213 protein-coding genes, 2 tRNA genes and 10 pseudogenes (2 of these 225 running past the window's edge) are annotated in these 228,440 nt (G+C 60.9%); 99 read left to right on the top strand and 126 right to left on the bottom strand.

Going from position 1 to position 228,440, the window contains the following annotated elements; all coding sequences use genetic code 11:
* The 7 genes from GKR99_18895 to GKR99_18865 all read right to left on the bottom strand — a co-directional run.
* Positions 1-1,052, bottom strand: the 5' portion of a protein-coding gene (locus GKR99_18895) for an NAD(P)-binding protein (GenBank protein NKB29510.1). 568 nt of this gene lie to the left of the window's left edge; only the first 1,052 of its 1,620 coding nucleotides appear in the window; it begins with the start codon at positions 1,050-1,052; its stop codon lies off the left edge, out of view.
* Complete coding sequence (locus GKR99_18890; protein ID NKB29509.1) at positions 1,049-1,513, bottom strand: hypothetical protein; 465 nt, start codon at positions 1,511-1,513, stop codon at positions 1,049-1,051. Before GKR99_18890 ends, GKR99_18895 begins: the two co-directional genes overlap by 4 nt.
* A gap of 5 nt (positions 1,514-1,518) precedes the next feature.
* Entirely contained in the window at positions 1,519-2,739 is a 1,221-nt protein-coding gene (locus tag GKR99_18885; protein ID NKB29508.1) for an ABC transporter permease, read from the bottom strand.
* The gene (locus GKR99_18880) at positions 2,729-3,544 is read right to left on the bottom strand and encodes an ATP-binding cassette domain-containing protein (GenBank protein ID NKB29507.1); all 816 of its coding nucleotides are present in this window, start codon (positions 3,542-3,544) and stop codon (positions 2,729-2,731) included. The genes GKR99_18885 and GKR99_18880 overlap by 11 nt, the downstream gene beginning before the upstream one ends.
* A gap of 6 nt (positions 3,545-3,550) precedes the next feature.
* Complete coding sequence (locus GKR99_18875) at positions 3,551-4,612, bottom strand: substrate-binding domain-containing protein (protein ID NKB29506.1); 1,062 nt, start codon at positions 4,610-4,612, stop codon at positions 3,551-3,553.
* A 178-nt stretch (positions 4,613-4,790) separates the two neighbouring features.
* Positions 4,791-5,579 carry an FCD domain-containing protein gene (locus GKR99_18870; protein NKB29505.1) on the bottom strand — a complete coding sequence of 263 codons (789 nt, stop codon included), beginning with the start codon at positions 5,577-5,579 and terminating at the stop codon, positions 4,791-4,793.
* A gap of 429 nt (positions 5,580-6,008) precedes the next feature.
* Positions 6,009-6,248, bottom strand: a complete 240-nt coding sequence (locus tag GKR99_18865; protein ID NKB29504.1) for a hypothetical protein — start codon at positions 6,246-6,248, stop codon at positions 6,009-6,011.
* Between the two features lie 228 nt (positions 6,249-6,476).
* Here GKR99_18865 and GKR99_18860 point away from each other — a divergent pair, with 228 nt between their 5' ends.
* The gene (locus GKR99_18860; protein ID NKB29503.1) at positions 6,477-6,776 is read left to right on the top strand and encodes a transposase; all 300 of its coding nucleotides are present in this window, start codon (positions 6,477-6,479) and stop codon (positions 6,774-6,776) included.
* Positions 6,777-6,971: 195 nt separating this feature from the next.
* Positions 6,972-7,202 (top strand): hypothetical protein, encoded by a 231-nt coding sequence (locus tag GKR99_18855; protein NKB29502.1) that lies wholly within the window; start codon positions 6,972-6,974, stop codon positions 7,200-7,202.
* A gap of 104 nt (positions 7,203-7,306) precedes the next feature.
* Here GKR99_18855 and polA read toward each other — a convergent pair whose 3' ends face one another.
* The 5 genes from polA to GKR99_18830 all read right to left on the bottom strand — a co-directional run bounded on the left by polA (position 7,307) and on the right by GKR99_18830 (position 13,824).
* A complete protein-coding gene (gene polA / locus GKR99_18850; GenBank protein NKB29501.1) occupies positions 7,307-10,096 on the bottom strand; it encodes a DNA polymerase I in 2,790 nt (929 codons plus the stop codon).
* Between the two features lie 68 nt (positions 10,097-10,164).
* The gene (locus GKR99_18845; protein ID NKB29500.1) at positions 10,165-11,382 is read right to left on the bottom strand and encodes an MFS transporter; all 1,218 of its coding nucleotides are present in this window, start codon (positions 11,380-11,382) and stop codon (positions 10,165-10,167) included.
* A complete protein-coding gene (locus GKR99_18840) occupies positions 11,369-11,554 on the bottom strand; it encodes a zinc-finger domain-containing protein (protein ID NKB29499.1) in 186 nt (61 codons plus the stop codon). The genes GKR99_18845 and GKR99_18840 overlap by 14 nt, the downstream gene beginning before the upstream one ends.
* A 308-nt stretch (positions 11,555-11,862) precedes the next feature.
* Positions 11,863-12,234 carry an HIT domain-containing protein gene (locus GKR99_18835; protein NKB29498.1) on the bottom strand — a complete coding sequence of 124 codons (372 nt, stop codon included), beginning with the start codon at positions 12,232-12,234 and terminating at the stop codon, positions 11,863-11,865.
* Positions 12,235-12,246: 12 nt separating this feature from the next.
* Positions 12,247-13,824, bottom strand: a complete 1,578-nt coding sequence (locus GKR99_18830) for a glycosyl transferase (protein NKB29497.1) — start codon at positions 13,822-13,824, stop codon at positions 12,247-12,249.
* Positions 13,825-13,952: 128 nt separating this feature from the next.
* Here GKR99_18830 and GKR99_18825 point away from each other — a divergent pair.
* A pseudogene (locus GKR99_18825) lies at positions 13,953-14,231 on the top strand (hypothetical protein).
* 67 nt (positions 14,232-14,298) lie between these two features.
* Here GKR99_18825 and GKR99_18820 read toward each other — a convergent pair.
* Both GKR99_18820 and GKR99_18815 read right to left on the bottom strand, forming a co-directional pair.
* Positions 14,299-15,669 (bottom strand): transposase, encoded by a 1,371-nt coding sequence (locus tag GKR99_18820; GenBank protein ID NKB29496.1) that lies wholly within the window; start codon positions 15,667-15,669, stop codon positions 14,299-14,301.
* A gap of 754 nt (positions 15,670-16,423) precedes the next feature.
* Positions 16,424-16,513: transfer RNA gene (locus tag GKR99_18815), tRNA-Ser, on the bottom strand.
* A 162-nt stretch (positions 16,514-16,675) separates the two neighbouring features.
* Between GKR99_18815 and GKR99_18810 the strand changes: the two genes are divergently transcribed.
* Entirely contained in the window at positions 16,676-17,260 is a 585-nt protein-coding gene (locus GKR99_18810; GenBank protein ID NKB29495.1) for a DUF2585 family protein, read from the top strand.
* Between the two features lie 18 nt (positions 17,261-17,278).
* Here GKR99_18810 and GKR99_18805 read toward each other — a convergent pair whose 3' ends face one another.
* Positions 17,279-17,998, bottom strand: a complete 720-nt coding sequence (locus tag GKR99_18805; protein NKB29494.1) for an alanyl-tRNA editing protein — start codon at positions 17,996-17,998, stop codon at positions 17,279-17,281.
* Positions 17,995-19,035, bottom strand: a complete 1,041-nt coding sequence (locus tag GKR99_18800; protein NKB29493.1) for a cysteine synthase A — start codon at positions 19,033-19,035, stop codon at positions 17,995-17,997. Before GKR99_18800 ends, GKR99_18805 begins: the two co-directional genes overlap by 4 nt.
* Before the next feature lie 273 nt (positions 19,036-19,308).
* Here GKR99_18800 and GKR99_18795 point away from each other — a divergent pair, with 273 nt between their 5' ends.
* Positions 19,309-19,473 carry a hypothetical protein gene (locus tag GKR99_18795; protein ID NKB29492.1) on the top strand — a complete coding sequence of 55 codons (165 nt, stop codon included), beginning with the start codon at positions 19,309-19,311 and terminating at the stop codon, positions 19,471-19,473.
* A gap of 65 nt (positions 19,474-19,538) precedes the next feature.
* Here GKR99_18795 and GKR99_18790 read toward each other — a convergent pair whose 3' ends face one another.
* Positions 19,539-19,760 (bottom strand): hypothetical protein, encoded by a 222-nt coding sequence (locus GKR99_18790; protein NKB29491.1) that lies wholly within the window; start codon positions 19,758-19,760, stop codon positions 19,539-19,541.
* Between the two features lie 180 nt (positions 19,761-19,940).
* On the opposite strand from GKR99_18790, the gene GKR99_18785 reads away from it, so the two are divergent.
* Complete coding sequence (locus GKR99_18785; GenBank protein NKB29490.1) at positions 19,941-20,144, top strand: hypothetical protein; 204 nt, start codon at positions 19,941-19,943, stop codon at positions 20,142-20,144.
* Between the two features lie 158 nt (positions 20,145-20,302).
* Here GKR99_18785 and GKR99_18780 read toward each other — a convergent pair whose 3' ends face one another.
* Positions 20,303-20,725, bottom strand: a complete 423-nt coding sequence (locus GKR99_18780; GenBank protein ID NKB29489.1) for a nucleoside-diphosphate kinase — start codon at positions 20,723-20,725, stop codon at positions 20,303-20,305.
* Positions 20,726-20,884: 159 nt separating this feature from the next.
* Here GKR99_18780 and GKR99_18775 point away from each other — a divergent pair, with 159 nt between their 5' ends.
* The 5 genes from GKR99_18775 to GKR99_18755 all read left to right on the top strand — a co-directional run bounded on the left by GKR99_18775 (position 20,885) and on the right by GKR99_18755 (position 25,818).
* Positions 20,885-22,105: an MFS transporter gene (locus GKR99_18775; GenBank protein NKB29488.1), complete on the top strand. Its 1,221-nt coding sequence runs from the start codon at positions 20,885-20,887 to the stop codon at positions 22,103-22,105.
* Positions 22,106-22,586: 481 nt separating this feature from the next.
* Positions 22,587-24,305 carry a methionine--tRNA ligase gene (locus GKR99_18770; protein ID NKB29487.1) on the top strand — a complete coding sequence of 573 codons (1,719 nt, stop codon included), beginning with the start codon at positions 22,587-22,589 and terminating at the stop codon, positions 24,303-24,305.
* Positions 24,306-24,434: 129 nt separating this feature from the next.
* Complete coding sequence (locus tag GKR99_18765) at positions 24,435-24,692, top strand: hypothetical protein (GenBank protein NKB29486.1); 258 nt, start codon at positions 24,435-24,437, stop codon at positions 24,690-24,692.
* Between the two features lie 36 nt (positions 24,693-24,728).
* A complete protein-coding gene (locus GKR99_18760) occupies positions 24,729-25,310 on the top strand; it encodes a hypothetical protein (protein NKB29485.1) in 582 nt (193 codons plus the stop codon).
* 103 nt (positions 25,311-25,413) lie between these two features.
* A complete protein-coding gene (locus GKR99_18755; GenBank protein ID NKB29484.1) occupies positions 25,414-25,818 on the top strand; it encodes a PAS domain S-box protein in 405 nt (134 codons plus the stop codon).
* On the opposite strand, the gene GKR99_18750 is transcribed toward GKR99_18755, so the two are convergent.
* A protein-coding gene (locus GKR99_18750; GenBank protein NKB29483.1) for an IS630 family transposase occupies positions 25,790-26,748 on the bottom strand; the annotation gives its coding sequence in 2 pieces (ribosomal slippage) (positions 25,790-26,404 and positions 26,407-26,748; 957 coding nt in all). The genes GKR99_18755 and GKR99_18750 overlap by 29 nt on opposite strands.
* Before the next feature lie 20 nt (positions 26,749-26,768).
* Between GKR99_18750 and GKR99_18745 the strand changes: the two genes are divergently transcribed.
* On the top strand, positions 26,769-28,040 hold the full coding sequence (locus GKR99_18745; GenBank protein NKB29482.1) for a response regulator: 1,272 nt from the start codon (positions 26,769-26,771) through the stop codon (positions 28,038-28,040).
* A 244-nt stretch (positions 28,041-28,284) separates the two neighbouring features.
* Here the strand turns inward: GKR99_18745 and GKR99_18740 are convergent, their stop codons facing one another.
* Genes GKR99_18740 through ugpC form a run of 3 tightly spaced genes read right to left on the bottom strand, consistent with a single transcriptional unit; the run spans position 28,285 to position 30,741 of the window.
* The gene (locus GKR99_18740) at positions 28,285-29,208 is read right to left on the bottom strand and encodes a ribokinase (protein ID NKB29481.1); all 924 of its coding nucleotides are present in this window, start codon (positions 29,206-29,208) and stop codon (positions 28,285-28,287) included.
* Entirely contained in the window at positions 29,201-29,653 is a 453-nt protein-coding gene (locus GKR99_18735) for a ribose ABC transporter (GenBank protein NKB29480.1), read from the bottom strand. The genes GKR99_18740 and GKR99_18735 overlap by 8 nt, the downstream gene beginning before the upstream one ends.
* Positions 29,654-29,664: 11 nt before the next feature.
* The gene (ugpC, locus tag GKR99_18730) at positions 29,665-30,741 is read right to left on the bottom strand and encodes a sn-glycerol-3-phosphate ABC transporter ATP-binding protein UgpC (GenBank protein NKB29479.1); all 1,077 of its coding nucleotides are present in this window, start codon (positions 30,739-30,741) and stop codon (positions 29,665-29,667) included.
* Positions 30,742-30,904: 163 nt separating this feature from the next.
* Between ugpC and GKR99_18725 the strand changes: the two genes are divergently transcribed.
* From GKR99_18725 to GKR99_18705, 5 genes are all read left to right on the top strand, one after another.
* On the top strand, positions 30,905-32,056 hold the full coding sequence (locus GKR99_18725; protein NKB29478.1) for a hypothetical protein: 1,152 nt from the start codon (positions 30,905-30,907) through the stop codon (positions 32,054-32,056).
* Complete coding sequence (locus tag GKR99_18720; GenBank protein NKB29477.1) at positions 32,053-33,000, top strand: hypothetical protein; 948 nt, start codon at positions 32,053-32,055, stop codon at positions 32,998-33,000. Before GKR99_18725 ends, GKR99_18720 begins: the two co-directional genes overlap by 4 nt.
* Before the next feature lie 169 nt (positions 33,001-33,169).
* Positions 33,170-34,837 (top strand): extracellular solute-binding protein, encoded by a 1,668-nt coding sequence (locus GKR99_18715; GenBank protein ID NKB29476.1) that lies wholly within the window; start codon positions 33,170-33,172, stop codon positions 34,835-34,837.
* 453 nt (positions 34,838-35,290) lie between these two features.
* Positions 35,291-36,397, top strand: a complete 1,107-nt coding sequence (locus tag GKR99_18710; protein NKB29475.1) for an ABC transporter permease subunit — start codon at positions 35,291-35,293, stop codon at positions 36,395-36,397.
* Between the two features lie 16 nt (positions 36,398-36,413).
* Positions 36,414-37,319 (top strand): ABC transporter permease subunit, encoded by a 906-nt coding sequence (locus GKR99_18705; GenBank protein NKB29474.1) that lies wholly within the window; start codon positions 36,414-36,416, stop codon positions 37,317-37,319.
* A gap of 266 nt (positions 37,320-37,585) precedes the next feature.
* Here the strand turns inward: GKR99_18705 and GKR99_18700 are convergent, their stop codons facing one another.
* The 20 genes from GKR99_18700 to GKR99_18605 form a co-directional block, all read right to left on the bottom strand.
* Complete coding sequence (locus GKR99_18700) at positions 37,586-39,253, bottom strand: MBL fold metallo-hydrolase (GenBank protein NKB29473.1); 1,668 nt, start codon at positions 39,251-39,253, stop codon at positions 37,586-37,588.
* The gene (locus GKR99_18695; GenBank protein ID NKB29472.1) at positions 39,250-40,023 is read right to left on the bottom strand and encodes a type III pantothenate kinase; all 774 of its coding nucleotides are present in this window, start codon (positions 40,021-40,023) and stop codon (positions 39,250-39,252) included. Before GKR99_18695 ends, GKR99_18700 begins: the two co-directional genes overlap by 4 nt.
* A 15-nt stretch (positions 40,024-40,038) precedes the next feature.
* Complete coding sequence (locus tag GKR99_18690) at positions 40,039-40,788, bottom strand: biotin--[acetyl-CoA-carboxylase] ligase (GenBank protein NKB29471.1); 750 nt, start codon at positions 40,786-40,788, stop codon at positions 40,039-40,041.
* Positions 40,778-42,217: an NADH-quinone oxidoreductase subunit NuoN gene (gene nuoN / locus GKR99_18685; GenBank protein ID NKB29470.1), complete on the bottom strand. Its 1,440-nt coding sequence runs from the start codon at positions 42,215-42,217 to the stop codon at positions 40,778-40,780. The genes GKR99_18690 and nuoN overlap by 11 nt, the downstream gene beginning before the upstream one ends.
* 12 nt (positions 42,218-42,229) lie before the next feature.
* Positions 42,230-43,768, bottom strand: coding sequence for an NADH-quinone oxidoreductase subunit M (locus GKR99_18680; GenBank protein ID NKB29469.1), 1,539 nt, complete (start codon positions 43,766-43,768; stop codon positions 42,230-42,232).
* Between the two features lies 1 nt (position 43,769).
* Entirely contained in the window at positions 43,770-45,998 is a 2,229-nt protein-coding gene (nuoL, locus tag GKR99_18675; protein ID NKB29468.1) for an NADH-quinone oxidoreductase subunit L, read from the bottom strand.
* 3 nt (positions 45,999-46,001) lie between these two features.
* Positions 46,002-46,307, bottom strand: coding sequence for an NADH-quinone oxidoreductase subunit NuoK (nuoK, locus tag GKR99_18670; GenBank protein ID NKB29467.1), 306 nt, complete (start codon positions 46,305-46,307; stop codon positions 46,002-46,004).
* Positions 46,304-46,969, bottom strand: a complete 666-nt coding sequence (locus GKR99_18665; GenBank protein NKB29466.1) for an NADH-quinone oxidoreductase subunit J — start codon at positions 46,967-46,969, stop codon at positions 46,304-46,306. The genes nuoK and GKR99_18665 overlap by 4 nt, the downstream gene beginning before the upstream one ends.
* A complete protein-coding gene (locus GKR99_18660) occupies positions 46,966-47,361 on the bottom strand; it encodes a carboxymuconolactone decarboxylase family protein (GenBank protein ID NKB29465.1) in 396 nt (131 codons plus the stop codon). Before GKR99_18660 ends, GKR99_18665 begins: the two co-directional genes overlap by 4 nt.
* The gene (gene nuoI, locus GKR99_18655) at positions 47,358-47,852 is read right to left on the bottom strand and encodes an NADH-quinone oxidoreductase subunit NuoI (protein NKB29464.1); all 495 of its coding nucleotides are present in this window, start codon (positions 47,850-47,852) and stop codon (positions 47,358-47,360) included. Before nuoI ends, GKR99_18660 begins: the two co-directional genes overlap by 4 nt.
* The gene (locus tag GKR99_18650; GenBank protein NKB29463.1) at positions 47,852-48,622 is read right to left on the bottom strand and encodes a methyltransferase domain-containing protein; all 771 of its coding nucleotides are present in this window, start codon (positions 48,620-48,622) and stop codon (positions 47,852-47,854) included. Before GKR99_18650 ends, nuoI begins: the two co-directional genes overlap by 1 nt.
* 5 nt (positions 48,623-48,627) lie before the next feature.
* A complete protein-coding gene (gene nuoH, locus GKR99_18645) occupies positions 48,628-49,665 on the bottom strand; it encodes an NADH-quinone oxidoreductase subunit NuoH (GenBank protein ID NKB29462.1) in 1,038 nt (345 codons plus the stop codon).
* A gap of 6 nt (positions 49,666-49,671) precedes the next feature.
* On the bottom strand, positions 49,672-50,037 hold the full coding sequence (locus GKR99_18640) for a hypothetical protein (protein NKB29461.1): 366 nt from the start codon (positions 50,035-50,037) through the stop codon (positions 49,672-49,674).
* A 31-nt stretch (positions 50,038-50,068) separates the two neighbouring features.
* On the bottom strand, positions 50,069-52,084 hold the full coding sequence (locus GKR99_18635) for an NADH-quinone oxidoreductase subunit G (protein NKB29460.1): 2,016 nt from the start codon (positions 52,082-52,084) through the stop codon (positions 50,069-50,071).
* Between the two features lie 243 nt (positions 52,085-52,327).
* The gene (locus tag GKR99_18630) at positions 52,328-53,623 is read right to left on the bottom strand and encodes a TRAP transporter large permease subunit (GenBank protein NKB29459.1); all 1,296 of its coding nucleotides are present in this window, start codon (positions 53,621-53,623) and stop codon (positions 52,328-52,330) included.
* Entirely contained in the window at positions 53,620-54,204 is a 585-nt protein-coding gene (locus GKR99_18625; protein NKB29458.1) for a TRAP transporter small permease subunit, read from the bottom strand. The genes GKR99_18630 and GKR99_18625 overlap by 4 nt, the downstream gene beginning before the upstream one ends.
* Before the next feature lie 27 nt (positions 54,205-54,231).
* Positions 54,232-55,245 (bottom strand): C4-dicarboxylate ABC transporter, encoded by a 1,014-nt coding sequence (locus GKR99_18620; GenBank protein NKB29457.1) that lies wholly within the window; start codon positions 55,243-55,245, stop codon positions 54,232-54,234.
* 286 nt (positions 55,246-55,531) lie between these two features.
* Entirely contained in the window at positions 55,532-56,335 is an 804-nt protein-coding gene (locus GKR99_18615) for a hypothetical protein (GenBank protein ID NKB29456.1), read from the bottom strand.
* 45 nt (positions 56,336-56,380) lie between these two features.
* The gene (locus tag GKR99_18610; GenBank protein NKB29455.1) at positions 56,381-56,728 is read right to left on the bottom strand and encodes a hypothetical protein; all 348 of its coding nucleotides are present in this window, start codon (positions 56,726-56,728) and stop codon (positions 56,381-56,383) included.
* Positions 56,729-56,856: 128 nt separating this feature from the next.
* On the bottom strand, positions 56,857-57,843 hold the full coding sequence (locus GKR99_18605; GenBank protein ID NKB29454.1) for a hypothetical protein: 987 nt from the start codon (positions 57,841-57,843) through the stop codon (positions 56,857-56,859).
* 98 nt (positions 57,844-57,941) lie between these two features.
* Here GKR99_18605 and GKR99_18600 point away from each other — a divergent pair, with 98 nt between their 5' ends.
* Together GKR99_18600 and GKR99_18595 are read left to right on the top strand one after the other, a co-directional pair.
* Entirely contained in the window at positions 57,942-58,556 is a 615-nt protein-coding gene (locus GKR99_18600) for a translation initiation factor IF-3 (protein NKB29453.1), read from the top strand.
* A gap of 139 nt (positions 58,557-58,695) precedes the next feature.
* Entirely contained in the window at positions 58,696-59,001 is a 306-nt protein-coding gene (locus tag GKR99_18595) for a twitching motility protein PilT (GenBank protein ID NKB29452.1), read from the top strand.
* Between the two features lie 82 nt (positions 59,002-59,083).
* Here GKR99_18595 and GKR99_18590 read toward each other — a convergent pair whose 3' ends face one another.
* From GKR99_18590 to GKR99_18580, 3 genes are all read right to left on the bottom strand, one after another.
* A complete protein-coding gene (locus GKR99_18590; protein ID NKB29451.1) occupies positions 59,084-59,545 on the bottom strand; it encodes a hypothetical protein in 462 nt (153 codons plus the stop codon).
* Positions 59,546-59,602: 57 nt separating this feature from the next.
* Positions 59,603-60,079, bottom strand: coding sequence for a hypothetical protein (locus tag GKR99_18585; GenBank protein ID NKB29450.1), 477 nt, complete (start codon positions 60,077-60,079; stop codon positions 59,603-59,605).
* A 206-nt stretch (positions 60,080-60,285) separates the two neighbouring features.
* Complete coding sequence (locus GKR99_18580; GenBank protein NKB29449.1) at positions 60,286-62,427, bottom strand: malate synthase G; 2,142 nt, start codon at positions 62,425-62,427, stop codon at positions 60,286-60,288.
* Positions 62,428-62,575: 148 nt separating this feature from the next.
* Here GKR99_18580 and pepN point away from each other — a divergent pair, with 148 nt between their 5' ends.
* Entirely contained in the window at positions 62,576-65,131 is a 2,556-nt protein-coding gene (pepN, locus tag GKR99_18575; GenBank protein ID NKB29448.1) for an aminopeptidase N, read from the top strand.
* Positions 65,132-65,245: 114 nt separating this feature from the next.
* On the opposite strand, the gene GKR99_18570 is transcribed toward pepN, so the two are convergent.
* Complete coding sequence (locus GKR99_18570) at positions 65,246-65,821, bottom strand: transglycosylase SLT domain-containing protein (protein NKB29447.1); 576 nt, start codon at positions 65,819-65,821, stop codon at positions 65,246-65,248.
* A gap of 214 nt (positions 65,822-66,035) precedes the next feature.
* Between GKR99_18570 and gatB the strand changes: the two genes are divergently transcribed.
* Complete coding sequence (gene gatB, locus GKR99_18565) at positions 66,036-67,547, top strand: Asp-tRNA(Asn)/Glu-tRNA(Gln) amidotransferase subunit GatB (protein ID NKB29446.1); 1,512 nt, start codon at positions 66,036-66,038, stop codon at positions 67,545-67,547.
* Positions 67,548-67,690: 143 nt separating this feature from the next.
* Positions 67,691-68,056, top strand: a pseudogene (locus GKR99_18560) (DUF4177 domain-containing protein).
* Between the two features lie 312 nt (positions 68,057-68,368).
* On the opposite strand, the gene GKR99_18555 reads toward GKR99_18560, so the two are convergent.
* Positions 68,369-68,626 (bottom strand): BolA/IbaG family iron-sulfur metabolism protein, encoded by a 258-nt coding sequence (locus tag GKR99_18555; GenBank protein NKB29445.1) that lies wholly within the window; start codon positions 68,624-68,626, stop codon positions 68,369-68,371.
* Between the two features lie 90 nt (positions 68,627-68,716).
* On the opposite strand from GKR99_18555, the gene GKR99_18550 reads away from it, so the two are divergent.
* Together GKR99_18550 and GKR99_18545 are read left to right on the top strand one after the other, a co-directional pair.
* The gene (locus GKR99_18550; GenBank protein NKB29444.1) at positions 68,717-69,349 is read left to right on the top strand and encodes a DnaJ domain-containing protein; all 633 of its coding nucleotides are present in this window, start codon (positions 68,717-68,719) and stop codon (positions 69,347-69,349) included.
* A gap of 43 nt (positions 69,350-69,392) precedes the next feature.
* The gene (locus tag GKR99_18545; protein ID NKB29443.1) at positions 69,393-69,719 is read left to right on the top strand and encodes an MmcQ/YjbR family DNA-binding protein; all 327 of its coding nucleotides are present in this window, start codon (positions 69,393-69,395) and stop codon (positions 69,717-69,719) included.
* A 37-nt stretch (positions 69,720-69,756) separates the two neighbouring features.
* Here GKR99_18545 and msrB read toward each other — a convergent pair whose 3' ends face one another.
* Complete coding sequence (gene msrB, locus GKR99_18540) at positions 69,757-70,218, bottom strand: peptide-methionine (R)-S-oxide reductase MsrB (GenBank protein NKB29442.1); 462 nt, start codon at positions 70,216-70,218, stop codon at positions 69,757-69,759.
* 304 nt (positions 70,219-70,522) lie between these two features.
* Between msrB and cobS the strand changes: the two genes are divergently transcribed.
* The 5 genes and pseudogenes from cobS (at position 70,523) to GKR99_18515 (ending at position 76,570) form a co-directional block, all read left to right on the top strand.
* Positions 70,523-71,509, top strand: a complete 987-nt coding sequence (gene cobS, locus GKR99_18535; protein ID NKB29441.1) for a cobaltochelatase subunit CobS — start codon at positions 70,523-70,525, stop codon at positions 71,507-71,509.
* Positions 71,510-71,681: 172 nt separating this feature from the next.
* Complete coding sequence (gene cobT / locus GKR99_18530; protein NKB29440.1) at positions 71,682-73,559, top strand: cobaltochelatase subunit CobT; 1,878 nt, start codon at positions 71,682-71,684, stop codon at positions 73,557-73,559.
* A 3-nt stretch (positions 73,560-73,562) separates the two neighbouring features.
* The gene (locus tag GKR99_18525) at positions 73,563-74,573 is read left to right on the top strand and encodes a hypothetical protein (GenBank protein NKB29439.1); all 1,011 of its coding nucleotides are present in this window, start codon (positions 73,563-73,565) and stop codon (positions 74,571-74,573) included.
* A pseudogene (locus GKR99_18520) lies at positions 74,464-75,434 on the top strand (NAD-dependent epimerase/dehydratase family protein). The gene GKR99_18525 and the pseudogene GKR99_18520 overlap by 110 nt, the downstream one beginning before the upstream one ends.
* A 181-nt stretch (positions 75,435-75,615) precedes the next feature.
* Positions 75,616-76,570, top strand: a protein-coding gene (locus GKR99_18515; GenBank protein NKB29438.1) for an IS630 family transposase whose coding sequence is annotated in 2 segments (ribosomal slippage) — positions 75,616-75,966 and positions 75,968-76,570 — 954 coding nt in all. Because the reading frame shifts where the segments join, the coding sequence is not laid out codon by codon here.
* A gap of 28 nt (positions 76,571-76,598) precedes the next feature.
* On the opposite strand, the gene GKR99_18510 is transcribed toward GKR99_18515, so the two are convergent.
* Positions 76,599-77,557, bottom strand: a protein-coding gene (locus GKR99_18510) for an IS630 family transposase (protein ID NKB29437.1) whose coding sequence is annotated in 2 segments (ribosomal slippage) — positions 76,599-77,213 and positions 77,216-77,557 — 957 coding nt in all. Because the reading frame shifts where the segments join, the coding sequence is not laid out codon by codon here.
* A gap of 114 nt (positions 77,558-77,671) precedes the next feature.
* Here GKR99_18510 and GKR99_18505 point away from each other — a divergent pair.
* Positions 77,672-78,805: an epoxyalkane--coenzyme M transferase gene (locus GKR99_18505; GenBank protein ID NKB29436.1), complete on the top strand. Its 1,134-nt coding sequence runs from the start codon at positions 77,672-77,674 to the stop codon at positions 78,803-78,805.
* Positions 78,806-78,873: 68 nt separating this feature from the next.
* On the opposite strand, the gene phaZ is transcribed toward GKR99_18505, so the two are convergent.
* Positions 78,874-80,202, bottom strand: a complete 1,329-nt coding sequence (phaZ, locus tag GKR99_18500) for a polyhydroxyalkanoate depolymerase (GenBank protein ID NKB29435.1) — start codon at positions 80,200-80,202, stop codon at positions 78,874-78,876.
* A 104-nt stretch (positions 80,203-80,306) separates the two neighbouring features.
* On the opposite strand from phaZ, the gene phaC reads away from it, so the two are divergent.
* The 3 genes from phaC (at position 80,307) to phaR (ending at position 83,380) form a co-directional block, all read left to right on the top strand.
* Positions 80,307-82,112: a class I poly(R)-hydroxyalkanoic acid synthase gene (phaC, locus tag GKR99_18495; GenBank protein NKB29434.1), complete on the top strand. Its 1,806-nt coding sequence runs from the start codon at positions 80,307-80,309 to the stop codon at positions 82,110-82,112.
* 154 nt (positions 82,113-82,266) lie between these two features.
* The gene (locus tag GKR99_18490; protein NKB29433.1) at positions 82,267-82,710 is read left to right on the top strand and encodes a phasin, PhaP; all 444 of its coding nucleotides are present in this window, start codon (positions 82,267-82,269) and stop codon (positions 82,708-82,710) included.
* Positions 82,711-82,822: 112 nt separating this feature from the next.
* Entirely contained in the window at positions 82,823-83,380 is a 558-nt protein-coding gene (gene phaR / locus GKR99_18485; protein NKB29432.1) for a polyhydroxyalkanoate synthesis repressor PhaR, read from the top strand.
* Positions 83,381-83,506: 126 nt separating this feature from the next.
* Here phaR and GKR99_18480 read toward each other — a convergent pair whose 3' ends face one another.
* The 11 genes and pseudogenes from GKR99_18480 to GKR99_18430 all read right to left on the bottom strand — a co-directional run bounded on the left by GKR99_18480 (position 83,507) and on the right by GKR99_18430 (position 94,913).
* Complete coding sequence (locus tag GKR99_18480) at positions 83,507-85,069, bottom strand: hypothetical protein (GenBank protein ID NKB29431.1); 1,563 nt, start codon at positions 85,067-85,069, stop codon at positions 83,507-83,509.
* 153 nt (positions 85,070-85,222) lie between these two features.
* Positions 85,223-85,762 carry a hypothetical protein gene (locus GKR99_18475; protein NKB29430.1) on the bottom strand — a complete coding sequence of 180 codons (540 nt, stop codon included), beginning with the start codon at positions 85,760-85,762 and terminating at the stop codon, positions 85,223-85,225.
* Positions 85,763-85,990: 228 nt separating this feature from the next.
* Entirely contained in the window at positions 85,991-86,815 is an 825-nt protein-coding gene (locus GKR99_18470; GenBank protein NKB29429.1) for a hypothetical protein, read from the bottom strand.
* Between the two features lie 79 nt (positions 86,816-86,894).
* A complete protein-coding gene (locus GKR99_18465; GenBank protein NKB29428.1) occupies positions 86,895-88,277 on the bottom strand; it encodes an aminotransferase class III-fold pyridoxal phosphate-dependent enzyme in 1,383 nt (460 codons plus the stop codon).
* A gap of 34 nt (positions 88,278-88,311) precedes the next feature.
* Positions 88,312-89,607, bottom strand: a complete 1,296-nt coding sequence (locus GKR99_18460; GenBank protein ID NKB29427.1) for an FAD-dependent oxidoreductase — start codon at positions 89,605-89,607, stop codon at positions 88,312-88,314.
* A complete protein-coding gene (locus GKR99_18455; GenBank protein NKB29426.1) occupies positions 89,607-89,846 on the bottom strand; it encodes a hypothetical protein in 240 nt (79 codons plus the stop codon). The genes GKR99_18460 and GKR99_18455 overlap by 1 nt, the downstream gene beginning before the upstream one ends.
* A 3-nt stretch (positions 89,847-89,849) precedes the next feature.
* Positions 89,850-91,205, bottom strand: coding sequence for a glutamine synthetase (locus GKR99_18450; GenBank protein NKB29425.1), 1,356 nt, complete (start codon positions 91,203-91,205; stop codon positions 89,850-89,852).
* A complete protein-coding gene (locus tag GKR99_18445; GenBank protein NKB29424.1) occupies positions 91,198-91,884 on the bottom strand; it encodes a type 1 glutamine amidotransferase in 687 nt (228 codons plus the stop codon). The genes GKR99_18450 and GKR99_18445 overlap by 8 nt, the downstream gene beginning before the upstream one ends.
* A gap of 55 nt (positions 91,885-91,939) precedes the next feature.
* Positions 91,940-93,259, bottom strand: coding sequence for a glutamine synthetase (locus GKR99_18440; GenBank protein ID NKB29423.1), 1,320 nt, complete (start codon positions 93,257-93,259; stop codon positions 91,940-91,942).
* Positions 93,256-93,774, bottom strand: a pseudogene (locus GKR99_18435) (ABC transporter permease subunit). The gene GKR99_18440 and the pseudogene GKR99_18435 overlap by 4 nt, the downstream one beginning before the upstream one ends.
* 431 nt (positions 93,775-94,205) lie before the next feature.
* Positions 94,206-94,913, bottom strand: coding sequence for an FAA hydrolase family protein (locus GKR99_18430; protein ID NKB29422.1), 708 nt, complete (start codon positions 94,911-94,913; stop codon positions 94,206-94,208).
* Positions 94,914-95,044: 131 nt separating this feature from the next.
* Here GKR99_18430 and GKR99_18425 point away from each other — a divergent pair, with 131 nt between their 5' ends.
* Positions 95,045-97,258 (top strand): NADP-dependent isocitrate dehydrogenase, encoded by a 2,214-nt coding sequence (locus GKR99_18425; protein ID NKB29421.1) that lies wholly within the window; start codon positions 95,045-95,047, stop codon positions 97,256-97,258.
* Between the two features lie 119 nt (positions 97,259-97,377).
* Here GKR99_18425 and GKR99_18420 read toward each other — a convergent pair whose 3' ends face one another.
* The 4 genes from GKR99_18420 to dnaK form a co-directional block, all read right to left on the bottom strand.
* The gene (locus tag GKR99_18420) at positions 97,378-98,412 is read right to left on the bottom strand and encodes an MBL fold metallo-hydrolase (GenBank protein ID NKB29420.1); all 1,035 of its coding nucleotides are present in this window, start codon (positions 98,410-98,412) and stop codon (positions 97,378-97,380) included.
* Between the two features lie 197 nt (positions 98,413-98,609).
* Positions 98,610-99,383 (bottom strand): DNA repair protein RadC, encoded by a 774-nt coding sequence (radC, locus tag GKR99_18415; GenBank protein ID NKB29419.1) that lies wholly within the window; start codon positions 99,381-99,383, stop codon positions 98,610-98,612.
* 136 nt (positions 99,384-99,519) lie between these two features.
* Positions 99,520-100,674 (bottom strand): molecular chaperone DnaJ, encoded by a 1,155-nt coding sequence (gene dnaJ / locus GKR99_18410; protein NKB29418.1) that lies wholly within the window; start codon positions 100,672-100,674, stop codon positions 99,520-99,522.
* 71 nt (positions 100,675-100,745) lie between these two features.
* On the bottom strand, positions 100,746-102,668 hold the full coding sequence (gene dnaK / locus GKR99_18405) for a molecular chaperone DnaK (GenBank protein ID NKB29417.1): 1,923 nt from the start codon (positions 102,666-102,668) through the stop codon (positions 100,746-100,748).
* A 156-nt stretch (positions 102,669-102,824) separates the two neighbouring features.
* Here dnaK and GKR99_18400 point away from each other — a divergent pair, with 156 nt between their 5' ends.
* A complete protein-coding gene (locus GKR99_18400; protein NKB29416.1) occupies positions 102,825-103,481 on the top strand; it encodes an alpha-ketoglutarate-dependent dioxygenase AlkB in 657 nt (218 codons plus the stop codon).
* 21 nt (positions 103,482-103,502) lie between these two features.
* On the opposite strand, the gene GKR99_18395 is transcribed toward GKR99_18400, so the two are convergent.
* Positions 103,503-104,105 (bottom strand): SH3 domain-containing protein, encoded by a 603-nt coding sequence (locus GKR99_18395; protein ID NKB29415.1) that lies wholly within the window; start codon positions 104,103-104,105, stop codon positions 103,503-103,505.
* Positions 104,102-104,884 (bottom strand): annotated as a pseudogene (locus tag GKR99_18390) (ABC transporter permease). The gene GKR99_18395 and the pseudogene GKR99_18390 overlap by 4 nt, the downstream one beginning before the upstream one ends.
* A 143-nt stretch (positions 104,885-105,027) precedes the next feature.
* Between GKR99_18390 and cysQ the strand changes: the two are divergent.
* The 5 genes from cysQ to GKR99_18365 all read left to right on the top strand — a co-directional run bounded on the left by cysQ (position 105,028) and on the right by GKR99_18365 (position 109,728).
* Positions 105,028-105,825, top strand: a complete 798-nt coding sequence (gene cysQ, locus GKR99_18385; protein ID NKB29414.1) for a 3'(2'),5'-bisphosphate nucleotidase CysQ — start codon at positions 105,028-105,030, stop codon at positions 105,823-105,825.
* Complete coding sequence (locus tag GKR99_18380; protein NKB29413.1) at positions 105,822-107,060, top strand: glycosyltransferase; 1,239 nt, start codon at positions 105,822-105,824, stop codon at positions 107,058-107,060. Before cysQ ends, GKR99_18380 begins: the two co-directional genes overlap by 4 nt.
* 91 nt (positions 107,061-107,151) lie before the next feature.
* Positions 107,152-108,036, top strand: coding sequence for a UTP--glucose-1-phosphate uridylyltransferase (locus GKR99_18375; protein ID NKB29412.1), 885 nt, complete (start codon positions 107,152-107,154; stop codon positions 108,034-108,036).
* 5 nt (positions 108,037-108,041) lie between these two features.
* Positions 108,042-109,262, top strand: coding sequence for a glycosyltransferase (locus tag GKR99_18370; protein NKB29411.1), 1,221 nt, complete (start codon positions 108,042-108,044; stop codon positions 109,260-109,262).
* Between the two features lie 28 nt (positions 109,263-109,290).
* Complete coding sequence (locus tag GKR99_18365; GenBank protein ID NKB29410.1) at positions 109,291-109,728, top strand: hypothetical protein; 438 nt, start codon at positions 109,291-109,293, stop codon at positions 109,726-109,728.
* A 65-nt stretch (positions 109,729-109,793) separates the two neighbouring features.
* On the opposite strand, the gene GKR99_18360 is transcribed toward GKR99_18365, so the two are convergent.
* Positions 109,794-109,973: a hypothetical protein gene (locus GKR99_18360; protein ID NKB29409.1), complete on the bottom strand. Its 180-nt coding sequence runs from the start codon at positions 109,971-109,973 to the stop codon at positions 109,794-109,796.
* On the opposite strand from GKR99_18360, the pseudogene GKR99_18355 reads away from it, so the two are divergent.
* From GKR99_18355 to GKR99_18345, 3 genes and pseudogenes are all read left to right on the top strand, one after another.
* Positions 109,915-110,523: pseudogene (locus tag GKR99_18355) on the top strand (glycosyltransferase family 2 protein). The gene GKR99_18360 and the pseudogene GKR99_18355 sit on opposite strands and share 59 nt — an antisense overlap.
* Positions 110,520-112,154: a glycosyl transferase gene (locus GKR99_18350; protein ID NKB29408.1), complete on the top strand. Its 1,635-nt coding sequence runs from the start codon at positions 110,520-110,522 to the stop codon at positions 112,152-112,154. Before GKR99_18355 ends, GKR99_18350 begins: the two are co-directional and overlap by 4 nt.
* Positions 112,155-112,157: 3 nt before the next feature.
* The gene (locus tag GKR99_18345) at positions 112,158-113,594 is read left to right on the top strand and encodes a nodulation protein NodH (protein ID NKB29407.1); all 1,437 of its coding nucleotides are present in this window, start codon (positions 112,158-112,160) and stop codon (positions 113,592-113,594) included.
* Positions 113,595-113,668: 74 nt separating this feature from the next.
* Here the strand turns inward: GKR99_18345 and GKR99_18340 are convergent, their stop codons facing one another.
* The 9 genes from GKR99_18340 to GKR99_18300 form a co-directional block, all read right to left on the bottom strand.
* Complete coding sequence (locus tag GKR99_18340) at positions 113,669-114,139, bottom strand: PTS lactose transporter subunit IIC (protein ID NKB29406.1); 471 nt, start codon at positions 114,137-114,139, stop codon at positions 113,669-113,671.
* 51 nt (positions 114,140-114,190) lie between these two features.
* Complete coding sequence (gene raiA / locus GKR99_18335) at positions 114,191-114,760, bottom strand: ribosome-associated translation inhibitor RaiA (GenBank protein ID NKB29405.1); 570 nt, start codon at positions 114,758-114,760, stop codon at positions 114,191-114,193.
* Positions 114,761-115,009: 249 nt separating this feature from the next.
* On the bottom strand, positions 115,010-115,768 hold the full coding sequence (gene lptB / locus GKR99_18330; protein NKB29404.1) for an LPS export ABC transporter ATP-binding protein: 759 nt from the start codon (positions 115,766-115,768) through the stop codon (positions 115,010-115,012).
* The gene (locus GKR99_18325) at positions 115,765-116,238 is read right to left on the bottom strand and encodes a lipopolysaccharide transport periplasmic protein LptA (GenBank protein ID NKB29403.1); all 474 of its coding nucleotides are present in this window, start codon (positions 116,236-116,238) and stop codon (positions 115,765-115,767) included. The genes lptB and GKR99_18325 overlap by 4 nt, the downstream gene beginning before the upstream one ends.
* 26 nt (positions 116,239-116,264) lie before the next feature.
* Entirely contained in the window at positions 116,265-116,882 is a 618-nt protein-coding gene (locus GKR99_18320; GenBank protein ID NKB29402.1) for a hypothetical protein, read from the bottom strand.
* Positions 116,883-116,928: 46 nt separating this feature from the next.
* On the bottom strand, positions 116,929-117,540 hold the full coding sequence (locus GKR99_18315; GenBank protein ID NKB29401.1) for a ribonuclease D: 612 nt from the start codon (positions 117,538-117,540) through the stop codon (positions 116,929-116,931).
* Between the two features lie 73 nt (positions 117,541-117,613).
* Positions 117,614-118,438, bottom strand: coding sequence for a sugar kinase (locus tag GKR99_18310; protein NKB29400.1), 825 nt, complete (start codon positions 118,436-118,438; stop codon positions 117,614-117,616).
* Positions 118,439-118,443: 5 nt separating this feature from the next.
* The gene (locus GKR99_18305; GenBank protein NKB29399.1) at positions 118,444-118,581 is read right to left on the bottom strand and encodes a hypothetical protein; all 138 of its coding nucleotides are present in this window, start codon (positions 118,579-118,581) and stop codon (positions 118,444-118,446) included.
* Positions 118,553-118,762, bottom strand: coding sequence for a hypothetical protein (locus tag GKR99_18300; protein ID NKB29398.1), 210 nt, complete (start codon positions 118,760-118,762; stop codon positions 118,553-118,555). Before GKR99_18300 ends, GKR99_18305 begins: the two co-directional genes overlap by 29 nt.
* On the opposite strand from GKR99_18300, the gene GKR99_18295 reads away from it, so the two are divergent.
* A complete protein-coding gene (locus GKR99_18295; GenBank protein NKB29397.1) occupies positions 118,761-119,891 on the top strand; it encodes a LacI family DNA-binding transcriptional regulator in 1,131 nt (376 codons plus the stop codon). The genes GKR99_18300 and GKR99_18295 overlap by 2 nt on opposite strands.
* Positions 119,892-119,905: 14 nt before the next feature.
* Here GKR99_18295 and GKR99_18290 read toward each other — a convergent pair whose 3' ends face one another.
* The 5 genes from GKR99_18290 to iolD all read right to left on the bottom strand — a co-directional run bounded on the left by GKR99_18290 (position 119,906) and on the right by iolD (position 125,489).
* Positions 119,906-120,736: a class II fructose-bisphosphate aldolase gene (locus GKR99_18290; protein ID NKB29396.1), complete on the bottom strand. Its 831-nt coding sequence runs from the start codon at positions 120,734-120,736 to the stop codon at positions 119,906-119,908.
* On the bottom strand, positions 120,733-121,575 hold the full coding sequence (locus GKR99_18285) for a 5-deoxyglucuronate isomerase (GenBank protein ID NKB29395.1): 843 nt from the start codon (positions 121,573-121,575) through the stop codon (positions 120,733-120,735). Before GKR99_18285 ends, GKR99_18290 begins: the two co-directional genes overlap by 4 nt.
* Before the next feature lie 225 nt (positions 121,576-121,800).
* Positions 121,801-122,784, bottom strand: coding sequence for a 5-dehydro-2-deoxygluconokinase (gene iolC, locus GKR99_18280; protein ID NKB29394.1), 984 nt, complete (start codon positions 122,782-122,784; stop codon positions 121,801-121,803).
* Positions 122,781-123,626, bottom strand: a complete 846-nt coding sequence (locus GKR99_18275) for a phytanoyl-CoA dioxygenase (GenBank protein ID NKB29393.1) — start codon at positions 123,624-123,626, stop codon at positions 122,781-122,783. The genes iolC and GKR99_18275 overlap by 4 nt, the downstream gene beginning before the upstream one ends.
* A 3-nt stretch (positions 123,627-123,629) precedes the next feature.
* Entirely contained in the window at positions 123,630-125,489 is a 1,860-nt protein-coding gene (gene iolD, locus GKR99_18270) for a 3D-(3,5/4)-trihydroxycyclohexane-1,2-dione acylhydrolase (decyclizing) (GenBank protein NKB29392.1), read from the bottom strand.
* A gap of 96 nt (positions 125,490-125,585) precedes the next feature.
* On the opposite strand from iolD, the gene GKR99_18265 reads away from it, so the two are divergent.
* From GKR99_18265 to GKR99_18255, 3 genes are read left to right on the top strand one after another with little or no spacing between them, the layout of a single operon-like run.
* Complete coding sequence (locus GKR99_18265) at positions 125,586-126,686, top strand: gfo/Idh/MocA family oxidoreductase (protein NKB29391.1); 1,101 nt, start codon at positions 125,586-125,588, stop codon at positions 126,684-126,686.
* A gap of 20 nt (positions 126,687-126,706) precedes the next feature.
* Positions 126,707-127,597 carry a TIM barrel protein gene (locus tag GKR99_18260; protein NKB29390.1) on the top strand — a complete coding sequence of 297 codons (891 nt, stop codon included), beginning with the start codon at positions 126,707-126,709 and terminating at the stop codon, positions 127,595-127,597.
* 3 nt (positions 127,598-127,600) lie between these two features.
* Positions 127,601-128,761 (top strand): gfo/Idh/MocA family oxidoreductase, encoded by a 1,161-nt coding sequence (locus tag GKR99_18255; GenBank protein ID NKB29389.1) that lies wholly within the window; start codon positions 127,601-127,603, stop codon positions 128,759-128,761.
* A 7-nt stretch (positions 128,762-128,768) separates the two neighbouring features.
* Here GKR99_18255 and rlmN read toward each other — a convergent pair whose 3' ends face one another.
* Both rlmN and GKR99_18245 read right to left on the bottom strand, forming a co-directional pair.
* Complete coding sequence (gene rlmN / locus GKR99_18250; protein NKB29388.1) at positions 128,769-129,950, bottom strand: 23S rRNA (adenine(2503)-C(2))-methyltransferase RlmN; 1,182 nt, start codon at positions 129,948-129,950, stop codon at positions 128,769-128,771.
* A 97-nt stretch (positions 129,951-130,047) separates the two neighbouring features.
* The gene (locus GKR99_18245; protein ID NKB29387.1) at positions 130,048-130,572 is read right to left on the bottom strand and encodes a hypothetical protein; all 525 of its coding nucleotides are present in this window, start codon (positions 130,570-130,572) and stop codon (positions 130,048-130,050) included.
* Positions 130,573-130,742: 170 nt separating this feature from the next.
* Here GKR99_18245 and GKR99_18240 point away from each other — a divergent pair, with 170 nt between their 5' ends.
* On the top strand, positions 130,743-131,735 hold the full coding sequence (locus tag GKR99_18240; protein NKB29386.1) for an asparaginase: 993 nt from the start codon (positions 130,743-130,745) through the stop codon (positions 131,733-131,735).
* Positions 131,736-131,754: 19 nt separating this feature from the next.
* Here GKR99_18240 and GKR99_18235 read toward each other — a convergent pair whose 3' ends face one another.
* From GKR99_18235 to GKR99_18215, 5 genes and pseudogenes are all read right to left on the bottom strand, one after another.
* On the bottom strand, positions 131,755-132,066 hold the full coding sequence (locus GKR99_18235; GenBank protein ID NKB29385.1) for a hypothetical protein: 312 nt from the start codon (positions 132,064-132,066) through the stop codon (positions 131,755-131,757).
* A gap of 18 nt (positions 132,067-132,084) precedes the next feature.
* Positions 132,085-132,516 carry an SRPBCC domain-containing protein gene (locus GKR99_18230; protein NKB29384.1) on the bottom strand — a complete coding sequence of 144 codons (432 nt, stop codon included), beginning with the start codon at positions 132,514-132,516 and terminating at the stop codon, positions 132,085-132,087.
* Positions 132,517-132,518: 2 nt separating this feature from the next.
* On the bottom strand, positions 132,519-132,842 hold the full coding sequence (locus GKR99_18225) for a metalloregulator ArsR/SmtB family transcription factor (GenBank protein NKB29383.1): 324 nt from the start codon (positions 132,840-132,842) through the stop codon (positions 132,519-132,521).
* 75 nt (positions 132,843-132,917) lie between these two features.
* Positions 132,918-133,798, bottom strand: a pseudogene (serB, locus tag GKR99_18220) (phosphoserine phosphatase SerB).
* Between the two features lie 2 nt (positions 133,799-133,800).
* Complete coding sequence (locus GKR99_18215) at positions 133,801-134,946, bottom strand: DUF563 domain-containing protein (GenBank protein NKB29382.1); 1,146 nt, start codon at positions 134,944-134,946, stop codon at positions 133,801-133,803.
* Positions 134,947-135,143: 197 nt separating this feature from the next.
* Between GKR99_18215 and GKR99_18210 the strand changes: the two genes are divergently transcribed.
* The 3 genes from GKR99_18210 to GKR99_18200 all read left to right on the top strand — a co-directional run bounded on the left by GKR99_18210 (position 135,144) and on the right by GKR99_18200 (position 138,743).
* Positions 135,144-136,322, top strand: a complete 1,179-nt coding sequence (locus tag GKR99_18210; protein ID NKB29381.1) for a phosphoserine transaminase — start codon at positions 135,144-135,146, stop codon at positions 136,320-136,322.
* 79 nt (positions 136,323-136,401) lie between these two features.
* Entirely contained in the window at positions 136,402-138,003 is a 1,602-nt protein-coding gene (locus GKR99_18205) for a phosphoglycerate dehydrogenase (protein NKB29380.1), read from the top strand.
* A complete protein-coding gene (locus GKR99_18200; GenBank protein ID NKB29379.1) occupies positions 138,000-138,743 on the top strand; it encodes a serine/threonine protein phosphatase in 744 nt (247 codons plus the stop codon). Before GKR99_18205 ends, GKR99_18200 begins: the two co-directional genes overlap by 4 nt.
* Here the strand turns inward: GKR99_18200 and GKR99_18195 are convergent.
* The 6 genes from GKR99_18195 to GKR99_18170 all read right to left on the bottom strand — a co-directional run bounded on the left by GKR99_18195 (position 138,740) and on the right by GKR99_18170 (position 150,253).
* Complete coding sequence (locus tag GKR99_18195) at positions 138,740-139,006, bottom strand: hypothetical protein (protein ID NKB29378.1); 267 nt, start codon at positions 139,004-139,006, stop codon at positions 138,740-138,742. The two genes, GKR99_18200 and GKR99_18195, sit on opposite strands and share 4 nt — an antisense overlap.
* A 97-nt stretch (positions 139,007-139,103) precedes the next feature.
* The gene (locus GKR99_18190; protein NKB29377.1) at positions 139,104-140,054 is read right to left on the bottom strand and encodes an MBL fold metallo-hydrolase; all 951 of its coding nucleotides are present in this window, start codon (positions 140,052-140,054) and stop codon (positions 139,104-139,106) included.
* A 158-nt stretch (positions 140,055-140,212) separates the two neighbouring features.
* Positions 140,213-142,249 (bottom strand): penicillin-binding protein 1C, encoded by a 2,037-nt coding sequence (pbpC, locus tag GKR99_18185; GenBank protein ID NKB29376.1) that lies wholly within the window; start codon positions 142,247-142,249, stop codon positions 140,213-140,215.
* 1 nt (position 142,250) lies between these two features.
* A complete protein-coding gene (locus GKR99_18180) occupies positions 142,251-147,686 on the bottom strand; it encodes an alpha-2-macroglobulin family protein (protein ID NKB29375.1) in 5,436 nt (1,811 codons plus the stop codon).
* 126 nt (positions 147,687-147,812) lie between these two features.
* Positions 147,813-149,855 (bottom strand): DNA helicase RecQ, encoded by a 2,043-nt coding sequence (recQ, locus tag GKR99_18175; protein NKB29374.1) that lies wholly within the window; start codon positions 149,853-149,855, stop codon positions 147,813-147,815.
* Between the two features lie 107 nt (positions 149,856-149,962).
* Positions 149,963-150,253, bottom strand: coding sequence for a YggT family protein (locus GKR99_18170; protein NKB29373.1), 291 nt, complete (start codon positions 150,251-150,253; stop codon positions 149,963-149,965).
* Positions 150,254-150,372: 119 nt separating this feature from the next.
* Between GKR99_18170 and GKR99_18165 the strand changes: the two genes are divergently transcribed.
* From GKR99_18165 to GKR99_18135, 7 genes are all read left to right on the top strand, one after another.
* Entirely contained in the window at positions 150,373-151,740 is a 1,368-nt protein-coding gene (locus GKR99_18165) for an MFS transporter (protein ID NKB29372.1), read from the top strand.
* Positions 151,737-152,603 (top strand): penicillin-insensitive murein endopeptidase, encoded by an 867-nt coding sequence (mepA, locus tag GKR99_18160; protein NKB29371.1) that lies wholly within the window; start codon positions 151,737-151,739, stop codon positions 152,601-152,603. Before GKR99_18165 ends, mepA begins: the two co-directional genes overlap by 4 nt.
* Positions 152,579-153,463, top strand: coding sequence for an esterase-like activity of phytase family protein (locus GKR99_18155; GenBank protein ID NKB29370.1), 885 nt, complete (start codon positions 152,579-152,581; stop codon positions 153,461-153,463). Before mepA ends, GKR99_18155 begins: the two co-directional genes overlap by 25 nt.
* Positions 153,464-153,549: 86 nt before the next feature.
* Positions 153,550-154,170 (top strand): queuosine precursor transporter, encoded by a 621-nt coding sequence (locus tag GKR99_18150; GenBank protein NKB29369.1) that lies wholly within the window; start codon positions 153,550-153,552, stop codon positions 154,168-154,170.
* A 303-nt stretch (positions 154,171-154,473) separates the two neighbouring features.
* A complete protein-coding gene (locus GKR99_18145; protein NKB29368.1) occupies positions 154,474-154,962 on the top strand; it encodes an aminoacyl-tRNA hydrolase in 489 nt (162 codons plus the stop codon).
* 632 nt (positions 154,963-155,594) lie between these two features.
* Positions 155,595-156,533, top strand: a complete 939-nt coding sequence (locus tag GKR99_18140; GenBank protein NKB29367.1) for an AAA family ATPase — start codon at positions 155,595-155,597, stop codon at positions 156,531-156,533.
* Positions 156,478-156,642 (top strand): hypothetical protein, encoded by a 165-nt coding sequence (locus GKR99_18135; GenBank protein ID NKB29366.1) that lies wholly within the window; start codon positions 156,478-156,480, stop codon positions 156,640-156,642. Before GKR99_18140 ends, GKR99_18135 begins: the two co-directional genes overlap by 56 nt.
* 308 nt (positions 156,643-156,950) lie before the next feature.
* Here GKR99_18135 and GKR99_18130 read toward each other — a convergent pair whose 3' ends face one another.
* Positions 156,951-157,121: a hypothetical protein gene (locus tag GKR99_18130; GenBank protein ID NKB29365.1), complete on the bottom strand. Its 171-nt coding sequence runs from the start codon at positions 157,119-157,121 to the stop codon at positions 156,951-156,953.
* A 179-nt stretch (positions 157,122-157,300) separates the two neighbouring features.
* Complete coding sequence (pncB, locus tag GKR99_18125) at positions 157,301-158,590, bottom strand: nicotinate phosphoribosyltransferase (GenBank protein ID NKB29364.1); 1,290 nt, start codon at positions 158,588-158,590, stop codon at positions 157,301-157,303.
* A gap of 158 nt (positions 158,591-158,748) precedes the next feature.
* Between pncB and GKR99_18120 the strand changes: the two genes are divergently transcribed.
* Both GKR99_18120 and GKR99_18115 read left to right on the top strand, forming a co-directional pair.
* Positions 158,749-158,958, top strand: coding sequence for a hypothetical protein (locus tag GKR99_18120; protein NKB29363.1), 210 nt, complete (start codon positions 158,749-158,751; stop codon positions 158,956-158,958).
* A 38-nt stretch (positions 158,959-158,996) separates the two neighbouring features.
* Entirely contained in the window at positions 158,997-159,983 is a 987-nt protein-coding gene (locus GKR99_18115) for a hypothetical protein (GenBank protein ID NKB29362.1), read from the top strand.
* A 6-nt stretch (positions 159,984-159,989) separates the two neighbouring features.
* Here GKR99_18115 and pncA read toward each other — a convergent pair whose 3' ends face one another.
* The 3 genes from pncA to GKR99_18100 all read right to left on the bottom strand — a co-directional run bounded on the left by pncA (position 159,990) and on the right by GKR99_18100 (position 162,543).
* Entirely contained in the window at positions 159,990-160,595 is a 606-nt protein-coding gene (gene pncA, locus GKR99_18110) for a bifunctional nicotinamidase/pyrazinamidase (GenBank protein ID NKB29361.1), read from the bottom strand.
* Positions 160,596-160,764: 169 nt separating this feature from the next.
* Entirely contained in the window at positions 160,765-161,571 is an 807-nt protein-coding gene (gene iolB / locus GKR99_18105; protein ID NKB29360.1) for a 5-deoxy-glucuronate isomerase, read from the bottom strand.
* Between the two features lie 117 nt (positions 161,572-161,688).
* Positions 161,689-162,543 (bottom strand): D-glycerate dehydrogenase, encoded by an 855-nt coding sequence (locus tag GKR99_18100; GenBank protein ID NKB29359.1) that lies wholly within the window; start codon positions 162,541-162,543, stop codon positions 161,689-161,691.
* 17 nt (positions 162,544-162,560) lie between these two features.
* Between GKR99_18100 and GKR99_18095 the strand changes: the two genes are divergently transcribed.
* Entirely contained in the window at positions 162,561-162,746 is a 186-nt protein-coding gene (locus GKR99_18095; protein ID NKB29358.1) for a hypothetical protein, read from the top strand.
* Between the two features lie 135 nt (positions 162,747-162,881).
* Here the strand turns inward: GKR99_18095 and sucD are convergent, their stop codons facing one another.
* From sucD to GKR99_18080, 3 genes are read right to left on the bottom strand one after another with little or no spacing between them, the layout of a single operon-like run.
* On the bottom strand, positions 162,882-163,772 hold the full coding sequence (sucD, locus tag GKR99_18090; protein ID NKB29357.1) for a succinate--CoA ligase subunit alpha: 891 nt from the start codon (positions 163,770-163,772) through the stop codon (positions 162,882-162,884).
* Positions 163,769-164,968, bottom strand: a complete 1,200-nt coding sequence (locus tag GKR99_18085; protein NKB29356.1) for a malate--CoA ligase subunit beta — start codon at positions 164,966-164,968, stop codon at positions 163,769-163,771. Before GKR99_18085 ends, sucD begins: the two co-directional genes overlap by 4 nt.
* Before the next feature lie 13 nt (positions 164,969-164,981).
* Positions 164,982-166,235: an aminotransferase gene (locus tag GKR99_18080; GenBank protein ID NKB29355.1), complete on the bottom strand. Its 1,254-nt coding sequence runs from the start codon at positions 166,233-166,235 to the stop codon at positions 164,982-164,984.
* A 235-nt stretch (positions 166,236-166,470) separates the two neighbouring features.
* On the opposite strand from GKR99_18080, the gene GKR99_18075 reads away from it, so the two are divergent.
* Positions 166,471-167,079: a response regulator gene (locus GKR99_18075; GenBank protein ID NKB29354.1), complete on the top strand. Its 609-nt coding sequence runs from the start codon at positions 166,471-166,473 to the stop codon at positions 167,077-167,079.
* Between the two features lie 112 nt (positions 167,080-167,191).
* Positions 167,192-168,166, top strand: coding sequence for a CoA ester lyase (locus tag GKR99_18070; GenBank protein ID NKB29353.1), 975 nt, complete (start codon positions 167,192-167,194; stop codon positions 168,164-168,166).
* 120 nt (positions 168,167-168,286) lie between these two features.
* Here the strand turns inward: GKR99_18070 and gyrB are convergent, their stop codons facing one another.
* The 3 genes from gyrB to ubiE all read right to left on the bottom strand — a co-directional run bounded on the left by gyrB (position 168,287) and on the right by ubiE (position 173,110).
* Positions 168,287-170,704, bottom strand: coding sequence for a DNA topoisomerase (ATP-hydrolyzing) subunit B (gyrB, locus tag GKR99_18065; GenBank protein NKB29352.1), 2,418 nt, complete (start codon positions 170,702-170,704; stop codon positions 168,287-168,289).
* Positions 170,705-170,832: 128 nt separating this feature from the next.
* The gene (gene ubiB / locus GKR99_18060) at positions 170,833-172,362 is read right to left on the bottom strand and encodes a 2-polyprenylphenol 6-hydroxylase (protein NKB29351.1); all 1,530 of its coding nucleotides are present in this window, start codon (positions 172,360-172,362) and stop codon (positions 170,833-170,835) included.
* Position 172,363: 1 nt separating this feature from the next.
* Entirely contained in the window at positions 172,364-173,110 is a 747-nt protein-coding gene (gene ubiE / locus GKR99_18055) for a bifunctional demethylmenaquinone methyltransferase/2-methoxy-6-polyprenyl-1,4-benzoquinol methylase UbiE (GenBank protein NKB29350.1), read from the bottom strand.
* A 95-nt stretch (positions 173,111-173,205) separates the two neighbouring features.
* Between ubiE and mutM the strand changes: the two genes are divergently transcribed.
* The 9 genes from mutM to GKR99_18010 all read left to right on the top strand — a co-directional run bounded on the left by mutM (position 173,206) and on the right by GKR99_18010 (position 180,910).
* Complete coding sequence (mutM, locus tag GKR99_18050; protein NKB29349.1) at positions 173,206-174,057, top strand: bifunctional DNA-formamidopyrimidine glycosylase/DNA-(apurinic or apyrimidinic site) lyase; 852 nt, start codon at positions 173,206-173,208, stop codon at positions 174,055-174,057.
* A 62-nt stretch (positions 174,058-174,119) separates the two neighbouring features.
* On the top strand, positions 174,120-174,896 hold the full coding sequence (locus GKR99_18045) for an enoyl-CoA hydratase (GenBank protein ID NKB29348.1): 777 nt from the start codon (positions 174,120-174,122) through the stop codon (positions 174,894-174,896).
* Between the two features lie 147 nt (positions 174,897-175,043).
* Positions 175,044-175,307 carry a 30S ribosomal protein S20 gene (gene rpsT / locus GKR99_18040; GenBank protein NKB29347.1) on the top strand — a complete coding sequence of 88 codons (264 nt, stop codon included), beginning with the start codon at positions 175,044-175,046 and terminating at the stop codon, positions 175,305-175,307.
* A gap of 242 nt (positions 175,308-175,549) precedes the next feature.
* A complete protein-coding gene (locus tag GKR99_18035; protein NKB29346.1) occupies positions 175,550-175,999 on the top strand; it encodes a rhodanese-like domain-containing protein in 450 nt (149 codons plus the stop codon).
* Between the two features lie 24 nt (positions 176,000-176,023).
* Positions 176,024-177,373: a chromosomal replication initiator protein DnaA gene (gene dnaA, locus GKR99_18030; protein NKB29345.1), complete on the top strand. Its 1,350-nt coding sequence runs from the start codon at positions 176,024-176,026 to the stop codon at positions 177,371-177,373.
* Positions 177,374-177,505: 132 nt separating this feature from the next.
* Positions 177,506-178,624 (top strand): DNA polymerase III subunit beta, encoded by a 1,119-nt coding sequence (locus GKR99_18025; protein ID NKB29344.1) that lies wholly within the window; start codon positions 177,506-177,508, stop codon positions 178,622-178,624.
* Positions 178,625-178,686: 62 nt separating this feature from the next.
* Positions 178,687-179,778: a DNA replication/repair protein RecF gene (gene recF, locus GKR99_18020; protein NKB29343.1), complete on the top strand. Its 1,092-nt coding sequence runs from the start codon at positions 178,687-178,689 to the stop codon at positions 179,776-179,778.
* The gene (locus GKR99_18015) at positions 179,775-180,293 is read left to right on the top strand and encodes a DUF1697 domain-containing protein (GenBank protein ID NKB29342.1); all 519 of its coding nucleotides are present in this window, start codon (positions 179,775-179,777) and stop codon (positions 180,291-180,293) included. The genes recF and GKR99_18015 overlap by 4 nt, the downstream gene beginning before the upstream one ends.
* Positions 180,290-180,910: a LysE family translocator gene (locus tag GKR99_18010; protein ID NKB29341.1), complete on the top strand. Its 621-nt coding sequence runs from the start codon at positions 180,290-180,292 to the stop codon at positions 180,908-180,910. Before GKR99_18015 ends, GKR99_18010 begins: the two co-directional genes overlap by 4 nt.
* A 39-nt stretch (positions 180,911-180,949) precedes the next feature.
* Here the strand turns inward: GKR99_18010 and GKR99_18005 are convergent, their stop codons facing one another.
* From GKR99_18005 to GKR99_17975, 7 genes and pseudogenes are all read right to left on the bottom strand, one after another.
* Complete coding sequence (locus tag GKR99_18005) at positions 180,950-181,330, bottom strand: rhodanese-like domain-containing protein (GenBank protein ID NKB29340.1); 381 nt, start codon at positions 181,328-181,330, stop codon at positions 180,950-180,952.
* A gap of 61 nt (positions 181,331-181,391) precedes the next feature.
* Entirely contained in the window at positions 181,392-182,228 is an 837-nt protein-coding gene (locus tag GKR99_18000) for an NAD-dependent epimerase/dehydratase family protein (GenBank protein ID NKB29339.1), read from the bottom strand.
* Positions 182,225-183,241 (bottom strand): FAD-dependent oxidoreductase, encoded by a 1,017-nt coding sequence (locus GKR99_17995; GenBank protein ID NKB29338.1) that lies wholly within the window; start codon positions 183,239-183,241, stop codon positions 182,225-182,227. The genes GKR99_18000 and GKR99_17995 overlap by 4 nt, the downstream gene beginning before the upstream one ends.
* A complete protein-coding gene (locus tag GKR99_17990; GenBank protein ID NKB29337.1) occupies positions 183,153-184,538 on the bottom strand; it encodes an IS1182 family transposase in 1,386 nt (461 codons plus the stop codon). The genes GKR99_17995 and GKR99_17990 overlap by 89 nt, the downstream gene beginning before the upstream one ends.
* Before the next feature lie 32 nt (positions 184,539-184,570).
* Positions 184,571-184,975, bottom strand: a complete 405-nt coding sequence (locus GKR99_17985; protein NKB29336.1) for an FAD-dependent oxidoreductase — start codon at positions 184,973-184,975, stop codon at positions 184,571-184,573.
* Positions 184,972-186,155, bottom strand: a pseudogene (locus tag GKR99_17980) (hypothetical protein). The gene GKR99_17985 and the pseudogene GKR99_17980 overlap by 4 nt, the downstream one beginning before the upstream one ends.
* A complete protein-coding gene (locus tag GKR99_17975; GenBank protein NKB29335.1) occupies positions 186,152-188,080 on the bottom strand; it encodes a hydantoinase/oxoprolinase family protein in 1,929 nt (642 codons plus the stop codon). The pseudogene GKR99_17980 and the gene GKR99_17975 overlap by 4 nt, the downstream one beginning before the upstream one ends.
* A 141-nt stretch (positions 188,081-188,221) precedes the next feature.
* Between GKR99_17975 and GKR99_17970 the strand changes: the two genes are divergently transcribed.
* Together GKR99_17970 and GKR99_17965 are read left to right on the top strand one after the other, a co-directional pair.
* Complete coding sequence (locus GKR99_17970; GenBank protein NKB29334.1) at positions 188,222-188,860, top strand: glutathione S-transferase; 639 nt, start codon at positions 188,222-188,224, stop codon at positions 188,858-188,860.
* 269 nt (positions 188,861-189,129) lie between these two features.
* Positions 189,130-190,728: a phosphoenolpyruvate carboxykinase gene (locus tag GKR99_17965; GenBank protein ID NKB29333.1), complete on the top strand. Its 1,599-nt coding sequence runs from the start codon at positions 189,130-189,132 to the stop codon at positions 190,726-190,728.
* A 4-nt stretch (positions 190,729-190,732) separates the two neighbouring features.
* Here the strand turns inward: GKR99_17965 and GKR99_17960 are convergent, their stop codons facing one another.
* The 4 genes from GKR99_17960 to GKR99_17945 form a co-directional block, all read right to left on the bottom strand.
* Positions 190,733-192,817, bottom strand: a complete 2,085-nt coding sequence (locus tag GKR99_17960; GenBank protein ID NKB29332.1) for a molybdopterin-dependent oxidoreductase — start codon at positions 192,815-192,817, stop codon at positions 190,733-190,735.
* Positions 192,814-193,293, bottom strand: a complete 480-nt coding sequence (locus tag GKR99_17955; GenBank protein NKB29331.1) for a 2Fe-2S iron-sulfur cluster binding domain-containing protein — start codon at positions 193,291-193,293, stop codon at positions 192,814-192,816. The genes GKR99_17960 and GKR99_17955 overlap by 4 nt, the downstream gene beginning before the upstream one ends.
* Positions 193,294-193,417: 124 nt before the next feature.
* Complete coding sequence (locus GKR99_17950) at positions 193,418-194,785, bottom strand: sensor histidine kinase (GenBank protein NKB29330.1); 1,368 nt, start codon at positions 194,783-194,785, stop codon at positions 193,418-193,420.
* A complete protein-coding gene (locus tag GKR99_17945; protein NKB29329.1) occupies positions 194,785-195,453 on the bottom strand; it encodes a response regulator in 669 nt (222 codons plus the stop codon). The genes GKR99_17950 and GKR99_17945 overlap by 1 nt, the downstream gene beginning before the upstream one ends.
* A 132-nt stretch (positions 195,454-195,585) precedes the next feature.
* On the opposite strand from GKR99_17945, the gene GKR99_17940 reads away from it, so the two are divergent.
* From GKR99_17940 to tcuB, 7 genes are all read left to right on the top strand, one after another.
* Positions 195,586-196,692: a tricarboxylate transporter gene (locus GKR99_17940; GenBank protein ID NKB29328.1), complete on the top strand. Its 1,107-nt coding sequence runs from the start codon at positions 195,586-195,588 to the stop codon at positions 196,690-196,692.
* Positions 196,693-196,762: 70 nt separating this feature from the next.
* A complete protein-coding gene (locus tag GKR99_17935) occupies positions 196,763-198,790 on the top strand; it encodes a tricarboxylate transporter (GenBank protein NKB29327.1) in 2,028 nt (675 codons plus the stop codon).
* Complete coding sequence (locus GKR99_17930; protein ID NKB29326.1) at positions 198,787-199,878, top strand: 4-oxalomesaconate tautomerase; 1,092 nt, start codon at positions 198,787-198,789, stop codon at positions 199,876-199,878. The genes GKR99_17935 and GKR99_17930 overlap by 4 nt, the downstream gene beginning before the upstream one ends.
* Before the next feature lie 53 nt (positions 199,879-199,931).
* On the top strand, positions 199,932-200,171 hold the full coding sequence (locus tag GKR99_17925; GenBank protein ID NKB29325.1) for a hypothetical protein: 240 nt from the start codon (positions 199,932-199,934) through the stop codon (positions 200,169-200,171).
* Complete coding sequence (locus GKR99_17920) at positions 200,168-201,061, top strand: D-2-hydroxyacid dehydrogenase family protein (GenBank protein NKB29324.1); 894 nt, start codon at positions 200,168-200,170, stop codon at positions 201,059-201,061. Before GKR99_17925 ends, GKR99_17920 begins: the two co-directional genes overlap by 4 nt.
* Positions 201,058-202,440: an FAD-dependent tricarballylate dehydrogenase TcuA gene (gene tcuA, locus GKR99_17915; GenBank protein NKB29323.1), complete on the top strand. Its 1,383-nt coding sequence runs from the start codon at positions 201,058-201,060 to the stop codon at positions 202,438-202,440. The genes GKR99_17920 and tcuA overlap by 4 nt, the downstream gene beginning before the upstream one ends.
* Entirely contained in the window at positions 202,430-203,488 is a 1,059-nt protein-coding gene (gene tcuB, locus GKR99_17910) for a tricarballylate utilization 4Fe-4S protein TcuB (protein NKB29322.1), read from the top strand. The genes tcuA and tcuB overlap by 11 nt, the downstream gene beginning before the upstream one ends.
* A gap of 474 nt (positions 203,489-203,962) precedes the next feature.
* Here the strand turns inward: tcuB and GKR99_17905 are convergent, their stop codons facing one another.
* Positions 203,963-204,178, bottom strand: a complete 216-nt coding sequence (locus tag GKR99_17905) for a ubiquinone biosynthesis methyltransferase UbiE (protein ID NKB29321.1) — start codon at positions 204,176-204,178, stop codon at positions 203,963-203,965.
* Positions 204,179-204,427: 249 nt separating this feature from the next.
* On the opposite strand from GKR99_17905, the gene GKR99_17900 reads away from it, so the two are divergent.
* The gene (locus tag GKR99_17900; GenBank protein NKB29320.1) at positions 204,428-204,628 is read left to right on the top strand and encodes a hypothetical protein; all 201 of its coding nucleotides are present in this window, start codon (positions 204,428-204,430) and stop codon (positions 204,626-204,628) included.
* Positions 204,629-204,661: 33 nt separating this feature from the next.
* Here the strand turns inward: GKR99_17900 and GKR99_17895 are convergent.
* The 4 genes from GKR99_17895 to GKR99_17880 form a co-directional block, all read right to left on the bottom strand.
* A tRNA-Thr gene (locus GKR99_17895) sits at positions 204,662-204,737 on the bottom strand.
* An 89-nt stretch (positions 204,738-204,826) separates the two neighbouring features.
* Positions 204,827-206,350 (bottom strand): tetratricopeptide repeat protein, encoded by a 1,524-nt coding sequence (locus GKR99_17890; GenBank protein ID NKB29319.1) that lies wholly within the window; start codon positions 206,348-206,350, stop codon positions 204,827-204,829.
* Between the two features lie 10 nt (positions 206,351-206,360).
* Entirely contained in the window at positions 206,361-207,380 is a 1,020-nt protein-coding gene (locus GKR99_17885) for a hypothetical protein (GenBank protein NKB29318.1), read from the bottom strand.
* Positions 207,381-207,720: 340 nt separating this feature from the next.
* A complete protein-coding gene (locus tag GKR99_17880) occupies positions 207,721-208,527 on the bottom strand; it encodes a uroporphyrinogen-III synthase (GenBank protein NKB29317.1) in 807 nt (268 codons plus the stop codon).
* Here GKR99_17880 and tsaD point away from each other — a divergent pair.
* The 4 genes and pseudogenes from tsaD to GKR99_17860 all read left to right on the top strand — a co-directional run bounded on the left by tsaD (position 208,495) and on the right by GKR99_17860 (position 211,243).
* On the top strand, positions 208,495-209,601 hold the full coding sequence (gene tsaD, locus GKR99_17875; GenBank protein NKB29316.1) for a tRNA (adenosine(37)-N6)-threonylcarbamoyltransferase complex transferase subunit TsaD: 1,107 nt from the start codon (positions 208,495-208,497) through the stop codon (positions 209,599-209,601). The two genes, GKR99_17880 and tsaD, sit on opposite strands and share 33 nt — an antisense overlap.
* Positions 209,598-210,554, top strand: a complete 957-nt coding sequence (locus GKR99_17870; GenBank protein NKB29315.1) for an NAD(P)H-dependent glycerol-3-phosphate dehydrogenase — start codon at positions 209,598-209,600, stop codon at positions 210,552-210,554. Before tsaD ends, GKR99_17870 begins: the two co-directional genes overlap by 4 nt.
* 3 nt (positions 210,555-210,557) lie before the next feature.
* Positions 210,558-210,830, top strand: a pseudogene (locus GKR99_17865) (YciI family protein).
* On the top strand, positions 210,830-211,243 hold the full coding sequence (locus GKR99_17860) for an EVE domain-containing protein (protein ID NKB29314.1): 414 nt from the start codon (positions 210,830-210,832) through the stop codon (positions 211,241-211,243). The pseudogene GKR99_17865 and the gene GKR99_17860 overlap by 1 nt, the downstream one beginning before the upstream one ends.
* 64 nt (positions 211,244-211,307) lie before the next feature.
* Here the strand turns inward: GKR99_17860 and GKR99_17855 are convergent, their stop codons facing one another.
* Positions 211,308-211,799, bottom strand: coding sequence for a hypothetical protein (locus GKR99_17855; protein NKB29313.1), 492 nt, complete (start codon positions 211,797-211,799; stop codon positions 211,308-211,310).
* Between the two features lie 25 nt (positions 211,800-211,824).
* On the opposite strand from GKR99_17855, the gene GKR99_17850 reads away from it, so the two are divergent.
* Positions 211,825-212,268, top strand: coding sequence for a DUF1761 family protein (locus GKR99_17850; protein ID NKB29312.1), 444 nt, complete (start codon positions 211,825-211,827; stop codon positions 212,266-212,268).
* Positions 212,269-212,320: 52 nt separating this feature from the next.
* Here the strand turns inward: GKR99_17850 and GKR99_17845 are convergent, their stop codons facing one another.
* Positions 212,321-212,662 carry a DUF2853 family protein gene (locus tag GKR99_17845; GenBank protein ID NKB29311.1) on the bottom strand — a complete coding sequence of 114 codons (342 nt, stop codon included), beginning with the start codon at positions 212,660-212,662 and terminating at the stop codon, positions 212,321-212,323.
* 464 nt (positions 212,663-213,126) lie between these two features.
* Here GKR99_17845 and GKR99_17840 point away from each other — a divergent pair, with 464 nt between their 5' ends.
* Positions 213,127-213,279 (top strand): hypothetical protein, encoded by a 153-nt coding sequence (locus GKR99_17840; GenBank protein NKB29310.1) that lies wholly within the window; start codon positions 213,127-213,129, stop codon positions 213,277-213,279.
* A gap of 123 nt (positions 213,280-213,402) precedes the next feature.
* Positions 213,403-214,361: pseudogene (locus tag GKR99_17835) on the top strand (IS630 family transposase).
* A 39-nt stretch (positions 214,362-214,400) separates the two neighbouring features.
* On the opposite strand, the gene GKR99_17830 reads toward GKR99_17835, so the two are convergent.
* On the bottom strand, positions 214,401-215,780 hold the full coding sequence (locus GKR99_17830) for an adenosylhomocysteinase (GenBank protein ID NKB29309.1): 1,380 nt from the start codon (positions 215,778-215,780) through the stop codon (positions 214,401-214,403).
* 141 nt (positions 215,781-215,921) lie between these two features.
* Here GKR99_17830 and GKR99_17825 point away from each other — a divergent pair, with 141 nt between their 5' ends.
* Genes GKR99_17825 through GKR99_17815 form a run of 3 tightly spaced genes read left to right on the top strand, consistent with a single transcriptional unit; the run spans position 215,922 to position 217,950 of the window.
* Positions 215,922-216,881: a glycosyltransferase gene (locus tag GKR99_17825; protein NKB29308.1), complete on the top strand. Its 960-nt coding sequence runs from the start codon at positions 215,922-215,924 to the stop codon at positions 216,879-216,881.
* Between the two features lie 23 nt (positions 216,882-216,904).
* Positions 216,905-217,471: an HD domain-containing protein gene (locus tag GKR99_17820; protein NKB29307.1), complete on the top strand. Its 567-nt coding sequence runs from the start codon at positions 216,905-216,907 to the stop codon at positions 217,469-217,471.
* Complete coding sequence (locus GKR99_17815) at positions 217,468-217,950, top strand: GNAT family N-acetyltransferase (GenBank protein ID NKB29306.1); 483 nt, start codon at positions 217,468-217,470, stop codon at positions 217,948-217,950. Before GKR99_17820 ends, GKR99_17815 begins: the two co-directional genes overlap by 4 nt.
* 83 nt (positions 217,951-218,033) lie before the next feature.
* On the opposite strand, the gene GKR99_17810 is transcribed toward GKR99_17815, so the two are convergent.
* Entirely contained in the window at positions 218,034-218,585 is a 552-nt protein-coding gene (locus tag GKR99_17810) for an ActR/PrrA/RegA family redox response regulator transcription factor (protein ID NKB29305.1), read from the bottom strand.
* A gap of 111 nt (positions 218,586-218,696) precedes the next feature.
* On the opposite strand from GKR99_17810, the gene GKR99_17805 reads away from it, so the two are divergent.
* From GKR99_17805 to addA, 7 genes are all read left to right on the top strand, one after another.
* Complete coding sequence (locus GKR99_17805) at positions 218,697-220,046, top strand: ActS/PrrB/RegB family redox-sensitive histidine kinase (protein ID NKB29304.1); 1,350 nt, start codon at positions 218,697-218,699, stop codon at positions 220,044-220,046.
* Positions 220,047-220,184: 138 nt separating this feature from the next.
* On the top strand, positions 220,185-220,748 hold the full coding sequence (locus tag GKR99_17800; protein NKB29303.1) for a hypothetical protein: 564 nt from the start codon (positions 220,185-220,187) through the stop codon (positions 220,746-220,748).
* A 330-nt stretch (positions 220,749-221,078) separates the two neighbouring features.
* Positions 221,079-222,002, top strand: a complete 924-nt coding sequence (locus GKR99_17795) for a PAS domain-containing protein (GenBank protein NKB29302.1) — start codon at positions 221,079-221,081, stop codon at positions 222,000-222,002.
* Positions 222,003-222,085: 83 nt separating this feature from the next.
* Positions 222,086-222,607 carry a tRNA (adenosine(37)-N6)-threonylcarbamoyltransferase complex ATPase subunit type 1 TsaE gene (gene tsaE / locus GKR99_17790; GenBank protein ID NKB29301.1) on the top strand — a complete coding sequence of 174 codons (522 nt, stop codon included), beginning with the start codon at positions 222,086-222,088 and terminating at the stop codon, positions 222,605-222,607.
* A 22-nt stretch (positions 222,608-222,629) separates the two neighbouring features.
* Positions 222,630-223,304, top strand: coding sequence for an NTP transferase domain-containing protein (locus GKR99_17785; protein ID NKB29300.1), 675 nt, complete (start codon positions 222,630-222,632; stop codon positions 223,302-223,304).
* The gene (gene addB / locus GKR99_17780) at positions 223,297-226,209 is read left to right on the top strand and encodes a double-strand break repair protein AddB (protein ID NKB29299.1); all 2,913 of its coding nucleotides are present in this window, start codon (positions 223,297-223,299) and stop codon (positions 226,207-226,209) included. Before GKR99_17785 ends, addB begins: the two co-directional genes overlap by 8 nt.
* Positions 226,206-228,440: the 5' portion of a double-strand break repair helicase AddA gene (gene addA / locus GKR99_17775; GenBank protein ID NKB29298.1), read on the top strand. The gene runs 1,128 nt beyond the window's last position; only the first 2,235 of its 3,363 coding nucleotides appear in the window; it begins with the start codon at positions 226,206-226,208; its stop codon lies beyond the right edge, outside the window. Before addB ends, addA begins: the two co-directional genes overlap by 4 nt.

Raw genomic sequence — 228,440 nt, 5'->3', positions numbered from 1 at the left:
CCATAGCCGCGCACGAAATCGCGGTTCGGATCGGTCTCATAAAACTCTTGCGACAGGATTGCACAGGCCATCGGTCCTTCGTGGCCTTTCATTGGCTCGTCGAACACGCCCGCAACGCCAGTCAGCGGATGGAACATCAGGTTTTTGCCGACCATGCCGGACCGATTGGCCAGCCCGTCGGGAAATGCCTTGGAGGTTGAGTTCAGCAGCAACCGTGGCGTGCCGACACCGTTGCAGGCGACCACAACCAGCTCGGCCTTCTGTTCGTGCACCTGCCCGTCGGAGCCGTGATACAGAACGCCAGTGGCAAAGCCGGTTGCCGGGTCCACCAGAATTTCGCGCACGCGGGCGTGGGTGCGCAGTTCAACCCCGGCGTTTTCCAGCATTGGCCAATAAGTGAAATTTGTTCCGCCCTTTGCCCCCTCTGCACAGCCCAGATCGCAGGTGCCCGCGTTCACACACTTCTGCCGCCCGTTGTCATCCTGGCTGAGGATCGAGACGTCCGACGGCCACCAGTGCCAGCCCATGTCGTTGAACCCCTTGGCCAAGGTTCGGCCCAGCGTGCCAATCGGAATCGGGGGCGGCGGCGGCTTGTAATCGGGATAGGCCGGGTTGCCGCCAAGGCCGGACACGCCGGTGGTTTGATCATTCATGTCGTAGAAGGGCGCGAGTGTTTCGTAGTCTAATGGCCAATCCTCTGCCACGCCATCCAGCGACCTGGTCTTGAAGTCCGAGGGTTTCATGCGCGGCCAGTGGCCCAGAAAGTTGATGGTCGATCCGCCAACGGCATTGAAATTCACCGGGGTGATGCAACTGTCGTCAACATTGATCGGATAATCCTGCGGCAAACCGCGCACGTTAGGATCGCAGGAAAACTCGGCAAATCGGGCGAGCTCATAGTCGTCGCGTCGGCTTGGGAAGTCCTTATCGACCAGATGCGGGCCCTGTTCCAGGCACAGGATGCGCATCCGGGTTTCCAGCAGCGACCAAGCTATGGCCGCACCCGATGCTCCGGCGCCGATGATCAGGACGTCGACGGGATCATTTTTCATAGTGCGGATTTCTTTGTCGGGTCGCGATAGATCGGGCCGCGTTCGCGAACAGGGGCTGTCAATTCTGCCAGCACGTCGTCAGATTCGCGCGATACTTCATAGCCAAGCGGATGCACAGGATGCGCACCGACGCCGAACAGCGGGCGGGTATTCTGGCGACTGTAGTAACCCATGTAGGTCAACCGGACGAGGGTCGCGAAAGCTTCGGGCGCCGCGGCCTCGGCCTGTTTCAACACCTCGACTTTTTCGTCACCGTCTAGTTCGGCGAAGTCTTCGCGCACCTGAACGAACGCCATCACCGTCTTGGCCGCACCGACTGGATCGGGCGCGTAGGGGGTTGCCTTGGGGAGAAATTCGGCAACCCCCAACTGCCCCGCGCCGGGCACCCGGCCATCGGCGCTGGCGGGGATGATCAGGTCCAGAATGGCGGCCAGCAGGGTGGTTTGATCTTTGGTCCACATAGGCGCTACCTCGACGATGTGCCGCTGCGCGACAACGCGTCGATGGCCACCGCAAGCAATAGGATCGCACCCGAGAACATCAGCTTGTCCGCCGCGCTCGCCCCCGACAGGTCCAGCCCGTTTCCAAGCGAGCCGATGACCAACGCACCCAATATGGCGTTCCATACCGATCCCCGCCCTCCGAAAAGTGAGGTGCCGCCAATCACCGCTGCACCGATGCTTTCGAGCAGCAGCGACCCGCCTGCAAAAGCGGTATAGGAGACCGAGCCGAACCGCGACGCACCGAAAATTCCGCCGATCGCCGCCATCAACCCGACAATCGCGAAGGCCGAAACGCGGATTCGCTTGACGTTAATGCCAACACGCCGTGCGCTTTCAGGATTGCCGCCAACTGAGAAAATCGAGCGACCATAGAGCGTTGAGGTCGTGACCCAGCCCACCAGCGCTGTCAGCGCCACCAGCAAAACCAACAGCAAAGGCACAGAGCGATAGGTGTTCAACGTCGCTACTATGGCGAACATCAGGACCGCAAAGAAGGCGACCTGACCCCATACAGCGGCGGTGCTTTCAAGCTCCAGCGCCTTAGAGCGGCGCTGTGATTGCTTGCGCAGACTCAGGAATACGACCAGCGCGACAATAGCGATGGCCAGGGCCCAACCTAGGATGTCAGGCAGCAGCACGCGCGCGAAACCGCGCACAAAAGGGTCACCGACGTTCAGGTTTCCGGTCGGCAAGATTTTCTGCATCAGCCCCTGAAAGCCAAGCAGCCCGGCTAGCGTCACCACGAAGGATGGTATGCCGACATAGGCCACCAGCAGCCCTTGCGCTGCTCCCATGACAATGCCGACGCCCATGACAATCAAGCAAGCCGTCCATCCCGGCACACCACTCAGCATAAGCACGCCCAGTAATGCGGCACAAACGCCTGCAGTGGCGGCCGCCGACAGATCAATGTCGCCCAGCAGCAGGACCACCGTGATGCCCACAGCGAGCGTGGCGATCACGGCGGACTGCATGAACAGGTTGTATATGTTGCGTGGGCTGAGGAAGATAAACCGGATCGCCTCGGCATCCGGATCGCTCCAATACGACCAAAGCGGACCAACCAGTCCGAAATAGGCCCAGATTGCTGCCAGAGCCAACAGCACTGGCACGAAGGACCCGAACCGCGTTTCACGCAGATTCCGCAGGCGATCGACGAATGTCAGTTTCAATTCAGGCTGCACTGGCCGCCCCATCATCCAGACCACGGGTCATCGCGATAACGATCTCGTCGGGTGTTGTTTCGTTGGTTTGGTATGTGGCGACATTGCCGCCGTGGCGCAGCACACAAATGCGGTCGGCCACTTCGAAAATGTCGCGTAGATTGTGCGAGATATAGACTACGGCGTGGTTGGTATCGCGCATCCGTTTGACCACGTCCAGAACCTGCCGGGTCTGCGCCACGCCCAGCGCGGCGGTTGGTTCGTCCAACAGCACGACCGAGCTTTCGGCCCCCACAGCGCGCGCGATTGCAATCGCCTGACGCTGGCCGCCCGACAGCCCGCCGACCTTGGCACGTACCGATTTCAGCGTCCGCACTTCCAGTCGGTCAATTGCGGCTTTGGCCTTCACTTCCATCTCTAGATCGTCAAGCGGGCGCAGCAGGCGCGGCAGAAAATTCCAGCCGGATTTTACCGGCTCGGCACCCAGCGACAGGTTCGCGGCGATGTCAAGGTTCTCGCACAGCGCGAGGTCTTGATAGACAATCTGAATGCCCAGCTCGGTCGCCTGATGTGGCGTCGAAACGGTCACCTGCGCTTCGTCTACGAAGAACGCGCCGTCGTCAGCGGGATAGGCACCAGCGAGAACTTTCATCAGCGTCGATTTGCCGGCGCCGTTGTCACCAACCAGCGCCATCACCTCGCCACGCGCGACCTCAAAATCGACGCCACGCAGCGCGTGGACGCCGCCGAAACGCTTGTGCACTCCGCTGACCCTCAGGTGCGGTGGAGGGGCTGAGCGCCCCTCCGATTGGTTTACAGTTGTCATGATTTCTTACTTGCAGAAATCGGTCGCGGCGGCTTCGCCCTGACAAATCATCTCTTTGGTGATGCTTTTGTCGTTCTCGATGACATAGGCGACGCCCTCGGCCCCGACGGCCGAGTACGACCCGACCGGCACGTAAGCCACCGTGGCCCCAACGCCGTTTTCAACGGTTTGCGGCGCAAGGTCCGAAAAGTCTTCGCCATTCACAAGCCGCACGGTGACTTGTGCGGCCGCCGCGGCCATGTCTTCCAGCGGGCGCCAGCCACATTGCGTCTGCTTGCCCAGCAGCATCAACTGTTGCGCCTGCACCGTACAGTCAAGGCCCGATACCGGAACTGTACCAGCCATGTTCTGTTCTTCCATTGCGGCAATCGCAGCACCGGCGTTGCCATCGTTGGACGACACCACGCCTTGAACATCATTGTTCAACTGGGTCAGCGCCTGATCCATCGAACGCCGAGCGATTGCCGGATCCCAGCCTTGGGTCCAGTTTTCATAACCCATTACCCGTGCACCGCTTTCAAAAAGCGGTGTCAGGGCGCGCAGCTGACCGTTATGGATCACCGCTGCGTTCGGGTCCGTGGGCGAACCCTTTAGCATCACCAGCGTGTCGCCATCCTTGGTGTTTTCGATCACGTGCATCGCCTGATCATAGCCCATGCCTTCCAGATCGGCCTGCACCCAGAACGTGGTGTTCATCGAGTTGATCATCCGGTCATAAGCAATCGTCGGCACATCTTCTTCGGCCGCCGTGTCAGCAATAATGGCCGAGCTTTCGCCGTCGATCGGGATGACGATCAGAACCTTGGCACCCTGCGTCAGCGCTTGTTCGGCCTGTCGCTGCTGCACAGATGTGTCGTTGTTGGCGTTGAAAACCTCGACTTTGATGTCGGGGGCCAGTTCACCCATGGTGCGCACGAACGCCGCGGCATCCTGCTGTTCCCAGCGCGGGTTCACATTCTCTGGCAGCAGCAGCGCAACCATGTCCTGTGCGGACACAGCACCGGCGCCAAGTAGCGCAGTTGACGCAACGCTCGTCGCTAACAGACCTGTTTTTAGATTTGAATACATCATATCCTCCTCGTTGATGTTTCGGCGCTTTTGGCGCCGTTGCTTCTGGTGGTTTCGCGCCCGATCACTCGGGTTGTCTCAGGTGGCACGAGCCTGGTTGAGCTTGCTTCGTGTCACCGCCACTGGATCGTTCACCACATCGAACCAGTGATCGTTTTATGGGCCTAGGTGCGGGCCATTAATCATCTTTCGCTTTTGGTTTGGGTGCGCTGTCGCCATTGACGCGCCAGGACAGGCCCTGAATCGCATTCTCAAGGCGGTCATTTGTGTCGACCAGATGCGCAGTCATTTCGGCTTCGGCCAGGTCAGCGTTGCGCGCTTTGATCGCGTTCACGACGGCGCGGTGAAACGGAAGCGACCCGGCGTTTTCGCGTGGGTCCGAATTTGTCAGCCGGATCGAGCTGAGCAAGGCCGAGAAAATAACTCCTTCCATCGACAGCAGAATTTCGTTGTTTGCCGCGCGCAATATGGCACGGTGGAACATTGCGTCGGCAATCACGAAGTCTTCGATGGATTGCGATCCTGCCTCCATCCGTTGCTGCGCGGCCTCAATTTCGGCATGTGCCTCGCGCGTACCGGCCATCGCCGCCCAGGCAGCGGCCTTTGGTTCCATCATGCGGCGAATGTCCATCAGCTGGCGCAGAAATTCTGGCTTAGGTTCGACTGACAGGTGCCAGGCCAATACGTCATCATCCAGAAGCGCCCAACTGGCCCGACGGCGCACGCGGGTCCCGCTGCCCCTGCGCACTTCCAGCAGGCCCTTGCCGACCAGAAGTTTGACCGCCTCTCGAATGACCGACTTGCTGACACCGAAACGACTGGCAAGTTTGGTTTCATCCTCGATCAGATCGCTTTCACGGTAGTGCCCACCAACGATTCTGCGACCCAATTCGCGGGAGACTTGCATCGACAGCCCCGGCGCGACGCCGACCGAATCCTTGAGGTCGTAGTACAAAAGCTCATTCATATGGTCATAGTAAACATCTGATGTTTGATCTGTCTACCCGGATTCGAGAATTCGTGGCCTTTCATCGACTTGCGTGGCTCCGTGACCTATCGAATGGCTGGTTTGGTAATATCCGCTGCGCCGCCGATTTCGCTCCGCTGCACATGCGAAGGATTTCTGCGTCAGCATTAGCTGCACCTGAAAATGGGGGCTTTGTCCGGCGTGACCGCCCTAGTTTCAACTTGCAGCTGATATCATAAGGGTCCGCAAACCTCGGACTTATACACGCGCAGCGAAAGTCCTGTGTGGATAGCTGCTGCAAAGCAAGACATTTTTGAAACTGATTTCGGCACTGGTCAGAAGCAGACGTGTGTCCGGCCTGTTTGCGCAGCGGTTGCTGCTGGCCTTGATGAGTTCCGCAACCCGAGTCCCAAACCGCTCTGCTGACAACTAGGTGTCCCTGACATTCGACGGGGTGTCTCGGTTGACGGGCTGACTGTGCTCCATCATTTCAATGGTCTTGCTATCTCGTGTGTTCTGTTCTCCTCGGCTTAGGCAGTGTGCGGTCTGCGGTATTCGTTCCCTGTTAGGACGGCCCAGCCTCAGCGCCGCGTTCGAAGTTTTCGATCGCTGTATGAGAGCTCGGACTGCGTGCGTAGTTTTGGCGCTCCCATGAAGAATTTGTCCCATAGTGCTTCCTTCTGATGGTCACAGATATGTAGACCACCACACACTGGGACTAAACACCCTAGATCGACTGTTGTAAGCTGCATTGGGTAGCTCCTCTAATAAGCAATCATTAACAACTGCAATATGGCGCATCGCGACGCCGGGTGGAGCAGGAGCTATCCACACCATCCGCTCTGGTGAGGCCAGAATCGTACCTTCAAGACCGCCCGAAAGAGCCCACGAACCTGCATCGTTTTGGCGGGCCTGCAGGGAGAAGAGAGCATCTCGGCGCTGTGTCGCCGCAAGGGTATCTCCGAGAGCCAGTATTACAGCTGGTCGAAGGAATTCCTGGATGTTGGCAAGCGGCGGTTGTCTGGCGATACGGCGGGTCAGGCGACTTCGCCCGAGGTGAAGGACCTGCGGGTGGAATCATCGGCTTATCGCCTTCTGAAGGGGGAGCCTTTGTCCACCATTGGTCCGAGGACAATGGCGAGCGATCTGGTCACTGCGCCTAAGCATGTTGTGATTAAAGCCGCCCCCTCTCATTGATTGCTTTGCAATCAACTGCCGGGCAGTGGACAACGGGTCCTGCTACATCTCGGGCGACCTGGTCGAATGTTTGAACGACTGGAATATGGATCATGTTCGCGGTGCTCCGTTCCACCCTCAAACTCAAGGCAGTTGAAGGGACCGTGGCCCCAGTGGGGCCGCGTAAGCCCGCACAACGAACCTTGGCATCAAGCCATGAAGAACCGCGTGCTGCTGGAATACCACTACCTACCCGGTGACCTCGAACGCCAGATCGGGGCCTTCGTCGATTACGACAACAACGAACGGGACCACGAGAGCCTGCGCAACGACACACCTGCCGACGTCTACTTCGGACGGGACAAAGCCATCCTCAGAGAATGGGAGAACATCAAAAAACTGGCAATCCGCCAGCGCCGCTTGCAACATCAAAAACAAGCCGCATAATCAATCACACAAACGAGCCAGAGCCTCCAATGCTCAAGCCACTCTGATACCCCGTTTCATATGACGACGGACAATTTTCTGCTGAGGGGAACTTCGCCTGCCCGTCAATGCGCCTCGGCCCAATTGGCCCCCTGCCCCGCATCCACGTCCAACTTCACCGACAGTTTCACCGCCGGGTCTGCGGCGCCTTCCATCACGTCACGGGCGACCTTGATCGTCTTGTCCACGTCACCCTCGGCCACATCAAACAGCAGTTCGTCGTGGACCTGCAGCAGCATCTTGGCGTCCAGCCCTTCGATCGCGTCGTCCATGCGGATCATCGCACGGCGGATCACATCCGCCGCCGTCCCCTGGATCGGGGCGTTGATCGCAGCGCGTTTGGCGAAGCCGGCGTGGGGGCCCTTGGCGTTGATCTCGGGCGTGTGGATCTTTCGGCCGAACAGGGTTTGGACGAAGCCCTCGCGCTTGGCGAATTCCACCGTATCGTCCATGTAGGTGCGGATGCCGGGGAAGCGTTCGAAATAGCGGTCGATGAAGCCCTGCGCCTGATCACGCGGGATGCGCAGGTTGCGCGCCAGCCCGAAGCCGGAAATGCCGTAAATTACGCCGAAGTTGATCGCCTTGGCCTGGCGGCGCACGTCGGGGGTCATGTCTTCCAGCGGAACATCGAACATCTCACTCGCCGTCATGGCGTGGATATCGACGCCGTCGGTGAATGCCTGTTTCAAGGCCGGGATTTCGGCGATATGGGCGAGGATGCGCAGTTCGATCTGGCTGTAATCCAGGCTGACCAGAACGCGGCCCTTGGGTGCGACAAATGCCTCGCGGATCCGTCGCCCCTCCTCCGTCCGCACTGGGATATTCTGCAGGTTCGGGTCTGTCGAGGCGAGGCGCCCGGTGCTTGCCCCGGCGATGGAATAGGACGTGTGGACGCGCCCCGTATCGGGATTAATGTGTTCCTGAAGCGCGTCGGTATAGGTCGATTTCAACTTGGACATCTGCCGCCAGTCGAGGACTTTTCCCGGCAGTTCATGTTCGGTCGCCAGATCCTCCAGCACCTGCGCGCCGGTGGCATAGGCGCCGGTTTTGCCCTTCTTGCCGCCGGGCAGTTCCATCTTGTCGAACAGAATCTCGCCTAACTGCTTGGGGGAACTGACGTTGAAGCTGCCCCCGGCGAGGTCATGTAATTCCGCCTCCAGCCCCGCCATTTTCTGCGCAAAGGCGTTGGACATCCGGGACAGCACATCGCGATCAACCTCGATCCCGTGCATCTCCATTTTGGCGAGCACGGGGATCAGCGGGCGTTCGAGGGTTTCGTAAACGGTGGTAACGCCGACTTTGTGCAATTCCGGCTTGAAGGCCTGCCACAGGCGCAGGGTCACATCGGCATCCTCGGCCGCGTAGGCGGTGGCCTTGTCGATCGGCACCCGGTCGAAAGTCACTTGCGATTTGCCGGTTCCGATCAGGTCCTTGATCGGCTGGGTTGCGTGGCCTAGGTAGCGCTCGCTCAGCAAATCCATACCGTGGTTATGTTCGCCGCCGTGCTGGGCGTAGGACAGCAGCATCGTGTCATCGACCGGGTTCATGGTGATGCCATAGCGCATCAACACCTTGGCGTCGTATTTCACGTTCTGGCCGATTTTCAGGATCGAGGGGTCTTCGAGGGCGGGCTTCAACGCCGTGATCGCGTCCTCCAAATCAATCTGCCCGTCTGCCAGATCGTCCGAGCCAAACAGGTCATCGGTGCCGGATGCGCGGTGGGTCAGCGGGATGTAACAGGCCTTGCCGGGTTCCGTAGACAGGCTGATCCCGACGAGGTCGCAAGTCATCTCATCCAGGCCCGTGGTTTCGGTGTCGATGGCGACGTGGCCCGTTTCATAGATCGCGTCGATCCATGTTTTCAGCGCGTCCATGTCGCGAACACACTCATAGGCGGACAGATCGAACGGCACCGCTTCGGGCGCGTCGGGGGCCTGCGGCACGGTGTCGGCGATCACCGGGCTGTCGACGCCCATGGAATCGGCGATCCGTTTGGTGATGGTGCGGAATTCCATCTCGGCCAGCCAGGGCAGCAGGACCTCGGGGTCCGGGTCCTTCACGTCCAGATCATCCAGCGAGACATCGTAGTCCATGTCGCAATCCAGCTGCACCAGCCGCTTGGACATCAGGATCTGCTCGCGGTTGTCGATCAGGCTTTCGCGGCGTTTGGGTTGCTTGATTTCCTCGGCGCGCTCCAGCAGCGTTTCCAGATCGCCGTATTCGTTGATCAACAATGCGGCGGTCTTGATCCCGATCCCCGGCGCGCCCGGAACGTTGTCGACCGAGTCGCCAGCCAGCGCCTGCACGTCCACCACGCGGTCCGGTCCGACGCCGAATTTCGCCTCGACCCCTTCAACCCCGATGCGGTTGTTCTTCATGGCGTCGAACATCTCGACCCCGCCGCCGACCAGCTGCATCAGGTCCTTGTCGGAGCTGATGATGGTCACACGCCCCCCAGCTTCGCGGGCGCGGCAGGCGAGGGTTGCGATAATGTCGTCCGCCTCGAACCCCTCCTCCTCAAGACAGGCGATGTTGAAGGCGCGGGTGGCCTCCCGCGTCAGGGGCATCTGCGGGCGCAACTCTTCCGGCATCGCATCGCGGTTCGCCTTGTAGAGGTCGTAGATATCGTTGCGAAACGTGTGGCTGCCCTTGTCGAAGACCACGGCGGCATGGGTCGGGGCGTCGGGACCCTTGTTATCCTCGATCATCTTGAACAGCATGTTGCAAAAGCCTGAAACCGCTCCGATTGGCAGCCCATCAGACTTGCGGGTCAGCGGCGGCAGGGCGTGAAAAGCGCGGAAGATGAAGGCCGACCCGTCAACCAGGCTGAGGTGATGTCCCTTGCCGAATGCCATATCTGTGCGCCCCCGTTTGGTTTCGTCGATTGATGCCACGATTGTACCGGCGCTGCCAGTGGGCGCGCCTAGCCCGCTGCCGTTTCCTGACGCGCCAGCGGGCCGGGTGTTTCGCGGATCGGCAGGTGGATCAGCGCCGCCGCCAGCCCAAGCGCCACAGCCGCCCACCACATCGGCGTGTAATCCTGGCTCAGATCATACATCCGCCCGCCCAGCCAGGCGCCGATAAAACTGCCGGTCTGGTGGCTGAAGAAGATCAGGCCAGCGAGGGTCGAGAGATACCGCAACCCCTGCGTCTGCGCGACCAGCCCGGTTGTAAGCGGCACGGTCGACAGCCACAGAACCCCCATGATGGCCGAGAAGATCAGCACGCTGCCCACCGACAACGGCGTCAGGATGAAAACGGCAATGACCGCGGCGCGCGAGAAATAGATCGCCGCCAGAAGCCGCTTCTTGGAGCGTCGTGTGCCCCACCAGCCCGACAGGAACGACCCTGCGATGTTGAACAGCCCGATCAGCGCCAGTGACCAGGCGCCGATGATCGGGGCCAGCCCTTCGTCGGCGATATCGGCAGGCAGATGGGTCTGGATGAAGGCGACGTGGAAGCCGCAAACGAAAAAGCCGATGAACAGCAGCACAAAGGCCCGGTCGGCAAAGGCCCCGCGCACCGCCGCCCCAAACCCGGCGCTGGCCCCCGTGGCTGTGGGGCGCGAGGCAGGGGCAATGAACACCAGCGGCGGCAGGATCAACAGAAAGCTGGCGGCAATCGCCAATATCGCCACCTGCCACCCCAGCCAGCCGATCAGCATGGTCGCGGCAGGAGCGGCGAAAAACATCCCAGTCGAGGCTGCGGCGGTCCCAAGGCCAAGGATGAAGCTGCGCCGTTCGGGCGGGACGATCTTGCCAAGCGCGATGATCACCACCGGGAAGGAACAAGCCCCGGTGCCGATCCCGGCGATTATGCCAGAGGCGACAAAGACCTGCGGGTCGATGACCGCGCCGCGCAACCAGAACTCCAACGCGGACACGATGGCTCCGAAAGCCAGAACCCGTGCGGTGCCGAACCGGTCCGCGACCATTCCGGCCACTGGCTGTGTGACGCCCCACAACAACGACTGTAGCGCCAGCGACAGGCCAAAAACCTCGCGCCCCCAGCCGAGTTCGGCGGACATCGGGCGCAGAAACACGCCGAAAGTGGCGGAAAAACCGAAACTGACGAAGGCGACGATGCAGCCTGCGGTAATGGCTGCGCGGGTGGCAAATGGCAGTGGCTCAGTGGCCGCCATCCTCGGCCTCACCCCCCAAGACAAAGCGCTTGTCGCAATAGCCGCATTCGACCCAGCCCAGGTCTTCGGGGATCACCAGCCAGACACGCGGATGGCCCAGCGCACCGCCACCGCCATCACAGGCGATACGCGAGGTTGCGACGACTTCGATTTCCGGGGCTTCGCGGGTCATGTCTGGCATCTTTCCGGGGTTGATAATGCAAGCGCCATGATAGCAAACACCCCGACATGGACAAGGCCCGATCCACGCGCCACCGCCGGTTCGGGGCGGGTCAAGGCGCGCGTCAGCGCCCGCGCGCATGCGCGGCTTGGCCTTGATGCGCCCCGAACCGGCAACAGCCTTGAACCGGCGCGTTGACGGGCAGTATTGCCCTTCAACCGCCTCTCAGCAGATGGGGACCAATTAACTGTGTGCCGTCTGTGGCGCGGGTTCAGGTCGCGACAGGCGCCAATGCAAAGAATGCGCCGCAGGCGCGCCGCTCAACTTGCTGGCGCCAGCATCCGCCCCAGACGCCGCCCGCCAAGCACGTGGACATGCAGATGCGGAACTTCCTGCACGCCGTTTTGCCCGGCGTTTGCGATCAGGCGATATCCGTCCGCCTCAACCCCCGTCAGGCGGCATACCTGGCCCACAGCACGTGTGAAGTCTGCAATCTCGGCGTCGCTGGCATTACTGGCGAAATGATCGAAACAGACATAGGGACCTTTTGGGATCACCAGCACATGCACAGGCGCCTGGGCCGAAATGTCTTCAAACGCCAGCGAGTGCTCGGTTTCCAGCACCGTGGTATTGGGAATCTCGCCGCGCAGGATTTTGGCGAAGATGTTCTGATCGTCGTAAGCATGGTCCATGGTCGGCCTTTCCTAATCGGCGAATAAGTGCGGAGTCTGGGCAATTCGTCGTGCCGTATCCTTGTCAATGGTCAAAAATGCGGCCAGGGCTGTGGTATTCGCGTGCAGGTCGCCGTGTTCTGCCATGCGAAAGACGCCAGCGAATTCCTGATCGTGCAGGGCTTCGCTTTCGTGGCGGATCTGTTCACGCAGCGCCGGGATCACCGCCTGAACCACATGCTCGGGCGTCTGATCCCCGGCCAGTCCGATCCGCCGCGCGTGACCCAGCAGATAATCGTCCGGGAAATCGCAGTTCAGCTCCAACAGGCGCGTCGCGCAGCGGTCCGAGAACAGATCGCGGAACACATCCAGATTGGCACTGTCCATACAGATCAGCAGGCGCGATGTGTCGAACCGGTCATAAAGCAAGCGGATCAAGGCGCGGCGATGGCGCGCACGCTTGGTCATCGTGGTTTCGATGCCGCCCAGTTCGGGCATCGCGGTTTGTTCTTCGTCAAACAGGTAATCGACGGTCGGGATACCGGTGTGGTTGCGCACAGCCTCGGCCAGGCGCTTGCCCACGTGCCACTTCTTGCAACTGACAATCATCAGTTCGCGGTCGCGCCCGAGCGAGCTTTCGACCTCCCAAAAGCGGCCCGAAAACCGCCGCCCGATCCGGCCCCGGCTGGTCATGAAACGGAACAGGTTGCGCCCCTCGCCCGAGATTTCGAACTGCACATCATGGGCAACATAAAGCGCACCCAGCTTGGCCTTGAGGTCCGATGCCTCGGGGCTGATCTTGCGCGCAAACAGGAAATCCTGGGCAAGCAACAGATCATAGTGATCGTTGTAGAATGTCACCGGCATCCCATAGTCCGAAAACATCAGGAACGTCAGACTGCGCGAGCGGATTTGCGCTTCGGGCACCAGATGGCGCACGAGGGTCTGAAAGAAGGTCTCATCTGGGATCCAGGTCGTGCGGAAAAAACGGATGACGTCGGGGCGGTCGCGGATGAACTCCAGGATCGCCTCGATCGTGGCCCGCCTGAGGCACCACCATTGCGACCCGATCATGATCTGAAGATCATCGGGATTCGCGCGCTGCAGCCCGAACCGTCGCTGTAGGTTCAGTGACTGATAGAATAACCACTTGCGCCCACGTTCGTTGAAATAATGGCGATAGATCAGCCGGTCTTCCTTCATGCCGGTCTTGATCCAGTCGCTGTCAAAAAAATCGAAGCTTTCGATATAGTCGACGTCATCAGCGTCCAGAACGCCGTGGGCATAGTCCGCCGTTTTGATCGGCATGCAATCGCCCGACAGCATGTAGAAATGGCTCGCGTCCGGGAAAGCCTCGACCGCGGCTTCCACCGCATTCAGCGAAGCGCGCACCAGGCTCCATTCGCCCCAGCCGCATTTTTCGCGTTTCTTTGCAAGCACGACGTCGGGAAAATCGGCAATCGCGGATGCAATCTCTTCGTGCATCGGGGTCGGCGCGTTCGCGTCAAAGTGAATGGCGACGCAATCGCCCCCGGCGGACAACCGCAAGGCCTGGGCGACAATTGCTTTGGGGTCCTTGTGGCAAAGCAAGATATAGGCAATTCTGGCCAAGCCTGGGCACCTTCGGTATCATTCAAGCCATTGGCTAGACTGATACCGCGAACGGGCATTGAAAAAACAGGATTTTATTGTTCTTTGTAAGAACAGCAGCGGCGACACGACTGCGAGGATACATTTCCATGGGATTTCCCGGCACTTGGATGACGCAAAGCGAAAGCGTGGTGTACCGCGTGGTGCCCAAATGCGCATGCTCGACCATCGGCCAGATCATGTATTATTCGGATCACGGCGCGTATTTCGACGGGGACATCCATGACGCCGATGGCGGCATGCACAAATGGGCCATTGAAGCCAGCCAGCCAAAGATCGAAGACATCGTGCGCAATTATCGCGCCTATGCGTTCACTTGCGTGCGCAATCCCTACACGCGGGTGCTCAGTTCGTTCTTTGACAAGATACTGTTGAAGAAGTCGATGTTTTGGTCGGCGCGTTGTTGAGCGAGAGGCGGCCGCGCGCCGTTTTCTTTCACGTTGGCACTGTTGCTGGCACCAACTTCGCCAGTTTCCGGAGGTTTTGAGCTGTTGCTGCGAGTTGGAACTGTTCGGTTGCGCCTTTGGGTCCTCGAAGCCGCATCATCTGCACGCCGATGTATCGTTTCAGGTGGGCAAAGAGCATTTCAACCTTCCGCCTTTGGATGAACGACGTCATGTAGGCATCTGTTTTTCGGATATCGCGAGCGACGTCTCGGGCGGCTTCGTGAACGGACCGCATAAGGCGTCTGCCGTCGTCCTTCGGACAGCATTGCGACTTCAGAGGGCATGCGTCGCAATCGTGCTTTGAGGCTCGGTATCTGATGAACCCGTCTTTGCTGCCATTGGGCTTTCGCGGTTTTGAGAAGTTCCGCCGATATGTTTGCAAGGCTTTGCCGGTCGGGCAAGTATAGCTGTCGGTCGCCGGGTCGTAGACAAAGTCTTCGCGTGAGAATGTGCCGTCAGTTCGTTTTGACTTATCCCAGACCGGAATGTGGGGTTCGATTTGACGTTCGTCCACAAGCCAGCCCAACATCTCGGCTGATCCGTAACCCGTATCACCCACAAGCTTGTCAGGTTTGATGCCAAACCGCTCATGTACACGATCGATCATCTCCCTTGCTGCCCGCGCCTCTGCAGGCCGGATCGGAGCCGTCGGCTCGACGTCCACGATGACTGCATTATCCAAATCGACCATATAGTTAGTGGAATAGGCAAAGTAGGCGGCTCCCCCGTCAGCCCCAGTCCAACGCGCTGCTGGATCAGCCGGTGAGATGTATTTGGGGACGACCTTGGTCGCAGCACCGAAGGCCACATCATCCAGCGTCTCGAGATATTCGTCGACGGCACGGGACGTCAGATCTGCTGGCAGTCCGTCTTTGCTTTCAACGCCGCGCGTCTGGTTTGCATTCGCGGGGATCAGACTGGCATCAACACCAAAGCTGTGGCCGCCAACCAGCCCCTCATCCATGCAGCGCTGCAAAACGACCTCGAACAAATGTCGGAACAAACCGCTCTCGCGGAAACGGCCATGCCGGTTCTTAGAGAATGTCGAATGGTCGGGCACTGGATCAGCCAAATCAAGCTTACAAAACCAACGATACGCCAGATTGACATGAACCTCTTCGCAAAGCCGTCGCTCGGAACGGATGCCCTGACAATAGCCCAACAACAGCATGCGGATCATCAGTTCAGGATCAATCGAAGGGCGGCCATTGGCACTGTAGTATGAAGCGAGCAAGGGGCGCACACCTGTCAGATCAAGGAAGCGATCAATTCCCCGGACGGGATGATCCTTCGGCACAAAACTCTCGATCGAGAACTCATAGAACAGCGCGCCTTGCGCAACTTGCCTTGGACCCATCATCGCCGAACCCTCCACCCTCAAAACAAGTGAATCAGAGCGTGCGCGGCCAATCAACGGACTTTTTCAACAGTATCTCCGCGATCCAGTCATCGGGTCACGCTACGATCTCGCAGGCGCAGCGAATGGCCGGTTCGGTGAAGCTGCACTGCGGCGTAGTCTGACACGATGAATGGCTGGTTCGGGCCGATTGTGTTGAAAAACTCCGTTTTAGGGCCTGAACGATGATTTTTCTTTCCATGCAGCCCGATCCTAAATTTTTGGCGCGGGGGTCGGCCCAAATCGCCTACATGCGCTCACGCGCAGCCATGCGCTGTCTCGTGGTCAAAGCTTTCCGACTATTTCGCTTCATAGGTTTTCGCAAGAAATCCGCGACGCTCTGATTTCGGAGTTTTTCAACACAATCCGCCGATTCACATCGCGTAATGAGGTCTGCCTAGCATAGATACCGCTTCCGAGGTCGGCTGCGAGCGCAGAGTACCTGATGCTGCGTTATAATAAAGCAGCCTTAAATCGTCATCAGCTGCTGGCACAGACGACGCAATCACACTAGTCTCCGCTCGGTCCTCAACCTACGGCCGGTGCAAAAAACCGAGATAAATATGAGCATAAACTGCAGGCCTGACAGGCCGAGAAACAAGAAGAAGCGTTTCGATTAAATTCCCATCGAATACTCAGACCAAGTTAGGGAATTGGTTAGGCAACGCTTCAGCAGTCTATTATTTATGCCATTATATCAATCCATTAGAAAAGATTGTGGCGGAGAGACAGGGATTCGAACCCTGGAGACGGTCTCCCGCCTACACACTTTCCAGGCGTGCGCCTTCGACCACTCGGCCACCTCTCCACGTGAGGTCGAGGTCATACCTGCCCGCCGGATAATTGCAAGCCCTGCCTGCGCAGGAAATGCGTCGACAGTGGATTGGTCGTGCGCCGGGCAGTTCCCGGCGGGGCTTGCAATTCCTGTCAGTTGGCGCGCTTTCTACATTCTGGGAACAGATGGGGACTGATGGTGACTCGGGCATTGGTGCTGGTTTGGGCGACGGCGGGCGCTGTGGTGATCGCGGCAACGCTGGCCTTTTGGGGCCAGCCGCTGATCTGCACCTGCGGGACAGTTAAGCTGTGGGTGCCGACGGTGTTTTCGGCCGGAAACAGCCAGCATATCGCCGACTGGTACACCTTGTCGCACATACTGCACGGGATGCTGATCGTGCTGGTCGGGCGCTGGATTGTGCCCGCCGCGCCCTTCGCCGCCCTGTTCGCCATCGCGCTGCTAACCGGCGTCGCGTGGGAGGTTGTCGAACACACCGAATGGGTTCTCGGCAAGTTTCGCGCCACGACAATCAACCAGGGCTATCACGGCGACTCGGTCCTCAATGCGACAGCAGACTACGTCTGGATGCTGGGCGGGTTCTTTCTGGCGCGCGCCTTGCCGATGCTTGGGATCGTCGCGGTCATCATCGCGTTTGAACTGGTCGCCGCATTTGTTGCCCGTGACAGCCTGGCGTTGACGACGCTGATGCTGCTTTATCCGGTCGAGGCGGTCGAGAGCTGGCAGCAGGCGATCAATCCGCTCAACACCGGCGGCGGATAAGGCCGCGAAACTCCGACGCTATTCCTCCAGATGGATGTATACGCGGCGGTTCTGGGCGCCTTTCTTTTCGATCTTGCCAAGGCGCAGCGGCCCAACCTCGCCCGTGCGGCGCACATGGGTGCCACCGCAGGGTTGCAGATCAACCTGGTCATCCGGCGTTCCGATCCGCACCAGCCGCACCCGGCCTGTGCCGCGCGGCGGGCTGACATTCATCGATTTCACCAGTCCGGGGTTCGCATCAAGTTCCGCATCCGTGATCCAGCTTTCGGTAACCTCCAGATCGCGGGCCACAAGATCGTTCAACGCAGCCTCCAGCGCGGGTTTGTCCTGGGGCGCATCGGGCATGTTGAAATCCAGACGCCCGCGCGGTTCGCTGCCCGACCCGCCTGTGACAGGAAGCGGGATCACGATGCTGAGCAGATGCAGGCCGGTATGCATCCGCATCAGCCGGTGACGGCGGTCCCAATCAAGAGTTTGCGTCACCTCGGCGCCGATGGGTGGCAGGGTCGCCCCCTCGGCCGGGACCAGAACAATCGCGCCCCCTTCCCCCTTTACGGCGACGGCCACGTCCAACGCCCCGCCGTCCCATTCCAGCCGTCCGCTGTCACCGGGCTGACCGCCGCTGGTGGCATAGAAGACCGAGGCATCGCAGATCACACCACCCTGGTCCGTGTGACCGGTGACCAGCGCCGTGGCGCTGCGCAGATAGGCGTCATCACGAAACGGCGGCGTGGTCATTCCGGGACCTCTTCAAACACCTGCGGCATGGGGCTGCCTTCTTCGGCCAGCCAGTGGGGCACAGGCAGGTTTTTGGCGCGCAGGAATTCCGGGTTGAACAGCTTGCTTTGATACCGAGTGCCAAAGTCGCACAGCACCGTCACAATGGTGTGCCCCGGCCCCATTTCGCGGGCCAATTCCAGCGCGCCGCCAATATTGATACCAGTCGAGCCACCCATGCACAGCCCTTCGTGCTGTAGCAGGTCAAAGACGATCGGCAGCGCCACCTCATCGGTGATCCGCCAACTGAAATCGGGCGTGAACCCCTCAAGGTTCGCCGTCACCCGCCCCTGCCCGATCCCTTCGGTGATCGACGTCCCTTCGGCCTTCAACGCGCCATCATGGTACAACCCATGCATGGCAGAACCTCCGGGGTCGGCCAGCGCGATCTTGACGCCCTTGGGCTGCAAGGCCGCCGCAACACCGGCAAGCGTGCCGCCCGAACCGATGGAACTGACGAAACCATCAACCTTGCCATCGGTCTGCGCCCAGATTTCCGGGCCCGTGCCTTCGACATGTGCCTGACGGTTGGCCACATTGTCGAACTGATTGGCCCAGATTGAGCCGTTCGGTTCAGTCTCGGCCAACTTTGCGGCCAGACGGGCCGAGTATTTCACATAATTATTCGGGTTCTTGTACGGAACTGCCGGAACCTGCACCAATTCAGCCCCGGCCAGGCGGATCATATCCTTCTTTTCCTGGCTCTGCGTTTCGGGAATCACGATCACCGTCCTGAACCCGAGCGAGGCCCCGACCAGCGCCAGCCCGATCCCGGTGTTGCCCGCCGTCCCTTCGACGATCGTGCCACCGGGGCGCAGATCACCGCGCGCGATGGCATCACGGATGATGAACAGCGCCGCGCGGTCCTTGACCGACTGACCGGGGTTCAAGAACTCGGCCTTCCCCAGGATTTCGCAGCCCGTTTCCTCGGACGCGGCGTTTAGGCGGATCAGGGGCGTGTTGCCAATGGCAGCCTCTAGGTCGGGATGAACAGCCATGGCAAATCTCCATTCGGGGTATGCCCGATACCTAGGGGGGGCCGCAGGTGAACTCAAGCGCCGCCAGCGCTGGGGACAATCATTAAAATTTGCGACAAATGGCCCCCGGATCGACACAATCGGAACCACGTGATGCCTTGGGCCGGTGCCAAGGTGATGACAAGGGAAGTGGACGCAAACTGAACCAATTGCGCCAATGACCCGACTTATGAGTATCGCCAGGGGCCGCACCCCCGCCAAGCCCCCGGCGCGTGAACTTTCGGAGCCGGACAAATGGACATCCTGCCGCCCCCTCGGACCAGCGAAACCACGCAAGACCAACGTGCTGCGTTGACCTTTGCCGCCGTGATCCGCGCCAATCGCGAACGCCGCGAAACCCCGCGCGCCCTGTTTGCGGACTGGGCCGATTGTGTTGAAAAACTCCGTTTTAGGGCCTGAACGATGATTTTTCTTTCCATGCAGCCCGATCCTAAATTTTTGGCGCGGGGGTCGGCCCAAATCGCCTACATGCGCTCACGCGCAGCCATGCGCTGTCTCGTGGTCAAAGCTTTCCGACTATTTCGCTTCATAGGTTTTCGCAAGAAATCCGCGACGCTCTGATTTCGGAGTTTTTCAACACAATCAGCCCATATCTGACGCTGGGTCGGTCGCGGTCTCGCCGATCCGCAACCTCGGGCCAGCGACGGAGGCTGTCTGGTTACGCCAGATCGCGCCCGGCTACACACCGCATGCTGCGGGCTGAATACATGCGCAGAACGCAGAAACCACGGACAAACCGCTGCGTAGCATAGAAGCAGACCTGGAAAGCTAGGGAGTGCCAAAAAGCAACACCTGAGAAGCAGAAATGAAACGGATTGCCGGCGTAAGGATTCCCTTAACGCCTGCGGGCAATTAAATGGGGCGCCATGTCAAAGACACACAGCCATCAAGCGGGACAACCTGCCTCTTTCGCCGATTTCCTGTCGTTGTGGGAAGATCTGCGCGACGATGACGCCGACAGGCCGCAATCCGAAACGGCCAAACCCGGTGGCCTGGCCGAAGCTGTGTCGACGCTGGGGCTGGGCTGGATCGGGGCCGCAATGTTGGCCGGAAAGACAAAGCAGCGGTAGCGGCCAAAAAACTGGCAGAGCGATCTCGGCCAATACTTGTTCGACGCGGGTACTTTCTGCACGGCCAAAGCCGCAATCCTTGCCACGTCTGAAAAGCTTCATCCCACGAAAAAAGGCCGCCCAATCAGGCGGCCCTTTTCACACGTTCCAGTGGCGGATTAACCGACCAGTTCAAGACCCGAAAAGAAGAATGCAATCTCCTCCGCGGCCGTCTCGGGCGCGTCCGACCCGTGGACCGAGTTTTCACCGACGCTTTCGGCAAACTCAGCACGCACCGTGCCCGGTGCTGCGTCGGCGGGGTTTGTCGCGCCCATGACTTCGCGGTTCTTGGCAATTGCGCCTTCACCTTCCAGCACCTGCACAACAACCGGGGCCGAGGCCATGAATTCGGTCAACTCACCAAAGAACGGGCGTTCGGCATGCACCACGTAAAACTGCCCGGCCTGCGCCTGGGTCAGATGAATGCGCTTTTGCGCGACGATGCGCAGCCCGGCGTCTTCGAACTTGGCGTTGATCTTGCCAGTCAGATTGCGCTTGGTCGCGTCAGGTTTGATGATCGAGAGTGTGCGTTCCTTAGCCATTGGCCTGCCCTTTTCATGACGATGCGGTGATTTCGCGGCGGGTTAGCATGGCCACCCGACAGTGGAAAGGCCCGATCCGGTGCGTGTCGTTTTTCCGATAGGCAAGATCGCTGCGCAGGCGTAGGTCTTGAGGGACTCACCACGCCCCAAGGTCGCCCCATGCGCCTGCTGATATCTTTCGCCGCCCTGTTCCTGTCCGTCGCCCTGCTGCAGCTGGGCACCGGCGGGGTCGGGCCGCTGGACGCGCTGTCGGGCATTCAGTTGGGGTTCACCACGGCCCAGGTTGGCCTGCTGGGCTCGGCCCATTTCCTGGGGTTCTTCATCGGCTGCTGGGCGGCCCCCCGGATGATGGGAACCGTCGGCCATTCGCGCAGTTTCGCCGCCTTTACCGCCGCCGGGACCATCGGCATCCTGGCCCATATGATGGTCGTCGGCCCGGTGGCCTGGACCGGTCTGCGGATCATGTCAGGCTTTTGCATCGCAGGATGCTTTACCATCGTCGAAAGCTGGCTTCAGGCCAAGGTCACGAATGAAACCTGCGGCCGCGCCATGGGGGTGTACCGTGCGGTGGATATTGGCGGATTGCTCGCCGCGCAGCTGATGATCGGCGTGCTGACCCCGGCCGCCTATGTCAGTTACAACTTGCTGGCGCTGGTCTGCTGCGCCGCCCTTGTGCCGCTGGTGCTGACCCGGGTCGCTGAACCGGCCACCCCGGACGCGCCGCGCCTGCGCCCGCAAGTCGCCTGGAAGAACTCTCCGCTGGCCGCAGCGGGCGTGATCGTTGCAGGGCTGACCACCGCCGCCTTCCGCATGGTTGGCCCGATCTACGGGGTCGAAGTCGGGCTGAGCGTCGAACGCATCGCCCTGTTCCTGGCCGCCTTCGTGGCGGGCGGCGCGGTGGCGCAATTTCCCGCCGGGTGGCTGGCCGACAAATATGATCGCCGCTGGGTGCTGATCTGGCTGTCAGCGGCCAGCATGGCGGCCTGTGGCCTGACGGTGGCGCTGGCCACGCATGGGGTTGCGGCGGTCATGCTCGGCTCGGCCATATTCGGGTTCATGACCTTCCCGATATATTCGGTCAGCGCCGCCCACGCCCATGATTTCGCCACCGATGATGAGCGGATCGAGCTGAGCGCTGCACTGATGTTCCTTTACGCTCTGGGTGCCATCGCCTCACCTTTCGGGGTGTCCTGGCTGATCGAGGCTTTCGGCCCGTCCGCCATGTTCGCATTCATCGCATTCGCCCACGGGGTGCTGATCATCTATGGCGTCGTCCGGATGCGGGCGCGGCCCAGCGGAGCGACGCGCAATCCCTATATCTATGTGCCGCGAACCTCGTTCTGGGTCGGGCGGTTGCTGCGTCGGGGGCGAGAGGACTAGCGGGATTTGGCGGATTGTGTTGAAAAACTCCGAAATCAGAGCGTCGCGGATTTCTTGCGAAAACCTATGAAGCGAAATAGTCGGAAAGCTTTGACCACGAGACAGCGCATGGCTGCGCGTGAGCGCATGTAGGCGATTTGGGCCGACCCCCGCGCCAAAAATTTAGGATCGGGCTGCATGGAAAGAAAAATCATCGTTCAGGCCCTAAAACGGAGTTTTTCAACACAATCGGCCTGGAGCGGACGTTTGATCCGCCCACTTCTTCGCCCGGAATCAAGCCCGTAAGGGCGCCGGGCGATCACCTGACCGTCCGGCGGGCAGGCGCTCGTCCGGCTTGTCGCTAGATCACCAACGTCCGCCGCCGGCCATTTGCAACAACGCGCAAATCATTCAGTCCCCCTCTGAGCGGTTTGGCCAATCCCCCTCTGGCCCTTCCCGGCCCCACTCGCTAAACCGGCGCGACACGACTTCGCAGGACATCATGGCACGCATCCTCATCACCTCGGCGATCCCTTACATCAACGGGATCAAGCACCTCGGCAATCTGGTAGGCAGCCAGCTTCCAGCGGATCTTTACGCCCGCTACAACCGCGCGCGCGGGAACGAGGTTCTGTTCCTCTGCGCGACGGATGAACACGGCACCCCGGCGGAACTGGCCGCCGCCGCCGCTGGCAAACCGGTGGCCGAATATTGCGCCGAGATGTGGCAGGTTCAGAAGGATATGTCAGACGGTTTCGCCCTGTCCTTCGACATGTTTGGCCGGTCCTCCAGCCCACAGAACCACGCCCTGACCCAGCATTTCGCCGGTCGGCTGGCAGATGCCGGGCTGATCGAGGAAGTGAACGAGAAGCAGGTATATTCCAACGCCGATGGCCGCTTCCTGCCGGACCGCTATATCGAGGGCACCTGCCCCAACTGCGGCTATGAACGCGCGCGCGGCGACCAATGCGAAAACTGCACCAAGCAGCTGGACCCGACCGACTTGATCGACGCCCGCAGCGCGATTTCGGGCAGTACCGATCTTGAGGTGCGCGACACCAAGCACCTGTTCCTGAAGCAAAGCCAGATGCGTGGGCAGCTGAACGAATGGATCACCTCAAAAGGCGACTGGCCGATCCTGACGACGTCGATCGCCAAGAAATGGCTGAACGACGGCGACGGGCTGCAGGACCGGGGCATTACCCGCGATCTGGACTGGGGGATCCCGGTCAAACGCGGGGACGCGGATTGGCCGGGGATGGAAGGTAAGGTCTTCTATGTCTGGTTCGACGCCCCCATCGAATATATCGCCAGCGCGAAGGAATGGACCGACGCCGCAGGCCGCCCCGATGCCGACTGGCAGCGCTGGTGGCGCACGGATATGGGCGCGGACGATGTTCGATATGTGCAATTCATGGGCAAGGATAATGTGCCGTTCCACACCCTCAGCTTTCCGGCCACGATCATGGGCTCGGGAGAGCCGTGGAAGCTGGTCGATTACATCAAATCCTTCAACTATCTGAACTACGACGGCGGCCAGTTCAGCACTTCGCAAGGACGCGGCGTGTTCATGGATCAAGCGCTGGAAATCCTGCCCGCCGATTACTGGCGTTGGTGGCTGCTGAGCCATGCGCCCGAATCCTCGGACAGCGAATTCACGTGGGAGGCATTTCAGCAAGACGTGAACAAAGACCTCGCCGACGTTCTGGGCAATTTCGTCAGCCGGATCACCAAGTTCACGCGGTCAAAATGGGGCGAAGCCATTCCAGAGGGTGGAGATTTCGGCCCCGAAGAAGACGCGCTGATCGACGCACTGACCACCCGCATCCGCGCCTATGAAGGCTTCATGGAGGCGATTGAGGTGCGCAAATCCGCCGCCGAGTTGCGCGCGATCTGGGTTCTTGGCAACGAATACCTGCAAACCGTCGCCCCCTGGACCGTGTTCAAGGCAGACCCCGACCGCGCCGCCGCCATCGCGCGCTTGTCGCTGAACCTGATCCCGCTTTATGCAACCCTCGCCGCGCCCTTTATTCCCGGTGCCGCCACCCGCATGCTTGAAGCGATGCACACAACCGGCGACACATGGCCCGACGATGTCGCCGCAGCGGTCACCGCCCTGCCCGCCGGACACGGCTTTACAGTGCCCGAGGTTCTGTTCGTGAAAGTTCAGGATGACGACGTCGCAGCCTGGGCCGAACGGTTTTCGGGCTCCAAATCCTGAAATTTGGTGCCTTCCCTGCATCAGACGCCGCTTAAACACGCATAATTGCCGGAAATCGCTGCATCCAAACTCGATTTTCGCCGCAATCGTCCTATCCTATGCGCCAACAGTCCAACCGGAGTATGTGTCATGATCAAGTTTGTTCCCATCGCCCTTCTGGCCTCGACCACGCTGCTTGCAGGCTGCGCGATTGATAAGCACAGTTTTGAAAGCCAGCCGGTCAAGGTGAAAACCGCCCAAGGTACGGTCACCTGTCAGCTTTACACGAAAGAGCGGGTTCTGTGGGACGAGGCGATTGACGTGCCCGCACATATGCCGATCAGCCGTGGCGATCAGATCTGTCGCGAAGAAGGCTATCGCTGGAAGAATGAGGGGGCGAGGCGCTAGTCCCGCCCCGGCCATGCAGCCCCGTACCGTCGTCGGATGAGCGGCAAGCGCCTGGATGACCGGCCCGAGGTCGAAGTCCGCTCGACCGAAGACTTGCGCATTTGGCTGAGCGACAATCACCACCGCAACAATGGCGTCTGGCTGGTGACCTATAAGAAGTCCGCCGGTCGGCACTACGTGTCGATCAACGATGTCATTGACGAGCTGCTGTGTTGCGGCTGGGTCGACAGTCAATCGCGCGGCAAGGATGCCGATCGCACGATGCACTGGATCGCCCCGCGAAACCCCAAGTCGAACTGGTCTGGCCCCAACAAGAAGAAGATCGCCGCGCTTGAAGCTGCGGGCCGGATGACACACGCAGGCCGCGCGTTGGTAAATGCTGCCAAGGCAAATAGATGTTGGACCGCGCTGGACGCCGTCGAACGTCTGGAGGTGCCCGAAGATCTGGCCATTGCCTTTGACAGATACCCGGATGCCGCAGCCAACTGGCAGGGCTTCAACCGGTCGACAAAGCGCGCGACGCTGGAATGGATCGTGACCGCCAAACTCCCCGACACCCGCGCCCGCCGCATCGCCCTTGCAGCGCAGAGCGCGGCACAGAACCTGCCCCCGCGTTGATCGGTTAGGCAATTTTTAACCAAAACCACGCACCCTGTCCGAACACCGAACACCGGACCGTCACGCGCTTGGCGAATGGTCCGGATCGGCAGGGGATCCGGCCATGCACAGGGAACTGATTGAATTCTGGAAAACGGCCCCGGATGATCCGTTTGCGGTGCTTTTTGAGCACGCCCCGGTCCTGATGCATTCCATTGATTCTTCTGGAAAACTCATTCAGGTCAGCCGCTTCTGGGCCGATCTGCTGGGCTATGATCGCGACGAAATGATAGGTCGCCCCTCAACCGATTTCCTCAGCCCGGACTCGCAAATCAAAGCGCGCGAGCGGATTTTGCCGGAATATCTTCGCAAGGGGAAAATCCACGATGTCGAGTATGATTTCATCGCCAAATCGGGCGAACCGATTGCGGTAAGGCTGTCGGCGACAACCGTGCTGGATGACGACGGTAACGTACAGCGCTCGCTAAAGCGTTTCGACATTAACCTGAGACATATCCGGCGGCCTTAAAGTAGTTCCAGCATTCTACTGGGTCGTAGAGATCGCAGATTGCTCCGATTGCTTCGAAGACCTGGGTAAAGGACCTGGCCCCGATCCGTCGCAAATGGGCTTTCAGTTTAGAGAAGGCCTGCTCGATGGGATTCAGGTCGGGCGAGTACGGTGGCAGGTAAAGGAACCAGCAGCCGTGATTGCGTAAAGCCTGCGTCGCCTCCTTATTCCGGTGGGTTGCCAGGTTGTCGAGAATGACGACAGTGCCGGGGTTGATCTCGGGGACCAGCACTTCGCGGATGTAGGCCGCGAAGGCGGGGCCATCTATCGCTCCCTTGATGACCCAAGGTGCGATCAGCGCGCCTTGGGTCAGGCCCGCGATCAAGGTTTGGGTTCCCCAGCTTCCGAAGGGCGCATCCATCGTCAGGCGCTTACCGCGCTTGGCTCTGCCGCGTAGGCGCGTGAGGTTTGTCTTCACTGCGGTTTCGTCAATAAAGACAACGCGCTCAGGAAAGGTCGCAATGGCTGGCGAGCGGTATCTGAACCAGTCGGCCCGTTGCTGCCTTACCTTGGCGCGGCGGCGCTCGGTTGCGACCAGCGACTTTTTTTGTACGTGAAGCCGAGCCGGGACAGAAGGTTGGCGATGGAGGAGTGATGCACCCGCACACCCTCTGCATCGGCCAGCGCATTACGCAACTCAAAGAGCGTGATGTCAGGGTCTTGTGCGATCAACTCCTCAAAGAATTCCCGATGCGGAGCCAGCTTTCCCTTGCCGCGCGGCGGTCCCTGCCGGGCAGGTTCCGCATGACCCTTCATCCTCACCTGACGCGCCCACCGCGCGCCTGTGGCAGGCGACAGCTTCAACCGCAACGCCGCCGCGCGCCCGCTCAACCCTTCTTCAATGTATCTCTGAAACCGTATCCGAAGCGCAGATGGCAAAGGTGCTGACATGATCCATCCTCCCAAACAGGATGAATCACAGATCAGGTCTCAAGGGAATCCCTCGCGATTCAGGTTCAAGCCGAAACGCTTTAGCGATTCTGTTCGACAACCGTGACGCCAAAGCGGCCGAAGCTGCGCTGAAGGCCAAAGCGGCAGAGGCTGAGGCTGCCAACCGCGCGAAATCACGATTCCTGGCCGCGATGAGCCATGAGATTCGCACTCCCCTGAATGCCATTATGGGCTTTAGCGAGCTTTTGAAAATGTCGGCCACGGATGCCAAGACCACGTCCCATGCCGACGCGATCCTGACAGCCGGGGGCGCGCTGATGACGCTGCTCACCGATCTTCTGGATCTTACGCAGCCGGATACTCAGTTGGCAAAATACGCCCCAACCCAGGTAAACCTGCACGACATTCTGACGGAAACGGCGCAATGGTGGCAGCGTGAAGCCGAAAAAAAGGGGCTGGCGCTGGTGCTTGCCATCGACCCGAATGTCCCCGCGAAAGCCGCCGTAGATGGTGCGCGGTTGCAGAAAATCCTCAACAACCTGCTGGGCAACGCCGTGAAATTCACCAGCATCGGTCAGGTCGGTCTGACCGCAACCAGCGAACCGACCGATGGCACGACAACATTCACAATCACCGACACCGGCCCCGGCATCGCGGCGGACGCGCTGACCAGCATGACGCAATCCTTTGACGACGCCGGGAAAGAGTTTGCCAAGCAACATGGCGGGATTGGTCTGGGCCTGTCCGTCTGTCAAAACCTCGTGCATCAGTTGGGCGGGACGCTGCACCTGCAAAACCATGCCGATGGCGGGTGCAAGGCGCAGGTATGTATACTGCTGGCGCCCGGCGACGACGCCGAACCGGTGGCCAATCCGACACCCCGGACACCGCGACATCCGCTAAACAAACGAATTCTGGTGGCCGAGGATAACCCCCTCAATCAAGAGCTGATGAAGACTCTGCTGGAAGACATCGGATGCCAGGTCACGCTGGCCGGTGACGGGGTCGAGGCTGTCGAACTTGCAGGGCAAGGCGGCTATGACGCGATCCTGATGGATATCACGATGCCGCAACTGGACGGCGTCGCAGCCGCCGAACTGATTCAAAGCCTGCCCGCGCCCCTGTCCGACGTTCCCATCGTCGCCTGCACCGCCCATGTCGACGAACAATCCCAGGCGCGTTATCGGCGCGCTGGAATGGCCGGTTTCCTACCTAAACCGGTGCGCGTCGAAGACATCGCCGCCTTGTTGGGCGACGTGACCGATCAGCAATCCCAGGCAATGACAAACTGAACGTTGAAGACCCTCCCTGGCGCTGGGGACGCTCAATGTTGGGTCGAAATCGGCGTACCTGTCCGCAATGCCCCCGAAGCATCGGAATAGTTGGGCTTTCGAAAGCTGCTTATGCAACCGACATCACCGGCACGCGCGCAATGGCGGCAGAGCGTCCCAAGGAAGGCATCCGGCAACTTGCTCGCCCCCAATCACCGCCGCGCATTACCTTTGGTGGCGGGTCGCGGTATATTACCGAATGGCTTCACGATTTCGCCAGCAACGCCTCAACCTCGGCGCGCGAAGGCATGGAAGGTGCGGTTCCCGGGCGCGTGACCGAGATTGCCGCCGTGGCGTTGCCAAAGCGCACCGCCGCCAACGGATCCATCCCACCGGCCAGCGCGGCAGCAAAGCCGCCGTTGAACGCATCCCCCGCGCCGGTCGTCTCGACCACTGGACCGGCAGACAGCGCCGGAACATGCTGCGCGACGGAGCCGTCATCAAACCAGACCCCGTTTTCGCCAAGCGTGATGATCGCAGCGCCGACGCCGCGCGCCAGCAGCGCCTTGGCGGCCCCTTGTGCGTCGGCCACCGATTCAACGGCGACGCCGGTGATGCCTTCGGCCTCGGTCTCGTTCGGGGTGACATAATCGCAAAGTGCCAGCATCCCGTCTGGCAAATCGGCCGCCGGTGCCGGGTTCAGAATCGTGGTCGCCCCGCCTGCGCGCGCCTGCTCCAGCCCGCGCATCGCCGCATCCATCGGCTGTTCCAACTGGGTCATGAAGACCGCCGCGCCGCCGATCAATTCGCCACAGGCGTCAATATCCGCCGCCGATATCGTACGGGCAACGCCTGAACAAACGATGATCGCGTTGTTGCCTGTCGCCTCCTCCACGAAAATATAGGCGGCACCGGTATAGCTGTCGGCATGCTGGCTGACCTCGGGGATCACACCGGCCTCTTTCCAGATGTCCAACGCCATATCTGCAAAGGCGTCCTTGCCCAGCTTGGTCAGGAAATGCGTTGCCGCCCCGGCGCGCGCGGCTGCGACCGCCTGGTTCGAGCCTTTCCCGCCTGGTCCGAGCGCGAAGGAGTTGCCCAGGATCGTTTCGCCAATCACCGGCGCCCGGTCGGCGCGATAGGTGGTATCCGCGACAAAAACGCCCAGGATGACGACCGCGTCACGCATCGGGGGCCACCACACCCTTGCGCAGCATGATGCAGCCATAAAACCGCCGCTCACCCGTCTGGATCACGGCATACGCGTCGCGCGCCATGTCATAAAATGCGAACCGTTCGATCCCCACCATCGCACGCTCGGCCCCCTCGGCGGCGTTGATCGCGGTCTGAACTTCGGCCTGCACGGGCGGGACTGCGGCGGCGTCATCGACGATTTCCATACGTCCGGCGAAATCATCGACGAACGTGTCCAGCGGAAAGACCGACAGCACGGCTTCCGCCGCTTCGGCCACGGTTAGGTTGTCCATACGCTGCAGTTCACCCAGAACCGTTTCGCGGGCAATTGAATCACTGGGGAAGTTCGTATCCGCCAGGATCAGCACATCCCCATGCCCCATCGCGCGCAGCGCATACAGAACCTCGGCGTTCAGCCTGGGGTCAATTCCCTTCAACATCGCAATCTCCTTCAGGTCAGGCGAGCGCCGGTTTTGGCATCAAACACATAGGCGTGGCCATCCAGCGGGCGCAGGTGGATCGTATCCCCGGCGGCAAAACTGTGGCGCTCACGGAACACCGCCGTCACCTCGGCCGAGATCGCGCCGCCGCCGCCCATCCGGCTAACCACATGAGTTTCCGAGCCCGTCGGCTCAACAACCGCAACCGTTACCGGCACACCGTCGTCGGACAGCTCCAGATGTTCAGGGCGCACGCCGAACATTACCGCCCGCCCGTCGGTCAGATCCTCGTGATCCGGCACCGGCAGGCGCGTCGGACCAACATCGACGAAAACGCCGCCATCGCGGCTGATGCGACCTTCAAGAAAATTCATCGACGGTGACCCGATGAAACTGGCCACGAATTGGTTCTCGGGCCGGTCATAAAGGTCCAGCGGGCTGCCGATCTGTTCGATATGCCCGTCGCGCATAACGACGATCTTGTCGGCCATCGTCATCGCTTCGATCTGGTCGTGGGTGACATAGACCGTCGTTGTGGACAGGCGCTGATGCAACTCCCGGATCTCTGTGCGCATCTGAACCCGCAGCTTGGCGTCGAGGTTCGACAGAGGTTCGTCAAACAGGAACACTTGCGGATCGCGCACGATGGCCCGCCCCATTGCAACCCGCTGACGCTGACCACCGGACAGGGCGCGCGGATAGCGGCCCAGATACGGCTTCAGCCACAGGATATCGGCGGCGCGCGCCACCCGATCCTCAATCTCGGATTTCGCCATGCGCCGCATCCTCAGCGCGAAGGCCATGTTCGCGGCGACGGTCTTGTGCGGGTACAGCGCGTAATTCTGGAACACCATGGCAATGTCACGCTGGCTTGGCGGCAGGTTATTGACCACATTGTCGGCAATCCGGATCGTCCCCGATGTCACAGCCTCCAGCCCCGCGATCATCCGCAGCAGGGTGGATTTTCCACAGCCCGAAGGCCCGACCAGCACCACGAATTCACCATCCGCAATATCAACATCGACGCCGTGAATAACCTCGGTCGTGTCATAGGATTTTCGCAGGTTTCGGATTGTAACTTCGGCCATCTTTCCCCCAATTGACCGCCAGGCGGCATAGTTTCCCCAAGTGGTAACGCGGGGTAAGGCGGCTGTCCACGCTCGGCGTGAAATTGCCGGGGATCAATGCCGCCCTTGGAATGTTACGATGATTTACATAACATCCGGGGGAACACCAACGATACCGGAGGGCATGATGTTCACACGTCGACAATTCAATGCAGGGCTTGGCGCGGCCTTTGCCGCGACCTCTGCCATCCCGGCGCGCGCGGCCAGTTACGGCGGCCCGAACATCATCCTCGTGCGCTTTGGCGGAGGGGTTCGCCGGTATGAAACGATTGATCCAGCCGGCACCTATGCCCCCAACCTTGTCAATCGGCTGGCCCAACGCGGCGTGATGATACCCGATATGCGGATCGAGCAGTTGGACGACGTCAACACCAGCCACGCCGAAGGCACCCTGAACCTGTTGACCGGGCGCTATCTGGCCTATCGCGACCTGAGTTCCGGCCTGGGCATCGACCGGCTGGAACCGACCGAACCGACGCTGTTCGAATACCTGCGTCAATCCTTCGACATCCCCTCGCACCAGGTTCTGCTGGTGAACGGAGAGGATCGCCCGCAGGAGGAGTTCTTCACCTTCGGCATGAACCCGCATTACGGCATCAGCTATCGTAGTGAGATGCTTAGCCTGCACCGGTTCAAGCTGTTCAAAGTGGCGCAACAACTGGCCGAGGGTGAGCTGACGGGCGATGCCCGTGAAAAGATAATCCTGCAGCGCGACGAACTTCTGGCCGCTGATCACCGCAGCTTTGCCCCGGACCAATCGTTCGCAATTCAGGCGTTCTGGCACGACTGGCGGCGCGATTTCGGCGACAGCGGCCTCAAGAACCCGCGCGGCGACCGCTTGCTGACGGCCCTGGCGATCCGCGCCCTTGGCAGTTTGCGACCCAGGCTGATGATGGTGAATTATCAGGATCCCGACTACGTCCACTGGGGCAATGCCAGTCACTATACGCGCGCAATCTCGGTCATCGACGAGGGGTTGGCCCAGCTGGTCGCGACCGTCGACGCCGACCCATATTACCGCGACAACACCGTCTTCGTGGTCACCCCGGATTGCGGGCGCGATGAAAACCCGTTGCTGGACGTGCCGTTCCAGCATCATTTCAACACCCGCGCCGCCCATGAAACATGGGCGCTGGTCTTTGGCACCGGGATCGAAAAGAACCGCGTCCTTGACCGGACAATCGACCAAAGCGCCATCGCCCCGACCATCGCCGCCCTGATGGGGTTCAAGGCGCATCGCAGCGAAAACCGCCCCCTGGCCGAGGTCTTCGCATGAGCGTCGCCGAGGCAACCCTGACTCCGGCCACGGCCCCCAATCCGGCCCGCCCAGTGCGCCTGAGCCGCGCATTTGGCACCCTGCGCGACCTGCTTGTGGGCACATTTCTGTGCCTGTCGCCTCTGACGTCGATCCTGGCGCTTGGCTGGATTATCCGGCGCATGCAGTTCAGCGTTCAGCGGCGGCAGGGCGTGGCAGGCATAACCCCCGGCTGGGTTTTGGGCGAGCGTGGCTCGGGCTGGCTGACCCGTCTGATCGGCGGGCTGGCGGCCAATATCCGGGTCGGGCTGTCGAGCGCGCTCAGCCTTGGCCTTGCGTCGTTGTTGTTCACGCTGCCCTGGCTGCTGGCGTGGTGGGCCGGCTGGGACAATTCATTTAACAAAGGCTACGAACAGGCCTGGGCCGGACCGGCGCTGTTCTTCGCCGGAATCGGTGCATATTTGTTCGTCATGCTGCACTTGCCGATGGCGCTGGCGCATCAGGCCGCCACCGGGCGCTGGCTGGGGTTGTTCGAATGGCGCGCGGTGCGGCGCGTGGTGGCGCGCACCGGCTGGCGCCACGTTCTGTTCGCCTTCATGTCCGTCTTCTTCGCCCTGCCCCTGTTCGCGGCCCGTGGTCTGCCGGTCTTTGTCGAAGACATCATCCCGGGCTTTGCCAACTTCACCCCGGAACAGGTCGGCAATATCGCCGGGATCGCGGACCTTGCGGTCGCTGCCTATGTGTTCGCCAGCCTCTGGTGGCTGCGCAGTTGGTCGGCGCGCATCTATGCCGATGCCAATGCGCGCGACGCCGCACCCGATCTGGTCTTTCGCGCCCTGCGCAACGGGGCGCTTGCAACCATCTGGTTCGGCCTTGTCGTTCTGATCGTCGTCGCCCAGTTCCTGCACCACAGCTGGTGGGCCTGGCAGCCCCATCCGGCATTCCTTTTGCCCTGGTACGGATGACAGGTCACACAGCCCACTGATTTCATTGACTTTGGGACAACACCGCCCATACTGCGAGGTCTGAGCGTGATCCCGATAGGGGGGTGGGATTGACGCTGGGTACGCACGAATACCCCCCCGAAATACTGCCGTCGTTCACGACGGGCCACGATCCACTAGGAGGATTCCAATGAAAGTCGGACTATTCAATCACGTGATGCGCCATCACATGAGCCGCCGAAAGATGCTGCAAGGTGCAGCCAGTGTTGGCGCCGTTGCCGCCGCTGGTGGGCTGTCCACCAAACCCGCCGCTGCGGCAAGCCATGCGAATGTACGCGCCGAAATCCTGAAAATTCCGGGCGTGGGTGCAGGCAGCCCCACGGATGCCGATTGGCAAAAGGTCGGCGAGATGACGCTTGGCGCGACCAAGGAATCGGTTGCCAAAGGCGAATTTGCCGGGGTCGAACTGTCCTTCATGGGCCTCAACAACCAGAACCTGCACAACTTCCTGTTCCGCGGTTTCCTGAAACCGTGGGAGGCTTATACAGGCGCCAAGATCAACTGGATCGACCTGGCGCAGGCCGACTATAACGCGCGTTTGCAGCAATCCATCGCCACCGGCACCGTCGATTTCGACATCATCGAAATGGGCGCGCCCTTCGAAGGTGACGTGCTGGGCCGCGGCATGGCGTCAGAGATGCCGGAATGGGTCAAAACCCAGATCGACATGGATGACTACGTGGATTACCTCAAAGCGCCCGTGGGCACCTGGGGTGGCAAGACCTACCGCGTGTCGATCGACGGTGACTGCCACACCTTCAGCTATCGTAAAGATTATTACGAGAATGAGGATTTCGCCGCCGCCTGGGCCGCCGAAGGTGGCGAAGGCGCGTGGGAACCGCCTACCACCTGGGCGCAGGTCAACGCGCATTCGAAGTTCCTGGCGGGCAAGACCGACCCGCTGACCGGCCTGGACGCGCATGGTTACCTCGATCCGCTGAAGGGCTGGGGCGGCTTCGGCTTCTACTTCCTGGAAGACCGTGCAACCGCCTATGCCAAGCATCCGGACGATCCGGCATGGCTGTTCGATCCGGACACCATGAAGCCGCGCGTCAACAACCCGGCCTTCGTGCGCGCCATCGAAGAAGTGATGGAAATCATCGCGACCGAAGGCGGTTACCCTGCCGACCAGATCAATGCTGATCCGGGCACGACCGCGTTCCAGCAGTTCCTGGCTGGTACCGGATCGTCGCTCAGCTGGTGGGGCGACGTCGGATCGAACGCGCGCACTTCGGACACTTCCGTTGTGGGTGATGTCGTCGGCTTCTCGACCCTGCCGGGTTCGGATCAGGTCTACAATTCGAACTCCGGTGAATGGGAAGACACCCCGAACGAGGCCCCCAACATGGCCTATATCGGGTGGGGCGTGTACGTCATGGCGACCGTCGATTCGGACGAAAAGAAGCACAAGGCGGCTTGGTCGGCTGCGGCCCATCTGGGCGGCAAGGACCTGTCGCTCTGGGCGTCGGCCTATCCGTCGGGTTTCCAGCCCTACCGCAACTCGCACTTCCAGTTTGATGAGTGGGAAGAGGCTGGTTATGACCGCGCCTTTGTCGAAGACTACCTCGGCTCGAACGCGGACAGCTATAACCACCCGAACGCCGCCATCGAACCGCGTATTCCGGGCATCTTCCAGTATTACTCGGTCGCCGAGGATGAGCTGGCCAAGATCTATGCCGGTCAGTACGGCTCGGTCCAGGAAGGCGCTGACGCAATCGCCGCCGCCTGGGACAAGATCACCGATCAGATCGGCCGTGATAGCCAGATCGAGGTCTATAAGGCCAGCTTGGGCATGTAGGCGCGGGCCAGATTAAGAAAACAGGTGAGGCGAATTTTTGGCCTCACCGCCATTTTTTCTGAGACGTATTGCTATGAAAATATTGATCGTTTCCGCGATGCAGATTGCATGCGGTATCTTCATTTGGATCTGTTACTTGGCGTTGTCCGCGATTGTTGAATCCGGAAACTGGACGCCATTTGGCATCTTCGGGCTCGACATTCTGAAGTCAATCGCAATGACCATAGTGGTTTCTGCAGGTCTAACCGCATTTGCCTTCGGTCTTTTGTTGTTTCGTATCTACGGGGAGTAGAGATCGAACGCAGAGGTGTTTTGTTGCAGGCTGAATGGTCCGAAACCTCGCAAGCGTGGTTTGCCGCGCATGTTTGTGCTTGCTGCATATTGATTTCGTGTCGGCGGATCGTTCCGTAATTGAGCCCTTGCACCCGGCACATCCTGCGCTAACGTTGCGTCATGAGCACTCAGGGCGACCTCCTCCACGTTGTGACACTTGATGAGATATCCGAACGCCGCCGGGTGTTTGGCAAGCTGCTGATCTGGGGATCGGCCGCGCTGATGTTCGCGATGTTCCTGGCCGTCTGGATGGCCGAAACCGGGCGCATCACGATCGAATTCGAAACCTGGCGCCCGGCGCTTTACGCCTACATCCTCTGGGGTATCTGCCTGTGCGTGGCGCAAATCGTCCTACGCGGCGAACAGGGTAAGCGCGTGCTGTTCGTCCTCCCCGCAGTGCTGTTTGTCGTCGCCATGGTCGTCTTTCCGCTTCTGTTCGGCTTGACCATCGCCTTTTCAGACTGGAACCTGGCCAGTCTGGACGGGCGCAAGTTCAATGGCTGGGACAATGTCCGCCAGATGTGGAACGACGCGTTCTATTGGAACGCCTTGAAAAACATGGTCTATTACACCCTGGCCATTCTGGTGGAATACGCCATCGCCTTTGGCCTTGCGCTGTTGCTGAACAGCCAGATCCGGGCGCGCAAATTCTTCCGCGTCGCCTTTCTGATGCCGCTGATGCTGTCGCCTGTCGCCGTGTCCTGGATGGTCGGCAAGTCGATGATGGAAATCCGCTTTGGCCCGCTAGCGCGCCTTGCCCGCGAACTCGGCTGGGATTCGCCCAGCTTCTTTGGCAGCCCAGAGGTTGCGCGCTTCATGATCATGGCCATGGACGCCTGGACGTTCATTCCCTTCATGATGATCATGATCCTTGCCGGATTGCAGGCGATCCCGAAGGAAATTCAAGAGGCAGCGAAGGTCGACGGCGCGCCCGCTTGGCGCGGTTTTTGGGAGGTTACATTCCCCCTGATGCTGCCGGTCAGCATCACCGCGATCCTGATCCGCATCATCTTCAAACTGAAGCTGGCAGACATCATCATCAACGTCACCTCCGGCGGTCCGGGCGGGGCGACAGATTCGGTCACCAGCTTAATCTTCCGCGAATACCGCGACCGTTCGAACGTCGGCTACGGCACGCTTCTGGCCATGGTCTATCTGGTGCTGATCGTCCTTGCGATTACGGTCTTCATGAAGCTGGTCGATCGCTGGATGAACCCGAGGTATTAGGTTGAGCGACGCACAAATATTCCACGATCACCCCGCTGACACCCCGCCGCGCCTGCGCTGGTGGGCCGGGCGCATTGGTGTTTACGGCATCCTGATCTTCTGGGCCGTGATCTGCCTGTTCCCGATCTACTGGACCATCACCACCAGCTTCAAACTGGCCCCCGACGTGATGCAGGGCAACATGGTTCCGTTTGTGGACTACACCCCACAATGGCGCGGCTGGAAGTCGCTGGGCCTGTCGCCCGACACCATCTTCGAGGTCAGCACAGTGCGCGAGGAATTCCTGAAACGCTTCTGGAATTCGACCATTGCGGCGCTGGCATCCTCGGCATTGGCCGTGGTTCTGGGCAGCTGCGCGGCCTATGGGCTGTCGCGCTTCCGCTATAAATTCGGCTTCATGCGCAACCCCGATATCAGCTTCTTCTTCCTCAGCCAGCTGATCCTGCCGCCGGTGGTTTTGGCGCTGCCGTTCCTTGTCCTCTATAAGGAACTCGCCCTGCTCGACACCCGCCTTGGCTTGATCCTGCTTTATGCGCTGACCGTCCTGCCCATCGTGATCTGGATCATGCGCGATCAGTTCCACGGCATCCCGGTGGAGCTGGAGGAGGCCGCGCTGGTCGATGGCCTTGGCATCTGGGGCGCGTTCCTGACCATCATCCTGCCCATCGCCCTGCCCGGCATGGTCGCGGCCTTCATCCTGAGCCTCGTGCTGACTTGGAACGAATACTTCTTTGCCGCCCTGCTGACATCAACCAATGCCGTCACCCTGCCGGTCATGGTCGCCAGCCAAACCGGATCGCAAGGCATCAACTGGTGGAGCATGGCCGCGCTGTCCGCCAGCGCCATCCTGCCGCTGATCGTGATCGGCATCGTGCTGGAGCGTTTTATCATCAAGGGGATGGCCAGCGGGGCAGTGAAGTAGGGGCGGTAGTTTCCCTTGCCAGACTCTGACGTGGTTCTCGGTGAGAAATGATTGGTTCGCGGATTGTGCTATTTTGTGCATCGAGAAACGCGAGCCGTGGGATCGTCAGCCCGGGGGTTGGCGATCCAACAGCAGTTCGGGGCACTTGGATGGTCCCGTATTTCAGTCAAATCCGAAGGAGGCGAGAACCTATCCAGTCGCCAACCCGCCCGGACGGGCTGGCGAGTGCACGGCGGCTTCGCCTTGATTCCGTGCACGAAGCCCCCTCACCCCAACCGCGAAATCACCACCGTCACCTCAGGCTTCTTGCCGATCTCGTCATTGGTTGACCGGCGCACGGCCTTCCTCACCGCCTCGTCCAGCTTGTCGTCGTCGCCCATGACCTTGCGGCTGGAGCGTCCGACCAGCTGATTCACATCCTGTTCAAGCACGTCGACCAGCGGCGCATTCGATGTCCCCGTCTCGGGTAGGCCCATCAATTCGCACCAGGCATCGCCGACCATCTGATTATCCTCGACAATCAGCGAAACCATGACGTGCCCGTTCAGCGCCATGCGGATCCGGTCGCGGACGACGCCGTCCAGCTCTCCGATATAAACGTCGCCGTCACGATAGATGCGCGCCGCCTCGACATGTTCGACCACTTTCGGCTTCTTGCCCGACAGATCCACCATCGTCCCGTTCGTCGCAATGACCGAGGCACGGCCCTTGCCCTCGGCCAGTTTCGCATGCTCACGCAGGTGCCGATGCTCACCATGCATCGGGATCACCATTTTCGGCTTCATCAGGTCATGCACCGCCAGCAGATCGGGCCGGTTGGCGTGGCCCGACACGTGGTAATGTCCGTCTTCGCCATCGACCACATCCACGCCCATCTCGGAATAGGCGTTGACGAAACGGATCACGCCGCGTTCGTTTCCGGGAATGATTTTTGAGCTGAACAGGAACGTATCCCCATCCGCCACGGTCAGCCCGCGATACTTGCCCCGTGCCAGTTGCGCGCTTGCCGCGCGGCGTTCACCTTGTGAGCCGGTGACCAGCAGCATCAGATCACCGCGCGGAATATCCTCGGCCTCCTCGGCGGAGATCGTGGGCGGGAAATCGGGCAGCACTTCGGTGGCGCGGCTGGCCTCGACCATGCGCTCCATCGACCGGCCCAACAGGCAAACAGACCGCCCCGCCGCCGCCCCGGCGACAGCCAGCGTACGCACCCGCGCGACGTTTGAGGCGAAGGTGGTCGCCACCACCATGCCCTGCGCATCCGCGATCATCCCGGTCAGCGGTTCGACCAGCGATGCCTCGGACCGGCCCGGATTGGGGCTGAACACATTGGTGGAATCGCAGACCAATGCGTGAATGCCCTTGCCCGCGACTTCTCCCCACAATTTCGGATCCCAAGCCTCACCCACCAGCGGCGTTTCATCCAGTTTGAAGTCGCCGGTGTGGACCACACGGCCCACCGGAGAGTCGATCACCAGAGCCGAGCTTTCGGGGATCGAGTGGCTGACCGGCAGGAACCCCACCGTGAACGGCCCGGCGGTGATCTGTGCAGGCCAGGGCGCAGCCACGGTGATCGCGTTCTCGTCGCCGCCATGTTCGCCCAGTTTGCGCGCCGCGTGATGGGCCGTGAACCTGCGACAATGGATCGGCGCGTTCAGCCGGTCCCACAGATGCCCCAGTGCGCCGATGTGGTCTTCATGGGCATGGGTGATGAATATCCCCTCGATCCGGTCGCGGCGGGCCACCAGCCAGTCAATATCCGCCATGATGACATCGACGCCCGGCGTCGTATCCATATCGGGGAAGGTAATCCCCAAATCGACGACGATCAGGCGTTCCTTGTCCTTGGGCCCATAGCCATAGACATATGTGTTCATCCCGATCTCACCCGCGCCACCCAGGGGCAGGTAGATCAACCGCTCGTTACCACTCATTCGTTTTCCTTGTTATATTTATGGATCACGGTCAGGCCGTGCATCGTCAGATCATCTTCGATCACGTCAAATTCTATGTCGCCCTTGGCGAACAGCGGCGCCAGCCCCCCGGTCCCGATCACCTTCATCGGTGCGCCGTATTCGGCGCGGATACGCGCGATCAGCCCCTCGATCAACCCGGTGTAGCCCCAGAACACACCCGACTGGATGCAGGCGACGGTATTTGCGCCAATGACGCTTTCCGGTTGGCTGATATCCACATGCGGCAGGGCCGCGGCACCGGCAGCCAGCGCCTCCAGCGACAGGTTCACCCCGGGAGAGATCACACCCCCCACATAGGCGCCATCTTCGGCCACCACGTCGAAATTTGTTGCCGTGCCGAAATCCACCACGACCACATTCCCGCCGTGGCGATCATAGGCCCCCGCCGCATTGGCCAGCCGGTCCGGGCCGGGCCGGGTGCCGGGATCGACGCGCGGATCAACGGGCAGCTTGCATTCCGGCTTGCCCACAACCATCGGTCGGCAATTGAAGTAACGATCGCACAGCACCCGCAGGTTGAAGACCACGCGCGGCACGGTGGAACTGATGATCACCTCGGTAATATCCGCCTTCAACCCTTGCGCCTTCATCAGCGTATTCAGCCAGACGAAATACTGGTCGCCCGTGCGCTGATGCTCGGTCGAGGCACGCCAGGTGCCGATGAACGCGCGACCGTCCCAGATCGAGAAGACGGTGTTGGTATTGCCGGTGTCGATGCAAAGCAGCATGAGGAGCGGTTCCGTTCAAAAATAGACGTCGGCGGCGGGGATCGCCCGCGCGCCGTCGGGCGTGGTCAGCACAAGACACCCGGTATCATCAATGGTGTCAAACCGCCCGGTGATTTCCGCCGTGCCGGTTCTGGCGGTAATGACCTCTCCCAATCGGGCGGCTTTGGCCAGCCACTGGGCGCGGATCGGGGCGAAACCTTCGGCGGCCAGCAGTGCCTCTTGCGTGGCGAAACTGCTGGCAAGGATCGCCAGGAAGTCTTCGGGCAGCACCGTCTTGCCGCCCTGTTCCGCCAGGCCGACCGGCGGGAACGCGGCGCCCTGCACGTGGTCAGGCGGCAGGCCAAGGTTCACACCGATCCCGACGGCCAGCCAGTCCAGCCGTTCCGCGGTGCCAGAACTTTCCAGCAGGATGCCCGCCATCTTGCCGCCATTCAGCAGCACGTCATTGGGCCATTTCAGCGCCAGTTTGGTACGGTCGATGTGCAGGGCCAGCGCCTCATACAACGCATTCGCGGCCATGAAAGACCGCAACGCCCCCTCGCCCGGTCCGCCAGGCGGTTTCATCACCAGCGTTGCGGCGAAACTGCCCGGAGGCTGCGCCCATGCCTTACCCCGCCGCCCCTTCGCGCCGGTCTGGCGCAGCGCAAATACCCATGTCGGCTGGCGCAGCGTCGGGGCGCGGCGGGCGGCCTCGGCATTGGTGCTGTCGATCTCGGGCAGGTCGATGCGCCCGACCCCGTCGGGCCAGTGCGCGTCAGTTGACAAGCGCACCTGCGGCAGTGGCGGCAATCGCCTCGACCCCGAACAGGTTGATGACCCCCAGCAGCATGATCGCGGCCGAGGCCATCAGGAACGTCCAGAGCACGGGCGAAATGCCGCTATCCATCGCCTCAGCCTCGTCCCCGAAATACATCAGGAAGACGATGCGCAGATAGTAGAAGGCGTTGATAACGGCGGCGATCACGGCGGCAATCGCCAGCCAGGTCATCCCGGCCTCCATCGCGGCCCGCAGCACGTAGAATTTACCGAAGAAGCCAACCAGCGGCGGCACGCCCGCCAGCGAGAACAGCAGCACCAACATCGCCAGTGCGCGCAAAGGTTCGCGTTTGGAGTATCCGCCGAGTTCATCAATGCGCACCACCGGCGCGCCGTCACGCTCCATCGCCAGGATGAAGGCGAAAACGCCGATATTCATGGTCACATAGATCGCCATATAGACCAGCATCGCCTGCACGCCGAACACCGTGCCCGCCGCCAGCCCCATCAGCGCAAAGCCCATGTGGCTGATCGAGGAATAGGCCATCAGCCGCTTGATATTGCGCTGCCCGATCGCGGCAACCCCGCCAAGGAACATCGAGGTGACGGCCAGGAACGCAACGATCTGCTGCCAGTCGCCAACAACCCCGCCGAACGCGTCATGCACGACACGGGCAAACAGCCCCATCGCGGCCATTTTCGGCGCCGTCGCAAAGAAGGCCGTGACCGGCGTCGGCGAACCTTCATAAACGTCCGGCGTCCACATGTGGAACGGCGCGGCGCTGACCTTGAACGCTAGACCCGCGATCACGAAGACCAGCCCGAACAGCAGCCCCAGCGGGGCTTGCCCCTCGCCCACGGCAGCAATGATGCCGGTGAACAGCGTCGTGCCGGCAAAGCCGTAGACCAGCGAAGCTCCGTAGAGCAGCAGGCCAGAGGACAGCGCGCCAAGAACGAAGTATTTCAGCCCCGCCTCGGTCGATTTCACACTATCGCGGCGCAGCGCTGCGACGACGTAGAGTGCCAGCGATTGCAGTTCGAGGCCCATATAAAGCGCCATCAGATCGCCAGCCGAGACCATGACCATCATGCCGACAACGGCCAGTGCCACCAGCAGCGGGTATTCGAAGCGCAGCAGCCCGCGCTTGGCCATGTAGCCTTCGCTCATCAGCAACACGGCGGCGGCGCTGAACAGGATTACGACCTTGGCGAACCGCGCGAAGGCGTCGTTGACGATCATGCCGCCGAAGGCCGCGACATCGCCGCCCCCGCCGGTCAGAATCCACAGGCCCAGAATCGCCAGCACGGCACTGGTCACCCAGACCAGAAACGGCGCAACCTTGTCCTTGGTCATATAGACCCCGAACATCAGCGCCAGCATCGCGTATGCGGCCAGCAGCACCTCGGGCAGGACGGTCTGGAAATCTGCGTTGGTCATCGCCCCGCCCCCTTAGTTATGCGCCACTTGCGTCATCGCCTCGGCAGGCAACGCAGCGTGGTAGTTGTGCAAAAGCGCCTCGACCGAGGGGCCAATCATATCCGTCACAAGGCTGGGATAGACGCCCAGCAGGATCGTCATCACCACCAGCGGCGCGAAGATCGCCTTTTCGCGGTCGGTCATGTCCTTGATCGAGCGTAGGCTTTCCTTGATCAGATCACCCATGACGACGCGCCGATACAGCCACAGCGCATAGGCCGCGCTCAGGATCACCCCGGCAGTCGCCACCAGCGCCACCCAGGTATTGGCCTGGAAGATGCCAACCAGCGTCAGGAATTCCCCGACAAACCCGCTGGTCCCCGGCAGGCCGACATTGGCCATGGTGAACAGCATGAAAATCGCCGCATAGGCGGGCATCTTGTTGACGAGGCCGCCGTAGGCGTCAATCTCTCGCGTGTGCATCCGGTCGTAGATCACTCCGACGCACAGGAACAACGCGCCCGAGATGAAGCCGTGGCTGATCATCTGAAAGATGGCTCCGTCGACGCCCTGCTGGTTCGCCGCGAAAATCCCGGCGGTGACATAGCCCATATGCGCGACGGATGAATAGGCGATCAGCTTTTTCATATCCTCCTGCATCAGCGCGACGAGAGAGGTATAGATGATCGCAATCGCACTCAGCCACATAACGAAATCGGCCATGATGTCGGAGGCGACCGGGAACATCGGCAGGCTGAACCGCAGGAAGCCATAGCCGCCCATCTTCAGCAGAATCGCGGCCAACACGACGGACCCGGCGGTCGGGGCTTGCACGTGGGCATCCGGCAACCAGGTGTGGACCGGCCACATCGGCATTTTCACCGCGAAGCTGGCAAAGAACGCCAGCCACAGCAGCGTCTGCACCCCGCCAATGATCTGGAAGCCCCAAACGGCGAAGGTTTCCGAGGCGAACTGATGGCTCAGCAAGGTCGGGATATCCGTGGTCCCGGCCTGAACGAACATGCCGATCATCGCGACCAGCATCAGAACCGAGCCGAGGAAGGTATAAAGGAAGAACTTGAACGACGCATAGATGCGGTTCTTGCCGCCCCAGATGCCGATGATCAGGAACATCGGGATCAAGCCGCCCTCGAAGAACAGGTAGAACAGGATCAGATCCAGCGCACAGAACACGCCCAGCATCAGCGTTTCCAGCATCAGGAACGCAATCATGTAGTCCTTGACCCGGTGCTCCACCGTCCAGCAGGACGCAATCACCAACGGCATCAGGAAGGTCGTCAGCATGACGAACAGAACCGAGATCCCATCCACGCCCAGCTTGTAATTCAGCCCCAACAGCCAGCTGCGTTCCTCGACAAATTGGAACCAGGTGTCGTTCGGGTTGAACCCGGCCAGCATGAACAGTGAGACGACGAATGTGGCCGAGGTCGCGATCAGCGCCAGCCACTTCGCGTTCTTCTGCGCGGCTGCGTCGTCGCCCCGCAGGAACAGCGCCAGGATGACGGCAGCAATCAGCGGCAGGAAGGTGATGATCGACAGCAGGTTGTCCATGTTATTGGCCCCCCCACAGTGTCATCCAGGTGATGAAAATCACGATCCCCAGCACCATCGCGGCGGCATAATGGAACATATAGCCCGACTGCGCCCGCCCGGCGAGGCGCGTGAAGAACGGCACGATCCCCATGGCGACCCCATTGATCGACCCATCAATCACTGTCCCGTCACCCTTCTTCCAAAGGAAGCTGCCAAGCCACTTGGCCCCGCGCACGAAGGTCGCCTCATATATCTCATCCACGTACCATTTGTTCAGCAGGAACCGGTACAGCGGCGCCTGATTTGCCGCCAGCGCCTCGTTCATGCCGAAGCGGGTCAGCACGAAGATCACCGCAAGGATCACCCCTCCAAGAATTGCGAAGGCCAGCGGCACCTTGGCGACGAACAGAACCACGGCACCCAAAGCGCCCAGCCCCAGCTTGGTCCAGACCGCAACACCGCGCATATACATCGACAGCGCGATGCCAAAGCCCAGCAGCATGGCAATGAAGGGAGAGACCTTCACCCATTTCGGCGCATGGTGCGCATCGTCCAGCGTGTGGTTCGAGGGGTGCATATAGATCGCGCCCTCACCCGGCTGCACCGGCAATTCGCCGGTTTCGGCGTGATCATCCGCCGCATCGCCGTGACCATCCTCGGCTGTGTCCGTGGCCGCCAAAGCAGCGCCCAGCAACAACTCCGGCCCGCCCAGCCCCGCGTGCGCCTCGGCCCCCTCGGCATGGTCGCCGAAGAACGGCCCGACCCAGATCATGCCCGCCAGCACCGAGCCCACCGCCAGAACGCCCAAAGGCACCAGCATCGAACGCGGGCTTTCGTGCGCATGCTCATGCGCGTGCGCATCACCGCGTGCCTCGCCCCAGAAGGTCATGAACATCAGTCGCCAGCTGTAGAAAGACGTCATCGCCGCCGCGATCACCAGCGCCCAGAATGCAAAGCTGGCCGCGTTGGTGCCGCCCGCAAAGGCGCTTTCGATGATCGCGTCTTTGCTCAGGAACCCGGCGAACCCGTAATGCGTCAGCGGAATGCCAACCCCGGTGATCGCCAATGTGCCGATCAGCATCGCCCAGAAGGTCAGCGGGATCTTGTCCTTCAACCCGCCATAGTTCTGCATGTCCTGCTCATGATGCATCGCATGGATCACCGAGCCTGCGCCGAGGAACAGCATCGCCTTGAAGAACGCATGTGTCAGCAGGTGGAACATCGCAACCGAATAGACGCCCACCCCGGCAGCGACGAACATGTACCCCAGCTGCGAACAGGTCGAATAGGCGATCACCCGCTTGATGTCGTTCTGCACCAGACCCACGGTCGCTGCGAAAAACGCCGTCGTCGCACCGATCACCACGATGAAGGTCTGCGTGTGCGGCGCGAATTCCATCAGCGGAGAGAACCGGCAGACGAGGAATACACCCGCCGTAACCATCGTCGCCGCATGGATCAGCGCCGACACCGGCGTCGGACCTTCCATCGCGTCCGGCAACCAGGTGTGCAGGAAGAACTGCGCCGACTTGCCCATCGCACCGATGAACAGCAGGAAGGCGGTCAGCTCAGCCGCATTCCATGTAGTCCAGAGAAAGGCAATCTCGGTCTGCGCCAGTTCCGGCGTGGCGGCAAAAATGTCGTCGAAGCGGATGGAATCTGTCAGCAGGAACAGCGCGAAGATCCCCAGCGCAAAGCCGAAATCGCCCACCCGGTTCACAACGAATGCCTTGATCGCCGCCGCATTCGCGCTCGGCTTCTTATAGTAGAACCCGATCAGCAGGTAGGAGGCGAGGCCGACCCCCTCCCAGCCAAAGAACATCTGCACCAGGTTGTCGGCGGTGACGAGGCACAACATCGCGAAGGTGAAGAACGACAGGTAGGCAAAGAACCGCGCCTTGTACTCGCTGCCCTCGCCCTCACCAAAATTCTCATCATGGCCCATGTAGCCAAAGGAATAGAGGTGGACGAGCGCGGAGACGGTGGTGATCACCACCAGCATGATCGCCGTCAGTCGGTCCAGCCGGATCGCCCAGTCAGTGCTCAGGCTGCCGGATTCGATCCAGCGAAGTATTTGAATATGCTCGGTTTCCGGTCCAAGGGTCAGGAAGACAACCCAGGACAGGATCGCCGCCAGAAACAGCAGCCCTGTGGTGATCCACTGCGCCGCAGTTTCCCCGATCACACGCCAGCCAAGCCCGCCGATCAGCGCGCCCAGAAGCGGGGCAAACAGGATGATAGTTGCCATGGCTTAGCCCTTCATCACGTTGACGTCTTCAACGTCGATGGTGCCGCGGTTGCGGAAGAAACAGACGAGGATCGCAAGGCCGATCGCAGCCTCAGCCGCCGCCACGGTCAGCACGAACAGCGTGAAAACTTGCCCCACGAGGTCGCCAAGATAGGCCGAGAACGCCACGAAGTTGATGTTCACCGCCAACAGCATCAACTCGATGCTCATCAGAATGACGATCACGTTCTTGCGGTTCAGAAACAGCCCGAAAATGCCGATCACGAACAGCGCGGCAGCGACGGTGAGGTAGTGTTCGAGTGCGATCATAGTCCCTGCCCCGGTTTCACGTCCTTCAACTCCATCGCCTTGGCCGGGTCGCGCATCATCTGGGCGACGATGTTCTGCCGCTTGATGTCGGTCCGGTGGCGCAGGGTCAGGACGATGGCGCCGATCATCGCGACCAGCAGGATCAGCCCGGCGAGTTGGAAGAGCAGCAAGTAATCGTCGTAGATCAACGTGCCGAGCGCGCGGGTGTTGTGGGTCTGGCTCAGCAGGGCGTCGCTGTCGCTGAACAGGCCTTCGCCCAGATCTTCGGCCCCGACGGCTATCACCGGGGCGGCGCGCTGGCTTTCGGCGATGTCGGCGGACTGCCAGACGCCAAAGGCGATGCCCAGCTGCATCAGCAGGACCACCCCGATCAGCAGCCCCAGCGGCATGTATTTCGCCATTTCGGCCTTCAGCTCGGCGAAATAGACGTCCAGCATCATGACGACGAACAGGAACAGTACCGCGACCGCGCCGACGTAGACGATGATCAGCAGCATCGCGACGAATTCGGCGCCGACCAGAACGAACAGGCCCGCCGAGGACAGGAAGCACAGGATCAGCCACAGAACCGAATGCACGGGGTTGCGGGCGACGACGACCATCAGGCCCCCGGCGACGACCGCAAAGGCGAACAGGTAAAAGGCAAACGCTGCAAACGTCATGTTTCCGCTTCCTTTTCAATCACATCCTGCGCCAGTTCCATGGCTTTGGTCATCGCAGGAACCCCGCCGAACATGGCCATCTGGGCGATCACCTCGGCAATCTCCTGCGCCGTGGCCCCCGCCTCCAACGCGTGGCGCACGGTCAGGCGGATCTGGCTTTCGGCCTGTGCGCCGGTCACGGTCAGCGCGGCCAGCGTCAGGAACAGCCGGGTTTTCGCGTCCAGCCCGCCCTGGTTCAGCGTCTTGCCGAAAAACATCTCCATCATCTCGGACGGCATGGTCGGCATCGCATCTTCAAACGTGCGCGTATTGAACGCGCCGGGGTTGAAGGCCTTGGCCATGTCCTGCCCGCTGTCGAGCATCTGCTGGAAGATTTTGGCAAAATCGCTCATCGGTACGGCGCGTCCAGTTCCAGGTTGCGGGCGATTTCCGCTTCCCAACGGTCGCCGTTCGACAGAAGTTTGTCCTTGTCGTAAAACAGCTCTTCCCGCGTCTCGGTCGAGAATTCGAAGTTCGGGCCTTCGACGATTGCATCCACCGGACACGCCTCCTGACAGAAGCCGCAATAGATGCATTTCGTCATGTCGATGTCGTACCGCGTCGTCCGGCGAGAGCCATCATCGCGCGGTTCGGCATCAATTGTGATCGCCTGCGCGGGGCAGATCGCCTCACACAGTTTGCAGGCGATGCAGCGTTCCTCACCATTCGGATACCGGCGCAGCGCATGTTCGCCACGGAACCGAGGGGACAGCGGCCCTTTTTCATGCGGATAGTTCAGCGTCGCCTTCGGGCTGAAGAAATACTTCAGGCCCAGGCCGAGGCCCTTCCACATGTCCATCAGCAGGAAGTATTTGACGGAGCGGGTGTAGTCGATATTAGCCATTACGCGTCTACCTTTGCATCAAGCCGCGTTTCGCCAGCGTTGTTATGGTCCTGCCACTTCGTTTCATAGTCGCTTTGAAGCACCACATTCTTGATTTCTGCACCCGGGGTGCGTTCGACTTCATAGTAAAGATAAATCCGGCCCGACGGAACTTTGCCCTTAAGGCGCAGGCGTTTGCCCGTGATAGCCGGGTCGCGGAAATTGATCCGATATTTGCCACCGCGTGGGCGCTTGTGAATGCCCATGCATGAATGCACCTCGCAACCGCAATTTCGTGACCAGAACGTCCAGACAAGCTCCGGATTGAACTGATAGATGCCATGTGCCGGCCAACCGTTGAAGCCATTTGCCGAAACGAAACGCCCACCAGGCTTCAGCATGCGAAACACATTTTCCAGCGCGACCGGTACATTAAAAACATGCTCTATGGTGCCGCCATCAAATATGAAATCAAACTGACCTTCCAGTTCAGACGGGATCCGTCGGTTCAGATCGTGAATGATCGACGCTCCCTCATAGTCCGAGAAGTCCATCGCCTCCATTTCGCCGAAGCCCAGCTTGCGCATCATGGTTTCGCAGTAACCGTCTTCCTGTGTAAGGTCGGCATGCGTCAGGTCGCTACCAATATCGGAGAGTGCGCGGTCGAATTTCCAGGCGATCCGCTCTGCCACGGCAAAGCTGTGGCGGCCCAGCATAAGGGTTCGACCCCCGGGCTGAAAGCGCGTCGACAAGTCAGCAAGCTGCTGGAACAATTCGATGTCGACGCCCATCCGCCTCAGCCCCCCACAACCCAGCGCGCATAAGCCCCGCCGAACAGCTCAAACTTCGCGGCAAGCGCCACCCAGACCACCCATGCCAAGCTGAATGGCAGGAAGACTTTCCAGCCCAGCCGCATCAGCTGGTCATAGCGGTAGCGCGGCACCACGGCCTTCACCATCGCGAACAGGAAGAAGAAGAAGCCCATTTTGGCGAGCATCCACAGCGCCCCGTCGGGGATACCGGGGATCGGCGAAAGCCAGCCGCCGAAGAACAGCAGCGTTGTCAACGCGCACATCAGGAAGATCGCGATGTATTCGCCAGCCATGAACAGTAGGAACGGCGTGCTGGAGTATTCGACCTGATAGCCTGCGACCAGTTCGCTCTCTGCCTCGGGCAGGTCGAACGGCGGGCGGTTGGTTTCGGCCAGCGCACTGATGAAGAACAGGAAAACCATCGGGAAGTGTGGCAGCCAGTACCAGTTGAACAACCCATAGTCGCCGGACTGGGCGCGCACGATGTCTCCGAAATTCAAGCTGCCAGTCGTCAGGATCACCCCGATGATGATCAACCCGATCGAGACTTCATAGGAGATCATCTGCGCGGCAGATCGTAGCGAGCCGAGGAACGGATACTTCGAGTTCGACGCCCAACCGCCCATGATCACGCCATAGACCTCAAGGCTGCTTACCGCGAAAACGTAAAGGATCGCGACGTTCAGCTCGGCCAGCACCCAGGTGTCGTTGAACGGGATCACCGCCCAAGCGATCATAGCGAGCACGAAGCTGGTGATCGGGGCCAGCATGAAGACGGTTTTGTCGGCGCCGGCCGGAATCACGACCTCTTTCACCACGTATTTCAGCGCGTCGGCGACCGATTGCAGCAGACCAAAGGCCCCCACAACGTTCGGCCCGCGCCGCATCTGCACGGCTGCCCAGATCTTGCGGTCGCCGTAAACCAGGAACAGCAGGCTGATCATCACAAAGCCAATCACCAGAAGGCTTTGCGCCGCGATGATGACGGCTATCCCGAGGCCGGTTTCAAAGAAGTTTGCCATGATCCCTCATACCGTCGGAATTCCGTCCCGCTTGCAGTCTGCGACCGTTTCACCGGCGTCGATCATGATCGTCCCGGCAGGCCGCTGTGGCGAGATCGTGTAAACAGCATCCGCGCGCCAAACGCCACCCCGCCGGTCCAGATTTGTGCGCAGGTGTCGCGCAAACTCATACCCGCGAATTTGCGTATACCCCGCCGCCGCGCAGTCGGCGAAATCGGTGAGGTCCGACTGGCTGCGCGCGCCCCGCATCGCGACTGTGAATTGCACCAGATCGCCATCCAGAAGTGCGGTTTCCACCGGCTGATAGGTCGGTGTAAACGGACCCTCTTCAACCGGGTCCACCGGCAGGGCGGCGGCGCACCCTGTCAGCAGCGCCACAACAGGAAGGCCGCCGCGCAAAGGATCACTCGGCCGCGATGGCGGGCTTGCGGCGGGCCGCGGCGTTGGCGCTAAGCTCTGCCATCAGGGCGCTGGCTCGTGCAATCGGGTTGGTGAGGTAATGATCGCTGATCGCGGGGGCAAAATCACCCGAGCAGGCCCCGGGTGCCACCGGCGTCCAGCCGTTGTCCGCAACCTCGTCAATCGCGTCCAGATGCGGATGCGCCGCGACCATGGCCGCGCGCAGCGCATTCAGCGAATCGTAAGGCAGTGTCGCCCCCAGTTCCGCCGAAAGCGCCCTCAGGATCGCCCAGTTTTCCTTGGCCTCGCCCGGCGGGAACGACGCGCGCAGCGCCATCTGAGGGCGCCCTTCGGTATTCACGAATATCCCCGATTCCTCGGTCCAGGCCGCCGCTGGCAAAATGATATCGGCGCGGTGCGCACCCCGGTCACCGTGGCTGCCCTGATAGATCACGGTTGGCCCGGCGGGGATGTCGCCCTCGTCCACGCCAAGCGAATAGACCACCTCGGCCCCGTCCAACGCTGCTGATATCCCGCCCTCGGTCACGGCGCCCACGTCCATTGCGCCGACGCGGCCCGCAGCGGTGTGCAGCACCAGCATCCGGCTTTGCGTCATCTCGGCGAATTTCATTGCGTGGCCCAGAACCTCGGCCCCGTCTTCGCGCGCCAAAGCGCCCTGCCCGACGATCACGATCGTGTCTTTGCCATGGGCGTCGGTATGCGACCCCTCGGTCATCTTGGCCAGATCGCCCGCGCCTGTGCCCAGATGATGATAGTCATAGGTCAGGTCGACCGCCTGGCCGACAACACCGATCTTCGCGCCATTCAGCCACGCCTTGCGGATACGGGCGTTCAAAACCGGAGCCTCCGCCCGCGGGTTGGTCCCGATCAGCATGATCGCCTTGGCGCTGTCGATGTCATCAATCTGCGCCGTGCCGACATAAGCGCTGCGGTTGCCGACCGGCAGTTTCGCACCATCCGTGCGGCATTCGACGTGACCGCCCTGCCCTTCGATCAACCCTTTCAGCGAAAACGCCGCCTCAACCGGGGCCAGATCACCGACCAGCCCGGCCAGCTTCTTGCCCTTCATGGCAGTGGCCGCCGCGACAAGCGCCTCGGGCCAGGTGGCAGGCTTCAGCTTGCCATCGACCCGGACATAAGGCTGATCCAGCCGCTGGCGGCGCAGCCCGTCCCAGACGAAACGGGACTTATCGCTCAGCCATTCCTCGTTCACGCCATCATGGTTGCGCGGCAGCATCCGCATCACTTCGCGCCCTTTGGTATCCACCCGGATGTTGGAACCCAGCGCGTCCATGACGTCGATGGTTTCGGTCTTCGACAGTTCCCACGGGCGGGCGGTGAAAGCGTATGGTTTGGACGTCAGCGCCCCGACCGGGCACAGATCAATGATGTTGCCCTGCAATTCGCTGTCCAGCGTTTCGCCCAGATAGGCGGTAATCTCGGCATCTTCACCCCGGCCCGTCTGGCCCATCTGATGAATGCCGGCAACCTCGGTCGTGAACCGCACGCAGCGGGTGCAGGAAATGCAGCGCGTCATATGGGTTTCGACCAGCGGGCCAAGATCCAGATCCTCGGTCGCGCGCTTCACCTCGCGGTAGCGGGAAAAATCGACGCCATAGGCCATCGCCTGATCCTGCAAGTCACATTCGCCGCCCTGATCACAGATCGGGCAATCCAGTGGGTGGTTGATCAGCAGGAATTCCATCACCCCCTCACGCGCCTTCTTGACCATGGGAGAGTTCGTCTTGACCACCGGAGGTTGCCCTTCCGGGCCGGGGCGCAGATCCCTGACCTGCATCGCGCAGGAGGCCGCGGGCTTGGGCGGCCCACCGACAACCTCGACCAGACACATCCGGCAGTTTCCGGCGATTGACAGGCGTTCGTGATAACAGAACCGGGGAATTTCGACCCCCGCCTGTTCGCAGGCCTGAATCAGGGTCAGGGCCGGGTCACATTCGACCTCATGCTCGTCAATGATGATTTTGCGCAGATCAGCCATATCGGTCCTTCCAGGGCGCAGATCACGCGCCGGTCGCAATCGCCCCTGCCTTTTGCCCGGTTCTGACCGGCAGGAAAAGGGCGTGAGGCGGGATTTTCTGCGATATCGGGGGAATAGTGTGGGCCGATTGGTCCTACGGGTGTGAATGGCCCGGACATGATGGTGCTCTGGCACGCCATTTGCGCGGCCTCAACCCGGAATGGCGGCGGTCAAAGGGCGTCTGCTTTTGCGGGGTCCGTCCCCCTACCCCAGATACCCGAACATCCTTGGCAACCACAGCACCAGCCCCGGCGACAGGATCAGCACCAGTAGCGCGCCGATCAGGACAAGGACGAAGGGGATGACTTCGCGAATAATCTCACCCAGCGGAATGCGGGTCACGGCGTTAATGACGAACAACAGGATGCCATAGGGCGGCGTAATCAGGCCGATCATGCAATTGACCACCGCGACGACGCCGAAATGGACCAGGTCGATCCCAAGCTCTCGGCAGGTGGGCAGGAACAGCGGGATAATCACCAGGATGATCGTGGTCGCATCCAGTACACAGCCCAGCAGCAGGATCAGCACGTTGACGCCCAGCAGGAAGACGATCGGATCGACATCCAGATCGACCAGCGCATTGGCCAGCATGCCGGGGATATTCTCGGACGCGACGACAAAGTTCAGGATCAGCGCCCCGCCAATCACCAGACCCACGGCAGCAGACGACCGCGCGCTTTCCACAAGGATCCGATAGAAGTTGGCGATGCTGAGGGCGCGGTAAAACACCGCCGCCAGGATCAGCGCATAAAAGGCGGCGACGGCGGCAGCCTCGGTCGGGGTCGTGACGCCGCCGTAAATGCCATAAAGCAGAATCGCGGGCATCAGCAGCGCTGGGAAGGCGTTGAAGGTCAGGGCCGGCAGCTCGGCCAGAGGCACAGCGTCTTCGGTCAGGAAGCCCCGGCGGACCGAGATGACATAGTTCATCCCCATCAGCACGCCGCCCATGAACAGCCCCGGTACGATGCCGCCCAGAAACAGGAACCCGATCGAGGTGTTTGACACCAGCGCATACAGCACCATCGGGATTGACGGCGGGATGATCGGGCCGATGGTGGCCGAGGCAGCGGTGATCGCCGCCGCGTACCCACGCGTATAGTGACCCGACTTGGTCATCATCCCGATGATGATCTTGCCGATGCCTGCCGCGTCTGCAACCGCACTGCCGGACATGCCCGAGAAGATCAGTGATGCCACGACGTTCACATGCCCCAGCCCGCCCTTGAACCGGCCCACCAGCCCGACGCAGAACCGCAGCAACCGGTCCGATATTGTGCCAGCGTTCATAATGTTCGCGGCAACGATGAACAGCGGCACGGCCAGCAGGATAAAGCTGTTATACAGCCCGTCCATCAGCACCTTGCCCGCAATCCCAACGCCACCCCCGCTGACCGTCAGATAGACGAAGGATGCCAGCAGGATCGCATAGGCAATCGGCATGCCGATGCCTGCCATCACGAACAGGGTGACAAGGCACAGCGTGAATTCAAGGGTCATGTGCCGGCCTCTTCCGCCGAGGTCTCGGCCAGTTCTTCATAATGATGCAGATCGGATTCCGCGCCGTTCTTCAGGATGTCCCAGGTGCGCCAGGCATAACGCAGGGCGACGATGGCGAGGAAACCGAAGTAGATCGAATAGACATGGCGCACGCGAATCCAGTCGCCGAACACGGTGGACAGGGTCGGCGTTTTTTTCAGGCGCAGGATATGGAATTTCTCCCACGTCGGCCCGAATGAGGCCAACAGTCCAACGCAGATCGCGACGGCCGCGAAAATGGCAAACCATTTACGCATCGTCGGGCTGACGTTGGTGTAAACGATGTCGAAAATCACATGATCCCGCTGGCGCACGATGAACGCATTGCCCCAGAACACGATCCAGACCCACATCAGCAGGCAGAATTCCAGCGTCCAGCCGTATCCGTTGGGATCAAGGATCGGGATCGCCTCGGCGATCCATTCAGCGCGCGCGGTATAGCGCACGGTGACTTGCAGGATGAATGTCGCAAACATGGCGGCCATCAACATGGCCGCCACGAATTCCGCGCCGCGGTTGATCCAAGCGAATACTGGCTTCATCGGATCCCCCGCAGCGCTGCTTTCAGATCAGTTGCCCAGCGCGTTGATCTGGTCCAGCACGCCTTCGGGCCAATCGGCCGAGGCATCGGTATCCAGGTACATCGACTGAACATGGCTGCGGAACGCGGCCTGATCGGGCTCATAAATCTCGACACCCTGCTCACGAATGAACGAGGCGAGCGAGTTTTCCTTGTCCAGCTGACGCAGACGACCAACCGAAGCGGCTGCATCGGCAGCGGCCTGAACGGCGACCTGCTGTTCAGCGCTCAGACCATCCCAGACCGCTTTCGAGAAGGCGACATAGTTCAGGTCAACCAGATGCGCGGTCAGCACGATTTGATTGGTCACCTCATAGAACTTGGCGTCTACGACGGTCGGCAACGGGTTATCCTGACCGTCAACCGATCCGGTCGACAACGCGGTGTAGACCTCGGTAAAGGCCATCGGCGTCGGGTTCGCACCCAGCGCTTTGCCCAGGAACTGCCACGCATCCGTGCCCGGCATCCGCAGGTTCACCCCGGCCAGATCCGCAGGCGTCATCACCGTCAGCTCTTCTTTCGTCTGACGCAGGTTCACGTGGCGCTTGCCCAGATACATGACGCTCAGCAGTTTCACGCCCAGCTCATCTTCCACCTTCTGCTTGAAGGGGGCCATCAGCGGATCATTGAACACGCGCACCTGATGCGCGGCGTCCTGATGGACATAGCCCGTCGCGAAGATCGAGAATTCGGGGAAGAACTGTGCCAGTTCCTGCGCCGAAGTGATCGACATCTCCAGATCGCCCGACGCAATCGCCTCAAGCTCCGAGTTCTGCGCGATCAGCGAGCCGTTGTAATGCGGCTCATACGTCGCAAAGCCCGAAACGGCAGGTGCGAAGACCTGTTCCAGCGCCAAAGAACGCTGATCGCTGGCAGATGCCGGCGTCGACATGCGCAACGTGATGGCATGGCTGTCGGCAAAAGCCGGTGCAGCGATGCCCGCGCCAAGCGTCAGCGCGCTGAGCGACGCTATCGCGGCACGGCGGGTTAGTTTGGTTAACATTATATTCCTCCCTAGGATCAGACCGTCACAATAAGGTCAAAATCCTTATTGTGAATAGATTAGTTTTCGCAAGATATTTTCGATAATATCAGGTATTTTTTCCTGAATGGCAAAAGACGTGCCATTTAGGTTGGCCTTGTATCAGGCAGGGTTCTGCTCGACCTTGTGCCATGCGATGCCGACCCGCAACGCCCGTTGACGGGCCGCGAAAAACGCATACGCCGAGATATTTCGGGCAAATCCCGACCGCGCCACATAGCGCTACGTCAAACCCCGTACCTGCCGCTTACCGGCGCCAGAAACTGCGCGCGGCCCTTGCAGCGCGCGCGTCAATCCGCGCCCCTGATCCATGCAGCGCCCGGCGGCGCAAATCGCTTGCCGGTGTGGTCACAAGCCGCGCCAGAAACGCCTCCAGCTCGGCCAGATGCACACCTGATCGTCCGGGCTGAAACACCGGCGCGTTCAGCATCTTCAGGCAGACATCTGGGTCATCTTCTATGCGCAACACCTCGGCCACCAGGGCGTCCAGGGATGCTAATTCATTGGCATTGACGAATGCCGCCGGGTTGAAATCCTCCGTAACCAGCGGATCACCCCAATAAATCGGGATCGTGCGCGCCGCAAAGGATTGCACGATCTTCTCGGTACAGTAACCGGGATGGCTGGCGTTTTCATAGGCCATCGAGAACCGGTACCGGCCAAGGAACTGCGCCTTTGCCTGCGCTCCGGGCAGCGTTTTCTCTAACTGCTGCAACGCATCGGTATTGCGCAGATGCTTGCCCCCCGAAGCAACCCCGCGGGCGGCATCAAATGCCGCAAAAGCATCACCGCGATGGGGCGCACTGTGGGTCGAGGCCGACACGACATAACCACAGAACCCGTCCCGCGCATCAAGATCCTGTCGGGTCAACGCAGCGCGCGGTTCGCAGATCTGCTGATACTCGTCATAGATCGTATACAAAGGACACCTGAGGTAGCGATCGCCAAAGACGATCGGATCAAAACCAATCGCATAATCACAGTGGTTGAAATTGGCCGATTGTGTTGAAAAACTCCGTTTTAGGGCCTGAACGATGATTTTTCTTTCCATGCAGCCCGATCCTAAATTTTTGGCGCGGGGGTCGGCCCAAATCGCCTACATGCGCTCACGCGCAGCCATGCGCTGTCTCGTGGTCAAAGCTTTCCGACTATTTCGCTTCATAGGTTTTCGCAAGAAATCCGCGACGCTCTGATTTCGGAGTTTTTCAACACAATCCGCCGAGATATTCTCTCCGGTGAAAAAAACCTTGATGCAATCTTCGCCCATGAAGGCAAAATGCCCATCGGGCCGGTAAGGCTTGCGACCAAAGTTCGAGAAGAAGCACAAATCCGGTCGCTCAGTCACGACCTTGATGCTGGCGTGGCGGCGCATCAGCTTTGTAAACAGATTGGTCTCGGGCTTAAAACTGCCCCAGAAATCTGTGAAAGCCACTCGAACAGTCATCTATGCGCTCTTTCGAAAATTTGGGCTGCTACTGCGCTGGCTACCAGGCATCCGGGAAAAGAAAAACCGCGCCGTTTGCACGACGCGGTAATCAGGGTTCATGTCACTGGCGTTGATCCCGTCGGGGATCAACCTTCGACGTTCAGTGCCTTGCGCACGGTTTCGATCGCAGCGTCCAGCAGCGGACCACTTTCAGGGGCCGCGTCCACCAGTGATTTCAGGCCGGTTTTGCGCAGCGGGTTCAGATCGGATGCGTCAATCGCTTCGCTGACCTTGGCCGCATCCCAACCTTCGCTGGTCAGCAGAACGTTCAGATCCGGCGTCATCGCATCGCCAAGGGCCGCATCGGCCATCGGTTCGGCGGCGTCTTCTGCCATTGCGACGGCTTCACCGGCCGCATCTTCAGTCGATTCCATGGCATCATCAGCCATCTCTGTCGCGGCCTCAGTGGTGTCCTCAGCCATCTCCGTCGCGGCTTCAGCGGTATCCTCAGCCATTTCGGTCGCAGCCTCGGCGGTATCTTCAGCCATCTCAGTCGCGGCCTCAGTGGTATCCTCAGCCATCTCTGTCGCAGCTTCGGCGGTATCCTCAGCCATCTCCGTCGCGGCTTCAGCGGTGTCCTCAGCCATCTCTGTCGCAGCCTCGGTGGTATCCTCAGCCATCTCGGTCGCGGCCTCAGTGGTATCCTCAGCCATCTCTTCGGCCATCTCCGTCGCTGCGCCTGTCGTTTCTGCGGCGTCTTCGCTGGCATCGCTCACGGCGTCCGAAACGGCATCTGCTGCATTCTCGGCACTTTCGACGGCACCCTCAACCGCGCCTTCGACGACATCGCTGACAGCATCCGCCGCATTCTCCAGCCCTTCCGAGACTGCATCCGCAGCCTCCTCAGCCGCTTCCGTCACAGCTTCGGCGACTTCTTCGGTTGCCGTTTCCACAGCCTCTGCTGCGGAGTCCGTCGCCTCTTCCACCTCAACGGCAGCTTCTGCAGCCACCGACTCGGCCGCGTCCTCGACCTCGGTCGTGGCCACCGGCGCCGGATCGTCGTTGCGCACGATTAGCAGCACGGCCCCGATAACGGCGGCGGCAGTAATGATATAAATGATCGTTCTGTTCATGGGTCCCACCCTTGGCTGGCTGAATTTCGCCCGACGTAGTCCTGTCCGGGGCAAAGTTCCAGCCCCGATGCGCGGCTTCTTGCCGTATTGGCCCTTGAATGCCCCTCGTCCGCGCCCTAATTTGCGCGCTCAGGACGACGACAACCATAAAAGGAAGACCTGCCATCGCTCGCAGACCTCACAACGCGCCTCCGGTGCGTGAAACCGGCCCCCGCGTCAATGATCGCATCCGGGCCACGGAAATCCGCCTTATCGGCGCTGACGGTGAAAACGTGGGTGTCGTGACACCCGAACGCGGAATGCAGCTGGCTGACGAAGCCGGGCTCGACCTCGTTGAAATCTCGCCCAACGCCACACCGCCTGTCGTCAAGATCATGGACTTCGGCAAGTTCAAGTACGAGACGCAGAAACGCGAAAGCGAAGCGCGCAAGAAACAGAAGATCATCGAGGTGAAAGAGGTCAAGTTTCGGCCCAACACCGATGTGCATGACTATGACGTCAAAATGCGCAACGTGACCAAGTTTCTGGAAAACGGCGACAAGGTAAAGGTCACACTGCGCTTCCGGGGTCGCGAGATGGCACACCTGAACCTCGGGCGTGAACTGCTTGAACGGGTCGCGGATGATGTCGAAGCGGCCGCGCTGGGCAAGATCGAGAATATGCCCAAGATGGAAGGCCGTCAGATGGTGATGATGATCGGCCCGACGAAATAACACCGCTCAAGCAGTTATCGAAACCGCCATAGACAATCGACAGAAAGGCCCCCACCCGGGGCCTTTTTCATGCCCGGCAGTCGAAAAAACCCGCCGCCCCGTCTTCTCGTTGAAAATATCTTGGGGAGTCTACAGCCCGATGCTGTTCGGCAAACGTTGGGCCGAAGGGTCGGGGGTCGAGCTCGGCGCGGCCAGCGCCATGCCCGTCGGCGCAATGCTGTTGCAACTGCTCGCGCTGTTCGGCCTCGCCTGCCTCGTCAGCCGCACGGCGATGACCCACGACCTCTATACTGCGATCATCGGCATCCTGACGGCGGCAGCTTTCGTCACCTCAACCGGCAAGTTCAGCGGCAAATCAACCTACGCATTGGTCGTCGACGGCGGCTACATCATCGCCGCAGGCGCCCTGATGATCGTGATCCGGGGCATCGCCGGAGCAATGTGAGGCTGCCCTGGCCCATCATTGACCCCAATATATCCCCGCCGGAGGCTCCCCACTCGTGCCACCAATCCGACGGTGCGGGGGTTCACGCGCTTCGCCGCAACCCCGCCGCGCCCGACCGCCAGTCGCGCGCGGCATCGCCGAACGCCTCAAACAGTTTGCGCGACACCGGATCAGCAGCGGCGTTATACTCCGGGTGCCACTGCACCCCGAGTGAGAATCCCCGCGCATCACGCACATAGACCGCCTCGGGCGTGCCATCATCGGCGCGCCCGTCGATCACCAGACGCGGACCCGGCATATCAATCCCTTGCCCGTGCAGCGTATTGGTGCGCACCACATCGCTGCCCATCAGCGTCGCGAACGGCCCGCCGGGCGTGAAATGCACATCATGGCGGATTGTGTTGAAAAACTCCGAAATCAGAGCGTCGCGGATTTCTTGCGAAAACCTATGAAGCGAAATAGTCGGAAAGCTTTGACCACGAGACAGCGCATGGCTGCGCGTGAGCGCATGTAGGCGATTTGGGCCGACCCCCGCGCCAAAAATTTAGGATCGGGCTGCATGGAAAGAAAAATCATCGTTCAGGCCCTAAAACGGAGTTTTTCAACACAATCGGCGCAGGGCGAATTTCTCCTCCAGCGTGCCATCAGGCGGCATGCGGTGGTTCATCCGCCCCGGCAGATCGCGAATTTCCGGATGCAGGGTGGCGCCAAACGCGACACTCAACTCCTGAAAGCCCAGACACACCGCAAAGATCGGCTGCGCCCGCTCAACACAGGCCCGGATCAACGGCAGCGCCAGCCGATCCCGCGAGCGGTTGAAATCGCCATGCGCAGGCGTCGCCGCCTGCCCGTATTCTTCCGGGTGCACGTTGGGCCGCCCGCCGGTGAACAGAAACCGGTCACAAGCCGCCATCAGATCGTCCAGATCGACCAGGTCAGGATCCGGTGGCACCAGCAAAGGCAAACAATCCGACACGCCCGAGATCGCCTCGGACAACATCGTCCCGACCCCGTGCACCAGATAATCATCATTAATCAGATGCTGGTTGCCGATAATTCCAATGACCGCGCGCGCCATGCAATTCTCCGTCGAAGATCCCGCACTTTATAAGCGCTCGCCATGTCCGGGGCCACCATCTTTCACAGATGCGATGCCGCGCTCATATCTTTTCGCCAAAAATACTCCGGGGGGTCTGGGGGGCTGGGGGGGTCTGGGGGGCTGGTCGGGGGGTCTGGGGGGCTGGCCCCTCCTGCCATCGCCCGCGGCCACGAACCGGCGGATTTTCAATCCGACGGCCCCTGCCCCTTCAACTCCAACCGCCGCGCATGCAGCACGGGTTCAGTATAGCCGGACGGTTGCGCACGCCCTTCAAACACCAGATCGCAGGCCGCCTTGAACGCAACCCCGTCGAACCCCGGCCCCATTGGCTGATAGAACGGATCATCGGCGTTCTGCCGATCCACCACAGCAGCCATTTTCTTCATCCCCGCCATCACCTGATCTGCGCTGATCACCCCATGATGCAACCAGTTCGCCAGCGCTTGCGAGGATATTCGGCAGGTCGCGCGATCCTCCATCAACCCGACATCGTGAATGTCCGGCACCTTGGAACAGCCGACCCCCTGATCCACCCAGCGCACCACATAGCCCAGGATGCCCTGCGCGTTGTTGTCGATCTCGTCAGAAATCTCGACGTCCGACCAGTTGCGCCCCTCAGCCAAAGGGATCGTCAACAGATCGTCCAGCGTGCCGCGCGGGCCGCCTGCCGCCAGCTCGGCCTGTCGCGCAGGCACATCGACGGCGTGATAATGCGTCGCATGCAGCGTCGCAGCGGTCGGTGACGGCACCCAGGCGCAATTCGCACCCGCCATCGGGTGGCCGATTTTTTCGTCCAGCATCGCCGCCATCCGGTCCGGCGCCGCCCACATGCCCTTGCCGATCTGCGCCTTCCCGGCCAGCCCACAAGCCAGCCCAATGTCGACATTGCGATCCTCATACGCCGCGATCCAGGGCGTCGATTTCATCTGCCCCTTGCGGATCATCGGCCCCGCCTCCATCGAGGTATGAATCTCATCCCCCGTCCGATCCAGGAACCCGGTGTTGATAAACGCAACCCTGTGCCGCGCCGCGCGGATGCATTCCTTGAGGTTCGCGCTTGTCCGCCGCTCCTCATCCATGATCCCCAGCTTGACGGTGTATTGCGGCAGCCCCAATGCCGCCTCGACCGCCGTGAACAGATCATCCGTGAAGGCAACCTCATCCGGCCCATGCATCTTCGGCTTCACGACATAGGTCGACCCTTCGTCCGAGTTTCCGCCCTCGCGATCAAGATCATGCATCCCGATCAGCACGGTGATCATCGCGTCCAGCAACCCCTCGAACACCTCGTTCCCGTCGCCGTCCAGCACCGCCGGATTGGCCATCAGATGCCCGACATTCCGAACCAGCATCAGCGCGCGGCCTTTCAGCGTAATCTCTCCGCCGCCGGGCCATTGGTATGTGTGATCGGGGTTTAGTGCGCGGTTGAAAGTCTTGCCGCCCTTGGTCACGCTTTCCTCAAGATCGCCCCGCATCAGACCCAGCCAGTTGCGATAGGCGACGACCTTGTCTTCGGCATCGACACAAGCCACCGAATCTTCCAGATCCATGATCACAGTGATCGCGGCCTCCAACCGGATGTCGTTGACGCCAGCGGGATCCGTTGCGCCAATACTGCCTTTGCGTGACACATCAATCTCGATGTGCAACCCATTGTTCAACAGCAATATTGAGTCCGGAGAAGATGGATCACCCGTGAATCCCACAAACTGATCGGGATCTGCCAGCGGGGGCACCAACGCCCCAGCGACGACCGTGTACCCCGCACAATCCGCATGGCGGCCTGATGCCAGCGGCGCGGCCCGATCCAGGAAATCCTTAGCCCAACCCACAACACGCGCACCGCGCTCGGGATCGAACGCCTTGCCACTCGGCGCATCGCCCAAAGCATCGGTGCCGTACGACGCATCATAGAGCGACCCCCACCTCGCATTCGCCGCGTTCAGCGCATAGCGTGCGTTGGTGATCGGAACCACCAGCTGAGGGCCCGGAATGGTCGCAATCTCTGCGTCGATATTGTCCGTATCAATCGCGAAACCCGCCCCTTCGGGAACCAGATACCCAATGTCGCGCAAGAAGCGCTGATACGCGTCTGCGTCATGGGGCTGGCCCAACCGCTGACGATGCCAGTCGTCGATCTTTGACTGTAACGCTTCACGTTCACCCAATAACTCTCTGTTTCGGGGAGAAAACTTAGAAACGATATCTGCCAGAGATGTCCAGAAATGCGCCGCGTCGATCCCGGTGCCGGGCAGCGCTTCGCCCTCAACAAAAGCGGCCAGCTCGCTTGCCACCTGTAGCCCGTCACGTTCTGTTCGATCCGTCATATCCGGCCCTTCAACTGTCTGGTTCAGCGCAAAATCCGGCGGACCCTAGAACCATGGCAGGCAAGTCGCAAGCGCGCCCCTCTGCGCAGGTGGACGCCCAGCCGCCGCGCCGCTAGGGTGCGGTTAACCCTGCGACGAAAGCCCCGAAATGACCGACCAAAAATCAGCCGAAGTCCGATTGGCGGACTATGCCCCGTTCAGCCACCTGATCGACGGGGTTCACCTGACTTTTCACCTGTCACCCAATGCCACCCGCGTCGAATCCCGGATCGCGTTCCGACCGAACCCAAACGCTGAATCGGTATCCGATATATTTCTGCACGGTGAAGGCCTTAAGACTCTTTCTTCAACCATCAATGGAATTCCTGTCGCGCTGACCCCAGCCGACCAGGGCGTACTGATTCCGGTCCCCGATGGCCCCTTCACCTTCGAAGCCGAAGTTGAGATTGACCCCGCCGGCAACACCGCGCTGGACGGGCTTTACATGTCGAACGGCATGTATTGCACCCAGTGCGAAGCGGAAGGATTTCGCAAGATCACCTGGTACCCTGACCGCCCCGACGTCATGGCCACCTTCACGGTGCGGATCGAAGGCGATCTGCCGGTGCTGCTGTCCAATGGCAACCCCACGGGCAGCGGCCCCGGCTGGGCCGAATGGCACGACCCATGGCCCAAGCCGGCCTATCTGTTTGCGCTCGTCGCCGGTGATCTGGTGGCCGAGGCCGATCACCTTACCACATCCGAAGGCCGCGCCGTGGCCCTGAATATCTGGACCCGCCCCAATGACGCGGGCAAGGCGACCTATGCGATGGACGCGCTGAAACGATCGATGCGCTGGGATAAACAGACCTATGGGCGCGCTTACGACTTGGACGTTTTCAACATCGTCGCCGTGGATGACTTCAATATGGGCGCGATGGAGAACAAAGGCTTGAACATTTTCAACTCCAGCTATGTTCTGGCCTCGGCTCAAACGGCGACCGATCGTGACTATGAATTTGTCGAGACGATCATTGCGCACGAGTATTTTCACAACTGGACCGGCAACCGGATCACCTGCCGCGACTGGTTTCAGCTGTGTCTGAAAGAGGGGCTGACCGTGTTCCGCGACCAGCAGTTCACGCAGGACATGCGCTCGGCCCCAGTCAAGCGGATCGAGGATGTGGTCAAACTGCGCGCGCGCCAGTTTACCGAAGATGCCGGACCGCTGGCGCACCCTGTGCGCCCGGAAAGCTTTATTGAGATCAATAACTTCTACACCGCGACCGTCTATGAAAAGGGCGCCGAGGTCATCCGCATGCTGCACCGTTTGGTGGGCGAGGATGATTACTCCAAAGCATTGGATCTCTATTTTGAGCGTCACGACGGCGATGCGGCGACTATCGAAGACTGGCTTGCCGTGTTTCAGGACGCCACAGGGCGCGACCTGACACAGTTCAAACGCTGGTATTCACAGGCCGGAACGCCGCGCCTGACCTTCACTGATGACTTCAAAAATGGCACCTATACTGCTACTTTTGAACAGGAAACCCGCCCGACACCTGGTCAGCCCGACAAGCAACCACAAGTCATCCCCATCGCCATGGGCTTGCTTGGTCCGAACGGGGACGAGGTTGCCGAAACCCGTGTGCTCGAGATGACCGAGGCCAAGCAAAGCTTTACCTTTGACGGCCTCGGCGCAAAGCCGGTGCCGTCGATCCTGCGCGGATTCTCAGCGCCCGTGATCCTTGAACGCAAATCCGACCCGGACGAACGCGCATTCCTGCTGGCCCATGACACCGATCCCTTCAACAAGTGGGAGGCTGGCCGCGCCCTGGCGCGCGAAACGCTGATGGCGCTGGCCGCCCATGGCACGGCGCCCGGCACCGCCTTCCTTGACGGTCTTGCCACCGTCGCCGCCGACAGCGCGCTCGACCCGGCGTTTCGTGCCCTGGTTCTGCGCCTGCCTTCCGAAGATGACATCGCTCAGGGTCTGTTTGACGCCGGGCTGACGCCCGACCCGCTGGCAATCCACCATGCCGGGCAAAGCCTGCGCCATTCGATAGCCGCGCGCCTGAAGCCGGACCTGCCCGATCTGCTGGCCGCCGCCCGTGTCGATGGACCCTATTTGCCGGATGCGGCCCCCGCCGGACAGCGCAGCTGGTTCCTGGCGTTGCTTGACCTTGCCACGCGCCTTGATGGCGGCAGCGCGGCGGTTTCGGTTTATGATGACGCGGACAACATGACCCTGAAACAGGGCGCATTGGCGATTCTTCTGTCGGTCGGGCAAGGCAAGGATCAGCTTGCCGCCTTTCACGATGAATGGCACCAGGATCGTCTGGTGATGGACAAATGGCTGGCGCTTCAGGCCGGGTTCGCGGCCCCCGAAACTGCGGTCGAAACGGTCACCGGCCTGACCGAGCACCCGCTGTTCGAATGGAAGAACCCCAATCGTTTCCGGGCACTTATCGGCGCTTTTTCAGGCAATGCAGCAGGGTATCACCGCGCTGATGGCGCGGGCTATGATCTGCTGGCCGAATGGCTGATCCGCCTGGATCCGGTGAACCCGCAGACGACCGCGCGGATGACAACGGCGTTCCAGAATTGGCGGCGCTATGACGCGGATCGGCAGGGCATGATGCGCGCGGCGCTGGGTCGGATTGCCGCTACGCCAAACCTTAGCGGAGACACTAGCGAGATGGTCACTCGCCTGTTGGGTGGCTGAGGGGTCTGACCCGCAAAGAACCCGCCGCTCCACTGGCACGAGGCAATCCAGGGCCTTCTGCCTTCACCGGCCATCATTGACCCATAAATATCCCCGCCGGAGGCATAATTCTCTTCACTCGACCCGGCAAAAGCTCTGCGCGTTGGTCCATTGCTTCATCTCCGCCACCATGTGCGGCTTGCGCATCGGCGTCCAATCCGCCGCGACACCGCGCCATTTGCGATCCCGCCCCTCGATCACCCCGTCGCGCGGCCCGGTCACGGCCATAATCCGCAAACCGCAGGACAAGTTGTCGCCGCCGTCTTTCAGGTGATCCTGGCTGGTCGAACGGCAGCCATAGCCGCGCGCCGTGGCCGGGGCGATCTGGACCAGCCCGAACCACTTGCCGTCCCGCCCGCCAACGGCATCAGGCTTCCATGTGCTTTCGTATTTCGCCAACGCCGAGATCAGCCCGACCCAGAATGACCGGCGATCATGCGCCTCGGCCTCTGGATAAGCCGGGCACCAGGCGTCGATGTCGCGCGGCACAAAGGCAACCAGCGGGGCGGCGTGATCGTAAAGCGCCGCACGGCTGGCGCGGGACCAATAGGCGGCTTCGGGGTGAAAATCCCAGCGGGCGGCGGGATCAGGTTCGGGCGCTGGCGCCACAAAGACCGGGGCGGGTGCCGGGGGCGTTGCCGGCAGGATCATCGGTGCGCAGGCAAACAGGAATGGCGCAAGAAAACTCAGGCTCAGGCAGGCACGCAGCATGGTCAGACTTCCTTGGGCACACACAATCGCCCGTGTTAAGGCCCCGTTCCCGCCCACGCAACATCTCAGCGCGTCGCGCACGCGGCCCTCGCCGTGCTTGCCCACGCCGACGCGACGCCCTAGAACGCGGCCCGGAACCAAAGGATATGGACCTATGCTGGACCTGACATTTGAAACCCCGAAACCCAAGGTCATTCAGGGGGCTAAGCACGACTGGGAACTTGTGATCGGGATGGAGGTTCACGCCCAGGTCTCATCGAACGCCAAACTGTTTTCGGGCGCCTCGACCACCTTCGGGGCCGAACCGAACAGCAACGTGGCCTTTGTGGATGCCGCGATGCCCGGCATGCTGCCGGTGATCAACGAATTCTGCGTTGAACAGGCGGTGCGAACCGGGCTGGGGCTGAAGGCGGCGATCAATCTTAAATCGGCATTTGACCGCAAGAACTATTTCTACCCCGACCTGCCGCAGGGGTATCAGATTTCGCAGCTTTACCACCCCATCGTCGGTGAATGCGAAGTGCTGGTTGAGCTGGCCAGCGGCGTCGCCCGGATGGTTCGCATCGAACGCATTCATCTGGAACAGGACGCTGGCAAATCGATCCACGACATGGATCCCAACATGTCCTTCGTCGATCTGAACCGCACCGGCGTGGCCCTGATGGAGATCGTCAGCCGCCCCGATATTCGCGGCCCGGAAGAAGCCGCCGCCTATGTCGTCAAACTGCGCCAGATCCTGCGCTATCTGGGCACCTGCGACGGCAACATGCAGAACGGCAACCTGCGGGCCGACGTGAACGTCAGCGTCTGCCGCCCCGGCGATTACGAACGCTATTGGGAAACGCAGGATTTCAGCCACCTGGGCACACGTTGCGAGATCAAGAACATGAACTCAATGCGCTTCATCCAGCAAGCTATTGATGTGGAAGCCAAACGCCAGATCGCGATTCTTGAGGATGGCGGGAAAGTCGATCAGGAAACCCGGCTTTATGATCCCGACAAGGGCGAAACGCGCTCGATGCGCTCCAAGGAAGAGGCGCATGATTACCGCTATTTCCCCTGCCCTGACCTACTGCCGCTGGAGATCGAGCAAGCCTGGGTCGACGAAATCAAAGCCTCCCTTCCCGAATTGCCGGACGCCAAGAAGGCGCGTTTTGTCGCCGATTTCGGGATGACCGATTATGACGCCGGGGTTCTGACCGCTGATGTCGTCTCGGCCGATTTTTTCGAGGGTGTCGCCAAGGGTCGCGACGGCAAGCAGGCCGCGAACTGGGTCATCAATGAACTGTTCGGACGTCTGAACAAGGAAGACATCGCGATAACTGACAGCCCCGTCAGCGCCGACCAGCTGGGCGGTATCCTCGACCTGATGGCCAAGGGCGACATCTCGGGCAAGATCGCCAAGGAGTTGTTCGAGGTTGTCTGGACCGAAGGCGGCGACCCGGCCGAAATTGTCGAGGCACGCGGCATGCGCCAGGTCACCGACACCGGCGCAATCGAAGCCGCCGTCGATCAGATCATCGCCGACAACCCCGCCCAGGTCGCAAAGGCACAGGAAAACCCGAAACTGGCCGGCTGGTTCGTTGGCCAGGTGATGAAGGCCACCGGGGGCAAGGCGAATCCCAAGGCCGTGAATGAGGTCGTGGCCAAGAAACTCGATCTCTGATACAATACCGGCGGGGCAGGATCGGGACATCACGCAAGCACGGCGAATTTTCGCCTAGTTTTGGCATAGCGCAGGGCATATATCGCTTTGCAGTCAGGGTTTGCGACCTGTTATAAGATCGGCTCGTTATGTAGGGACAGAGCATGGCACGTTACGAATACAAGGTTGTTCCGGCACCGTCGAAGACACGGCGCATCAAGGGTATGAAGACGGTCGAAGATCGCTTCGCCTTTGGCATGGAAATGCTGATGAACGATCTTGGGGCTGAAGGTTGGGAATATCTGCGCGCCGGGACGCTGCCGTGCGAAGAGCGCAGCGGTATTCGCGGGCGCACGACCGAATCGATTAAGCACATGCTGATCTTCCGTCGCAGCCTGGACGATGCCGCCGAACAGCCGCGCGCCCTGCTGCGCGACTATTCGTCCGAGCCACCGCCCGCACAGATGTCGACCGCAGCGCCGCCGCCAATGCGACCCGCGCCCGAGATTCAGCCACCCGAACGCGCGCCCGAGCGTGGATACGACAACGGGTATTCCAACGGTTATGATGAACGTGGCGCTTATGACGATCGCGGATCGTCGTTCAGCGAACGCCCTCCATTCGAGCCGGAATACAGAGAGCGCGGCGGCTATGGCGAACGTAGCAATGGGCAGTATGCCGACGCCGGACCGGCCTATGACAATGACGACGACGGTTACGAATATGAACCTTCGGAATTTCAGCGCCCCGCTCGTGGGTCGTCCCGCCGTCGCCCGCCGTCGGATGCGCCCTGGAAGATGTCGCAGGATTGGGAAGACGACCGCTAGGCCTGGTGCCGATTCTCAGCCGTTGACGATCAACTCCAGCGCGTGAATGCGTCCGATCAGGTCTTTGCCCAGACAGTCGTGGATTGCCCGGTGGCGTTGCAGCCGCGACATTGCGGTAAAGGCGTCAGCGGTGATCGTCACACGAAAATGGGTCTGACCGCCTTCACGCCACCCCGCATGACCACGATGCCCTTCGCTGGTGTCGGCAACTTCCAGCACCGAGGTATCAAATCCATCCGCCAGCATTGCGTGAATTTCGTCGCTAATCTGCATTTTTTCTGCCCGCCCCCTTTTGGTTTCCGTCCGAAACACTAAACTCACCCGTCTTGAACGGAAAGCCGGGTGCGCACGAAGGACGATCTGATGAAAAAAGACGACCCGTTTGGATTTGATCTGAGCGTCAAATCCGACAAGAAAAAGCGAACGCGCGGACGGCGTGGGATGTCGGGGGCGTTCGAAACCTCGACCCGGCGGTGCGAGGCACCCAATTGTGAAGAAGCCGGGCAATACCGCGCGCCCAAGTCCCCCGATGACCTGGAAGAGTTCTATTGGTTCTGCAAGGATCACGTGCGCGAATACAATTTGAAGTGGAACTTCTTCAACGGCACGACCGAGGAGGAGTTTGAGGAGTTCATCGACAAGGATCGCGTCTGGGGCCGCGAAACCAAGCCATTCGCCAAGCCGGGTGTCGAAGGCAAGGCCTGGTCACGGCTGGGCGTTGACGACCCGCATCAGATACAGGGCGCGAATGCGACGCAGAATCCGGGGCGCGGCACCACAGGCGCGCGCAAACTGCCCCCGACCGAGCGGCGCGCGCTGGATATTCTGGAAGCCAAGGACCATTGGTCAAAGCCGGAAATTCGCAAGCAATACAAATCACTTGTGAAGGATCTGCACCCGGATATGAACGGCGGAAATCGCGAAGACGAAGACCGCCTTCAGGAGGTTGTCTGGGCCTGGGACCAGATCAAGGAAAGCCGGAATTTCGCCAGTTAACGACATACCCTCACGCGACAGGCTGAACGGATGGTGCGCCGCAATGCCAGCCGCAACCCATGGCGTGCAATGGGGTAATGCAGATGTCTGGAAAGTCGGCGGAAAGGTCTTTGCAATTATCGGCTGGAATGACGGAAACCCGGCCATCACCTTCAAGACCGGAGAGATCGGGTTTGAAGTACTCTCGAATCAACCCGGATTGCGTCCGGCACCCTATATGGCGTCCCGTGGCCTAAAATGGATTCAGGCGTTCGATTCAAACAGCCTGTCCGACGATGACCTGCACGCCTATGTAAAGACATCCTACGACATGATCGCCCGCGCGCTGACGAAAGCGCGCAGAGCAGAGATCGGGCTGACGCGCGACTGAACCGTCGGCTGCCATTTGTCAGAGTTGAACGCCGGGTTTACGCCGCTTTGAACACCAGGCTGACACCGTTCAGGCAGTGCCGCTTACCGGTTGGCGCCGGGCCATCGTCGAAGATGTGACCAAGATGCGAACCACAGCGGCGGCAATGAACTTCCGTGCGGACACTCAGCAGTTTACGATCCGGCTTGGTGCGCACGGCGTTCGGCAGGCTCTGCCAGAATGACGGCCAGCCGGTGCCGCTGTCGAATTTGGTGCTCGACGGGTAAACCGGCAGATCGCAGCCATGGCAATGATAGGTGCCGGCCGCATAGTTCTTGTCCAGCGGCGACGATCCGGCACGCTCGGTCCCGTTCTGGCGCATGACCTTGAACTGGGTCTTGGTCAGCATCTTGCGCCACTCAGCCTCGGTCCGTTCAATTTCGAATGCGTTTGCCGGGCCTGCGATGGCCAGGGCGGCGGCTCCGGCGGCGGTGGTGGTCAGAAAGGTGCGGCGGTCCATTGATCTCTCCCGTTAAATTTCGCGGTGCCGCCCGGATCCGAGGGACTGGACCCGGGCGACGTTCCGATGCCGTTACGGCGAAGTTCTCCCGGATGAAGGCGGGGGGACCCACCAACACCCTTCGCCGGCGACACTAGCAAACACGTGCATGCCGGCGCGATAGTTTCACGGGGCTGTTCAATCAAACGTGTGCAACTGTCATCGCGGCGCGAGCGGCACCGACGTCTTGCACCGCCCTGCGATTTGTTGCACCACGGCCACCGGGCGGCACCGGGGTGTCGCGCCTTGGCAAAAAGGGCATGTTATGGCGGACGGAACGCGCGACGCATCGGCGAAACCAACCGAGGATATCTCGGTCAGTGAAGTGTTTGGCATCGACAGCGAGATGCCCGTCAAAGGATTTGCCGAGCGCACCGACCGCGTTCCCGAAGTGGATACGACCTATAAATTCGATCCCGAAACGACGCTGGCGATCCTGGCCGGGTTTGCCCACAACCGGCGGGTGATGATCCAGGGCTATCACGGAACGGGCAAATCGACGCATATCGAACAGGTCGCAGCGCGGCTGAACTGGCCCTGCGTTCGGGTAAACCTCGATTCGCACATCAGCCGGATCGACCTGATCGGCAAGGATGCGATCAAGCTGGTCGATGGCAAACAGATCACCCAGTTTCAGGAAGGCATCCTGCCCTGGGCGCTGCGCAATCCGACCGCGATCGTGTTTGATGAATATGATGCGGGCCGCGCCGACGTGATGTTCGTGATCCAGCGGGTGCTGGAAACGGACGGCAAGCTGACGCTGCTGGACCAGAACGAGGTTATCACCCCGCACCCGTCTTTCCGCCTGTTCGCAACCGCGAATACCGTCGGCCTGGGCGACACCACGGGCCTGTACCACGGCACCCAGCAGATCAACCAGGGCCAGATGGACCGCTGGTCGCTGGTCGCGACGCTGAATTATCTGAGCCACGATGCCGAGGCGGCCATCGTCCTGTCCAAGGCGCCGACCTATAACAACGACAAGGGCCGCAAGATCATCAGCCAGATGGTCACCGTGGCCGATCTGACCCGCGTCGCCTTCATGAACGGCGACCTGAGCACGGTCATGAGCCCCCGAACGGTCATCGCCTGGGCCGAAAACGCCCGCATCTTCCGCGACGTCGGCTATGCCTTCCGCCTGAGCTTCCTCAACAAATGCGACGAGTTGGAACGCCAGACCGTGGCGGAGTTCTATCAGCGGTGCTTTGATGAGGAACTGCCGGAGAGTGCCGCGAGCGTGGCGTTGGGGTGATGACTAGATATCATTCGTTCCCGCTCGGCAAAAACGCGAAGGATCGCGTCCGGCCGTGGGGTGGGAGCATCGCTTCCGCCCCGGGGGGGCGGGCGGGCGCGATCCGGCCCACGGGGGCCGGCTTCTCCGTCGCTGGTCGCACGCGTAGTGTCATTTCCATTGGCGCACGCAAATGAACAAACCCACCGACAACCCAGCCGATCCGTTCAAAAAGGCCCTGGCCGAGGCGACGAAGGTCATGGCGGACGATGCCGAATTGTCGGTCAGCTTTACGGTGGACCCGCCGGGCCTGTCCAACGACTCGGTGCGCCTGCCGCAGGTTTCCCGCCGGATGACGCGGGATGAGGTGTTGCTGGCGCGCGGCACTGCGGACGCTTTCGCGCTGCGCCACAAGTTCCACGACCCCGCCACCTTCAACCGCTATTCCCCCGACGGACAGATGGCCCGCGATCTTTACGAGGCGATGGAAGAAGCACGGTGCGAAGCGATGGGCGCGCGCGATATGCCGGGAACCGCCGGTAACATCGACGCCAAGATCGCGAGCGAGGCGGCCAAGAAAGGGTTCGGAGAGATTACCGAGGCCGCGCAGGCCCCGCTTGCCACTGCCGCCGGATATCTGGTCCGCCATCTGGCCACAGGCCGCGACCTGCCGCCTGATGCGGCGAATGTTATGGAGTTGTGGCGCGGGTTCATGGAATCCCAGGCGGCCGAAAACTTTGACAGCATCGACGACGCGCTGGCCGATCAGGCGTCTTTCGCGCGCCTCGCCCGGCAGATTATTTCCGACCTCGGCTATGGCGACCAACTGGGCGACGACCCGGATGCGGATGAAGACAGCGACGACGCGGGCGAGGAAACGGACGAAGCCGAAGACAACCCCGACAGCCAGAATGATGGCGATGACGAAGGCGAAGACGACGAAGACGCCAGCCCCGAGCGATCCCAGGACGACATGGACGATGCTGCGCAGGCGCAGGTCTCGATGGAGGATATGGAGGATCAGGAACAGGGGGATGAGGCCGAATTGCCAGAAGGCGATCAGCCGCTTGAACCGCCGCCCCCTGCCCCGGTCAGCGAGGCGGATCCGAACTACGCCGTCTTCTGTGACGAATTTGACGAAGAAATCTTGGCCGAAGATCTGGCCGAACCGGCGGTACTGGAGCGCTTGCGCGCCTACCTCGACCAGCAGCTGGAACCGCTGAAAGGCGCGGTCAGCCGGTTGGCCAACAAGTTGCAGCGCCGGTTGCAGGCGCAACAGAACCGCAGTTGGCTGTTCGATCTTGAGGAAGGCACGCTGGATGCCGGTCGCCTGGCGCGTGTTGTCGCCAACCCCACCACACCGCTGTCCTTCAAGCAGGAAAAGGACACCGAGTTCCGCGACACGGTGGTCACGCTGCTGCTGGATAACTCCGGTTCGATGCGGGGCCGCCCGATTTCCATCGCGGCGATTTGCGCTGACGTGCTGGCGCGCACGTTGGAGCGCTGTCAGGTCAAGGTCGAGATCCTGGGCTTCACCACCCGCGCCTGGAAGGGCGGGCAAGCGCGCGAGAAATGGCTGAACGACGGGCGCGTGCAGCTGCCCGGGCGCCTGAACGATCTGCGCCACATCGTCTATAAATCCGCCGATGCCCCTTGGCGGCGGACCCGGCCAAATCTGGGTCTGATGATGAAAGAAGGGTTGCTGAAGGAAAACATCGACGGCGAGGCGCTGGAATGGGCACACCGGCGTACCGCGCGCCGGGCCGAGGCGCGCAAGATCCTGATGGTGATCTCAGACGGCGCGCCGGTGGATGATTCAACGCTGTCCGTGAACCCCGCGAACTACCTTGAAAAGCACCTGCGCGATGTGATTGCCATGGTCGAGAAAAAGCGCGCCGTCGAACTGATCGCCATCGGTATCGGCCACGATGTGACGCGGTATTACGACCGGGCGGTCACGATCACCGATGTGGAACAGCTTGCCGGGGCGATGACGGAACAGCTTGCCAGCCTGTTTGACAACGACCCGCGTGCCAAGGCGCGGATGGTGGGTATCAAGCGCGCAAGCTGAGGTTTGCCGCGTCTGGCAGCGACACAAACGCCGCTGTATACCGCCTTGGGGAAACCGGGGGTGCGGGTGGCTTTCAGGCTGGAAAAGATACTGCGCGAATTTGAGCTCGCGGATACCAGCGTCACGCGCAAAGGCAACCACGTCTTTGACGCCGTCGCCATGGACCCTGCGGGACACGCGACCCATTTCACCCGTCGCATTATGTCTTTTGAGGAACCCTGGACAGGCTCGGTCATCGTGATGAATGACACCAGGGTGATCGGCAGCGGCGAAGACCCCCGCCCGTTCTACTGGTCCGGCAGCCCCTGCATCAGCGCGGTGACCTTCAGCCCCGACCACGGCTATATCAACAAAATCTACATCCAGGCGCAGGACCGTTGGCTTCCGGTCATCTTTCGCGATGGCAAGAGCGGCGGAAAGAACTGGATGCCATTTGTGCGGGATGATGACTTGTTTTTCGTGCACGAATTCTCTCCGTTTCGGATCCTGAAGGCCGAGTACATTCACGAAAACGATGGCTTCCTGGTCGCCAGAACCGTGGCCGAGCACAAGGTCCGCCTGCCGAGGTCGCACGACAAATACCCGTGGCTGCGCGGTGGCAGTAATGCCGTACAGATCGGCAGGGTGATTCTTGGAATGGGCCACACCAACGAACAGCCGGGAAAGACATTCGCGGATATCCGTCACCGGCCGTTCCTCTTTGTCTACAGGCCCGGCGAAAGCCTTGACTATCTGACCATGGAATACCCCTTCGACGAAGCCTTTCGCATCATCGACCCAACCTCGCTTTACATCCGTGACGGAATGCTTTTCCTGATCACGTCTGAAACCGAACGGGCCTGGTCCGTCGCCCCACAGAAAGGTCGCACGTGCCTGTATTCCATCGACATTTCGGCAGAGCCCGATGAAAGCGGTTTTGGTTTTAGGGGCCGGCGGCTTCATCGGTGGACATCTGGTCAGGACGCTCAAGGCCGAGGGGTGCTGGGTGCGTGGCGTCGACATAAAGGCGCATGAGTTCCGCCCCGATGTGGCTGATGATACCCGGCTTGGCGACCTGAGGGATCGCGACTTTGTACGCGGCGTTTTCGATCAGCCGTTTGATGAGGTTTATCAGCTGGCCGCCGACATGGGCGGCGCTGGGTATCTTTTACCGGCGCCAATGACGCGAGCATCGTCCACAACTCGGCCCAGATAAACCTCAACGTGGCCGGCGCGGCGCGGCACAGCGCTGTGCGGCGCCTGTTCTATTCATCGTCGGCCTGCATTTATCCGCTGCACAATCAGCTTGATCCCGACACCCCGAATTGCGCCGAAGACAGCGCCTATCCCGCCAACCCGGACAGTGAATACGGCTGGGAGAAACTGTTTTCTGAGCGGCTGTTTCAAAGTTATGGCCAGCAATTCGGCCTGACCTGCCGGATTGCGCGGTATCACAACGTTTTCGGCCCCTTTGGCACCTGGTCCGGCGGCAAGGAAAAGGCCCCGGCGGCGATCTGCCGCAAAGTGGCCGAGGCCGAAGACGGGGCCGAGATCGAGATCTGGGGCGATGGGCTGCAGACCCGCTCGTTCCTGCATGTCGATGCCTGTATCGAAGGGACATTGCGCCTGATGCGGTCGCATTTTGATGCGCCGGTCAACATCGGCTCGGACGAGATGGTGTCGATCAACGATCTTGCCCGGATGGTCATCGACATCTCGGGCAAGTCCCTGCGGCTGAAGCACATCGACGGGCCGCTTGGGGTCCGGGGGCGGACGTCTGACAACCGGCTGATTTCCAAGGCGCTGGGATGGGCACCATCGGCGGACCTGCGCTGGGGTATGGCGCAGACATACGCCTGGATATCCGAACAGGTCGAAGCCCAGCGGCGGATGTAAGGCGGCGGAATGCCCGGCTGAACACCGGGTTGTTGCGCGCCCCAACGGAAAGGGGCCGGGCGATGAACGCCCGGCCCCGTCTGTTTCGTTTCAGCTACGACTAGAGCGCCGTCCTTGAAATCTGAATCGATGGGATTCCCAGAGGTCTGATTTTGTGATTCACCGAATGTGGAGGTGGATCATGGGGAAATCACTGTCTTTGGACATTCGAGAGCGCGTCGTCGCGCTGGTAGATGAAGGACTTTCCTGCCATGAGGCGGCCCGGCGTTTGCGGATATCGGTCGCGAGCGCGGTGCGGATCATGCAGCGCAAAAGGCGAACCGGCGGCGTGAAAGCTGCGCCTCAAGGACGGCCTCGACGCAGCAAGTTGGACGCGGCGTCCGAGTGGTTGAAATTACGCGTGCAAGCTGAACCGGACATCACCATGCCGGAGCTGGCCGAAGCGTTGAAGCAGGAGCATGACCTAATCGCCACACCGGCGATGCTCTCGCGTCACTTGCTTCATCGCCTTGGGTTCACATATAAAAAAATAGCTGATCGCAACGGAAAGGCTGCGCAAACGGGTTCGCGCCGCGCGATACGAGTGGCGGCGTCGGATGCCGAGGATGCGCCGTGAGCCGCATAGGCTGGTGTTTATCGACGAAACCGCCGTCACCACCAAGATGACACGCCTGCGGGGCCGATCCCTCCGGGGGACTCGGCTTGAGGCGGACGCGCCCTTCGGCCACTGGCGCACGCAAACCTTCATCGCCGGGCTGCGGATGGATGAACTCAGCGCACCCTGGGTTCTGGACGGCCCCATGAACCGCGCCGCCTTCGACATATACATTGAAACCCAATTGGTTCCGACCTTGCAGCCAGGTGACGTCGTGATCGCTGACAACCTGTCGTCCCACAAATCCGCAAAGGCACAGGCCATCCTGAAAGCGCAGGGAAGCTGGCTCCTCTTCCTGCCGCCCTACAGCCCCGACCTGAACCCTATCGAAATGGCATACGCCAAGCTCAAAGCACATCTGCGACGGCTGAAAGCACGTACCTTCGACGCGCTGTTCCAATCCGTCGCACAAACCTGCGACCTCTTTCCACCAGAAGAATGCAGAAACCTCTTCAAGGCTGCCGGATATGTTGCAGATTAAATGGACCATGCTCTAAAGCGTTTCGACATTAACCTGAGACATATCCGGCGGCCTTAAAGTAGTTCCAGCATTCTACTGGGTCGTAGAGATCGCAGATTGCTCCGATTGCTTCGAAGACCTGGGTAAAGGACCTGGCCCCGATCCGTCGCAAATGGGCTTTCAGTTTAGAGAAGGCCTGCTCGATGGGATTCAGGTCGGGCGAGTACGGTGGCAGGTAAAGGAACCAGCAGCCGTGATTGCGTAAAGCCTGCGTCGCCTCCTTATTCCGGTGGGTTGCCAGGTTGTCGAGAATGACGACAGTGCCGGGGTTGATCTCGGGGACCAGCACTTCGCGGATGTAGGCCGCGAAGGCGGGGCCATCTATCGCTCCCTTGATGACCCAAGGTGCGATCAGCGCGCCTTGGGTCAGGCCCGCGATCAAGGTTTGGGTTCCCCAGCTTCCGAAGGGCGCATCCATCGTCAGGCGCTTACCGCGCTTGGCTCTGCCGCGTAGGCGCGTGAGGTTTGTCTTCACTGCGGTTTCGTCAATAAAGACAACGCGCTCAGGAAAGGTCGCAATGGCTGGCGAGCGGTATCTGAACCAGTCGGCCCGTTGCTGCCTTACCTTGGCGCGGCGGCGCTCGGTTGCGACCAGCGACTTTTTTTGTACGTGAAGCCGAGCCGGGACAGAAGGTTGGCGATGGAGGAGTGATGCACCCGCACACCCTCTGCATCGGCCAGCGCATTACGCAACTCAAAGAGCGTGATGTCAGGGTCTTGTGCGATCAACTCCTCAAAGAATTCCCGATGCGGAGCCAGCTTTCCCTTGTCGCGCGGCGGTCCCTGCCGGGCAGGTTCCGCATGACCCTTCATCCTCACCTGACGCGCCCACCGCGCGCCTGTGGCAGGCGACAGCTTCAACCGCAACGCCGCCGCGCGCCCGCTCAACCCTTCTTCAATGTATCTCTGAAACCGTATCCGAAGCGCAGATGGCAAAGGTGCTGACATGATCCATCCTCCCAAACAGGATGAATCACAGATCAGGTCTCAAGGGAATCCCTCGCGATTCAGGTTCAAGCCGAAACGCTTTAGGGTCCGGTAAATTCCGAAAAGGACACATCTATGACCCGCATCAAAACCACTCATGTCGGCAGTCTGCCGCGCAGCCAGAAAATCGTGGATTTCATCTTCGCGCGCGAAAAGGGCGCGGCCTATGACATGGCCGAATTTGACGCCGCAATGACCGAAGGGGTCAACGAAACCGTCCGCCGCCAGGTCGAGGCCGGAATCGATATGGTCAGCGACGGAGAAACGTCCAAGATCAGCTATGCCACCTACGTCAAGGATCGCTACACCGGGTTCGGCGGCGACAGCCCCAGGAATGCACCCGCCGACCTGAAGCTGTTCCCCAGCTTCCTTGAACGGCTGGCAGACGACGGTGGCACGCCGACCTACGCGCGTCCGATGTGCGTGGGCGAAGTAAAGTCCAAAGGTCAAGGAGAGTTGGAGAAAGACATCGCCAACCTCAAGGCGGCGATCACGAGCCAGGGGGCTGGCGGCGGTTTCATGAACGCCGCCTCGCCCGGCGTGATCAGCCTGTTCCTGCAAAACGACTTCTACAAGACGCGCGACGCCTATCTTGCAGCACTGGCCGATGCCATGGCGGCGGAATACCGCACAATCGTCGACTCGGGGCTGATGCTGCAACTGGACTGCCCGGATCTGGCGCTGTCACGGCACATGCTGTTCAACGATCTCAGCGATGCAGAATTCATCAAGATTGCCGGATCCCATGTCGAAGCGCTGAACCATGCGCTGGACGGCATCGACCCTGCGCGGGTGCGTGTCCACATCTGCTGGGGCAATTACGAAGGCCCGCATGTCTGCGATATCGAGATGGCGAAAATGTTCGACACGTTGATGAATGCGCGTGCCGGTTCGGTCTTGTTCGAAACCTCGAACCCGCGTCACGCGCATGAATGGACAGTATTCCGCGACCGAAAGGCCGACATCCCGGACGACAAGATCCTGATCCCAGGCGTCATCGACAGTACCACGAATTTCGTCGAGCATCCCGAAGTCGTCGCCCAGCGCATTGAACGCTTCACCGATATCGTCGGGGCCGAACGTGTGATGGCCGGATCAGACTGCGGCTTCGGCACCTTTGCAGGCTTCGGTGCGGTCGATCCCGAGATTGCATTCGCCAAACTGGCGGCGCTGTCCGAAGGCGCAGGGCTTGCGTCCGCGCGCCTCTGACGCATCATTGACCCAAAAATATCCCGGGGAGGTCTGGAGGGGCTGGCCCCTCCAGCTGTGACTACCATTCAGACCGGCAAAGGCCCTTTCGCGGTCGAGGCCAGATCAACCACCGGTTCCGGCTTGGCCGGGCGTCGGGTGGAATTCGCCGGCTTGCGCCTTTTGCCGCCAGACTGCGCGTCGATGAAATCCAGTACCAGGGGTCGGATATTCTGACGCCAGCTGCGCCCCGCAAAAATACCGTAGTGGCCCGCATCGGGTTCCAGATGGCTGGCCTTTTTGGCCTCGGGCAGGCCGGACAGCAGGTCCAGCGCCGCAAGGCATTGGCCGGGGGCGGAAATGTCGTCCTCCTCCCCCTCGATCACGTTCACGGCGACATCCTTGATCGCAGCGATATCGACAGGCTTCCCTGCGATGGTGAAACTGTTGGTGGCAACCTCACGGGCTTTGAAAATACGTTCGACCGTTGAGAGGTAGAATTCTGCCGTCATGTCCATCACGGCGAGGTATTCGTCGTAGAACTTGTTGTGCTTGTCGTGATCCCCGGCTTCACCGCGCGCTGTCGCCATGACCTGATCCTGAAAGGCCTGCCCGTGGCGTTCGCCGTTCATCGACATGAAGCTCGCCAGTTGCAGCAGGCCCGGATAGACCATGCGCCCGACGCCTGCGTATTTCAGCCCGACACGCTGGATCACCATATGCTCCAACTGGCCCATGGTAACGCGGCGCCCGAAATCGGTCACATCCGTGGGTGCGGCGTCCGGATCCACCGGGCCGCCGATCAGGGTCAGGGTTTTCGGCTGCGCCTTGGGGTTCTGGTCGGCCAGATAGGCCGTCGCCGCCAGCGCCAGCGGGACGGGTTGACACACGGCGATCACATGGGTGTCGTGGCCCAGATGCTCCATAAACTCGGCCAGGTAGAGCGTGTAATCCTCGACATCGAATTTGCCGGTGCTAACCGGAATATCGCGCGCATTGTGCCAGTCGGTCACCCAGACTTCGGCATCCGGCAGCAGGCTGCGCACGGTTGAACGCAGCAGCGTGGCATAGTGGCCGGACATCGGCGCCACCAGCAGGATCCGGCGTTTTTTGTCGGGGCGCCCCGCGACGCTAAAGCGGATCAGATCGCCAAAGGGTTTTTCAACCACCTTGTCGATCGTCACCATGTGGTCACGCCCGTCTTCATTGCTGATCGTGTCGATACCCCAATCGGGCCGGGTGACCATACGCGAAAACGTACGTTCGGTCACTTCGCCCCAGGCCGCGATCCAGTTGAACATCGGGTTTGGCACCAGACCGGTCGCGGGATAGGAGCCCAGCGCGCGCGCAGTCGCCCCCAGCCACTTGTTAGTGGTGCGCATGGTTTCGATCAGGTCATAGGTGGCCATCTGGCGCATAGCGGCTAGTCCCTTATGCCGCTTTGCCGGATTGGCCCGGCTGCGGTATGATTGCTCCAAAGGTAAATGCTGCACCTGCAAAGTAAAGGGCTGGTTTCGGGAATATGACAAATGATGATATTAAGAACGCGCCCGCTGATGATGCAGGGTTGGATCGGCTGAACCAGAATATCGCCAAGGTTGAGGATCTGTCAGCCCGGTTGGTTGCAGCGCTCAGCAACAAGAAATCGGTGCGTGAAGGCCTGCAAGCCCCCAGCCCGGATTTGTTCGCCAAGGCGGCGACAGCGTATTTTTCCGAGATGATGGCAAATCCGTCGAAAATGATCGAACAGCAGGTCGGATATTGGGGCAAAACGCTGAAGCACTATGTTGAAGCGCAGGAGCATCTGCTGGAGGGCAAGCTGGACCTGCCCGAAGACACCGGCCCGACCGATCCGCGGTTTTCCAACCCGATGTGGGCCACCAACCCCTATTTCAACTATGTCAAACAGCAGTATCTGTTCAATTCGCAGGCGATCAGCGATGCGGTTCAGGGGATCGAAGTGGACGATCCGCGCGATAAGAAACGGCTGGAATTCTTCTCTCGCCAAATCATGGACATGCTGTCCCCGACAAATTTTCTGGCCACCAACCCCGAAGCGCTGACCAAGGCGGTCGAGACCGAAGGCCAAAGCCTGGTGGACGGGCTTGAAAACCTGGTCCGGGATATTGAGGCGAACGAAGGCGACCTGCTGGTCACGCTGGCGGATCGCAATGCCTTCAAAGTGGGTGAGAACCTTGGGACGACGCCCGGCTCGGTCGTGTTCCGCAACCGGATGTTCGAGCTGATCCAGTACACGCCGACGACCGACAAGGTTCATGCGATCCCGCTGCTGATCTTCCCGCCCTGGATCAACAAATTCTACATCCTCGACATGAAGGAAAAGAACAGCCTGATCAAATGGATGGTTGATCAGGGGTACACGGTCTTCGTTGTCAGCTGGGTGAACCCGGACGCATCCTATGCCGACGTCGGGTTGGAGGAGTATATCGAAGAGGGGTATCTGACCGCCATCGCCGAGGTCAAAAAAATCACCCGACAAATACAGGTGAACGCCACCGGATATTGTATCGGCGGGACGACACTGGCGCTGACCCTGGCGCTGATGGCGAAGCGTGGCGATACCTCGGTCAACTCGGCGACGTTTTTCACCACGCTCACTGATTTTTCCGATCAGGGAGAGATTGGCGTTTTCCTCAACGACGATTTCGTTGACGGGATCGAGGCGGAATGCACCGAAAACGGTATCCTGCATTCGTTCTTCATGTCGCGGACGTTTTCGTTCCTGCGCAGCAACGACCTGATCTATGGCCCGGCGATCAAAAGCTATATGATGGGCGAGGCGCCGCCTGCCTTCGACCTGCTGTTCTGGAACGGCGACAGCACCAATCTGCCGGGGCGCATGGCGGTGCAATATCTGCGACACCTGTGCCAGAACAACGAATTCGCCGATGGCGGGTTTGAACTGCTGGGCGAAACGCTGACATCCTCGGACGTGGTTGTGCCGCTTATGGCAATCGCGTGCGAGACGGATCACATTGCCGCCTGGAAGGCGAGTTATGCGTCGATGCGGGCGATGGGGTCGGGCGACAAAAGCTTCGTGGTTTCGCAAAGCGGGCATATCGCCGGGATCGTCAATCCACCGTCGAAGAAGAAATACGGCCACTATGTGAATAGCGACTGGCCCGAGCTTGCTGACGACTGGATGGAGGGCGCGGGTTTCGTCGATGGATCGTGGTGGCCTGCCTGGGATGCCTGGCTGTCCGGCCGCTCCGGCAAGCAGGTTGCGGCGCGCAAACCGGGGGCAAAGGGGCAAAAAATTCTTGCCCCCGCACCGGGAACCTATGTTGTTTCCAAGGTAAACGACTGATTTTGCTGCGTTAAACTGACTGCAAATATTTTTGCTGCAGCGCAGCATAAACCCTTGAAATGCCGCATCGCAGCATGTATTTATGCTGCACAAGCAAACAACAGGCGGCCCCGGATGACCGGCCCCGCCGCACCCGACACAAAGGATGATGACAATGGCACAGCAAGATTACACCAAGATGGTTCAGGATTTCTTCGGCGCATTCCCGGTCGACATGACCGCCGGTCAGGACGCCTTCAAATCCGCCGTCGCTTTCAACGAAAAGCTGAGCGCGGTTGCCCTGAATGCGGCTGAAAAGTCGACCGAGATTTCGACCAAATGGACCCAGGACACCCTGGCCAAAGTCGGCACCGTGACCAAAGCCCAGAAGGACCCGGCTGATTATTCGAAAGTCGTCACCGATTTCGCATCGGCTGCGTCCGAAATGACCTCCGAGTCGCTGGCCGCTTACGCCGAAGTTGCCAAGAAAGTTCAGATGGACACCGTCGAACTGCTGATGGCTGCTGGTAAAGACGCTGGTGAGGAACTCTCGGCAGCTGCCAAGAAAGCCACCGACGACGTGACCAAGGCCGCGAAGAAAGCTGCGAAAGCCGCTTGATCCGCAAATACAGAATTCTCCCCTGAACTGGGCGGGCCTTCGTGCCCGCCCTTTCTTTTTGCCGCGGCCCGTCCTAGGCTATGCTGCACTGCCGCAACAAGGGACGCCGGATATGGCCGACAAGACCGCGCCGCTTCTGATCAAACGCTATGCCAGCCGCCGTTTGTACAACACCGAAACCAGCGATTACGTGACGCTGGACGATGTCGCCTCGTTCATCCGGGCGGGCCGCGACGTGCAGATCGTCGACCTCAAATCCGGCGACGACCTGACCCGGCAGTACCTGTTGCAGATCATCGCTGAACACGAAAGCCGTGGCGAAAACGTGCTGCCGACGGATGTGCTGACCGATCTGGTGCGCAGCTATACCAGTCAGGCACAATCCGTGGTGCCGCAATTCCTGGCGATGAGCTTTGAGATGTTGCGCGACGGTCAGTCCAAGGTGATGGACAACCTTGGTTCCAGCCCGATGGCCAAAATGCCCGGCTTCGATGCCATGAAAGCCCAGCAAGAGGCGTTCATGAAAGCAATGACCGGGGGTCTGGCGAATTGGGGCAGTCCTTCGCAACCGGCCGAGGCTGACGCGAATGCCGAAAGTGACCTGGATGAAATCAAGGCCCAGCTGGCGGCGATGCAGGACAAGCTTTCGAAGATGGGAAAGAAATCCTGAGGGCGGATTTCTTGAGCATTGTTCATTGTTACTGAAACGATACCCGTAGATGAACGTGCGACCTTAGCAAGGCGCGCACCGGGCGCAGACAGTTCCGATAGCGATTGAGATTTTCAATATGGCGGTCTAACTGCAACTGCGTGTGTAGTAGGCAAAGCGGATCGGCCAGACAGTCGCTGGCCCGCGCCACTTGATCGCATCAGGCGCGTCAAGAAACACGGTATCCGGTGCATAGCATTCGCGAAATTCCGGCAACTGCGCCAATTCAGCGTCGCTGAGGAACCACGGCTCATCGTCGATCAGGATACCGCGTGCGGAGCCGACCACGATGACATCCGGCTCACGCTCCAGCACATAGGCCCCGTCGCCCTTGCTGTGGCCGGGGACCTCCTGCCACGTGGCCAGCATCGGCACCGGGTTGCGCCGCGCGATATGCGGGTCGTTCAACCCCAGCATGTCGATGAACGTGTTGTCGGTTGCGAAATAGGGGGTCGAACCGGCCGTGTGCAACGCGATGGTTGATCCTTTTGGCAACGTCTCGGCAAAGTGAAGGCCCAGCAAGCGGCCCATAAAGGCGGCCTCATCCTGCTTCAGGGATGGGATCTGCAGGCCGGTCACTGCCACCAGGGCCAGCGCAATGAGGCTGACCGGCTTGTCGCGACCATCGCTCAGATGCGTTATTGCTAACAGGACCAGCATGGCCACCGAAACCAGCACGGGCAGGAACAGACGCGCGCCCAGCATGTGATCGCCGCCAGCCCAGCCGACGTACAGCAGGTAGGCCAGCATCGGTACGCCCAGCAGCCTCGCCAACCCGGCAGAGGGTGGACGCCGAAGCAGGGCAACGAAGCCCAGCAAGCCAAGCGTCACGATCAGCGCGGGCAGCAGGGACGCCAGCGCATAGCGTGGGAAGAAGGACAGCCGCGCCAGTGTCGGCAGCCCGGTCTTGGCGTGGAATGTCAGCGGCAGATATTCGCCATAGTACCAGACCCGCCACCCCATATGGGCAAAGGCCACTGCGGCAGGCACCCCGACGATCAGCACCGCCAGCCCAACCCGTCTGCCGGGCGACAGATTTGTCGCCAGCATCAGCCCCAGCCCTGCACCCGCAATGAACACCGCCGTGTCCAGACGCGTCAGCACCGCAAGCGAAAAGGCGAGTGCGGCCAGAAGCGTTCCACGACCGTGGTCGCCATTGACGATGCGCAAAACGCGATACATGCCAAGGCCCAGAAGGGCGGCGACGGGCACAGCCTCTAGCCCGCCAAGCGTCCAGATCGCGACACCGGGGCTGGCGCCGATCATCGGAACGGCGGCGGCCCTTGCCACCGGTGCATCCGGCGCGACAAGTCGCCCGGCCCGCGCGGCAACCACCAGTAACAGAACCGCCGCCGCGACATTCAGCGACTGCGCCGCTGCGAGCGGATCAAACCCAATCCGGATCAGCCCGGCACTGGCGACCACATGCAGGAAATTGGTATAACCCTCGACCCGTTCGCCCAGGTTCCACACAAGCTGTCCATGTTCCGCCAGATTGCGGGCATAGCGCAGCGAAATAAAGCTGTCGTCATGCACGAACAGGCGGTGCCGCCAGAGGTTCATGGCCAACAACGCCAACCCGGCGGCAATACCGATGGCATCCCATGGAATGTCTCGTCCGGGCCGGGTTGTTTGTGTGGTTTCGGTCATGGAATTTGGGCCTGTTTGCTCGTGCCGTGCCGCTATTCACGCGAATTCTGGTTTGAATAAGGTGGAAAGGCAGCTTTGCGTGGATACTGTTGAAGAAGTCGATGTTTTGGTCGGCGCGTTGTTGAGCGAGAGGCGGCCGCGCGCCGTTTTCTTTCACGTTGGCACTGTTGCTGGCACCAACTTCGCCAGTTTCCGGAGGTTTTGAGCTGTTGCTGCGAGTTGGAACTGTTCGGTTGCGCCTTTGGGTCCTCGAAGCCGCATCATCTGCACGCCGATGTATCGTTTCAGGTGGGCAAAGAGCATTTCAACCTTCCGCCTTTGGATGAACGACGTCATGTAGGCATCTGTTTTTCGGATATCGCGAGCGACGTCTCGGGCGGCTTCGTGAACGGACCGCATAAGGCGTCTGCCGTCGTCCTTCGGACAGCATTGCGACTTCAGAGGGCATGCGTCGCAATCGTGCTTTGAGGCTCGGTATCTGATGAACCCGTCTTTGCTGCCATTGGGCTTTCGCGGTTTTGAGAAGTTCCGCCGATATGTTTGCAAGGCTTTGCCGGTCGGGCAAGTATAGCTGTCGGTCGCCGGGTCGTAGACAAAGTCTTCGCGTGAGAATGTGCCGTCAGTTCGTTTTGACTTATCCCAGACCGGAATGTGGGGTTCGATTTGACGTTCGTCCACAAGCCAGCCCAACATCTCGGCTGATCCGATTGTGTTGAAAAACTCCGAAATCAGAGCGTCGCGGATTTCTTGCGAAAACCTATGAAGCGAAATAGTCGGAAAGCTTTGACCACGAGACAGCGCATGGCTGCGCGTGAGCGCATGTAGGCGATTTGGGCCGACCCCCGCGCCAAAAATTTAGGATCGGGCTGCATGGAAAGAAAAATCATCGTTCAGGCCCTAAAACGGAGTTTTTCAACACAATCATCCGTAACCCGTATCACCCACAAGCTTGTCAGGTTTGATGCCAAACCGCTCATGTACACGATCGATCATCTCCCTTGCTGCCCGCGCCTCTGCAGGCCGGATCGGAGCCGTCGGCTCGACGTCCACGATGACTGCATTATCCAAATCGACCATATAGTTAGTGGAATAGGCAAAGTAGGCGGCTCCCCCGTCAGCCCCAGTCCAACGCGCTGCTGGATCAGCCGGTGAGATGTATTTGGGGACGACCTTGGTCGCAGCACCGAAGGCCACATCATCCAGCGTCTCGAGATATTCGTCGACGGCACGGGACGTCAGATCTGCTGGCAGTCCGTCTTTGCTTTCAACGCCGCGCGTCTGGTTTGCATTCGCGGGGATCAGACTGGCATCAACACCAAAGCTGTGGCCGCCAACCAGCCCCTCATCCATGCAGCGCTGCAAAACGACCTCGAACAAATGTCGGAACAAACCGCTCTCGCGGAAACGGCCATGCCGGTTCTTAGAGAATGTCGAATGGTCGGGCACTGGATCAGCCAAATCAAGCTTACAAAACCAACGATACGCCAGATTGACATGAACCTCTTCGCAAAGCCGTCGCTCGGAACGGATGCCCTGACAATAGCCCAACAACAGCATGCGGATCATCAGTTCAGGATCAATCGAAGGGCGGCCATTGGCACTGTAGTATGAAGCGAGCAAGGGGCGCACACCTGTCAGATCAAGGAAGCGATCAATTCCCCGGACGGGATGATCCTTCGGCACAAAACTCTCGATCGAGAACTCATAGAACAGCGCGCCTTGCGCAACTTGCCTTGGACCCATCATCGCCGAACCCTCCACCCTCAAAACAAGTGAATCAGAGCGTGCGCGGCCAATCAACGGACTTTTTCAACAGTATCCGTGGTCACACGGCGGCGTCAAACACCGCTTTCAGGGCGGCCTCCAGCTTGTCGAACATCTCGGCCATCTGTGCGTCGGTCATCACAAACGGCGGGCAGAGCACGATGGATTGGCCCAGCGGGCGGCAGATCAGCCCATGTTCGGTGCAGGTGTTGGCGATCTTTTCCGAGATGCTGAGGTCGCCGGGAAACGGCGTTTTGGTCGCCTTGTCCTGTACCGCCTCCAACGCGCCCATCAGCCCGCGCACGCGGACTTCGCCGATGTTGGGGTGTTGGGCGATGCGGTTCAGACCGGCCTTGAAGGTCGGGATCAGCGCGCGGGCGGCTTCGATCAGGGGCGGGGCGTCGCCGTCGCCGTCCAGAATTACCTCGATCGCTTTCAGCGCGATGGCGCAGCCGACCGGGTGGCCCGAGGCGGTGAAGCCGTGGGCGAACTCCTCGGCTTCTTCGACCGCCGCCTGCATTCGGCCGGCAATGTCCGGGCCAAGGATCACAGCCCCCATCGGGAACAGCCCGGCGGTCAGCGCCTTGGAACTGATGATGGCGTCTGGCACGAAGCCATAGCTGTCGCAGCCCCAGACCGCACCTGTGCGCCCAAAGCCGCAAATCACCTCGTCCGAGATCAGGGGAATGTTGTGCTTTTGCAGGATCGGCTGGATGGCCTGAAAGTACCCTTCGGGCGGCGGGATCACCCCGCCCGCACCCAGCACGGGTTCCGCAACAAATGCGGCAATGGTCTTCGCGCCTTCACGCGCGATCATGCCTTCAAGTTCCTGCGCCAGGCGCGCGGTAAACTCAGCCTCAGTCTCGCCCGCCTGGCCTTCACGCCAGTAATGCGGGCAGGTCAGATGCAGGAAGCCCGGCAACGGCAGGCCGAAATCTTCGTTATAGGGTTTGCCGGTCATCGAGGCGCTGACCGCCGTGACCCCGTGATAGGCGTTTTTGCGGGTGATGATCTTGCGGCGCTGCGGTGTGCCCTCGACCCCCGCCAGGAACCAGAGCATCTTGACCAGTGTATCGTTCGCCTCGGACCCCGAGTTGGTGTAGAACACTTTGCCCCGCGCGAACGGCGATACTTCGATCAGCTTTTCGGACAGCATGACGGTCTGGTCGCTCATCCGGCCAAAGAACGCGTGATAGCCAGGGAAACGGTCGTATTGCGCCTTGGCGGCGGCGGCGAGGCCTGCGTGATCGAACCCGGCAACCATGTTCCAAAGGCCGGAGTTTGCATCCAGATACTGGCGGCCGTGCACATCAACCACATAGGGCCCGTGCCCGTGGGTCAGGACCACCGCGCCGCGTTCCGCAACCGACGGCAGATCGGTGAACCCGTAAAGATTATGCGCGTCTGCGCGGCCTTCCCAACTGTTTGCGGCATGGTCTTTCATTGGGTTCTCCGAAATTGTCGCTTGGTGCGGGGCGTCAAATCCCCAACCGGTCGCGCAGGGAATACCAGCGCATGGCCAGCGCCAGCAAGGGGGCGCGTGCGCCGCCGCCGGGAAAGCGCATCGCCGGCAGACCAGCCAGCAGGTCGAAGCGCGCAGCGTTGCCGCCAATCACCTCGGCCAACACCCGCCCGGCCATCACGGCCAGTGCGACACCATGACCGGAATACCCCGCCGCGCTGTAGACCGAGGGCGCGGGGCGCGCAAAATGCGGCAGGCGGTGGCTGGTGATCGCCAGCGTTCCGCCCCAGGCATGGTCGATCCGCACGTCCGCCAACCGAGGATAGACCTGCGCCAGCGCCGGGCGCACCTTGGCAGCGATATCCCTGGGGAACCGATAGCCATAGCTTTCGCCGCCCCCGAACAGCAAACGCTTGTCCGGCGTTTGCCGCCAATAATTGACGACAAAACGGGTGTCATTGGCTGCGATGTCTTTGGTCAGCGGCGCATCCTCGCCCAGCGGTTCCGTGGCCACGATATAGTTGTTGATCGGCATCACCCGGGCCGAAACCTGCGCGTCCAGCCCACCGACATAGCCGTTGGTGGCCAGTATGATATGGTCAGCGGTCATGCGCCCGTGATCACCGGCCACGATATTCGGCGCGCCCGGGGTGATGCTGATGACGGGTGTGTTTTCGTAAATCCGCGCCCCGGCCGCAGCGGCCGCTTTGGCCAGCCCCAGCGCAAGGCGCAGCGGGTGGATATGCCCCGCGCCGTGGTCAAGCGTTCCGCCGGCATAAACGTCGGTGCCGACCAGTGTGGCCATCCGGGTGCGGTCCAGCGGCTCGATCTGTTCATACCCATAACGCTGCGCCAGCATCCCGGCTTCGGCGTGGGCCTCGGCCACTTCGGTGTCAAACCGGCAACAATGGGCCACCCCGCTGCGCCAGTCTGCGTCGATCCGGTGATCCCGGATCAGATCGCGCAGCGTCGTCTTCGCATCCTCGGCCAGATCCCATAACGCGCGGGCCTTCGCGTCGCCCAGCCGATTTTCCAGCCAGTCCTGCCCATTGTTGAAGCCGGTCCCGACTTGCCCGCCATTGCGCCCTGAGGCACCAAAACCAACGCGATGCGCCTCGACAACCGCAACATCCACGCCCGCCTGCGCCAGATGCAGCGCCGCGCTGAGCCCGGTATACCCCGCACCGATGATGCAGACGTCGGCGCGGGCATCGCCCTTTAGCGGCGGGAACGCATCCAGCGGAGTGGCACTCGCGGCGTACCAGCTGTCCGGATAAGTGCCGGGCCTGTCGTTGGCGAACAGCAGGTTCATCAAGTATCGCCCGTTTCTGTCGAAGAAGCGCGCGGAATCATTTGGCTGCCAGCCTTTGCTGACTGAGGATTGAGAATTATGACAAGACCGATAGTCCCAACAACGAATATCAGCACAAATATCCTCACTCCGCGCCGTGCCATTCGCCACAAGACCACGCCCATCAACCAGATGAGCCCGCCCCACGTTGTTGTCAGCGTCAATGCAATCACGATCAGCAAATGGATCAGCATCCACATGGCTCAGACGTTCAAAAGCAGGTGTTCACGCTCCCACGGGGAAATCACCTGTGAAAAGGCCTTGTGTTCCATCCGCTTGAGGGCGGCGTAGGTTGCCGCAAACTCAGGCCCGAGGACATCGTGGAGCTTCCCGGCCCCTGCGAACAGATCGACCGCGTCGCCCAACCCGCGCGGAATGTCGGCGGCGTTGGTGTAGGCGTCGCCGCGAAACTCGGGCGAGGGGCCGGTCTGTTCGGTCAGACCCAGCAACCCGCAGGCCAGCGAGGCGGCGATGCCCAGGTAAGGGTTGCAATCCATGCCCGCCAGCCGGTTTTCAACGCGGCGCGCGGTGGGGTCCGAGATCGGGACGCGCAGCCCCGTGGTGCGATTGTCGCGCCCCCATTCAAGATTGATTGGCGCTGCAAAATCAGGGACATAGCGGCGATAGCTGTTCACATATGGCGCCAGAACCGCGATCGCGCTGGGCAGGTGACGCTGCATCCCGGCGATGAAATGCAGGAAGGCCGGTGTTTCACTGCCATCGGGGTTAGAAAAGATATTCTGCCCGGTTTTTTCATCCACGACCGAGTGGTGGATATGCATGGCCGAGCCTGGCTCGTCCTGGATCGGTTTGGCCATGAACGTCGCCATGCAGCCGTGGCGCAATGCGGCTTCGCGGATCATGCGTTTGAAAAAGAAGATCTCATCAGCCAGATTGATCGGGTCGCCGTGGCGCAGGTTCAACTCGATCTGGCCGGCGCCGCCTTCCTGAAGAATTCCATCAATCTCAAGACCTTGCGCCTCGGCAAAGTCATAGATGTCATCAATGACCGGGCCGTATTCGTCGACAGCACTAAGGGAATAGGCCTGGCGCGCTGCCGCCGGGCGACCGGTGCGTCCGATGGGCGGTTCGATCGGCATGTTGGGGTCGATGTTGGGCGCGACCAGGAAGAACTCCATCTCGGGCGCGACCACGGGGGTCCATCCCTGCGCGGCATAGGCGTCAACCACGCGGGCCAGCACGTTGCGCGGGGCGACCGGCATCGGTTCACCCGATTGCAGGACCACGTCGTGGATCACCTGAATGGTCCAGTCGGCGGTCCAGGGGGCGGCAGTGGCAGTGGACAGATCCGGGCGCAGGATCATATCGGGCTCGGTCCAGTCTTCACCCTCTAGGTCGACCCAATCGCCGGTGATTGTCTGCAAAAAGATCGAGTTGGGCAGGAAAAACTGCTTCTGCTGGGCGAACTTGCTGGCCGGCATTGCCTTGCCGCGGGCGACACCGGCGATGTCGGCGACCAGGCATTCAACCTCGTCCAGGCGTTTGCCATCCAGATAGTTACGTGTCGCTTCAGGGAAATTGTCCTGCCAGTCAGCCATCCGGAGACCCTTTCTTGAAGAATGATGCAATCATGTCGGCATAGGCGCGGTTGTCATCGCCAAGATCGCGCGCAGCACGCGCTGTGTCGAGCATGTCATCGGGGATCAGGCCCGGCCCGCGTGCGTCGATCAACGCTGCAAAAGCGGCCGCGTCATATTCCGGGTGCGGCTGCACCGAAAAGGTGCGATCGTCATAGATCAGCGCCGCGTTTCGGCAAAAGTCATTCCCGGCCAGCACCTGCGCGTCTTGCGGCAGTTCGACGACCTGATCCTGATGCCAGGCGTTCGCGAAGAGTGTCCGCCCATTCCAATCATATTGGGTGCGCCCGACGGACCAGCCGCCGGCAAACTTTTCGACCCGCCCGCCAAGGGCCTGGGCGACGATCTGGTGGCCAAAGCAGATGCCGACCATGGGGCGGCGCGCGGAATAGCAGTCGCGGATAAACTGTTCCAGCGGCGGGATCCACGGGTGATCCTCATACGCGCCGTGTTTTGACCCTGTGATCAGCCAGCCATCTGCGGAAGCGATGCCTGGCGGGAATTCGTTGTCGACCACATTCCAGGCCGAAAAGGAAAAGCCGTAGCCATCCAGCAGGCGGGCGAAGAAGGCGTCATAATCGCCGAAATCCGGTTGCAGTTCATCCGGGGCGTGGCCGGTTATCAGTATGCCGATGTGCATTGTCTTGATACGTTCTGTCAGGGTTGCGCGACGCTATCCCGGCGCGGCGGGGCGGTCAAACCAGCGACAGTGTCAGCGCCCGTTGTTCGCCCGGCGTAAGCCCGGGCCAGAGCGCGCGTTCCTGACGTTTTGTCATCACGAAGTTGCGGATCAGGTCGGCAGGCAGGAACCGACGCACCTGCGCCGATTGTTCAAACGCATGGATTGCGCTGGATAAATCGGGGGGAATCGCCGGGCAATCCGCAGCATAGGCGTTGCCGGTCGTCGGCGCGGGCGGGTCGGTTGCATCCTCGATCCCGTTCAGCGCAGCCCCAAGGATCGCGGCTAACAGCAGATAGGGGTTGGCGTCGCCACCGGCCACGCGATGTTCGATCCGGCACGCTTTGGGTGCGCCACCGGGGATGCGCAGGGCGACGGTTCGGTTCTCGTACCCCCAGGCGACGGCGGTCGGGGCGTACGCTTCGTCAACGAAGCGGTCATAGCTGTTAACGAAGGGCGCGAATATCAGGGTCGAGGCGGGCATCGCCGCCAGACATCCGGCGACGGCGTGGCGCAGCAGCGCACTGCCGGTTTCGCCAGAATCGAACACGTTTCGGTCGGAGTTCTGGTGCCACAGGGAAAAATGCACATGCAATCCGGTGCCCGGCCCGTCAGCGAAGGGTTTGGGCATGAACGTGGCGGTGACCCCATGTTTGCGCGCCAGCCCCTCGGCCAGCATGCGGAACAGCCAGGCGGTATCGGCGATTTCCAGCGGGTCGGTATGTGCCAGCGTGACTTCGAACTGGCCTGATCCGGCTTCGGAAATCGCATCACCGATGCCAAGGCCCATGATCTCGGCACCAGCGTAGAGGTCGTTGAAGAAGCCCTCAACCTCGTCCAGCGCAGTCAAGGACAGGGTGTTGCCGCCGGGGCGTTCAGCGTGCATGGGGCTGAATTCGGGTGACGTGGCTGACAGCAGGTGGAACTCCATCTCGAAGGCCGCCTCAACCCGCCAGCCTTTCGCGGCATAGCGATCAACAACCGCGCTGAGCGCGTGCCGCGGGTCGCCCGAAAACGGGTGGCCATCATCGTGATGCAGCGTCATCGGCAGCAGCGCTGCGGGTTGTGACAGCCACGGCATCAGAACCGGCCCGCGCGGCGTCGGGCGCAGCACGCCATCGGCGTCGCCGGTTGCGAATACCAGCGGGCTGTCGTCGATATCCTGCCCCTTGAAGTCCAGGTTCAGGGCCGAAAACGGCATCCGCGCGCTGCGGGCCTTTGCGGCGCCTGCACGTGGCATGCGCTTGCCAATGGCGCGTCCGTTCAGGTCACAAATGGCAAGCCTGAGTGATTGCACGTCCGGGTTGGCAGCCAGCCAGTCGTCAAACGCGGTCATCGGATCAGTTGCGGGCGGTAACGGATGCGCCTGGCAGCGTCCGGCCGATGCCGGTTCAGCCGCCGGTTCGCCGATCCGAATATACCCAGCAGGATCAGCGTCATCAGGATGAAATAGCCTGCCAGAATCGGATAGGGCACAAATGGATTGAATGTCTTGTCGGCGAAGTAACTGGCGTAATAAAGCGCGTCGCCCCTTTGCTGCCATGCCGGGAAGCTGGAAAAGAAAACCAGCGTCGTGGACTGGAACAGAAAGATCGCCTCATTCGTATAGGCGGGCCAGGCCAGGCGCATCATGGTGGGCCAGATGACGCGTCGAAACCGGGTCCAGCCGGTCATGCCATAGGCGTTCGCAGCCTCGATATCACCGCGCGGCACTGACCTGAGCGCGCCATAAAGGATCTCGCCCGAATAGGCGGCGGTGTTCAGGATCAGCACGATCAACGCCCCGGCCTGCGCGGCGGTCAGCCCCGGTAGAATGCCAGCCTGCTTCATGCGCAGGAAGATGAAATAGGATTGTGTTGAAAAACTCCGAAATCAGAGCGTCGCGGATTTCTTGCGAAAACCTATGAAGCGAAATAGTCGGAAAGCTTTGACCACGAGACAGCGCATGGCTGCGCGTGAGCGCATGTAGGCGATTTGGGCCGACCCCCGCGCCAAAAATTTAGGATCGGGCTGCATGGAAAGAAAAATCATCGTTCAGGCCCTAAAACGGAGTTTTTCAACACAATCCGCTGATCAGGGCGTTTCAACTTAATCCAGGTATCAGGGCTTGATAATTCGGTTAGGAATTAAATATTTTTCGGCCGGGCATTAATTGAATCCCAATAATCGAATTGTCTGAATTGATCCCAATTCATGAAAGTACATCGCGCCGCCAAAGCGTCGTATTTCATATTTTCGCGACGCATATAATTAAATTCAATCGGAAATTCCACGCATTCGGATCAGATAACCTTCACCCGTACGTCGCCAAACCCTTCAATGGCCATATCCATGACATCGCCCCGCTCGACAGCCGCAACCCCGGCTGGAGTTCCGGTCAGAATGACATCACCGGCAGCCAATTCAAAATACTCTGGCAGGTCAGAGATCATTTCCGGAACCTTCCAAATCATCTGGTTCAGATCACCGTCCTGGAGCAATTCTCCATTGACGGTCAGTGTCATGCTCCCATGATCGGGATGCCCAAGATCACTTGCGGGATGGATCGGGCCACAGGGCGCGGAGTGTTCGAAGGCTTTGCCAACCTCCCACGGGCGGCCCAGCTTCTTCTGCGCGCTTTGCAGATCGCGGCGTGTCATATCAAGCGACAGGCCATACCCAAAGACGCAATCCAGCGCCCGATCCAAGGCGATGTTTTTTCCGCCGGATTTCGGGGCGACCAGCATCTCAACCTCGTGGTGCACGTCACTGGTTTGGGGCGGATAGGGGAATTGCCCGGATGGATCCAGATTGTCAGTGTTCTTCTGAAAGAAAAACGGCGGGTCACGAACCGGGTCATGGCCCATTTTGATCGCATGCGCGGCATCGTTGCGACCGATGCAATAGACCCGGTCCACCGGAAATCTGTCGCCGGTTCCAACCACCGGCAGCGTCACAAGAGCGGGGCGGGAATCACGGTGTCGGTCATGGGTATTCCATGTTGGTCGCACAGATTCGCGAAGCTTTGGATCGTGCCTGACCGAATTCAATCACACTTGCCAGCCACCAGATGTCGCGATGCGGTGGACCTTGCGGCGGGTCTTGGGTATGCCCTGCAGGAAACCACGAGAGGCAGGATGACATGGCCGACCAAAACGCACCCGACATCATCTATACCAAAGTAGACGAAGCACCGCAGTTGGCTTCGGCGTCATTTCTGCCGGTGATCCGCGCCTTTGCCGCGGCGGCGGGCGTGTCGGTCGGAACGCGCGATATCTCGCTGGCGGGCCGGATCATTGCAACCTTTCCGGAAAAGCTGACAACGACACAGCAGCAGACCGACGATCTGGCCGCGCTGGGGAAACTTGTGAAAACCGCAGATGCCAATGTGATCAAGCTGCCGAATATCTCAGCCTCGGTCCCGCAGCTTGTCGAAGCGGTGAAAGAGCTTCAGTCCCAGGGCTATGACATTCCCGACTATCCGGAAGCCCCGTCAAATGACGCTGAAAAAGCCATCCGCGCGCGCTTTGACGCGATCAAGGGCTCGGCTGTGAATCCGGTTCTTCGCGAAGGCAACTCGGACCGGCGCGCCGCGAAGGCCGTCAAGACCTATGCCCGCGCCAACCCGCATTCGATGGGCGAATGGAGCGGGGACAGCAAGACCACGGTATCCACCATGGGCAAGGATGATTTCCGCGCGAACGAGGTTTCGGCAACCCTGTCAGAAGCGCAGGCCGGTGCCACGCGGATCGAGCTTGTGGCCGCCGATGGCACCGTGACCGTCCTGAAGGATGGGTTCGAATTTCCCGCAGGCACCATTGTCGATGCAACCTTCATGTCGGCCCACGCGCTTGATGCATTCCTGACCGAACAGATTGCGGCCACCAAAGATGCCGGGACGTTGTTTTCGATCCATCTGAAGGCAACGATGATGAAGGTCTCGGACCCGATCATCTTTGGCCACGCCGTCAAGGCGTACCTGCAACCGGTGTTTGACGCGCATGGCGACGCGCTGGCGGCCGCAGGCGTCAATCCGAATTCCGGTCTTGGCGACATGCTGGACCGACTGAAGGGCCATGATGCCATTCTGGCGGATATCGAGGGTGTTCTGGCGGATCGCCCGCCGCTATACATGGTTGATTCCGACAAGGGCATTACCAACCTTCACGTCCCCTCTGACGTCATCATCGACGCTTCGATCCCGGCGCTGATCCGGGCGGGCGGCAAGGGCTGGGGCCCGGATGGAAAACCCGCAGACGCCAATTGCGTCATCCCCGACAGCTCCTACGCAGCTGTTTATGATGAGGCGATCCGCTTTTTCAAAGAGACCGGCGCGCTGGATCCCTCCACGGCGGGTACCGTCCAGAATGTCGGCTTGATGGCCCAGAAGGCCGAGGAATACGGATCGCACCCGACCACCTTTGAAATTCCCTACGACGGGACGGTGTGCATGGTGCTGGCCAATGGTGACGTGCTGCATGAACACCGGGTTCAAAAGGGCGACATCTGGCGGTCCGCCTCGACCCGCAAGGCCCCGATCGAAGACTGGGTGCAGCTGGCGATTGACCGTCAGGCGGCGGAAAACTGTCAGGCGATCTTCTGGCTGGACAAAAACCGCGCACATGACGCGGAACTGATTGCCTATGTCACACCGCTTCTGGCGGCCGCCGGGGTTTCGGACAAGTTTCAGATCCTCGCACCGCGCGAAGCGACACGCCTCAGCCTGGAAGAAATCAGCGCCGGAAAAACCTCCATCGCGGTCACAGGGAACGTCCTGCGCGACTATCTGACCGACCTGTTCCCGATCCTGGAACTGGGCACATCGGCCAAGATGCTGTCGATTGTGAAACTGATGAATGGTGGCGGGTTGTTCGAAACCGGGGCCGGTGGATCAGCGCCCAAACACGTTCAGCAACTGGTGGAAGAAAACCACCTGCGCTGGGATTCACTGGGGGAATTCTGCGCCTTGGGCGAAAGCCTGAAGTTCCTTGCCAACGCGAAAAACAACGACAAGGCGCGCATCCTGGGCGAAGCGGCCGAGGCAGCGACCCAGGGAATTCTTGACGAAAACCGCTCCCCTGGGCGCAAGGTTGGCCAGCCGGACAACCGCGACAGCCATTTCTATTTCGCGCTGTATTGGGCCCAGGCACTGGCCGCGCAAACCGACGACACGGCCCTTGCTGCGCATTTCGGGCCCATCGCCGAAGCGCTGAGCGCCAGTGAAGCGGCCATTGTTGCGGAACTCGCCGCTGTTCAGGGTGGGCCTGCGGATACCGGCGGATACTACAACACGGACGCAGACCGGACCGAGGCGATCATGCGCCCATCGGAAACGCTGAACCGCATTATCGGCTGATTGCACCTGGCCTAAAGCGCGACGTCATCGGCCCGGCACATGTCGTCGCGTGGCGGATCACTTGATCCGTTGGAGACGCTGGCCATCGAACACAACATCTGACGCCACTTTTGGGGCGATCAGACGATTTGTTCGACCGCGCCGCCAGCCTGCGACCAGGCCGTGAAGCCACCCGGCAGATGCGCGGCGTTTTTCAACCCCAACTCTCCGGCAATCTCGACAGCCAGCGTCGAGCGTTCACCAACAGCGCAATAGAGCAAGATGCGGCTGGACCGTGCCAGCCCGGCCAGCGGGCCCGAGGCGCAGCAATACTGATCGAACCGGCCATAGGGCGCGTGGATTGATCCGGGGATGACGCCGTGACGCTGACGCTCACCCTCCTCTCGGATGTCGACCAGGTGACCGTCCACATTGGGCCATTCCGCCAGAAGATCGTCAACCTCGACCGCCGGCACCCGATGCTGCGCCGACAGCATGAGGCCTTGCTTGATATTTTCGGGCACAGCCACATCCATCAGCGCCGGATTGGCCAGGTTCAGATTGTTCATGATCTCGGCGTATTCATCGGCGGATTTGACCTGCAGGCGCGGATTGAATGCCCGTTCTTCACCCACGGTGCTGACGGTGTCGCCCTTGTAGTCATGCCCCGGGAATACCATCGTTTGTTCAGGCAGCTTCAACAGCCGGTCAAACAGCGAATGATATTGGTCATAGGGATCGCCATTCTGGAAATCGGTGCGCCCGGTGCCACGGATCAGCAGCGTATCACCGGTGAACACACGGTCATCCATCAGGAAGCTATAGCTTTCGGATGTATGACCCGGTGTGTGCAGCGCCGTCAGGCTAAGCCCTTCAATCGTCAGCTTTTCATTGTCAGCAACCCGCATCGAGACGACTTCGGCCGGAGATTGCTCGCCCATGACGGTCACGCAGCGTGTCGCGTCGCGAAGGGCACCCATAGCGCTGACATGATCGGCGTGAATATGCGTATCCACGACCTTGACCAGCTTCAGGTCAAGTTCTTCAAGCAGTTTCAGATAACGCGAGGTATTCTCGAATACCGGATCAACCAGAAGCGCCTCACCCCCCTGCCGACTGGCAAGCAGGTAGGTGTAGGTGCAAGAGGTCTTGTCGAACAATTGTCTGAATAACACCGGAATACCTCCCCCAGGAATAAGTTCTGCGCAAAACTAACACGTATCCGGCGGCCATGACAGTTTCAGTTCGCGGCGACTTGACCACAGCTCGTCCGCGCCATGTCACCGGGGCTGTCGGACATATCCAACGACGTGCGGCAGTGGCCCGCCACTACCCCCACTTCCCCAAGGGTTCCAAACACTGCGCGGGCGTATCACAGATAGCCAGAGGCCCTGAAACTCAACTCACGCTCGCGCCCGACGATAAGATGGTCGTGCAACGTCAGGCCCAGCGCCTCGGCCGCCTCTTGAATGCGGCGGGTCATGTCAATGTCGGAATCCGAAGGCGTCGGATCGCCCGACGGATGGTTGTGCACCAGTATCAAGGCCGAAGCATTCAGTTCCAGCGCGCGTTTCACCACCTCTCGCGGATAAACCGGGACGTGGTCGACTGTGCCCTGCGCCTGTTCTTCATCCGCAATCAGCACATTCTTGCGATCCAGAAAAAGCACCCGAAACTGTTCCGTCGCACGATGCGCCATCGATGTATGACAATAATCGACCAGCGCGTCCCAGCCGGCCAGCACATGCTTTCCCAGAACTTTGGAGCGCGCAAGCCGATGCGCCGCCGCCTCGACAATCTTCAGTTCCTGTACCACGGCGTCACCGACACCCTGCACCCTGGTCAGCTGGTCAGTCGTCGCCGACACAACGCGATTGAAATCCCCGAACGTGTCCAGCAGTCGCCTTGCCAGCGGTTTCACATCCTGTCGGGCAATGGCACGGAACAGCACAAGTTCCAGCAATTCGTAATCCGGCATCGCCGCCGCACCACCGCGCATGAACCGCTCACGCAGACGCTTGCGGTGATCCTTGATATAGGACGGCAGTTTGCCAGTGGTCTGCGCCAAAGCATCACTGCCCGCAGCCTCGTCCGGTTCGAACAACGGCAGCGGCTTCTCGGCAAACATATCGGGCCCATCAGCCATTGCGCGAGTGTCGCTTAATCTCGATGAAGAATTCGTTAACGAACCAACCAATCCTTGTTGGATCACCCGTCTTTTCGCCAAAAATACTCCGGGGAGGTCTGGAGGGGCAGGCCCCTCCAGCTTGCGCCGGGAAACCTCAGTTCGTCATCCCATCCCAGAAGCTGCGCACCTTGGAAAAGAATGTGCTGCTTTCGGGGTTGTTGTCTTCGCCGATCTGATTGAATTCATCCAGCAATTCGCGCTGACGGCTGGTCAGGTTCACCGGGGTTTCCACGTGCAGCTCGATCAGCATATCGCCGCGCCCTGCGCCGCGCAGTTGCGGCATCCCTTTGCCCCGCAGCCGCATCTGCCGCCCGGTCTGGCTGCCTGCGGGGATCTTCACGCGGGTACGCCCGCCATCAATCGTCGGCACTTCGATATCACCGCCCAAGGACGCCGCCGTCATGCTGACCGGCACCCTGCAATGCAGGTGATGGCCATCGCGGTCGAACAAATCATGTTCGGCCACTTCGATGAAGATATAAAGATCGCCGGACGTGCCGCCCCGCAAACCTGCCTCGCCCTCGCCCGCCAGACGGATCCGGGTACCAGTTTCGACGCCTGCGGGTATGTTCACCGACAGCGAACGGTTCTTTTCAACGCGACCCGCACCGCCACAGGCGCGGCAGGGATCCTTGATCACATGGCCCGCACCCGTACAGGTCGGGCAGGTCCGTTCAACGGTGAAAAAACCTTGCTGCGCGCGCACTTTGCCCATGCCCGAACAGGTCGGGCAAACCTGCGGTTCCGCACCCCCTTCCGAGCCGTTGCCAGAACAGGTCTTGCAGGTGACCGAGGTTGGAATGTCGATTGTTTTCTGAATCCCGGCGAAGGCATCTTCCAGATCGACCCGCAGATTGTAGCGCAGGTCCGAGCCGCGTGTTGCGCGTGAACGCCCCCCGCCGCCGCCGCGCCCGCCGCCCATCATGTCGCCAAACAGATCGTCGAACACGTCCGAGAATGCGCTGGCAAAATCGCCCTGACCGCCGCCGCCGCCAAAGCCACCGCGCCCGCCGCCCATTCCGCCCTCGAATGCGGCATGGCCATAGCGGTCATAGGCCGCCTTCTTGTCGGCGTCCTTCAGAACCTCATAGGCTTCGTTGGCTTCCTTGAACTGCGCTTCGGCGTCGGGATTATCGGAGTTGCGATCCGGGTGAAGTTCTTTCGCCTTACGACGATAAGCGCGCTTTAATTCATCCGCCGAGGCCCCTTTCGAGACACCCAGAACATCATAATAATCGCGTTTCGCCATATCCGTTCTCCGGGAACGCACAGGACCGGCCCGAGGGGTCTCAGGCCGGTCCGCGCATGTCGTCCAAGCCCTTAGCTGGCGCGCTTGTTGTCGTCATCAAGGTCTTCGAAGTCGGCGTCGACAATATCATCGTCCACGCCCTGCGGTTCGTCAGCACCCTCTGGCGCGGCCTCTCCGGCTTTCTCCTGCTCGGCCTTATAGATCGCCTCGCCCAGTTTCATCGCGGCTTCGGTGACGTTCTGGATGCCCGATTTGATCTTGCCGGCATCCTCGGTCTCCATCTGCTCTTCCAGGTTGCCGATGGCGAGTTCGATGGCTTCCACCGTGGTCGGATCGACCTTGTCGGAATGCTCTTCGATCGACTTCTTGGTGCCGTGGATCAGGCTTTCGGCCTGGTTCTTGGCTTCGATCAGCTCACGGCGTTCCTTGTCGGATTCGGCGTTATCCTCGGCGTCACGGACCATCTGGTCGATCTCATCTTCCGACAGACCACCCGAGGCCTGGATCGTCACCGCATGTTCCTTGCCGGTGCCCTTGTCCTTGGCGCCCACGGCCACGATGCCGTTGGCGTCGATGTCAAAGGTCACCTCGATCTGCGGCAGACCACGCGGTGCGGGCGGGATGTCTTCCAGATTGAACTGGGCCAGCATCTTGTTGTCGTTCGCCATCTCACGCTCACCCTGGAACACCCGGATCGTCACGGCGTTCTGGTTATCCTCAGCGGTCGAGAAGATTTGCGACTTCTTGGTCGGGATCGTGGTGTTGCGGTCGATCAGGCGGGTGAACACGCCACCCAGCGTTTCGATACCCAGGCTCAGCGGGGTCACATCCAGCAGCACCACGTCCTTGACGTCGCCCTGCAGAACACCGGCCTGAATGGCGGCACCGGCGGCCACAACCTCGTCCGGGTTCACACCCTTGTTGGGCTCCTTGCCGAAGAACTTCGTTACCTCTTCGATGACTTTCGGCATCCGCGTCATGCCACCGACCAGCACAATCTCGTCAATGTCGCCAACACTCAGGCCCGCGTCTTTCAGCGCAGCCTGACATGGCTTGATCGAGGATTTGATCAGGTCGCCGACCAGGCTTTCCAGCTTGGCACGGGTCAGTTTCATGACCATGTGCAGCGGCTGACCACCGTTCGGATCCATCGAGATGAACGGCTGGTTGATCTCGGTCTGGTTGCTGGACGACAGTTCGATCTTGGCCTTCTCTGCCGCCTCTTTCAGGCGCTGCAGGGCCATCTTGTCCTTGGTCAGATCGACGCCGTTTTCCTTTTTGAACTCCTCAGCAAGGTAGTTCACGATCCGCATGTCGAAATCTTCGCCACCAAGGAAGGTGTCCCCGTTGGTGGATTTCACCTCGAACAACCCGTCGTCGATTTCCAGGATGGTCACATCGAAGGTACCACCGCCAAGGTCATAGACGGCAATGGTCTTGGTTTCCTTCTTGTCCAGACCATAGGCCAGCGCGGCAGCGGTCGGTTCGTTGATGATCCGCAGCACTTCCAGACCGGCAATCTTACCTGCGTCCTTGGTCGCCTGACGCTGGGCGTCGTTGAAATAGGCGGGCACCGTGATGACGGCCTGCGTGACGTCTTCGCCAAGATAGCTTTCGGCGGTTTCCTTCATCTTCTGCAGGATGAAGGCCGAAATCTGGCTGGGGCTGTATTTGTCGCCCTGGGCTTGCACCCATGCATCGCCATTGCCGCCATCGACCACGTCAAAGGGCAGGTTCTTCTTGTCCTTTGCCAGGTGCTTGTCGTCAAACCGCCGACCGATCAGGCGCTTGACGCCGAAGATCGTGTTGTCGGGATTTGTGACAGCCTGCCGCTTCGCGGGCTGGCCAACAAGACGCTCATTTTCCGTGAAAGCGACGATTGACGGTGTCGTGCGCGCGCCCTCGGCGTTTTCGATCACACGGGGCTGGCTGCCGTCCATGATCGCGACGCAGCTGTTGGTAGTTCCAAGGTCGATGCCAATCACTTTGGCCATGACGAAGTCCTTTCTTTCGGCGATACTGCAGCGGCGGACCCTAAGTCCGGCGTCCGCCTCTGATCCCAATTAAAATTCCGGGATCAAGGCCCCCGGCGGCGTTCCGGGCGTATATAGGGAGGCGGGTTTGACGCTGCAACGGGCCAAGCGCGTGAAATTGTGCAATTGCGGCATTTTTGTAAGGGGCGCACTACGGTGAAAGATCAATGTCAGCAACCGCTGCTGCTGGGCGGGTTCGAAGTTCATCAGAACTGGCTTTCAGCGGACCATCAGGCGGGCTTGGTTGAGGTCGCGCGCAGGATCGCAACCGCCGCCCCGTTGTTCAGCCCCGTGACCCGGTTTGGCAAGCAGATGTCGGTGCAGATGACCTCGGCAGGGCGATGGGGCTGGACGGCTGACGCAGGCGGTTACCGCTATGCCGCACGACACCCAAGCGGCGTCGAATGGCCGCCGATCCCTGAACCCCTGCTGGATATCTGGCAGACCGTGACCGGGTTGGAACGCCTGCCCGACAGTTGCCTTGTGAACTTCTATTCGCAGTACGCGCGCATGGGTCTGCATCAGGACAAGGACGAGGCCTCTTTCGAATGGCCGGTCCTGTCGATATCGCTGGGCGATGATGCCTTGTTCCGGATTGGCGGAACTGAACGGCGCGCTCCGACGCAAAGCATCTGGCTACGCTCGGGCGATGTGGTGGTCATGGGCGGGGCCGCCCGGCTGTGTCATCACGGGGTGGATCGCATCCGGCACGGGTCTTCCCACCTGTTGCCCGATGGCGGACGGGTCAACCTGACACTGAGGGTTGTGGAATAACCCGTCACGACGCCTGCCGCGTCACGGAGCCTGCATCGTGCAGCACCCCGACAGCAAGCCAACCGTGGCACCGTCATGGCGCACCGCGTGAATCTCGTACCCGAACAGGCGGTCCGACATGCCGTCCGAGCATTGACCCCGCCGGACAACGCCCGAGGTTCGCAATGTCGAAAATCCAAAGGCGTTGCTGCCGACATTGCTGCTGGCCCCGGTCCAGTCCACCGGATCAGTCACGTTGGGTGCATCGGGCGACTGATAACTCATCGTGCCGCTGTCAAACTGGATGGCCCAGAAGGGTTCGGTCCCGACGCACCACAGGCGGGCCGGGAACAGGCTGGCGTCATACCTTGCCTGACGGCGCAGGAATTTCATCGACGCCCAGCCCGTCCATCCCCCGCTGCTGACAAGACCCCAACGGCGGGTGTTGTTGACGCGCAAAACCTCGACCCCGCGCTGATTCCAGGCCAGTTCACCAACGATCGGGTGGCTGGTTCCGGCACCCGCGCGCACATTGAGAACATCATCAGATCGCACATCAATCACGTCATAAAGCGCCGGAAGCTCCTGCGCTTGCGCCGGGACCCAGGCAATCGTGATCAGAATTGCAGCCAACAGTTGTTTCATCGTTTTGCACTCCAGCTAAGCGACATCCTCTTGCGTGAATAAAACTCGCCCATCAGCCCAAGCATCAACAATCCAATCGACAAATACAGTGTGTATTTTATTGAAGAGTGATGCGGGAAATAGTTCTGAAACACGAAGCCGCGCGATTGGTCGATGGCGTGGAACAGCGGGTTCCAGTCAAACATCGCAAGTGTGGTGGCGGACAATTTGTTGGCCACGAACATCTTGCCGGATGCGATCATGTTCACCCGGATATAGATCCTGGTAAACACCCCTGCAAAATCCGGGAACCAGGGTCGAATGGCCAGCAGGAACATGCCCAAGGCCCCCATCGGGTTCACGATGGTGATCGGGTTCCACAATGTGTGATACGCAAACAGTGCGATCAGCACTGACAGCAGCTGGATGTACAGCACCCCAAGCCCTTCCGAGGTAATGCTGACAGCCGTATTCATCGGAGCGTGGTTCATCATACCCGACGTCGGTCCCGGCGCACCTGAAACCGCGCGAAATGTCCGGATATGCGTCATGTAAAGCATGATGCCGGACAACAGAAACAGGAAGAAATCGCCGCGCAGGGCCGCTCCGCGCGCGCCAAGAACATGGAACAACAGAATGAATGCCCCCAACAGCATAGCCACCTGCATCAGGTTCAGTGCAAGCGCGATGAAGGCATTGTTATGTTTGCTGCGGATCTACCGAACCGTGTTGTGAAACATCAATTCGGCAATCATCATCGCCGAGGTGAAGTTGTTTGATGCCTGTCGACGTTCGAACATGACGGATCCTGGTGATCAGTTGCGCGTTACTGCCGCGAAGATTTCAGGGAAATCTTGATGAAGTATTGTTGCCCAAGCATAAGGGACGCGCCCTGACCGCACAATCCGTGCAGCAGGAAGCCACCCCAGGGGGAATTGAACGCGTGGATTACAAGAAGCTGGAGCAGGTCAATCGCCGGCTGGCGCTGGAGGCCGGTCAGCGCATCATGGAGATCTATGATCAAGGTGACCTCGGGACGCGGGCGAAATCGGATTCCAGCCCGGTCACCCTGGCGGATGAGGCAGCGGACGCCCTGATCTTTGATGGATTGACAGCGGCATTCCCCGATATTGCAATCGTGACCGAAGAACAGGCCGCAAGCCATGATGTCAGGGCTTCGCGGTTCCTGATCGTTGATCCGCTGGACGGCACCAAGGAGTTCATCCAGCGTCGCGGCGACTTCACTGTGAACATCGCATTGGTCGAAGACGGTGCGCCGGTGCGCGGGATCGTCTATGCACCCGCCAAACAACGGTTGTTCTATACCCGCGCTGACGGCCAGTCGGTGGAAGAGGCCGGGCCATTCGCCGGGACAGCCGGAACTCTGACGCCGATCTCGGTTGCGCCGCCCGATACGGGCGCATTGCGCGTTGTTGCGTCCAAATCTCATCGCGATGCAGCAACCGACGCCTATATCAATACGTATCAGGTCGCAGATATGAAAAGCGCCGGATCCTCGTTGAAATTCTGCCTTGTCGCCACGGGTGAGGCTGACCTCTACCCCCGGCTGGGGCGCACGATGGAATGGGACACCGCCGCCGGTCATGCCGTCCTGGCCGGGGCAGGCGGGCAAGTTGTTCGCTTTGATGATCACAGCCCGCTGACCTATGGCAAAGCGGGATATGAGAACCCGTTTTTCATAGCCTACGCACCCGGAGTTGCCCTGACAAAACCCGAATGAGCCATCCGCGCGTCAGCATCATTGTCGTCAGCCGGGGGCGGCCTGCTGCATTGCGCCGTTGCCTGCTGTCCGTGTCGCAATTGTTCTATCACCCGTTCGAGGTTGTCGTGGTCGCCGATGCCGATGGCCGCGCGGCTATGGCCGAGTTCGCCGGGCGGACCAAGATAGTTGCATTCGACGACCCCAACATATCGGCAGCGCGCAACGCCGGGCTGGATCACGCAGCCGGACAGATCGTGGCCTTCATTGACGATGATGCGGTGGCGGAACCGTCATGGCTGGACCATCTGATCGCCCCATTCTCGGACCCATCGGTCAGTGCATCAGGCGGTTGGGTGCGCGGGCGCAACGGCATTTCGTTCCAAAACAAAAGCCGCATGGCTGACAAAGACGGCCAGCATTCACCCGTCGCACATCCGGGTCCGGGCCCGATATTGCTGCGGGGGTCCGCCGATGCCGCTCCGCGCACTGAAGGGACGAACATGGCCTGGCGTCGCGCAGCGCTGGCCGACCTTGGGGGTTTCAATCCGGCGTATCGGTTTTTTCTGGATGAAACCGATCTGAACATGCGGTTGGCGAGGCAAGGCGGAACAACGGCACTTGTTCCGCTGGCCCAGGTCCACCACGGTTTTGCGCCTTCGGTCTATCGCCGCGCAGATCGGGTGCCGCTTGATCTGTCTGAGATCGGCGCAAGCTGGGCGGTATTCCTCAACCATTACTCGGACCACCCCAAGGATGCGCGACGCGCCGCAAGGCTGGCCGAACGCACGCGGATGATCCGGCACGCCATTCACGACAATGTCTGGCCTTCTGCCGTTCGCACAAGGCTTGCCGAATTCGACGCCGGTTATGCCGAGGGCGCAACACGGTCCGATGGTCGCTGGACCCCAGCCGATCCACCGCCTTTCCGGCCATTCCATGACGCGCCCCCGGATCGGTCATCAATTGCGATCGCCGCGGGATTGCGCAAAGGCAATGCCGCGCGGCGGGCCACACGCGCCGCTGTCGCGAATGGCAAAAGGGTCAGCCTTTGGACCCTCTCGGCTACGACGTTGTACCATCAGGTGCGGTTTGACGACGGCGGTTTCTGGCACCACGCTGGCGGCATTTGGGGCCGTTCGGATCGCGCGATGCCGCTGATCTCACCCATGTCGATCCGGCGCAGGGTGACAATGGAAGTTGCCAAAGTGTCGAAGATCCGTGAAATCAGTGCGACTCATTTCATAGAACCTTGATATAGCGTTACCGGAATATTAACCCGACCGAGGTTCCAACACTCGGGTCGGATCGGGTCGGACAGGAAGCGTAACAAGTCAGGATCTCAATATGGCGCGCAAGGTAACCAAGGCGATATTTCCGGTGGCCGGAATGGGCACCCGGTTTCTGCCTGCGACCAAGTCAATTCCGAAGGAAATGATGACGCTGGTTGACCGGCCCCTGGTGCAATACGCCATCGACGAGGCGCGTGCCGCCGGGATCAAGGAATTCATCTTCGTCACCGCACGCGGCAAATCCGCGTTAGAGGATTATTTCGATCACGCACCGGAATTGGAACGCGCCCTGCGAAAGGCCGGGAAAACCGAACAGCTGGAGCTGCTGAAGAACACCAACATGGAAAGCGGCGGCATTGCCTATATCCGTCAGCATCGGGCCTTGGGGCTGGGTCACGCCGTCTGGTGCGCCCGCCGCCTGATTGCGGACGAACCCTTTGCGGTCATGCTGCCCGATGACGTGATTTCTGGGGATGATCCGTGCCTTCAGCAGATGGTCGAGGCGCATGAAGAGGTCGGCGGCTCGATGGTTGCCACGATGGATGTCCCGCGCGAGATGACGGGCAGCTATGGCATTCTTGATACCGACGATTCCGAACCCGATCTGGTCAGCGCAAAAGGCATGGTGGAAAAGCCCGATCCGCTGAGTGCGCCATCAACGCTGGCGGTCATCGGTCGCTATATCCTGACGCCGTCGGTCATGAAAAATCTCGACGCCAAAAAGCCGGGGTCGGGCGGGGAAATCCAGCTGACCGACGCGATTGCCGAAGATATTCGCGAAGGCCGCCCGGTGCATGGATTGCGGTTCGCAGGGCAGCGCTATGATTGCGGCTCCAAGGCCGGGTTCCTTCAGGCCACGGTCGCGTTCGGATTGGCCCGCGAAGGGTTGCGCGATGATTTCGGCGCGTTCCTGACCCGGCTGACAGCCGGAACCCGGTAAGCAAAATGCGCGCGGCGCTTCCGCCATCCTCAGACGTGCCGCTTCCGCCTTTCTGCTATGACATGACCCGCCTGTCGCGCAGGGTTGGACAGGGCGCACCGACGGGCATCGACCGGGTCGATCAGACCTATTTCGCCTGGCTTCTGGACAGCGGCGCGCCCTTGACCGGACTTGTCCGAACCGGCGTTGGATATCTGCTGCTGGACCGACAGGGCATGCAGGCGATGCGCGATTGCCTTCTGGCGACACCTGCGGCAGAGGACGACAAGGCGCAGCACGGCGGGCCGCGCAAGCATGCCCTGCGCCAATTGCGCCGCCATGCCATCGCGCGCGCACCACGCTGGGGTGTGGCGCGAATGCTCCGCAAGCAATTGCCGCAAGGGGTACGCTATCTGAACATCGGCCATTCAAACCTTGAAGATGCGGTTATCGGCGCAATTCGCAAAGTGCCGGATGGGCGCGCCATTGCGATGATCCATGACACGATCCCGCTGGACCAATCCGAAACCGTTACCGAAAAATCCCGGGCGCGGTTCCACCGTGCGCTGACTGCCGCGCTGGGCTGCGATCTGCTGCTTGCGAATTCCGGCCAGACCCGCGCCGATATCCTGCGTTTCGGCGGCGACGGCACCCCGCCAACGCAGGTGTTGTTTCTGGGCATGGAGCCACGCCTGGTCCGCGCAACAGAACCGCCCCCGTCAGACGCCCCGCCGACCTTCGTGATGCTTGGCACGATCGAGCCGCGAAAGAACCATGCGTTGATCCTGGATATCTGGGCACGGTTTCATGCCACACTCGCAAGCGCCGACATTCCGCATCTTATCATCATCGGCGGTCGCGGCTGGCGGAACGAGGGGGTGTTTGAAACGCTCGATACCGCGCCGTTCATGGGCCAGAGCGTGCACGAAGTCGGCCGGCTTGATGATGCGTCCATGTCAAGAACGCTGTCCCATGCCAACGCCCTGCTGTTTCCGTCGATTGCGGAAGGCTATGGCTTGCCCCCGATGGAGGCCGCATCCATCGGCCTGGCGGTCATCAGCGCCGACCTTGCGCCGGTGCGCGAAATCCTTGGCGACTATCCCGTTTACGCGGACACGAACGATATGCAACAATGGATAAACGCCATTGATAATGTGGTCGCTGCGGGCAGAACAAGCGCATGGAAACAGCCGCCTCCGCTTCCGACATGGGAGTCTCATTTCCGCCAGCTTCGCAGCCTGTTGTGAACACGCGGCCTTTACACCAGCACCCGGCATGAGCGTCGTAACCTCTTACCGGTTGCGGCTGCAACGAAAGCGCTGGCGGTTGCGCGCGTTGCGCAAACGGCGCGAGTTGTTTTGCCAGCAGGATCAGACCCACCTGATCCGCGCCGATGACGTGCTAGTCTTCTCAACAATCCGCAACGAACGGGTTCGGCTGCCCTATTTCCTCGAATACTATCGAAAACTTGGGGTCGCGCATTTCTTTTTCGTCGACAACAACTCCACCGATGGCTCACGCGAGTATCTGAACGGCCAGCCGGATGTCTCGGTCTGGGTATCGACGCGCAGTTACAAACGGGCGCGTTTTGGAATGGATTGGCAGAACTGGTTGCTGCGGCGATACGCCCATGGTCACTGGACCCTGACCGTCGACCCGGATGAGTTCTTCGTTTATCCGGATTGTGTTGAAAAACTCCGTTTTAGGGCCTGAACGATGATTTTTCTTTCCATGCAGCCCGATCCTAAATTTTTGGCGCGGGGGTCGGCCCAAATCGCCTACATGCGCTCACGCGCAGCCATGCGCTGTCTCGTGGTCAAAGCTTTCCGACTATTTCGCTTCATAGGTTTTCGCAAGAAATCCGCGACGCTCTGATTTCGGAGTTTTTCAACACAATCTCCGTTCTGTGACACCCGGCCCCTCAGGGCGCTGACCGACTGGCTGGATGCGTCTTCCATCCGCTCTTTCGGGGCGATGTTGCTGGATATGTACCCAAAGGGACCGATTGATGAACGCCCCTACGGCGAAGGCGACGATCCGTTCCAGATTGCGTCCTGGTTTGATCCTGGCAATTATATCATCTCGCAAAACCAGAAATTCGGCAGCCTTTGGATTCAGGGTGGCCCGAGAATGCGCGCGTTCTTCACCGATGAGCCCGCCCGCGCGCCCGCCCTCAACAAGATCCCGCTGGTGAAATGGGATCGCCGGTACACCTATGTCAGCTCGACCCACAACATCCTGCCGCGCGGGCTGAATCTGGTCTATGATGAATGGGGCGGCGAAAAGGCCTCCGGTGTGTTGTTGCACGCCAAGTTCCTGGACATGTTCGGGCAGAAATCCGCGGAAGAACTGGACCGCCGGCAACACTATGCGGCCAGCCATGAATACCGCGCCTATCAGGCAAACCTGCGCGAGAAATCCACCCTGTGGTGCCCGTGGAGCGAAAAATACATCAACTGGCGCCAGTTGGAGCTTCTGGGCCTGATGTCGGTGGGGAACTGGGCATGACGCTGGGCATCGTCATGATGGTCCACACCGCGCTGGACCGCGCCGCGCAGGCCGCCAACCACTGGGCCCGCAATGGATGCCCGGTGGTCATCCACGTTGACAAACGCGTCCCAGCCAAGGCGCTGCAAACCCTCAGACAGGACGTGTCCGGTCACAAAAATATCCGGTTCTGCCCCACGCCCCACCGCTGTTACTGGGGCACCTGGTCGCTGGTGGCGGCTTCGCAATGTGGATCAGAACTGCTGTTGAAGGAATTCCCCGAGGTCGGGCATGTCTATCTGGCCTCGGGCGCCTGTTTGCCGCTGCGCCCTGTGGCCGAGCTGCGGGAGAATCTGGCAGCCCGCCCCGACACCGATTTCATCGAAAGCGTTGCGACCCGCGAAGTACCGTGGACCATCGGCGGGCTGGATGCCGAGCGGTTTCAGATGTGGTTTCCGTTCTCCTGGCGACATCACCGCCGCCTTTTTGACCTGTCGGTGCGCTTCCAGCGTCGCGTCGGATTGCGCCGCCGCATTCCCGAAGGGCTGACACCGCATCTGGGGTCCCAGTGGTGGTGCCTGACGCGGGCCACGCTGATGAAAATCCTCTATGGACCAGAACGGGCGACCAATGACCGATACTTTCGCCATGTATGGATTCCCGACGAAAGCTATTATCAGACGCTTGTGCGCCGTTACGCCACACGGATCGAAAGCCGGTCATTGACCCTCAGCAAGTTCGATTTTCAGGGCAAGCCGCATATTTTCTATGATGACCACCTGCAACTGCTGCGCCGGTCCAACTGCTTCGTGGCGCGCAAGATATGGCCGCATGCGGATCGGCTGTACCGGTCATTCCTGTCCGAAGCCGCCCAGACGACCAGCCAGGCCGAACCGAACCCGGGCAAGATAGACCGCACCTTCGCAGCCGCGGTCGAGCGTCGCACACGCGGTCGGCCCGGTCTTTACATGCAAAGCCGCTTTCCACATCGGGACTGGGAAAACGGCATGACCGCAGCACCCTATTCCGTGTTCCAGGGGTTCGATGCGGTATTTCGCGACTTCGATGGCTGGCTGTCGCGCGCGACCGAGGCGCGCGTGCATGGCCATCTTTACGCCCCTGAACGGGCCGAATTCGCCGACCGGCAGGTCAATTTTGCGGGTGCTTTATGCGATTCTGCGACGGTGCGTGATTACAACCCATTCGCGTTTCTGACCGACCTGATCTGGAATACCCGGGGTGAGCGACAGTGCTTTCAGTTCGGCCCCCGCGACCGGCAAGAGATCAGCTGGTTTCTTGCCGCCGACCCGAATGCACAGATCTCGGTCATAACCGGCGCCTGGGCCGTGCCGCTGTTCCAAAGCGGTCGTGACTTTGACGAACTGCGCGCCACCGCCGCCCGCCTGCAACAGATCGAAGCGGACCACCTGGTTGTTCTGCGCCGGGTCCAGTCGCGCGCGAAAATTCGCATCTGGACAATGGCGCAATTCGTCGAAGCGCCAATGGAACCCCTGCAAATGATAATCGACGAAATCGGACCACGCAGGACTCAGCATCTGACCGAGGCTCCGACCCTGGTTGATCTGACCGGATTTGGCGCGTTCCTCCAAAAACTGAAGAATGACGGCATGCACCCCTATCTGGTCAACTGATTCATGTCGCGCGCATTTGACTATTTCGTCGTCTTCGCGGCCATGCGGACAGGTTCGAATTTTCTTGAGGCAAGCCTGAATGGCTATGGCGACCTCTGCTGTCACGGCGAACTGTTCAATCCGCATTTCATTGGCCATGAAGGCTGCCGGAAACATGCCGGCGTCCCGATCGAGGCGCGCGATCAGGACCCCCTTGGCTTTTTCGAAACGCTGCGCGCCGAAACCGCGGGTCTGTCAGGGTTTCGGTTCTTCAACGATCATGACCTACGCGTTTTGAAGGCCGCACTGGCCGACCCGCGTGCCGCCAAGATCATCCTGACCCGCAATCCGCTGGACAGCTATGTCAGCCTGAAAATTGCCAGGGCAACCGGGCAGTGGCGGCTGGGCGGCAAGGCCAAGGCGAAAACCGCGACGATTGATTTTGATGCCGATGAATTCCGCGCCCATCTTGATGCGCAGGGCACGTTCCGCAAAACCCTGCTGCGGGCATTGCCGGTCAACGGGCAGACGGGCTTTCACATCGCCTATGACGACCTGCGCAATGTCGATGTGCTGAACGGCATGGCACGCTGGCTGGGCAGCACCGAACAGAAACCGGCAGTGTCCAAAAAGACCCGGGTACAGAACCCCGCGCCCCTGTCCGAGAAGGTGCGCAATTTCGATCAAATGACGCGCGCGTTGGCCGACATGGATCAGTTTGGCGCATTCGACATCGGCCTGCCCGAACCGCGCCGAGGCAGCCATATTCCGCATTATGCGGGCGCAGAAACCGCCCCGCTGCTGTTCATGCCGCTTCCGGGCGGTCCGCGCGATTCGATCATCGACTGGCTGGGGCGCATCGACGGTGCCGCGCCGGTTCGCGATTTCAACCAGAAGACGCTGCGCCAGTGGATGCGCAAACATGTACCCCATCAGAGTTTCACCGTATTGCGCCACCCGCTGGCGCGTGCCCACCACATGTTCGCAACCCACATTCTGCCTGTTTCCGACACAACATTCCTGGCAATCCGCGACCTGCTTCGCGACCGGCATGACATGAGCGTCCCCGACACAACGCCCGGCAAAGATTGGAGCCGCAAGCAGCATCACGACGCGTTTCTGATGTTCCTGAACTTCCTGAAGGCGAACCTGGCCGGGCAGACTCCGGCGCGGATTGATCCGGGGTGGTCCAGCCAAGTCGGGCTGATCCGTGGTTTTGCCGAGTTTGGGCCGCCCGATGTCCTGCTGCGTGAACATCAGCTTCAGACCGGCCTGGTCCGCCTTGCTGATGACGCAGGTGTGGACGCTAAGGTTTGCGCCCCCGAGCCACCTGCGCAGCCCTGGACGCTGGATCAGATCTGGTCAGCAGATCTGGAACAGGCCTGCCGCGCGGCCTATGCCCGCGACTATCTGATATTCGGGTGGCAGGACTGGTCTGCCATCAATCCTCATCCCGGATGAACTGAGGCAGCTACGTCAGAAATCAGCCGGTTACCGGATGAAAGATCTGCCTCGTCAGGTTTCAACGAAAGGCTTCAAGCGGCCTTGGAATCGCGAATTGGCGCATCCGTCAGAATCGCATGCAGCGTCGTCAGGTCTGTTGTCGACCTAAGCTTGGTGCAAATCTCTTCATCACGCATGGTCCGTGCGATCAGCGCCAGCGCTTTCAGGTGGTCGACGCCAGCATTGGCCGGGGCCAGCAAGGCAAAAACAAGATCAATCGGCTGCCGGTCGGCGGAACCGAAATCCAGCGGGCGTTCAAGACGCACAAAAACGCCACGGATTTCGTCCAGTTCAGCAATGCGCGCATGTGGCAGCGCAACGCCATGCCCGACGCCGGTGCAACCCAACGTCTCTCGGGCTTGAAGGGCATCGGCCACATCGCGTGCGGGCAATCCGTGGATCAATGCGGCAGTTTCCGAGATATCCTGCAACAATCGCTTCTTGCTGGAAACGGCATTTATAACCCGCACCGCATGCGCATTCAGTATGCTGTTGAGCATCATTGGCAGTCTGGTCTTTCCTTCAGCGCCAGCAGAACGGCGCGCGTTGATCGGTCAGGCCGGATCGATCCAGCCGATGTTTCCGTCATCTCTTCGATACACGATATTGACCGCCTTGTCCTGACCTTCCTTGCGAAAAACCAGAACCGGCGCCCCGGCGAGTTCCATTTGCATCACGGCCTCTCCGACAGAGAGGGACGGAATCTTTGCCTCCATTTCGGCAATGATCATGGGTTGCAGCGATTCGGGCTCGGCCTCTTCCGGCCCCTCATTTGCGGCGAGGATATAGGAGGCTGCGGCAGATAATTCAACCGGTTGCGCGCGATCCTTGTGGTGATCTTTCAAGCGGCGCTTGTAACGACGCAACTGTTTGTCCAGCTTTTCGGTACATTGATCAAATGCAGCGTAAATTTCAGTGTCATGGGCGCGCGCCTGCGTCGTCAGACCGGTCGACAGATGCACAATTGTCTCACACACAAACTCATGCGCGCTTTTGGAGAAGATCACTTGTGCGTCCGTGGGACGCTGGGCGTATTTTTCCACCACGCTGCCCAATTCGTTGCGCACATGGGTCTGAAGTGCTTCACCAATGTCGATTTGCCGTCCGCTGATCTGATATTTCACGCAACTCTCCTTCTTGTCATGCAAGGTATTGAATACACGTCATTTTGGCGGCCCGTTTGACCCACATCAACCATAGGGTTTCCCGATGCGAAACGCAGATTTTCTGGTGATCTGAGGAACATCCGAACCATGGCGCAAAATGGCGCATCGGATCGTATCAATGGTCGGGCAGTGCCGTGCATTGACCCCATTTGGCGTCCAAACAGACCGTGCTGTCAATGGATTTTCACACAGACGGGGTGTCTGGCGTCACATCGCGCGAAAGCTATTGCCCAGATAGACGCGGCGCACATTCTCGTCATTGATGACCTGTTCGGCGGTCCCGCTCATCAAAACCGAGCCATCGTGAAGGATGTAGGCATGATCGACAATTTCCAGCGTTTCGCGCACGTTGTGATCTGTGATCAGAACACCCAGGCCCCGATCGCGCAACTGCGCCACCAGCGACCGAATCTCGCCCACGGCGATCGGATCGACGCCTGCAAAAGGTTCGTCCAGCAACAGATATTTGGGGTCGGCGGCCAAACAGCGCGCAATTTCAACCCGGCGCCGCTCCCCGCCTGACAGGCTCAGCGCGGCAGCGCGGCGCAGATGCGTGATGGAAAATTCGCCCAGCAGATCCTCAAGCATGTCGCGCCGCCGCTTGCGGTTTCGCACCGACAGTTCCAGGATCGACATGATGTTGTCTTCGACCGTCATTCCCCGGAAGATCGACACTTCCTGCGGCAGATATCCAATGCCAAGACGGGCGCGACGATACATCGGCAGGTTGGTCACATCGCGGCCATCAATCACCACCTGACCACCCTCGGGCGAAACAAGTCCGGCAATCGCATAAAAGCACGAGGTCTTCCCAGACCCGTTCGGCCCCAGCAGCGCGACGACCTCACCCCGGTGCAACTCCAACGAGACATCGCGGATCACCGGACGCTTGCGATAGCTTTTGCGCAGGTTAATGACCTGCAACCCGGATTCACCGGGCGCGAGACTTAGGTGAGGGCTGTTCAATTGCCGGTGCTCAGCACGGTGCGAACCCGCCCTTCGATGACGCCCGACCCGTTGTTGAGGTTGATGCGCAGGCTATTGCCGGCAATCGCGGTTTGGCCCTGGGTCATGATCACATCACCGCTCAGGTTTATCGTGCCTGCGTCGATGTTATAAACGGCCTCGCGCGCTTCGGCGGCTTCTGCGCCATTCACCAGCGTCACACCGCCCGAAGCGCGCATGGTCTGAATCTCACCTGTGCCGTCGCTGCTGGTCTGATCGGCATAGACGACGCGCACACGCGACGCCGAAAGCCGCATGGCCCCTTGCGAAATCAACACGTTACCGCTGAAAATCGCGGTTCCGTCGCCCTGGTCAATCTCCAGCTTGTCAGCCGCCACTTCAACCGGCTGCGAGGTATCATGGCTTAGCCCGCCAAAGGCGACCGAGGCCTGTGCCAGTGCGACATTCGGGGCCGCCAGGGCCAGCGCCAGCCCGAGGGCGCATACACGTACAAAACTCACGGTGTGTCATCCTTCTGTTCTGTGGGGTCGTATATCAGGTTGATGCGGTCCTTGAAAACCACAACATAGCCATCGTCCGTTTCCAGCAATTCCATCTGTCCGGCGGTCAGCTTCCCGACGGGTCCATCTGCTGTCACTTCGCCCGCGCTGGCAACACTGGTCTGATCCAGGGTCGAGGTGAATGTCTCGGCCTCGATCCGGTAGCCGGTCGAGGTCAGGATTGTCACGCCGTCACCCATCACCAGTTGCTTCGCGTCCTGATCCAGCTCGGCCGTTGGCGCTTCGAAATGCATCGTGCCCCCGTCCGAGGTTTCGATGTTGGCGCGCACCTTTTCGGCCAGATACTGCCCTTCGGCCCCGCCGCGCGGCTGGGCGCGGTCTGCCGCAAAACTCACCGATGATCCGTCATCCGTCATCGTCGCAAAGGACGGTCCGGTGATATGTTCATCGCTAAGCAGTTGTTCCAGCCGCAATTCATCAAACGGCGGCGGCTGATCCAGCGACACCCGCTTGGACACAAGAAAAACGGTCGACAGGATGATCAACGCACCCAGCGGCAGCGCCAGGCGCAGGGCCTTGACCGTTTTGGTATAGGTGTCGTCAGTTCGCGCCATGTCTGACAGATACGTCCTTCGCAGCGGCGCGCCAAGCGCGGGTCGGTTAATGTGCGAAAATATCCATCTCGGGCCAGCCAGCCAGATCCAGTGCGGCCCTTGACGGCAGGAAATCAAACGCTGCCTGCGCCAGGTCCAGGCGGCCTTCACGCTCCAGCCGCTCGATCAGCTTCTCACGCATTTTGTGCAGGTAAAGGACATCGGAGGCCGCATAATCAATCTGCGCTTTGCTGAGCGTTGCTGCCCCCCAGTCGCTGGATTGCTGCTGCTTAGAAATATCGACGCCCAGCAGCTCATCCGTCAGGTTCTTCAGCCCGTGACGATCCGTATAGGTCCGCACCAGTTTCGATGCGATCTTGGTGCACCAGACCGGCGACGCAAGAACCCCAAAAGCGTGTTGCATCACCGCGATATCAAACCGGCCGAATTGGAACAGCTTCAGGACATTCGGATCACCCAGCATCGCGGTCAGATTCGGCGCCTCGGTCTGGCCCTTGGCGATCTGAACCAAATGCGCGTCCCCGTCACCGGATGACATCTGCACCAGGCACAGACGGTCCCGATGCGGGATCAGGCCCATGGTTTCGCAGTCGATGGCCACGATCGGGCCAAGGTCCAGCCCATCGGGCAAATCGTTCTGATGCAGGTGATTGGTCATGTGACGTCCAAATTGCCGCGGTGCCGCGCCTTACCGCTCGAAGTGGTCGTCAGGCAAGGGCAAACCTGCGACGTCATCCAAAAGCGCCGCGCAATCCGACCACCTTGCGCGCGCACATGTGGCCTGCCAACAGGACCTCAGCCTCGGACGCGCCACTGGCCCATGCGGCCAGATATCCGCCATTGAAACTGTCGCCAGCGGCGGTTGTGTCAACGATGGTTTCAGCAGGTGGATAGATCTGATCGTACTGCTGCCCGCCAAGGGAGAGCGGGCCTTCCTCGCCACGCTTCAACGCACCCAGTTTCAATCCGTAAGAATTCAGCCTTGCATGCACGGCATCCGGATCGGCATCGCCGAAAATCGCCATCTCATCATCAACCGATGGCAGGCCGATATCCGTAATCGCCCATGCCCGCTGAATAACCTCACGGGCGGTTGCGGCATCTTCCCACAGGCGGGGGCGGAAGTTGGAATCAAAGATCACCAACCCGCCGTTGGCGCGATATCCTGACAACCAGTCCAGCAGCGTGGTGCGGATATCTGGCGGCAGAATCGCCAGCGTAATTGCCGAAAGACACAAGGCATCGAACGTCGCAAGCTGGTCGAATTCCGGCCCGATCCTGGGCTGAAACAGGCTGCGCGCAGCAGATGAATCGCGCCAATAGGCAAAGCTGCGCTCGCCCGCCGCGTCGGTCGAGATTGCATAAAGCCCCGGCATATGCGCTGCACTGCGGATCACCAGATCGTCGCGGATCCCCTCTGCCCGGATGAAGTCGGCGATCCGGTCGGACATCGGATCAGTGCCGATTGTGTTGAAAAACTCCGTTTTAGGGCCTGAACGATGATTTTTCTTTCCATGCAGCCCGATCCTAAATTTTTGGCGCGGGGGTCGGCCCAAATCGCCTACATGCGCTCACGCGCAGCCATGCGCTGTCTCGTGGTCAAAGCTTTCCGACTATTTCGCTTCATAGGTTTTCGCAAGAAATCCGCGACGCTCTGATTTCGGAGTTTTTCAACACAATCTGCCAAGTGCCGTGACATAGGCCACATCCCCGGACCAGTTGCGGCGCAGGTAAACGGCGGTGTTCAGCGTGTCGCCTGCAACTGCGATGCGGGCCGTATCGCCGGTGCCGGCAAGCGACAGTTCGATCATCGCTTCGCCAATGCAGGCGATCCGTTTCGGGCGGATATTCCAGCGGCTATCTGTATGGGTTTCCATCATGGCCGCACCCTATCAGGGACCGCAGCAGGCGAAAGCCCTTGGCCAAGGCGGGCGGAACCGGCTAACAGGAAGACGAACGACTGTTCCCTGCGCAAAGGCCCTGATCGCGTCCGTGACCAACCAGACCTCCAGTACCCGCCGTCCGCTGACCCTCAGGGATGTGTCAGAAGTTGCAGGCGTCAGCGAAATGACCGTCAGCCGCGTCTTGCGCCAGCGTGGCGATGTGTCGATTGCAACGCGCGACAAGGTCCTCGAGGCGGCAAAGCGCATTGGCTATGTCCCCAACAAGATCGCCGGGGCGCTGGCCTCAAGCCAGGTCAATCTGGTCGCTGTCATCATCCCGTCACTGTCAAACATGGTCTTCCCCGAAGTGATGACCGGCGTGTCCGAGGTGCTGGACGAAACACCCCTGCAACCCGTGGTCGGCGTGACGCATTATTCGCCCGAACGGGAAGAAAAGGTGCTGTACGAAATGCTGTCGTGGCGGCCCTCTGGCGTGATCATTGCCGGGCTTGAACATTCCGAGGCCGCGCGCGCGATGCTGAAAGCCTCTGGCATTCCAATTGTCGAGATTATGGATGTCGATGGCGACGCTGTGGATTCCGTCGTCGGGATATCCCATCGCCGCGCGGGCCGCGAAATGGCGCAGGAGATCATCCGCCGCGGTCACAGGCGCATCGGCTTTCTGGGCACCATCATGCCATTGGATCACCGCGCCCGGAAACGCTTTGAAGGCTTCACCGAAGCGCTGGCCAAGGCCGGGCTGGAGGTTGCCGACAAGGAGTTTTATTCCGGCGGCTCGGCGCTGGCCAAAGGGCGCGAGATGACGGCGGCGATGCTGGCACGCTCACCCGACATCGATTTCCTGTATTATTCCAACGATATGATCGGGATGGGCGGGCTGTTGCATTGTCAGGAAGCGGGGATCGACGTTCCCGGCAAGATCGGCCTTGCCGGGTTCAACGATCTGGAACTGCTGGACGGCCTGCCGACACGGCTGGCAACCATGGATTCGATGCGGATCGAGATTGGGCGCGCAGCTGCCAGGATCATCGCCGATGGCGCAGCGCAGCAACGGGTCGAGATGTCGCCGTCGCTGCATGCGGGCGGAACGCTCAGACCGGCGTAATCAGACCAGCCTAATCAGGCCGGGCCAAACGCCGATATGACGCGGCATGCCGCCTCCACAACCGGATCATGGGTTTCCTTCAGGATCGACACGCGATCAAACCGATCCGGGTCAGCGCCCACCGCTTTGCGCAGTGCCGCGCCAAAGGCCATCCGCAGTTCGGTCCCGATATTGAACTTGCAGATCGCGGTTTCGCGCGCCAGTCGCACCCGCTGTTCCACCGGCACGCCCGAGCCGCCGTGGATCACCAGCGGCACATCCGTGACCGCCTGAATCGCAGCAATCCGCGCCTCATCCAGGCCACCTTCCTTGTCCTGTTGCAGATGCACGTTCCCGACCGAGATCGCCATCGCATCGACGCCGGATTCGCGGGCAAACTGCGCCGCCTCGTCCGGGTCGGTCCCGGCCGAGCCTTCACCGCCGGAATAGCCGACGAATCCAATCTCACCCTCGCAGGAAATCCCGCCCCGATGCGCCAGTTCGGCGACCTTCGCGGTCTCATCAATGTTTTGCAGCAGTGGTTTGCGCGATCCGTCGAACATTAGGGAAGTGAACCCGCTGTCGAGTGCCTGCTGGCAATCCTCGAACGTATAACCATGATCCAGATGGGCAACGACGGGGACGCTGGCGCTTTCGGCCAGATGCCGGAACATCTTGCCCAGTATCGGCAGCGGCGTATGTTCGCGACAGGACGGCCCGGCCTGCAGGATGACGGGGCAATCCGCAGCCTCGGCCGCTGCCACATAGGCGCGCATATCCTCCCAACCAAGGGTGACCAGCCCGCCAACGGCATAGTTGCCTTTCAACGCGGGCTGCAGAACCTCGGCGAGGGTCGCAAGCGTCATTTGAACTTCGCAATCATGTCCTTGATGCCTGGAATAGTCTCGATCTGATAGGCGTGGCTTGGCTGGAAATACTGAACCAGTGACCGCTGGCTTAGCCCGCCAAGGATGGTGAAATAATACATTTCGTACCCCGGCAGAACCGCACATGGGTGATAGCCGTTGTCGATACAGATCGTGGAGCCATCGACAATGTGATAGGCGTCGCCCGATTTGCCATCCTCGCGCTGAAGCATCTGCACGCCAGACCCGTGATTGGGGCGGAAGCGGAAGTTATAGGTCTCATCATGGCGGGTTTCGTCGGGGAGGCGGTTGGTGTCGTGCTTGTGGCTGGGGAAACCGGACCAGCCGCCCTGACCCACGGTGAACAGCTCACTCACCAGAAGCCGCCCGACCTTGTCGTGCTGTTTCTGGCCCAGAATATGCTTGATTTTCCGATGTGTTTTGGTGTCGTCGCTGCCGTATTGCACCAGGTCCAACTGGTCCGCGCGCACTGCGAAAGGCTCCAGAACTTCGTCGTATTTCGCACCGGCGACGAAAACCTCGGCAGCGTCGGACGTGCAGATCATGCGCGCCTTGGCGCCCGAGGGGACATAGACGCCTTCGGGCTCACCATCCCAGACATCCACGCCGCGCCCGCCGAGCGCTTTGGCGGTGAACCCCTCAACCTCAACATCGACCGTTCCGGTTGCGGGCACGATGCAGGTTTCAAACCCCGGCACCTGATAGTCGAACGCCTGGTCCTTGGTCAGCTTGACGATGTTGAAATAGTTCAGCGGAACGGTTGTGTCGCCCGCATCCACAATGGGTTTGTTCTGATTGTCGAAAGGGGCGATGTGCATGGGCTGATTGTGTTGAAAAACTCCGAAATCAGAGCGTCGCGGATTTCTTGCGAAAACCTATGAAGCGAAATAGTCGGAAAGCTTTGACCACGAGACAGCGCATGGCTGCGCGTGAGCGCATGTAGGCGATTTGGGCCGACCCCCGCGCCAAAAATTTAGGATCGGGCTGCATGGAAAGAAAAATCATCGTTCAGGCCCTAAAACGGAGTTTTTCAACACAATCGGCTAAGCCTCGGTTGGGCCGGGATGAGCGGCCAGGAAGTCTTCCAATTGTTCCGTATTTGGCATCGCGGGCGCGCAACCCGGTTTCGCCACGACGATGGATGCACAGGCCGAACCGCGCAGAATCGCCTCGCGCAGCGGGAACCCAGCGGCAAGACCGGCCATCAGCCCGGCCATGAAACTGTCGCCTGCACCGGTGGGTTTAAGGGCCGTGGCCGGATAAATCCCGGTGCGAATCTCTGCATTATCCGCGAAGGTGATCGCGCCTTTTTCACCCATTTTATAGATCACGATGCTGGCCGTCGTACCCGCCAGTTCACGCGCCTTGGCCAGACCTTCTGAGATATCCCCGGCCATGAAACCAAATTCTTCGTCATTGCCGACGATCATGTCCGACAAAGCCCCGGCGCGGGACAGGACATCTGCGGCAACCTGTGCAGATGGCCAGGAATAGGGTCGATAATCGACATCAAAAATGATCGGCACGCCTGCGGCTTTCGCCAATTCAAACGCGCGGAACGTGGCGCTGCGCGACGGTTCGGCAGCGAATACCGTGCCGGCCGTGATTAACGCGCCAAAGCGCGCGTAATCCACCGCTTCCACATCCGCTTCGGACATCTGAAAATCTGCCGCGCCGTTGCGATAGATCACAGTCTGGTGGTCCTCGACCCGGCTTTCATAAACGGCGAGCGAATTGCGGTATTCCCCGCCAACGGCGCGCACATGCGCGGCATCAACGCCATAGTGCTGCAACTGATTGACGCAATACCGCCCGATGGAATCGTCCGATACACAGGTCACCAGAGCCGCCTTGCCGCCGAACTTGCAAATTCCTGCGGCGATATTGGCCGACGACCCGCCAAGGCCCGCGACAAATTCGGTCGCATCTTCGGTCCTGGTGCCAGCCGGATGTGGCGAGAAATCCATTCCCGCGCGTCCAATCACCAGAAAGTCGTTGCGGGCGATTCCCGCTAACAGATCGCTCACTTGCGGCCCTCGGCGTTCACAGCGTCTGCGGTGTCCAGAACCTCGGGGTATTTATAGTTCAGACCCAGCAATTGCCGCATCTGCGGGCTGGCAGCATCCATGAAGCTTTGCGCCAAGGCGCCGGGCATATCTTCCAGCGGGGCGACGAATTTCGGGACATAGTTGATCAGCACCGCATTGCGTTCGTGATCCGAGTTATTGGGCATCGCGCAATGCCAGGCGGCCCCGAAAAACAGCACCGTGTCGCCCGGTTCCCCGGTCATCCGGGCGCAATTCTTGTAGAAATCCGCCTGTTCCTCCGGGGTCGGATAACGCAGGTCTTTTTGCGTGCCGGGCAAATAGGCCGTCGCGCCGCTTTCGTCGGTGAACGGGTCCAAAATGATCGAGATCTGCGCGTTCATCGGGAAGGACGCGTTCAACCCCATCGGGTGCGAATCTGGTTTGTGAAAGTCCCAATAGGGGAAGTCCACATGGGGTTCCTGCCCCGGCCCACCCGGCAGGATACGGTTTGCCGCGATCGAGCCCATGATGAATTCGTTCCCCAGAAACCGCGACAGGATCTTCATCACGGTTGGTTCTTCGGCCATGCGGGAAAAGACATCGCCCTTGGCCAGCAGGTTCCAGACCCGGCGTTGCAGGTTCAGTTTGCCGTCATCTGCTGCTGCCCCCTGAAAATGCGTGACCTTCACCGCATCCGCATCGGAATACTCCATGATGATCTGGCGCGCCTCGGCGATGTCGGCGTCTGAAAACAGGCCTTTCAGTTTCACCGCTCCGGCGCCGTTCATCAACTCATCACAGATCTCAACCGGATCGGCGGTTGCGGCGGTATAGGTCTTCATCGCTCAGATTCCTTTTCGCTGGCGGCTGCGCGCAGCTTCGATTTCGGCATGTGCCGCATTGATGCCCGGCTTGTCGCTGATGTGGGGCGTTCCAACCTCCCACCAGGTGTGACCTTCTGTTGTCCAACCCTCATAGGGGTCCACCTGCATGACAATCACGCTGGTCTTGTCGGCAGCCTGGGCGCGCTTGAACGCCTCGGCGAGTTCAGCGGGGTTCGAGACTGTTTCGGCATTCGCCCCTATCGCCCGTGCATGGCTTTCAAAATCCACTGCGAAGGGGTCCGGCACCGTCGGGCAATCGGCGATCAGGTTGTTGAAGCTTTCCTGCCCGGTGTTGTTTTGCAGCTTGTTGATCACCGCGAATCCGCCATTGTCCAGCACGACAACGATCATTTTCTTCTGTGTCAGAACCGACGAATAAATGTCCGAGTTCATCAGCAGATAGGCCCCGTCCCCGACCAGCGAGACGACGTCGGCCTCAGGCTCTTTCTCCGCCTGGGCAATCCGCGCGCCCCAGGCGCCGGCAATCTCGTACCCCATGCAGGAAAAGCCGAACTCCACGTCCACGGTGCCGATATCCAGCGTGCGCCAGTTGGCGGTGACTTCGGCAGGCAGCCCCCCGGCGGCGGTGACCACCCGGTCACGCTTGCCCATCAATTCATTCACCACGCCGATGGCCTGCGCATAGGAATTCGGGCGATTCCCGGGCGTCACGTTCTCGGCGACATAGGCGTCCCATTTCGCCCGCTCGGCCTGGGCGCGCACTGTCCAGCCGTCGGGCGCGGAATACATTGCCGTCGCTTTGCCCAGCGCCTCCAGCCCCAGTTTCGCGTCCCCGACCACCGGCAGCGCCATATGCTTGCCCGCATCGTGGCGTGCTGCATTGATCGAGATAAACTTTGCGTCCCCCGCAAACGCTGTCCAGGACCCGGTGGTGAAGTCCTGAAGGCGGCTTCCGACCGAAACGATGACATCTGCGCGTTCGGCAATCGCATTCGCGGAATTCGACCCCGTGACGCCGATCGGCCCGATATTCAGTGGATGGCCTGCCACCATATTCGCCCGCCCGGCGATGGTTTCGACCACGGGAATATTCAACCCTTCGGCAAAGGCGGTCAGTTCGGCCACAGCGCGCGAATACTGAACGCCACCTCCGGCGATGATCATCGGACGTTCGGCCGTTTTCAGCAGCGCCGCAGCCTCGGCAACCTCGGACTGATCAGGTGCCTGACGACGAATCCGGTGCGTCCGTTCGGCGAAAAACTCCACCGGATAGTCATAGGTCCAGCCCTGCACATCCTGTGGCAGCGCGATGAACGCCGGGCCGCAATCAGCCGGGTCCAGCATCGTGGCAAGGGCGGCGGGAAGGCTCTGAACCACCTGTGCGGGATGGGTGATCCGATCCCAGTATCGGGTGACCGTCTGGAAGCCGTCATTCAGACCCAGCGCGGGGTTCCCGTAATGCTCCAACTGTTGCAGAACCGGATCCGGCAGCCGGGTCTGATAGGCGTCACCGCACAGCATCAGCATCGGCAGGCGGTTGGCATGGGCCAGCGCGCTGGCGGTATAGAGGTTCGCCGTCCCCGGTCCGGCGCTGGCCGTGCACAGCATGAAGCGCTGGCGCAGGTGGTACTTAGCATAAGCCGCCGCCGCAAAGCCCATGCTCTGTTCGTTCTGGCCCCTGTAAAGCGGCAGGATATCGCGGTGATCCCACAGCGCTTCACCCAGGCAAGGCACGTTGCCATGGCCGAATATGCCGAAGCCGCCGCCGCAAACGCGGGTCTTTTCGCCGTCGATCTCGATAAACTGTGCCGCCAGATAGCGGACGATGGCCTGCGCGGTGGTCAGGGTGACAGTGCTCATGGTGTCCTCATCGAAAATGGCCCATTGACCACAGGGCGCGATTGAAGATACTCGTTTTGCAACCGGTTGCAAACGGTTTTTGGTGGGAGGCGCTTCATGGCCGAAATCGGCATAGGTATCGTGGGCGGTGGCTATATGGGCAAGGCCCATTCGGCTGCATTTGCCAGTGTCGGCACCATCTTCGAGACCCGCCTGAAGCCGCGACTTGCCGCGATCTGCGGCTCTGGCCCGGGCAGCAGCGCACGCTATGCCAAAGCCTATGGATTCGCGCGCGGTGCGGCGGATTGGGCCGATCTGGTGAATGATCCTTCGGTCGAAGCGGTGGTCATCGCCTCACCGCAAAGCACCCATCGTGACATCGCCGAGGCTGCGCTGGCCCTTGGCAAACCTGTTCTGTGCGAAAAGCCGATGGGCCTGCACGTTGAAGATGCCCGCGCAATGGTGGCCGCCGCCGACAAGGCCGGGGTCGCCAACCAGGTCGCTTATAACTACGCCCGCACGCCGGCGACGCAATACGCGCGCCAGCTTATCGCGGATGGCGCACTGGGGCAGATCACCCATTTTCGCGGCGAACACACCGAAGATTTTCACAACGACACCGGCATCGCCGCCTGGCGATACTCGGGCGAGGCGAACGGGTGTCTTGGCGATCTGGCGCCCCACGCAATCAACGCCGCACTGGCCCTGATGGGACCGATTGCCGAGCTGAACGCGGTGATGGAAACGGTGCATCCAACGCGCGGCGGCATCCCGGTGACGAATGACGATCAGGTACAAATGATGGTGCGTTTTGCCAGTGGCGTCGGCGGTCACATCACCGCCAGCCGGGTCGCGACCGGGCGCAAGATGGGCTATGCCTATGAGGTGTTTGGAACCGAGGGCGCGATCCGCTTTGATCAGGAAGATCAGAACGCATTGTGGCTGTACCACGCCGATGCGCCGCCCGAACAACGCGGGTTCCGCAAGATCCTGACCGGCCCGGCGCACCCGGATTACCTGCCGTTCTGCAAGGGGCCGGGGCATGGCACCGGTTATCAGGATCAGATCATAATCGAGGCGCATGACTTTCTGCGTGCCATCGACACCGGGCAGGCGATTTGGCCCACGTTCCGGGCTGGTCTGGAAGTTCAACAGGTCGTCGCGGCAACCCGTGCGTCACATGCATCACGAAGCTGGCAAACCGTCAGCGATTTTTAGCCCGGAAGGGGAGCCCCAAAATGACAATCAGAATCGGCAATGCCCCCTGTTCCTGGGGCGTGGAATTCGCAAATGATCCACGCAATCCAGACTGGAGAACCGTGTTAAAACAGAACGCCGAGGCCGGGTACAAAGGGATCGAGCTTGGGCCTGTTGGCTTCATGCCCGAAGACCCGCCGCAAGTGGCCGAGGCGCTGGCCGAAAACGGGCTGACCCTGATTGGCGGCGTCGTGTTCCGCCCGTTCCACGAGCCGGACGCCTGGGATGACGTGCTCGACGGGTCCGTGCGCACTTGCGAGGCGCTGACCGCCCATGGCGCGCAGCATCTGGTGCTGATCGATTCGATCTCGCCACGCCGTGCGCCCACCGCCGGGCGCGCCGCCGAGGCTGAACAGATGGACGCCGATGAATGGGCCGCCTATCGCGACCGGATCGCCCATGTGGCACGCATGGGGGCCGAGGATTACGGGTTGACGGTGGGCATGCACGCCCACGCCGGCGGCTTCATCGACTTTGAGCCTGAGTTAGAGCGCCTGCTGGACGAGGTGCCAGAAGAGCATCTGAAAATCTGTTTTGACACCGGCCACCATTCTTATGCCGGGTTCGACCCCGTCGCCTTCATGCAACGCCACATCGGGCGCATCAGCTATATGCATTTCAAGGACATTGATCCTGTGGTGAAAGCCGATGTGATTGAAAAGCGCACCGGCTTTTACGACGCCTGCGGTCAGGGGATTTTCTGCAACCTGGGCGATGGCGATGTTGATTTCCCCGCCGTGCGCCAGATGCTGTTGGATGCGGGGTTCGAGGGTTGGTGCACGGTCGAGCAGGACTGCGACCCGCTTGGCCACACCTCGCCCGTCGATGACGCGCGGGCAAATCGCGAATACCTCCAGTCGATCGGATTCTGAAAAATGGCAAAACTGAACTGGGGCATGATCGGTGGTGGCAAAGGCAGCCAAATCGGCCCGGCGCACCGTCTGGGAAGCGGGTTGGACGGCGACTTCGGCTTCGTCGCCGGTGCGTTGGGCCACAACCCGGACGCAGGCCGCGCCTATTCGCAATCGCTGGGCATCGCGCCGGACCGTGCCTATGGCGATTGGCGCGAGATGCTGGCCGGTGAAAGCGCGCGGGACGACCGGATCGATCTGGTCACCGTGGCGACGCCCAACGCCACGCATTTCGAGATTACGCGCGAATTCCTTGCCGCCGGGTTCAACGTGCTGTGTGAAAAGCCGATGACCATGACGGTGGACGAGGGCGAAGAGATTGTGCGCATCGCGCAGCAATCGGGTCGAATCTGCGCCGTAAACTATGGCTATACCGGCTATTCACTGGTCCGCCACATGCGCGCCATGGTCGCGCGGGGCGATCTTGGCGCGGTGCGTGTCGTCGTCGCCGAATTCGCCCATGGCCACCACGCCGATGCGGCGGACGCGGATAATCCGCGCGTCCGCTGGCGCTACGATCCGGCGCAGGCGGGAGTCTCGGCGCAATTCGCGGACTGCGGCATTCACGCGCTGCACATGGCGAGTTTCGTGACCGGGCAGGAGGTTGCGAAGCTCAGCGCCGACTTCGCCAGCACGATCCCAAGCCGCACGCTGGAAGACGACGCGATGGTGAATTTCCGCATGGACGGCGGTGCTGTCGGACGCCTGTGGACCTCATCCGTCGCAGTTGGGCGCATGCACGGGCTGACGATCCAGGTCTTCGGCGAAAAGGGCGGGCTGCGCTGGGCGCAGGAACAGCCCAATCAGCTGATCTGGACCCCGACTGGCGGGCGCAACCAGATCATCGAACGTGGCGAGGCAGGCTTGTCCCCCGAAGCCGACCGATCAAGCCGGGTGACCATCGGCCACGCCGAGGGGATGCCGCTGGCCTTCGCCAACATCTACACTGACCTGGCCGAGGCGATCCGCGCCCAGAAAGACGGGCGCGCGCCTGATCCGGCGGCAGACCTGTACCCGCGTGCCGAAGATGGCCTGCGATCCATGGCTGCGGTGCATCAGGCCGTGGCCTCGGCGCGGGACGGCGGTGCCTGGGTTGATGCGCGCCCGCCGATGTTCCGGGACTGACCGACAGTTAGCCGCCAGACACCTCGGCCGCGATCGCCGCCCGGCTTTTGCGTGCCCGTTCGGTCGCGGACTTCAGCTGGCCGCAGGCGGCCATGATATCCTCGCCCCGCGGCGTGCGGATCGGGCTGGCGTATCCGGCCTTGTAGATGATGTCGGCGAAGGCACGGATGCGGTTGTTGGAAGACCGCTCGTAAGGTGCGCCGGGCCATTCGTTGAACGGGATCAGGTTGATCTTGGCCGGGATGCCCTTGATCAGCTGGATCAAACGGCGGGCATCTTCGTCACTGTCGTTCACGTCCTTCAGCATCACGTACTCAAAGGTGATCCGTTCGGAATTCGACAGCTTGGGATAGGCGCGCAGCGCGTCCAACAGCGCCTCGATATTCCATTTCTTGTTGATCGGGACCAGCTTGTCGCGAATCTCATCCGTGGTGCCGTGAAAACTGACGGCCAGCAGGCAGCCGATCTCGGTCGCTGTACGCGCAATTTCGGGCACGACACCCGAAGTCGACAGAGTGATCCGGCGACGGGACAGGCTGATGCCTTCCGGGTCCATCGCGATTTTCATCGCGTCACGCACGGCTTCGAAATTATACAGCGGTTCCCCCATGCCCATCAGAACGATGTTGGACAGCAGCCGGGTTTCATCATGCGGATTGTGGCCCGGCTCGGGCCATTCGCCCAGATCGTCGCGCGCCAGCATCACCTGGCCGATGATCTCTCCGGCGGTCAGGTTGCGCACAAGTTTTTGCGTGCCGGTGTGGCAGAATGAACAGGTCAGCGTGCAGCCGACCTGGGACGAGACGCACAGCGTCCCGCGCCCCTCTTCGGGGATGTAAACCGTCTCAACCTCGTGCCCGCCCGCGATCCGCACCAGATACTTGCGGGTGCCATCGTCGCTGATCTGGCGGGTGACCACTTCGGGAAGTTCGATCACAAACCGTTCGGCCAGATCGGCACGGTATCCCTTGGCAAGATTCGTCATCGCGTCAAAGTCACGCACGCCCTTCTGATAGAGCCACTGCCAGATTTGCCCAACACGCATCTTTGCCTGTTTTTCGGGCGTGCCAGCCTCAACCAGAACATCGCGCAATTGGTCACGGGTCAGGCCAATCAGATTGACCGGACCATCAACAGCCTTGCGCGGAATGGTCATCACGTCCTGGGTAATGGGCGTTGCGGGGGTCATGTCGGGCTCAGTCCATCAAACTTGGGATGCAGGGCATATAGCACCGAGGGGCGCAGATAAACACCTGCGCCCCCTCGTCAAAATATCGAAATATGGTTTATCCGGCGCAGCGCTTGGCGGCTTCGTCTTCGGCAGCGGTGAATCCCAGCAAGCTGAAAGTGTCCTTCGTCACCGTGCCACGCGCGGAACGACCGGTCAGAACAGCCTGCGCGCCGCGCTTCATGGCCGCGACGATCTTGGCATCTTCTTCTGCCGATCCCGGCCAGGCCCATTCGCCTTCAGTGAACATCTGGAAGGTCGCACCGCCGATTTCCATCGTGACGTTCGATCCGCTGGCAAAGGGGTAGCCGCCGGTAAAGCTCAGCTCTCCGGTGACGTCGCTGCCGGGGCGGTAGGTGACGAACAACAGGATGTCGCCGCGACGCACCGCCACGACACGGCCATCGCGGCTGTTCACGGTTTCCTTGGGGCTGGACACACTCCAGCACTCCTTGGGTTCTTCTTCGACAAAAACGCTCCAGTCTGTCCGCTGGGCGACTTGGTTGTCCGACTCCTGCGCAATGGCGGGTGCGGTGCCCAGCATCAAAGCGCCAGTCAGTCCAATAATGGTGTTACGGATCATCGATACAGCCTCCGGACTGTCATTTGCCTCTTGGTCGGTCTCCAACGTCCCTGTCTGGCAGAGGTCGCTTGCCCGCACCGGCCTGTTTACCCTAGATCGGGTTTTTAGGGGATGACAACCACTTGGAAAAGCCCCGTTCTTGGAAAATCGGCGATAGCGAGGGCTTTACAGTGGCACAAGCCGAAACTTTGGTCGAAGTCTGGCGCGGGCCAATCCTGGAATCCATTCATGCAGGGCATGTGGCTGTGGTCGATGAAACCGGCGAAACCGTGGCTGAGTGGGGCGATCCAACCACCACGATCCTGCCCCGATCTTCCTGCAAGATGGTGCAGGCGTTGCCGCTTGTGACCTCGGGCGCGGCGGATGCCGCCGGTCTTTCACCCCAGCGGCTGGCCCTGGCCTGTTCGTCCCACAATGGTGCGCCACTGCATGTCGATCACGTCCGTTCCTGGCTAAGCGATTTATCGCTGAGTGAGCGTGATCTGCGCTGCGGGTCCGAGCCATCGCGCGACAAAGACCTGCGCCACGCGATGATCCGCGACCAGATTGTGCCAGATCAGACGCATAACAACTGTTCCGGCAAGCACACCGGATTCCTGACCCTGACGCGGCATCTGAAAGCGGGCCCCGGGTATCTTGCGCTGGATCACCCGGTTCAGCAGGCCACGCTTGAGGCGTTCGAGGCCGCGACCAGCGAAACCAGCCCCGGGCACGGCATCGACGGCTGCTCGGCCCCGAATTTTGCCTGCACCCTGACAGGTCTGGCCCGCGCCATGGCGGGGTTTGCGTCCGCTGGCGGGGGCGACACACTCTCTGATGCCAAGATGCGGTTGCGCCAGGCGATGATGGCCCACCCCGATCTGGTAGCGGGTGAAGGGCGCGCCTGCACCAAACTGATGCGTGCCTGCGCGGGTCGTGCCGCGATCAAGACCGGGGCCGAAGGGGTTTTCATCGCGATTCTGCCAGAACGGAAGTTGGGGATCGCGATCAAGATCGCCGATGGGGCGACGCGCGCGGCGGAAACGGCGATTACCGCATTGTTGGTGAAATTCGGAGCGCTTGACCCCGTGAATCCGGTTGCTGAAGGGCTGTTGAATGTGCCCGTCACAAACCGCCGGGGCATCGTCACCGGGCATATTCGCCCGGCGCAGACCTTGATTTAAGGTCTGCGCCGGCGCGGGATCACATTTCGACCGCTTCGGCCACTTCGACCGAGCCGCCAGCGTCGATGATCGGGCAGCCCTTGGCCATCTCGCAGGCGCTTTCGATGGTGTCGGCATTCACCAGTGTGTACCCCGAGATCGGGTTCGAGCCGCCATCGTCCGCCACACCAGCCGCGCTGACGGTTTTCGACATGCCTGCCGGGTTGCCGCCGTCCGCGATGGCAGAGCCTAACCCCTCCATCCAGGCGCCCCAAGCGGCCATGACTTTCTGACCTTCCTCTGGTGTCTCTGGCAATGCGCCGCCGTGATAGGCAAAAATATACTTTGGCATCGTGTCTTTCCCTTTCGGTTATCCGGCCAGGGCCGCCGCGATCTTGCGAAGCGACGAGGTCCAGCCTTCGGTGTGCCGCCCTGCCTGGTCTTCGTCGGCAAGGCCGCGGTGATCCACGATCAGACGTGCACCGCCGGGGTGCGCCTGAACCGTGAAGGTGACATGGCTTTCGGGGCCACGGTCGTCTGCATCGTCGTGCCAGGCCCAGGTCAGCCCGACAGACTTTGGTGGATCCACATGGGTGACCTGCCCAGTCACCTTGTAGCGCTGTCCATCGGTGCCGATCATCGTCGATCGCCAAGGTCCGGTGCGGGTGAAATCCAGCTGAAGATCGTCAAGCGTTACGTTTTCCGGCCCCCACCAGCTGGCCAGCCCCTCCGGTGTACTGACCGCCGCGAACAATTTTTCCGGGGTGACCGCGAAGTCACGCTCTAACGTTACATCTGCCATGGTCAGGTCCACCCGCTGTTGTTTAGTATCTTTTCCAGCCGGTCGAGGCTGGCCTCCCAGAATGCCCGATGAGAGCCTGTCCAGGCGGAAATCGCCCTCAGCGGTTCCGGTTCGGCCCGGTAATAGCGCCGCGTCCCCTCAACCCGCTGGGCCACGATCCCGGCGTTACGCAGAACCTTCAGATGGCGCGACACCGCCGGGGCAGACAGGTCCGTCGCGGCGGCAAGATCACCGGCGGGCAGCTCACCTTCGTCCAACAAACGCTCGACAATTGCGAAGCGCGTGGCATCCGACAGGGCCGCAAAGGTTTCGGGAAGCGATGGCATCTCGGCTCCGTTGATTCCGCATTTAGTTAATTAACACATATGCGAATTAGAGAGTCAACGGGGCCAGGGCCACCCTCATGCCAGCTGCTGAAATTCCGCCCTGGAATAGCCTTGCAGATACAGCAGCGCGGTCAGGTCACCGTGATCAATGCGGATTGCCGCCTGTTCTGCCACGACCGGCTTGGCATGCAGCGCAACCCCTGCCCCGGCGGCTTGCAGCATCCCCAGATCATTCGCGCCGTCGCCCACGGCCATTGCCTGATCGGGCGATATGCCAAGGCGCTGACAGATCTCGGCCAGGGCCGCCACCTTTGCGTCGCGCCCCAGAATCGGTCGCGCGACATCCCCGGTCAGCTTGCCATCGGAATGCAGGAGTGTGTTCGCGCGATCCTCATCAAAGCCCAATTGCCTGGCGACCGCTTCGGTAAACGCCGTGAACCCACCCGATACCAAAGCCGCGTGACCGCCATTGGCCTTCATCGTTGCCACCAGCGACGCGCCGCCCGGCGCCATGGTGATGCGCTGATCCAGCACCCGGTCGATGACCAACAGTTCGAGGCCTTTCAGCAACCCGACCCGTTCGATCAATGCCGCTTCGAAGTCCAGTTCTCCGTTCATGGCCCGCGCCGTGATCGCCGCGACACGTTCCCCGAACCCAGCCTCGGCTGCCAGTTCGTCGATACATTCCTGCCCGATCATCGTGCTGTCCATATCGGCCAGCAAAAGACGCTTCTTTCGACCCTGTTTCGGCTGGATTGCCAGATCAACGCCCATCGCCAGAAGGCCGATATGTGTCGTCGCAAACGTATCCGGACGCAGCGGCACGTCAAACTCCGCCGCTTCATCGGGGGCCAGCCAGATCGCATCCCCCCACCCCAGGCATTGCGCAGGTTCTCAACCAATGCCGGATCAAGCGTTGGCGATTTCGGGTCGACCAGAAGAGTGACTGTGAACATTCTTACTTCATTCTTCGCTTTTGTCTGCGTCGACGGCGAAACGCTTTTAGAAACTTTTCGCGGTCTTCGAGTGTCAGAAACCGCGCGTCTTGCCCGCGCCCCTTGGCACGGCTCTCTAGTATTTCGGTATCTGTCGGAATCCGCCACGCGTCCGAAGGGCTTATCAGATCTTTCTCGATCAAGCCGATCCGAAGCCGTGCGAAATCAAGGGTAGTGAGTGCGACGTTGACGGCGCGTTCCTCGGGCCAATGCATCACATCAATGGCATCCAGATACACCACCGGGTTCGCCAAGAAACAGTCGAGGTGGTTGCGGATCAGGTCAGGCACGTCATGCCGTCTTTGGATCACGACAAGCCGGGCTGCGTCCGGCAAGGCAAGTGCGGCGATGTGCAGGGCCGTTCCTTCAGCGGCGATCACCTCGGTCGCCTCGGAATAGAGGTCAAACTGATCGCGCAGGCTCATCGATTCCGGAACGATAATTTCATACCCTGCCTGCGCGAGATTTTCTTCAAGGATATCCTCACAAACATGCCGGCCAACCAAAGGCGATAACCGTCCGCGCGTAATATACAGCTTCCGCGAACCAATCTTCCCTGCGTTAGGATTTGCGCGCCTCCTGATCCATTGTACCACTTCGGGCGCAGCTTGCCCCTGCAACGCACTGCTGAATCCGTCGGGGCCGACATGCAGACACTCGACGCGGGCAGGCACCGTCACCAGCCTACAACGCCGATCCAACCCGAGAGTCGTCAACAATTGGCTTAGAAACGGATGCTCGGGGGGGTCGTAAAGATGCGGCACGAACAGCAGGCCGACGCTCTGGGGCAAGTGATCCGTCATCCACAACCGTCCGAGGGCGTTTAAGATGATATGCCCGGTTTTCCTTGGAAGCACCCCGGCAAACAGCCACTCTCCGGGGATGTCCTTGGCCGCTACGGTCGATTGCTTGAACACGTCCGGCGTTGCCTGCGACGTCAGTTTGTGAAGGTTCAGATGCGCGTGCGGTATCGGTGCGCCCGATGCGTCGAACAGACCGGCATCCCAGACACCATTCGTCTTTTTGTCGCGCTTCAGCGGTGCAATGAATGCCGGTTTGTAAGTCGCGGCCGCATCTGCGTCAAAATCGTCGGGGTTCGGTGTCATCATTCCCAATCGTTTCGCCTTTACCTGCCCATGTCAATTTCGTTCAGGGCAGGTTTGTCTACCCCTAAATCAGGCTTTCTGATCCGAGGTCTTTTCGCGAGAACGCCAACCACTATTGTTCTTTCGCCAGGCTTCTCATAAACGCGTCTGTGGGACACCCCTCCCCAACGAGGGGCATATATCTGTGAGGATATCCAGTGATGGACACGAAAACTTCGGCCCTGCGGCCGACACCTAAACCTGTGGCAAATCCGACGAATCCGCGTTTTTCGTCAGGCCCCTGCGCCAAACCCCCGACATGGACATTAGACAAACTCGGCCATGCCTGGCTGGGTCGGTCGCATCGTGCGGCGGGTGGCAAGGCCAAACTGGCCGAGGCTATCGACGCCACGCGCGCGATGTTGGGCATCCCCGATGACTATCGCATTGGCATCGTGCCCGCCTCGGACACCGGCGCGGTCGAGATGGCGATGTGGAACCTGCTGGGCGCGCGCCCGGTGACCATGCTGGCGTGGGAAAGTTTCGGCGCCGGGTGGGTCACGGATGTGGCCAAACAATTGAAGCTGGATGCGACGGTGGTCGAGGCGGGATACGGCGAACTGCCGGATCTTGGCGCCGTCAACCCGGATCATGATGTGGTCTTCACCTATAACGGCACCACCTCGGGCGTGCGGGTTCCAGATGCGGATTGGATCGCGCCAGACCGCGCGGGCCTGACGATCTGTGATGCCACCAGCGCCGCATTTGCGATGGAATTACAGTGGGATAAGCTGGATGTCACAACGTTCAGCTGGCAAAAAGTACTCGGCGGAGAAGCGGCGCATGGGATGATCGTCCTCAGCCCCCGCGCCGTTGAACGCCTCGAAAACCACACGCCGCCCTGGCCGCTGCCGAAGATTTTCCGGCTGACCAAAGGCGGAAAACTGATTGAAGGTATTTTCCGGGGCGAGACGATCAACACGCCGTCCATGCTGGCGGTTGAGGATTACCTCGTCTCGCTCGACTGGGCACGCTCGGTTGGTGGGTTGGCGGGTTTGATTGGCCGCGCCACGGCCAATGCAGCGGCGGTTCAGGCCTTCGTTGACCGCCACGATTGGATCGAAAACCTTGCCTCTGATCCGGCGACCAGGTCGACCACCTCGGTCTGCCTCAGGTTTACCGATTCGCGGATTTCTGACGGGGCCAGCTTCGCCAAATCGGTTGCCAAGCGGCTGGCGGATGAAGTCGTGGCCTTTGACATCGGCGGCTATCGCGATGCGCCGCCAGGCTTGCGCATCTGGTGCGGCGGTACGGTCGAGGCCAGCGATATCGAAGCCCTGATGCCGTGGATCGGCTGGGCGTTCGAAGCTGAAATCGCGGCGCAGGAAAACGCCGCCTGATCCCCATTTTTTTGGTGTCTGCAATGCGTCGGCAAAGCGTCGGCAAAACGTATGGCACCCTGCTTGAAGGAATAAACTCATGACGACCGCGCCAAAAGTTCTTGTCTCTGACAAACTCTCTGAAACCGCTGTGCAGATCTTCCGGGATCGCGGCATTGACGTCACCTTTGATCCGACGCTCGGCAAGGACAAAGAAAAACTGCTGGGTGTCATCGGCGATTATGACGGGCTTGCCATCCGCTCGTCCACCAAAGTCACCGAAAAGCTTCTCAAGGCCGCGACAAACCTCAGGGTTATCGGGCGTGCCGGGATCGGGGTCGACAATGTTGAGATTCCGGCCGCCTCGAAGAAAGGGGTGATCGTGATGAACACGCCGTTCGGCAATTCGATCACCACGGCGGAACACGCGATTTCGATGATGATGGCGGTGGCGCGGCAAATTCCCGAGGCCAATGCCAGCACCCACGCAGGCAAGTGGGAAAAGTCACGCTTCATGGGGGTCGAGCTGACGGCAAAAACCCTGGGTGTGATCGGGGCCGGGAATATCGGCGCGATTGTCTGCGACCGCGCGCTGGGGCTGAAGATGAAAGTCATCGCCTATGATCCGTTCCTGAGCGAGGAACGCGCCGCCAAGCTGGGTGTGCGCAAGGTTGAACTGGACGAATTGCTGGCGAAGTCCGACTTCATCACGATGCATGTGCCGCTGACCGACAAAACCCGCAACATCCTGTCGGCCGAGGCGATCGCAAAGCTGAAACCCGGTGTGCGGATCGTGAATTGCGCCCGCGGCGGCCTGGTGGATGAGGGCGCCTTGGCGGAAGCGCTGAAAGACGGTCGTGTCGCGGGCGCCGCCTTTGACGTCTTTGCCGAGGAACCCGCAACCGCCAGCCCGCTGTTCAACCTGCCAAACGTCGTCGTCACCCCGCATCTGGGCGCGGCGACAACCGAGGCGCAGGAAAACGTCGCCCTGCAAGTGGCCGAACAGATGTCGGATTACCTGCTGACCGGCGCGGTTCAGAACGCGCTCAACATGCCATCGGTCACGGCAGAGGAAGCCGCCGTGATGGGCCCGTGGCTAAAGCTTGCCGGGCATCTGGGGGCCTTTGTTGGCCAGATGACGGATGAACCGGTCAAGGCGATCAACATCCTTTATGATGGCATCGTTGCGGGGATGAATACCGCGGCGCTGAACGCATCTTCGGTCGCGGGGCTGATGCGGGTGACCAACCCGGACGTCAACATGGTCTCGGCCCCCGTCATCGCGCGGGATCGCGGCATTGATTGTTCCACCACGACGCAGGAAAAGACCGGAGTTTTCGATGGTTATATCAAGCTGACCGTGCGCACGGCGATGCGCGAGCGTTCAATCGCGGGAACGGTGTTTTCAGACGGCAAGCCGCGTTTCATCCAGATCAAGGGCATCAATATCGACGCAGAGATCGGGCAGCATATGCTGTATACCACCAACCAGGACGTGCCGGGGATCATCGGAACATTGGGACAGACGATGGGTGAGAATGGCGTGAACATCGCCAACTTCACCCTTGGGCGGGCGGATCGCGGGACCGAGGCGATCGCACTGCTGTATGTGGACGATCCGATCCCGGAGCCGGTGCTGGGCAAGTTGCGCGCAACGGGGATGTTCCAGTCGGTGACCCCGCTGGAATTCGACGTCGCGTGACGGACCGCATTTATGCCCTCGGCGACATTCACGGCCAGCTTGACCAGTTCCACAACGCGCACCGGCTGATCGCTGAGGACCGGGCGCGGGTTGGGGATCTGGCGGCGCAGGTTGTCCATGTGGGCGACCTGACCGACAGGGGGCCAGATTCGCGCGGGGTGCTGGAGGCGCTGATTGCCGGGCAGGCGGCGGGCAAGCCTTGGGTGGTTCTGAAAGGCAATCACGACCGGCTGTTCTATCGCTTTATGGATGACCCGACGTGGCATGACCCGGCGATCAAATCCGGGCTGCACTGGCTGAACCAGCGCCTGGGTGGGGCGACGACGCTGGCGTCTTATGGCGTTTCTGGCGCGGTAGAGGATGATGCCGAAGCCGTTCACCGGCGCGCTGTGGACGCGGTGATCCCGGATCATCTGGCATACCTCAGGGCGTTGCCGCTGACGCACCGGTTTGGCGACCTGTTCTTCGCCCATGCTGGTATCCGCCCTGGCGTGGCGCTGTCCGATCAGGTCGAGGATGATCTGGTCTGGATCCGCAACAACTTTGTCGATGACACGCGGGACCACGGGGTGTTGGTTGTGCATGGCCATACGGTGATCGAGGCGCCGACGCATTACGGCAACCGGGTCAATCTGGACGGCGGCGCGGCCTATGGCCGCCCATTGGTCCCGGCAGTGTTCGAAGGCCGGCAGGTTTGGACGCTGACGGACGAGGGGCGGGTTCCGCTGCGCCCTGCCTAGGTGCGCTGAATTACGGCGAAAACCACAATCAGGACGAACATCGCGATGGTCAGTCCGACCAGTTGCAGCCGGTGATGGCGGACCCGGCGATCACGCCACCAGTTGGCCCAGGCATGCACGGCCCATCCCGGGCCGGGGAGTAGTTTCCCGCTGAGGCGTCGTGCCCGCCCTGAGATATCGAACAGGGTTCGGAATGCCACGAAGGCCCAGGCGGCGAAAACCAGACCCTGAATCACCAGTATGACGGCGGAAGAACCACTCATCCTGCAACAACCTCGACCAAAACAAGTGCCACCATGGGCGCGATGGAACCGATAAGATACCATATTGCGGTCAGGCGGATCATGCGCAGCGTGTTCTTCACCCCTGCAGGGCTTCCCACATCTCGGCGTCACGCTCGGCCGTCCAGATGCGGGGCGTGTCGATGTCGCGGGCTTCGTCATAGGCGCGGGCGACGTTGAACGGCAGGCAGTGTTCATAGATGGCGTAGTCATTGAACTTGGGGTCGCATTCGGCGCGCACCGCATCCCAGGCATCCTTCAGGCTGCCGCCCTTCAGGGCAACGCGGGCGGCGGGCGCATAGGTCGAGCGGATGAAATCCGCCGTCAGGTCCAGCGCCTCATTCACCATCGCCTTGCCGACAAGTGCATCACCGCGCCCCGGCGCGATGGCGTCGACATCCCAGGCGCGCACCGCGTCCAGCGTGCCGGGCCAGTCATGGAAATGGCCGTCGCCGCAATAGCAGGCGGATTTATATTCGACGATATCGCCGGTGAACATCACATTGGCATCGCCGACATAGGCGACGATATCGCCAGAGGTATGGGCGCGCCCAAGTTGCATCAGATCAACCCGCCTGTTGCCCAGATAAACCGACATCCGGCCCTGAAACGTCGTCGTCGGCCAGGTCAGGCCGGGGATATCCTCGTGCCCCTGAAACAGGCGTGGGAAGCGGGCAAATTCACTGTCCCAGTCTTCCTGGCCACGCTCGACCACCATGGCGCGGGCCTTTTCAGACATGATGACCTGTGGCGCCGCAAAGGCCGAGGCACCCAGCACGCGCACCGCGTGGTAATGGGTCAACACCAGATGGGTGATCGGCTTGTCGGTGACGCCGCGAATGCACTCGATCACTTTGTTGGCCAGACGCGGTGTCGCCTGCGCTTCGATCACCATCACCGAATCGTCACCGATGATGACGCCTGAATTCGGGTCGCCCTCGGCGGTGAAGGCATAAAGGCCGTCGCCGATTTCGGTGAAGCTGGTCGTCTTTTCGATCAGATCGCCAGCGCTTGCGAATGCCTTGGCCATTTGTGCCCCCGGTTACGTTTCAATTTCGCAAAACTTATTTGGAATCCGGCGCGCCGTCTAACCGGAATTGCGGGCCGGGTTTTGCCCCGGCCAAGACAGTTCCTTTCCAGCAGCCTTGCGCGCAGCGGGCCCCAACCGCCGGGTGATTTGCGCCTGTATCAATCCAGTCGCACGTCACTGCGGGCGGCCCGGCCATCGGCGTCGATGACGGTCAGCCTGTAAAAACCAGGCTCGGCGATCCGCAGGGCGACCTCGCGCTCTTGCACCCGTGGGGACACCACCGCCCCGTTGCTGAGCCAGAGGAACGGCGGGCGGCCATCGCGGACCTTCACGGTCAACGCGCCTGCGCGCGCGCTGAGCCGGGCACCGCTGGGCGGAAAGGCGACGGCGGGCGCATTCGGGTCTGCGGCGCGGCTGCCTTTTCGCTGAAACCGTTGCAGCGGTGCGGGCAATTTGGCGGTGCTGGTGACAAGGGTCGCCGGTGGCGGTGGCGGCAAGGGCTGACGGTTGCGCCCGATCCGCGCGAATGCGTCAAACAGCAGCGGCGCGGCAAGGTCAGCGCCGAAAGCGCCCGGAACCGGTGTTCCATCGGGCCGTCCAATCCAAACCCCCACCACATGCGCCCCGTCCCAGCCCAGCGCCCAGGCATCGCGGTGGCCGTAACTGGTGCCGGTCTTCCAGGCGATCTCTCCGGTGGCACCGCCGCCAGGCGGCGTGATGTCGGACAGGATTTCACCCAGGTGCCATGCAGCCTCGGGCGGGATGATGGTGGTGGATTGCGAGACCTCTGCCCCAATGCGCATCTGCAGAGGCACGGCCACCCCTGCGTTGGCAAACCCGGCATAAAGTCCGACCAGATCCTCAAGACTGACACCCAGTCCCCCCAAGGCCACGGCCAGGCCTGCCTTGCCGCCCGGCACCTGCGCCGAAACCCCGGCGCGCCGCAGACCCGCCATCAGCTTGGCTGGTCCCAGCGCTTCGGTCAGCGCGACAACCGGCAGGTTCAGCGACAATTGCAGCGCGTCCCGGACCTTGACGGTGCCGCGAAACTCGCCGTCGAAGTTTTGCGGCGCATAGGTTCCGAAAGCGGTGGGCCGGTCGTCGATCAGCGTTTCGGGATGCGCAAGCCCGGCGTCGAAGGCAAGCCCATAGACCAGCGGTTTCAGCGTCGAACCGGGTGAGCGCAGCGCGCGTGTCATATCGACAAACCCTTGCCGCCCGTCATCCGCAAACCCGGCAGAGCCGACCGAGGCGAGGATTTCAGCGCTGCGATGATCTGCGACGACCAGAGCGACCGACAGGTCGCGCTCCGCCCGGGCGGCGGCGTCTGCGCCAAGCTGCTCAAGCCGGTGTTGAAGCGATGCGTCGAGTGTCAGGCGATGCAGGCCAAGCCCCGGATCGCCCGCAAGCGCCCGGTCGGCGGCATGCGGGGCCAGCGCCGGGAAGGGTTGGCGGCGGGTTTGCAAGGGTTCGCGCAGGGCGGCCTGTGCAGTGCTGCGATCAATGACACCAGCGTCCTGCATCCGCGCCAACACCCGATCCCGCGCCGCCTGTGCTGCCGATGCGTCCTGATCGGGCCGTCGCCGTTCCGGGGATTGCGGCAGGGCGACCAGCAGGGCGACCTGTGCCGGGGTCAGGCGCTTTGCTTCCTTGCCGAACCAGGCAAGTGATGCTGCGCGCACCCCTTCCAGATTACCACCATAGGGCGCGCGATGCAGATAAAGCGCCAGTATCTGTTCCTTGCTCAGCTGTCGCTCCAGCGCCAGTGCCAGCCGCGCCTGCCGCAGCTTTCCGGCCCAACGCCCGGTGCTGCCATCTTGCAGCAACCGCGCCACCTGCATCGTCAGGGTCGACCCGCCCGAGACGACACGCCCATTCAGCAGCGCCTGACCGGCGGCGCGTGATGCGGCGCGAAGATCGACCCCATTGTGGCTGAAAAACCGCTTATCCTCGTAGGCGACCAACATTTGCAGGAACAGCGGATCGACCGCGTCCTGCGTGATCGCCAGACGCCAGCGCCCATCGGCAACGGTGTAGGCGCGCAGCAGGTGATCATTGCGGTCGCGCACTTCGATTCCGGTCTGCGTGACCAGAACCGGCAGATCGGTCGTCGCCACCCATGCGTCCAAGCGATCCCGCGCAAGGCCTGCGCCGAACAGCAGCGCCGAGAGGAAGAACAGGCCGTAGCGGCGCATGCTATTCCATCACCACAACCCGGCCCGCGTCGGTATGGGCGCGGAACTCAGGGCGGTACATGTCCTCAACACTCGCCGCCGGGTGATGATAATCGCCCGGTGTGACGGCGCGCACCAGATAGGCAAGCTGGAACCGCTCATCCGATCGCCAGTCAACAGCGGCCAGGAAGCGGTCTTCGCGGAATTCGGTCGTTTCGGTGTCTTCCAGCACGTCGAGGAATTCCAGCGCCGAGCTATCGCCCGAGCGCAGGAGATTCGGATTGTCGATCTCGAACCCGGCGGGCAGCGGATCATTGACCATCAGGCGCGCCTCTCCGCCGCCGAAGGGTTGCACAGTCAGCACCGTGACCAAACGCGTGCCCGAGGTAACCGTTGACGGATCAACCGGCGCACCATCCAGCGTCAAATACATCCGCCCGATGGCATAACCGTTGCCGCCTTTCGGTTCGGGAACCTCGGGAACGCCGAAGGTGGTGAGTGTCATGACAGCCTCTGACTCACCTGTATTCGCGATCTGAACCGCACCGCCATCGGTCGCATCCTCCAACAGACGGACAAGTGGTCCGTCAATCGGCGCGCCATCCAGTGTCAGTTTGCCACCATTCGCATCACCAACCAGCGCGTGGGCGGCCAGCAGGGACCACGTCGCCTCTTGCGTTGAGCGTGCGTGCCCGCCTTGCAGCGGCGCGATGGCGTCGGCCAGACGGTCGCGATTGACCGCGTTGCTGCCCGATTCGACAGCCAGCGTCAGAACCGCCGCACTGTCGCGCAAATGGGTGCCGTAATCGCTGCGCCAGTAACGCGCGTCGGATTGCGGTGGGCGGGTCAGATCCGCGGCCGCGGCGGCAAACAGGGCGTCAGCGCGCCGCGGGTCGCCGTAGGCGGCCAGCGCGGCGCCCAACTGCGCCTTGGCCAATGGGGTCGCCAATGCGGTGGCTTTTTCATCGGCGTAATAACGCAAGTCACCAATCGCCGCCGCGCCTTCGCGCGCCAGCACATAAAGGGCATAGGCGATATCTTCTCCGCCATTGTCAAAGTCGGGCGCAAAGTTGATCCGGTTGCGCAGATTATCCAGCGCTGCGGTAAATCCGACCTGAGGCACATCGAAGCCGCGATCCCGCGCACGCGACAGAAAATCGGTGACATAGGCGTCCAGCCAGAAATCCCCCGAAGACGGCCGCCACAGCCCGAAGGCCCCGTTCCCGGCCTGATTGCCCAAAACCTCGGCCACGGCCTGATCGATGCGGGTGGCAATCTGATTGCGTTCAACCAGACCCATCGCGGTTGCGACCTGGTTCAGATAAAGCAACGGCAGTGCGCGCGACGTGATCTGCTCGGTACAGCCGTAGGGATAGCGGTCCAGCGCCGCCAGCAGACCCGGCGCATCCAGCCGCGCGATAGGACCAGCGGCCAGCGTGGCCGAGCCGCTTCCCGGGACGAACCCGGAAAACACATCGCGGTTGAAATCGAATGTCGCGCCCGACGCCAGTGTGAACCGGCTGCGGCGCGTCACCTCGGGATCAAGGCGCCGGATTGGAAGGACCAGCGGTTTGCTGAGGGTTTTTCCATCGGGTGTCGTCAGGGTGACATTGATATCTGCCAGCCCGACCTCGGTGCCCGTGATCGGAACTGAAATGCGGGTGGTTGCGCCTTCTGCCAGCCGGAATTTCGCCGGAACAGAGCCTGTTTGCAACGTCACACCATCACTGGTCAGAGCCAGCGCGACCTCACCCGCGGGGCCGCTGGCGTGCACGATTTCCAGCAGCATGCGCGCCGAATCGCCCGGCGACAGGAAGCGTGGCAGGCTGGCGGTGACAACAATGGGATCGCGCACCAGAACCTCGGCTTCGGCACTGGCGACGCCGGTTGGCGACCAGGCGACGGCCATCAGGCGCAGCGTGCCGTTAAATGACGGCAGATCAAAACTGGCGCGCGCCAGCCCATCGGCACCAACCTGCACCGGACCGCTGAAATAGGCGACCAGATCTTCGGGCGGCGGGGCCTGCAGGCGCTGATTGCCGGCGGCATCGCCGCCTGAGCGCACCGCACCCATCGCCCCCGAGGATCCGTCAATCAGACGCCCATAGAGGTCGCGAATTCCGACGCCCAGTTTGCGCTGGCCGAAGTAATGGCCCGATGGGTCGGGTGTTTCGAAACCGGTCAGGTTCAGGATGCCCAGATCGACGGCTGCGATTGTGGCCCAGGCGGCCTCACCCTCGGTCAATCCGTCAACACGCAGCGCAACCTCCAGCGGGCCGCGCGGATCTGCGGTTTCCGGAGTCTCAAACGCCGCGTTGAGCTGATGTGCGCCGGGGTCGACCGGCGCATAGGCAAGCCCAAGCTGGCGCGCGGGACCGGGGTTATCTGCGTCGCCCAGTGGCCGGATGATCGTGGCGGTCACATAGGCGCCCGCGCCCCAGTCATCCGTCACGGGCAATTCGATCAGATTTTCGCCTTCGCTGACTGCAACGGTCTTCATGTCGATCAGACGGTTCGAGACGACGCTGATCAATGCCGTGCCGGCAAAACGCGGCACAATCCGCAGGGTCGCCGTGTCGCCGGGGCGATAGGCGGCGGCATCCAACGACACCTCGGCCGTGTCGGGCGTCGCCGAGGCATCGGCAGCCGCGTACCACCCGGTCCAGAAGTCGGTGGAACTGGCAACATAGGGCCCGGCCAGTGCCTCGACCCGCAGCTCATAGGCGCCCCAGTCAATGGGCGCGGTCACCGTGACGGGATCGGCGCCCAATACCACCTCGCCCGTGGAAATGCGGGTGCGGGTGGTGATCGGCTCCCACTCCCAATTTCCGTAAAGACTGTACCATTGATAGCGGCGTTCAACGCGGTTCAGGGTCCAGCGGACCGGCAGGGCCTGCGCCCCGCCGTCGGGGGCCAGAGCGATCAGGTTGAAGGCAGCGTCCGAGCCTTCGGGCAACGTGTCTTCGAACAGCGGCTTGATCCCAATCAACGGTGTTTCCGGCTGAATCAGGGTCGAAATTTCCCGTTCAACCGGTCGGCCAGAGCCTTCGGACACTGTCACTGTAAAGCGCGCGTCCAATGGGCGTCCCGCCGCATCAACATCGGGGAACACCACCGGCAGGATCGCATTGCCCGCAGCGTTGGTACGGACCTGGTCGAAATACTGGAGCTGCGCATTGGCGCGTTCATCATGTCGTCCGAAAACATAGCCGGGATGGTCAGGCAGTTCGCGCACCGGTCCAAGACGCACGAAGCCTTCCACCGCCAGATCAGCACCCGGTGCGCCGAACAGATACCTTGCACTGACGTTCAGCGGGGGCTCGTCCGACGCGCGCAAAGGCACACCGGGCAGCGCGAGGTCGAAGTCGATGCGTTCGGGCAGAAAATCCTCGACCAATACCGTGGTCGTGGACAGCGGTGCGGCGTCGACATCGCCCATCACATCGACTCGCCAGACACCGCGCGGCGCCGAGGCTGTGGTGGGCAGATGAAAGACATGACCGCCCGCCTTGCCATCCATCGACAGGTGGCGGCTGAATTCGACCCCGTCGGGCCGCTTCAGGATCGCGGTCAGCGGCAGGCCCGCGATGGCCTCGGCCTGTCCGTCGCGAGCCAAAGCGGTCAGGTTGATGACCTCTCCGGCGCGATAGGCGCCGCGATCGGTGGCCAGAAACACGTCAATCGGTCCGGCAGGGTCGCGACCCTCTACCCCGCGGTCGGACAGATCGAACTCCGGGTCGGTCAGCGGAAGAAAGGCAAGATCGTCGCCAGATTCGACCGTCAGCATGGCGGGGGCTGCAGCGCCGTTGCCTGACGACAATGCAGGTGCGAAGCGGGCATAGCCCTGATCATCGCTCGCCGCTGTCCCCAGAACGGCGTTGGCGCGGGACAAAAGCGTCACTGTTGCACCGGGTTTTGCCTTTGCCGTCGCCAATGAGCGTACGAAAACGTGCAGCCCGTCGACACCGTTCATCGTGGACAGGCCAAGGTCGGACACCACGAACCACTGGCTTGCCGCCGGGCTGTCGTATGGGTCGGACTTCGGGATCGCCGCCTGCAGCACGTAGATGCCGGGTTCCAGCGCACCGGCGATGTCCGAGACCGGCAGGCGCGTGGTCATATCGCGGTTCAGCTCATTCTCGGTCAGGCCGGTGCCGTTCCAGATTTCCTCGGCAATTTCACCGGCAAACAGGCGCTGTTCCCATTGCACGATCTGGCGGGCGAACAGGTCGTTCTGGACCGACCGGACCAGATTGCGATCAGACACCCGGAACAGGGTCAGATCCACCTGCGAGGCGTTGACCGTTTCCACCGGCACGGCGGCAGGCCCGGATGCGGGCAGGACATAGGCCCGGCCCTGAAAGCGGACCGTGGGCGTGCGGTCGCGGACGTAAAGGGACAATTGCACAGGCTTGATAAGCGCTTCGCCCGATGCGGCGGGCATTCCGGCGCGGAACGTCACGCGATAGCGGCTGCCATGGCTGACCCCGTCGAGGCAGATCTGACGTCCCTCGGCCTGCACGGCAAGGCCGTCAACCTCACCCGCGACGAAAGGGGTATAGTCGATGCCCGCCTGTACCAGCGGTTCCGAAAACTCGGCGCAGATGCGCGGCGCGGCGCTGTCGCTGTCCACCCGCGTTTCGGTCACCCGGAATCCGTATTTCGCAATCGCCGCGTCCAGCGCTTCGGCGATATCGTCTCGCGGCTGGATCTCTGCCGCCAATCGCAGTGCGAACAGGGCGTCACGGCCCCGTTCGTTGGCTTCCAGCGCTGTGGCCAGGGTCAGCAGCGCATTGGCCTGCATCGGATCAGATGGTGCCCGCAGATAGGCATTGATCGACGCGGCCTGTGCGCGCCGGTTGAGGCTGAAGCGTTCGGATCGGTTTTTGGTCGGCTGGATCAACTGCACCTGCGCATAATCGGCCCAGATGTCCGGCGCATCGCTTTGCGCCAGCGCTGCACCCGTGAGCCGCAGTGCCGCGGGCAGGTCGCCGCGCGCGCGGGCATCCCGTGCGCCCTGCAAAAGCTCCGGCACGCTGGCACGGCCTGAGGGGTGCCGTTCGGCAACTGCGCGCACCTCCTCGATCGCGGCGCTGCGATCCCCTTCGGACAGGAAGTCCAAAGCCGCACCGCGGGCATCCGCGTTTGTGATCACATTTTCGGAATAGCCAAACACCTCGGCCGAGATGGCCCCGACATAGGGCGTGGTTCCGGTCAGTTCGGACTTTGGAAAGCATGCGTTTGAACGGGTGTTGTAGGTAAATGCAACGCAGTTCGCATCCGCCGTGCAGGCATTGCGGCAGGCCTGATATGTGGTGTCGAATATCTGCTGGATGTCGCGTCCGGCAAAATCCTGATCGCGGGTGATGACCAGGCGTTGGTCCGGCAGCCAGGTATCGGCAATCGCGGAGATTGGGAAAAGCATCAATGAAATCAGGGCTATTACGCGGGGGAACATGGCGAAACTCCGAACTGGAATGACAATTTGGGCGCAGGGGGCATGCTGACACAGCCGGGGCGGCGCTGACAATTGCGCAGTCGCAGCATCGCCGGATTTGTCATCTTGCCGCCAGAGATGGGGGCCTCAGACCTCGTCCAGCACGGCCAGAAACGCGTCGCCAAAGCGGTCCGCCTTGAGGTCGCCCATCCCCGGCACCCGGGCCAGCGCCTCAAGCGTGTCAGGGCGCGATTCAGCGATTTTCCGCAATGTCGTATGCGTACAGCTGAGCGGTTTTTCGGTGCCGTTCATGCCGCGCGCCAGATCGACCTGCGCTGCCTGAAGCCGATCAAACAGCGCGCCGGAGTCCCGCCCGTTCAGCGCCCGTCGGGCCGGGTGCTGCGGTGCCGGTGCCTGGCCCGAAATCACTTCGAGGAATGTCGCGCCATAGCGCTCCAGCTTTTTCGCGCCGATGCCGCCGACCCGTGCCATCTGGTCCATGGTTTCAGGGCGCTTTTCGGCCATTTCGATCAGGGTACGGTCGGTGAAAATGATATAGGCGGGAACTTTCTGCGCCTCGGCCAGGGCGCGGCGCTGCGCTTTCAGCGCGGCCAACAGCGGCGCGTCTTCTTCGGCAACCAGCGCTTTCGGGGCAGGTTTGCGCACCGGTCGTGCGACAGAATCCGCGCGCAGGGTGATCGTATCTTCGCCTTTCAAGATCGGGCGGGCGGCGTGGGTCATCTGCAATGCGCCGAATTTTTCGGGGTTCGGGCGGACCAGATCATGGCCCATCATCTGCCGGAATATCGCCTGCCACTGGGGGCGGCTGTATTCTGTGCCGATGCCAAATGTCGACAGGTCATCGTGGTTCCATTGGCGGACCTTATCGGTCGCGGTTCCCAGCAGGATGTCGATCAGGTGCCCGGCACCAAACCGTTCGTCGGTGCGCAGGATGGCCGAAAGCGCTTTCCTGACCGCCACCGTCCCGTCGAAGGTATCCGCCGGTCGGTCGCACAGATCGCAATTGCCGCAAGGTTCGGGATCTTCGCCGAAGTACCGCAGAAGCTGTTGACGCCGACAGCCCAGCGCCTCGGCCAGGCCCAGCAGCGTGTTGAGGCGCCCGTGGTCAGCAGTCTTACGATCGGCCGGGGCCATGCCTTCGTCGATCTGTGCGCGGCGCAGGCGAATATCGTCGGGGCCATATAGGGTCAGTGTTTCGGCCGGCGCACCGTCGCGGCCAGCGCGGCCAATCTCCTGATAATAGCTTTCGATGGATTTCGGCAGGTCGGCGTGGGCGACCCAGCGGATGTCGGGCTTGTCGATGCCCATCCCGAAGGCAACCGTGGCGCAGACGATCAACCCGTCTTCGCGCTGAAACCGGGTCTCGACAATGCGGCGATCCTCGGCCTCCAGCCCGGCGTGATAGGCGATGGCGGTGTGGCCGTCAGCGCTCAGTGCGGCGGCCAGGGTTTCGGTCTTGGCGCGGGTGCCGCAATAGACGATGCCGGATTGCCCTTTGCGGGCGGCGGCGAAGCCCAGGATCTGTTCGCGTGGTTTGTTCTTGGCCGAAAAGCCCAGGTGGATATTGGGGCGGTCGAAGCCGTGCAGAAAGACCTGCGGCGGTGCGGCGAACAGGCGGGCGACGATCTCATCGCGGGTTTCGGCATCTGCGGTCGCGGTGAAGGCGGCCAGCGGCACGCCCAAGGTTTCGCGCAACTGGCCAATGCGCAGATAGTCAGGGCGGAAATCATGACCCCATTGGGAGACGCAATGCGCCTCATCCACCGCGATCAGGCTGACGCCGACACGCTTCAGCATCCGCACCGTGCCGTCATTGGCCAGACGTTCCGGCGCAATATAAAGCAGCTTCAACGACCCGGAGTTGAGGGCATCAAACACGGCGTCAACCTCTTCCGGGGTATTGCCCGAGGTCAGCGCCCCGGCCTGCACCCCGGCTTGTGTCAGCGCGCACACCTGATCGCGCATCAGGGCAATCAGGGGCGAGATCACGACCGTCACCCCGTCGCGCAGCAGGGCGGGCAGCTGGAAGCACAGGCTTTTGCCGCCCCCCGTCGGCATGATGGCAAGGACATCGCGACCTGCGGTGACGGCCTCCACAATCTCCTCCTGCCCGGGGCGGAAGGCGTCAAAGCCGAAAACGGAGGATAAAAGCGCCTGTGGCGAGGGCATCAAACGGGGCCTGCATCTTGTTTTGCCGGAATCATCGCAGATGCGGATTCCGGGGACAACCGGATGCGGGGAGTTTGGTCAGAAATTCTGCGCGGGCGTTGCGCAGATCAGAAGGCCAGTGCCACCATATTGTTGGTGATGATGATCCGCGCCGCATAAACCGCGACCAGCGCCACCAAAGGGGCCAGATCCAGCACGCCCATATCCGGCAGGAACCGGCGGATCGGCGCATAGATCGGATCCAGCAAACGGTTCAGCCCGTACCAGATTTGCGCGACGATCGGCTGGCGCAGGTTCAGGACCTGAAAACTGATCAGCCAGCTCATGATGATATGGGCAATCATGATGAACCAGACAATGTCGAGGATCAGCAACAAGATTTGCAGGATCGAGAGCATACGCAGGGCTTCCTTATCAACGTCCCCCGCCATCTAAGCAGCCCGGCGCGTCCTGACAAGCGGATCGGTGATTGCCGACCGGGTTGGTTCAACGTTAGTCAGGGGCAAAGGGGCAGCGCGTGGCAGAGATTTCCGAGCGAAAACGCATCTTCGGATGGATGATGTTCGACTGGGCCAGTCAGCCCTATGCGACGCTGTTGCTAACCTTCATCTTCGGCCCCTATTTCGCGGCCATCGTTGCCGACAGCCTGATGGCCGGTGGGGTGGCCGAGGGGGCCGCCGACGCCCGCGCCCAGACGATGTGGTCGCTGGGTCAGACAATCGCCGGGTTGATCGTCGCCTTTTCCGCGCCCTTCCTTGGGGCAATTGCCGACGTATCCGGGCGGCGGATGCCGTGGATCTGGGCGTTCTCGGCGCTTTATGTGATTGGCGCGGGCGCGCTTTGGTGGACCTATCCGGATGCGTCGACCGCGACGCTGATGTTAGTGGCGTTCGGGATCGGGTTCATCGGGTTGGAGTTCACGACGATATTCACCAATGCCCTTCTGCCGGATCTGGGCGCGCGGGATGAGGTTGGGGCGATATCCGGTTCGGGCTTTGCGCTGGGCTATGCGGGTGGTGTCGTTTCATTGGTGATCATGCTGTTGCTATTCGTTGAACAGGCCAGCGGAACCACCCTAATCGGGCTGGCACCGCTGTTCGGGCTGGACCCTGCTGCGCGCGAGGGCACGCGTTTTGTCGGCCCATTCACCGCGATCTGGTTCGTCTTGTTCATGGCTTTCTTCTTCGCCTGGGTGCGGGAACCTGCGACCCCCGCGAACAAGCGGGTCACCATTCGCAGCGCGCTTCTCGGGCTGAAACAGACCCTATTTTCACTGAAGGCGCGCCGGAGCCTGGCTGCCTACCTCGGCTCTTCCCTGATGTACCGGGATGCGCTGAACGGGCTTTACGGGTTCGGCGGTGTCTATGCGACGCTGGTGCTGGATTGGAGCATCACCCAGATCGGCATATTCGGGATCGTCGGGGCGATCACAGCTGCGATTGTCAGCTGGATCGGCGGGCGGGCCGACCGGGCGTTCGGGCCGAAACCGGTGATCCTGACCTGCATTCTGGTGCTGATCGCGGTCTGCACGATCATCGTCGGCATGACCCGAGAGGCGCTGTTCGGTATCCCGCTGCCGCCCGGATCCGGCCTGCCCGATACGTTGTTCTATATCTGCGGCGCGGTCATTGGCGGCGCGGGCGGGGCGCTTCAGGCGGCGTCACGTTCGATGATGGTGCGCCACGCCGATCCGGCCCGCCCGACCGAGGCGTTTGGCCTTTATGCGCTGTCGGGCAAGGCGACGGCATTCCTGGCGCCCGCGCTGATCGGGCTGGCAACCTATATCACCGGATCGGCAAGGCTTGGCGTATCGCCGCTGATCCTGCTTTTCCTGATCGGCCTGATCCTGCTAGTCTGGGTCAACCCGTTGGGAGATACCGAATGACAACCCTTCCCCGCGCCCTGCTTGGGCTGGCCCTGATCTGCGGCCTTGCCGCGCCTGTGACGGCCGAACCGCTTGCCAAGGAATTGTTTGGCGGCATGCCCTATGGCTCACAACGAAATGCGCAGCCCTTTGGCAGCTATGCCAAAGGCTGCGTCAACGGGGCTGTGCAACTGCCCGAATCCGGGGCAACCTGGCAGGCGATGCGCCTGTCGCGCAACCGCAACTGGGGCCACCCGAATACGGTGAAATACATCCAGAAGCTGTCCCGCAAGGCCAGCCGCCTGAAAGGGTGGAAGGGCCTATATATCGGCGATATGTCGCAACCGCGTGGCGGACCGATGCTGACCGGGCATCGCAGCCATCAGATCGGGCCGGACATCGACATCTGGCTGCGCCCGGCCAATGACCTGGGGCTGAGCCGTCAGGACCGCGAGAACCTGTCGTCGATTTCTCTGCGGCGCTCCAACGGGGCCTATGTGAACGGCAACTGGACACCTCAGCATCATGCACTGCTGAAAGCGGCCGCCAGTGATCCCGCCGTGGCGCGGATTTTCATCTTTCCCGGTGCCAAAGTGCAGATGTGCAAGGATGAAAAAGGCGACCGGTCGTGGCTGCGCAAGATCCGCCCCTGGTGGGGGCACCACTATCATTTCCATGTGCGCCTGTCCTGTCCGCGTGGCGCGAAAAACTGCGAAAATCAGGCCGCGCCGCCCGTTGGCGATGGCTGTGCGGATGCTGAAGAATGGGTGCGCAATATCCTGAACCCACCGCCGCCGGACCCGAATGCCAAACCTCCCAAGCCCCGCAAAGAACTGATGCTGGCCGATCTGCCGGGGCAATGCGAATCCGTCCTGCAGAACTGATTGCCGCCGCCGTATTCTGTTGCCTTGGCCAGTTCGCCGGGGCGCAAGAGGCGCGTTTGGAGTCTCAGTTCACCTGGACCAGCGATGTCGAAAGTCATGGCGGGTATTCCGGGCTGGAAATTTCCGATGACGGGCTGAATTTCACCGCGATGACGGATCGCGCCACGATGGTCAGCGGCCGGTTTGAACGCGACGGGGGCCGGATCACCGGCGTGATCGAGGTTGAGCGGCGCGAGATGAAGGCCACGGATGGTGGGCCGATCACCGCTTTCAACCGGGATGCCGAAGGGCTGGCGATTCGCGCTGACGGTCGGATTTTCGTGTCTTTTGAACGGTTTCACCGGGTCTGGACCTATTCTTCGCCGGGTTCGGAAGCTGCCTGGATCCCGCGCCACGAAGACTTTTCCGGGATGCAGGATAATTCGTCGCTGGAAGCGCTGGCAATCGATGTCGACGGGGTGCTTTATACTCTGCCGGAACGCTCGGGCCGGCTCAGGCGACCGTTTCCGATCTATCGGTATCGCAGCGGCACGTGGGATCAGCCGTTTTCGCTGCCGCGGCGCGGGGCGTTTCTGGCGGTGGGGGCCGACATCGGGCCGGACGGGCGGTTCTATCTGCTGGAGCGCGAAGTGCGCAGCCCCTTCGGGCTGGCCAGCCGGGTGCGAAGCTTTGACATCTCGGGCGGGCAGCCGGTGGATGAGCGGGTGCATTTCACCAGCCGGGTGCGGGCGCATGACAATCTGGAAGGGCTGGCAGTGTGGCGGGACGATGCCGGTGCGATCCGCTTAACCATGGTTTCAGACAACAATTTCAACTGGTTCCAGCGCACCGAGTTTGTCGAGTATGTGTTGGATCAATAGGGGTTGATCGACCCGGTTGCGGCGGCTATCACGCGGCGTCCCGAAGGGGCCAAGTATCCGCGACCTTGTCAAAACGGAACATCGACATGACCCGCCTTCTGCCCGGCATTTTTGCCATGGCCGCCGTTGTTGTGGCCTCTAACATCCTCGTCCAGTTTCTGTTCGGCCAATGGCTGACCTGGGGAGCGTTCACGTATCCGTTGGCGTTCCTGGTGACAGACATCACCAACCGGGTTTACGGGGCCGCCAATGCACGCCGTGTGGTGCTGGCGGGGTTCGGTGTGGGGATCATCTGTTCCCTGATCGGCACGCAGATTTCGGGGGAGTTCGGGCCGCTGGTGACCTGGCGTATCGCACTGGGTTCGGGCTTGGCGTTCCTGACCGCGCAACTGGTCGATGTGATTGTTTTCAATGGGTTACGTGGTGGTGCGTGGTGGCGGGCGCCTTTGGTGTCGACTCTGATTGGCTCAGCCCTTGATACCGCGATCTTCTTTACGATTGCTTTTTCCGCCGCGCTGACGGTCCTTGAACCGGGCAATGATGTGTCCTGGGCGGGGGAGGTTTTACCGTTGCTGGGCGTTGGCCCCGACGCCCCGCTTTGGGTCAGCCTCGCCGTGGCGGACTGGGGTGTGAAGCTGGCGCTGGCGCTGGCGGCGCTGATACCGTTCCGCATCATTGTCGGGATATTGACCGCACGTGTTGCGTAAAAATCTTTGACAAACGCAACATCTGGGGACAACCTTCGCTTATCGGTAACAACTGAAAGGAGGTGGTCCAGTGTCAAGAGTGACTTTGGAGATGCGTGTGAGGACAGTCAGAGGGACCGTTTCGCCGGGGTAGAAGCCGGGGATAAACACTTCTGATTGGGCCCAGCCCTAACTGGCCCATCTCTCAATAACTCGAAGGGTCGCCGTTATCCGGCGGCCCTTTTCGTTGCCGATTCTGGCGTATGAATTGCGTATGACCGGCATATGACTAGCATATGAGGATTCATGTGACGGACGGGTGCGATGGTTCTGCGGGTAAACGACAATATCGGGATAGAGGAGTGGGAGCTGACGGAGCAATTCGTCCGCGCCTCCGGCCCCGGTGGGCAGAACGTCAACAAGGTGTCGACGGCGGTGGAGCTGCGGTTTTCCGCGCTCGGCTCACCCAACCTGCCGGACCCGGTGAAGAAGCGGCTGCGGCGACTGGCGGGGCAGAAGTGGACGGAGGCCGGGGAGGTGGTGATCTTCGTGCAGGACACTCGCAGCCAGGCCCGCAACCGAGAGATCGCGCGTGATCGGCTGGCGGAACTGGTGCAGCGGGCGACGGTGGTGCCGAAGAAGCGCAGACCGACGCGGCCCACGAAGGGATCGGTGGAACGGCGGCTGAAGGCGGATTGTGTTGAAAAACTCCGAAATCAGAGCGTCGCGGATTTCTTGCGAAAACCTATGAAGCGAAATAGTCGGAAAGCTTTGACCACGAGACAGCGCATGGCTGCGCGTGAGCGCATGTAGGCGATTTGGGCCGACCCCCGCGCCAAAAATTTAGGATCGGGCTGCATGGAAAGAAAAATCATCGTTCAGGCCCTAAAACGGAGTTTTTCAACACAATCGGCGAAGAAGGTGCGGGGGGAGGTTAAGAGGGGACGGGTGGGGTGAGGGTGTTGCCTACTAGGCGGTGTTATTATCATATATTACAATGATTTACATATTTCTTCTTGCTTAGCGTCACGGTCGTGATCTAAAAGTTACACATGACTTTAGAAGTAGCGCATCATCATGTCGTCGCAAGCCTCCAGCAGGACAACCCTTGGTGGTCAAATGCAGCGTCAGCGGGCGTACAAAAATTCAACAAAAGGCGCGCCTATTTTGAGCCGATTGTGTTGAAAAACTCCGTTTTAGGGCCTGAACGATGATTTTTCTTTCCATGCAGCCCGATCCTAAATTTTTGGCGCGGGGGTCGGCCCAAATCGCCTACATGCGCTCACGCGCAGCCATGCGCTGTCTCGTGGTCAAAGCTTTCCGACTATTTCGCTTCATAGGTTTTCGCAAGAAATCCGCGACGCTCTGATTTCGGAGTTTTTCAACACAATCAGCCATTCCGTGCACTGGTTGAAAACTGGGCAGTGAATCGTAGTGTCATATTGATGGGCCCACGGCGAGTAGGCAAAACAGTTCTACTAAAGCAACTGATCAACTCGATAGTCGAAGACGGCTTTCCCAGTGACGCTGTGTTCTTCTGTTCAATTGATACACCCTTGTACAGCGATATGCGCCTCGATGAATTGGTTTCACTGTTCGAGGATAATTCTGAACATGATCCGAAAGGTCGGCGGATTGTAATTTTTGATGAGATTCAATATTTGAAAAATTGGGAGGTGCACCTAAAGGTCCTCACAGATAAATACCCAAATACTAGGTTTATCGCCTCGGGATCAGCCGCCGCCGCTCTCCGCTTGAAAAGCCAAGAGTCAGGCGCAGGTCGGTTTACGGAATTCTATCTTCCGCCGTTAACATTCTCTGAATTTCTTGATTTTGTCGATATGGAGCGAAAACTCATCAACGAAGTGACACACGGCACAACCAAAAGGTACGAAACAGATCAAATCGAAATTCTCAATAAGTACTTTTTGGATTACCTAAATTTCGGAGGATATCCAGAGGCTGTACTGAGTAGTGAGTTACAAGCGAATGCACCAAGATATTTAGGCCGGGACATTGTTGATAAGGTTCTGCTAAGAGACTTGCCAAGCCTTTATGGGATTCAGGATATTCCTGAGCTAAACAGGCTTTTCATGAAGATTGCGTATCATTCGGGGCAAGAAATAAGCCTCGAAGGCTTATCGAATAGTTCTGGTATAGCAAAAAACACTATTAAGAAGTACTTAGAGTACCTTGAAGCGGCTTTTTTAATATCACGAGTTCGCCGAGTTGATGATTCAGGACGCACTTTTCAACGAGAGCGCAACTTCAAAGTTTATTTAACAAACCCTTCAATGCGTGCCGCGCTATTTGCTCCACTCGATCAGAATGACGAACAGATGGGAAGTATGGCGGAAACTGCTATTTTTAGCCGATTGTGTTGAAAAACTCCGAAATCAGAGCGTCGCGGATTTCTTGCGAAAACCTATGAAGCGAAATAGTCGGAAAGCTTTGACCACGAGACAGCGCATGGCTGCGCGTGAGCGCATGTAGGCGATTTGGGCCGACCCCCGCGCCAAAAATTTAGGATCGGGCTGCATGGAAAGAAAAATCATCGTTCAGGCCCTAAAACGGAGTTTTTCAACACAATCAGCCAATGGTCCCATTCAGATGAAATTCGAACATTGCACTATGCTAGGTGGAAGAAAGGGCGGGAATTTCTTGAGGTCGACTTAGTAAAACTCGATCGTTCGATGGAGCGCCGATTGTGTTGAAAAACTCCGTTTTAGGGCCTGAACGATGATTTTTCTTTCCATGCAGCCCGATCCTAAATTTTTGGCGCGGGGGTCGGCCCAAATCGCCTACATGCGCTCACGCGCAGCCATGCGCTGTCTCGTGGTCAAAGCTTTCCGACTATTTCGCTTCATAGGTTTTCGCAAGAAATCCGCGACGCTCTGATTTCGGAGTTTTTCAACACAATCCGCCCAATATGGGCTTACGAAGTGAAGTGGTCTGATCGCTATGTTGATCAACCGGGTGAACTTCGCGGCTTAATTGAGCTATCTAAAAAGTCTGACCATGGAATCCCAGCCGGTGCGATAACGAAAACAAAACAGGGCACATCTGAAGTAGATGGTGTTCGAATTCGTCATTTCCCATGTGCGCTACATTGCTATCAGGTCGGCAAGAATTTATCCCAAGGCCTTCCGCCCTAAACCACAACCTCCACCCCAACCTGCTCGCCCACCCCGAACACCCTCTTATACCGGGCAATCTCTGCCTCCGGCCCCATGGCCTTGTTGGGATTGTCGCTCAGCTTGACGGTTGGGCGTCCATCCGCCTCGACCGCTTTGCAAACCAGGCTGAAGGGGGACAGGGCGTCGCCTTTGGTCAGCCCTCGGAAATCGTTGGTCAGCAGGGTGCCCCAGCCGAAGCTGACCCGCACCCGGCCGGCGAATTGGCGGTGCAGGTCGATGATCTTGTCGACGTCCAGCCCGTCGGAGAAGATCACCAGCTTCTCGGCCGGATCCTCACCCCGGTCCTTCCACCAGTTGATCGCCACCTCGGCCCCGGTTGCCGGGTCGCCTGAGTCAATCCGAATCCCCGTCCACCCCGCCAGCCAGTCGGGGGCGTCGTTCAGGAAGCCGACCGTGCCATAGGTGTCGGGCAGGATGATGCGCAGGTTGCCGTCGTGTTCTTCGTGCCAGTCGGCCAGAACCTCATACGGGGCGGCCTTCAGCGCGGCGTCACTATCGGCGAGTGCGGCATAGACCATGGGCAGTTCATGGGCGTTGGTGCCGATCGCCTCCAACTCGCGCCCCATGGCGATCTTGCAGTTTGAGGTGCCGACGAATGCGTCGCCGACCCCCTCACGCATGGCCTGCACGCACCAGTCCTGCCACAGGAAGGAATGGCGGCGGCGGGTGCCGAAATCGGCGATACGCAGGTCGGGGACAGCGCGCAGGGCCTCGACCTTTTCCCACAGTTTGGTCATGGCGCGGGCATAAAGGACTTGCAGTTCGAACTTGCCCATGGAGCCGAGGACGGCGCGGGAGCGGAGCTCCATGATGATCGCCAGCGCGGGGATTTCCCACATCATAACTTCGGGCCAGGAGCCTTCGAAGGTCAGTTCGTATTGATCGCCGACCCGTTCCAGGTGGTAGGGGGGCAGGCGAAGTCCTTCGAACCACTCCATGAACTCCGGGCTGAACATCGCGCGTTTGCCGTAGAAGGTGTTGCCGCGCAGCCAGGTGGATTCGCCGCGTGACAGCGACAGCGTGCGGACGTGGTCGAGTTGTTCACGCAACTCGCCCTCGTCCACCAGATCGGCCAGCGGCAGGGTCTTGGTGCGGTTGATCAGGCTGAATGTGACGCGGACGTCGGGTTTGTTGCGGAACACCGATTGGCACATCAGCAATTTGTAGAAATCGGTGTCGATCAGGGACCGGACGATCGGGTCGATCTTCCACTTGTGGTTCCAGACGCGGGTGGCGATGTCCATCTGAGCGCTCCGATTAATGGTTCCCTGTTGAAGCAACTGGCCCCCGGGAAGTCCAGCGGATCGCAGCCGCTGGGCCAGTTTTTTCAGGTTTGTCATTCGTTTGGGTGACGCGGGGCGCATCTGGCCAAGGCTATTGTGGCGGGCAGGAGGAACGGATCATGATCGATATCAACGGGTTGGCGGTGGTGCATTTTCGCCAGGGGCGGCAGTCGGATGGCGCGAAAACGGCCATCGTGGCCGAGCTGGACAGCCGCGTTGCACGCCAGGGGCAGAGGCGCAGGCGTGTGATGGCCGCCGTCCGGATCGTGATCGGCTGGGTTTCGTCGATCCGCAGCCCGATTGCCGTCATGCCTCGGCGTCGCCTATGAATGTTCAGCGCATTCAACGGGCGAACGGCGGGCAAGCAGTGGCAACCGATCCTGAACACGCAGAGATTCTGGCGGTCATTCGGGCTGAAACGGCCTGTTACTTCCGCAAGGATCATGAAGGTTGGGCGGCGTGCTGGGTCCACAGCCCGCAGGCGGTGCGCTGCGTCTCGTTCCCCGATGGCGGTGTGTTCCGCCTGTTTGGCTGGGACGATATCGCGCAGGAAATGCGCCGCAGCATGATCAAATCACCCGATCCGAACGCCTCGGCCGGGGCGGTCGCGCTGGAGGACATTCGCATCGAGGTTGGTCAGGATATGGCCTGGGTGACCAATATGCAGACGGCGCCGGTCACCGGCGATTCGTTCGACGTTCCGGGAAGCGAATTTCAGATGCGGGTGTTGCGCCGGATTGCGGGTGCCTGGAAAATCCTGTCGGTCGCCTGCATGTGCGCCCGGTCGCAGGATGTCGCAAATCCCTGGATTGAAATCGACGAACGGCTGCGGGTTCTGTCAATGACGGAGGCTGCGGAGCTTGCGCTTGCCAATCAATCGGTCCTGAAGATTTCCGGCGGACGGCTGCACGCGGGCATTGCGCGTGAAACGCAGAAGCTGCGGGATGCTGCCGAACGCGCGGCCCAGCGTCGCAACGCGCGCAGCACGCATGCAATTCAGGGTTTCAATGCCAGTTTCGGCTTTTCAGAGCCGGTCGTGCTGGAGTCTGAGGATGCATTGAGCATCTGTTGGATCGTGGTTGATGACAGAAAGTTTTTCCTGACATTGGGAGAGGGCGAACGGGTCGACCGAAGGCTTGCGGCGGCGCGGCAGATTTACGGGCTGAGCACGGCGCAGGCGCGACTGGCAGCACTGCTGTTGCAACAGCATGATCTGAATGCGGCGGCCGAGGTTTTGGGCGTTACCGTCAACACGGCGCGCACGCATCTGAAGCGGATGTTCGAAAAAACCGGCACCAACAGCCAGGTTGCGCTGATCAGTGCGTTGCTGAAAGTCGACCCGCCGCTGGCCTGATCGGGGTCAGCCCAGAGTGACCCCTGCTGCGCGCATGCCGTCGCGGGCGGTGGCCAGTGAACCGTCAAGGTCGATGGCGCGGCACAAATCCTCGCGCACAGTGACGGTGAAGCCAAGATTGGCGGCGTCAACGGCTGAGAAGTTTACACAGAAATCAGTGGCCAGCCCGACAAGGGTCAGATCGGTAACACCGCGTGTGCGCAGATACCCTTCCAGACCGGTCGGGGTTTTGTGGTCATTCTCGAAAAAGGCGGAATAGCTGTCGATGGCGCGGCGAAACCCTTTGCGGATGATCAGGTCGGCGGGATCCGTGTCCAGATCCGCATGAAAGGCGGCCCCGCCGGTGCCGATAATGCAATGATCGGGCCACAGGACCTGCGGGCCGTAGGGCATGTCGATAAGGCTGAACGGGTCTTGCCCGTCATGGCTGCTGGCGAAACTGGAATGGCCCGCCGGATGCCAGTCTTGCGTGAAAACACGGACCGGAAAGTCGCGGACCAAGGCGTTGACCGGACCGACGATCGCATCGCCGTCCGCCACAGCAAGGGCGCCGCCGGGGCAGAAATCATTCTGGATGTCGATGACGATGATGGCGGATGTGTCGGGGTGCATTGGATGGGCCCTTCTTGACTGGCTTCTCTTGGCTAGGCGCGGCCGCGGGTTGCGTCAAGTTTTGCGGGTGCGGTGGCGGTGAGGTCGGTTGCAGGAACTGGCCCGAACGGGCCACCCGCATGATCCCGGCGCAATCCGCGCTGGATGTCGTGGCGATTGAATGGTGCCTTCAGGCGTCCCGCTGCGCGATCCAGTCGTGATCGGGGTGGTTGGCGAAGCGCCATTTGCGCAGGGGTCCGGCCATGACGTTCAGATAGTACATCTCGTACCCATAGGGGGCGGCGCAGGGGTGGTGGCCGCGTGGGACCAGCACAACGTCGTGATTGGCGACGGCCATGGTTTCGTCAAGCGTGCCATCCTCGGTAAACACCCGCTGGACGCCAAAGCCCTGCGCGGGATTCAGGCGGTGATAATAGGTCTCTTCAAGGTAGGTCATGTCGGGGAAGTTATCCTCGTCATGGCGGTGCGGCGGATAGGACGACCAATGGCCCGAAGGGGTGAACACCTCGGTCACCAACAGGCTGTCGGCGACGTCGCGGTTTTCCATCGCGATGTTGTGGATATGGCGCGTGTTTGTCCCTTTGCCGCGGTCTTCAAGTGCGATCCCGGCGGGGCCGATGATCTGCGCGTGGTGGCCGGATTTGCCGGGTGCGGAACAAACGGCCAGCGTGCAATCGGTCGTGGCGGTGGCGGACCATTCAGCAGTGTTCGGGATATAGACGGCATGCGGGGGCGTGCGTTCGAACACGTCCATCCGGTCGCCCAGCGTGCCAAACACCTGCCCTGCACCGCTGATCGTCGCGTGTCCTTCGACAAGAACCAGGATGACCTCGGTATCGCCGGTGGATGCGGTGACGGCTTCGCCCGCCGCCAGGCGGTGAAGGGCGAACCCGACGTAGGACCAGTTGGCCGATGCCGGGGTGATATCGTGGACAAGACCAGTTGTGGCAGTGGGGCGGCGCAAAAGGTTGGGCATGAACGGGTCCGACGGATTTGGGGAGGCTGATCGCACTATAGGGGAACTGCGGACAGAGACCAGCCGGTGCCGCGGCATTCGGATTTGGCCGCTTGGCGGACCTGTTGCCGGGGTTCGTCAGATCACGCGATCGCGCGGTTCGCGCCCGTCGAAGAAATCCCGCAGGTTGTCCAACACGCGAAATCCCATCGCCTCGCGGGCTTCGCGTGTTGCGCTGCCCAGATGGGGCAACAGGACGAGGTTGTCACATTGCAAAAGCTCGGGCGCGATGCGTGGTTCGGCTTCGAAGACATCCAGCCCCGCACCGCCGATGGTGTCGAACATCAGCGCCTGGGCAAGGGCGCATTCGTCGATAACCTCGCCGCGCGCGGTGTTGATCAGGAAAGCGTCGGGCCGCATCAGATCCAGCCTGCGCGCGTCGATCAGATGCCGGTTCGCCGTGCCGCCGGGGCAGTGGAGCGAGACGAAATCGCATTGGGGCAACAGGTCATCGACCGTATCGACCTGTGTGGCGTCGCAGTAGGCCAACAGGTCGGGCGCAACCGGACTGCGGTTCTGCACAAGGATCTTCATGCCGAACCCATGGTGCGCGCGTCTGGCCATTTCGCGGCCAATGCGGCCAAAGCCGATGATGCCCAAAGTCTTGCCGCTGACACGGGTTCCGATCAGATGGGTTGGCCGCCAACCCGTCCAGCGCCCGGCGCGAACCTCGCGTTCGCCTTCACCGGCGCGGCGCGCAGCTATCAGCAGCAACGTCATGGCGATGTCGGCAGTGCATTCTGACAGAACATCGGGCGTGTTGGTGACGGTGACCCCCAGCCGCTGCGCCGAGGGTTCGCAGATGTGGCTGTATCCGACACCATAGTTGCCCAGAATCCTGGCGCGTGCCTTGGGCACATCAAGCGTTTCCGGGCCAAGCCTGTCGGTGACCGTGGGCAGCACCGCATCGAAGGATTTCAGCGCTTCGCGCATTTCTGCCGGGTTCAGCGGTGTGTCGCCGGTGTTCAGCACCGTGTCGAATTCGCAGGCCAGCTGCGCCTCGACCGCTTTGGGCCGATTGTGTTGAAAAACTCCGAAATCAGAGCGTCGCGGATTTCTTGCGAAAACCTATGAAGCGAAATAGTCGGAAAGCTTTGACCACGAGACAGCGCATGGCTGCGCGTGAGCGCATGTAGGCGATTTGGGCCGACCCCCGCGCCAAAAATTTAGGATCGGGCTGCATGGAAAGAAAAATCATCGTTCAGGCCCTAAAACGGAGTTTTTCAACACAATCGGCCAGCGACGTGTCACAAAGACCGAGGGTTTGGCCATCACGCGGCCTGACCCATGACGGTCGCAATCGTTTCGCCGATGACGGCGGGGTTTTCGGCCACGGTCACCCCGGCGGCTGACAGGATCTCGACCTTTTCCGAAGCGCTTTCCCCAAAGGCCGAGATGATCGCGCCCGCATGCCCCATGGTGCGCCCCTTCGGTGCGGTCAGGCCGGCCACATAGGCGACGACGGGCTTGGTGATTCTGTTGCGGATGAACCCGGCCGCTTCGGCTTCCTGCGGGCCACCGATTTCGCCGATCATCGCGATGACATGGGTGTCGTCGTCCTGTTCGAAGCGTTCAAGGATATCCTTGAAAGAGGATCCGTTGATCGGATCGCCGCCAATGCCCACGCTGGTCGACACGCCGATGCCGCGTTCCTTCAGCTGGGCGGCAGCCTCGTACCCCAATGTGCCCGAGCGTCCGATGATGCCGACATTGCCGGGCAGATAGATATGACCGGGCATGATGCCCAGAAGTGCCTTGCCGGGGCTGATCGTGCCGGCGCAGTTCGGGCCGGTCAGCACCATGCGGCGATCTTTGGGATAGCGCTTCATATAGCGCTTGACCCGGATCATGTCCTGCGCGGGAATTCCGTCGGTGATGCAGACGCAAAAGCGGATACCGCCGTCGGCGGCCTCCATGATCGAATCCGCTGCGAAAGGCGGCGGCACGAAAACAAGCGAGGCTTCGGCCCCGGTTTTGGCGACAGCGTCCTTGACCGTGTCAAAAACCGGAACGCCCTCGACACGCTCACCCGCCTTGCCCGGCACCACGCCACCGACAAGGTTTGTGCCATAATCGAGCATATCCTTGGTGTGAAACCGGGCCATGCGTCCCGTGATGCCCTGCACGATTACCTTGGTGTCGCGGTCAAGAAAGATGCTCATGTGACGGCCCTTACCCGTGTGGCTTGATCAAGATCGTTGCGCCAGGCGCCGACGGCCCGTTCGGCCGCTTCCATCAGCGTGTTGGCGCGGATGATGGGCAGGCCGGACCCGGCGAGGATCTTCTGACCCTCTTTCACATTGGTGCCCGCCAAGCGCACGATGACCGGCACGTCGACCTGAACCTCTCTCAGGGCCTGAACAACACCTTCGGCGACCCAGTCGCAGCGGTTTATCCCGGCGAATATGTTGACGAGGATCGCCTCGACATTGTTGTCGGACATCACCAGGCGGAAGGCTTTGGCCACGCGTTCGGGCGTGGCGCCGCCGCCGATGTCCAGGAAGTTGGCCGGTTCGCCGCCTGCCAGTTTGATGGTGTCCATTGTGGCCATGGCCAGACCGGCACCGTTGACGATACAGCCGATGTTGCCTTCCAGCCCGACATAGGACAGCCCGCGATCGGCGGCGCGGCTTTCGCGCGGGTCTTCCTGGGATTTGTCGCGCAGTTCCGAAATCTGAGGATGGCGAAACAGCGCGTTGTCGTCAAAGGTCATCTTGGCATCAAGCGCCAGGATGCGACTGTCGCCGGTCACAACCAGGGGGTTAATCTCGACCATCGTGGCGTCGTGCTCGGTGAAGGCCCGGTAACAACCCTTGAGCGTGCGCACCATCTGCGCGGTCAGGGCCGGTTCCAGGCCCAGCTTGAACGCAATCTCGCGGCATTGGAAATCCTGCAGGCCCACGGCGGGTTCAACGGTTGAGCGCACGATGCTGTCGGGTTTTTCTGCCGAGATCTCCTCGATCTCCATGCCGCCTTCGCGGCTGGCGACGATCATCACCCGCTGGCTGGTGCGGTCCAGAACGAACCCGAGGTAGATTTCGCGGTCAATCGGCACGGCGGCTTCGACATAGACGCGGTAGATTCCCTTGCCTTCGGGGCCGGTCTGATGGGTCACCAGTTTCTTGCCGAACATGCCTTCGCAGGCTTCCTGGATTTCGCTTTCACTGGAACACAGCTTGACGCCACCGGCTTTGCCACGCCCGCCGGCGTGGACCTGCGCCTTGACGATCCATTTATCGCCCCCCAGTTCGCGCGCCCGATAGGCGGCTTGTTCGGGGCTGTAGGCCAGGGCGCCGCCCGGGACATCGACGCCGAAGTTCGACAGGATTTCCTTGGCCTGATATTCGTGGATATCCATTGGCCGCGCCCCTCTATTCTGCTGCGATTGCTGCGATTGCTGCGGCGTAATGGTGGTTCAGAACCGTGTCGACTGCATCCTGATCGACGGTTCCGCCCTGCGCGCGGATCGCATCGGCAAAGCGCGTGACGATGTCGGTTATCGCGGCAGGCGTCAGAAGATTCAGGATGCCGATGCGGATCTGAACCGGGGCGGACAGTGTCGGCCAGATACCAAAGCCAGCGGCGCGGCAGGTTTGTACCAGCGCCATCTCTTGCCCGGCCAGATCGTCCGGCAGGTTCAGCACCACCAGACTGGTCATGTTCGAGGTGACCTTGCAGCCCATGGCAACCACCGCTTCGCGCAGAACCTTTTCGTGGAACGCGTAGTCAGCGGCACGTTGCGGGATCGTCTGTTCCAGCGTGATCCGCAAGGCTTCGTGAAAGGCTGAAACGGCATAGGGGGAGTGCGTCCGGTGATAAGTGCCCTTTTCCACATTCTGGCCATCAATAATGCCCCAGTGACGAGCTTCCAATATTGGGTGGTGCACAAAGCTGCGGGTGCCAGAGGCTTGCAGTTCCTCGATATAGGCGTCGGTGAAACTGACCGGCGCATATGTCAGCGGCAGGCAGCAGATGCCCTTTTGCGGACAGGATGCCCAGGCTGCGACGCCGGGCAGATCGTCGATGCGGAAATCCTCCACCCCCAGCGAGGATACGGCGTCGACCAGACCCATGACGCCGTGGCGCTCGCAGGCGTCTGAAAAGCCCCTGATGTCGTTGATCCGGCCTGATCCGGTTTCCCAATGGGCCATGAACGCCCATTTCGGTTTGTGTTCGGCAAGGGCCGCGTCGACGTCAGCCCCCGTGACAGAGGTGCCGTTGGGCACGTCGACCACCGCGACGCTGGCCGCATCGGGGTTCAGGCTGTTGGCGGCCAGTTCTTCGCCCGTCGCTGCCTTCATCCGCAGGGTCAGGGCGTCAATGCCCGAGAACGTGCCATTGGCGAATGCAACCACGGTGTCACCGGGGCGGATTGCCGCGAACATCATGTCCAGACCGCTCCACCCGGTTCCGGCAACCCCGAAGGTGTGGGTGTTGTCGGTGCCCCAGATCTGACGCAGCATATGCTTGCATTCGACCATCCCGCGCAGAACGTCGCCCTGCATGTGGTCGGCAACGCCCGCGCCTGCAAAGGCAGACAGGACGCGCGGATCCGTGTTTCCGGGGCCGGGGCCGGCGGCGATCGTGTTGGGGATTTCCAGCTTTGGAAAGATTTCAGCCGACATGCGTACATCCTTGTCAGGTTCAGCGGTTGCGTCCTGGGTTCAGGAAATCCGCAGTTGAGCGATGGCGCAACGTAGGATACTCCTGCTTTTGGGTATCTAATAGGATGGGAAAGATCCCACCCATATGGGTAAGTATTCGGTTGTATACCGAAATTGACCCTGCCTGAATAGGTAGTTAGTTGAGATTATCCGTTGTTTATCAGCATGGTAGGAGTTACGCACCTTGATTGACGTCATGCTGGCGGACAGCAATCCCCTGGTTCTGTCGGCCATGTCCGAACTGTTTGAGCGTGACCCGCGGTTTTCGCTGGTGGCCACCTCGGCCACGGCCGAGGGGTTTCTGGGCACGGTCATGCGCGTCCCGGTTCAGATCGGCGTGATCGACTGGAACTTGCCGGTTCTGGGCGGTGCGAAACTGATCGAGGTGTTGCGCGAACAGGAGAACGCGCCGCGCCTGGTCGTCTATGGCGATGACGCGCGCGATCTGCCCCGGCTGGCCATGACGGCGGGGGCGGCCGGGTTTGCCGCGCGCGGGGATGAGGTTGACGACCTGCTGAAGTGCTGCGCCGAGGTGGCCAGCGGCAAGATGGTCTTTCCCTTCATCGATGTGCGCGAATTGCAGAACGATCCGATCCACAGCCTGTCGCGCAAGGAACGCGCGACGCTTGAAGCGCTGTCCAAGGGGCTGACCAACCGAGAGCTTGCGAAAGAGCTTGGAATCTCGACCAACACGGTGAAATTCCACCTGTCGAATCTTTACGAGAAACTGTCGGTTCGCAACCGTGCGCAGGCGATTGCGTTTTACTATTCGAACCGGGTTCCGGGCGGGCAAAGCGACCTGTAATCTTGTTTCGTTTGCATGCGACTGTACGCAATAAAATTTCTTGACAGATCAGATTTTCCGCCATTTGTCTGAGCGCCATGCCAATCGACCAGACACACAGGAGCGGTCAGACATGAGTTTTTATCCCATCCAACTAGCCCCCGCACGGCTGAATCGCAGCGAACTTGCCGTTCCGGGAAGCCAGCCGCAACTGTTTGAAAAAGCGGCGCAATCCGACGTCGACGTGATCTTCCTTGACCTTGAAGACGCGGTTGCACCGGATGAGAAGGAAGGCGCGCGCAAGAACATCATCAAGGCGTTGAACCAGGTCGACTGGAACACCAAGACGATGTCGATTCGAATCAACGGATTGGACACCCACTTCATGTACCGCGACGTGGTCGACATCGTCGAACAGGCGGGCGAGCGTCTGGATCTGATCATGTTCCCCAAGGTCGGAACCGCCGCCGATGTCTATGCCGTCGACATGCTGGTGACCCAGATCGAAGACGCCGTGGGCCTGCGCAAACGGATCGGGTTCGAACACATCATCGAGACCGCATTGGGCATGCAGAATGTCAGTGAGATTGCCGGTGCCTCGGCCCGCAACGAAAGCCTGCATTTCGGCGTGGCCGATTATGCCGCCAGCATGCGCGCGCGGACCACGGTGATCGGCGGGGTGAACGAAAACTATGCCGTCCTGACTGACCCCGCCGAAGACGGCGCACGGCAGGTGCACTGGGGCGACATGTGGCATTCGGCCATCGCCAATATGGTGGTCGCGGCGCGTGCCAACGGACTGCGCCCGATCGACGGCCCATTCGGTGATTTTTCAGACCCCGAAGGATACCGGGCCGCCGCCTATCGCGCTGCGGTTCTGGGGTGTGAGGGGAAATGGGCCATTCACCCCAGCCAGATTGCCCTGGCCAATGAAGTGATGAGCCCCTCGGACGCAGAAGTCACCAAGGCCAACCGCATTCTGGAGGCCATGGCCGCAGCCGAGGCCGAGGGCAAAGGCGCCGTATCGCTGGACGGTCGCCTTATCGACTATGCGTCGATACGTCAGGCCGAGGTTCTGGTAGAAAAGGCGCGCCAGATCGCTGCCTGATGCGGGGCGATCCCGGTAATTAGACCCTATTCCACTGCGTTTCGCCAATCGCGGGCCGCTGTGGAACCGCCCGTCGAGACATGCGCCAAAGCGATAATCCAGACAGGGGTATGACCCCCCTCAGACGTCCAGATGTGCCACGCTCAGCGCGTTTGTCTGAATGAACTCGCGCCGGGGTTCCACCACATCGCCCATCAGTTTGGTGAAAATGTCATCGGCTTCGGCCACGTCTTCGACCTTGACCTGCAACAGCGTCCGCGCTTCGGGGTCCAGCGTGGTTTCCCACAGCTGATCGGGGTTCATTTCGCCCAGCCCCTTATAACGTTGCAGGGACAGGCCCTTTTCGCCTTCGGACAGGATGGCGTCCAACAGGCTTTGTGGTCCCATCACGGCGACGTCGCGATCCTTGCGCACCAGATGGGCGGGGGTTCCATATACCTCTTGCAGGGCGGCGGTGAAGCTGCCCAGACGATGCGCCTCGGGCGAGCGTAGGGCGATGCCGTCCAGGGTGCGCACCTCTTCCACGCCGCGCACCGCGCGGGTCAGGCGGATGCCCTTGTCCTGCGTCTGACGGCCCTGCCAGCCGCGTTCGTATTCGGCGGACACAAGGTCCAGCCGGTTGGCGACATCTGCCGCAGCACCGATCAGGTCACCATCGACCCGGCCGGGAACGAAGGCCCCGGCGATGGCAGCTTGTTCCAGGATATTGCGCGGATAGTGTGTGGCAAAGGCGCTGAGGGTGCGGCGGATCTGGCGTGCCTCTTCCACCACGCGGGCCAGATCGGTGCCGACGATTTCCTCGCCCGAGCCAAGGCGCAGGACCGCGCCTTCGATCCCTTGCGCGATCAGGTAATCGTCCAGCGCCATCTGATCCTTCAGGTACACCTCGGACTTGCCGCGGGCGACTTTGAACAAAGGTGGCTGCGCAATGTAGAGGTAGCCGCCGTCGATCAATTCCGGCATCTGGCGGAAGAAGAATGTCAGCAGCAGGGTGCGGATATGCGCGCCGTCAACATCGGCGTCGGTCATGATGATGACCTTGTGATAGCGCAGCTTTTCTATGTCGAATTCATCGCGCCCAATGCCGGTGCCCAATGCGGTGATCAGGGTGCCAATTTCCTGACTGCCAAGCATCCGGTCAAACCGGGCCCGTTCCACGTTGAGGATCTTGCCACGTAGCGGCAGCACCGCCTGATTGGCCCGCGCGCGGCCCTGTTTGGCGGACCCGCCTGCGCTGTCACCCTCGACCAGAAAGATCTCGCGCTGGGCGGGGTCTTTGACCTGACAATCGGCGAGTTTTCCCGGCAGCGACGCAACATCAAGCGAGGATTTCTTGCGCGTCATCTCACGCGCCTTTCGGGCGGCTTCGCGGGCCAGCGCCGCCTCGACGATCTTGGTGACGATCATGCGGGCTTCGGCGGGGTTTTCCTCAAACCACTCGGCCAGTTTTTCGTTCATCAGGCCTTCGACGGCGGGGCGCACTTCGGAACTGACCAGCTTGTCTTTGGTCTGAGAGCTGAACTTCGGGTCCGGCACCTTAACTGACAGCACGCAGGTCAGCCCTTCGCGCGCATCGTCACCCGTGAAGCTGACTTTTTCCTTCTTGGCGATGCCGCTGGACCCGGCATAAAGGTTCATGGTGCGGGTCAGCGCGCCGCGAAACCCTGCCAGATGGGTGCCGCCGTCGCGCTGCGGGATGTTGTTGGTGAACGGCAGGACGGTTTCGTGATAGCTGTCGTTCCACCACATCGCGACCTCGACCGCGATGCCGTCTTTTTCACCGGAAATGAAGATCGGTTCGGTCAGAAGCGCGGATTTGGAGCGATCCAGATAGCGCACGAATTCGCGCACGCCGCCTTCGTAATGCAGATCACTGGTCAGAACCGGATTGACCCGTTCGTCGGTCAGCAGGATGCGCACGCCCGAGTTCAGGAACGCCAATTCGCGCAAACGGTTTTCCAGCGTCTTGAAGCTGTAGTCGCGGTTCGAGAATGTGTCGGTCGAGGCCATGAAGCGAACCTCGGTCCCCTTCTTGCCATTCGCGTCCCCGACAACCTTCAGGGGTTCGGTGGTGAAGCCCCCCTCGAAGCGCGCGACATGTTCCTTGCCGTCGCGCCAGATCCGCAGTTCCAGCCAGTCGGACAGCGCGTTGACGACCGACACACCAACCCCGTGCAGACCGCCCGACACCTTGTAGGAGTTCTGGTCAAATTTGCCGCCTGCGTGCAACTGGGTCATGATGACCTCGGCCGCGGAAACGCCTTCTTCTTCGTGAATTCCGACCGGAATCCCGCGGCCGTTATCACTGACCGAAACCGAATGATCGGCGTGGATGGTCACGTTCACCGCGTCGGCGTGACCGGCCAAAGCCTCATCAATGCCGTTGTCCACGACCTCATACACCATGTGATGCAGGCCGGATCCATCGTCCGTGTCGCCGATATACATACCGGGACGCTTGCGAACAGCCTCTAACCCTTTGAGGACTTTGATAGAATCAGCACCGTAGTCTTCCGGTGTCTTGGGGGCGTCAGCCATGCGGTAAACTTTCCTGTTTCACGCGCGATTTCTACCGTTTTTGCAGGGGATTGTCACGCGATGGACACTATATTTTGTGGCCCATCGGGTTCAGGCCAACAAGGCGCGCGCCCGGGTTCCCTGGATTATCAGAGCGCGGTTGCGATCCAGACCGCGCCCAGCGCGATCGCCCCGCCCAGCGCGGCCCAGCCCACAGCGCGCCAGGGTGATGGGCGCGCCGGTTCGGGCGGTTCTTTCGTCTGCCGGATCAGGGCGGCTTCCACCACCTGCGGCAGCCTTGGCCCGAACCGGCCCAGCACCTGCAGGGTCCGCCCCAGATCGCGGATCGCCGCCTTGGGGCCGATGTTGTCAGCGATATAGCCTTCAACCACGGGCCGGGCGACATCCCAGATGTTGATATGCGGATCCAGCGAGCGTGCCACCCCTTCGACAACCACCATGGTGCGCTGCAGCAAAATCAGCTCGGTCCGGGTTTCCATGCCGAAACGTTCCGTGACTTCAAAGAGATAGGTCAAAAGATGCACCATCGAGATCCGGGTGGCATCCATGCCGAAAATCGGCTCTCCCACTGCCCTGAGTGCGCGCGCGAATTCGTCGATGTCGCGGTCTGCGGGGACATAGCCAGCCTCAAAATGCACCTCGGCGACGCGGCGGTAATCGCGGCGGATGAAGCCGAACAGGATCTCGGCATAGACCCGGCGGGTATAATCGTCGATCCGCCCCATGATCCCAAAGTCCAGCGCGATCACGTCGCCGTTTTCGGCAACCTTCAGGTTCCCCTGATGCATGTCGGCGTGGAAGAACCCGTCGCGCAGGGCGTGTTGCAGGAACATCCGCAGGATACGCTCGGCCAGGGCCGCGCGATCATGACCGGCCGCGTCGATGGCGGCCAGATCATTGGCCGCGATCCCCTCGGCCCAGTCCAGGGTCATCACCCGGCGCGCCGACAGACCCCAGATAACGCGCGGCACGACGAAATGATCATCGCCTTCGGTATTGTCGGCGAATTCCGAGGCGCTGGCGCTTTCCAGCCTGAGGTCCAGCTCTCCCATCACGACGCCTTCGAAATGGGCGATCACGTCCGTGGGGTGCAGGCGGCGGGACGAGGGCGACAGAACCTCGACCACGCGAGCAACGAAATAGAAGGCGTTGATATCCTTGCGGAACGCCTTTTCGATGCCGGGGCGCAGAACTTTGACGGCAACCCGCGCGCCCGTATCAGCGCGATGCGCCCGGTGGACCTGCGCGATGGAGGCTGCGGCGACGGAATCGGAAAAGTCAGAGAACAGCGCCTCGACCGGTTCGCCCAATTCGCGTTCCACCTCGGCCCGGGCTTCGGCGGTCGAAAACGGGGCCAACTTGTCCTGCAGCACCTGCAATTGCAGGGCCAGATCGTCGCCGACCACATCGGGACGTGTCGACAGGATCTGACCGAACTTGATATAGGCCGGGCCCAGCGCGGTCAGTGCGCGCGTCACCGGCGGCAGCGACGGATCGCCTTTCAGCCCCAGCCAGGCAAATGGCAGCCCCAGCACCCGTGCCGCCATCCGGATCGGGGCCGGAGCCTCCATCGCGTCCAGCACGACGCCCATCGCCCCGGTGCGCTGGAAGGTCGCCCCGGTGCGGATCAGCCGCCAGATGTTGTGGGGCCCGCGCATGTCAGATTTTCCAGCCCGAATGCAGCGCTGCGATGCCCATGGACAGGTTGCGATAGCTGACGTTGTCAAACCCCGCGTCGCGGATCATTGCGGTGAACGCCTCCTGATCCGGGAATTTGCGGATGCTTTCGACCAGATACTGATAGCTGTCGCGATCCCCCGCCACCAGCTGCCCCATCCGGGGGATGACGTTGTAGGAATAGGCGTCATAGGCCTTTTGCAGGCCCGGCACTGGCAGTTGAGAGAATTCCAGAACGACCAGCCGCCCACCGGGGCGCAGGACGCGGAATGCCTCGGCCAGCGCATCGCCGATCCGGGTGACGTTGCGGATGCCGAAGCTGATTGTATAGCGGTCGAAGCTGGCATCCTCGAACGGCAGGGCCATGGCATCGCCGACGATCCAGTCCAGACGGTCGGCCAGGGCTTCGGCCTCGGCCCGTTTGCGCCCTTCGATCAGCATGCTCTCGGTCATGTCCAGCACGACCGCCTCGGCCATGCCGGCGCGTTTGAGGAACCGGAAGGCGATGTCGCCGGTGCCGCCCGCAACATCCAGCAGCCGCTGACCCGCGCGCGGCGCCAGCCAGTCCATCATCGCGTCTTTCCACAGCCGATGGATGCCCAGGCTCATCACGTCGTTCATCACGTCATATTTCGACGCAACATTGGTAAAGACCCCGTGGACCAGCCCGGCCTTGTCGCCTTCGGCCACGGTCTTTGCGCCGAAATGAGTCGTCTTGTCGTCGCTCATCGCCCTACTGATCGCCCTTGTGATCCCTTGAAAACTCACCCTTCTTATAGGGTGCAACCGCCGCGCTGCAATGCGGCGTCCTGACCGGAGTCGCCATGCCTGAACTGCCCGAGGTTGAAACCGTCCGCCGTGGCCTGATCCCTGCGATGGAAGGGGCCGTGATTGCGCGGGCTCAGGTGAACCGCCCCGATCTACGCTGGCCGTTCCCGCCGGGCATGGCGGATCGGCTGAGCGGGGCGCGGGTGGTGCGGCTTGGGCGGCGGTCGAAATACCTGCTGGTTGATCTGGACACGGGCGAGACGCTGATCGTGCATCTGGGGATGTCGGGGCGAATGCAGGTCTCTGGCCTAACAATCGGCGATTTCCACTACGACCACCCCGCGCCTGCAAAACACGACCATGTTGTGCTGCATATAGAGGGCGGCGCGCGCGTCACCTTCAACGACGCCCGCCGCTTTGGGGCGATGGATCTGATCGCGACCGGGGCGGTCGACTCGCATTGGCTGCTGGACAAGCTGGGCCCGGAACCGCTGGGCAATGCGTTTCACGCCGATCATCTGATCAGCGCGTTCAAGGGCCGCCGCACCCCGGTCAAATCGGCGCTTCTGGACCAGCGGATCGTTGCGGGGCTGGGCAATATCTATGTCTGCGAGGTGCTTTATCGGGCACGAATCTCTCCCAAGCGGTTGACCGGGCAACTTGGCAAATCACGCGTTGCATCCCTGGTGCCGCTGATCCGCGATGTATTGGGTGAGGCGATTGAGGCGGGCGGCTCCTCCTTGCGGGATCACCGCCGGGCGGACGGGGAATTGGGGTATTTCCAGCATAATTTCAGGGTCTATGACCGCGAAGATCAGCCCTGCCCGACCCCGGATTGCACCGGCGCCATCGCCCGGATCACACAGTCGGGGCGGTCGTCTTTCTATTGCCCGCGGTGTCAGAGATGACTTGATCACCGCGCGCGGAGTGCTACCAAGATAGACCTGATCGCCCCAACCGGAGCTTCCGAATGGCCTTCACCACGATTATTTCCGACGTCACCGAACATGTCGCGGTGATCCGCCTGAACCGCCCCGATGCCCTGAATGCACTGAACGCCAAGTTGCTGGGCGAGCTGGCGCAGGCCTTGGACGAGGCCGAAGCCGACAAGAAGGTCCGCTGCATCATACTGACCGGGTCCGAAAAAGCCTTTGCCGCCGGGGCCGACATCACCGAAATGGCCGAGAAATCCTTCGTCGATGTCTATAAGTCCGACATGTTCGCGGATGAGGTCGCGCGAATCTCCAAACCTCGCAAGCCGATTATCGCTGCCGTCGCAGGTTATGCGCTGGGCGGCGGCTGTGAACTGGCGATGATGTGCGATTTCATCATCGCCGCGGACACGGCCAAATTCGGCCAGCCCGAGATCAACCTGGGCGTCATCGCCGGGATTGGCGGCACCCAGCGGCTGACCCATTTTGTGGGCAAGTCGAAGTCGATGGAGATGCATCTGACCGGCCGCTTCATGGGTGCCGAGGAAGCCGAACGCGCCGGTCTTGTCAGTCGCGTGGTTCCGGCCAAGAAGCTGATGGATGAAGCGATGGCCGCGGCCGAAAAGATTGTCGAGAAATCAGCGCTGGCCACGATGGCGGTGAAAGAGGCGGTGAACCGCGCCTATGAAACCAACCTGACCGAGGGGTTGCTGTTTGAGCGCCGCATGTTCCAGGCGCTGTTCGCAACCGAAGATCAAAGCGAAGGCATGGCCGCGTTCGTTGAAAAGCGCGAGGCGCAGTTCCGCGACAAATAAAGTCTTTCCAAGCGGCGCCGAATCCCATATGCCGCCCCGGTACATGCGCGTGGAGCCCGCTTAAGGCTATGTGTCTGCCGGTCAACTGACCGGTCGTGGGTCCTTCGTGCAGCAAAGATTTGGATCCGAATACCGAAGGACACGACCATGGCCAATTCACCCCAGTCCAAGAAACGCGCCCGCCAGAACGAGCGTCGTTTTGCAATCAACAAAGCCCGCCGTTCGCGCGTGCGCACGCAGCTGCGCAAAGTCGAAGAAGCGATCGCATCTGGCGACAAGGATGCCGCAACCGCCGCGTTGCGCGCCGCCCAGCCCGAGCTGATGCGCGGTGTCACCAAGGGCATCTTCCACAAGAACACCGTAGCGCGCAAAATGTCGCGCCTGAGCGCCCGGGTCAAAGCCATCGGCTGATCTTTGCGGATTACCTGCCGGTTGGCCTGCAATGGCCGCCGGACCCAAAGGCGCACCCCACTGGGCGCGCCTTTTTTTGTTGACCAAATCGAACACGATTGGAATTTTTTCGGCGGGCCAGGGGGATTCTTTCAACCAAGGCCCGAGTCAAGCGCGAAGTTCTGTTGCGAGCGCCCGTGCGGCATTGATACGAAGACCGGGTAACGAAGAAAAACGATTCACTTTGTCTGGGGGGACAGCGGATGAGTTCAGGTTTTGGCACGCGGGTCGGGGATGTGAATCCCGATGATGCGTGGCGAATGCTTGAGGATGACCCAAACGCGCTTCTGGTTGATGTCCGGACGCGCGCCGAATGGGGGTTCGTCGGCATGCCGGATTTGCGGTCTTTGGGCAGCACGCCAGTCATGGTCGAATGGGCACGCTTTCCCGACATGGCGGTTAACCCGCATTTCGCCTCGGCCGCGAAGAAACAGCTGGACGGGCGCAATGCCACGACGCTGCTGTTTCTGTGCCGTTCGGGGCAACGCTCAAAAATGGCGGCTGAAGCAGTGATGCGGTATTTTCGCCAGTTCGGCGACGAAGTGGAATGCCTGAATATCGCCGAAGGTTTTGAAGGCGATATGGACGAAAACGGGCATCGGGGTAACATAAACGGGTGGAAAGCCCGCGGGCTGGCCTGGCGCCAGACCTGACAAGAACAGAAACGTCGAGGAACCATGACGGAAGACACTTGGGGACAGATCCGGCAGAAGCTGCAAAAGTCGGTCGGAAAGAACAACTACACGAACTGGATCGAACCGCTGGAATTTGCGGGGCTGACGGATGGCGTTGCGACCTTCCACGTGCCGACGCAATTCATCGGCGACTGGGTCTCGCGCAATTTCTCGGATATGATCCTGCAAGCGCTGGTCGCCGCCGGAGAGGTTGTCAGCCGCGTGGTGTTCCAGGTTTCGGCCAGGGCCGCGCGGGTGATCCGCCCGAATGCCGCCGAAAAGCCCGCCGTTGCCAAACTGCCCGAAGATTTCGTCACCGGGGCGACGCTGGATGCGCGCCACACCTTCGACAGTTTTGTCGTCGGCAAACCGAATGAACTGGCCCACGCCGCCGCGCGCCGCGTGGCCGAGGGCGCGCCGGTCAGCTTCAACCCGCTGTTCCTTTACGGTGGTGTCGGCCTTGGAAAAACCCACCTGATGCATGCCATCGCCTGGGAATTGGCGCGCCGCAACCCCGAGGCGCGCGTCGTCTATCTGTCTGCCGAGCAGTTCATGTATCGCTTCGTGCAGGCCCTGCGTGACCGCGCCATGATGGAATTCAAGCAACTGTTCCGCTCGGTCGATATTCTAATGATCGACGACGTCCAGTTCATCACCGGCAAGGAATCCACGCAGGAGGAATTCTTCCATACTTTCAACGCCCTGGTCGATCAGAACCGGCAGATCATCATCTCGGGCGACCGCGCCCCCGGAGAGATGGAGGGCATCGAGGATCGCATCAAATCGCGCCTGCAATCGGGTTTGGTCGTCGATCTGCACCCCACCAATTACGAATTGCGCCTGGGCATCCTGCAATCCAAAGTCGAACAGTTCAGCAGCCAGTTCGGCAAAATCGGCATCGCAGACGGGGTTCTGGAATTCCTCGCCCACAGGATATCGACCAACGTGCGCGTGCTGGAAGGCGCGCTGATGCGTCTGTTCGCCTTCGGAGAGCTTGTGGGCCGCGAAATCACACTGGAAATGACCCAGGATTGCCTGGCCGATATTCTGCGCGCTTCGGACCGCAAAATCACGGTCGAGGAAATCCAGCGCAAGGTGTCCGACCATTACAACATCCGCTTGTCGGATATGATCGGCCCGAAACGGATGCGGGTTTACGCCCGTCCGCGCCAGATGGCGATGTATCTGGCCAAGCAGCTGACCTCACGCTCTTTGCCCGAAATCGGGCGTCGGTTTGGTGGCCGGGACCACACCACGGTGATGCACGGCGTCAAACGGATCGAGCAGTTGAAGGAAACCGACAGTCAGATCGCGGATGATCTGGAAATGCTGCGCCGCAGCCTCGAGGGTTGACGCCCCGCAGTCGCTGACTCACAGTCCAAAAAACCTTGCGCGCCCCGGCCTGTCGGTTAGGGTGCCCGCCCGGCCAGGTGGAACTGGCCTGACGGCAATTGGGGATGTGGCAATGGGGATGGAGCCTGGACCATGAAAATCTCGATCGAACGTGCAACCCTGCTCAGGGCCGTCAGCCAGGCCCAGTCGGTTGTCGAACGCCGCAATACAATCCCGATTCTGGCCAATGTGCTGATCGAGGCTGAGGGCGACAGCGTCAGCTTCCGCGCCACCGATCTGGACATCGAGGTGGTCGATAAGGTGAACGCGCAGGTCGAACGCGCCGGGTCTACCACCGTGAACGCCGTCACCCTGCACGAGATTGTCAGGAAGCTGCCCGACGGCGCACTGGTCAGCCTTGCCGACGATGGCGCGGCGGGTCGCCTGACTGTCGAGGCGGGCCGGTCGAACTTTGCGCTGGCAACGCTGCCGAAAGAAGACTTTCCGCAAATGGCCTCGTCCGAGTATGCCTCGAACTTCTCGGCCCCGGCGCCGGTGCTGCGGCGCCTGTTCGACAAGTCGAAATTCGCGATCTCGACCGAAGAAACGCGGTATTACCTGAACGGCGTCTATATGCATGTCGCCGATGGCGACGGCGGGCAGGTGCTGCGCTGTGTGGCGACGGATGGTCACCGCCTTGCGCGCATCGACGCCGATCTGCCTGCCGGGGCCGAGGGCATGGCCGGCGTGATCGTGCCGCGCAAGACCGTCAATGAATTGCGCAAGCTGCTGGATGACGATGATGCCTCGATCGCCGTTTCCGTCAGCGAAACCAAAGTGCGGTTCGCCACGCCCGAGATCACGCTGACCTCAAAAGTCATCGACGGCACCTTCCCCGACTATGGCCGCGTCATCCCGACCGCCAATACCCGGCGGATGGAAGTCGACGCGGCTGATTTCGCCCGCGCAGTAGATCGTGTCGCGACGGTCAGCAGCGAACGTTCGCGCGCGGTCAAGATGCAGCTGGACGAAGATCGCCTGATCCTGTCGGTGAACGCGCCGGATGCAGGGGCGGCGGAAGAAGAACTGGCCGTGGCTTACGGCGATGAAAAGCTGGAGATTGGATTTAACGCCAAATACCTGCTGGAAATCGCCAGTCAGGTGGATCGTGAGAATGCGGTCTTCATGTTCAATACCGCAGGCGATCCGACGCTGATGCGCGAAGGCAACGATCAGTCGGCGGTCTATGTTGTGATGCCGATGCGGGTCTGAGGCCGCTTCGCGGCGACGGATGCCTCCGGCGGGAGTATTTCTGAAAAGAAGAAGGGCAAGGATTGGCTGCGCTGACCTCTCTGACCCTGTCGCAGTTCCGGTCGCATAGCCGCACCGAGCTGGCTGTTGATGCGCGCCCGGTGGCGATATTCGGGCCTAACGGTGCGGGCAAAACCAACATCCTGGAAGCGGTGTCGATGCTGTCGCCGGGGCGCGGATTGCGCCGGGCGGCGGTGGGCGATCTGGCGCGTCAGCCGGGCGGGATTGGCTGGAAGGTGACCGCCCTGGTAACCTCGTTGGGGCAGATGCACGAGGTTGAAACGGTTTCCGAAGGCGGGCCACGCGGCGTGCGCATCGACGGCAAAGCGGCCACGCAAACCGCGCTGGGCCGGATCGCGCGGGTGCTGTGGCTGGTGCCTGCAATGGATCGGCTGTGGATCGAAGGGGCCGAGGGGCGGCGGCGGTTTCTGGACCGCATGACGCTGAGCTTTGATCCGCGCCATGGTGAGGCTGTGCTGGATTACGAAAAGGCGATGCGGGATCGCAATCGCCTTTTGAAAGATCACGTCAACGACGCCCGATGGTACGACGCGCTGGAGGCACGGATGGCCGACGCCGGTGCACGTATCGACATGTCGCGGCGGGATGCGCTGGCCCGGGTGGCAGCCGCCGAGGGCGGCGGCAGTTTTCCGGTGGCGACGCTGACCATGCTCGGCCCCGATGGTGCCGCCGACCCGTTTGAGGCGGAAGCGCTTGCCGAAACGCTGCGCGGGGGCCGTGCGCGCGACATGACCGCCGGGCGCACGCTGACGGGTCCGCACCGAGCCGATCTGGGCGCGATCTATGCCGACAAGGGCGTCGCGGCGGCGCAGTGTTCGACCGGAGAGCAGAAGGCGCTGCTGATCTCGCTGATCCTTGCCAATGCCCGCGCCCTGACGGAAGAGGTTGGCGCGCCGCCGCTGTTGCTGCTGGACGAGGTCGCAGCCCATCTGGATGCCGACCGGCGTGCCGCGCTTTATGATGAGATTGTCGCGCTGGGCGCACAGGCCTGGATGACCGGCACCGGGGCGGAATTATTCGATGATCTGGGCGACCGCGCAACGCGGCTGGCGGTCAGCGATGCAGACGGAACATCGCAGGTGGCACAGGCATGAGTATCCAAATCGCCCTGCTGCGCGGTATCAACGTCGGGGGGCACAACACCCTGCCCATGGCCGGATTTCGCACCCTGCTGGCGGGGCTGGGGGCGCAGGATTGCAAGACCTATATCCAAAGCGGAAACGCTGTCTGGCGCGGCGATCTGTCCGAGGCGGCTGTGTCGCAAGCCATTGAAGATGAATATGGATTCCGGCCCAATGTGATGATCCGCAGCCGTGCGTTCTGGACTGGTGCGATCCGTGCCTGCCCGTTTCCGACGGATGATCCCAAAGCGCTCCACCTGTTTGTTGCGCATGGGGCATTCGACACGACGCAGGATGCCCTGAACCAAGTCGCCGCCCCGGATGAGCGTGCGCAGATCGGCACCGGCGTGGTCTATCTGCACACGCCTGCGGGGATGTCGGCGTCGAAAATCGCGCCGCGGATGGATCGGCTGCTGTGTGTTCCGACGACGGCGCGCAATTGGCGCAGTGTGATGGCGATCCGAGATCTGGCGCAAGGGCTGTCATGACCGCAACACCAGTCGATTTTCTGCTTTATGCGGGTGCGCTGCTGATCCTGTTCCTGACGCCGGGGCCGGTCTGGGTGGCGCTGATCGCGCGGGGTCTTTCGGGTGGGTTCCACGCCGCCTGGCCGCTGGCGCTGGGCGTGGTTATTGGCGATGCGCTGTGGCCCCTGCTTGCGATTATCGGCGTCACCTGGATTGTCGATCAGTTCGACGGCTTCATGACGGTGCTGCGCTGGGGGGCATCTGCGATTTTTCTGGTCATGGGCATCCTGCTGATCCGCAACGCCGGGAAATCCATCGCCCGTGACAGCCGCCTGACCCGTCCCGGCATGTGGGCCGGTTTCATCGCCGGAATCCTCGTCATCCTGGGCAACCCTAAGGCGATCCTGTTCTACATGGGCGTGTTGCCGGGCTTCTTCGATCTGACGACAATCACCTGGCCCGATATCGCCGCCATTGTCGCGCTGTCCATTGTGGTGCCGCTGCTGGGCAATGTCATCATGGCGCTGTTTATCGACCGCGCGCGCCGCCTGTTGACGACACCCAGCGCCCTCAGGCGGCTGAATGTCATCGCAGGCTGGTTGTTGATCGGCGTCGGGCTGGTGATTCCGCTGACCTGACGATCAAATGCGCCGCCGATGGCGTTTTCGAGGACTGATTTAGCCGTCTTCCATTGGGCCGCCGGCCTCTTTCCAGCTGCCAATGGCACCGACGTTGAACACGTTCTGATAGCCCATCTGCTGAAGCGTCTGCCCGGCCAGGGCGGCCTGTCCGCCGGCACCGCAAACCAGGCAGATCTGCGCATCCTTCTGCATGGCGGGGTTGTGGAATTTTTCCATCGCCGGATCGGCGGCGAATTCGATGAAGCCACGCGGAATGCGTTGGGCGCCCTGGATGGTGCCGGATTTCGCAATGTCGGCGCTGTCGCGCACATCGACGAATACGGTGTCGCCAGCCTGGTGCCGCTCGATCCCTTGTTGAGGTGTGATTTTGGGAACGTCGGCATTTGCCGATTGCAGATAGTCCTGTGCAGATTTCATGGTGGAATCCTCCTGTTGATGTCTGTGATGTGGGGTGCTGGCCGGGTTCCTCAAGACGTGCTCAGGTCTTTTTCGCGTCGTCAACTATCGTCATCTGCGCCAGCCCGCTTTCACCGATATCGACCTTGGCGAACGGTCCTCCGTGATACATCTGGCCGGGATCCTGCGGATCGGCGGGCGGTTCGGCGGCAAGGATTTCGGGCGCGAATTGTTCGGCGTTATCCTTGGGGCGATAGCCAAGGAAGGCCGCGCCGGAATTATCCACCGGCGACCGGTCATTGTTGGACACACCGTAGACGATGGAAAACCCGGTCGTCGGCGTATCAATCGCGCGGGTGACCAGCTGAATCAAATCGTCATAGGACAGCCACGATCCAAGCGCCCGCGCGCTGGTGACCTGGGCGCAGGACAGAATGCGCAGGCAAACGGATTCCAGACCGCGTTTATCCCAATACATACGGCCCAAATCTTCGGCGAAACATTTGGCAAGCCCATAAAATGTATCGGGCCTGTGTGGCGCATCAATTCCGATAGCCTCTGATTTCAGGTGCATTCCGACCGCGTGAATGGAGCTGGCATAGATAACGCGGCGCACATTGTTCTGATATGCAGCCTCCCAGATATTATAGGCGCCAATGAAATTCGGCCCCAGGAGCTTATCAAACGGACCCTCGTCGACAAACGCGCCAAAATGGGCGACCATATCCGCATCTTTCAGGATATTATTCATCGCCGTGAAATCGGCGAGGTCGGCCTGGACGTAGGATTCACCTGGATAAAGTTTTCCAATATCATCCGCGATATCCGTCGATACCAATTCATCTGCCATCGTCAGCAGCGGTTCGCGCAGGTAAGATCCCAATCGGCCTGCGGCCCCGGTCAGAACGATTTTTTTCATATCACAGCCTTTTCAATGAAGGGTTTGTTCTGGGCGATACGGTCATATCCGAATGGTGTCAGATCGAGGGTTCGGAATTCGCCGTGAATTACAAGTTCGGCCATGCCGCGACCCATCGCAGGGGATTGCTGAAACCCATGCCCTGAGAAACCATTGACGAACATGAAATTCGTAACCTCAGTATGCGGACCCAGAATCGCGTTTTGGTCGAATACGTTGAATGCGTAATGGCCCGCCCAGGAGTTGACGAGTTTTATAGCCTCGAACTGTGGAATTCGGTTGGCGATTGCGGGCCAGGCTTTATCCTCCCAGATATTAAAATCCTGTTCGAAATCATCGGGTTCGACGGGCGGGTCTTCATCCGGCGGGCATCCGGCCAGATAGAACCGACCATCGCTTCTTGTGTGCACCCCGGAGGGATCAATTGTCAGCGGCAAATCCCGGTCAAGCGGGTTTTCCGCGTCGAATATGAAAGTGTAGCGTTTACGCGGTTCCACAGGAATTTCAATTCCGGCCATTCGCGCCGTGATTGCGGCGCGCAGTCCGGATGCGTTAACCAGCGTGTCGCAGGAAATGCGGTTTCCGGATTTCAGCGTGACCGAATCGACGCGATCTCCGACTTTGTTTTTTGTAATACCGACAACTTCATTCGTGATATATTCGACGCCGTTTTCGCGCGCTTTGCGTTTCCACCAATCAAACAGCGTATTCCCGTCGAAATACCCTTCGTCAATCAGATTGTGGTTGGCCCCAAGAATACCCTGAAGATTATAAAACGGATATTCCCGCGCGATGTCGTCCGGCGTCATGTATCTGGTTCCGGCACCCAGCGCCGACTGCACTTTTTGGGCGGATTCTGTGGAAAAACAACGTGTTGCGGGCGCAGAAAGTAGCGATTTGAACATAGCGCGAGCGCCTTTCTGATCAGGCTTTGCGCGTTTGCTGCGGTGCAGGAAAGATCTTTGCCAGTTTGCGAAGGTTTTGGGCAGTGGCGGCGAGCAGGAATTCGTCATTTGCGCCGCATGGTCCACGTAATCGGAGCCGTCCCAGGCCGAGAATGCGCTTGAGGTGGGCAAAGAGCATTTCGACCTTCTTCCGGAGCTTCACCGAGATCTTGTATTGCGGCGTTTTGGCGATTGCGCGGGCGATGTCGCGAGCGTCCTCATGTTCCTCACGGGTGATCTTACGGGCGTCGGCATTCGGGCAGCACTTCGGCTTGGAAGGACAGGATTGGCAGGTGTGCTTCAGCGCTTGGTACTTGGCCACGCCCTTGCCGGTTGGGCCGCGATTGGGGTCGGAGTAGTTTCGGCGGAACTGCTTCAGAGCCTCGCCTTCCGGGCAGATGTATTGATTGTTCTCGGCATCCCATTCGAAGTCAGCTCGGGACCAGGTGCCATCGGTGCGCCCGGCTTTGTCGAAGACCGGGATGTGCGGTGCGATCTTTTCACCCACCAGCCATCCGAGCATGGGTCCCGATCCGTAGGCGGTGTCGGCGATCAGCCGTTCGGGATGAAGATCGAAGCGCTCTTTGGCCCGCTTCAGCATCGTCTTGGTTGACCCCACCTCGGCTTGACGGATCGACCGTGTCGCTTCCACGTCGACGATGACACCATGATCGGTATCGATGAGATAGTTGTCGGAGTAGGCAAAAAATGCGGGACCCTTACGCGCCGCCGTCCACTGGCTGGCTGGGTCGGAATAGGACGTGAACTTTGGCTCGACCGGTGTCGCTGCTCCGAATGCGGCCTCATCCAGAGTGTCGAGATACTCGCGGACCGCGCGGGGTGCAGCGTCTGCATCGATCCGCGCAATGTCCCATTCTTCCTTTGGCGCAGAGTACTGCTTGTTGGCATCCGCCTCGATCAAGCTGGCATCGACGGCCAGGCGCTGACCGCTGACGAGACCTTCGGCGATGCATCGCGCGACCGTGGTCTCGAAGAGATGGCGCAGCAGCTCACTCTCGCGGAACCGACCATGCCGGTTCTTTGAAAAGGTCGAGTGATCCGGCACCCGATCGGCCAGGTCGAGCCGACAAAACCACCTGTACGCGAGGTTCAAGTGTACCTCTTCACAGAGCCGCCGCTCGGACCGGATGCCGAAGCAGTAACCGACGATCAGCATCCGGATCAGCAGTTCAGGATCGATCGAAGGACGACCGGTGTGGCTGTAGAAATCGGCAAGATGGGCGCGGATGCTGCTCAGATCGACGAAACGATCAATCGATCGCAGCAGGTGATCTTGCGGGACATGGTCTTCCAGCGAGAACTCATAGAACAGCGCCGCCTGTGCTTCCTGCCTCGGTCCCATCATGGCTGATCCTCCCGCTTGTTGAGAGGATTGAATCAGCGCCATAGCCCTCGATCAAGCAGGAGTTTTTCAACAAAATTGGCGCTGCGCAATCCTTCGGCAAATTCCGGATTGTCGGCCAGATACATATAACCGTAACTCTGGAACGGAACCTCCGGAACACGCGGATCATCATCCATATAGGCGCGAAAGTTTTTCACGTAATCGGCGGCGAATTGCGAAATGCGGATGTTTATTTCGCTGCTGAATTGCTGACGCATGCAACTGTTGGTGTGTGCGGTTGAAGAATTTTCGTAACTCGGGTCCATTTCCACAACCAGAATTCGACCGTCGAAGTCCGAATTACCTGACAGGAAATGCGCGACCGATGACCCAAGCATTGCGCCGCCGATAATAACGACGTCGTATGTTTCAAAAGCCGGAGAGTCCAATTTTATCATTCCGCACCCTCGTCAGTGGGGTCAAATCCGTAAACCTCACGTGCGGTGGTTTCGGAAATATACCCGCGTTCCAGATCCCGCCGGACAAGCGCGCGATTGCGGGTTTCCGGATCACCGTATCCGCCGCCACCAGGAAAGGCGAGCGTGACACGTTCACCATGCGGCACGAATTGCTTGCCTTTGCTGCGCATCGCTGCGCCGTCACTGCGCGAAATTTCGGTCGGTGCGCCGGGCGCACCGCCGTGGCGGCCCAACGCCGGATGGGCGGCGCGGTCGAACATCGCTGAAAAGTCGAACTCGTGACCTTCAGCGGCACCAACTTCCATGAATTGCCCCAATCCGCCGCGCTGTTTCCCGGCCCCACCACTGTCGGGGCGCAGTTCCTTCCGCCAGATGATCACCGGTCCTGTATGCTCGGTCGCCTCGACCGGCATAGTCATAACGCCCGAGGGGAACGCCGTGGCGTTCAGCCCGTCAAATGCCGGGCGCGCGGCAGATCCGCGATCCTTTGCAAAGTTGCGCGTTTGGAATTGCGAAAGATGAACGCGGCAATTCCGGTCAGATCGGTCAGCGAAAATTCGACCATCATCGTCTGTAGGCGGCGGTGCCCAACCTCATTACAAGTGGCAAGCGCGTGGATGTCACCGACCACCTGATCGGGTTCGCGGACATTGGCGCGTACAATGGCAATCAGGCTCTGATTCACCTGACCTTGATCTGCAAACCGCATGATGGGGATTTGCAGCCCCTCTTCATACAGGCTGTTGGCATCCGCCCCGAAGCCGCGCCCGCCGATGTCGACGATATGGGCGGTACAGGCGAAAAAACCGATCAGCGCGCCCTGGAAAAACGACGGGGTGACGACGGTGATGTCATGCAGATGACCGGTGCCTTCCCAGGGATCGTTGGTGATATAGACGTCGCCTTCGGCCATGGTGTCACGGCCGATACGCCGGATGAAATGGGCCACAGCCTCGGCCATGGCATTGACGTGACCGGGCGTGCCCGTCACCGCCTGTGCCAGCATCTGGCCCTGATCGTCATAGACCCCGGCGGACAGGTCGCCCGCTTCACGAACCGAGGTTGAAAAGGCGGTGCGGATCAGCGCCTGGGCCTGTTCTTCGACCACCGAGATCAGACGATTCCACATGACCTGATTGGCAACGTCAGACTGACTCATCCGGGTGTCCCCCCGCGGCTGATATCAATGCTGCCGTCTGATTGGGTTACGGCGGTAAATCCGGTCGGAACAATGATGGTGGTTTCATCTTCGGTGATGACGGCCGGACCGGCAAGGCGGGTGTCGGGGGGCATGTCACTGCGGGGTACGGCTGTGGTGGGGCCGGGAAACAGCGCGGCATATTCGGCCTCAAACAACCTCTGGAAGGTGACCGCGTCCGGGCGCGCGGCCTGGTCAGTGGTTAGGGGCACGGGAATCTCCCACCCCTGACCGCAGTAGCGCATGAAGGCACGCGCAGTCGCGCTGATGCGGGCATCGGCATCGCAGGTGCGGACAAGGGCTGTCGCCTCGGCCGTGAGGTCATTCAGGACGGTTTGTGCCGCTTCAGGGTCGAAATCGGACAATCGCATATATGTGCTGCGCGACGATTCAAAGCTGAACGGCGCGCGCAGGAAGCCGATGGCAGATCCGACGCCTGCCCCGGCCGGAACCAGAATCCGGTCGATCCCCAGTTTCTGCGCCAGCCGCCCTGCATGGAGCGGTGCCGCACCCCCGAATGCGATCATCGTATACCCTGCCAGATCTTCGCCGTTTTCGACCGCATGCACCCGCGCCGCGTTGGCCATGTTTTCGTTCACAACCTCGGACAGGCCGAATGCGGCTTCGGTCGCATTCATCGACAGGGTGTCGCCGATATCCGCGCTCAGCGCCGCAGCGGCGTTGCCGGAGTCGAGGGGGATGGTTCCGCCTGCAAACCCATCCGGGTCCAGCCGCCCAAGCTGTAGGTCCGCATCGGTGACGGCGGCGCGGGTTCCGCCCCTGCCGTAGCACGCCGGGCCGGGATCCGAACCCGCACTTTGTGGGCCGACACGGATCTGGTTCAGCGCATCCACATGGGCCAGCGATCCGCCGCCGGCCCCAATCTTGACCATGTCGATCACCGGGATCGAGATCGGCATCCCCGACCCTTTTTTGAACCGATAGCTGCGCGCAACCTCGAACACCCGCGCGGTCTTGGGGGACATATCGCGGATCAGGCAGATCTTGGCGGTGGTGCCGCCCATGTCAAAGCTCAGCACCCGGTCCAGCCCATGGCGCTTGGCCAGAGTCGCGGCGAACATCGCGCCCCCGGCGGGGCCGCTTTCGACCAGACGCACGGGGAATTCGGCGGCACTTTCGACCGAGATGATGCCGCCGCCCGAGTGCATCAGGAACACCGGGCATGTGGCCCCGACATCCGCCAGCCGTCCGCGCAGGCGGCCCAGATAGCTGGCCATCAATGGCTTGATATAGGCGTTGGCGACTGTGGTGTTGAAGCGCTCATACTCTCGCATCTGGGGCGGAACTTCGCAGGACAGCGACACTGATACGCCGGGAAGCCGCTTTGTCAGAACCTCGGCCACCATCCGTTCGTGGGTATCGTTGAGGTAGGAATGCAGCAATCCGACCGCGACACTGTCATAACCCGCCGCTGCGATCTGTTCGACCAATGCGTCAACTTCGGCCCGCTCAAGCGGAATCAATACGTCGCCCGTCGCTCCGATCCTTTCGCGCAGCGTGAAGCGGTGCTGACGCGCCAGCAGCGGTTCGGGCAGGGTCAGGTTCAGGTCGTATTGTTCAAACCGGGATTCGGTGCGCATCTCGATCACATCGCGGAACCCTTGCGTCGTAATCAGCGCCGTATTCGCGCCACGACGTTCGATCAGCGCATTGGTCGCCAGCGTGGTCCCATGGATGATCTGCCCGATCTTTCCAGGCGGAAGGCCGGCCTTGGAACAGACCTGATCCAGCCCATCCAGAATGGCGGCTTCGGGCGCGTGGTGCGTGGTCAGCACCTTGGTCGAAAAGAACCCGGTCCCGGCCTCTAGCACCACATCCGTAAAGGTGCCGCCGATGTCCACTCCCAGGCGATTGGCAGCCGCCATGCCGTTTTGCCCCCCGCTTGATGCGCATGAAAACTCTGACCAGATGCACCCGCATTTGAAAAGGCCCAACTTGATGCCTTGCCAAGCCTGCGCGTTCCCGTACACCAGAACGTAACCCGTCTGACCTGAAGGATGCCGTGTATGATTGAACTTTACACATGGACAACGCCGAACGGGCGGAAAGTTTCGATCTTGCTGGAAGAACTGGGCGTGCCCTATACCGCCCATGCAATCGACATTTCCAAAGACGAACAATTCGCGCCGGATTTCCTGAAGATCGCGCCGAACAATCGGATCCCGGCAATTGTGGATTCCGAGACCGGGCAGGTGCTGATGGAATCAGGGGCCATCATGTTGTATCTGGCTGACAAATATCAGGAGTTCATCTGCACCGGGTCGCAATACTGGCGCATGCTTGAATGGCTGATGTGGCAAATGGGGGGCCTTGGCCCGATGCTGGGTCAGACACATCACTTCGTCAAATACAACAAAGGCAAATCCACCTATGCCGAACAGCGGTTCGCGGCCGAGGCACAGCGTCTTTACAAGGTCCTGAACACACGGCTTGCCGATCGCGACTATCTGGCTGGCAATGGGCGGGGTGACTACACCATTGCCGATATGGCCTGTTGGCCCTGGGTATCGCGTTTCGAATGGCAGGACGTTGATCTGAACGATGTCCCGAATGTGCGCGACTGGTATTCGCGCATTGCCGAACGGCCCGCTGTTCAGAAGGGATATCAGGTTCCGAAATTCACCGCAGAAATACCGATGCCCTGACCGGCATCGCGGGATGTCTGTTGGCTGAGGATGGCCCGTCTTTGCAGCAGGCTGACCGTGAAACCCCCCGAATCCCCGCCCCCGAAATCAGGCGGATTCCTTGCGAGATCCGGTGCAGGATCAACGTCCGGCAGGCGACAAACCGCCCCCGGTATCCTTAAGTTGCGTCAAAGAGTCCTTGGTTGCGCTAACAAGGAACGCTTGGGTTCCCAATGCGATTTTTGCCGCTATGACTTGTCCCGGATACTGGGAACCTGGGGCTGTCAATTATGAATCATGGGCGTGTAAATCCGGAATTCAAACTCGAGGATCAGGGCATCTCGGGCCTTGGGGCGGTTTATTACAACCTGACTGAACCTGACCTCGTCTCGCACGCGGTGAAACGGGGCGAGGGTGAACTTGGGATTGGCGGCACAATGCTGGTCAACACCGGCAAGTTTACGGGGCGCTCCCCGAAGGACAAACATGTCGTTGTGTCGCCCACCACGGAAGATGTGATCTGGTGGGATGCCAATGCGCGCGTGGACCCAGAGGCATTCGGTCAGCTGCGCGATGATATGTTCGCGCATATGGCGGGCAAGGACTATTACGTTCAGGACCTATATGGTGGGGCCGATCCGCTGCATCGCATCGGTGTGCGCGTCGTGTCCGAGCTTGCCTGGCACAACCTGTTCATCCGTCACATGCTGATCCGCCCGCAGCGGGACAATCTGGATGACTTCACTGCCGACTTTACGATTGTGAACTGTCCCAGCTTCTTCGCCGATCCCGAACGCCATGGCTGCCGGTCCGAAACCGTTGTCGCGATCAATATCGACGAAAAGATGATCCTGATCGGCGGCACGGAATATGCCGGTGAGAATAAGAAATCGGTCTTTACGCTGCTCAACTATCTGTTGCCCGAAAAAGGCGTGATGCCGATGCATTGTTCGGCCAATCATGCGGCAGGCAATCCGGTCGACACCGCGATTTTCTTCGGGCTTTCGGGCACCGGCAAGACCACGCTGTCTGCGGACCCCGAGCGCATCCTGATCGGCGACGACGAACACGGCTGGTCGGATCGCGGCACCTTCAACTTCGAAGGCGGCTGCTATGCCAAGACCATCAACCTCTCGCCCGAGGCTGAGCCCGAGATTTTCGCCACCACAACCATGTTTTCGACCGTGATCGAGAATATGGTCTATGACGAAGAAACCAAGCAGCTCGATTACACCGACGACAGCCTGACGGCGAACATGCGCGCCGCGTATCCGATGCATTACATCGCCAATTCGTCGGATACCGGCCTGGCCGGGCATCCCAAGAATGTCATCATGCTGACCTGCGATGCCTTCGGCGTTCTGCCCCCGATTGCCCGGCTGACCCCGGCGCAGGCGATGTATCATTTCCTGTCTGGCTTCACCTCGAAAGTGGCCGGGACCGAACGCGGCGTGACCGAGCCCGAGCCGACGTTTTCCACCTGTTTCGGTGCCCCCTTCCTGCCGCGCCGCCCTGAGGTTTACGGCCAGTTGCTGCAAGCCAAGATCGCCGAGCACGGCGCGACCTGCTGGCTGGTGAATACCGGCTGGACGGGTGGCGCCTATGGCACGGGTGAGCGGATGCCGATCAAGGCGACGCGGGCGCTGCTGGCCGCGGCCCTCGACGGGTCATTGGAAGGGTGCAGTTTCCGCCACGATCCCAACTTCGGGTTCGAGGTGCCGACGACGGTTCCGGGCGTTGACGATTCGCTTCTGGACCCGCGCGGCACATGGGCCGATCCGCAAGCCTATGACGCGGCGGCGGACAAGCTGGTCGGGATGTTTTCGGCCAATTTCGAACAATACCTGCATCATATCGACGAAGACGTGCGCGCCGTCACCATCGGCTGAGGGTCTACATCATCGCCGTGATGATCCGGTCGCGGTTGAAGGGCATATCCGTCACCCGCGCACCGACCGCATTGTGGATTGCCGAGGATATCGCCGCCACCACCGGGCCCTGCACCGCCTCGGCGCAGCCAAGCGGCGGGTCATCGGAGCGGTCGATCAGGCGTACCGCAATCTCTGGCACTTCCGAGAATGTCAGGATCGGATAATCAAGCCAGGTTTCGGTCGCCACGCCCGCGCCATCAAAGCGCAGCTGTTCCTTCAGCCCCCAGCTGATCGACTGGATAATCCCGCCTTCGATCTGATTGATCGCGCCGTCGGGATTGATAACCTCGCCCATGTCGATCGCGGCCGAGACCTTGCTGACGCGCACGTCGTCATCCACCGCCACGCTGGCCACGATTGCGGCATAGGCGGCGCTGTTCTTGTAACGCGCGAAGGCCAGGCCCCAGCCGGTGCCGTCATCGGTAACGCGGTGGGTCCCGGACATCTCCATCACCGTGCGGATCACCGCCTGCGCGCGCGGATCCTCCAGATGGGTGATGCGCAGTGCGGCGGGGTCCTGACCGGTGTCGCAGGCGATGCGGTCGATCAGCGCCTCGATCGCCAGCACATTGACCGTCGCACCAAGCCCGCGCAGGGACGAACTGCGATAGGGCAGATCGTGGACCAGCCGTTTGGTCACCCCGACCGATGGAATGGCGTAATAGGGTATGCCGTTGCGATCCGCCCCGCCGCCCCGTTCGGGCCCCAGATCTTTCGAGATCGGGAAGGGAATCGACTTAGCCAGCTGCGTTCCCGCCAGCAGGTTTGGCGCGCCTTGGGTGCCGGGCCGGTTGGCATGGGGGACGCTGTTCACCTGCACATCGAATGCCTGAATGCGCCCGGTTTCATCCACCTCTGCCTGCGCAGTCGTCGCCATTGCAGGACCAAGCGGCGCGTTGCGAAACTCCTCAGCGCGGCTCCAGACGACCAGCACGGGCCGCCCGGGAACATGGCGCGCCAGAATGGCCGCATCCATCGCCGCGTCATCTGCGCCGTTGTGACCATAACACCCGGCACCGGGCGTGTGCATGACCGTGATTTGCCCGGCGTCCAGCCCCAACACGCGGGCCATTGCGCCGCGCAATGGGAACACACCTTGCGAGTGTGACTGTACCGTCAGACGATCCTTATCCCACAAGGCCAGTGCCGCTGACGGCCCGATCGAACCATGCGACAGGAACGGACGCGTCGCGGTCAGTCCGAAACTCTGGTGCGCGGCGGCGCGATCCCCGGCTGCGCGGACCACATCGGCGGGACCATCAGCGCAATGGACGATTTGCGACACCGTCCCCTCGGGCCCGGCGGGCGTGTCCCACTGCGTATTGCGCAGCGCCCAGTCCTGCGCGCGAACGGCCTGCCAGCTTGTCTGCGCAAGCAGCCCCAGAAAGGACCCGTCGCGCACAACCGCGACGACGCCGGGACGTGCGCGCAACGCCTCCAGATCGACCGAGGTCAAATACGCCCCGACGGCGGGCAGGCGCACCATGCGACCGTGCAGCATTCCTTCGGGGCGCAGGTCGTGGACAAACGGCGCGCCCAGCACCCGCGCTGACAGATCTATGCGCGGCGTCGATGTCCCGGAATAGATGCGGTCTGCACGCGGCAGCGGATCAGCGTGGTCCGCCACGGGCACATCCAGATCAAGGGCCCGGCCGATGGCGTGCAGATCTTCTGTGCTGGGAACACCTAAGTGCAGGATCGCCCCGCCCCGCACCGACAGGTCAGCCACCGCCGTATTCAACCGCCGCGCAGCCTCGGCCAGGACCAGAACGCGCGCTGCCGAGGTCGCGCGCCGCAAGCTGATCCCGCCGACCGAGATTGACATGCTGCCCGCCGTATAGCCTTCGTCCGGTGTTTGCGCGGTATCGGCAGGGACAAGCGAGATGTCAGACGGATCAAGGCACAGTTCATCCGCGGCCATTTGCAGCAACGCGGTCTGATTGCCCTGCCCCAATTCGACGCGCCCGGTAAAAACGGTTACGCGGCCATTATCCTCAAACCGTACCCAGTCCGAGATCAGATGGCCCGATCCAGCCTGACCGTTCATGTCGACGCCTTTGCGACAACCGCAGAAATCGCGCGCAGAATTCGCAGATGCGCCCCACAGCGGCACAGGTTGCCGTCCAGCGCCGCGCGGATCTCTGCGTCGTTGGGTGTGGGATTGGCATCCAGCAGCGACTTGGCACTGATCAGGATACCCGGCAGGCAATAACCGCATTGCGCGGCCTGTTCGTCCAGGACCGCCTGCGCCAATGGGTGAAGCGCAGCGCCATCGCGGCCCAGGGATTCGATGGTTTCGATCCGGGCCCCTTCAAGCGCATCAACCGTCAGGTCACAGGCGGTGACGGCTTTGCCATCGACAATGACCATGCATGCGCCGCAGGTACCCTGCCCGCATCCAAAGCGTGTCCCCATCAGACCGAGTTGATCGCGCAGGACATAAAGCAATGGGGTTTCGGACGTGGCGTCCACATGCGTCGCTTCGCCGTTGATCTGAAGCAAAAAGGGCCGAAGATTGTCCATGCGGCCAAAAAGTAATTTGTTTCGCCGCCTCGGGCTATCCCCAATCGACCACCCTTCATTGCCACTCGGACTGCTTGCCATCCTCGACAAGGAAGGACGTAAGGTTGGCGTTTCGGAGACTGCTTTAAGGTTCCGGAATGAACGGGAATTCAAGCGACACAGACGCGCCGACGTCCGACGCGTCAATCGTCAGATGCCCGTTGTGATTTTCCGCCACGCGCGCCGCAATCGGCAAGCCCAACCCGCTGCCCGGACCATTATTGGCCTGACTGAACCGACTGACGGCCAGCGCGTGATCTGCGGGCGCAATTCCGATACCATCGTCCCGGATGCTCAGCCTGGCCATTTCAGAATTGGCGGTCAGGGTTACGTCGATCTTCGACACATTGCGACCGCCATGGGTCACCGCGTTGCTGAGGACGTTCAACACCGCCTCGCTGAGCATCAATGGATCACCAAGCATCGACACGGGGTGTGCAGGTACGCTGCTGGTGAGTTTGATGTCGCGGTCGCCGTGTTCGGCTTCGAATCTTTCGATTGCACCCCTGACAATGGCCCCAAGCTCGATCAGTTCCCCACTTGTCGCAAGATCCGCACCCCTTGCACGTTCGAATGACAAAAGCTGATTGGTCAGATGCGTGGCATTTCTGGCGGCGGCCACCAGTTCGGTACTCCGGGCTTTTGCGGCTTCGGGCGTGGGTGCGTTTTCGACTGCCTCGGCCATGGCAAGGACCCCCGCAATCGGGTTGCGCAACTGGTGGGCGGCGTTGGAAATGAACTCGTCCTTCGAACTGATCCGGCGCGAAACGCGATCCAGCAGGGTGTTCAGGGTTTCGACGATGGGTTGCGCTTCGACGGGGACATTGCGGCGGATCGGTTGCAACTCGCTTGCGGTGCGTTTTGCGATCGCGTCTTTCAGATCCAGAAGCGGTCGCAGCCCAAGGCCGACGCCGAACCAGACGATCAGGGCGACGGACAGCAAAAGCAGACCGATGACGGCAATCGCGCGGGTAACGACGTCACGGACGAAGGAGGCACGGATATCCATGTCCTGCCAGACCGAGATGGTGAACAGCCCGGTGACGCGATCGACAGTTGTGGCATCCTGATAGCGCAGTACACGGACGTCGCGGCCTTGATAGATCGCGTTATAGTACAGCGGTTCGGCCAGATCCTCTTGCCCGATAGATGGTGGTGTGGGGGGCGTTGCGTAACCTGTTACGAAAACGCCGTCAGGGGCATAAACGTGATAAAACAGATCCCCGCCCGAGGTGTCATTGATCAACTGGCGTGTCGCAGGGCTGAGGGCATCGCCGTCCGACAGTGCCACGTCACGGGAAATCGCGAGTGCGGCGGAAAACAGACCCCGGTCGAAGATTTCCTCGGCCCGGTGCGAGGTATTCCGGAATTGCCAGGCAGCTGCCGCGACCGAGACCAGCAACAGCGGGGTCAGGATGATGACGATCAGTCGGGTCCGCAGGGATTGCGCCATCAGGCGTCCGCCAGAAGCTGATAGCCAAGGCCGCGCTGTGCCTTGATGGTGATGCCATAGGGCCTCAGCCGGCCCCGGATCCGCGAGACGTAGACCTCGACCACCTTTTCCTCGACATCCGCGCCCACGCCATAGGCATAATCCAGAAGCGCCGTTTTGCTGACCAATCGGCCACCGGCGGACAACAGACACTCGAACACGGCCAGTTCGCGGCGGGGCATTTCGACGGGTTCGTCCTCAACAAAAAGCTGACGCGCGGTGGCGTCGAATGAAAGCTGACCGATGGTCTGCAACTGGCGGTGCGGCACCGTGCGGCGGCGCGACAATGCCCGGACGCGGGCATTCAACTCGGCCATCTCAAAGGGTTTGATCAGGTAATCATCGGCACCCGCATCCAGCCCGGTGATCCGGTCTTCGATCTCGGCACGCGCGGTCAGAAGGATGACCGGGCGCGGATCATCGCGAAGGCGCAGCGTTTTCAGCAAGGTCAAACCGTCGGTGCCGGGAAGATTGATATCCAGGATCACCAGGTCAGAGGTATCGGAGGCCAGGAATGCCTCGGCCTCGGACCCGTCGTGCAAAAGGTCGACGGCGTGGCCTGCGTCTTCCAGGCTATAGGCAATGCCTTTGGCCAGGCTGATGTTATCCTCGACAACCGTGATGCGCATTTTTTCGGGCCTGAAAGTTTCATGCAAGGTTCGCAGGTCAGGGTTTGGACATCAACCGGGCAGGGACGTCCCGGTGATTCTGTTTTTCAGGTCGCGCCTAACAAGGGGCGATCGTATCCTAGGGAGGAACCTATGTCCTTTATCAAAACCACACGTCGTGTGGCTTCCAGCCTTGTGGCCGCCGCCGCAGCGACGTTTTCGTTTCAAGCGCAGGCAGGCGGTCACGGCATCAACCTGACCGGCAAGACCGTTGAATGGATCATTCCGTTTTCGGAAACTGGCGGATCGGCCAAATGGGCCAACTTCTATGCGCCGCTTCTGTCCGAAGCGCTGCCCGGTCAGCCGACTGTTGTTGTGAAATTCATGCCGGGTGCCGGATCGACCAAAGGCGCGAATTGGTTCCAGGAGCAATCCTACGAAGATGGTACGACGATCTTCGGTTCGTCCGGGTCCACGCAGTTCCCGTTCCTGTTGGGTGATCCGCGCGTCAAGTACGACTATGCCGACTGGAATGTTGTTCTGGCCTCGGGCACCGGCGGTGTCGCTTATCTTCCGCCTGACATGGCCGCCAAGATGGACGGACTGGACGCAACGGGCCTTCAGGGTGAAGACTTCATCTATGGCAACCAGGGCGCCACGCGTCTGGACCTTGTGCCGACACTGGCCTGGGAAATGCTGGGTCTGAACGTCGAAAGCGTGATGGGCATCAAGGGCCGCGGCGACGGCCGCCTGATGTTCGAACGTGGCGAGGCCAACATCGACTATCAGACATCCTCGTCCTACCTGAAAGGTGTCACGCCTCTGGTCGAGGCTGGCACAGCCGTCCCGATGATGAGCTGGGGTGCGCTGGACGCCGATGGCAACATCGTGCGCGACCCGACGTTCCCCGATATGCCGACGTTCAAGGAAGCCTGCGAAGCCACGCCTGCTTGTGAAACTTCGGGCGAAAAGTGGGATGCCTGGAAGGCCTTTTTCATTGCAGGTTTCCCGGCACAGAAGATGGTGTTCCTGCCCAATGGCGCGTCAAACGATGCAATCGTGACCTACACCAAAGCGTTTGAAGAGGTGAAAGCCCGCGCAGATTTCGCCGAAATCTCGGCCGGTCGTCTGGGTGTATACCCGCAGATGACGGGCGACGCGGCCAAAGGCGCGTTGACAAGCGGCACGCAGGTTCCCGCATCGGCCAAGGCGTTTGTCGTTGGTTGGCTGGAAGAGCGTTACGGCGTGACGCTTAAGTAACTTTGCTTTTGGAACGCCCCGCCCGTATCGGCGGGGCGTTTTACCAAGCAAAGACAGCGGGCGGACACTCATGGATATTATCGCAACCGCATTGCCTGCCTTGGGCGACGCCTGGGCGCTGATCCTGCAACCGGTCGTGCTGGGCTACCTCGTTCTGGGCGTCGTCATGGGCCTGTGCGTCGGTGTCTTTCCGGGCCTCGGCGGTATCGCCGGTCTGTCGCTGTTGTTGCCGTTCATGTTCGGGATGGACCCGATCCTTGGTCTTGCCTTGATGGTGGGCATGGTCGCGGTGGTGCCCACGTCTGACACATTCGCATCGGTTCTGATGGGGATACCGGGGTCATCGGCGTCGCAAGCCACTGTGCTGGACGGGTTTCCCATGGCCAAGAAAGGCCAGGCGGCGCGGGCCCTGTCGGCGGCTTTTGCCTCATCCCTGTTCGGCGGGCTGGTGGGCGCAAGCTTCCTGACTGTCTTTATTCTTGTTGCACGCCCCATCGTGCTGGAATTCCGCACGCCCGAGCTGTTGATGATCACGGTCTTTGGTCTGTCCATGGTGGGCATTCTGGCGGGGCGCGTTGCGATCAAGGGGATCGTCGCGGCGGGTCTGGGCATGCTGATCGGCACGATCGGCGAGGGCGCGTCGTCGGGCGATCTGCGGATGTCGTCCTATGATTTTCCCTATCTGACCGACGGGCTGAAGCTGGTCATCGTTGGTCTTGGCATCTTCGCCATCCCCGAGATCATCTCGCTTCTGCGCCAGGACCGCGCCATCGCCAAGGAGCAGGCTCTGGGCGGCGGTTGGCTGGACGGCGTGCGGGACTGGTTCGCCAATATCTGGTTGTCGGTGCGCTGTTCGATCATCGGTGTCGTGGTCGGCGTCATCCCGGGCCTTGGTGGCTCGGTCGTGGACTGGATCGCCTATGGCCATGCGGTGCAGACCACCAAAAACAAAGAGAATTTCGGCAAAGGAGAGGTTCGCGGCATCATCGGGCCGGAAAGTTCCAACAACGCCAAGGAGGGCGGCGGGCTGGTGCCGACCCTGCTGTTCGGCATTCCCGGCTCTGGGTCGATGGCGATATTCATTGGGGCGATTGCCCTGCTGGGATCCGGGCAGATCGAGGTTGGCCCGGCGATGCTGAAGAACAACCTGGATATCACCTATTCCATCGTCTGGCTGCTGGCCCTGGCCAATGTGGTCGGCACGGTGATCTGCATCGCCGCCTCGGGCGGGATTGCAAAGTTGACGACGATCCGCTTCGCCCTGCTGGCGCCGTTCCTGTTCATGATCATCAGCTTTGCCGCTTTTCAGTCGGGCCAGAACCTAATGGACCTTGTGGCGCTGTTTGCCATCGGGTTCCTGGGGATCATGATGCGCCGCTTCGACTGGTCGCGTCCCGCCTTTCTGATCGGCTTCGTTTTGTCGAACCCGGCGGAAACCTATGCCAACCAGGCACTGCAGATCGCGCAATCGCGGTTTCGCAAAGGGCTGGGCGAGGGGCTGGATTATATCTTTTCGCCAATCGTCATCGTCTTGCTGATCATCACGGTTGTCTCGGTCGTGGTCGGGCTGCGGCAGGCCAAGAACATCATGGCCGAAGGCAACGTGCAGTCCGGCACCAAGCGCGCGCCGTTCATCTTCCTGGCCGTGGTGACCGGGTACATAGCCTATGCGTTCTATGACGCAGCCGCGATCCCAAGCTTCAGCCGCGACCGGACCTTCCCGATGTTTGTCGCCGGGGTTTGCCTGGTTGGTTGCGCCATCCTGATCATCCGCATGATGCTGAAGCCCGAGACTGATACGATCTTCGCCGACCGTGAGGTCGACGGAGAGGACGCCGAGGCGACCCACAGCCTGTGGCCAACCATTGGGTGGTTTGCAGCACTGCTGATCCTGACCTCGCTTCTGGGATTCATCCTTGCACTTGCGCTGTTCCTGTTTGCGTTCCTGAAGATCCGCGCCGGTCTGGGCACCACATTTGCGGCGGTTTACACAGCGGTTGGGATTGCGTTCATGTGTGTCATGGCTGGACTATTGAACCGGGATTTCCCGCCGGGGCTGCTTCAGGATTACGCTGATCTGCCGTGGCCACTGTCATGACCCAAACCGCGATACCATTTCTTTTCATGCGCGGCGGCACCTCGCGCGGGCCGTATCTGAACCGGGCGGATCTGCCCGAGGATCTGGATCAGCTGGCCGAGGTGCTGATTGCAATTGTCGGCTCGGGCCATCCTTTGAACATCGACGGGATCGGCGGCGGTGTGGCGGTGACCACCAAGGTCGCGATGTTGTCGGCGTCGCAGGACCCTTGGGCAGACGTGGATTACTTCTTTGCCCAGGTCAGTGTCGAGGATCGGCTGGTCGACTTCAAACCGACGTGCGGAAACATCCTGACCGGTGTTGGCCCAGCAGCGATCGAGATGGGGTTGATCCCGGCGCTGGACGGCGAAACACCGGTCAGAATTCGGGCGGTGAACACCGGCGCGAAAGTGGCGGCGGTGGTTCAGACGCCGGGTGGCGAGGTTCTGTATGACGGCGCGGCGGAAATTGACGGTGTGCCGGGGACAGCAGCGCCCATAGCCCTGCAGTTCATGGAAACCGTTGGCGGCGCGACCGGGGCGTTCCTTCCAACGGGAAATCTGGTTGATCAGATCGACGGGATCGCCGTCACCTGCATGGATGTCGCCATGCCCATGGTGATCGCCAGGGCGGAAAGCTTTGGGCTGACGGGCTATGAAAGTGCCGCCGTGCTGGACGAAAACCGGGCGTTCTTTGCGCAGATGGAGGCTGTGCGGCTGAAGGCGGGTGTGTTGATGGGGCTGGGTGATGTGTCCACCTCGGTCGTGCCCAAGTTTGGCCTGCTGGCGCGGGCACAAGGGTCCGGCACGATCGCAACCCGATATTTTATGCCGTGGAATACCCACCCGACGATGGCCGTCACCGGTGCGCAGTGCCTTGCCTCCTGCGTTCTGACGCCCGGCAGCGTGGCGGACGGCATGTCGCGATTGCCGAATGAAACCCCGGCAAAGATCGTTCTGGAGCATCCAACGGGGACTATCGACGTGGTCGTGGACTATGCGGCGACAGCGGGCGGGACGGTGATCAAATCGGCGGGGTTGATCCGAACGGCGCGCAAACTTGCCTCTGGCACGGTGTTTGTTCCGCGCTCGGTCTGGAAGGGGAATTGACTTCTTCGCGGGTTTTGGTATGCCGTTGTATACAATCATCAGGGAGAGGTATCATGTCGGAAACCTTTGAGGACTGTATCCTTGCCGCGCGGGCCGAATTGGCGGAGGCGCGTCAGATTCTGCAAACTGAAATTTCATCCTACCCGTCGCCGATTTCCGGGTGTGACGCGCAATTCAACCACATGCTGGGCGAGCGGCAGAAGGTGCTGGCGGCAATCCGATCGCTGGAAGATTTTGTCTTTGTTCCGACACCACGCGCGCCCACGCCTGAGACACGTATCGAAAGCCGATGAAGGTTCATATCCTCGACGACTGGTTCGACACGCTGCGCGGCTTGCCGTGTTTCCGGTTGCTTGACGGGCATGACGTTACAGTCTGGACCGATCATGAACCGGATCCGACCAAACTGGCCACGCGGCTGCAAGAGGCCGAGGCCATTGTTTTGTTTCGTGAGCGTACAAAGATCAGCGCCGCGCTTCTGGAACGATTGCCGCGGCTGAAGCTGATCTCGCAACGCAGTGTTTATCCTCATGTGGATGTCGCGGCGTGCAGCGCGAACAACGTGCTTTTGTGCTCCCACATGCATTCCGACACGCCATCCTATGCGGCGGCCGAGATGACGCTGGCGCTGATGCTGGCAAGCTATCGTCAGATCCCTGAACAGGCGGCCTCACTCAAAGCGGGCAATTGGCAGATGGGGGTTGGGCGGACGTTGCGCGGGCGGACCCTGGGTCTTTATGGCTATGGGCGGGCGCGGGCGCGGGCGGATGGGAAAATGGTGCCGGACAGTCGCGCGGCCTTCTTTGCAACCAGCGACATTGTCAGCCTGCATGTCCGCCTGAAACCCGCCACCAAAGGGATAGTCACCGCCGGTGATCTGGCCGCCATGCAGCCCCGCGCCTTGTTGGTGAACACGTCGCGGTCGGGCCTGATCGAAACCGGCGCGCTTGAGGCAGAGGTTGCGCGTGGGCGCATCCATGCCGCCATCGACGTGTTTGATCCTGAACCGATGCGCGACACCGAAAACATCCTGGCCACCCATCCGAACGTGCTGGCCACACCGCACATCGGCTATGTGACCGAAGACGAATTCGATCTGCAATTCAGGGATATCTTCGAACAGATCAACGCCTATGCAGATGGCGCGCCGATCCACATGATCAACCCCGAGGTTCTTGCGTGAGCCATCCCGACATTGTTGTGATCGGCGGCGGCAATGCGGCCCTTTGTGCGGCCATGACGGCGGCTGAGGCAGGGGCGCGGGTGCTGATACTTGAGGCCGCGCCGAAACCCTATCGCGGTGGCAACTCCCGGCACACACGGAATTTTCGCTGTATGCATACTGGCCCCCTTGGCCCCTTGGTCGAGGATTACGCAGAGGACGAGTATTTCGAGGACCTGTTGAAAGTCACCAAAGGCAAGACCGACGAGGGACTGGCGCGAATGGTGATCCGCGGGTCCGAGGAATGCCTGCCCTGGATGATCGACCACGGCGTGCGGTTCCAGCCGTCCTTGTCCGGCACACTGTCGCTGGCGCGCACCAACGCGTTCTTTCGCGGTGGCGGAAAAAGTCTGGTGAACGCCTATTATCGCACCGCCGAAGGGCTGGGCGTCGAAGTGAAATACGACGCCAAAGTCACGCATCTTGAGGTCGACGGCGACCGGATCTCATTCCTCGACTACACGCACGAAGGCGCCACGCATCGCGTTTCCCCGAAATCGGTCGTTGTGGCCTCGGGCGGGTTTCAGGCCGATACCGATTGGCTGGCCCGCGCCTGGGGGCCTGCGGCGAAGAATTTCCTGATCCGGGGGACACCCTACAATCGTGGTCTGGTGCTGGCCGATCTGCTGGATCAGGGCGTCGAGCAAGTCGGCGACCCGACCCAATGCCACGCGGTGGCCATTGACGGGCGCGCCCCGAAGTTCGACGGCGGAATTGTCACGCGGCTGGACTGTGTGCCGTTTTCGATTGTCGTGAACCGCGATGCCCAGCGGTTCTATGACGAGGGCGAAGACGTCTGGCCCAAGCGCTATGCGATCTGGGGGCGGCTGGTCGCGGATCAGCCGGACCAAGTGGGCTATGCGATTATCGACGCCAGATCCCTGGACCTGTTCATGCCGTCGGTGTTCCCGCCGATCAAGGCGGATACGCTGGATGAATTAGCGGGCAAAATGGGCTTGCCGCCCAACAAACTGCGCCAGACTGTGGACGCGTATAACGCGGCCTGCGGTGACACGTCCGCCTTTCACCCGACCGAGCTGGACGGCGTGGCAACCACCGGGCTGACGCCGCCCAAGACGAACTGGGCGCGGCCGATCACGAAGCCTCCTTTCTATGGCTATTCGCTGCGCACCGGAGTCACCTTCACCTACCTTGGTTTGAAGGTCGATGCCCGGGCCCAATGCAGCATCGGCAACCGCCCCGTCACCAACCTTTGGGCGGCGGGTGAAACAATGGCGGGCTCGATCCTGGGGCAAGGGTATCTGGCCGGGTTCGGCATGACCATCGGCACGGTCTTTGGCCGCATCGCAGGACGGGAAGCGGCAAATCATGCAAATTGAGTTGATCCAGGAAGCGCGCCGTCAGGCCGAGATTTGCAATGCCTGCCGGTATTGCGAAGGCTACTGCGCGGTCTTTCCCGCGTTGCAGGCAAACCGCGCATTTTCGGACGGAGATATCACCCAGCTTGCCAACCTCTGCCACAACTGCCGGGGATGCTTTTATGCCTGCCAGTACACCGCCCCGCACGAATTCGACCTGAACCTGCCCGCAGCACTGGCCGAGGTCCGTCACGACAGCTGGGAAAGTTTCGCCACTCCGCAGTCCTTCGCCAAGGCCTTTCAGAAGAACGGAATGTTGATTGCCATCGCGTCGGTCCTCGCCTTCGCACTGATTTTCATTTTGGCAAAGTGGCTGGGCGGTTCAGGCGACGGCCCGGGTTTCTATGTGGTCATGTCACACGGCCTGATGGTCGCGATCTTCGCGCCGGCCTTCCTTTTGCCGCTTGTCAGCCTTGCGATCAGTCTAAGGCGATACTGGCACGCGGTCGATGGCGGCCCGGTGACATTGGCGCATATCAAGGCAGCACTGCGGTCTGCCGGTGACATGCGCAACCTCGCCGGGGGCCACGGTGACGGATGTAATTTCGAAGACGAAGACCGGTTCACCCAAGCACGTCGCGCCGCGCATCAGCTGGTGCTTTTCGGGTTTCTCTTGTGCTTTGCCAGCACCAGCGCCGGAACGATCATGCACTATGTCTTCGGCCTGCATGCGCCATACGGGTTCTGGTCGCCACCCAAACTTCTAGGCGTGCCGGGCGGCATCATGCTGACATTTGGCGCGGCCTGGCTGTTCGCCCTGAAACGCCGCGCCGATCCGCACCTTGGCGCGGCCTCCGCCTGGGGTGGTGAAGTGGCCTTCATCGCGCTGCTTGGCTTTGTCGCCTTCAGCGGGTTGGCGCTTTATGCACTTGGGTCAACCGAATTGATGCCGGTGCTTCTTGCGCTGCACCTTGGCGCGGTCCTCACATTCTTCCTGCTCACCCCCTATACAAAAATGGCCCACGGTTTTTACCGTCTGGCCGCCCTTGTTCGCGACGCACAGAGATAGCAATTGCCTTTTATTTAAGTCGGGACGACTACCACCCGCCGAAATAATTTTTCTCGGACAAATGTGTGACAAAATGTATGGCAGCCGATAGGGAACGTTAGCCGACACCGGCAAATTGAACTCAGGCTAGGACTCAAACATGAAGCTTCCCAATATCTGCGAAAACAGGGCAACAGGCCGGATCATCTTGGCGATTGGTTGCACCTTTGTTTTGGCGAGCTGCGACGCAGAGACATGGAAGATGATTGCGGATACGGGGAACGAAAGCCTTAGTGACGATCCGTATTTTAATCCGGCTCCTGCGCCAAGTTACCCGGCCTATGCTCCCAATAGCTCTTCACCAATTTCCGACCCTAACCATCGTTGCTCAAGAACCGCTTGCACGAAGTAACCACTTTTAGGTGAGCACGTGGCAAAGAGATGCGGTCAAATACCCGACTTTGTTCGGGCAAGTTGTTGTTCGGCATGTCTTAGCTATGAGTTGAGATAGCCTGCCAATATGGCGACGAAGGCACCAACGTGAACAACCATGATGGCCCTGTCTTTCCACATCACTCCGACGAGAAACCACAAGGCAATGCCGACGATGAAAGCAAACACATTCCACGGCACGATGTTGAGACCGGTTAGTCCATAGCCAACAAGCTGAACTACGGTTGCCACCCACTTTACAACATCAACGCGCTTCATAGCTTGCATTGAGGGATCCTTTCTAGCGAGATGTGAAATATCCACAGTCTCGGATCGCCCTATCCCCGACATCCGTATTTAGCCGATTGTGTTGAAAAACTCCGAAATCAGAGCGTCGCGGATTTCTTGCGAAAACCTATGAAGCGAAATAGTCGGAAAGCTTTGACCACGAGACAGCGCATGGCTGCGCGTGAGCGCATGTAGGCGATTTGGGCCGACCCCCGCGCCAAAAATTTAGGATCGGGCTGCATGGAAAGAAAAATCATCGTTCAGGCCCTAAAACGGAGTTTTTCAACACAATCAGCCAGTCAGTTTGATCACCCATTCAGAGCTTTAGACAGGTTTACAGATCAACAGGTCTGGTTTGGTGCAGCCGAATGGACAAAGCCAGAACCGCCCCAAGGTCTCGTCGTTTCTGCGAAACGCCTGCCGCTTAACGCCAAAATCTGAAGGTTAAAGTCGCTTTTCTTCGAAAAGCGACTTTGGTGCCGCTGATAGGACTCGAACCTACGACCCAATCATTACGAATGACGTGCTCTACCATCTGAGCTACAGCGGCGCTTCGTGGCGCATAGCAAACTGCTTTCACCCGCGCAAGTGACCGCGTCGGCTGTAATTGATCATGGACTGTGGACCCGCCGGAACGTGTCAGGTCGGCGGATCCTTCGCGCCGGTCCTGGTGTCTGTCTCCGCGGCGGACTCCATGATCAGGGGTTCGGTCTTGGGCAGGTCGACCACGTCCAGTTGTGCGGGTGCCGCATCAGTTGAATCATCGGTCGTTTTGCTGTTGTCGGCGTCGCGTCCGGCCAACAGCGGCACCATGTCCAATCCGGTTGACGCCACGCCAGTCTCACCCGGGGCGTCGCGCCAGGTCAGCGTGTCGAATCCGGCGCAATTATCGCAAACCGGGGCCCATTCGCCCTGAATGCTCTGGCAATTATCGCAAATCCACTGAGGTCCGCGCGGCGCGCCCAGCGCACGGGTCAGCCAGCCGCGCACCACGGCGTCGTCGGCCCCCTCACCCCGGGTCACAGCCGCCATGATGCTAAGCGACCGCGCGGTCGGGGCCGTGTCCGCAAGATCGCCCAGCGCCTTGCGGGCGGCGGGAAAATCCTCGGCCGACAGGTTCAGTTCGGCCAGCGTCAGCGCGGTTTCCGGGTTGTCGGGCGCTTCCTTGACCAGGCGCTGAAATCGCTTCAGCCGCGCCACGGGCGTTTCATCCGGTGCAATCGACGCAAAGGCCGAGGCCAGATCAGGATGCGGTTGCGCCGCCCAGGCCTTGCGCAGCACCCGGTCGGCGTATTTCGGCTGCCCTTGGGCCAAGTAACTTTGCGCCGCCATGACAGCAGCGGGGATCAGATCGGGCGACAGGCGGTTGGCCTCGATCGCCTGTTCGCGCGCTTCGATGGTCTTGCCGTCGGCAAAGACGTCTTCGGCCTCGCTCAGCGCCAGTACGGCGTCGCGGCGGCGGTGGACGTCGCGCGGTACGGCACCCGCCTTCAGCTTCTTGCCCAGCGTGTCGCGCGCGCCTTCCCAATCGCCCTTGTCGGTCTGCAAACGCAACAGGGTATCGCCGGTTTCCATGTGCTTGGGCTTAAGCGCGAACGCCTTCTGCGCCAGCTTCAGCGCAACATCCGTTTCGCCCGCGTCCAGACGCTGTTTCATCAACCCGCGCACCGCAACGAAGCGGGTGCGATCATCGCTCAGCAGGCGTTTGTAGATCTCTTCGGCCTTGCGGGCGTCACCGGTCATCTCGGCGGCCTGGGCGCTTAGCAGGTTGGTCAGCTCGGGCCGGTTCAGAAACCGTTCGGCGCGCGCGGCCTTGGCCATGGCGACGCGGCCTTCGCCCGCAGCCAGCGCCATCATTGCATCGGCCATCGCGTCAAACCCGCGCCGTTCGCGGTTGCGATCAAACCAGCGCGACACAGCCGTTTCATCGCCGTTCAGAAACCGCACCAGAGCGGACAGAAATCCAACCAATTTCAGCACTATCCAGACGGTGATCAGAAGCAGAATCGCGGCGATTGCGGCCTGCAACGGCTGTAAGGTGTATTCGCGATCCGCAACGCTGATCCGCAAGCCCCCTTCCGCCTCCATCAGCCAGCCAGCCCCGAATGTCAGGGCGGCGATCAGGGCAATGAAGATGATAAATTTCAGTAACGACCAAAACATCGGCGCGTTCTTAGTTGGAGGTTTTCGGGGCGGACAGATCGTTCAGCGCCGACATGACGTCCAGACGGGTTTGGGCACGCAGAAGCCAGCCCTGCATCGGGTCGGCCACCTCGGGCGGGAGGGCCCGCAGCTCACGAACGGCTTCGGCCAGATCGCCATCGCCAAGCGCTGCTTCGGCGCGCGACAAGACAGCGTCGGCATCGTCGCCCTCACGCGGGCTGAGGGATCGCGCGCCGGTTTGGGCGCGAAAGAACGCAAACATTCGATCCGTCATTGTCGCGTTTTCGGCAGCGGCGGTCGCGACATCGGCAAGAACGGCGCGCGCCGCGTCAGGAAAATCGGCCCTTAACGCGCGCAAACTGGCGACCCCGTTGGCGGCATTGTCGGCAAGCGCCGGGTCGATCACTGCATCGGGCGCTGCGGCCTGAAATGCGCCGAGTGCGTTGTCATAGGCGCGCCCGGACGCAAGGGCATCGCCAAGTGCTGTCAAAGTCGACTGCGTTGCCTGATTGGCGACACTGTCCACGGCAAGTTTTTCCACTTCTGCCGCGCGCTCATTTGCCGCCAAAATCTGGTCGCGCGCGTCCTGCGCTGCGGTTTCAAGACGTGCGGTCAGGGCGCGCACGTCAGCCTGAAGTGCTGCGATATCCGGGGCCTGATCGACGGGGCGTGCCTCCAGCGCTCCGACACGTCCGGTCAGCGTGTCTTGCGTCTCCTGCACAAGCGCCAGTTTGTCGCGCAGCGTGCCAACCGTATCGTCCAATTCGCCGCCTGCTGTCGCGACGCGGGCATCCAGCTGCGCGACCGAGGTGGCCAGCGCCGCAACCTCATCCTGCAGCGCCGCAATCGTGGCGGCGCGATCACCGGCGATTTCGGCGCGCAACGCATCAAGCCCACCCTGGAGCGCGGTTATCCGGTCTGATTGAGCCGCAACCGCGTCCGAGTTGCCGTTCCAACCCTGCGGCTGCAGATACAGCACAGCCGCGGCCCCGATTGCCGCGGCCAGTACACCGCCCAGAAGCGGCATCATTATTCCGCCACGCCGCGGCGCATCACCCGTTTTCGGCGCTGCCGAAGTAACAGTTTGACCGGCATTTTTGTCTGCCGCGGATGTGGCAGACGCCTTCGGCCCCGGCTTTGACCCCGGCGCGGATTTTGGCGCATCCGTCGGTGCCGCCTGCGTCTTTGGCGTCTGTGGTTTCACCGGCGATGCCTTAGCAGGGCCTTTCGCGGCTTTTGCCTCTGTATTCGCCGGATCAGCAGGCAGATCCGTCACCGGTTTCGCCGCTGTTTTGCGCGGTGTTTTGCGCGGTGTCTTGCCGGGGGTTTTCGCCACGTGGTCGCCCTTTTCCCTAAAACTCGGACTCTGGTCAGTCTTCTTCATACAAGGCCGCGACGGACTGGGCCATGGAAATCGCGGTCGGACATTCTGCCACATGTATCGGATTGGTGTCGCGCGGCCAGGCGCGGGCGACTGCATCGCTGATCGCCACGATGTGATGTGTGGGCGCGGGCTGGTATTTCAATAACCTAAGGGCCGAGCGGACCGAAAAGACCGGCAAAACAACCGGCGCGGACCCCCGCAAAAGCGCGATGGTCGCCCCGTCCAGTTCCACATCCTGCTGTCGATAGGCCACGCAAGCCTCAACATGAAGCCCGGCATCCGTCAGGCGCGCCCGGATATCGCCGCGCGTTTCTGACCCATGCAGATGCAGCAGGGGCCCCTTTGGGGACGCCGCAATGATCGTCGCCACCAGCGCATCCGCATCGCCGCCACCGTCGATCGCATCAAACTCTGCGGCACGCGCAAGTTTGGCGGTGTGACTGCCAACGGCATAGACCACCGGGCGCGGCGCCGCCGCTGGCCAGTCTATCGCATTCAAACCAGCCTCCGACGTGACAATAAGCCCGCGATATGCCGTGAGATCCGCGGCGACCGGCTGCGCAATGGTCCTGACCACCGGCGCAATCAGAAACGGAATCTCGTGACCGATCAATCTACGGCAATCCCTGGCAAAGCGCTCGGCGCGCCCGCGTGGCCGGGTGATCAGCAGTGTAGCGGGCATGGGTACTGCGGTTTGGTCACGGGGGGCACGCAAGCTCCGGCATTGTGGGGTCGCCGCCTGTGGTGTTACCTGCGCGCCATGACCAAGGCAATCAAACCAGACCCGGATCATCCGGTGACCCTGCTTGGGATCGAGAGCAGCTGCGACGACACCGCCGCCGCCGTGGTACGCGACCACCCCGGCGAACCGGCCGAGATCCTGTCCTCGGTCGTCGCGGGGCAAGGCGATCTGCACGCCGATTTTGGCGGTGTCGTACCCGAGATTGCGGCCCGCGCCCATGCAGAGAAACTGGACCTTGTGGTGGAACAGGCGCTGAGCAAGGCGCAGTGCGGGTTTGCGGATCTTGATGCCATCGCCGTCACCGCTGGTCCGGGGCTGATCGGGGGGGTGCTGTCGGGTGTCATGTGCGCCAAGGGCCTGTCGGCGGCGACCGGCCTGCCGCTGATCGGTGTCAACCATCTGGCCGGACACGCCCTGACGCCGCGCCTGACGGATGGGCTTGGGTTTCCCTATCTGATGCTGCTGGTCTCTGGCGGTCATTGCCAGTTTCTGAAAGTCAGCGGCCCACAGGCGTTCACCCGGTTGGGCGGCACCATCGACGACGCCCCGGGTGAGGCTTTCGACAAGGCAGCGCGCCTGCTGGGGCTGGGACAACCCGGCGGTCCCGCGGTCGAGGCCGAGGCGGTCGAGGGCGATCCAAAGCGATTCGCCTTTCCGCGCCCACTGCTGGACCGGCCCGGCTGCGACCTGTCATTTTCGGGCCTCAAGACCGCGCTGATGCGGACGCGGGATCAGCAGATCAGCGATGATGTGATCACAAAACAGGACCGCGCTGATCTGGCCGCAGGTTTTCAGGCCGCTGTCGCGGAGGTTCTGATCGCGAAATCGCGCCGCGCATTGAGCGCCTGCGGCCCGGTCACAGGTTTCGCGGTCGCCGGTGGGGTCGCGGCAAACGCCTTGCTTCGCACCGGCCTGCAGGACCTGTGCCGCGAAACCAACACTCGGTTTCTGGCCCCGCCACTGGCCCTGTGCACCGACAACGCGGCCATGATCGCTTGGGCCGGGATCGAAAGTTTTCGCGCCGGACACCGGGACGATATGACCCTGTCGGCGCGCCCACGCTGGCCGCTGGACACCCGCCAACCCGCCATGCTGGGATCGGGAAAGAAAGGGGCCAAGGCATGAGTGTTGCTGTCCTCGGCGCGGGCGCCTTCGGCACTGCACTGGCTGTCGCCCTGTCGCGCAACGGGGCCGAGGTGACCTTATACGCCCGCGATGGGGCCGCGCAGATGAATGCAACGCGGGAAAACGCAAAACGCCTGCCGGGTGTTGTTTTGCCGGACAGTCTGAGCGCCACCGCCACGCTGGAAACAGCGGCGCAGGCCGAAACGCTACTTCTGGCCGTGCCAATGCAGAAGCTTGCCACGTTTGTTGAAGGCAATGCGGCTCTGATTCACCGCAAAACGCTTATTTCCTGCTGCAAGGGTATTGACCTGATACGTGGCCTTGGTCCTGTCAGCCTGCTCGACACGCTGTGCCCTGCCGCCAAAACCGCGATCCTGACGGGCCCGTCTTTTGCCGCCGATATTGCCATCGGCTTGCCAACAGCACTTACATTGGCTTCTGCCGATGCGGAAACCGGGGCGCATCTGCAGTCGACGCTGTCGACGCCGGAACTCCGCCTGTACCTCAGCGATGACACCGCCGGGGCCGAACTGGGTGGAGCACTGAAAAATGTCATCGCACTTGCCGCCGGGCTGTCCATCGGGGCTGGCCACGGCGAAAGCGCGCGCGCCGCGCTGATCACCCGGGGGTTCGCCGAAATGCAGCGATTTGCCCGCACCACCGCTGCGCGGCCTGAAACCCTGGCAGGTCTGTCGGGATTCGGAGATCTGATCCTGACGGCAACTTCGGAGAAATCCCGTAATTATCTGGCCGGTCTGACGGTTGGTCAGGGCAATCCACTGCCCGCCGCCACGACCGAAGGTATCGCAACAGCGAAGGCCGTCGTCCGGCTGGCCCGGGCACGCGATCTTGATATGCCGATTGCCTCGGCCGTGGCGGCGGTGTTTGATGGCCAGCGCAGTGTCGCCGATGTCACCGAGGCACTGCTGCGCCGCCCCTTGAAACGAGAGTAACCCATGCTTGTCGCCCTGATTGCCAAAGATAAATCCGACGCCCCGCAAATCCGGCTGGACAACCGCGCAGCGCATCTGGCCTAAATCGCCGAAACCGGGGTCGTCCAGCAGGCCGGTCCGCTTCTGGATGATGAGGGCAAGATGTGCGGCTCCCTGATTATTCTGGACACGCGTGACCTTGCAACGGCGCAGAATTGGGCCGATGGCGATCCCTATGCACGGGCCGGGTTGTTTGAAACCGTGACGTTGATCGAATGGAAGAAGGTGGTGGGCTGATGGCAAAATACCTGTTCAAATCCGAAGCCTCGACCTGGAGCTGGGAACAGCAGGTCGCAAAGGGCGAAGACGGCGAAGAATGGGACGGTGTGCGCAATTACCAGGCGCGCAACGTCATGCGTGAAATGAAGGTGGGCGATCAGGGGTTCTTCTATCTGTCGCAGGCCGACAAGAAGATCGTCGGCGTGGTCGAGGTGATCGCCGAAGCCCACCCCGACAGCACCACCGACGATGAGCGTTGGGAATGCGTGGACATCAAGGCGGTGCGATCCCTTCCCACACACGTCACGCTATCCGACTGCAAAGCAGATGAGCGTCTGGCCGACATGGTACTCGTCAACAACACCCGGCTTTCCGTGCAGCCGGTCAGCGATGCCGAATGGGATGTGATCCTGGAACTCGCCGGTGAATAGACGGGCCTGACGGCCCGTGCCTCCGGCGGGAGTATTTGAGAAAAGAAGATGGTGCGGGAGCGCCTCAGCTTGCCGGTGTATGTGTCAGCATCGCGGGCGAGAACAGGACTCCGAATTGTTCGCACCATATCACGACCGAACCATAGTCTGTGATCACAGTTCCATCTGGCACTGTATAGGTCTGATCCCCGATATTGCCTTTCAGCTGACCCAGCCCGATCCATTCGCTGTTTTTGACGTCTGCGGATGCGGTCACATTCGCCTCTTTCACCAGCCAAACCTCAAGATCCGGACCATTGGTGACCTGGAAATCCTCCAGCCGGACCAGTAGCGACCCGCCGCCGGATTGCAGCACACGCGCGGTTCCGCTGCCTTTGTGGGCACGATCCGCATCCTGGAACTGCCCGGTCGCCACCTCGGTCACCATGAAATCGGCGGGCAGTGCTTCGCTCACCTCGCGATCAATCCACAAGGGCGAGGCAAGATACCAGAACGCCGCCCCTGCCCCGAAGCCGATGATGAACACCGGCACCGCAATTATCAAAAACCGTTTCATCGCACACCCCCGCTGATTGGCCGATATGGCCAGTTCATGCGAATTCGGTCAGACTTGCACGCAGAAATCAAGTTCGGAGGGACAAATGGGATATCTCAGCGTAATTTTGGCAGGTGCCGCGGCGTGGATTTTCGGCGCAATCTGGTACGGGGTCATCGGTAAGCAATGGATGGCCGCCAGCGGCCTGACCGAAGAATCGGTGAACCGAAAAGATCCTGCGCCCTATATCGTCAGTTTTGTCATGGCCGTGGTTGTTGCCGGTATGACGCGCCACATTCTGGCCGGATCGGGCATCGACACAATCGGCAAGGGCGTGATGACCGGGCTTGGCCTGGGGCTGTTCGTCGCCTCGCCATGGATGGTGACCAACATCATGTTTTCGATGCGGCCCAGGTCACTGATCTGGATGGACTGCACCTATACGGTTGTCGGCTGTGGCCTGATCGGATTGGTGCTGACGCTGTTCTGAAACGATAACGCCCGCCAGATCAGGCGGGCGTTTCCTCTGCTTCGGCAGGTGCTTAGCGGTAAACGCTTTCTTTGCCGAAATGCTTGGTCAGCATGTAATAGACCACGGCGCGATACTTGTTACGCTCGGACCGGCCATAGGTGTCGATGACGGAATTGATCGCCGCCATAAGGTTCGGACCATCGGGCAGGCCCAGTTTCTTCATCAGAAAATTCTCTTTAACCGTCTCAAGCTCGGACGCGTCGGTACCAGCCACCGTGCTTGCATCGGCGTTGTAAATCGCCGGACCGCAGCCGATTGTGACCTTGGTCAGCAGATCCATGTCCGGCTGCATGTTGCATTTGCTGCGCAGATCGTCGGCATATTGTGCGATCAGATCGTCTCTCTTACCCATGTGAATACTCCCTTTAATGTCCCTGTGTGTCTTTATCGAGCGCGCCGATCATTGGCGGCTTGGCGCCAAACTAGCCGCCAAGGCTGCACACAGAAAGCAAAAACTTGCCCGGAGGCCGCATCCGGCCGATTGTGTTGAAAAACTCCGTTTTAGGGCCTGAACGATGATTTTTCTTTCCATGCAGCCCGATCCTAAATTTTTGGCGCGGGGGTCGGCCCAAATCGCCTACATGCGCTCACGCGCAGCCATGCGCTGTCTCGTGGTCAAAGCTTTCCGACTATTTCGCTTCATAGGTTTTCGCAAGAAATCCGCGACGCTCTGATTTCGGAGTTTTTCAACACAATCGGCCCGCAGCTGCCTGCGCAGTTAACGGTGGGTCGGCCCGCACGATTGCACCTGTTCCAGTTGACCTTTGGATCCCTGCGGCGGCACGATGGTCCGATGAACCAGGGAAAGGAAGACCCATGGGACTGTGGAATTTTGTCAAGAACGCCGAGGCGCATCTGGGCAACGGTGCGAAATACACCGATGTATTTGAGGCGAACCGCCCGATGCTGAGCGACTCGGACAAGATTTATCCCGGTCAGATGCTGCGGATTCCCGGCTCTCAGGCCTGAGTTTCGCCGCAACAGGTACGAAAACGCTCGCTGGACGCACTAAAGCGTTTCGGCTTGAACCTGAATCGCGAGGGATTCCCTTGAGACCTGATCTGTGATTCATCCTGTTTGGGAGGATGGATCATGTCAGCACCTTTGCCATCTGCGCTTCGGATACGGTTTCAGAGATACATTGAAGAAGGGTTGAGCGGGCGCGCGGCGGCGTTGCGGTTGAAGCTGTCGCCTGCCACAGGCGCGCGGTGGGCGCGTCAGGTGAGGATGAAGGGTCATGCGGAACCTGCCCGGCAGGGACCGCCGCGCGGCAAGGGAAAGCTGGCTCCGCATCGGGAATTCTTTGAGGAGTTGATCGCACAAGACCCTGACATCACGCTCTTTGAGTTGCGTAATGCGCTGGCCGATGCAGAGGGTGTGCGGGTGCATCACTCCTCCATCGCCAACCTTCTGTCCCGGCTCGGCTTCACGTACAAAAAAAGTCGCTGGTCGCAACCGAGCGCCGCCGCGCCAAGGTAAGGCAGCAACGGGCCGACTGGTTCAGATACCGCTCGCCAGCCATTGCGACCTTTCCTGAGCGCGTTGTCTTTATTGACGAAACCGCAGTGAAGACAAACCTCACGCGCCTACGCGGCAGAGCCAAGCGCGGTAAGCGCCTGACGATGGATGCGCCCTTCGGAAGCTGGGGAACCCAAACCTTGATCGCGGGCCTGACCCAAGGCGCGCTGATCGCACCTTGGGTCATCAAGGGAGCGATAGATGGCCCCGCCTTCGCGGCCTACATCCGCGAAGTGCTGGTCCCCGAGATCAACCCCGGCACTGTCGTCATTCTCGACAACCTGGCAACCCACCGGAATAAGGAGGCGACGCAGGCTTTACGCAATCACGGCTGCTGGTTCCTTTACCTGCCACCGTACTCGCCCGACCTGAATCCCATCGAGCAGGCCTTCTCTAAACTGAAAGCCCATTTGCGACGGATCGGGGCCAGGTCCTTTACCCAGGTCTTCGAAGCAATCGGAGCAATCTGCGATCTCTACGACCCAGTAGAATGCTGGAACTACTTTAAGGCCGCCGGATATGTCTCAGGTTAATGTCGAAACGCTTTAGCGGGCGTTTTTTGATCCGCGTTCTTAGTACCGATAGTGTTCGGGCTTGAACGGCCCTTCCGGCGTCACGCCGATATAGACCGCCTGTTCGGGCGCAAGTTCGGTCAGCTTGGCGCCGACCTTGGCCAGATGCAGCCGCGCGACTTTCTCGTCCAGATGCTTGGGCAAAACGTAAACCTCGTTCTTATAGGCATCGCCGCGGTTCCACAGTTCCATCTGCGCCAGGACCTGGTTGGTAAAGCTGGCTGACATCACGAAACTGGGGTGGCCGGTGGCATTGCCCAGGTTCAGCAGACGCCCCTCGGACAGCAGGATGATCCGGTTGCCTGAGGGCATTTCGATCATATCCACCTGGTCCTTGATGTTGGTCCACTTGTGGTTTTTCAGGTTGGCGATCTGAATTTCATTGTCGAAATGGCCGATGTTGCCGACAATCGCCATGTCCTTCATCTCACGCATGTGCTCGATGCGGATCACGTCCTTATTGCCGGTCGTGGTGATGAAGATATCGGCGTCGATGGCGTCTTCCAGCGTGACAACCTGAAACCCGTCCATCGCCGCCTGCAGGGCGCAAATCGGATCGACTTCGGTAACTTTGACACGCGCCCCGGCCCCGCGCAGGCTGGCCGCACTGCCCTTGCCGACATCTCCATAGCCACAGACCACGGCGACCTTACCGGCCATCATCGTGTCGGTGGCGCGGCGGATACCGTCGACCAGCGATTCCTTGCAGCCATACTTGTTGTCGAACTTCGATTTGGTGACCGAGTCATTGACGTTAATCGCCGGGAACGGCAGGCGGCCATCACGCTGCAACTCATACAGACGGTGCACGCCAGTGGTGGTTTCTTCGGAAACACCTTTAATCGCGTCGCGCGTCTTGGTGAACCAGCCGGGGCTTGCCGCCATGCGCTTCTTGATCTGCGCCTGAATGACCTCTTCTTCCTCGGACCCCGGAACGCCGAACTCCTCCCCGCCTTCAATCCGCGCACCCAGCAGCACGTAAAGCGTCGCGTCGCCGCCATCGTCCAGGATCAGGTTCGCGCCATCGGGGAATGCGAAGGATTTATCCAGGTAATCCCAATGTTCTTCCAGCGATTGCCCCTTGATCGCGAAGACCGGCACGCCCGCTTCGGCAATCGCCGCTGCCGCATGATCCTGGGTCGAGAATATGTTGCAGGACGCCCAGCGCACATCAGCGCCCAGCGCCACCAGCGTTTCGATCAGCACCGCCGTCTGGATCGTCATGTGGAGCGATCCGACGATTCGCGCACCTTTCAGCGGTTTCTCGGTCCCGAATTCCTCGCGCAGGGCCATCAGACCCGGCATTTCGGTTTCCGCTATGTCCAGCTCTTTGCGGCCGTACCCGGCAAGGGCGATGTCTTTTACGATATAATCGGGCATGGCAGTCAGGCTCCTTCAGCGTCGGGCGGCATTTCTTGGCGGCAGATAGCACCGGTATTCGATCTGGGCAATGCAACGGAAATCGAATAGCAAATCCGGCACATCCGGGCTGCCTCAACGCTGTAGAGGAAAGACACATTAATGAATTACTCATCCAGCTCAGAAATTCCGGCCCGGTTTCGGCACGCAGTCGTGTTTTGTACCGACCAGGGGTATCTGCCTTTCGCATTATTTGCCACGTCTCAGATTATCGATTCACATCCGAACCGGGAATTCGACATTGTCATCGCCACTATGGATGACCTCGACATTCCAGAGAGCCTTGGTCATCTGGACATTCGGATTTGCAAGATCACAACAGGCGGTGCTTTCACCGGATTGAATTTGGACGATCGCCGAACCGAAAGCGTCTATCTCAGGCTCGCGCTGCCGGGCGCCTTTGCTGATGACTACGACAGGCTGCTTTATCTGGACTGTGATATCTTCATTCAAGGTGGCGATTTTGCATCGCTCATGGCCATGGACCTGCAGAACCACGCCATTGCCGCCGTTCGCGATGCCGCGCAATGGCGCAACCCCAAGCGTCGCCCGACGCAGTTTCGAACCTTCGGCTGGCCCAGCGAGCGCTATTTCAACAGTGGTGTCATGCTCATCGACACACAGGCATGGCTGTCACAAGATATAACGGTGCAGGCGACCGAAATTGGTCACCGAGAGATTGCTCGGCTGAGTGGCCATGATCAGAACTTGCTGAACTGCACTCTGCGCGGTGACTGGTTGGAGCTTTCGCCAATCTGGAATTGGCAACTGACGCGCAAGTCGATGTTGTTCGAAGTTCTGGTCAACGCCAATATCGCACATTTCATCGGCCGCATTAAGCCATGGAAAGATCCAAAATCGATTCTGCCGCCTCGGTTTGCCGATCGCATGATACCATTTCTAAAACAGCATTTTCCCGATCTGCCGTTCGATCCACCGAGTGCGTCGCCTTTGTCAAACCTGCCCAAAACAGTTTCGATGTTCTTCCGCGGGCTGATGAATGTCCGCAAGATGCATCGCTACATGGCGCGTTTTCCCGGCCGAAGCGATATCGCCCGGTGAAACCCGCACGCGCCTGGCAACGCATGCTTTCGGGTCGCCGTCTGGACCTGCTGGACCCGACCCCGATGGATGTCGAGATTGGCGACATCGCCCATGGGCTGGCCTTTGTGGCGCGCTGGAACGGGCAGACACATGGCGACTGGCCCTATTCCGTGGCCGAACATTCGCTGCTGGTCGAGGCTCTGTTCCGCCGCATTGCGCCGAACTTACCGGCCAAATGGTGCCTGGCAGCATTGCTGCACGATGCGCCAGAATATGTCATCGGCGATATGATCTCTCCGGTGAAGGCCGCTGTTGGGCCGGGCTATGGCGCATTGGATGATCGGTTGATGGCGGCAGTGCATCTGCGCTTTGGTCTGCCGGCGACAATCCCGAAAACCATCAAGCAAAAGATCAAGCGCGCCGACCGGATGTCGGCCTGGCTGGAGGCGACCCAGATCGCCGGTTTTTCCGAGGCTGAGGCGAACAAGTTGTTTTTGCGCCCCAATCCTGACCTCATGGCGGGGCTGGATATTGTGCTGCGCCCGCCGGTCGAGGTACGCGCCGCCTTCACCGCACGGCACGATCTGCTTCTGGAAAAGATGGCATGATCAGTGTTCGCCGTGCCTCAACCCTTGATACGCCTGACATGGCGCGCCTGCTGAACGCGATCATCACGCGCGGCGGCACCACCGCGTTAACGAAACCGGTGATTGGATCCGATCTGGCCAGCTGGATGTCCGACCAGCCGAACGCCTCCGCCTGGCATGTGGCCGAGGCGGATGATGACATCGTCGGCTTTCAGTGGATCGGGCCACATGACAACCTGCCGCCCGAAGCTTGCGACATCGCCACATTTGTTCAGATCGGGCGCACCGGTCTGGGCATCGGCTCCGCGCTGTTCGTGGCATCCGCGAGCGCTGCCAAATCACTGGGCTATGTCTGGATCAACGCCACTATCCGCGCCGACAACGACGGCGGGCTGATCTATTATCAAAGCCGCGGGTTTCGTGACTGGCACCACGACCACGGGGTGACCCTGGAAAACGGGATGGTCGTGGATAAGATCAGCAAGCGTTTTGATCTGTGAGAAGTCGGGACGCCTGGCGGTTGATTAATCGCCGCGCCAGACGTCGGTCGGCACTATGATGAGGACAGTTTTGTTGCGCAGATTTATCGCGGCGACCGTTTCGCCAGTATCCTTTGCAACGTCCGCCGGTGCATGTTCAATCGCCGCGCGGTTTCGCTGACGTTGCGGTCGCATTGCTCGTACACGCGTTGAATATGCTCCCAACGGACGCGATCCGCGCTCATCGGGTTTTCGGGTGGCGGTGGCAGCGAATCTTCGGACGCAAGCAAGGCGGCGGTGACGTCATTGGCATCTGCCGGTTTGGACAGATAGTCCACCGCCCCGATCTTGACCGCCGCAACCGCAGTGGCAATCGCGCCATAACCCGTCAGGACGATCACGCGGCAATCCGGCCGCGCCGCGTGCAGCGCCTCGACCACATCCAGACCGTTGCCGTCATTCAGCCGCAGGTCGACCACCGCATAGGCGGGCGGAGCATCGCGCGCCAGCTTCACGCCTTCGGCCACAGTTTCCGACATGGTAACGTCGAACCCGCGTTTTTCCATGGCGCGGCCAAGCCGCCGCAGGAATGCTTCGTCATCATCAACCAACAGCAAGGAGGCGTCGGGACCGATCTTGAGGGTGTTGTCTGTCATGCCTGATCCTTGCGTTCAAACCGCCCTATGGTGCCCGCAACGGCTGGGCCGGGCGGCATATCGCCGCTAAGCTACGCCAGACATTTGGATTTGAACAGGTCGTGAAACAGGATGCCTGATCAGGATACTGCGATACTGCTGCCTCGCGTGCGAGGCGACTGGGTCCGCCTTAGAACGCTGACGGTGCTGCGTTGGATCGCTGTGGCCGGTCAGTTGGCAACGATTGTCGTGGCCGGCGTCATCTTCAAGCTGGAGCTGAACCTGGCCCTGATCCTGGTGGTGGTGGGTGCCTCGGTCACGGCCAATCTGGTCGCGATTCTGGTCTATCCGCGCAACACCCGCCTGTCCGAGCGGGAATTGCAGGGCATGTTGTTGTTCGATGCGGCGCAACTGTCGGCGCTTCTGGCGCTGGCTGGGGGCCTCAACAATCCGTTTGCTTTGCTGCTGCTGGTGCCGGTGACGATTTCGGCCACAGCACTCAGGCCGCGATCGACCGTTCTGCTGGGCGGCGCGACAATTCTGATGATCTCGCTGGTGGCGATCTGGCACGCGCCACTGCGCACGGTGGATGGCGATCTGTTGCAGATGCCCCGTCTGTTTGTCTGGGGATTCTGGGTGGCCATCGTGATCGGCGTGATGTTCCTTGCCGTATACGCGCGCCGCGTCACGGCCGAGGTGCACGCCATGTCTGACGCCCTGGCCGCAACCCAGATGGCACTAGCGCGGGAACAAAAGCTCACCGACCTGGGCGGCGTTGTCGCTGCTGCGGCGCATGAACTTGGCACGCCGCTGGCAACCATCAAACTGGCCAGCAGCGAATTGGCGGATGAGCTTGGCGACAAACCCGAACTGGCCGCAGACGCAGCTTTGATCCGCGAACAGGCAGACCGCTGCCGTGATATCCTGCGCTCGATGGGGCGAAGCGGCAAGGATGATCTGCACCTCAGGATTGCCCCGCTCAGCCAGGTTGTACAGGACGCCGCCGAACCCCATGCGCAGCGCGGGCGCAGCATTGTCTATGATATCGGCCCCGGTGACGGCGGGTCCGACGCGGAACCGTCCATTCAGCGGCGGCCCGAAGTCATTCACGGCCTGCGCAACCTGACCCAGAATGCGGTCGATTTCGCCACCCGGCAGGTTCAGATCAGGCTTCGATGGACGCAGAACCATATCTCCATCACGATCACCGATGACGGGCCGGGATTTCCGCCGCAGATCCTTGGGCGCATCGGCGACCCGTTTGTGCGTCACCCGGATACCTCACGACCCGGCTATGACGGTATGGGCCTGGGTCTGTTCATTGCAAAAACCCTGTTGGAACGCAGCGGGGCAAACCTGGTCTTCAGCAATCTTTCGGAGGCCAACGAACAATGCGGCGCACGGGTTGTGGTGACCTGGCCGATGGATGTCCTTGCCGCCGACCGGATGCCGCTTGGCCCCAACCAGAGGTTCGAGGTCTAGGGCCGCCTCATTGCCGCGCCGTGCAATGTCGTAGAGCGCCGGACGCCACGTCATGATCTGCAACGCCACGTTGCGTTAACCCGCTGTTAATCTTCCTGAACGGATTATGAGCGCGGGGTAACGGTTTGTGAGTTTGCTATGGCAGGGGCAGATGTCCTTCTGGTTCTCGGTATTGTGGGAAGCGCATTTCTGGCAGCGCTTGGCGGTCTTGGACTGACAACTGTGCTAAGCGCCCGTTCCCGCCGTGGTGCCGGGCCGCTGGCAGCGTCCGATGAAGGGGCGGTTTTCCTGTTCGCGGATGATCAAGTTCTGGATGCCACCCCACAGGCGCGGCAGATCCTGTCTGCCACGCCGAACGAAGGATCCGACTGGTCGCGCCTGTTACAGCTGCTGACCCCCCGCCTGCCTGATCTTGCGCAGGCACGGGATCGCGCCCTGTCCGGCGGGCGCACGACATTGCTGTCAACCGATGGCACAACCCGCGTCGTCCTGAGCGTCCGCGATGATGTCCTGCGAGTCTCGCTCGCCCATGTCGAAACCAGCGAGGCGACGCTGCAGGTCGACCGGCTGAGCCTTGCCGCCGCGCAGCAAGAGATGGAGACGTTGCGCGCAATCTCGGAAGGGGTGCCCTGGCTGGTATGGCGCGAAGACCGTTTGCAGCCGATTGTGTTGAAAAACTCCGTTTTAGGGCCTGAACGATGATTTTTCTTTCCATGCAGCCCGATCCTAAATTTTTGGCGCGGGGGTCGGCCCAAATCGCCTACATGCGCTCACGCGCAGCCATGCGCTGTCTCGTGGTCAAAGCTTTCCGACTATTTCGCTTCATAGGTTTTCGCAAGAAATCCGCGACGCTCTGATTTCGGAGTTTTTCAACACAATCAGCCCAGTGGGAAGGGGCAGATCAACTGGGCCAACAGCGCGTATCTTGACTGTGTCGCAGCGATCAATGGGCAAACGGAAACATGGCCGCCGCCGCATATTTTCGACACCGATGCAGGGCGTGATGGCTTTGGCGAACCACGTCGCCTGGCCTTGCTGGGATCCGCAAGGGCCCCGACAGATTGGTACACAGTCTCTGCCCAGGCCCTTGCTGACGGTGTCATTTACACCGCCGTCAGTGCCGCGCGTGAGATTTCGGCGGATGCGGCACTCGGCGCGTTCCGGCAAACGCTGACCCAGACCTTTGCCAGCCTCGACAGCGGATTGGCGATCTTCGACCAGGACCGGGCGCTGACATTGTTCAACCCTGCCCTGGCCGAGATTCTGTCCCTACCTGTCGAATTCGTGATCACAAAGCCGTCGCTGTTCACCTTCCTCGACCGGTTGCGCGAAGATCGACGCATGCCCGAACCGCGCAACTATAAAGAGTGGCGCGAGAACCTGACCGAGCTTGAGGGCGGGGCCAGTGGGAACGGGTATGCGGCCACCTGGACATTGGCGGACGGGCAGGTTCTGGATGTGAAGGGTCGGCCTCATGGGAATGGCGCCTTCGCCCTGATTTTCAAGGACATCACGCACGAGATTGCCCTGACACGCCAGTTCCGCGCCGAACTGGACCTCAGCCAGGCGGTTCTTGATTCGCTTGATGAGGCTTTGGTGATTTTCGACAACGCCGGGGTGCTGACGCTGTCAAATGCGGCCTATGCAGCCATGTGGGGGGTCGATCCGCGATCCTCGCTGGGCGATATGACCCTTTCCGACGCGATGCAGCGCTGGAATGCCAGGACCGCAGCGACGCCGGCCTGGAAACAGCTCAGGACATTTGCGCATGCAAGGGAAGATCGCGCGCCCTGGACCGACACGCTGCGCATGGTGGACGGGCGGGCCTTGTCGATGCGCGCGGCACCACTGGCGGGCGGTGCGACGCTGGTTGGGTTCAGGATCGGTACCGTGCGTGCACCCAAAGTTGCCGGTGTGACCCGGCTTGACAGGCGCGCGGCGGGTGCATCGGGTTAGGGCTTGCCCCGCGCCACCAGGAAAATCGGACAGGTCTGCGGTTTGTGATTCAGTCACCGGCGGACCTGCGCTAGGTTTGTGCCATGCATGTCGCCCAATCACCTCCGGACGCCGAACCTGCCTGCTGGACCCGGCTGCTGCCCTCGGCCAGGGCGACTGCGGATCTGGCGGAACGTCTGGCGCCGCTGGTGGGTGCCGGTGATGCGCTGCTTCTGTCGGGGTCGATCGGGGCCGGAAAGACCCATTTCGCCCGCGCCCTGATTCAAGCACGGCTGCGCGCCGTCGGCCTGAGCGAAGATGTCCCCTCGCCCACTTTCACGCTGGTCCAGACCTATCATGCTGGCGAACTGGAGATCTGGCACGCGGACCTCTACCGTCTTGGCGGGTTGGCCGATGTCGATGAGCTTGGTCTGAGCGATGCCTTTGAAACCGCCCTGACCCTGGTGGAATGGCCCGACCGGCTGGATGGAAACTTGCCGGATCACCGCCTGGAGCTGGAATTCACAACCCTGCCAGAGGATGGGCAGCGCAGCCTGAACGTCGTGGCCCATGGCGCTGGCTGGCACCCCCGCATCAAAGCGTTGTCCGGGGTGTTCCGTGACTGAACAAAACGCGCCAGACGCTGCAATGATATTTGCCGCAGGCTTCGGGACGCGCATGGGCGCCTTGACCCGGAACCGCCCCAAACCGTTGATTCCGGTTGCCGGGCAGCCACTGCTGGATCGCGCCCTGGACCTTGCCCGGAACAAGGTGGATCGCATCGCAGTGAACGCCCACCACTGTGCCAATCAGATTGCCGCGCATCTGCACGGCAGTGACGTATCGGTGTGCATTGAAACGCCGGAAATCCTCGACACCGGTGGCGGGTTGAAGGCGGCGCTGCCGACGCTTGGGTCTGGTGCGGTTTATACGCTCAATCCCGATGTGGTCTGGACCGGTCCGAACCCGCTGCAAGAACTATGCGTCACCTGGCAGGCGCACAGGATGCAGGCCCTGTTGCTGTTGATCCCCGCCGATCTGGCAATCGGTCGCCAGGGCGGCGGAGATTTTTCGATGGATGCCCACGGCCGACTGACCCGTGGAGGCGATCTTGTCTATTCAGGCGCTCAGATCACCAACACCGACGTGCTGGCGCAGATGCCGGGCAAGGCCTTTTCGCTGAACCGGCTGTGGGATCGCCAGATTGCGGATGGCGGGTTATTCGGCACGCTGCACCGGGGCGGCTGGTGCGATGTCGGCTATCCGGAGGCGATTCCGCTGGCCGAAGACATGCTTGCACAGGACCAGTTCGCGCATGACTGAGCTTTTTGCCAGCACGCCGGGCGCGCGCATCTTTGGCCTGCCACCGGGCGCAGATTTCCCCCAGGCCCTGATTGACGGGCTGGTTGAACGCGCCTGCGGGGATCCCACGCTGCTGGGTCGCACCGAGATTTTCGTGAATACCCAACGCATGCGGCGTCGGCTGCGCGATCTGTTTGACGCGGGCCCTGCCCGGCTGGTCCCACGGCTGAGGCTGGTCACCGAACTTGGCCCTGCGACCCCGCTGCCCGATGCGGCGGCTGCCGTTTCGCCGCTGCGGCGCAAACTGGAACTTGGCCGTCTGATCCGCGGATTGATCGAGGCGGATCCAACCCTTGCCCCGCGGCGCGCCGCCTTTGATCTTGCCGACAGTCTGATTGCGCTGCTGGACGAAATGCAGGGCGAAGGTCTGGCCCCGGACGCGCTGGCCGCATTGAACATCGTCGACGCATCAGGCCATTGGCAGCGCAGCCTGGATTTCATCAATATCGTGCAGCGCTATTTCGACAATGCCGCCGCCCCGGATACCGAAGCCCGTCAGCGCCGCGCGGTCGAACAGATCGCGAAAAACTGGGAAGAAGCTCCGCCGACACATCCGGTGATCGTGGCCGGTTCGACAGGCTCTCGCGGGGCGACGGCGCTGTTCATGGCGGCTGTGGCAAAGCTGCCCCAGGGCGCGGTGGTGTTGCCGGGGTTCGATTTCACCATGTCGGGGGACCACTGGGGTGATCTTTTGCATGCAACAGGTGCCGAGGATCATCCGCAGTATCGTTTTGCCCGTTTCCTGGATCAGGTAAATCTGCCGCCCGCACAGGTCGTGGCCTGGCAGGCTGACAGGCGCGACGCGCGCAATCGGGTCGTTTCGCTTGCGCTGCGGCCAGCGCCGTTCACCCATCACTGGCTGCGCGACGGGCCTAGTTTGGGCGATCTGACCGACGCAATGGCCGGGGTTGATCTGCTTGAAGCGCCCACGCCGCGCACCGAAGCGCTGTCCATTGCGCTGCGACTGCGTCAGGCGGTCGAAGACGGCGTCGTGGCCGCGTTGATATCGCCCGACAGGACCCTGACACGCCGGGTGGCCGCCGCCCTGGATCGCTGGGGCATCGAACCCGACGACAGCGCCGGGCGACCGCTGGACCTGTCACCGCCGGGGCGGTTCCTGCGGCAAATTATGGCTCTGACACAGCAGAAAACCACCGTCGAAGGTTTGATTGCGCTGCTCAAACATCCGCTTTGCGCATCGGGCGCGGATCGTGGCGACCATTTGCGCATGACCCGCGATCTGGAACTTTCGCTGCGCAATCGGGGCCCGGCCTTTCCGGACAAGGCCAGCCTGGACAGATGGGCAATAGACCGGCCCGAACGTCAGGCCTGGGCAGATCGGATTTCCGTCGCGCTGGACGAGGTCGCTGATGCAGAGGCGCCTCTGGCAGATCACCTTACCCATCTGATCCACTGTGCGGAAACCCTGGCGCGGGGCGCAGATGCGGTGGGTTCCGGCGATCTGTGGGGGGCCGAGGCTGGCAAGGCCGCACGGCAGGCCTTGACCGATTTGCTGGCAGAATCCGATGCCGCCGGGCCAATCTCGGGTCAGGACTTTGCCGATATTCTCGGCGCGGTTCTGGCCGCGATTGATGTGCGTGACCCGGTGCGGTCCCATTCCGGTGTGATGATCTGGGGCACGCTGGAGGCGCGCGTGCAGGGGGCCGATCTGGTGATCCTCGGCGGGCTCAACGAAGGCACCTGGCCGTCGACGCCCGCGCCCGACCCCTGGCTGAACCGTGCCATGCGCGCCGAAGCCGGTTTGCTGTTGCCCGAACGGCGCATTGGCCTGTCGGCGCATGATTTTCAGCAGGCCATCGCCGCGCCATCCGTCGTTCTGTCGCGCGCGAGGCGCACCACCGATGCAGAAGCGGTTCCGGCGCGCTGGGTCGCGCGATTGACAAGCCTTTTGGACGGGCTGGCCGAATCCGGCGGGTCAGAGGCGCTGGCGTCAATGCGCATGCGCGGCAATCATTGGTGCGACATGGCCGCAGCGCTGGACGCAGATCTTGAAACGCAACGCCTGGCGCATCGGCCTTCCCCGAAACCCCCCGTCGAACACCGCCCGAGGCAATTGTCAGCCACGCAAATTCAAACGTTGATCCGTGACCCATACGCGATCTATGCCCGGCACATTCTTGATCTGAAGCCGCTCAATCCGCTGCGTCCCAGCCCCGATGCACGGTTTCGGGGATCGGTTCTTCACAAGGTGTTCGAACGGTTCATCGACCAGGGCGTCCCGACTGATCCGGCAACAGCGCGCGACGCCTTGATGATCGCTGCGCGCACGGTCCTGGCGGACGAAGTTCCCTGGCCGGTGGCACGCAGCCTTTGGCTGGCACGGATCGCGCGGGCCGCCGGTTGGTTCATCGAAACAGAACTTGCGCGTCAGTCCGACATACTGGACTCGACGACCGAGGTTACGGGGCATCTGGATCTTGCAGATCCCGAATTTCATCTGGTGGCCAAGGCGGACCGCATTGACCGGCTGCGCGACGGAACGTTGGCCATCTATGACTATAAATCCAGCCCACCCAGCGCCCGGCAGATCAGTGCCTTTGACAAGCAGTTACTGCTGGAATGCCTGATTGTTCGTTGGGGCGCGTTCAAGGGTATCGCACCGGCAACGGTGTCGCTTGCCAGCTATATCGGCCTGGGTGCAACGCAAAAAACAGTCTCTGTTTCACCTGAAGAGGGTGAATTGGCGCAAGGGCTTGCGGACCTGAAGACCCTGATTGCGGCGTATTGTGACCCCGGCAAGGGCTACCTGGCGCTGCGCGCGATGGAAGATGTCAGCTATACCGGGGATTACAATCATCTGGCACGTTTCGGCGAATGGTCACTTGGCGAAGGGAGCGGTGAATGAGCGCCCTGAACGAAGCCACGATACGCCAGCATCAGGCCGCGGATCCGGCCGGATCCACCTGGCTGTCGGCCAACGCAGGCTCGGGCAAGACGCGGGTGCTGACCGACCGGGTTGCGCGTCTGCTGCTGCAAGGTGTGCCACCGCAGAACATTCTGTGCCTGACCTATACCAAGGCCGCCGCGTCCGAGATGCAGAATCGCCTGTTCAAGCGCCTTGGGGAATGGGCCATGCTGCCCGAAGATGTGCTGCGCGAAGCACTTTCTGACCTTGGCGTCGATCACATTGCGGATCTGCCCCGCGCCCGCACCCTGTTCGCCCGCGCCATCGAAGCGCCCGGCGGGCTGAAAATCCAGACGATCCATGCCTTTTGCAGCGCGGTCCTGCGCCGCTTTCCCCTGGAAGCGGGCGTGTCACCGCAGTTTGTCGAAATTGACGAGCGGGCCCAGAAAATACTGATCGGCGATGTGCTGGAAGCGATGGCCGATGACCCCCAAGCCGGCCCTTTGGTCGACGCGCTGGCGTTGCACTACACAGGCGAAGACATCGCCCGGCTTGCCGCCGAAATGGCCCGCCACCGGGCAGAGTTTGAAGACCCCATGTCCCGGGATGAGGTCTGGAAACGGTTCGGACTCGAATCGGGACTGACCGGGCAGGATCTGTTGGACCGTGTTCTTGAACCACCGTCGAGGGGCGTGATCAGCGATCTGATGCCCATCCTTCGAACGGGTAAGTCCAACGATCAGAAAGCCGCGACAGAGCTGGCCGGATTTGACCCTGATGCACCAGATATCGGGGATCTTGTCGCTTTTGAGAGTGTCTTTTTGACCGGCAGCGGCGCCAAGGCACCTTTCGCGGCGAAAGTCGGTGCATTTCCAACGAAAGACAGCCGCTTGAAAGTGGCGGAGCCGACAGCGCTCGACGCGTTGATGGAACGTGTTGCCGATGCCCGACCGGTGCGGCTGGCCCTTCTTGGCGCTGAGAAAACCGCAGCGCTGCACGGTTTTGCCGCCGGCTTCCTGCCACGGTATAGCCGCGAAAAACTGCGGCGCGGATGGCTCGACTTTGACGATCTGATCCTGAAAACCCGCAGATTGCTTAGCGAGCCTTCGGTGGCAGACTGGGTCCTGTTCCGCCTTGATGGCGGCACCGATCATATCCTTGTGGACGAAGCGCAGGACACAAACCCGGTGCAATGGCAGGTGATCGAGCTTCTGGCCCGTGAATTCGCCGCCGGGCACGGCGCGCGGGCCGACACGCACCGCACCCTGTTCGTCGTGGGCGATCGCAAGCAATCCATCTATTCGTTCCAGGGGGCCGACCCGGATGCGTTTGACCGCATGTTCGACCACTTCGAAGACCGCCTTGGCGCCGGTGTTCAACGGTTGGAGTTGCGGCATTCATTCCGATCATCGCGCGCGATATTGCAGGTCGTCGATGCGACATTTGCCGGTGACGCGGGCGCGGGGCTGGGGCAGAGCACGTTGCACGAAGCCTTTCATGAAACGATGCCCGGGCGTGTCGACCTGTGGCCGATCATCGACAACCCGGAAAAACAACCGGACAAAGACTGGTTTGATCCCGTGGATCTGCCGGGCAAACAGGATGCCAAAAGTCAGCTGGCCAGCGCGATTGCGCAGGAGGTCAAACGCCTGATTGATGCCGGGGTCACCTTGACTGATCAAGAGGGCAAGACGCGCCGGATCAGCGCCGGGGATATCCTGATCCTGCTGCAACGCCGGTCGCAGATGTTTCATCAGATTATCCGGTGCTGCAAGGCCGAAGGGCTTGCTGTTGCCGGTGTTGACAGGCTGAAGCTGAATGACGAACTGGCCGTGCGCGATATCACCGCTTTGTTGTCGTTTCTGGTCACGCCCGAAGACAACCTGTCCCTGGCCACCGCCCTGCGATCCCCCTTGTTCGGCTGGTCGGAAGATGCGCTGTACAATCTGGCACAGGGGCGTGATGGGGCGTTCCTGTGGCAAGCCATGCGGGATCGTGATCAGACCAGCGAGGCACGTCAAACACTCGATCTGTTGCGCCGGGATGCAGATTTCCTGCGCCCCTATGAGCTGATCGAGCGTATTCTGACCCGCCATCATGGCCGGGCCCGCCTGCTGGGGCGGCTTGGCGTCGAAGCGGAAGACGGGATCGACGAGTTGCTCAATCAGGCGCTGGCGTATGAGCGGCTGGAAGTGCCCAGCCTGACGGGATTCCTGGCCTGGCTTGACAGC

The sequence above is a fragment of the Paracoccaceae bacterium genome (genome assembly GCA_012103375.1).
Classification (GTDB): Bacteria; Pseudomonadota; Alphaproteobacteria; order Rhodobacterales; family Rhodobacteraceae; genus WLWX01.
Note: the sequence above shows the minus strand (reverse complement) of the source record. Positions and strands in the feature narration are given on the sequence as shown.

What these genes read in the sequence shown, in the direction of transcription:
- GKR99_18725 (NKB29478.1), top strand. Translation starts at nt 30,905, where the DNA reads ATGATGTTCACACGTCGACAATTCAATGCAGGGCTTGGCGCGGCCTTT.
- GKR99_17825 (NKB29308.1), top strand. Translation starts at nt 215,922, where the DNA reads ATGAATTACTCATCCAGCTCAGAAATTCCGGCCCGGTTTCGGCACGCA.
- GKR99_18570 (NKB29447.1), bottom strand. Translation starts at nt 65,821, where the DNA reads ATGATCCTGCCGGCAACGCCCCCGGCACCCGCCCCGGTCTTTGTGGCG.
- GKR99_18810 (NKB29495.1), top strand. Translation starts at nt 16,676, where the DNA reads ATGGTGACTCGGGCATTGGTGCTGGTTTGGGCGACGGCGGGCGCTGTG.
- GKR99_18265 (NKB29391.1), top strand. Translation starts at nt 125,586, where the DNA reads ATGGCCGAAATCGGCATAGGTATCGTGGGCGGTGGCTATATGGGCAAG.
- GKR99_18505 (NKB29436.1), top strand. Translation starts at nt 77,672, where the DNA reads ATGACCCGCATCAAAACCACTCATGTCGGCAGTCTGCCGCGCAGCCAG.
- GKR99_18290 (NKB29396.1), bottom strand. Translation starts at nt 120,736, where the DNA reads ATGACGCTTGCGACCCTCGCCGAGGTTCTGCAGCCCGCGTTGAAAGGC.
- GKR99_18180 (NKB29375.1), bottom strand. Translation starts at nt 147,686, where the DNA reads ATGTTCCCCCGCGTAATAGCCCTGATTTCATTGATGCTTTTCCCAATC.
- GKR99_17840 (NKB29310.1), top strand. Translation starts at nt 213,127, where the DNA reads ATGGGACTGTGGAATTTTGTCAAGAACGCCGAGGCGCATCTGGGCAAC.
- GKR99_18650 (NKB29463.1), bottom strand. Translation starts at nt 48,622, where the DNA reads ATGGGCGTCGACATCGAATTGTTCCAGCAGCTTGCTGACTTGTCGACG.
- nuoN (NKB29470.1), bottom strand. Translation starts at nt 42,217, where the DNA reads ATGACCAACGCAGATTTCCAGACCGTCCTGCCCGAGGTGCTGCTGGCC.
- GKR99_18340 (NKB29406.1), bottom strand. Translation starts at nt 114,139, where the DNA reads ATGATGCTCAACAGCATACTGAATGCGCATGCGGTGCGGGTTATAAAT.
- GKR99_18375 (NKB29412.1), top strand. Translation starts at nt 107,152, where the DNA reads ATGGCGCGCAAGGTAACCAAGGCGATATTTCCGGTGGCCGGAATGGGC.
- GKR99_18085 (NKB29356.1), bottom strand. Translation starts at nt 164,968, where the DNA reads ATGGATATCCACGAATATCAGGCCAAGGAAATCCTGTCGAACTTCGGC.
- GKR99_18035 (NKB29346.1), top strand. Translation starts at nt 175,550, where the DNA reads ATGAGTTCAGGTTTTGGCACGCGGGTCGGGGATGTGAATCCCGATGAT.
- GKR99_18255 (NKB29389.1), top strand. Translation starts at nt 127,601, where the DNA reads ATGGCAAAACTGAACTGGGGCATGATCGGTGGTGGCAAAGGCAGCCAA.
- GKR99_18010 (NKB29341.1), top strand. Translation starts at nt 180,290, where the DNA reads ATGACCGCAACACCAGTCGATTTTCTGCTTTATGCGGGTGCGCTGCTG.
- GKR99_17785 (NKB29300.1), top strand. Translation starts at nt 222,630, where the DNA reads ATGATATTTGCCGCAGGCTTCGGGACGCGCATGGGCGCCTTGACCCGG.
- GKR99_18155 (NKB29370.1), top strand. Translation starts at nt 152,579, where the DNA reads ATGCGAATCCGTCCTGCAGAACTGATTGCCGCCGCCGTATTCTGTTGC.
- GKR99_17810 (NKB29305.1), bottom strand. Translation starts at nt 218,585, where the DNA reads ATGACAGACAACACCCTCAAGATCGGTCCCGACGCCTCCTTGCTGTTG.
- GKR99_17935 (NKB29327.1), top strand. Translation starts at nt 196,763, where the DNA reads ATGGATATTATCGCAACCGCATTGCCTGCCTTGGGCGACGCCTGGGCG.
- GKR99_18170 (NKB29373.1), bottom strand. Translation starts at nt 150,253, where the DNA reads ATGCTCTCGATCCTGCAAATCTTGTTGCTGATCCTCGACATTGTCTGG.
- GKR99_18225 (NKB29383.1), bottom strand. Translation starts at nt 132,842, where the DNA reads ATGCCATCGCTTCCCGAAACCTTTGCGGCCCTGTCGGATGCCACGCGC.
- GKR99_18460 (NKB29427.1), bottom strand. Translation starts at nt 89,607, where the DNA reads ATGAACCTGCTGTTCGCCAACGACAGGCCCGGCACTTATCCGGACAGC.
- nuoK (NKB29467.1), bottom strand. Translation starts at nt 46,307, where the DNA reads ATGATCGCACTCGAACACTACCTCACCGTCGCTGCCGCGCTGTTCGTG.
- GKR99_18245 (NKB29387.1), bottom strand. Translation starts at nt 130,572, where the DNA reads ATGATCCGTAACACCATTATTGGACTGACTGGCGCTTTGATGCTGGGC.
- GKR99_17815 (NKB29306.1), top strand. Translation starts at nt 217,468, where the DNA reads ATGATCAGTGTTCGCCGTGCCTCAACCCTTGATACGCCTGACATGGCG.
- nuoH (NKB29462.1), bottom strand. Translation starts at nt 49,665, where the DNA reads ATGGCAAACTTCTTTGAAACCGGCCTCGGGATAGCCGTCATCATCGCG.
- GKR99_18775 (NKB29488.1), top strand. Translation starts at nt 20,885, where the DNA reads ATGCGCCTGCTGATATCTTTCGCCGCCCTGTTCCTGTCCGTCGCCCTG.
- GKR99_17805 (NKB29304.1), top strand. Translation starts at nt 218,697, where the DNA reads ATGCCTGATCAGGATACTGCGATACTGCTGCCTCGCGTGCGAGGCGAC.
- cobT (NKB29440.1), top strand. Translation starts at nt 71,682, where the DNA reads ATGAACAAACCCACCGACAACCCAGCCGATCCGTTCAAAAAGGCCCTG.
- GKR99_17965 (NKB29333.1), top strand. Translation starts at nt 189,130, where the DNA reads ATGAATCATGGGCGTGTAAATCCGGAATTCAAACTCGAGGATCAGGGC.
- GKR99_18835 (NKB29498.1), bottom strand. Translation starts at nt 12,234, where the DNA reads ATGGACCATGCTTACGACGATCAGAACATCTTCGCCAAAATCCTGCGC.
- GKR99_18005 (NKB29340.1), bottom strand. Translation starts at nt 181,330, where the DNA reads ATGAAATCTGCACAGGACTATCTGCAATCGGCAAATGCCGACGTTCCC.
- GKR99_18235 (NKB29385.1), bottom strand. Translation starts at nt 132,066, where the DNA reads ATGCCAAAGTATATTTTTGCCTATCACGGCGGCGCATTGCCAGAGACA.
- GKR99_17960 (NKB29332.1), bottom strand. Translation starts at nt 192,817, where the DNA reads ATGAACGGTCAGGCTGGATCGGGCCATCTGATCTCGGACTGGGTACGG.
- GKR99_18875 (NKB29506.1), bottom strand. Translation starts at nt 4,612, where the DNA reads ATGTATTCAAATCTAAAAACAGGTCTGTTAGCGACGAGCGTTGCGTCA.
- GKR99_18285 (NKB29395.1), bottom strand. Translation starts at nt 121,575, where the DNA reads ATGCACATCGCCCCTTTCGACAATCAGAACAAACCCATTGTGGATGCG.
- GKR99_18395 (NKB29415.1), bottom strand. Translation starts at nt 104,105, where the DNA reads ATGAAACAACTGTTGGCTGCAATTCTGATCACGATTGCCTGGGTCCCG.
- GKR99_17995 (NKB29338.1), bottom strand. Translation starts at nt 183,241, where the DNA reads ATGACGAATTCCTGCTCGCCGCCACTGCCCAAAACCTTCGCAAACTGG.
- GKR99_17890 (NKB29319.1), bottom strand. Translation starts at nt 206,350, where the DNA reads ATGTTTTGGTCGTTACTGAAATTTATCATCTTCATTGCCCTGATCGCC.
- pepN (NKB29448.1), top strand. Translation starts at nt 62,576, where the DNA reads ATGACCGACCAAAAATCAGCCGAAGTCCGATTGGCGGACTATGCCCCG.
- GKR99_18015 (NKB29342.1), top strand. Translation starts at nt 179,775, where the DNA reads ATGAGTATCCAAATCGCCCTGCTGCGCGGTATCAACGTCGGGGGGCAC.
- rlmN (NKB29388.1), bottom strand. Translation starts at nt 129,950, where the DNA reads ATGACCCCCGCAACGCCCATTACCCAGGACGTGATGACCATTCCGCGC.
- GKR99_18320 (NKB29402.1), bottom strand. Translation starts at nt 116,882, where the DNA reads ATGGCGCGAACTGACGACACCTATACCAAAACGGTCAAGGCCCTGCGC.
- GKR99_18865 (NKB29504.1), bottom strand. Translation starts at nt 6,248, where the DNA reads ATGGGACAAATTCTTCATGGGAGCGCCAAAACTACGCACGCAGTCCGA.
- GKR99_18555 (NKB29445.1), bottom strand. Translation starts at nt 68,626, where the DNA reads ATGCAGATTAGCGACGAAATTCACGCAATGCTGGCGGATGGATTTGAT.
- GKR99_17925 (NKB29325.1), top strand. Translation starts at nt 199,932, where the DNA reads ATGTCGGAAACCTTTGAGGACTGTATCCTTGCCGCGCGGGCCGAATTG.
- GKR99_18075 (NKB29354.1), top strand. Translation starts at nt 166,471, where the DNA reads ATGCTGGCGGACAGCAATCCCCTGGTTCTGTCGGCCATGTCCGAACTG.
- GKR99_18605 (NKB29454.1), bottom strand. Translation starts at nt 57,843, where the DNA reads ATGAACAGAACGATCATTTATATCATTACTGCCGCCGCCGTTATCGGG.
- GKR99_17830 (NKB29309.1), bottom strand. Translation starts at nt 215,780, where the DNA reads ATGCCCGATTATATCGTAAAAGACATCGCCCTTGCCGGGTACGGCCGC.
- GKR99_18720 (NKB29477.1), top strand. Translation starts at nt 32,053, where the DNA reads ATGAGCGTCGCCGAGGCAACCCTGACTCCGGCCACGGCCCCCAATCCG.
- sucD (NKB29357.1), bottom strand. Translation starts at nt 163,772, where the DNA reads ATGAGCATCTTTCTTGACCGCGACACCAAGGTAATCGTGCAGGGCATC.
- GKR99_18635 (NKB29460.1), bottom strand. Translation starts at nt 52,084, where the DNA reads ATGGCTGATCTGCGCAAAATCATCATTGACGAGCATGAGGTCGAATGT.
- tcuB (NKB29322.1), top strand. Translation starts at nt 202,430, where the DNA reads ATGCAAATTGAGTTGATCCAGGAAGCGCGCCGTCAGGCCGAGATTTGC.
- addB (NKB29299.1), top strand. Translation starts at nt 223,297, where the DNA reads ATGACTGAGCTTTTTGCCAGCACGCCGGGCGCGCGCATCTTTGGCCTG.
- GKR99_18610 (NKB29455.1), bottom strand. Translation starts at nt 56,728, where the DNA reads ATGACTGTTCGAGTGGCTTTCACAGATTTCTGGGGCAGTTTTAAGCCC.
- GKR99_18465 (NKB29428.1), bottom strand. Translation starts at nt 88,277, where the DNA reads ATGAAAGACCATGCCGCAAACAGTTGGGAAGGCCGCGCAGACGCGCAT.
- GKR99_17855 (NKB29313.1), bottom strand. Translation starts at nt 211,799, where the DNA reads ATGAAACGGTTTTTGATAATTGCGGTGCCGGTGTTCATCATCGGCTTC.
- mepA (NKB29371.1), top strand. Translation starts at nt 151,737, where the DNA reads ATGACAACCCTTCCCCGCGCCCTGCTTGGGCTGGCCCTGATCTGCGGC.
- GKR99_18445 (NKB29424.1), bottom strand. Translation starts at nt 91,884, where the DNA reads ATGCACATCGGCATACTGATAACCGGCCACGCCCCGGATGAACTGCAA.
- GKR99_18735 (NKB29480.1), bottom strand. Translation starts at nt 29,653, where the DNA reads ATGTTGAAGGGAATTGACCCCAGGCTGAACGCCGAGGTTCTGTATGCG.
- phaR (NKB29432.1), top strand. Translation starts at nt 82,823, where the DNA reads ATGGCCGACAAGACCGCGCCGCTTCTGATCAAACGCTATGCCAGCCGC.
- GKR99_18080 (NKB29355.1), bottom strand. Translation starts at nt 166,235, where the DNA reads ATGTCGGCTGAAATCTTTCCAAAGCTGGAAATCCCCAACACGATCGCC.
- GKR99_18475 (NKB29430.1), bottom strand. Translation starts at nt 85,762, where the DNA reads ATGTTGGGCTGGCTTGTGGACGAACGTCAAATCGAACCCCACATTCCG.
- GKR99_18190 (NKB29377.1), bottom strand. Translation starts at nt 140,054, where the DNA reads ATGGCCAAGGCATTCGCAAGCGCTGGCGATCTGATCGAAAAGACGACC.
- GKR99_18440 (NKB29423.1), bottom strand. Translation starts at nt 93,259, where the DNA reads ATGACCGCGTTTGACGACTGGCTGGCTGCCAACCCGGACGTGCAATCA.
- GKR99_18785 (NKB29490.1), top strand. Translation starts at nt 19,941, where the DNA reads ATGTCAAAGACACACAGCCATCAAGCGGGACAACCTGCCTCTTTCGCC.
- gyrB (NKB29352.1), bottom strand. Translation starts at nt 170,704, where the DNA reads ATGGCTGACGCCCCCAAGACACCGGAAGACTACGGTGCTGATTCTATC.
- ugpC (NKB29479.1), bottom strand. Translation starts at nt 30,741, where the DNA reads ATGGCCGAAGTTACAATCCGAAACCTGCGAAAATCCTATGACACGACC.
- GKR99_18370 (NKB29411.1), top strand. Translation starts at nt 108,042, where the DNA reads ATGCGCGCGGCGCTTCCGCCATCCTCAGACGTGCCGCTTCCGCCTTTC.
- GKR99_18545 (NKB29443.1), top strand. Translation starts at nt 69,393, where the DNA reads ATGCCAGCCGCAACCCATGGCGTGCAATGGGGTAATGCAGATGTCTGG.
- GKR99_18580 (NKB29449.1), bottom strand. Translation starts at nt 62,427, where the DNA reads ATGACGGATCGAACAGAACGTGACGGGCTACAGGTGGCAAGCGAGCTG.
- GKR99_17900 (NKB29320.1), top strand. Translation starts at nt 204,428, where the DNA reads ATGGAAAGAAAAATCATCGTTCAGGCCCTAAAACGGAGTTTTTCAACA.
- GKR99_17955 (NKB29331.1), bottom strand. Translation starts at nt 193,293, where the DNA reads ATGGACAATCTTCGGCCCTTTTTGCTTCAGATCAACGGCGAAGCGACG.
- GKR99_18120 (NKB29363.1), top strand. Translation starts at nt 158,749, where the DNA reads ATGATCGATATCAACGGGTTGGCGGTGGTGCATTTTCGCCAGGGGCGG.
- GKR99_18345 (NKB29407.1), top strand. Translation starts at nt 112,158, where the DNA reads ATGTCGCGCGCATTTGACTATTTCGTCGTCTTCGCGGCCATGCGGACA.
- GKR99_18760 (NKB29485.1), top strand. Translation starts at nt 24,729, where the DNA reads ATGAGCGGCAAGCGCCTGGATGACCGGCCCGAGGTCGAAGTCCGCTCG.
- GKR99_18205 (NKB29380.1), top strand. Translation starts at nt 136,402, where the DNA reads ATGACGACCGCGCCAAAAGTTCTTGTCTCTGACAAACTCTCTGAAACC.
- GKR99_18025 (NKB29344.1), top strand. Translation starts at nt 177,506, where the DNA reads ATGAAAATCTCGATCGAACGTGCAACCCTGCTCAGGGCCGTCAGCCAG.
- GKR99_18770 (NKB29487.1), top strand. Translation starts at nt 22,587, where the DNA reads ATGGCACGCATCCTCATCACCTCGGCGATCCCTTACATCAACGGGATC.
- GKR99_18350 (NKB29408.1), top strand. Translation starts at nt 110,520, where the DNA reads ATGACGCTGGGCATCGTCATGATGGTCCACACCGCGCTGGACCGCGCC.
- GKR99_18145 (NKB29368.1), top strand. Translation starts at nt 154,474, where the DNA reads ATGGTTCTGCGGGTAAACGACAATATCGGGATAGAGGAGTGGGAGCTG.
- GKR99_18150 (NKB29369.1), top strand. Translation starts at nt 153,550, where the DNA reads ATGACCCGCCTTCTGCCCGGCATTTTTGCCATGGCCGCCGTTGTTGTG.
- GKR99_18595 (NKB29452.1), top strand. Translation starts at nt 58,696, where the DNA reads ATGCTGTTCGGCAAACGTTGGGCCGAAGGGTCGGGGGTCGAGCTCGGC.
- GKR99_17975 (NKB29335.1), bottom strand. Translation starts at nt 188,080, where the DNA reads ATGGCGGCTGCCAATCGCCTGGGAGTGGACATCGGCGGCACCTTTACG.
- GKR99_18710 (NKB29475.1), top strand. Translation starts at nt 35,291, where the DNA reads ATGAGCACTCAGGGCGACCTCCTCCACGTTGTGACACTTGATGAGATA.
- GKR99_17845 (NKB29311.1), bottom strand. Translation starts at nt 212,662, where the DNA reads ATGGGTAAGAGAGACGATCTGATCGCACAATATGCCGACGATCTGCGC.
- GKR99_18365 (NKB29410.1), top strand. Translation starts at nt 109,291, where the DNA reads ATGAGCGTCGTAACCTCTTACCGGTTGCGGCTGCAACGAAAGCGCTGG.
- GKR99_18070 (NKB29353.1), top strand. Translation starts at nt 167,192, where the DNA reads ATGAGTTTTTATCCCATCCAACTAGCCCCCGCACGGCTGAATCGCAGC.
- GKR99_18195 (NKB29378.1), bottom strand. Translation starts at nt 139,006, where the DNA reads ATGAGTGGTTCTTCCGCCGTCATACTGGTGATTCAGGGTCTGGTTTTC.
- GKR99_18890 (NKB29509.1), bottom strand. Translation starts at nt 1,513, where the DNA reads ATGTGGACCAAAGATCAAACCACCCTGCTGGCCGCCATTCTGGACCTG.
- GKR99_17870 (NKB29315.1), top strand. Translation starts at nt 209,598, where the DNA reads ATGAGTGTTGCTGTCCTCGGCGCGGGCGCCTTCGGCACTGCACTGGCT.
- GKR99_18380 (NKB29413.1), top strand. Translation starts at nt 105,822, where the DNA reads ATGAGCCATCCGCGCGTCAGCATCATTGTCGTCAGCCGGGGGCGGCCT.
- GKR99_18620 (NKB29457.1), bottom strand. Translation starts at nt 55,245, where the DNA reads ATGTTAACCAAACTAACCCGCCGTGCCGCGATAGCGTCGCTCAGCGCG.
- GKR99_17860 (NKB29314.1), top strand. Translation starts at nt 210,830, where the DNA reads ATGGCAAAATACCTGTTCAAATCCGAAGCCTCGACCTGGAGCTGGGAA.
- GKR99_18140 (NKB29367.1), top strand. Translation starts at nt 155,595, where the DNA reads ATGGGCCCACGGCGAGTAGGCAAAACAGTTCTACTAAAGCAACTGATC.
- GKR99_18845 (NKB29500.1), bottom strand. Translation starts at nt 11,382, where the DNA reads ATGGCGGCCACTGAGCCACTGCCATTTGCCACCCGCGCAGCCATTACC.
- GKR99_18455 (NKB29426.1), bottom strand. Translation starts at nt 89,846, where the DNA reads ATGTGGATGCTGATCCATTTGCTGATCGTGATTGCATTGACGCTGACA.
- GKR99_18740 (NKB29481.1), bottom strand. Translation starts at nt 29,208, where the DNA reads ATGCGTGACGCGGTCGTCATCCTGGGCGTTTTTGTCGCGGATACCACC.
- GKR99_17970 (NKB29334.1), top strand. Translation starts at nt 188,222, where the DNA reads ATGATTGAACTTTACACATGGACAACGCCGAACGGGCGGAAAGTTTCG.
- GKR99_18800 (NKB29493.1), bottom strand. Translation starts at nt 19,035, where the DNA reads ATGGCTGTTCATCCCGACCTAGAGGCTGCCATTGGCAACACGCCCCTG.
- GKR99_18660 (NKB29465.1), bottom strand. Translation starts at nt 47,361, where the DNA reads ATGAGCGATTTTGCCAAAATCTTCCAGCAGATGCTCGACAGCGGGCAG.
- GKR99_17990 (NKB29337.1), bottom strand. Translation starts at nt 184,538, where the DNA reads ATGATGGGACCGAGGCAGGAAGCACAGGCGGCGCTGTTCTATGAGTTC.
- recQ (NKB29374.1), bottom strand. Translation starts at nt 149,855, where the DNA reads ATGCCCTCGCCACAGGCGCTTTTATCCTCCGTTTTCGGCTTTGACGCC.
- radC (NKB29419.1), bottom strand. Translation starts at nt 99,383, where the DNA reads ATGGCTGATGGGCCCGATATGTTTGCCGAGAAGCCGCTGCCGTTGTTC.
- msrB (NKB29442.1), bottom strand. Translation starts at nt 70,218, where the DNA reads ATGGACCGCCGCACCTTTCTGACCACCACCGCCGCCGGAGCCGCCGCC.
- nuoI (NKB29464.1), bottom strand. Translation starts at nt 47,852, where the DNA reads ATGGCTAATATCGACTACACCCGCTCCGTCAAATACTTCCTGCTGATG.
- GKR99_18680 (NKB29469.1), bottom strand. Translation starts at nt 43,768, where the DNA reads ATGGACAACCTGCTGTCGATCATCACCTTCCTGCCGCTGATTGCTGCC.
- GKR99_18315 (NKB29401.1), bottom strand. Translation starts at nt 117,540, where the DNA reads ATGACCAATCACCTGCATCAGAACGATTTGCCCGATGGGCTGGACCTT.
- GKR99_18215 (NKB29382.1), bottom strand. Translation starts at nt 134,946, where the DNA reads ATGATGACACCGAACCCCGACGATTTTGACGCAGATGCGGCCGCGACT.
- GKR99_18615 (NKB29456.1), bottom strand. Translation starts at nt 56,335, where the DNA reads ATGGAAAGAAAAATCATCGTTCAGGCCCTAAAACGGAGTTTTTCAACA.
- dnaA (NKB29345.1), top strand. Translation starts at nt 176,024, where the DNA reads ATGACGGAAGACACTTGGGGACAGATCCGGCAGAAGCTGCAAAAGTCG.
- GKR99_18100 (NKB29359.1), bottom strand. Translation starts at nt 162,543, where the DNA reads ATGCGCGAAGCGCTGAAATCCTTCGATGCGGTGCTGCCCACGGTCACC.
- dnaK (NKB29417.1), bottom strand. Translation starts at nt 102,668, where the DNA reads ATGGCCAAAGTGATTGGCATCGACCTTGGAACTACCAACAGCTGCGTC.
- nuoL (NKB29468.1), bottom strand. Translation starts at nt 45,998, where the DNA reads ATGGCAACTATCATCCTGTTTGCCCCGCTTCTGGGCGCGCTGATCGGC.
- phaC (NKB29434.1), top strand. Translation starts at nt 80,307, where the DNA reads ATGACAAATGATGATATTAAGAACGCGCCCGCTGATGATGCAGGGTTG.
- GKR99_18820 (NKB29496.1), bottom strand. Translation starts at nt 15,669, where the DNA reads ATGATGGGTCCAAGGCAAGTTGCGCAAGGCGCGCTGTTCTATGAGTTC.
- GKR99_18870 (NKB29505.1), bottom strand. Translation starts at nt 5,579, where the DNA reads ATGAATGAGCTTTTGTACTACGACCTCAAGGATTCGGTCGGCGTCGCG.
- GKR99_18695 (NKB29472.1), bottom strand. Translation starts at nt 40,023, where the DNA reads ATGCTGCTTTGCATCGACACCGGCAATACCAACACCGTCTTCTCGATC.
- GKR99_18880 (NKB29507.1), bottom strand. Translation starts at nt 3,544, where the DNA reads ATGACAACTGTAAACCAATCGGAGGGGCGCTCAGCCCCTCCACCGCAC.
- GKR99_18425 (NKB29421.1), top strand. Translation starts at nt 95,045, where the DNA reads ATGGCCGACCAAAACGCACCCGACATCATCTATACCAAAGTAGACGAA.
- GKR99_18275 (NKB29393.1), bottom strand. Translation starts at nt 123,626, where the DNA reads ATGAAGACCTATACCGCCGCAACCGCCGATCCGGTTGAGATCTGTGAT.
- GKR99_18780 (NKB29489.1), bottom strand. Translation starts at nt 20,725, where the DNA reads ATGGCTAAGGAACGCACACTCTCGATCATCAAACCTGACGCGACCAAG.
- mutM (NKB29349.1), top strand. Translation starts at nt 173,206, where the DNA reads ATGCCTGAACTGCCCGAGGTTGAAACCGTCCGCCGTGGCCTGATCCCT.
- GKR99_18795 (NKB29492.1), top strand. Translation starts at nt 19,309, where the DNA reads ATGGACATCCTGCCGCCCCCTCGGACCAGCGAAACCACGCAAGACCAA.
- GKR99_18585 (NKB29450.1), bottom strand. Translation starts at nt 60,079, where the DNA reads ATGGCGCGCGCGGTCATTGGAATTATCGGCAACCAGCATCTGATTAAT.
- tsaD (NKB29316.1), top strand. Translation starts at nt 208,495, where the DNA reads ATGACCAAGGCAATCAAACCAGACCCGGATCATCCGGTGACCCTGCTT.
- GKR99_18745 (NKB29482.1), top strand. Translation starts at nt 26,769, where the DNA reads ATGAATCACAGATCAGGTCTCAAGGGAATCCCTCGCGATTCAGGTTCA.
- GKR99_18755 (NKB29484.1), top strand. Translation starts at nt 25,414, where the DNA reads ATGCACAGGGAACTGATTGAATTCTGGAAAACGGCCCCGGATGATCCG.
- polA (NKB29501.1), bottom strand. Translation starts at nt 10,096, where the DNA reads ATGGCATTCGGCAAGGGACATCACCTCAGCCTGGTTGACGGGTCGGCC.
- GKR99_18855 (NKB29502.1), top strand. Translation starts at nt 6,972, where the DNA reads ATGAAGAACCGCGTGCTGCTGGAATACCACTACCTACCCGGTGACCTC.
- GKR99_18550 (NKB29444.1), top strand. Translation starts at nt 68,717, where the DNA reads ATGAAAAAAGACGACCCGTTTGGATTTGATCTGAGCGTCAAATCCGAC.
- GKR99_18305 (NKB29399.1), bottom strand. Translation starts at nt 118,581, where the DNA reads ATGTCACGGCACTTGGCAGATTGTGTTGAAAAACTCCGAAATCAGAGC.
- rpsT (NKB29347.1), top strand. Translation starts at nt 175,044, where the DNA reads ATGGCCAATTCACCCCAGTCCAAGAAACGCGCCCGCCAGAACGAGCGT.
- GKR99_18135 (NKB29366.1), top strand. Translation starts at nt 156,478, where the DNA reads ATGACGAACAGATGGGAAGTATGGCGGAAACTGCTATTTTTAGCCGAT.
- pncB (NKB29364.1), bottom strand. Translation starts at nt 158,590, where the DNA reads ATGGACATCGCCACCCGCGTCTGGAACCACAAGTGGAAGATCGACCCG.
- gatB (NKB29446.1), top strand. Translation starts at nt 66,036, where the DNA reads ATGCTGGACCTGACATTTGAAACCCCGAAACCCAAGGTCATTCAGGGG.
- GKR99_17950 (NKB29330.1), bottom strand. Translation starts at nt 194,785, where the DNA reads ATGGCGCAATCCCTGCGGACCCGACTGATCGTCATCATCCTGACCCCG.
- GKR99_18630 (NKB29459.1), bottom strand. Translation starts at nt 53,623, where the DNA reads ATGACCCTTGAATTCACGCTGTGCCTTGTCACCCTGTTCGTGATGGCA.
- GKR99_18295 (NKB29397.1), top strand. Translation starts at nt 118,761, where the DNA reads ATGGCCGCACCCTATCAGGGACCGCAGCAGGCGAAAGCCCTTGGCCAA.
- GKR99_18665 (NKB29466.1), bottom strand. Translation starts at nt 46,969, where the DNA reads ATGACGTTTGCAGCGTTTGCCTTTTACCTGTTCGCCTTTGCGGTCGTC.
- ubiB (NKB29351.1), bottom strand. Translation starts at nt 172,362, where the DNA reads ATGCGCGGGCCCCACAACATCTGGCGGCTGATCCGCACCGGGGCGACC.
- GKR99_18000 (NKB29339.1), bottom strand. Translation starts at nt 182,228, where the DNA reads ATGAAAAAAATCGTTCTGACCGGGGCCGCAGGCCGATTGGGATCTTAC.
- GKR99_18840 (NKB29499.1), bottom strand. Translation starts at nt 11,554, where the DNA reads ATGACCCGCGAAGCCCCGGAAATCGAAGTCGTCGCAACCTCGCGTATC.
- tsaE (NKB29301.1), top strand. Translation starts at nt 222,086, where the DNA reads ATGCATGTCGCCCAATCACCTCCGGACGCCGAACCTGCCTGCTGGACC.
- GKR99_18045 (NKB29348.1), top strand. Translation starts at nt 174,120, where the DNA reads ATGGCCTTCACCACGATTATTTCCGACGTCACCGAACATGTCGCGGTG.
- GKR99_18490 (NKB29433.1), top strand. Translation starts at nt 82,267, where the DNA reads ATGGCACAGCAAGATTACACCAAGATGGTTCAGGATTTCTTCGGCGCA.
- GKR99_18480 (NKB29431.1), bottom strand. Translation starts at nt 85,069, where the DNA reads ATGACCGAAACCACACAAACAACCCGGCCCGGACGAGACATTCCATGG.
- GKR99_17820 (NKB29307.1), top strand. Translation starts at nt 216,905, where the DNA reads ATGCTTTCGGGTCGCCGTCTGGACCTGCTGGACCCGACCCCGATGGAT.
- pncA (NKB29361.1), bottom strand. Translation starts at nt 160,595, where the DNA reads ATGCACCCCGACACATCCGCCATCATCGTCATCGACATCCAGAATGAT.
- GKR99_17850 (NKB29312.1), top strand. Translation starts at nt 211,825, where the DNA reads ATGGCCAGTTCATGCGAATTCGGTCAGACTTGCACGCAGAAATCAAGT.
- GKR99_18700 (NKB29473.1), bottom strand. Translation starts at nt 39,253, where the DNA reads ATGAGTGGTAACGAGCGGTTGATCTACCTGCCCCTGGGTGGCGCGGGT.
- GKR99_17920 (NKB29324.1), top strand. Translation starts at nt 200,168, where the DNA reads ATGAAGGTTCATATCCTCGACGACTGGTTCGACACGCTGCGCGGCTTG.
- GKR99_17880 (NKB29317.1), bottom strand. Translation starts at nt 208,527, where the DNA reads ATGATCCGGGTCTGGTTTGATTGCCTTGGTCATGGCGCGCAGGTAACA.
- iolD (NKB29392.1), bottom strand. Translation starts at nt 125,489, where the DNA reads ATGAGCACTGTCACCCTGACCACCGCGCAGGCCATCGTCCGCTATCTG.
- GKR99_18230 (NKB29384.1), bottom strand. Translation starts at nt 132,516, where the DNA reads ATGGCAGATGTAACGTTAGAGCGTGACTTCGCGGTCACCCCGGAAAAA.
- GKR99_18625 (NKB29458.1), bottom strand. Translation starts at nt 54,204, where the DNA reads ATGAAGCCAGTATTCGCTTGGATCAACCGCGGCGCGGAATTCGTGGCG.
- GKR99_18765 (NKB29486.1), top strand. Translation starts at nt 24,435, where the DNA reads ATGATCAAGTTTGTTCCCATCGCCCTTCTGGCCTCGACCACGCTGCTT.
- GKR99_18805 (NKB29494.1), bottom strand. Translation starts at nt 17,998, where the DNA reads ATGACCACGCCGCCGTTTCGTGATGACGCCTATCTGCGCAGCGCCACG.
- phaZ (NKB29435.1), bottom strand. Translation starts at nt 80,202, where the DNA reads ATGCGCCAGATGGCCACCTATGACCTGATCGAAACCATGCGCACCACT.
- GKR99_17800 (NKB29303.1), top strand. Translation starts at nt 220,185, where the DNA reads ATGGCAGGGGCAGATGTCCTTCTGGTTCTCGGTATTGTGGGAAGCGCA.
- cobS (NKB29441.1), top strand. Translation starts at nt 70,523, where the DNA reads ATGGCGGACGGAACGCGCGACGCATCGGCGAAACCAACCGAGGATATC.
- GKR99_18450 (NKB29425.1), bottom strand. Translation starts at nt 91,205, where the DNA reads ATGGCTGACTGGCAGGACAATTTCCCTGAAGCGACACGTAACTATCTG.
- GKR99_18715 (NKB29476.1), top strand. Translation starts at nt 33,170, where the DNA reads ATGAAAGTCGGACTATTCAATCACGTGATGCGCCATCACATGAGCCGC.
- GKR99_17945 (NKB29329.1), bottom strand. Translation starts at nt 195,453, where the DNA reads ATGCGCATCACGGTTGTCGAGGATAACATCAGCCTGGCCAAAGGCATT.
- GKR99_17905 (NKB29321.1), bottom strand. Translation starts at nt 204,178, where the DNA reads ATGAAGCGCGTTGATGTTGTAAAGTGGGTGGCAACCGTAGTTCAGCTT.
- ubiE (NKB29350.1), bottom strand. Translation starts at nt 173,110, where the DNA reads ATGAGCGACGACAAGACGACTCATTTCGGCGCAAAGACCGTGGCCGAA.
- iolB (NKB29360.1), bottom strand. Translation starts at nt 161,571, where the DNA reads ATGCCCAACCTTTTGCGCCGCCCCACTGCCACAACTGGTCTTGTCCAC.
- GKR99_18600 (NKB29453.1), top strand. Translation starts at nt 57,942, where the DNA reads ATGCCCCTCGTCCGCGCCCTAATTTGCGCGCTCAGGACGACGACAACC.
- dnaJ (NKB29418.1), bottom strand. Translation starts at nt 100,674, where the DNA reads ATGGCGAAACGCGATTATTATGATGTTCTGGGTGTCTCGAAAGGGGCC.
- pbpC (NKB29376.1), bottom strand. Translation starts at nt 142,249, where the DNA reads ATGCGCCGCTACGGCCTGTTCTTCCTCTCGGCGCTGCTGTTCGGCGCA.
- GKR99_17930 (NKB29326.1), top strand. Translation starts at nt 198,787, where the DNA reads ATGACCCAAACCGCGATACCATTTCTTTTCATGCGCGGCGGCACCTCG.
- GKR99_18470 (NKB29429.1), bottom strand. Translation starts at nt 86,815, where the DNA reads ATGATGGGTCCAAGGCAAGTTGCGCAAGGCGCGCTGTTCTATGAGTTC.
- GKR99_17985 (NKB29336.1), bottom strand. Translation starts at nt 184,975, where the DNA reads ATGATAAAATTGGACTCTCCGGCTTTTGAAACATACGACGTCGTTATT.
- GKR99_18210 (NKB29381.1), top strand. Translation starts at nt 135,144, where the DNA reads ATGGACACGAAAACTTCGGCCCTGCGGCCGACACCTAAACCTGTGGCA.
- GKR99_18360 (NKB29409.1), bottom strand. Translation starts at nt 109,973, where the DNA reads ATGGAAGACGCATCCAGCCAGTCGGTCAGCGCCCTGAGGGGCCGGGTG.
- GKR99_18260 (NKB29390.1), top strand. Translation starts at nt 126,707, where the DNA reads ATGACAATCAGAATCGGCAATGCCCCCTGTTCCTGGGGCGTGGAATTC.
- GKR99_18300 (NKB29398.1), bottom strand. Translation starts at nt 118,762, where the DNA reads ATGATGGAAACCCATACAGATAGCCGCTGGAATATCCGCCCGAAACGG.
- GKR99_17885 (NKB29318.1), bottom strand. Translation starts at nt 207,380, where the DNA reads ATGATGCCGCTTCTGGGCGGTGTACTGGCCGCGGCAATCGGGGCCGCG.
- GKR99_17940 (NKB29328.1), top strand. Translation starts at nt 195,586, where the DNA reads ATGTCCTTTATCAAAACCACACGTCGTGTGGCTTCCAGCCTTGTGGCC.